Origin of the sequence: Paenibacillus amylolyticus, from assembly GCF_003719335.1 — a bacterium.
Lineage (GTDB): Bacteria > Bacillota > Bacilli > Paenibacillales > Paenibacillaceae > Paenibacillus > Paenibacillus amylolyticus_D.
Map to the genome: position 1 here is coordinate 1 of NZ_RIAS01000007.1, position 230,686 is coordinate 230,686.

Sequence of the window (230,686 nt, forward strand, 5' to 3'; positions counted from 1 at the left end):
CGTTAAGCCCTCTAGCGCCGATGGTACTTGGACCGCAGGGTCCTGGGAGAGTAGGACGCCGCCAAGCAAAGCAAAGAACCACTGCCGATGTAATTCGGTGGTGGTTTTTATTTTTTTAAGCGAATTTAAAAAAATTAGGAACAGCTCAAATGATTGGGCTGTTTTTTTATCTATGAATGAATTCAGTTCATGACTAAAGGTAGTGCTACTCACTAATGTTAGTCTAATGCAGAAGCTATACAAACACGCAACAGCCTTTCAATTTTGTAAGGGTGTTGTCATCCAGATCGATAGGTAACAGCTTTGTTATAGCTGTATATTGATCTTATCAATCGATGAGGTTCATTTTAGGGGGATTGAAATTGAGAGTTTTCGAGCTGCTGTTGTTTTTGTCATGTGCTTGCATGGTGGCTTTTCTGTTCATTTCGAATCAACGTATCCGAAGATTATGTTTACTTTGTACGAGCGGTCTAGCTTCCACTTTATTATTGGCACATCTTATTGTCGAAGGTTACAGGATTCAGATGTTCTTTTTGTATGTAATTCCAGTCTTGACGCTGGTGCTTTCACTAATAACTTCGATTAGGGCACAGACAAACACGCGAACAGCTTCACGCATCCGCAGGATGCTGGCGCCTTTTAGTATCGTACTAGGGTTAATTGCAACGGTTGGTTTCAACTATGTGTTCCCTGTCTTTGATCTTCCAGTACCCACCGGTCCGTTAAAGACAGGTACGCAAGTGTTTCATTTCGTCGATTCAGACCGTGATGAGATTTTTAGAGATGCTGAAAATGGGAAAAGAGAGTTAATGGTTCAGGTATGGTATCCAGCGAGGAAAGTACCGGGAAGTACGCACCATTTATACCCGACAGTGGGATATTGCCTTATATGGCAGAGAATTATGGCCTTCCGGGATTTGTGTTTCACCATCTGAAGTATGTCTCCAGTCATTCTTATACAGCGGCTCTGGTCTCTTCTTCACAGACTTCATACCCGCTGATCCTTGCCAGTCCCGGCTTCGGCTCATCAAGGTTTCTCCACACATCTCAGGCTGAAAACCTTGCAAGTCATGGATATATTGTGGCAGCCATTGACCACACCTACAATACATTTGCCACTGAATTTCCAGATGGGAGAATAACGACCGATACTGCCAGCAAGTTGTTTTCACCAGATCATGATTATGCTACGGAAAGCCGAAATCGCAACAAGTTGGGAAAAATATTAACCGACGATGTATTGTTTGTGTTGGACCAATTGGAGCAAATTCAATCTGGGCACATACCGAGTCAGCTTCAAGGCAGGATTGATCTTAGCCATGTCGGTGTTTTTGGTCATTCTATTGGTGGAGCGACCGCCTATGATGTTTCCTATGATCCGCGAATCCTTGCTGGAATAGATCTGGATGGAGGACTTTATCGATTGGGTGACAGAGAGGGACTTAAAAAGCCGATTTTATTCATAAACTCGGAGAGCGGGTACGAGAAGTTAAAAAGGGTAATAGATAACCGAAATTATACAGATGCAGAACTTCATCAGATGGGAGATACAAGGGAGTGGGTTAACCAAGTCATGAAAGACAAACAGCGGGAGCTTGAACGAATGCGTGAAACGATTGCTGCGGGAGGAGAAGTCCTTTATATCGAGAAAACCGAGCATTTAAATTTTGCCGACGTACAGTTCTTTTCTCCTATGTTTAGCATGCTTAGTATTACAGGAAAGTTACCGCCCGAGCGAGCAAATTCAATCATCAACGCATATATGCTGGATTTCTTTGATATGTATCTGAAACAAAAAGGAGGCGGAACGTTGATAAAAGGGCGTGACAGTCGTTTTCCGGAAGTGAAATTGATTAATCCTTAAAAATCAGCTAGAAACAGGTTGTCGATGAGTCGGCAGCCTGTTTTTTGACTTAACGGATGTATTTCTTTATAGAAGGACTGAATGATAACAATTTATAAGGAGTTTGGAAAATGGGGAATGGTGGAGAGTAGAAAATATAAATATAAAAATTAGTACCAAGTACTAAGACTTAGTGCTATAATAATAAAAAAACATGTGAGGTGATCTCAGCTATGAATCATCAATCTAAAGCAGCAATAACAGCAATGGGTACGTATGTACCTGATCGGATACTAAGCAATGCAGATTTGGAAACAATGGTCGATACAAGTGATGAGTGGATCGTACAGCGAACTGGCATGAGAGAGCGCCGTATTGCAGGAGAACATGAATTTGTATCAGACTTGGCCACAAAAGCTGTGGAGGATATGGTGCGTCGTTACGAGGTGAATATCACCGATGTAGATATGATTCTTTTTGCAACAAGTACACCTGAGTATGCTTTCCCAAGTTCGGCTTCACGAGTCCAGGCAAACCTGGGCATTCCCCATACAGGAGTGCTTGATCTGAACGCGGCTTGTGCCGGTTTCACATACGGTATGCAGCTGGCAGATAGTCTGGTGACCAGTGGGATGTATCGTAAGGTACTCGTCATCGGGGCTGAGACGTTATCTAAAATAACGGATTATACAGATCGCACAACATGCGTGTTGTTTGGAGATGGGGCAGGCGCGTTTCTGGTAGAACGTGCTTCTGACCAGGGTGACTTTAAGTCTGTCATTTCTGGGACACAAGGGGAAGGTGGCATGCACTTATACAAAAGTGGACTTTCTACAGAGATGGATGGTAAGTCATTGAATGCCGAAGGAAATCTGGTGCAGAACGGAAGAGAGGTTTACAAATGGGCAGTCCGCATGGTTCCGGAACAATTAGCTGAGCTTATTACGAGAGCCGAAATGTTGCCTGAGCAGATCGATTGGTTTGTTCCGCACAGTGCCAACATGCGCATGATTGAAGCGATGTGTGAACGCGGACCGATTCCGCTCGAACGTACATTAACAAGTATGGAGTATCGGGGGAATACTTCTGCCGCCTCTATTCCACTTGCATTGCAGATTGCGGTGGATGAAGGGAAGCTGAAACATGGGCAGAACGTTGCACTATTTGGTTTTGGAGGCGGGCTAACGTACTCGGGTCTGGTTGTTCGATGGGGTGTGCCGGATAGGGCGAAAATGTAATTACCAATTTGTTTGATAAATTAAAATTCAGCTCAGTTTTCATAGCTATGAAGGAAAAGGGTAGAGCTCAATAATCTGAGCTCTACCTTCTATTTGCTATTTCATTTCCAAACTATTATTTTCAGAGTTACTATTCAAAGCCTCCATCACCTTCATCTTCCCATAACGTATTGAACACACTAAAGTCAGTCCATTTACCCGAGAAGTAAAAAAACAAATCTAACTTTTCAAAAAAATCAGGCCCTTCAATTTCCCCCTGATCTATAATAGGTTTGCCTGTCCTGCGTAAAATGGGGTAAACCTCTGCATAATCTGCACCATCAAATGCGATCATAATGGGTGCATCAAGTACGTTTAAACGTTCATATGGGTAGGTTATACTCTCACCGTTCACAATGACTTTCAGATCAACGGGTTCTGTTGCGCTAATTGCCAGATAGGCGGTAGAAATGTTATCCATACTAACAAGTGCCACATTATCTGATATAAGACTGCCAAGAGAAGAGTTTCCATAAACGTACTCACGCGTTAACTCTCTTGGGATCAGTTCATCTATGGTTGGCTGATGTTTGTAACCTTTCCCCCCGTAAAACGAATATATGCGTTGCAGAATAACTGTGGTTTCCGCTAACGTTACTTTTTGATTCGGATAAAATTTCCCTTTGGAATCGGGTTTCATGATACCTGCTTCGGAGAAATTGAGTAAAGCACGGATTTTTACATAGTCAAGCTCAGATCCAATGTATGGCTTCTGTTTTTTTTGTTGAATTAAACCAAATTGCGCAGATAATAGTTGATGAGCTAAATCCCATTTTTCATAGTCTTCAGAAGAAGAGAAACTCTTTATCGGAATATCTTTAAATGATTTCATATTAAGTAATGCTTTTTTATCATTCAATTCGTCTAAATGATTTCCTGTTTCAGGGAATAGTGCATTCAGAGCCATTAACAAATCCCAGCGAGACAATTCTTTCGTGGGTAGATAAGTGAATGTATAGTTCTGATAATTAATCTGATCTGCCGCTGAGATCATACCCGAGGGATTACTCGGAATGCTGCCGTATACATCTCTAAAAATAGAATAATAGGTACTTCCTTCTGGTACGCCTGGAATTTCGATTTGTTTGTCGGGTTCAACACGAAACTCCTTGAATAAAGTATGTATCATCTGGGTTAACTCGGCTTTGGACACCGTACGGTTTAAACGATCTGCTTCCTGTTCGTAGCTTTGCATGACACCGTGAGAGGCCATAAATTCTACAGCGGGCTTAGCCCACTTATATTTCTTGGCATTAGTAGTCGTGGCAGCACTAACCGTCGATGTGGTCAAAAGGGAGAAACTGAGCACGGCAATAAGCAGTATATGCCATCTTGAATAGTTCATCAAAGACCTCCTGTGATTATGTGGTTCAAACGATGTACAAGTGGTAAACTTCATCTTACATATTGTAGACGACAAATCAAGATCTGGGCAATTCGAAATATAGATCGAAAAACACCCCGATTCACAGAATCGTGAATGGGGTGCACGTTTAATGAAGACTGTTCAATAAAGGGGAAGGATTAATTTATAAGAACTTGTTTTGATTGATAAGAACTTGACTTGAATTATGAGGACTTATTATCCAATTTGTTATCAGCAACAGAAGTATGAGTGCTCTTGCTCATATATCATCAGTCATTCAAACGTTACGGTGTTAACTTTGGTGCTTGGCGATGGTGTGTACCTTGTTCGTAGCTGTAAGCCAGCTTGATCAGTGTACCTTCGTCAAAGGCGCGGCCCAGGAACTCCATGCCTACAGGCAAGCCGTCCGTTGTGAAGCCAGCCGGTACAGTAATCGCCGGGAAGCCGGAGAACGGGCTCAGACGGTTGTTGGCACCGGAGGTTTGACCTTTGCCAATCACGCCGGCAGCCTGTGTCGATGTAGGGTAGATGATCGCATCGAGATGATTGTCTGCCATCACTTTCAGCAAGGAGTCACGAGTAACTTGAGTACGCTTCAGGACGATATCTTTGTATTCTGATGTATCCAGCGTGTCCCGAGCATCCCGTGCTTTCATGGCTTGTTCTTGGGTTTTATCAAACTGACCGGATGCGATAATTTCGGACAGGCTATGATAAGGTGCGTTCTCACCTAGAGTACCCAAATAGTCATTTAGTTGAAATTTGAATTCATAGCCGCTGAGGCTAGGATATTTATTGATTTCCTCAAAGTTTGGAATGGAGATCGGTACAGCAGTTGCCCCAAGGGATTTGAGCTCCTCAACAGCAGCGTTGATGACGTCAGCTACCGCTTTTTCCTCCGCTTTGGTGCTTGGGATGAGTTCAGGAGCTACACCGATCCTTGCGCCCTTCAGTCCGTTCACATCCAGGAAATCGGTGTAACTGGAAGGAATTTTACCTACCGCGTAAGCAGTGGCAACATCCTTTTTGTCATAACCGACCGTAGCGTCGAGCATGATCGCCGCATCACTTACGGTACGTGCCATCGGACCACCAACGTCTTGTGTCAGTGCGAGTGGGATGATGCCTTCCCGACTGGAGAGGCCAATGGTTGGACGAATACCCACAAGGCTGTTAAAGCTGGACGGGATACGGATGGAGCCGCCTGTATCGGTACCCATACCCGCGGCCGCAAAGTTTGCCGCAATGGCAGCGCCTGTTCCACCGCTAGATCCACCTGGATAGTGGTCGAGAGCGTACGGGTTCAACGTTTGTCCGCCGAGTGAGCTGGAGGTCGTAATGCCAAAAGCAAACTCATGCAGGTTGGTTTTGCCCAAAATAATGGCCCCCGCTGCTTTCAGCTTTTTCACTTGCTCTGCATCATGAGCCGGAATGGAGTCCTTCAGACAGATACAGCCAGCTGTGGTTGGCATGTCTTTGGTATCAAAGTTATCCTTCACCAGAATCGGAATACCATGAAGCGGGCCGCGAGGTCCTTGAGCCGCACGCTCTTCATCCAATTGTTCCGCAATTTTAAGCGCATCCGGGTTCAGATTCAGGACAGCATTGATGCTGACACCCTGGTCATCGTATTTGGCGATACGATCCAGATAATGTTGTACCAGCTCTTTGGATGTCAGTTTACCTTGTGCCATGGCGGTCTGCATATCCATAATTGTGGCTTCTTCGAGCACAAACGGTTTTATGTAGGTATAGATACGATCTTTCAAAATAGAGACGTCGCTCGCTGTAAGTACAGCATTCGGCAGGAAAAGAGAGTCTGTATAGCCTTTCATTAGTCCGGCGGCATTCAGGGCACCGACGGCACTGGCATACTCGGACTGCTTCGGCACATCCTTGAAGGATGCCGGAGCAGTGTCCAGCTTGAGCCATTGCTGCAAGGCAAGTGCAGCATCTTTGCGTGATATTGTCGCACCGGAGAGCTTGTCCATGGTGAAAGGTACACCTGCAAGTGTAGCGGCTTCTTCCATGGACTGCACGAAGGCTGCGGCACTGACCGGTGCTTTCCCTGCAAGGGCAGTGGCGGTAGAGGTTTGGCTTGGAGGAGTTGCGGCGGCGGCGAAAGCCGAAGGTACAGCAGTTCCTCCCCACGTTGCGGCAACCACGGTTCCCGCGAGTAATAAGGCCCCGCCTTTTTTCAATACAGATCCATGATAAGTCATGCATCCACGCTCCCTTCCTGTGTCTAAGATGATGTGTGTTAGCAATCTTTGTATAAATGCTTTTGCACATCTTACATTGGTGTTAAGTAATGTGACAAAGATTGAATCAATTCAAAAAAACGTATACAAATCATTTTTATATAGGTAAATCAAGTATTTACTCCATTTTTCTTTAAAATGAAAAATGTGTACAGCTTGATAGAAATTAAATTTCACAAAAATATGTTACATATATCTTACATATTGTGTTGGCGGTGAGGCGGCTATATTGCTTATTGCTTTCATAAGGGATGCATTTAAAACAGCGACGGAATATACGTTGTCGGAAACATGATTCTGATTGAGATGATATAATATGAAGATGGAAAGATAGGAAGAGAAGAAAAACAAGAAAAACAAGAAAAACAAGAAAAACAAGAAAAACAAGTAAGACAGATTGTTATCCTGATCATTAGTGTTTGGAAGAAAGGAAGAGATACGAAGTGAAGACATTGGTACTCGCAGAGAAGCCATCTGTTGCCCGGGAGATTGCAAGGGTGATGGGCGCGCGTGATAAACATAAAAGTTATATGGAAGGTCCGAAATACATTGTAACGTGGGCCTTGGGACATTTGGTGGGTTTGGCTGAGCCCGAGGATTATGACAAAAAGTACGCGACGTGGAATCTGGAGGATCTGCCGATTTTGCCAGAGCGAACCAAGCTGAAGGTGCTCCGAGAAACGAATCACCAGTATAAAGCCGTACAGCAACTGATGAAACGTCAGGATGTGGGTGAGCTGGTTATTGCAACGGATGCGGCCCGTGAAGGAGAACTGCTTGCCAGATGGATTATGCAGATGGCGCAGTGGAAAAAGCCGTTCAAACGACTGTGGATTTCATCCCAAACGGATAAAGCGATCAAGGATGGATTTGCCTCGCTGAAGCCGGGAAGTCAATTCGACTGTCTCTATGAATCCGCACGCTGCCGTGCAGAAGCAGACTGGATGATTGGTCTTAATGTGACACGTGCGTTAACCGTACGGTTCAATGCTCAATTGTCGGCTGGACGTGTACAGACCCCAACCTTGGGTATGATCATGGATCGGGAAAATGAAATTAACGGTTTCCGTTCGCAGGAATATGAGACGTTAACCGCAGATTTTGGGGATTTTCAGGCTGTATGGCGCGCATCTGGCGGGGATTCAAGAATTTTCGACAAACAGGATATGCAGCAATTGAAAGCACGAGTGGAAGGGCGGAAAGGCTCGATTGCCCAGGTGAAAAAAAGTGAGAAAGTCGAGCCGCATCCACTGGCCTATGACCTTACGGAACTGCAACGGGATGCGAACCGTAAACACGGTTTTTCCGCTAAGCAGACCTCTAACGTACTCCAGCGTCTGTACGAGCAGCATAAGCTTGTTACCTATCCGCGGACAGATAGCCGTTATCTGACTTCCGATATGACGGGAACGTTAAAAGAGCGGCTCGAGAGTGTAGCTGTTGGCCCTTATGCGTCACTCGCACGTCCTTTACTGCGCAAAAACCTGAATGTCACCAAACGGATTGTTGATGATAGCAAGGTTACCGATCACCATGCCATTATTCCAACCGAGCAGACGGTGCTCTTAAATCAACTCAGTCCTGAGGAACGTAAGTTATACGATCTGATTGTTCGCCGTTTCATCAGTCTGTTCTATCCATCAGCCAAGTATGATTCGGTTGCTGTTACGGTGCAGGTAGGTAAGGATTCCTTCCATGTGAAGGGCACAACGGTCAAGGACAGTGGCTGGCGTGAAGTGTACGGGGGTGATTACACGGATGATGATGATGAGCGTTCGGATGATGCAGGTGACCATGAGCGTGCCTTGTTGCCAGACTTGCAACAGGGGCAGACGGTGACACTTCAGCGCTGCCACATCAAGAGTGGACGTACGATGCCGCCGAAGAGGTATACGGAAGCAGCATTGCTTTCCCAGATGGAGAAGCACGGACTGGGCACACCTGCGACACGCGCAGATATCATTGAGAAACTGGTCAGCTCGGATACGATTGATCGTCAAGGGAACAGTCTGCATCCAACGGGAAAAGGCAAACAGCTGATTGAGCTTGCTGCCCCGCAACTGCGAACACCGGAACTGACAGCTCGTTGGGAGGCTGAACTGGAGCGCATAGCACGTGGTCAGGGTAAACCAGGCCCGTTCCTGGATGGTATTCGCTCTATGGCGAAGGAACTTGTATCCACCGTAAAAAGCAGTAAAGCCGAGTACAAGCCACATAATGTAACCAACAGCCACTGTCCGGACTGTAATGCCAAGTTGTTAGAGAAAAAGGGGAAACGCGGCAAGTTCCTCGTATGTCCTACAGAGGACTGTGGTTATCGCCGATCCAATGAGAAACGGTTGTCGAACCGTCGTTGCGCGCAGTGTCATAAAAAGATGGAGATTAAGGAAGGCAAAGCTGGACTGTATGTACAGTGTCTGCCATGCGGAATCACCGAAACGCTGGATAAAGACAAGCAGCATGTGAACAAACGCGAGCAACAAAAGCTGGTGAAGCAATACGCGAAGCAGGAATCCATCGGCTCCAACCTAGGAGATTTGCTGAAGGCGGCCATGGAGAAACAAGGTAAATAGGAATGTAGCAAAGATCACAGAATATGAGAGAATCAAAGCTTAAACACTCTCCGACTTTTTAAATGGGTTGACCGCATTCCAGGTTGCCTTATGTGAGTTGAAATTGATATGAGATGAAATGAGATAAGCCTATAAACCTGGTTTTATGTTCAAGAAGGCTTGACCACAAATCGATTACGATAATCTTTCGGAGTAAAACCTGTATGTTTTCGAAACACTTTGATGAAGTAACTCTGATCGTGAAAGTTTAGCAACGTATAAATCTCACTCAGTCGATAGTCTGAGAAAACGATAAGATTTTTGGCTTCTTCAATCCGTTGCCTTTGTATAAAAATGCGAAGCGCCTCTCCAGTCTCTTCCTTGAATTTACGGGAAAGATAGGAGGGGCTTATTTGCAGATGTGTGGACAGGATAGACAGACTTAAATCATCGTATAAGTGATTGAATATATATTCCTGACATAACAGAATGTCTTTGGAAAAATGAGCCCGATGGACTTTTTCTACACGTTCGGTAAAATCACCAAGGATCTTATGCAGAATGGGATGAATCGAATCAATCCGGGACAGCTTTTCAATGTGTTGGATATAGGTGTCGCTAAGCGTAAGCGCTGACTCCGAATACAATCCGCCATCAATTGCAGCACGGGTTCCGAGTGTAATGGCTGCGATAATCAAATTCTTTTTGCTCCGTAAACTATCCTGTTTGGATAAAGTGCCGTAGACCCCGTTCAAATCCATATGCTGTTTCAGGTACAAAAGCATCTTATGTTTGTTCCCCAGACGAACCTGATCAAATACCTTTTTCTCAGAAAGGTAGGATTTGTGAAACAATCTCCGCTCTCTCTGTTCCAGAAGAGACAGTTCAAGTACACCTTCCGTATGATTATTTATATGTATGACATGCTTGTTGTCCTCAAGTACTTGATTTCGATCCAAAACTTCATGATGTAAAAGATAGTGGGCCATAATTGCTACACTCAGCAGTTGATGGAGATCATTGGGTTCAATGAATGTGGTTGTATCCCGTTGTTGATCCCATGCAAACGGAACATGCTCAACATATGGCTGTGCGCTGGGCCAAAGAACAAGCACACCTTGCCCTTCAGGAGTGGAGACTGGCATCAGGATCATCGTATCCATTTGTTTATTGTAATTTATGATCTGGATTTTCAGATGAATAGGGATGGAGAGAAGATGGTTTACTATTTCCGGGCTAAAAGAAGGGTGACGATCGAAACCCCGCATAAGGTAGAACGCGGGAACCCGGGTAGTCTCATATAACGTTTGTAAGATCCATTGAAGTTTGGTTTCGCTTATCGTTGGCACTGAACGCTCCATCTCCCTCAAGATCATAATTTAATACCATTAATCTCAAATGAATACCATAAATATAAATGGAAACGCTCTATATTTCAATTAAGATGGTGATGAAGGATTTACAGAGCAGGAGGCTGACAGAATGTATCTAGTTATTGATATTGGTGGGACTTTTATTAAATACGGAATCATGAGCGAAAGCGGAGAGCTGTTGTCGAAGGGAAAACGTGGCGTTGGGCGGAGTGGCTTGCAGGAATTGCAGGATGCTCTTTATGCTATCGTGGATGCACAAGACATGTCTCAGATTCAAGGCATTGCTCTGAGCTGTCCAGGAACAATCGATGTGGCAACAGGAATGGTGTACCACGGCGGTTCTTTTCCATTTTTGCATGAGGTCAATTTAGCCAAGCTTCTTGAAGACAGATATGCTATCCACGTATCCATTGAAAATGATGGGAAGTGTGCAGCGCTTGCTGAACTATGGCTCGGCAGTGTCAAAGATACCAAGGATTCCGTCGTTATGGTGCTGGGCAGCGGCATCGCGGGAGGAATCATCATGGATGGTAAGCTGCAGCGTGGCAAAAACTTGTCAGCTGGAGAGGTTAGTTATGTGATGAGCCGGATTGATCCGGTAACGAAGGAAGCGGCCTATTTCGGACTGGAGAGCTCGGCTGTAGAGATGGTTAGACAAATTGGTGAGTTAAAAGGGCTGGATGACCCTGCCGATGGTGAGGCCGTGTTTGAATTTATTAATCAGCAAGATGCGGAGGCGTGCGGTGTATTTGACACCTTTTGCACACAGATTGCGGTTCAGATTATGAATCTGCAATACATTCTCGACCCTGAAGTGTTTGCCGTTGGAGGAGGAATCAGTGCACAGCCTGTTGTGCTGGAGCGAATCAAGTGGGCAATAGATGAACTGAAGCGAGTTAACCCATTGCATAAGGCGAGCCCGCAGATCACAGCCTGTACGTTTGGAAATGATGCCAACCTGTACGGAGCGTTATATCATTTTCTAAACAGCCACCGGAACAACTATACACAAGCCTGAAAGCCTAAAATACAGGGGCCTCCTTCGTATAAGATGATTCGTTTTCAGGCAACGTAAGCGGAGGAGGTGAGCCTGAGATGCCGCATAACAAACCGGAAAAACGCAATAACCAACAGAATAAGGACAGCATTCGGGAAGAGAATATCGCAGTGACCCCGGAGAAATCAGCCAAAAGGGTGCCGAGCCTGAACGGGATTCCGAAACAGGAATCGTAGATTTAACGTTGTGTAAAAAATAGTGCGGTTCTCTGCCCGCGTTGATCATCTGCCTGCCTTGGGATTATAATGGAGACAGGGAGATGTCCCGGGACAGGGGGACCGCTAAACGCATATGCATACCGGACTTATCGTATGGTTTATCTTTATTAATGTTGTCGCATATCTGGTCATGTCAGATGACAAGAAACGTGCACAGCAGCGGCGGGATCGCACGCCTGAGCGAACGTTATTTTTGCTAGCCTTTATCGGCGGTGCGCTAGGCGTCTGGATTGCGATGTATCGGAAAAGACACAAAACGAAACATCCCAGTTTTACAATTGGCATTCCGTTGCTCGTATTTCTGAATGCAGTGATGTATGGTTATTTTTTGCAATAATTGTGTAGGGATGAATGGATTTATTATGTCATTTTTTTCTTATTAAGTGGTTCGTTTTAACCTGTGAGGGTTTAAGAAGTTACATGGTTCCAGGCTCTGTAAGGGATTTAGATGTCAGACCGAGGCTTGCTTCGGATTCTACATATATAAGGAAGGGACGGGATTTACATGTTATTTTCCAAAATCTTAGTAGCTTATGATGGGTCAAAAGCTTCAAATAAAGCACTGGATCGTGCCATCGAGTTTGCCAAGGCATCGCCGGGGGCTGTGCTCGATGTCATTCATGCATTTGATTTTCCGCGTGTATTTATCGGGGAGGGGCTTGCACCACTTCCGCCTTCACTCAACAACGATTACTACAATCTGGCTGTGCAAACGACGGATGAAGCCAAAGAGCGAATTCAAGCTGCCGGTGTTACGGCAAATGTAGATCTGATCCAAGGGGCTGCAGCTGAAGTGTTGCTGGACTATGCCAAAGAAAACGGCTCGGATATCATTATCATTGGTTCCCGAGGTTTGGGCGGAATCCGTGAATTCGTGCTGGGTAGTGTCAGCCACAATGTAGTACAGCATGCTCAAATTCCTGTATTGATTGTAAAATGATTTTGAAATAAGAGGGAGGGTGTACTTGTACTCCGTTCCCGTGTGAACAAGCCGGTTGTCTTCGAGAAATTGAAGAGTAACCGGCTTTCTTTATTTTATTTCGAAGCAACAGGATGGGCTATTTCAAACGAATTTGGAAGTTTATTGTATAACACCGCACTTATTCCCGAACATTAGATTTGTCAATATGTTAAATGTTCGTCTTTAAGTTGACATACGCTGTAGGGGATTGTTAGAATGTTAGATGTGTCGACTAGGTTAAAATAAGGTCGAGTAGGAACGAAAGTTGTATGTTTGTGGAACATGGTAAACGAAGATATGGTGAATAGATATTTGCTCGTATAACGCCGGGAATAGGGCCCGGAAGTATCTACCCGGAAACCGTAAATTTCCGGACTACGAGGAGATACGGCTGAGAGTCGCATGCATGAATGCGGACAGCAAGCCCCTTTTGGCATGCCCAAATGAGGGATACGTATTTCTTGTAGTCCGGTGTCCGGAGAAAATGTAATATTTTCGCGGGTAGCGGACTTTTTCGTTTTTTAAAATGCTCAGATGGGAGTGGGATGTATTCATGTCGGTGCAAGTTGCTGTAATTATGGGCAGTAAGTCTGATTGGGAAACGATGAAACATGCGTGCGAGGTGCTGGACGAGCTTGAGATTGGTTATGAAAAAAAGGTCGTCTCCGCGCATCGTACACCGGATTTGATGTTTGAATATGCAGAACAGGCGATTGACCGCGGATTCAAGGTCATTATCGCTGGTGCAGGCGGAGCGGCTCATCTTCCAGGTATGGTAGCATCCAAAACGATGCTTCCCGTCATCGGTGTTCCGGTTCAATCCAAAGCATTGAACGGTCTCGATTCCTTGCTGTCCATTGTGCAGATGCCTGGCGGCATCCCGGTAGCAACGGTTGCGATTGGCAAAGCGGGTGCGACAAATGCAGGTTTGCTCGCGGCACAGATCATTGGCGCATTTGACCCAGAGGTGCAGCGCCGCTCCGAAGCCCGCAGAGAACGAATTAAACAAGAAGTACTGGAAAGCAGTGATGAGCTATGAGTAACGATGCAACTAGACAGGATATGGGAACAGGGCAAGGACAGCCTGTCTTATTACCTGGACATACAACAATCGGTATTCTTGGCGGCGGACAGCTCGGACGGATGATGACGCTAGCCGGAACGGCGATGGGGTATCGATTCGTGACTCTTGATCCAACACCGGATTCACCTTGTGGTCAGATTGCGAAGCAGATTGAAGCTGGATACGATGATGTACAGGCAGCAAGAGAACTCGCGCGGCAATGCGATGTGATCACGTATGAATTCGAGAATGTGAATGCAGAAGTGGCGGCTTTACTTGAGCGTGAGTCGTCCGTGCCGCAAGGAAGTTCCCTTTTATACACGACCCAGCATCGCTTGCGTGAGAAACGTGCGATTGAAGCGGCTGGAGTAAGGGTTGCTCCATACCGCGAGATTACCAGTTTGGATACGATGAACGCTGCAGTGAGTGAATTAGGTGTTCCATGTGTGCTGAAAACGGTGACTGGCGGATATGACGGCAAAGGTCAGCGAGTGATTCGCGCGGCATCGGAGGCCGAAGGGGCGTATGAAGAGCTTGCATCGACAGGTGCAGAGCTGGTACTTGAACAATTTATCAAGTTCGAATGCGAGATTTCGGTCGTTGTTGCTCGCAGCACGAGCGGAGAGATCAAAACGTTCCCGCCTGCGGAGAACATCCATGTGAACAACATTTTGCATGCTTCGATTGTACCTGCGCGAGTGGCTACAGACATTCAACTTGAAGCACAGAAACTGGCCGCTGCAGTTGCCGAATCCCTGAAAGCTGTCGGATTGCTTGCGGTGGAACTGTTTGTAGCCGCTGACGGCAGATTGTATGTGAACGAGCTGGCCCCAAGGCCGCATAATTCCGGTCACTACACAATGGAGGCTTGCGCTACATCACAGTTTGAGCAGCATATTCGTGCCATCTGCGGATTACCGCTGGGGGATACAACGCTGTTAAGTCCCGTCGTTATGGTCAATGTGCTTGGTGAGCATCTGGAAGGAATCATCGCAAGAACAGGGCAACCTGATGAAGAGGCGATGGAACTGGGTGTCATCCCTAAGCTTCATATATATGGCAAGAGCGAAGCGAAGACAGGACGGAAGATGGGGCATGTGAACCTGCTCTGTCAGGATGCCCGAGAAGGATTGCAATGGATCGAACAAACTAATCTATGGAGGCATACAAATTCATGATTGAACGTTATAGCAGACCCGAAATGAGAGCCATCTGGACGGAAGAGAACAAATTCCAATCGTGGCTGGAAGTTGAAATTTGTGCATGCGAGGCATGGGCTGAGCTTGGAGTGATCCCGAAGGAAGAAGCAGCTTTGCTTCGCCAGAACGCTTCTTTTGACATTGATCGTATCTATGAGATTGAAAAGGAAACTCGCCATGACGTTATTGCGTTCACACGTACAGTATCCGAGAGCCTGGGTGCAGAGCGGAAATGGGTTCATTACGGCCTGACTTCCACGGACGTGGTGGATACGGCACTGGGTTATGTACTGCGTCAAGCAAACGAGATTCTGGAAAAGGACATTATTAATTTCATCGAAATTTTGCGTGAAAAAGCACTGACATACCAGCATACGCCAATGATGGGACGTACGCATGGTGTACATGCAGAGCCCACAACTTTCGGATTGAAAATGGCGTTGTGGCATGAAGAGATGAAGCGTAACCTGGAGCGGTTCCGCCATGCAGCGGATGGCGTACAGTTCGGGAAAATCTCCGGTGCCGTTGGAACGTATGCCAACATCGATCCATTTGTTGAAGAGTTTGTCTGCAAAAAGCTGGGCACGAAACCTGCGCCAATATCTACACAAACACTGCAGCGTGACCGCCACGCCGAGTACATGGCAACACTGGCACTGATCGCAACTTCTCTGGACAAGTTTGCTACAGAAGTACGTGCACTGCAGAAGAGCGAGTTCCGTGAAGTGGAAGAAGCGTTTGCCAAAGGTCAAAAAGGATCTTCCGCGATGCCGCATAAGCGCAACCCGATCGGCAGTGAAAACATCTCCGGTCTGTCCCGTGTTATCCGCGGGCACATGGTATCTGCATACGAGAACGTAACACTGTGGCATGAGCGCGACATCTCGCATTCTTCCGTAGAACGTGTCATTCTGCCAGATGCAACGATGCTGCTGAACTACATGTTGAACCGTTTCGGTAACATTGTGAAGAACCTGACCGTGTTCCCGGAAAACATGAAACGCAACATGGAACGTACCTTCGGCGTACCATTCTCCGGCCGCGTTATGACCAAGCTGATCGACAAAGGCTTCAGCCGTGAGCAAGCATACGATACGGTTCAACCGCGTGCAATGCAGGCATGGGAAGAACAACGTCAGTTCCAGGATATCGTGAAGTCTACACCAGAAATTACGGCGGTGCTAAGCGAAGAGGAAATTGCAGATGCATTTAACCCATCCTGGCACCTGAAACATGTAGATACCATTTTCAAAAAACTCGGCTTGAACGACTAACCGATTAATATATGCCCTTAATAAGGCTAAAGAAACGAATGATGGGCTCAGCAGAGAACGAAGAGGACGGAAATAAGCTGAAGAAGCGGAGCTACAAGCTTTCTGAAAGAAAGCTGCATCGGAAGCATAGTCTGTGCCTTTATCCCCGGATTTTCACTTTTGAAAAGTGGATCGGAAAAATCTGGAGATAACAGCGATCGGAAGATTGTTCTGTCATCGGAGTGGAGTCTGCAGCATCAGGATTCGTTCTTAGCCTTACATCTCCTGAAAGAAGGTGACCCCATGGCACTGTCCACGGCGGCAGATCTTGTTAAAGCACCTCTGTTATACAAAGGAAAAGTACGCGAATTGTACGATCTGGGTGAGCATTTTCTAATTGTAGTGACAGATCGGATCTCGGCATTTGATTATGTGCTAGACCCGGCAGTTCCAGAGAAAGGCAACGTGCTGAATCAACTCAGCAGCTTCTGGTTTGAACTGACAGGCAGCATGATGGACAATCACGTGGTTCATACCGATGTGAATCAGCTGGGTGATCTGGTCACAGAACCTGAATTGCTCAAAAACCGCATCATGGTTACACGCAAAGCAGAGCGCATCGACATCGAATGTGTAGTGCGAGGATACATTACTGGCGGTGGATGGAGACAGTACGAGACAACCGGAGAAGTGAATGGAATCAAACTGCCGGAAGGCCTGCGCAAAAATGCCAAGCTTGAAGTGCCAATCTTCACACCGGCTGCCAAAAATGATGTTGGTCATGACGAGGACATTCCGATGGAGCGTATGAAAGAGCTTGTCGGAGACGCCCTTGCTATCGAACTTCAAGAGAAAAGCTTGCGGCTCTATGAGTTTGCTCGTGATTACTGTGATCAACGCGGTATCATTCTGGCAGACTGCAAATTCGAGTTTGGCATCGTGGACGGCAAGGTAATCCTGATTGATGAAATCTTCACCCCGGATGCCTCTCGCTTCTGGGCAAAAGAAAACTATGCTCTCGACATTGAGATCGACAGCATGGATAAAGAACCTGTCCGAACCTATCTGGCAGGCACGGATTGGGACAAGAACAGCAAGCCTGACCCGCTTCCGCAAGAGGTTGTGGAAGCGACAACGGCAAGATACGTCGATATTTATAAGCGTTTAACGAAATAATAAAAGGTAACGTTTGAGCGTGCGGCTCCGGGAAAGTTTGGCTTTCGATCGCTGTTGCCCCCGGAATGTTTAGATTTTAATCCTTTTTTCAAAAGGACACATTCCGGTTGCAAAGGCGAACGCTTCGCTTCTCCAGCTCAAATCTTTCCCTCCGCCAGTGTTCAAACTGGTGGATGAGGCAATTAAGGTGCAGGGTTCACTAAGTATGAAGCCTGAAAAGATACAACTGAAAGACTAATAACTCGGAAACCCGCTCCTTTTCCGTGAAATGGTTGGCTTTTACTACCCGCCGTACAACGTAAAAGGTTTAGGCCTTTAAAAAAATTGCCGCAGGATTAAGCGTAGGAGTGGAATGGTTCACGAAGGAGCGAAGCGACCGCCTTTGTTCCCGGGTTTTGACCGCGGCGCGGGCCAAAACGAATCAGAAAACCTGGGAACAACAAGCGGCCGGAGGAACCATCCACACCGAAGCGATCACCCGAGGCCACCGCACTTTTTTTAACAGCATAAAGCATTTATCCCGTTCATTACTGAGGAGGAACATACAGATCATGATCAAAGCAACCGTATATGTCACTATTAAACAAAGCGTACTCGACCCGCAAGGCGTAGCTGTTCAAGGAGCCCTGCATTCCATGGGATTCAACGAAGTGGAAAGTGTACGAATCGGTAAAGTCATGGAACTGAACTTGGATACAACGGATCGTGTGGAAGCGGAGAAACGATTGAAAGTGATGTGTGAGAAGCTGCTCGCCAACACCGTTGTTGAAGATTACCGCTACGAATTGGAGGGTTAATCTCATGAAATTTGCAGTTCTTGTGTTCCCTGGCTCCAACTGCGACATCGACTGTTACAAAGCAGTAGAAGATGCGATTGGACAAGAGGTTGATTATGTATGGCATACGGCGACGGACTTGTCCGCGTATGATTGCATTCTGGTTCCGGGTGGTTTCTCATACGGAGACTACCTGCGTTGCGGAGCAATTTCCCGTTTCGCACCGGTAATGAACGAAGTGGCGAAAGCCGCAGAGCAAGGCAAATATGTACTGGGCATCTGTAACGGATTCCAGATCCTGACGGAAGCGGGTCTGCTCCCGGGAGCATTGATCCGCAACACGTCTCTGAAATTCCGTTGCCATGACACGGTATTGAAAGTGGCTAACGCAGACACACCTTTCACACGTGACTATGCACCAGGCGAAGAGATTGTCATTCCGATCGCTCACGGTGAAGGCAACTATTACTGTGACGAAGAAACACTGGCAAGTTTGCAAGCAAACAATCAGATTGTATTCACATATGGCAACAACCCGAATGGTTCCCTGGGTGATATCGCAGGGGTTTGCAACGAGGCGGGTAACGTCGTCGGCATGATGCCGCATCCAGAGCGTGCAGTGGACTCACTGTTTGGCTCGGAAGACGGCAAACGGATGTTTACATCAATTTTGAAAGCATGGAGGGATCGGCATGACGCAGCAGCTATCCGCTAAGGAGCCAACAGCAGAACAGGTCGCAGAACATAAACTTTACGCACAGATGGGCGTGTCTGACAGCGAGTACGAGTTGATCTGTGAGTTCATGGGCCGCAAGCCAAACTACACGGAGATTGGTGTATTCAGCGTGATGTGGTCTGAGCACTGCGCATACAAAAACTCCAAGCCGCTCTTGCGTCGTTTCCCGACAAGTGGTCCGCGTGTCCTGATGGGACCAGGTGAAGGTGCCGGAATCGTGGATATCGGTGACAACCAGGCCGTTGTTTTCAAAATTGAAAGCCATAACCACCCTTCCGCGGTAGAACCTTATCAAGGTGCGGCAACAGGTGTGGGCGGCATTATCCGTGATATTTTCTCCATGGGTGCAAGACCGGTAGCGCTGCTGAACTCCCTTCGTTTCGGTAAGCTGGAGAGCGAGCGCGTAAAATATTTGTTCGAGCATGTGGTAGCGGGTATTGCGGGATACGGTAACTGTATCGGGATTCCAACCGTCGCAGGTGAAGTGATGTTTGATGAGAGTTATGAAGGTAATCCGCTCGTTAATGCGATGTGCGTGGGTCTGATTGATCATGACAAAATCCAGCGCGGTGTGGCCAAAGGTGTAGGTAACCCGGTTTATTACGTTGGCCCACCAACTGGTCGTGACGGTATCCACGGTGCAACGTTTGCTTCCGTTGAGTTGACCGAAGAATCCGAGTCCCAGCGTACTGCCGTTCAGGTCGGTGACCCGTTCATGGAGAAGCTGGTTATGGAATCCTGTCTGGAATTGATCGACACGGGCATCGTGCTCGGTATTCAGGACATGGGTGCAGCAGGTCTGACATGCTCCAGTGCGGAGATGGCAAGTAAAGCGGGGAACGGTCTGGAGTTGTATCTGGATCAGGTGCCACAGCGTGAAGAAGGCATGACACCTTACGAGATGATGTTATCTGAGTCTCAGGAGCGGATGTTGTTTGTCGTTGAGCCGAAGGATGAGGCGCAGGCGTTAGAAATCTTTGAGCGGTGGGGTGTCATCTGTGCCAAAGTTGGTAAAGTTACAGACGATGGTCGTCTGAAACTGATCCACCACGGTGAAGTTGTCGGTGATATGCCTGTTACGGCTTTGGTTGACGAGTGCCCTGTATATGACAAGCCATCTACGGTACCTGCGTATTATGAGCAAAGTGCTTCCATCGACACGCTTCGTTATGACGAAGTGTCGGATCTCGGCGGTGCATTGAAACAAGTGCTGGCTTCTCCAACGGTGGCGAGCAAAAAATGGGTTTACGATCAATACGACTACATGGTACGTACAAGCACAGCCGTTCGTCCAGGTTCGGATGCAGCGGTGGTGACAATTCGCGGAACGCGCAAAGGTCTTGCGATGACGACGGACTGTAACGGTCGTTACGTGTACCTTGATCCTGAGGTGGGTGGACGTATTGCGGTGAGTGAAGCAGCGCGTAATATCGTATGTTCCGGTGCAGAACCGCTGGCGATCACGGACAACCTGAACTTCGGTAACCCGGAGAAACCGGATATTTTCTGGCAGATGGAAAAAGCTGTGGACGGTATGGCGGAAGCTTGCCGTGTGCTGGATACGCCGGTCATCGGTGGTAACGTGAGTTTGTACAATGAAAACGCCAAAGGCTCCATCTATCCAACGCCAGTGGTCGGTATGGTAGGTCTCGTGCATGATACGGATCATATCACGACACAAGCATTCAAATCCGAAGGAGATGTCATCATGCTCCTCGGTGAAACCAAAGCGGAACTCGGCGGCAGCGAGCTGCAATACGCCGTACACGGCGTGACGGAAGGTCGTCCGCCAGAGCTTGACCTGAACACGGAGAAGGCATTGCTCGGCACCGTGCTGGAAGCCATCCAATCCGGACTTGTTCGCTCCGCGCATGACTTGTCTGAAGGTGGTCTGGCCGTTGCACTGGCAGAGTCCTGCATCAGTGGTAACGTGGGTGCGCAAGTAAATGTAGAGACTGCTTTGCGTGCGGACCATGCTCTGTTCAGTGAGAGCCAATCCCGTATTCTGCTGTCGGCTTCTCCAGAGCAAGCGAGTAAGCTGGAAGCTTTTGTACGTGAACGCGGAGTTCCAGCAGCTGTGATCGGACGTGTTGAAGGAAGTAACCTGACGATTGAATTGAACGGAACATCAGCCGTGAACGAACCTGTAGGAGGTTTGGCTAAGGTCTGGGAGGATGCGATTCCATGTCTCATGAACTGATGACGGAACCGTTGTGGACAGGTGATTATTATAACGAAGGGTCCGGCAAAGAAGGACTCGACAAATTAAAGGAAGAATGTGGCGTATTCGGGGTGTATAGGCACCCTGATGCGGCTTCCCTTTCCTATTACGGTCTGCATGCTTTGCAGCATCGCGGGGAAGAAAGTGCGGGTATGTGTGTAAGCGACGGCACACAATTTAACTATCACCGCGGTATGGGACTCGTGAAAGAGGTCTTCACCAAAGACCTAATGCAGACACTGACAGGTGATATCAGCATAGGACATGTGCGTTATTCGACAAGTGGAGATAGCAAACTGACCAATGCACAGCCGCTCGTATTCAAATATCGGGATGGTGACCTAGCGGTTGCAACGAACGGCAACATCGTGAATGCACCAACGATCCGGCGTGAGCTGGAGCAGAGCGGATCTATTTTCCAGACGACGAGTGACACTGAAGTTATTGCTCACTTGATCGCGCGTTCTTCGAAAGGTCTTGTAGAAGCTGCAAAAGACGCATTCCAGCGTATCGTCGGCGGATATGCGTTTCTGATCATGACGAATGATAAGTTGTTGGTTGCTTCTGACCCGCATGGACTTCGTCCACTGACGATGGGTAAGCTTGGGGACGCGTACCTGTTTGCGTCTGAAACTTGTGCACTTGAAACGATCGGCGCAGAGTTGATCCGTGATATAGAGCCAGGGGAACTGCTTGTACTGGATGCAGACGGATTACATGAAGATCGTTTTGATAATCATAAACACCGCAAGGCGCTCTGTGCGATGGAATATATTTATTTTGCTCGACCTGATAGTGATATGAACGGTGCAAATCAGCATGCTGCTCGTAAACGCATGGGTAGTCGGATGGCCATTGAGGCGTTTGTGGATGCGGACTTGGTTACGGGGGTACCAGATTCCAGCATCTCGGCGGCGATTGGATACGCTGAACAGACAGGTATTCCATATGAGATGGGCATGATCAAAAATAAATATACCGGACGTACGTTTATCCAGCCAAGCCAGGAACTGCGTGAGCAGGGCGTGAAGATGAAGCTCAGCGCCGTGCGGCGTGTCGTGGAAGGTAAACGTGTAGTCATGATCGATGACTCAATCGTACGTGGGACAACGTCCCGCCGGATTGTGAATATGCTGCGTGACGCAGGGGCAACGGAAGTGCATGTGCGGATTACTTCGCCGCCGTTCAAGAACCCGTGCTTCTATGGCATTGATACACCGGATAGCCGCGAGCTTATCGCATCTGCTCTGTCCGTTGAAGAGATTTGCCGTGAGATCAATGCAGACTCTCTGGCTTTCCTCAGCCCGGATGGACTGATTGCATCCATTCAAGGTGACAATCAGGATGACTATAAGGGCGGACTATGTCTGGCATGCTTCGATAATGACTATCCAACCCGCCTCGACTTTGACGGCGAGGAGAAATTTGGCTGCAGTTGTTAGGAGGCAGGACTTATGGGAAGAAAAAGCTATAATGAGGGCGATGTTTTTCTGATTCCAATGCATGATGGACGGTTTGCCGTGTGTCAGGTGATATGTGCACTGAGAGACCGCTTCAAAAAGGCATTTTCATTCGGCGTGATGAGCATTCAGCGTGACGAAACTGTAAGTTTGGAAGACGGCGAATTCCTTGTCTATTCTTATGGTAAACGTAAGAGCAACGTGATCTTCACGTCACCTAAGCTGCTGAAAGATGGCACATGGAGAATCATCGGTAACATCCCGCTGACTCCGGCGAAAAAAGAACTGCAAGTATTCCAGTGCGCCGGTGGGGTGTACAACGGTGACGAATTCATTCGAATGGTTCCACCAGAAGAGTACAGTCAGTACATTACAATGGGTGTAGCTGGTTTTGAATTGGTACAGAATCATCTGTTAGAGATGAGCAATGATAAATGAGTTAGATTTTTCATTTACACAAAAGTTTATATAACTCAATTTATATAAGATACGAAGGGTGTGAGGGTTGTGTCCGAAGCATATAAAAAGGCCGGTGTGGATATCGCGGCAGGGAACGAAGCGGTTGAACGGATGAAAAAACACGTAAAGCGTACCTTCCGTCCAGAAGTCATGACCGATCTGGGTGGATTCGGCGCCTTGTTCGGATTGAACAAGGATAAATATGATGAGCCGGTGCTGGTTTCAGGTACAGATGGCGTGGGAACCAAGCTGAAAATTGCGTTTGCGATGGATCGTCACGACACGATTGGCATCGATGCAGTAGCGATGTGTGTCAACGATATCGTAGTACAAGGAGCAGAGCCGCTTTTCTTCCTGGACTACCTCGCTTGCGATAAGGTCATCCCGGAGAAGATTGAAGCGATCGTTGCGGGTATCGCAGAAGGCTGTCATCAATCCGGCTGTGCGTTAATCGGCGGTGAAACGGCTGAAATGCCGGGCATGTACAGTGAAGGTGAGTATGATATCGCAGGGTTTACTGTAGGTATCGTGGACAAAGCAAAGATCATCAACGGCACTACCATCGCACCTGGAGATACCGTCATCGGTCTTGCTTCCAGCGGTGTGCACAGCAACGGTTTCTCTCTGGTTCGCAGATTGTTGCTTGAAGAAGCTGGCCTGGATCTGCACTCCGAAGTGACGGAGCTGGGTGGCAAACTGGGCGATTCCTTGCTGGAGCCAACGAAAATTTATGTAAAACCATTACTGTCCTTGCTGGAGAGTGTCAACGTTAAAGGGATGGCCCATATTACGGGCGGTGGATTTATCGAAAATATCCCACGTATGCTGCCGAGCAACGTAAACGTAGATATCGATTATGGTTCATGGCCTATCCTGCCAATCTTTAATCTTTTACAGCAAAAAGGCGATGTATCAAACCGTGATATGTTTACGACGTTTAACATGGGGATCGGACTTGTCTTGGTTGTGAACGAAGCGGATGCAACAAAAGCACTGGAGCAATTAAAAGCTTCCGGTGAAGAAGCGTACATCATTGGCCGTGTAACTGAAGGGGATGCGCGAGTAACCTTCACGGGAGCGGATGTTTAATGACGAACTACCGTATTGCTGTGTTTGCCTCAGGGACAGGAAGCAACTTTCAGTCTCTGGTTGATGCAGCACGGAATGGCGATTTGGGTGCATCAGTGGAATTACTCGTCTGTGATAAACCTGCTGCACGCGTTGTGCAGCGAGCACATGATGCAGGGGTGGAATGTCATCTGTTTACACCTAAAAATTATGCTTCGCGCGAAGCGTACGAGGCCGAAATTATCGAAGTACTTGAATCCAAACAGATCGATCTGGTTGTGCTGGCAGGTTATATGAGACTGCTAACCTCAGTGATGGTGGATCGTTATGCGGGTCGACTGATTAATATTCACCCATCGCTCCTGCCGGCCTTTGCGGGCAAAGATGCGATTGGACAAGCACTTGATTATGGTGTGAAAGTGACAGGTGTAACCGTTCATTTTGTGGACGGAGGCATGGATACAGGGCCAATCATTGCCCAGCACCCTGTGCCTGTTCAACCAGGGGATACAGCAGAAATGATCAGCAAAGCCATTCATGCAGCCGAACAGCAGCTATATCCTGAAGTAGTATCTTGGTTCGCGCGAGGTCTGGTCCAGTTAAACGGACGTCACGTCACCGTTAACAAACCGGTTTGATGTAAGTTGCCCCTTTTTACACGTTAACGGAGAGGACAGAGAAAACCTGGAAAAGCGAAGCGCTCGCCTGAAAGCTTTCTGAAAGAAAGCTGCATCGGAAGCATAGGCTTATCACCGATTTTCCCCTTGAAAAAAGGGAATCAAAAATCTGGGGATAACAGCGATTGAAAGGTTGTTCTGTCATCGTAGTGTCCGGTGTAAATACCCTGGTTCAACTTATATAACAGAAGTCGAATATTGATACGCATTTTGTGATATTTCTCGGGAAATAAATCAGCTGTGTTTCGTCAGGAAACGCGAAGCTTATGGGATAATAAAGGAGGAGCATATTGTGAGTATCAAAAGAGCGCTGGTCAGCGTATCGGATAAAACAGGCATCGTGGACTTTTGCCGCGAGCTGTCGCAAATGGGTGTGGAGATTATTTCGACAGGAGGTACAAGCAGCCTGCTGTCGAAGGAAGGCGTACCTGTTATCGGAATTTCGGACGTAACCGGATTCCCGGAAATTATGGACGGACGTGTCAAAACATTGCATCCGGCAGTTCACAGCGGTTTGCTCGCTGTTCGTGATAATGAAGAGCACACACGCCAAATGCAGGAGCTTGGTCTCGGTTATATTGATCTGGTCGTTGTAAACCTGTATCCTTTCCAGGAAACCATCGCCAAACCGGATGTAGCCTATGAAGATGCGATTGAGAACATCGATATTGGTGGGCCAACGATGTTGCGTTCAGCAGCTAAAAACCATGCTTTTGTTAGCGTTGTTGTTGATGCGGCCGACTACAGTCAAGTGCTGGAGGAAGTTCGCAGCGGCGGGGATACGACGCTGGAAACACGCAAACGGCTTGCGGCAAAAGTGTTCCGCCACACGGCGGCTTACGATGCACTCATCTCCGATTATCTGTCCAACGTTAATGGCGATCCACTACCAGAGCGTCTGACGGTTACTTACGAAAAACTCCAGGATCTGCGCTACGGCGAAAATCCACACCAACAAGCGGCATTCTACCGCAAACCGCTGGCTGCTCAGGATACATTGACTACAGCCGAGCAACTGCACGGTAAAGAACTGTCCTACAACAATATCAACGATGCCAACGCAGCACTGCAGATTGTCAAAGAATTTGAAGAGCCAGCAGTGGTTGCCGTGAAACATATGAATCCTTGCGGTGTAGGTATTGGCGAAAGTATCTATGAAGCCTACAGCAAAGCGTATGCTGCTGACCCAACATCGATTTTCGGTGGCATTGTGGCCGCAAACCGCATTATCGACAGCGATACGGCGAACAAGCTGAGCGAGATTTTCCTGGAAATCGTACTTGCACCTGATTTTACCCAAGAAGCTCTGGATATTCTGACGAAAAAGAAAAACATCCGTTTGCTCAAAACAGGTGAGCTGAGTGCAGCTCGCAACCGCGAAAGCCAATTCGTGGTTACGTCGATTGACGGCGGCATGATCGTGCAACAATCCGACGTACACTCCATTGAAGCGAGTGAGCTTAACGTGGTTACCGATCGTGCACCTTCTGAGGAAGAGCTGAAGCAGCTATTGTTTGGCTGGAAAGTCGTTAAACATGTGAAGTCCAACGCGATCGTACTTGCCGCGAACGATATGACGGTAGGTGTAGGTGCGGGGCAAATGAACCGTGTCGGTGCTGCCAAAATTGCAATTGAACAAGCCGGTGAGCAGGCGAAAGGCGCTGTACTCGCTTCCGATGCATTTTTCCCGATGGGCGATACACTCGAACTGGCAGCCAAAGCTGGCATTACGGCAGTCATTCAGCCAGGCGGTTCAATCAAAGACGAAGAATCCATCAAGGTAGCCAATGAATACGGCATTGCAATGGTATTCACGGGCGTACGTCATTTTAAACACTAGGACGAGTAATAAGCAGGTTGAAGAGTTAAAGTAAAAACAGAAGTATTAAAATACTCTTCATCAAAAAGTGGCAAGTGTTATAAAGGAGTGTCACCTGTCATGTTGATGACGTATGGGGCACTCCTTTTTTCAGGAAATAGATCAAATAATATTTTTGAAGTGTATGAACATCACAATCCAGTAAAGTGTGGAGGGGACAGAAGAATGGATATTTTGGTAGTCGGCGGCGGCGGCCGCGAACATGCAATTATCTGGGCACTGGCGAAGAGTCCAAAGGCAGGCAAGATCCATTGCGCACCAGGGAATGCGGGCATTGCACAGCTGGCAGAGTGTCATCCGATTGCGGTGCATGAATTCGATAAACTCAAAGCACTGGCTGTTGAGTTGAAAGTAGACCTCGTCGTTATTGGACCGGATGATCCACTGGCAGACGGTATTGTAGATGCATTTGATTCGACAGGTCTTCCGGTCTTCGGTCCGCGCCGTAATGCGGCGGAGATCGAAGGCAGTAAAACGTTCATGAAAGACCTGCTGCACAAATACAACATCCCTACCGCTGCATATGAGAAGTTCGACAACTACGAGCAGGCTCAGGCATATCTGAATGAGCAAGCGATCCCTGTTGTCATTAAAGCGGATGGACTTGCTGCAGGTAAAGGGGTTACTGTTGCACACTCTCGTGACGAGGCGAATCAGGCACTTCGCAGCATTATGGTCGATAAGGTGTTTGGTGAAGCTGGAGCCAAAGTAATTATCGAAGAATTCCTGGCCGGACAGGAAATGTCGATTCTGGCCTTTGTCGATGGTGAGACGGTTCGTCCAATGGCTGCTGCGCAGGATCATAAACCTGTGTTCGACAATGATCAGGGGCCAAATACGGGTGGCATGGGTACATACTCTCCGCTTCCGCACATCCCGGCCTCCATTATTGAAGAGGCGGTGGAAACGATTATCAAGCCAACAGCCCGAGCGATGGTGTCTGAAGGACGCCCATTCCGCGGGGTATTGTTTGCAGGTTTGATGATCTCCCCGGATGGCAAACCCAAAACGATTGAGTTCAACGCTCGTTTTGGAGATCCAGAGACACAAGTGGTGTTGCCACGTCTGAAAACGGACCTGCTCGACATTTTCTGGGCAACCGTCAACGGGAAGCTGGCTGATTTGGAGATTGAATGGAGCGAAGAAGCTGCTGTCTGTGTTGTGCTTGCTTCCGGTGGATATCCAGGCCCGTACGCCAAAGGTATTGTGATCGAAGGACTGGATCAAGTCGAAGAAGCGGTTGTGTTCCACGCAGGAACTGCGCGTAATGAAGCTGGGGACTGGGTAACGAACGGAGGGCGTATTCTCGGTGTTGTTGGCCTAGGCGCAGACATCGCGGAAGCAAGAGTCAAAGCTTATGCTCAGGCAGAGCGTATTCATTTTGAAGGCAAACATCAACGCACCGACATTGCAGCCAAAGCTTTGGTGTAACAATTAAAAGTGAAGCATTCAAGCAATAAGTTGCTCAGTTTAAGAGAAGTAAAGTGAAGTCGAATTCAAATCAACTTTGTTAAATGGATCAGGAACAGAGCACATTTGCACTAATTAAGCCAGCCCGTAGGGTGGGTACCGCAAGGTATTTGCATCCTGCGGGCTTTTTGTGCGTATTAGATATATCATGTGTAAAAAAGACAGTTACATTCCTTACACATCTATCCTCGGAAACGCACCGTTTTCTCAGGATCACGCTGGTTAAAATGCCAGAGGATAACATACATATAGACTACTCTGCGAACAATAGACTGTAAGCTTGTGCCAAACCATAACGTGCAACTGGATGGTTTGGATCAAAACATGATATACTTTTCGGAAACAGGAATCGATACGTTGGGAGGTGGATATCTATTGGGTAGGCGATATTGTAAATTGTCCAAATGGCGAATCTAGGTGGAGTTGATCAAGGAACAATGGACAGCATGAGGGGTAACCCGTTTTGATTGAAGTCGTTTCTACGCGTCATTGACGTTATTGACTTCATCTTGGATTCCTGTTTTAGATTTACAAGGTCATTATGCGACTTATACAGAAGTGATCATGAACTGATTTTTTATATATTTTTTATACGACAATTGCTCTCTGGCAACAGACATTAAACAGCGCATGAAAGGTTAACGGCATGAACGTTACCGCATTACGCTGTAACTATCTTTGGAGGTGAATCCCTGACAATCGGGGAAGTCTTTGGACATAATTACCATATTAAATATCGCATTACTTATCATCTTGATTGTACTGACTGCATTTTTCGTTGCGTCGGAGTTTGCTGTTGTGAAGATTCGTACATCAAGGGTAGATCAACTGGTTGCCGAAGGCAATAAGAAGGCAGTGCTTGCCAAAAAGGTCGTCTCGGATCTCGATTATTATCTGTCTGCCTGTCAGCTGGGGATTACCGTTACGGCCCTCGGACTCGGGGCATTGGGGAAACCGACGGTGGAGAGATTATTGTATCCGGTGTTCAGCTATTTTGATGTACCTGCCTCGGTCTCGGCGATTGCTTCTTATGCGATAGCTTTTATACTCGTTACGTTTTTGCATGTCGTTGTTGGTGAGATGGCACCGAAAACGTTGGCGATTCAATTTTCTGAAAAATTAACCTTGTTACTCTCGCCGCCGCTGTACTGGTTTGGTAAAATCATGTATCCGTTCATCTGGGCACTCAATGGTGCATCGCGTGTAATTCTGCGTGGATTCGGTGTGAAGCCTGCCGGACATGATCAAGCCTATTCCGAGGACGAGATTAAGATCATTATGAACCAGAGCTATGAAGGCGATGAGAGTAATCAGACCAAGCTTTCCTATTTGGAAAATGTTTTTGTGTTCGACGAACGTGATGCCAAAGACATCATGGTTCCACGTACCGAGCTGATTACACTGAATCAAGATATGACGTATGACGATATTATTCCTATTTTGGATGAGCATAACTACTCCAGATATCCCGTCATTGAGGATGGAGACAAAGACCGCATTATCGGTGTCGTGAATGTGAAAAAGATTTTGCCGGACATGGTTGCGACCCGGGCACATCAATTGAGTGAATTTGTGCGTGAGATTCCATTTGTGTCGGAAGTAACCTCCATTCAGGATGCGATGATCAAAATGCAGCAGGAACGTGTTCATATGGCTGTCGTCGTGGATGAGTACGGCGGTACTTCGGGAATCATTACGATGGAGGATATCCTTGAAGAGCTGGTCGGCGAGATCCGGGATGAGTTCGATGCCGATGAAGTAGCGGACATTCAGGAAACCGGGGACAATCAATATCTGATTAGTGGTCGTGTACTTCTGGATGAACTGGAACGTCAATTCGGAATTATATTTGATGGTAATGAAGAGATGGATACCGTTGCCGGATGGATTCAATACCAGAAGGGTGTCGGTGTGGAAAAAGGAGATACCGTTGAACACGGCGACTATGTCTGGACGGTAGTGGATGCAGAGAACTATCACATCAAGCAGGTGCTGCTTGAACGTGTAAACGGCACTGAGGTTGAAGAGCCTGCTAGCGATCTGGCTTAACATTTCAAAACTTAATGGAGGTGAATCCCTCACCTGAGGGAAATCATTGGACGGAATAATAGCCTTAAACTTATTTTTAGTAGCTGTATTTATCGGATTGACCGCGTTTTTCGTAGGAGCCGAATTCGCTATTCTGAAAGTACGGATGTCCCGTATTGATCAGTTGATTTCGGAAGGCAACAAAAAAGCTGTGGTCGCCAAAAAAGTGGCACATAACCTGGATTATTATCTGTCTGCATGTCAACTGGGTATTACGATTACGGCACTCGTACTGGGTGCCTTGGGTGAACCGACCGTAGAGAAGATGTTGCATCCGTTGTTCGAAAGTCTGGAAGTGCCTGCTGCACTGTCCACCGTACTCTCTTACGGTATTGCATTGGCATTTATCACTTTCCTGCATGTCGTAATCGGTGAGCTTGCACCCAAAACACTTGCCATTCAGTTTGCTGAAAAAATGACGTTGTTGCTTGCACCGCCGCTCTACTGGTTCGGTAAAATCATGAATCCGTTCATTTATGCGCTGAATGGTGCAGCACGTTTATTACTTGGCATTTTCGGCATCAAACCTGCCGGGCATGATACGGTTCACTCCGAAGAGGAACTAAAGCTGATTATGGCGCAAAGCTATGAGAGTGGTGAGATTAATCAAACCGAGCTGGACTATCTCAAAAACATCTTTGCCTTTGATGAGCGTTTGCTTCAGGAGATCATGATTCCCCGGAATAAAATCGTTACATTGAATAAAGAAATGCCGCTGGATCAAATTATTGAAGTGCTGAATCAGCATGAGTATACGAGATATCCTGTCATTGCAAACGGGGATGCAAACCATTTTGTCGGGTTTATTAATACCAAACAGACGTTAACGAGTGTAGCTGCGGGCAGAACGTTCAGCATGAACACGTTCACGCATCCAATGCCGAGCTTCTCGGAGCGTTCACCGATCAAGGATGTGCTCGTTCAAATGCAACATAGCCGTGTGCATATCGCTTCTGTCAAAAACGAAGCAGGCGCAACGATCGGCATGGTGACGATGGAGGATATTCTCGAAGAGATTGTCGGGGATATCAAGGATGAATACGAGCATAAGGATCTGGTAAATCCACCGAAGAAACTAAAATTGGTGTAAGAAGAATCAGAGCCAGAAGCAGGCTTCGTTTGGGTGAGATACATGTACCAGTACTCTGGAATCGTTATGGTCATGGAAATGGACATAGCTTGAGGTGCCTAGCTTGAAATAGTTCATTTGTATTTATAAAAAGACAGGTTCCCGTACTTCGGTGCGGATACCTGTTTTTTTATGTGAAAAGCAGTTCAGAGCGATACGTTTTGACAAAAACAACGAGTATAATTAACGTTCACCGCAGTAATATCTTAATTTTGAAATATATACTTGCATATTGTTCGTAGATAGATTAATATGAATTTAAAGAATCTTAATTTAAAGATAAATAACGAAAGTAAAGGTTATTTAGATCCTCATGTGCAGTAAATAAAACAACCGTACAACAACCAAGATAATGAATAATAAACGAAAACTAAGGGAGTGGAGATTATGTTCAGAACTTCAGGCATTCATCACATTACCGCTTTTGTCGACGACGCGCAGAAAAATGTAGACTTCTACGCAGGTGTACTGGGACTCAGACTAGTGAAAAAAACGATCAACTTTGATGCACCGGATGTGTATCACTTGTACTACGGCAATGAGCAAGGCGCGCCAGGTACGATCATCACCTTTTTCCCGCAAAAGAATGCAAGAAGAGGTGTGATTGGCTCAGGTCAGACCGGGGTTACTGTCTATGCCGTACCGGTGGGCAGCTTGTCCTTCTGGAAAGAACGTCTTGCTTCCTTCGATATTCCATATGAAAATAAAACCAGATTCGGTGAACACTATATTCGTTTCTTCGATAAAGGGGGCTTGCTCCTTGAACTGGTTGAGCGGGAAGGCGGTCAGCCAAGCCAGTGGGCATTTAACGGGGTAACACCGGAGCATGCCATCAAAGGATTTGGCGGTGCGGTACTGTACAGTCACGTGCCTGAGAAAACGATGGATGTGCTTGTCAGCAAGCTTGGCCTGGAACAGGTTGGCGAAGAGAATGGCCTGATCCGCCTGCGGGCGAGCGGTGATCTGGGACAGATCATCGATATTCAATCGACAGGTATCCAGCGCGGTATCGGTGGTGCAGGAACGGTACATCACATTGCATGGCGTGCCAAAGATTACACGGAGCATGAACAAATTCAGCAGGACCTGGATCAAACGGGGTATCATCCAACACCAGTGATTGACCGTCAGTACTTCAATGCGGTATATTTCCGGGAACCAGGCGGTATTTTGTTTGAGATTGCTACAGACCCTCCGGGCTTTGCACGGGATGAACCGCAAGAGACGATGGGTGAGAAATTGATGCTGCCTGAGTGGTACGAACCACAGCGTGCGCAGATTGAACAATTGCTGCCACCAATTCAAGTACGGGAATGGAAAGGAGAGTCTAAATCATGAGTACAGCGACGATGAAACATATCTACAAAGCAGGTGCGCGGCCAGATGCACGGGCAATACTGTTGCTCCACGGTACAGGGGGAACGGAGAATGATCTGATCGGACTGGCGGAGATGATTGCTCCGGGGGCGGCGATTCTTGGAGTGCGAGGTAACGTGTCCGAGAATGGGATGCCACGTTTCTTCCGCCGTCTTGCGGAAGGTGTCTTTGATGAAGAGGATCTGATTGCCCGGACAGCGGAACTGGGAGCCTTTATCGATGCCGCTGCGGTGGAATATGGATTCGATCGATCGAACGTGTATGCACTGGGCTATTCCAATGGCGCCAACATTGCCGCAAGTTTGATGTTCCACCAGGCAACTGTATTCAAGGGAGCGATCCTGCACCATCCGATGGTGCCTCTGCGCGGATTGACACTGCCTGATCTGAAAGGACTGCCCGTGTTCATCGGTGCTGGAGAGAATGATCCCATTGTACCAAGACGTGAAACAGAGGAACTGGCTTCACTGCTGAGCGGAGCAGGTGCCGATGTGCATATGCACTGGGAACGTCAGGGCCATCAACTGACACGTACCGAGGCCGAAGCTGCGGCTGCATGGTATAAATCACAGTTGTAATACCGGTGCAGTACTTGTGGATGTATTGCATTACGAGATCTAGCACATATCGACATATATAAGAAGTTCGCAGGCAGCCTGATCCGGGAGATCGGGCTGTTTTTTTTGCTTTTTATATCCTATTTAAGTTGAACTATTCTTTACACGTTAACGGAGAGGACAGAAAAAAACTGGAAAAGCGAAGCGTTCGCCTAAAAGCTTTCTGCAAGAAAGCTACATCGGAAGCATACGCTTATCACCGGATTTTCCCCTTTGGAAAAGGGAATCAAAAAATCTGGGGATAACAGCGATTGAAGGTTATTCTGTCATCGGAGTGCATAGTGTAAAATCTTTAATTCAACTTATAAGCCTCAGGAAAAACGAACTTACCTGTTGTGTAAACGTGACGAACCGGGTAAAGATTTGAAATGAGGAGAGTTCGCGCAGTATGCTTGTTATATAGCTTCTACACTATACGAATATCATGAACCGGAGGGATTAATGTGGAACGTAACATCAAAGATTTGGTACAGCAGATGACACTGGAAGAAAAAGCGGGAATGTGCTCAGGGCTCGACTTTTGGCATCTGAAAGGGGTGGAGCGTCTCGGCATTCCGTCCATTATGGTAACGGATGGCCCTCACGGATTGCGTAAGCAGGATAGCAGTGCTGATCATCTTGGTCTGACCTCAAGTGTGCCTGCAACCTGTTTCCCGTCTGCCGCAGGGCTGGCGAGTTCGTGGGATACCGAGCTGGCGCGCCAGGTGGGCGTGGCTTTGGGCGAAGAATGTCAAGCTGAGGATGTAGCTGTGTTGCTTGGGCCGGGTGTGAATATTAAACGTTCTCCTTTGGGCGGACGGAACTTTGAATATTTTTCAGAAGACCCGCTGTTATCGACTCAGATGGCTACCGCTCATATTCAGGGTGTGCAGAGCCAGGGCGTGGGTACTTCGCTCAAACACTTTGCAGTGAATAATCAGGAAGAGCGCCGTATGTCGATTGATGCAGTGGTAGACGAACGGACGCTGCGCGAGATTTATCTGGCCAGCTTCGAAGGAGCAGTGAAGGACGCGCAACCGTGGACAGTTATGTGTTCTTATAATAAAGTGAACGGCACGTATGCGGGTGAAAATGAGTGGTTGCTGACCGACATTTTGAAGGATGAGTGGGGCCATGAAGGTCTGGTTGTCTCGGACTGGGGCGCTGTGAATGAGCGGGCAGATGCGCTAGCCGCTGGACTGGAGCTGGAGATGCCAGCGAGTGGCGGTATTGGAGAACGTAAGGTGATCGATGCTGTAGAGAGCGGAACGTTGCCCATGGACAAGCTGGATCTTGCGGTGGAGCGTTTGCTGACCTTAATTCTCAAAGCGGTTGATCATAAGAAAGAAGGTGCTTCGTACGATAAAGAAGAACATCATCAGCTTGCACGTAAAGTCGCATCCGAGAGTATGGTTTTGTTGAAAAATGAAGCCGGGCTGCTTCCGCTAAAGCGTAAAGGCAGTATAGCCATCGTAGGTGCTTTTGCGCGTAAACCTCGCTTTCAGGGAGGGGGAAGCTCCCACATTAATCCGACCAAGGTCGATGATATCTTGGACGAGATGACTCAGGTGGCAGGCGATGGAGTGACCATCTCGTATGCACCAGGGTACCGGATCGAAGAGGATGATGTGGATGAGACACTGTTGCAGGAGGCTGTTCAGGCTGCACAAGCGGCAGATACCGCTGTCGTATTTGTAGGATTGCCGGATCGATACGAATCCGAAGGGTATGACCGTGCCCATCTGCGTCTGCCGGACAACCACATTCGACTGATTGAAAAGGTTGCCAAGGTGCAATCCCGTGTGGTGGTGGTGTTAAGCAACGGTTCTCCAGTGGAGATGCCTTGGCTGCCGCAGGTTCAAGCTGTGCTTGAAGCTTATCTTGGCGGACAGGCTGTGGGAGGCGCAATTGCCGATCTGCTCTACGGTGAAGTGAACCCGTCCGGTAAACTGGCAGAGACCTTCCCTGCCAAGCTTAGCCATAATCCATCTTATCTGAACTTCCCTGGTGAAGCGGATCGTGTGGATTACCGTGAGGGGATTTTCGTTGGTTACCGTTATTATGATAAAAAAGAGCTAGAGCCACTATTCCCGTTTGGATACGGCTTGAGTTATACCGCGTTTGAGTATAGCGATTTACAGGTAGATCGCACAGCGCTAACAGATCTGGACGAGGTGCAGGTGCAAGTACGTGTCACCAACACGGGAGAACGTGCAGGGAAAGAGATTGTGCAGCTGTACGTCAGGGATGTCGAGAGCACGGTGATTCGTCCGGATCGGGAGCTGAAAGCTTTTGCGAAGGTAGCACTGGAGGCTGGCGAATCCAAAATAGTTCATTTCACGCTGAATAAGCGTTCGTTCGCGTATTACAACGTGGATATGAAAGACTGGCATGTCGAGACGGGGGAGTTCGAAATTCAGCTCGGCAGCTCTTCGCGGGATATTCGTATGCAGACTCGGGTAAGCGTAGAGTCTACTGCCACGTTCATTCCAACATATACACGCAATAGTACCCTTGGCGATATTCAGCAAGACCCGGCGAATAAAAAATTGTTGGAGCAGGTATTGAAGCAATTCCAGGAAGCGAGTGGTTTCGGCGGCGGAGATGATTCCGGTGACAATGATCATGCGGATATGATGAACGCTATGATGAAATATATGCCGCTACGTGCCCTTGTGGCCTTTAGCGGTGGCGCGATGACCGAGGAAGCGATGAATCAGCTGCTGGATCAGATGAATCACAAGGATCACGGCATTCGTGGATAAGATCGTGCAGGTATACGCTGAAAGATCATTCATGGGAATTGAATTAGACTATGCGCGAGGAAAAGGGCGCGAGGCCGTAAACGTTATATTGTACGTTCAGCTGTTGCAGGGCTGAGAGGGATACCCGATCCGACGATGGATCGGGTGTTCTTTTTTTGCAGGGAAAAAGGTATAATTAGTAATTGATAATCATTTTCATTTAGAAGCGTGATGAGAGACGGGTGCTGTGAATCCGTGGGGAGGGAAGGTGAAGCAATGAGTCATGATGCTGGATTACATACGTTAGGTTCAAGTGCATATATTAAGACCCGGGATGGCCGCAAGTTACATTACATGTCGAAGGGCGCTGGAGAAGTGACTGTCGTTTTTGAATCGGGGATGGGCGTCTCCAGATCTGCATGGGGACTTGTTGCACCAGTCATTGCGGAGTATGCGCGTACCGTGGTATACGACAGGGCAGGAGCTGGACGAAGTGATGTCGATCCTTCACCACGCACCCTCGTCCGAATTGCGGAAGACCTGAATGAATTGCTAGCGGAACTGAGGCCGGGGCCCATTATTCTGGTGGGACATAGCTGGGGAGGGCCCATTGTTCGTGCTGTGGCGGCTGCTAATTTGTCTCGTCTGCGGGGTATTATTCTAGTGGATCCGTCGGATGAGCATTGTAATTTATATTTTTCCCGCATGGCGAAGATCGGTTTTGCGATAAATGGGGCACTTATTCCTGCTCTGGCCCGTCTGGGCCTGTATCGGTTTCTTGGCATCAAAGAGTTTCTTAGTCAGCCTGCTGATGTTGCAGCAGATCACCGCCGGGAGGACTTTACGATACAAGCTGCTCGGACGATGGCTGCGGAGGGAAAAAATTTTTTGCAAGATTTAAAGGGACTACAGGAGCAGCCTCCCAAGCTGGGAGAGCTGGAAGTTAGCATTATTTCGGGTACCTTGCCGGGCAAGGGAGAACGTAAAATCAGACCTGCCATCGTTGAAGCTCACCGTCAGACGGTGAGTAAGCTAGCCAATGCGAGGTGGGTAGAAGCAGCGCGTTCGGGTCATATGGTGATGTTTACAGATCCTGAAGTGATCGTCAATGAGATCATGCGAATGATACGCGATGCGGAGTAGGAGTAAGGGATGAGAAAGTGGGAAATGAGAAAATGAGAAGTGTTTGTAAGTACTGTCGTCATAGCGAGTAGAAGATTGTTCCTCCCGGTGTCGGGCGCAATGACAGAGCAAAAGTGATACAATAAAAAGAAAAAGCAATGGATGACATTGTTAGACCATATAAGCGGAGTGTGGAGACAGATGAAACCAGAGAATCAAGAAGCAGCAGGAACGGGAGCCGGAAACGAAGCTTCTAGAAACGTCCATGTAGGCATGGAAGATATCGTGCGCGCACATCATGTGCTGCGTGAAGTGATTGTCAGAACGCCGCTACAGCGGGATGCTGTACTTTCGGCTAAATATAACTGTAATGTGTATCTGAAACGGGAAGACCTTCAGGTAGTGCGTTCATTTAAAATTCGTGGCGCTTACAACATGATACGCAATCTAACCCCTGCCGAAATGGAGAAAGGCATCGTCTGTGCGAGTGCCGGCAACCATGCTCAGGGTGTGGCTTTTAGCTGTAATGCACTGGGCATTCACGGCAAAATCTTTATGCCAAGCACAACACCGAACCAGAAGGTGAAGCAAGTGCGTCGTTTTGGCGGTAATAATGTAGAAGTTGTCCTGATCGGTGATACGTATGATGATGCGTATGCTGAAGCGATGCGGGCATGTGACGAACAGGGAATGACCTTTATCCATCCGTTTGATTCGCCTAAGATTATTGCAGGTAACGGTACGGTTGCAATGGAGATCATGGAAAGCCTTGATGAGAATGCAGACTATGTATTTGTCACGATTGGCGGCGGCGGATTGGCGGCTGGGGTAGGAACCTACATGAAAACCGTGAGTCCTGAGACACAAATTATCGGCGTAGAGCCGCTTGGAGCAGCTTCCATGAGTGAAGCGATGTTCCGCAAACAAGTGGTTACACTGGATGATATCGATAAATTTGTGGATGGCGCAGCGGTGAAACGGGTCGGTGATCTGACTTATGATATCTGCAGCAACATTCTGGATGACATCGTGAAGGTGCCAGAAGGCAAAGCCTGCACAACGATTTTGGAGTTATACAACGAAAATGCTATCGTGGTGGAGCCTGCAGGCTCGCTGGCTGTAGCTGCACTGGAGCAATACCGGGAACAGATCGCGGGCAAGACGGTGGTCTGTGTCATCAGCGGCGGTAATAATGATATTGACCGGATGCAGGAGATCAAAGAGCGTTCTCTGATCTACGAAGGTCTGAAATATTATTTCATGGTGAATTTCCCGCAGCGTGCGGGGGCGCTGCGGGAGTTTCTGGAGGAAGTGCTCGGTCCGAATGATGATATTGCCAGATTTGAATATACGAAAAAACATGACAAGGAAAATGGCCCTGCCCTGGTCGGCATCGAGCTCATGTACAAAGAAGACTACCAGCCGCTCATCGAACGGATGAACCGCAAAGGTATCGCCTACACCGAGCTGAACAAAAACCTGAATCTGTTTAACATGTTAATCTAATTAAGAAAGATGTTAATCGGGTGAGAAACAGAGATAGAAACGAAGATAGAGATGTAGAGAGAGGTGTCTTTTTACAAGTGAAACCTACTATAGTGTCAGAGCAAAAGAAGTCAGTGCTTCAGATCCGACCTGCACGGAAGGAAGATGTGGATCAGATCATTCCGCTGCTGGTGCAGGCTATTGGAGATATTGCTTATGCACTTGCGGGGGAGGCAGACCATGAGCGGGCAATGGACATCTTACGTGAGTTTGTTACACAGGAAAATAACCGGATCAGTTATCAGAATATCACTGTGATGGAGCAGGAGGGCCAGATTGCTGGCATGTTGGTAGCGTATGCCGGTGATGATGTGGATCGTCTGGATCAGCCGCTGCTGAATCGTCCCGGACGTGATGGGGATGAGAAATATGCTCTGGTAAAAGAAACCCGTCCAGGAGAGTATTATCTCGATACTCTTTCGGTAAGTGAGCCATTTCAGGGGCAGGGCATCGGCCGTGCACTGATGGCTGCGTTTGAGCAGCAGGGAAGAGAACTCGGACACACGCAGGTTGCCCTGATCGTGGAGCAGGACAATGGCCGCGCCATGCAGCTCTATGAACGGCAAGGCTATGTTCAAGACGAAGTGATTCTCATCGGTGGACATGAGTATTACCATATGGTCAAAGAGATCTCAGTCCTATAGATGGCTGGAATGCATTCGAGCTTCTCACTCGGAAGGAGCCAACGCTTGAGTGATGGATGCTTACGTATGTAACAGTGAGGGATACCACCTGTATCGTGAATCAGTAACAACTATATTCAGCCGGTTAACAACAGATACGCCAAAAAAGACGAAGCAACGCCGAGGGCGGTGGGTTCGTCTTTTTTGATAAAGCGGCGGTGGAGCACTATAAGCTGAACAGGCTAACGATCTCAGATGACGCTATTTGGTCGATTTCAACTCATTTAAAATTCTAACGATCGGGAGAAACGTTATTTCCCCATTTCAGACGAGCAATCATTGTTTTTTCTCAATGTAGATGAAATAGCGTCTCTGGTGATCGTTACATTGCTGCATACCTCTAAACTGGCCAAATAAGGTCCGTGATGATCGTTAGAATTTTTTTTAACCTAAATCCAACGCAAACTCCCTTGCTCACCCTCCAACTTATCCAGGCAATCAGCTGATTGTCACCGTTAGATTTATCTAAAACTTTTATTCACCGTACTGCGGCAGATATTCATCCCTAGATACGTTCTGTTCCAGCCATTTGTCGACAGCCTCCGTTTTTTCAAACTTGGATTCAGCGACGACATCCATGAACGCATTCAGTTTTTTCAAAAAAGCACTGTCCTCGGTTGAGTTACGCTGTAAAACAGCTTTGTAACCTTTTTGAGCATTTGCTTCCATTATGTTGGTGTCATAATCGAACAGGGGGGTATTATCGAGCCCGTAAAAGGTGTACAAGGTGTATTCATTCATCAACATCTGTACCTGGTTTTTCCGGTTAGACTTAGGGAAGTCATTCAGGAACCGCTCCTGATTCAGCGCACGGTTCAGCATATCCTGATATCCGATCATGAGGCCCCCATCTTCAGAGGCGATATTGCTCGTTTCGACTGCCATGATGCGGATGTACTGTTTGATATCTTGATTTACATAAGAAGTATATTTTTCAAAAGCGGCATAATTCATGATTGGATAGAGAGAACCCTCGATCACCGTAAGACGATAACCACTGTCTCTGGCCTGCTGCAAAAGTGAACGAAGACTCGTGTCTTTGGTGCGTGACATCAGCTGGGTGAAGCTGTCATTCCACTTGTATATTTTCTGCATCTGATCCTGAACATTGGGCACAAGCATGCGATCCGTTATGGCCGTTAGCGCTTTGAAGCGGGCATTTTCCAATTGGAGCACCATCAGAGTTGCATGATTTGGGGTCACCTGGCTGATTTTAGACTCCAGGTAACGGTCTGCCGCGGGCAGGCCATTTTTTTTGTAAAGCATGTTCTGAAAGGATTTGTAGATTGCGGTCGAATTGGCTGATGTTACTTTGGTATTCGCAGCAGGTGCAGCAGAAGCGATGCCAGAGACTGGGGAAACAGCCGTTTGTAACAATAAAGCAATAGCCGTGGCCGTAAGCAGCGTGCGCATACCTTTCTTTTTATAAGAATACAAAGATGACGCCATAGATATAAACCTCCTGTAATTCTGGAATGGATAGATAAGGATGAAGTCAAGGTACCTCATGTAAAAGTGAGGGCGTATCCTGTTAATCGTTAAATATATAACCCAGATGTAGACTTGACTCACTATTACCCACAGATTAAAGCAATTGGCACAAGAAGTGGTTTCGGAATGGTGACAAATTCTTCTGTTAATTTTAACCTTTGCAGGTGGATGCAAGGCCAAAGTTTCTGCGAAAATAATTTTGGGGGAACCGGAAACCTTTTAACGATTCGGAACGTCTTAGTTGTGCATAGGTAAATACAGGAATTACTGAAATGAACAGCTAACTATAAGAGTGTACCAATTATAGGAGAATGGGGATAGGTTTATGAGGAAAGCGGGAGGAAATCAAGTCAAAAAAGTGATGTCAGCACTGGCTGTATCAGCCATGCTTATGTCTGCACTGCCAACATCGGTGATGGATGCAGCCGCAAGAATCAGCATTTATATTAACGGTACAGAGGTGCCAGCGGTTCAAGCCCCTGTGATGAAGGCTGGACGTGTACTCGTTCCACTCCGTTCGATCTTTGAAGGAATTGACGCGGAAGTGCAGTTCAACAATAGAACGAAAACCATTACAGCAACCCGTGGGGATCAAGAAGTGACATTAACACTTGGTTCCAAGGCTGCATATATCAATGGTCAATTGAATGTGATGGATGTTCCTGCGAGTACGATTAAGGGCAGTACCATGGTGCCCATTCGTTTTGTGAGCGAAGCTTTTGGGGAAAAAGTATTCTGGAACTCACGCAGTCAGCGTGTGGATGTTAAAACCACATATACACCTGAAACGCCGGTTGATGATACACAGTTTTCCGCTTGGAATATTTACGGATCAGTATCTGGCGGTAACGGAGATGGCCGTGACCTGACAGTAAGCTTCACACGTGCAAAGTCAGAAAGAACAGTGTCAGCTTACAGGGTAATGCTGGTCAAAAGTGGGGATACCAACAGCTTTAAAGAATCCGTTGCTTCGGCCGTATCTCCTGCGAACTACACTTCAATAACACCAAATGGCACCAACCCGAAGCTGACACTTAATGCTCAGACACGCGACGTCAACGGTGATCTGCTGAATAGCAATGAAACCTACCGATTGTATGTACTGACTGTAGGCAACAGCAACAATAACTACCAAAACTATTTAGGTTGGTCTTCACAGGTTCTGAAGCTGAACCAGGTGAAGCCTTCTGTTCAAGCTGTGACGGGACTGCGTATTGCTGATGTTAGTGATAACGGAGACGGAAGGGATCTGGAGATCAACTTCACACAGCCAAGCACCAATTCGAATATTACGAATTACCGTGCATTTGTTGTGAAAGCGAAGGACGCATCCTCATTTAACCAGGCTGCTGCGAGCAAGGTATCCAGCACAAATTCCACGACTATCAATAAAGGGAATTCCAGCACGGTCAAAAGCACACTGAACTCTTCGACGCGGGATACTTCGGGCGAGTTGATCAAAAATGGAACGGCGTACGTTGTTTATATTATGTCTGTAAGTGCGAATACAGCAACAGATAACAAGTTGTCTGCGGCTTCTTCTTCCCTGACGTTGTCCTTGAACACAACTCCGGCTCCGGTCATTACACAAGTGAGAGACATCTCGGATTATGGTGATGGACGCGATATTCAGGTAAGCTTTAACCGTGTATCGGATGAGTCGAAGATAACGAATTACCGTGTGTTTGTTGTACGCAACTCGGTAGCCAGCAGCTTTAACTTGCCTACAGCAAGTAATCTGTCTTCCAGTTTATATTACACCGTGAACAAAACAGGTAATAACCTCGTGGTTACATTGCCATCAAATATGCGGGATACCAGTGGTTATAACATCACAAACCTGCAGGATTATCGCATCTTTGTCATGGCAGCAGGCAATCAGCAGAACAACTACACCCATGCGTTGTCAGCTTCTTCAAATGTCTTGAGATTGACCTCCAATAGCAATGCAGGTGTGGCAACGAACCTGTCTGTTACAGATATTGCGGATAACGGAAATGGATCTGACCTGCGTGTGTCGTTTAGCAAAGCAAGCGATGAGTCCAATGTTTCTCACTATCGAGTATTCGTCGTACCTGCCAATAACGTAGGAAGTTTCAACCTGAATGCTGCGAATGCGTCGAACAATTATACACAAGTGAATAAAACAGGTGGTAATCTGACCGTAACACTTTCGAGTAACTCGGTTGATACCAATGGCTATAGAATTACGAACTACAACGCTTATCGTGTATTTGTTCTGTCCGTAAATAGTAACGGGAACTGGAGTCAGAACGCACTTTCCTCATCTTCGGCTCAAATTACGCTAACACCAAATGCAACGGTTATCGCACCGACCAGTGTGAGTGCAACCGATGTCGCGGATAATGGGAATGGCAGTGATCTGCGTGTAACATTCAACCGGTCAACAGATGAGAACAATGTGAATCATTATCGTGTGTTTGTTGTGAAAAATACGGCTGTTGGAAGCTTTAATCTGAATGCTGCATTGAATAACGGCTTCTACACGTATAGAAGTAAAAGTGGGAGTAATCAGGCTTTCACATTAGCAAGTGATGCTAGAGCAACGGACGGCAGCCTTATTGGCGATAATGTTGATTATCGGGTATTCGTCCTGGCGGTGAATAATAATTCATCTCAATCCAGCGCGCTGTCTTCAGCATCGCCTGTGGTTAAATTAGGTAGTGCTTCTCCTGTAACAGCAGTGGGCAGTGTAAGTGTAGCGGTTAAAAATCAGGGACAACAAGCGGGTAACGCTTCTGATGTAACTGTAAATTTTGCCAAAGCATCGAATGAAACAGGCATTGCCAAATATCGTCTGTTTATTGTCCCAGCAGATCAGGTACCTGGTTTTACGCTAAATACAGCGATGAACATTAATTATTATAATGATTTGGATAAAAGTAGTGCAGGCACTACGTTCGCATTGAGCGATGGATACCGGGATATTAATAATAAATCTATCGAGATCGGGAAAAAGTATAGAGTGTTTATTATGTCTGTATCCGACAGTGCTACTCGTTCATCAAGTCTTTCCGTTGCTTCCGACGAATTTAGTATTAGTAACATAGTACAATCTGTTCAAGCAGCCGTTATTACTGGTCTACAAAAATCAAGTACTGTAACTGAAGCAATCTACAAGTTGACCTTCATCAAACCATCTAGTGAAACTGGCATCTCCTCATATCAATTGTATATTGTGAAGGGAAGAGGAGCTGTTGATCCGGCTACAGCTGCTTCCAGCAGTAACTATTCAGTAGGAGATCCAAAAGCGGTTGAAGTTACTTTGAATACCAATGCTAGAGATACTTCAGGGGCTAGTCTTGTGGAGGGAGAAGAGTACACCGTATATATTCTGTCAGTTGCGTCTAATACAACAACCAACAGAAGTACGATCTCTAATCCATCTGAAGCATTTAAGCTCGAAAAAGCTCCAGCAGCTACACAATCAACTCCTCCGCAGTAAATAAATGAATGTGATTTCAAGTCATCTATCCCGAACGAATAAAGGACAGTCAGCTTCGACCTTTACAGACGGCACAGAGTTAGTCGATAGAATGGTAATGCTTCAACTCCCTTTCCATCCTTGGAAAGGGAGTTTTTCTTTGCAGCCGTTAATGCCAAGCAAGGGGAATTGCTCTCTGTATGACCAATGTCCTTATTTTTCCATATTTAGATATGCTCAAATAGGTTCCTAAGGCCATTGCTGGTCTTGGATCAAACCATGGATAATAGAAGTCATAGAGCGGACTAGCTCATGAGCCGAAAGGAAGGATGCAATGTTACCTTTTCGTTTGACGGGGCAACCAGATGCCCGGATGCCGCTTTATTTGTACGGTGTGGGCACACAGGAAGAGAAAGGACTGCATCGACCGGGGGGATTTCCGGTGTATCAGTTATTTTTGGCACGTGATGGTGGAGGACAGTTTAATATTTCTGGCAGAGGAACGATCGTAATGGGCACAGGGCAGCTGTTTGCTTTGGAACCGGGCATTGCTCATGAGTATATCGCACATACAAGAACGGGTGGAGAGCTGGGGTTTATAGGAATCGGCGGCGAATCAGCGAATTCAGTACTTCGGGCGACAGGCATCATGTGCGGGAAACCTTGTACATTAACCGGGTTTGATCTGATTTGGTCACAGATGACGGAACTGTGGAAGGTGTTGGATCAGGGCGGGGTGTCGATGTGGCAAATGTCCACTTTGATCTACCAACTTATTCTGGAGATCGCTCAGGCTATAGCCCCAGCCGGTTCCGTTTCTTCAGAGAGGCAGGGAAATACTGGGCAACTGTCTGTCAGGACAGGCAGTCCAGCGCGAGAGAGCAGCGGTTCAGGTTCACATGTACATGGGAATTCGGAAGCTGGTCTGGAGGGACTCAACCGGGCAATCGTCTTGATGCAGGCTCATTATCAGGACGATCTGTTATTTAAACATATAGCAGAGGCGGTAGGATACTCTGTGCAGCATTTGAATCGTTTATTCCATCAGCATTATGGGGTGACTGGACATCAGTACATGCAGCGCTGGCGTTTACAAAAGGGACTGGATTGGCTTAACGAACATCCTGAGGCTAGTGTGAAGGAAGCTGCGGAGAATGTAGGCATGGAAGTGAATTATTTTATTCGTATGTTCAAGCGTGAATTCGGGGAAACGCCAGGCAAAGGCATCAAACTACGCAATCAGCTCAGACTGGAGCAGAACCTTCACCCCCGTCACAAATAAAATACGAATCTGCAATAAAAAAAGAGACCTGACGGTCTCTTAGACGAAATTGCTCATAAAGTAAAAGAGTATCTGTGTGAACCACGATCTTGCTGGAGATCATGGGTTCTCCCAAAACGATATGGAAACAAGCACATTCAAAAGTGCATCCTGCGGTCATGCCTGCTTTTTTTGGCCAAAGAGAGGCCTGATTAAAACTAGACCAACCATACCAATGACGGCGCTAACCCACGGAGCCATGTAGAACACAGGAAGTTTATCCCGAAGTGGATAACCGACAAAGAGAACAAGCACAACGACAACAATATAAATGATGATGCCCCGAACGTTAATTTTTGGCATGACATGTTTGTCTGCTCCTTGGTCATCCGGGCGTTCCGCTAATCGGCGCAACATCTCCACGAGCGCAATCCCCCCTACGGCGGCAATGATGAGAGAGAATAGGCTGATATGCTCGAACGCCTCCGTATCGCCGTCTGTTAAGCTGAAGAATAGTCCTGCACAGCCCTGAATGAACAGGACAACGGATATGGCTGCCCAGGCAATCATCACATACCATTTTGGCGTCCGTTTCACAGGCTCTGGTGTATCCGAGTGGTCGGCAGACTGAGCGATGCTGGCCTTGATGTTCTTTTTAGAACCTCCAGCAGATTGGGAATGTTGTTTCCGATAACCCTGATTTTTTTCGGGATGGACACTTCCGCTACGGTTTTCCCTGATTGAATCTTTCCCTGTGCTTGCCCCTGATTGCGCATATGTATCTGACTGGCTTAATCCAAGTTGGGTATAAATATCCTGTTGCAGATCAGAGCCGTACAACTCGCGTGCAGATTTGTTATCTTTCTGTGCTTGTACGATGGCTTTTCCCGCAGCGAGAATCCATTCTTCCTGTGTTTTCTCGTCTGCTGGCGCTTGCCTTGCGATGGTGCTGATCTGGTTATACAATTTAACGTTGTCTGGTGTCATACGGCTCATCTCTGTGATTTGCCGATTTTGTATTTCTTTCAGCTTTTTATAGGAAATCCCCAATGCTTGCTCCCCCTGTCTCACACGTTATGATCTTCACTCCATGAAGACCCTGACGATATTTTAGTATACGGGAAGGGTTCTCTTTTCGCAAAGTCATTCCTTATAAAACAACTGCTTGTGATTCACCCATAGCCCGATACAGGCTAACACAACACAGGTGCATAAGAGCACCAGTTTTCCATGATGCTGAATCCATCCGAGTAGATGTGCCATGAGTTCATTCCTTTCGGTAACAGGTCTCCTGGACAGGCATACCTGTGATTTTGGTTTTATTTTCCCCTGTGAAGGGGTGAATATACATAGCTTGGTTGGAAGAAGCAACGATTCTGTGAACCATGAATAAAGAGCTGCCCAATCCATCACAATAGTAGCATTTCCAAACTGAAATGGTGGATAGGAGTGTGGTTAGCATGGATAAACAATCAGATCTGACACGAAAGATGCTGCTTAACAGTAATTCCCGTGGTATCGTGGATGAAGTGGTGCCGATGGAAGATACCGTGGAGGATACAGAGTTCGGCGAAGAGCTGAATGATGATAACTGGCAGGGTAGAAGCTTCTGGGACAATGAGGGAGCAGGTCAGCAGCATGAATGGAACGGACGTATTGAGACTCATGCGATGTTTCGCAGGAGCTATGAGTAGGATCGTGCAGATATAACGCAAGGATACAGGAATTGATCAGGAATATTTGGAGCCCGGCTGAATGCAGCTTGGCTCTTTTTTGCGAGATAAGGCGTACGAAAAGAGAACAGTTGTGCATAAAATAATGGGGTCATTTCTCGCGTTGACTTGCAGGTGAGGGAATGATAATATACTAATATCTTATTAATACTTACTAAACTTATCGGATTAAACATAATTGATTGAAATACGTTGATTATATAACAATGAATTAGGCGCAAGGTCGTCATCGAAAGGGGAAATCCGTATGGAACGTCAGATCAGCATTCGTCACGGGGAAGAGGAGTTAACTGCGACCATTCACTATCCGGTTGTCAAAGATATTAAAGAGGAGACACGTCAGCAACGTGTGCCTCTGGCTGTCATATGCCACGGCTTTGTGGGGAGTCGAATTGGAGTGGACCGATTGTTTGTGAAGACAGCTCGTGAACTCGCGGAAGACGGATATCTGGTGCTGCGTTTCGATTATATTGGTTGCGGAGAGAGCAGCGGGGAGTACGGAGCAGAAGGATTAGAATCCATGATACTGCAGACTCGTTCTGTGCTGGATTATGCTGTGAACTGCAGTGATGTCGACCCTACACGTGTGACTCTGATCGGACATAGCTTGGGTGGAGCTGTTGCGCTGTTGACTGCTGTACGTGACAAACGGGTTAAAAATCTCGTCATGTGGTCCGCTGTCGGTTATCCGTTCAACGATATCGTGAAGATTACGGGTAGGGATGTGTATGACGAGGGTGTGAGAACAGGGGCTGCCGATTATCTTGGTTATAAATTTACGCCTAAATTCTTTGACTCTTTGGCAGAGCATCAGCCATTCCAGGAAGCTGTGAAATTCGGTGGAGATGTGCTGGTTGTGCACGGTACTTCGGATGAAGTCATTCCTGTGGATTATGCATTCTTGTATCAAAAAGTGTTCTGGATGCGCCAGGAAGGGCGCTGCGACAAGGAAATCATTTTCCAGGGCAATCATACCTTTTCATCTGGTAAGGAGCGTGAACAACTGATCACACGTACGAGAGAATGGCTCGGAGAGCGTCAGAAGATTGAAGAGAACTGGCAACACTGGATGATCTAAGCGATAAGCCTTACGTCATCATTCAAAAGTCACGGGTATTAACTTGGAAAAGCGCTTGCTTCGGGGTAAAATAGAAAGGTAAGCATCCTATCCGTGTCTGGAGGTTGGCAGCGATGACATTACCTGCACTATTCATTGCGCATGGTTCTCCTACGCTGGCGTTGGAGAGCAGTGATTACACTCAATTTTTGAACGAGCTTGGAGACAGGCTGCCGGCTCCAAAGGCCATCGTTGTATTCACCGCACACTGGGACTGTCCCGAGCCTTCGGTGACGATGGATGAGTCCCATCAGACCTTGCATGATTTTTACGGATACCCTTCAGCGTTGTATAACATACAATACCCTGCAGTCGGGCAGACCGATGTTGCGAGCGAGATTTGTGCGTTATTCTCCCGTAGCAACTTGCCACATCGACCTGTTCGTGAGCGTGGACTGGATCATGGCGTATGGGTGCCGCTGCTTCATATGTACCCTGAAGCGAACGTTCCGGTTATTGCTGTATCGGTGGATTCGCTCCGTTCCCCGCAAGAGCAGTATGATATCGGGCGCATGCTGGAGCAGCTCAGACATGATAACGTGCTGATCATCGGCAGTGGTGGAACAGTGCATAACCTGAGAATGCTGGCACAGGATGATGAGCCGCAGGATTGGGCCGCAGAGTTCGATGACTGGCTCGCTGAGCGTTTAGAGCAATGGAATACCAGAGAATTGTTTTTGTATGACAAAAAAGCCCCTCATTCTCGGACTGCCGTTCCGTCTTATGGCATGGAACATCTGGCGCCATTGTTCTACGCAATGGGCACAGCAGATATGTCTCGCACAGCGAAGCGATTATTTCAGTCGTATGCCTGCGGCACGTTAAGTCTGAATTGCTGGCAGTTTGGCGACGGCTTATAACTGGAAGCAGATGAGAACAGAAAAGATTGATCCAGATGGCGAAATGAAGAATACAGTACTATGAATATAAATAAGCAAAAAGGTTCCTGCGGTCAGTTGATTGACTGCATGGAACCTTTTTTTGGTTTTGGTGTTCAGAGAGCAGTATAGCGTTGTTATATAGTGAGGTACCTTCTGTATACGAACTGTTTAGGATTATTTGCGAAGTTCGAACAACTCACATTCGGTACGTGAGTGATAGGCCAGTTCACTGACACTGGATTGAACAACAACGGTTTTCTCGTCAAAACGAATGATGATACCTCCGGAGTCGATCTGGTGGTTATCTTTGAATACCCGGATTTTATGTTTTAAGGTCATGGCTTCCTGAAAATCGGCGTCGGTTTCGAGACGGCGCTGCGTCGGCATAGGGATACTCCTTTGGTTTGTTAGACTTTATAACCATCATAATATGGGATTCTACTGGTGAGCAAGTGTAGAGACTTGAATGCACAATGGTTGAAGATGGAAGAATGATTGGTAATAAGAGCCGATCAGCATAGTTAGTCAGGTTCTGAACAAACGAATGAAAATCATGCAATAAAAAGCCCTGCTCCAAGGGGAGGGAGCAGGGCCGAATTTCTTATTATTTTAGCGTTTAAGCTGTTCTCTTCGTTGGTGTAATGGTTGGCGTGTCTGTTGGCTGAATAGTTCTGTCCTTTTTGAACAACCCGCGAAGGTAAGGCAGTACCCAGTGATCCAGACCGATTTTACCAGCGTTTGCACCAGCTACGACGATGAAGATTTCCATCACTACCAGTTGAGCATTCGTGCTTACTGTACCCGAGAAGAGGAACGCGAAGTTCATGACCATCGCCATCAGAGCTGCCAGTGTTGTGAAGCATCCAAGAATGAGTCCCAAACCTACCAGGAATTCACCGAGCGGGATCACGAAGTCGAACAATCCGGCATTCGGAATGGCGAACTTTTCAAGGAACGTTGCCCACCAAGCTTGAACGGCTGGATGATCGCCTGTTGCTTTTTCAAGTGCTCCTGTGAGGAACCCGCCAGCTTGGAATCCGCCAGTCAATTTGCTCCATCCGTGAGTCATCCAGTCATAACCGATATACACCCGAAGTACTGTTAAAATCCACATTGCCACTTTGTTTTCTCTAAGCCATTGGTTGAAGCTGAACATATAAACCACTCCTTTTATGGAATCTAGTGTGTTGTTTTTGTTTTTCTAAGTGATCACCTTTGATGTCTTTATTGTATATTCGAAAAGGTGTTTTGTTTGTGATTAAAATCACAATCTAGTTCAAATTTTAAGTAAGGTTTGAGAAGTTCACATTTAGGACATATTTATTTGCTTATTTCATGGTTCAAAGATAACTTTTGAGACAGGACAAGGCTTGGAAGACGCAGACAAAACGGAAACGTTGTGATTAAATGGAAAGAAATACGTGAGATGGTTGCCTGCATGAGAGGAATATCACATGACGAGTAGAAGAAAGTCAGCCAAATCGTTCAAGGAGGTCCTATATTGAAGTTTTTTTCTTGGAACAAAGCTTTATCAGCTGCATCGATCTGTCTCCTTGCCGTTAGTATTGCTGCTTGCCAGAATAAGGAGGCTGCCCAGATTCCTCAGCCGAAGCCTGTGCCCGAACCGATTCAGGAAGAGAAACCGGTGGAGGAACCCGCTGGTTCTGCCTTCATCGCACCTTTTACAGGACTTGCTGTGGAGAAAGCTCCAACTTTGCGGCCTCTGGCGGTCATGATCAACAATGCACCTGCCGCCCGTCCCCAATCGGGACTCAGCGCCGCGGATATTATCATTGAAGTGCTTGCCGAAGGCGGCATTACACGTTTCATTGCTATTTTTCAGAGTGAAGGTGGAGCAGAAACCGTCGGCCCAATACGCAGCATTCGTCCATACCTGATTGAGCTTGGCGAAAGTTATGACGGGGTGCTTATTCATGCCGGAGGCAGCCCGGAGGCCTATTCCATTTTGCAAAAACAGCGGAAACAGCACATGGACGAAATTTCGAATGGCGGGCCGTACTTCTGGCGTTCCAAAGAACGCAAAGCGCCTCACAATCTATATACATCTGTGGACAAGCTTAGAGAAGGTACGGACAAGAAAGGGTACAGCCATGAATTCCAATCTCCTGTGTACAAGTATGACGAGGCAGGAGCTACCTCCACTGGGGAGAGCGTGAAGCAGTTTGAACTCCATTATTTATTGAATAGTTACAAAGTTACGTATGATTATGATGAAGTTAGCGGACGATATATGAGAACGGTGAACGGGAAGCCAGATCAGGATAAAGATAACGGTAATCAGCTTGGTGCAGCCAATATCATTGTTGCTGGGGCAGACCATAAGGTGCTCGACGATGTAGGCAGGTTATCCGTGAACGTGGATGATGGCGGAGAGGCGATGCTGTTTCAGAAGGGCAAGATGATTCGTGGGCAATGGGTGAGAAAAGCGGGAGATATTATTCGTTTCGTCAAAGATGGGCGTGAAGTGAATCTCGTACCAGGGAAAACCTTCATTAACATTGTGCCGAACCATCCGCAGTTTGCAGATCATGTGAAGCTGACGGAGCAATAATAGGCCAAATACAAATGTCGGAACAACGTAATGAATCACGTTTGAAATACTGAAATGAAAGAAAGCGATGAATAGGGCTAAAATGGGTGACGATGTGTTGTCGTATCATAGCGATTTTTATGAAAATTGTTTTGGGTCACGCGTCGACTTTTGTGGAGTTTTGTAAACGCAGTGTAAAATATGAGTCTGATTTTGCCATAATTCCAAATATTTAAGATTCATTTCAGGTTAATATGAGAAGAATATAAAAAAGGATCGCAGCTTTTGTACAAACCATGAAACAAATATGATAAGATATCAAAGGTTGTCATTTCATGTTTCATCGGTTATCGGCGCAATTTCTCGAAGAGGGGATAGAGCTATGAAGATTAAGAAGAAGAAGGACATATTTTTTGAAACACTGGAGAATATGGCAGATACGGTTGTTCAAGCGGCAGATTATTTCTCCCAGCATGTTTCCAACCTTCAGGATGTAACTCTTTTTGCTAATGAAATGAAAAAGTACGAGTCACAATGTGATGACTACGTGCACACGATCATTACAGAACTCAACAAAACATTTATCACGCCGATCGAACGCGATGATATTATGGAACTGACAACAACTCTTGATGACGTATTGGACGGAATTGAAGCAACTGCTTCCCGTTTCTATATGTACAATTTGGTGGAACCAGACGAATATATCATTCAATTTGCAGAGATTTTGCGCGAATCGGCTTACGAAATTCAGAAGGCGATTCATTTGTTATCCCAGAAAAAATTGCTGGCGATTCGTGAATATACGATTCGTCTGAATGATTTGGAAAACCAAGGCGACGAAGTATTGCGTAACTGCATCAAGAATCTATTCGCTACTGTATCCGATCCGATTGAATTGATCAAGCGCAAAGAGATTTACGAACGTCTTGAGACAACAACGGATGCTTGCGAACATGTTGCGAACGTTCTTGAATCCATCATCATGCGTAATTCTTAAGGAGCCAGAGAATAATGGAAACAACGATTTGGGTATTAGGTATAGTCGTCTTCCTTGCACTGGCGTTTGACTTCATCAACGGTTTTCACGACACGGCTAATGCCATTGCAACATCGGTATCCACACGTGCACTGACGCCGCGCCGCGCCATTATTTTGGCGGCCGTGATGAACTTTGTAGGTGCGATGATGTTTACAGGTGTTGCGAAGACGATTGGGGGGAGCGTGACGGACCCCACCAAGCTCGATAACGGGATCGAGGTTGTCATCGTCACCTTGATTGCCGCGATCATCTGGAATTTGGTTACCTGGTGGTTTGGAATTCCTTCATCTTCTTCACATGCGTTGATCGGAGCGCTCGCGGGTGCAGTGCTCGTTGGAGCAGGCTCGGACAAAGTGAAATGGACTGGATTTATTGATATCGTCGGAGGTTTGCTGTTGTCACCTCTGATTGCTTTTGCCATTGGTTATATTGTCATGATGATTCTTAAATATGTGTTTGCCAAACGCAGTCCACACAATGTGAATAAAGGCTTCCGTACGGTACAGATCTTCACGGCTGCCCTGCAGGCATTCACGCATGGTACCAATGATGCACAGAAGGCGATGGGGATTATTACATTTGCACTCGTCGCGGCCAAGGTACAGGATCATCTTGAAGTACCACTATGGGTTAAAATTTCAGCAGCAACAGCTATGGCCCTGGGGACATCGGTGGGTGGTTGGAAAATCATCAAAACGATGGGGACTAAAATTTTCAAAATCGAACCAATTAACGGCTTTGCGGCCGACTTATCTGCTGCCTCCGTTATTTTCTCAGCAACACTGCTGCACCTTCCGGTAAGTACGACACACGCAATTACATCGGCGATTCTGGGTGTAGGTTCAGCGAAACGTTTCTCCGCTGTAAAATGGGGACTGGCTGGACGTATCATCATTACGTGGTTTATTACGATTCCAATTACCGGAGCACTTGCAGGTCTGTTGTACTGGATTATTTTCTAAATAGTTATCAACAGAAGAGTCGAGTATCCGCCCGATCGGATACAGTAAGTGAAGGACGAACCTGTTCATAACGATGTGAATATCGGGATATGTGGATAAATATACAATGAGTTGAATAAATGCCTGTGCACGAAGATGTGGACAGGCTGGATATGTGGATAGCCATCCGTGGAATGATAAACCAAAAGAAACCTTCCTGTGGATACAGGGAACTGTGGATAGGGGAAATGAGAGAAGCCAACAGGGTTGGCTTTTTTTGTTGTCCAGGTTGTACAATGAAATCAGAACTTCGATAAGAGACAAGGACGTGGTCTAATCCATGATTCGTACACTTGCGATTACACGGGATCATCAAGTCACGGTAAACATGCCGCTTGAACAGCTGGATTTACACGATTATGCCTGGGTATGGGCAGATTTCAACCAGCCTACCGAAGAAGAAAGTCGGCTGCTGGATACATATTTTCATTTTCACCCACTCGCCATTGAAGACTGTCTGCATGTATTGCAACGTCCCAAGCTGGATTACTATGAGAATCTGCAGTTTCTTGTGTTGCATGCACTGAATCCAGCCACGCTTGAGGCAGAAGAGGTGGACCTGTTTCTGGGACAGAACTTTCTGGTGTCATTCCATCATGGAAGATTGGAAGAAGTGGACGAAGCCTGGGACAGACTGCTGAAACACGCGCATGAGCGTACAATTTGGGCAAGAGGGCCGGTGGCGGCAGCATATACAGTAATGGACAAACTGGTCGATCATTATTTTCCATCACTGTTTGCTATTGAGGATGAGCTGGCTGAACTGGAAAATCGGGGTGGTCAGGAGTCAGTAGAAGAATTGATGAATCAGGTGTTTGACCTGCGCAGTCGACTCCTGAAGCTTAGACGCACTGTTGTCCCCATGCGGGATCTTCTTTACCGGGTCGTTAACTCGCAACATGTACAGCGAACAGGGGAACATACGGCATATTTCACCGATATTTATGACCACCTGCTCAAACTGACAGATATGATAGAAGCTGATCGGGAGATGACGGCAGACTTGCGCGATAGCTATATTTCGTTGAATTCGAATCGGATGAATCAGATTATGAAAACACTGACGGTCATTACGACGGTATTTATGCCACTCACTCTAATTGCAGGGATTTACGGCATGAACTTCGCCCATATGCCGGAGCTTCAGTGGAGGTATGGGTACGGCGCGGTACTGTTACTGATGTTTGTCCTGGGAGGCTGTATGGTGGCCTGGTTTGTGAAGCGCGGCTGGTTTAAATAAACAGGATAACTACTTGATGAATAAAGAGAGAAAAAAAGGCCGTCAGGTGAACCTTGTGGCAAACGATATACGTTGCCCCCAAGGTTGTTTGTTGCCTGACGGCTATGATTTGTCTACGTTTCTATCCACATGTGCATAAGTGATTTGCTCATAGAGACTTGTGCATAACTAAAATGAAGTTTCCATCTAGACGTTCAGTCCACCTTAAGCACAAAAGAAACGGTTTCCGTATCTTGCCCATTCACAACGATCGTGAGCGTATGCAGTCCCGCGTAATATTTACGTGTCGTAATGAGTTTGAATGATTGTTTGGTATGGACGGTACTGCGACCGTTTGCATACATCTTGTCCGAGCACTTAAAACGTTTGGGTGCCTGTTTGCCGTTAGCCTTCATATAACCAATCTCATATTCAAGCCTCAGCATCTGCGGTTCGCCGCTCGTATTAACCACATCGAATGAAAAATGAAGATCCTCACCCGTGGCAATCTGATCCCGATCCAGCTTCAGGTTTTCAATATGAACAGCCTCCTGCTTGTGATAGCCGAACAGGCTCAGTGCAACAGGGTGCCCTTTCTTCAGCAGTGAACGACTTGCGTGGCGGATAATCCAGTCGGTATGCGCGTTCTGACCGTACCAAGCTTGAGCTAAGTCCAGAACAAGATCAGGGTGATCCTTGGAAATATCGTTCAGATGATTCGCTACACTTTTTCGTACATAGAGGGACTCATCCTGCCTGAGCGCATGCAGGATCGGAAGCGTTGGTGTAGGATCAACGATCAAATCCCCAAGCTTGGCTCCCCATGGCAAACGAGGGCGGCTGCCTTCGCTGGCAAGCCTGCGAATATGCTCATCACTGCTTTCTGTCCATTCCATCAACTGTTTCAACGTCTTAAGCGGATAACGCTGGATGAACGGGCGCACCGCAAATTCAGAACTTGAATAAGGTGTGAATACCTTAAGATATTTCATCGATAACTCGTACTTATCGGGGGCAAGTCCGTTCACTTCAATGAAATCAGGCACAAAAAGGTACTCAACACCGCGCAACTGTGGAGCTGCCTGTTCAAGAATATGTAAGGCTTGTTCGTAATCGGCGGGTAGAACCTGGGTCAAAGATTCCGTAATTCGGCGAATCCTTGCTTTGAACTCCAGAAATTCCCAGCCTTCAGCGAAAACCAGTTCACGAAATTGCTGTGTTTGTAACTCTGGATAAAACTGACGCAATTGATTGGCAGTTCGATCAATGAGAGCAGGTGTATATTTATCTTTGAACAGTTCCATGGTCTGCCTCCTTATATGTAATCTCTAGTATACCTCATTTTCCAGGATAAGAACATAAGTTCTTGGTATTCGTTATTCAAAAGGAAAAGGGTTAAGGCACCCGCCTTCGTGAAGGGAGTGCCTGAATAGAGTTAACTTTTGCGTCTTTTGGGACGCGGTTTGGATGCTGCGGTTTTTCGGCGAGCTGGAGAAGCGGTGCGTTTCCGCTGTGTGCCCGTCGTTTTTTTGCGGCGTTTGCGCGGGCGCGGCTTCGAGTATTCTTCGAAGTCAGCGTCGGCTTCGCTGCTACTGTTTTTATTTTTTCCAAAAGGCAGAATGCCCATCACCAGTTTCATCATCGGGGCCATCTGCTGAATACCGCCAACGACCTTTTGCATTTTGGCCACGCCGTTCATAATGCCGTCAATGCCGCCGAAGCGGTCAATCATGCCTTTTAATTCACCTAGGTTGGCGAGAGAAAAGCCTGAGCTGCCTGAAGAGGCAGGGGTTTGAGTCGGAACGACTGGAGCAACGGGCACGACGTCGCTTCCATAAAGCCCTCCGCTGGGTGCGCCCTGCCCATAGGGTACAAGACCGGAAGCTTCAACCTCGGCGAAGCCCGGGTAAGTCGGATTAACCCCAGGGTACATCGGCTGGATCTGAGCTTCATTTAGAGAGCGCGGCACATTTCCATACGGGGCGTAGGCTGAGGTGCGAGCCTGCTGATGGCCTTGAGGAGCCGGACGTTGCCGTGTTCCTGGCGGGCGATGATAGTAATGCTGTGGCATGAACGATCACGTTCCTTCTATATTAGATTTTTCGGAATTGCGTTCCACCGAGAAATCAATCCTGTGAAAATCATGGTATACAAGCGGGGTGGAACTCCCTTTTGATATACTGTATGTCATTCGCGGAGAGGCGGCGTAGGCGGGTATCACGGAAAACGGGATATTTGCGGAAATGGGCGCAAATCATGCCAGAGTTTGTAAGATGGTTTTCAGGAAGAAAAATGAATTTTGGACACAAATTTGTAACAATTAGCAGGTTTGAAATCCTAGATTAATAATCGGAAATGAGCACCCCTAAAGGGGCAATTATCGCAGTTTTTATGCTCGTTGTCCGCCTGTGGAGGACAATAGTATGTTTTGTAAGCGGTAACATGTGTTTTTGTTCTGTAGTGCGTGAAATCGTTAACGCTTGAAATACCAACTCAGGCTAGGTACAATGGATGTACACAGTAACCGCTAGGGGATGATGATAAAATGCAGCTGAAAAAGCTAAATGATAAAAGCATTGAACAACTATTTGAGGCGATCCTGACACTTAAGGATATTGAAGAGTGTTATGTCTTTTTTGATGACCTCTGCACCGTGAACGAGATTCAATCCATGTCCCAGCGGCTGGAAGTAGCACGTATGCTTGGCAAAGGCAACACGTACAACCAGATTGAAGCAGAGACGGGCGCGAGCACGGCTACGATTTCGCGTGTTAAACGTTGTCTGAATTACGGGAATGACGGTTATAAAATGACGCTGGAACGCCTGGGGCGCTAAGTCATGAAGAAGCCGGGTGTACTCATCATTAGTCACGGTTCTCAGGAGAAAACCTGGGTAGAATCCGTCGATGACGCGATTTCCCGGTTGAATCTGCCTGATCCGTTACCTGTTGAAGCCGGATTTCTGGAATTGGTGGATGGGCGTTTAATTCAGGACGGTATTAACCGACTGGAGGCGCAAGGTGTAACGGATCTGTTGGTTGTACCGCTATTTGTTTCCTCCGGCAGCACCCATGTGGATGAGATTGAATATGCAATTGGGGCGAAAGATGCACCTGAGCGTGAAACCGATCTCGAACCATTTGAGGTGAAGGCGCGGGTTCATTTTGGCTATCCGGTGGATAATGATCCTGATATTGCGGTGATGGTATGGGACAAGGTTCGGTCGTTATCACAGCAGCCTGAGCAGGAAACGATTTTGCTTGTCGGACATGGCAGTATTCACGATGGATTCCGCCAGCGCTGGGAAGCAGGCATTTCTTCGCTCGCGGAACGGGTGCAGCAGATCAGTGGCGTTGCTCATACAGACTATGCATTGCTTAATCCGGAAAGTGTATTTGATAAGGCAAAATACTGGAGCGAAGAGCGCGGCAGTCGCGTAATCGTAGCACCGCTGTTTTTGAGTGCCGGTTATTTTACCCAGCATGTAATTCCAGGTCGGCTTAAAGAGTTGGAATATGCATATAGTGGGGAAACGTTGTTGCCTCATCCGCTGCTTGGGCAGTGGCTGGAGCGCCAGATTCAGTTTTTGTTAGTGCAGTGCAACAGGGCTGTTCAAAGTTAAATAGCATCAAAGTGGGATTCTATTTAAAATGTATTCATGATAAAAAACGGCAGAGATGCCGTTTTTTTTTGTTTTATTGCGGACTTTATTTCGCTCTGCAAACGGTATCTCGAACCTAATCGAAATGATCAGAAGTGTTGAATGTGGAGTGAAAATAGGCCGCATGGAGAATGTAAAACTCTCTTTACAGCGGAGAATTTGTTTGATAAGATGTGCATGTCTCAATTGTTAACCATAAAAATTAATTTGGTTAACAATTAAATTTTAGATGATTTTGATGGAAAGGAGCTGTACGATGACACCATATGAACGGCTTGTAGCCATAGACCAGGCTCATGTCTGGCATCCTTTTACTCAGATGAAGGATTACAACCAGTCTGATCCCCTAATTATTGAACGAGGCGAAGGAGTTATGTTGTATGACGTACAGGGGAGGGCTTACTACGATGGTTTTTCTTCGGTTTGGCTTAATGTGCATGGGCACAATGTGCCGGAGCTGAATGAGGCCATCACTGCACAATTGGGACGAGTAGCACATTCCACACTGCTTGGCATGGCTAATATCCCTGCAATTGAGCTGGCCGAGAAACTTGTAGAGATTACACCTCAAGGATTGACGAAAGTATTTTATTCTGATGCAGGCGCAACCGGGGTGGAAATTGCAGTCAAGATGGCTTTTCAATATTGGATGAATCTCGGGAAAACCTCCAAAACCAAATTCATCACCATGAATCAGGCTTATCATGGGGACACCATTGGCGCAGTGAGCGTAGGTGCCATCCCGTTGTATCATGACGTATTTCGACCGATGCTGTTTCCGTCTTATGTCGTGCCCTATCCATATGCTTATCGACATGAGCGTGGTGCACATGGAGCAAAGGAAGCTACCCTGTCTGAGCTGCGCAAGATTCTTGAAACGAGTGCACATGAAATTGCGGCAATGATTGTCGAGCCGATTGTTCAAGGCGCAAGTGGCATCATCGTTATGCCCGAAGGCTGTCTGCGCGAGATGGCGACATTATGCCGGGAATATGACGTATTGTTTATCGCCGATGAGGTGGCTACAGGCTTTGGGAGGACAGGTATGATGTTTGCTTGTGATCATGAAGAGGTGTCCCCTGACCTGATGGTAGTTGGGAAGGGGCTGACTGGCGGTTATTTGCCTGTAGCGGCCACGCTGGCAACCGAAGAGGTGTATCGTGCTTTTTACGCGGATTATGAAGAGCAGAAAACTTTTTTCCACGGTCATTCGTTTACAGGTAATCCGCTTGGGTGTGCAGTCGCGCTGGCAAGCCTGAAACGATTTGAAGATCACCGTATGTTAGATGCTGTAAGGAGGAAAGCACTGTTGGTTGAGCACAAACTTCGTGCCATTCAGGATGCTCCGCATGTCGGAGAGATCCGGCAAAAGGGACTGATGGTGGGCATTGAACTGGTGAAGGACAAATCCACCCGGCAAGCGTATGAATGGGCAGAACGCATCGGCGTTCGTGTAACCGGGCGTGCCCGGGAACTGGGGATGCTGACGAGACCCTTAGGCCATGTCGTGGTGTTCATGCCTCCGCTTGCCAGCACCGATGCAGAACTGGATGCAATGACCGATATTCTGATGAAAGCCATTATCGATGTCACTGAGGGTGGACGTGTGAGATGAATGGAAAACAAGGGTTATTCGTAACAGGTACCGATACGGGTGTAGGCAAAACGGTAATTGCAGGTGCGCTTGTTGCTGCGCTTCGTGCGGAAGGGGGAAATGTCGGCGTTTGGAAACCGGTCCAGACGGGTGGACTTCCGGGTGACGGCACAACAGATGCAGAGCTTTTGCTGAAATACACGGGGATGGATTCCTACGCGGAGGATATTGCCTCGTTCACATTTGAGGCTCCACTTGCACCCATGCTTGCTGCAAAACAGGCGGGATTGAACATTACGTTACAGGATATTCTCAGTGCCGGGGAATCGATACGTAATCGATATGATTCCGTGTTTATTGAAGGCGCAGGTGGTGTAGCCGTTCCAATAACAGAGGACGCCTCGACGGCTGATCTGATAGCTGAGCTTCAGACTTCGGTATTAATCGTTGCAAGATCAGGGCTGGGTACGATCAATCATACGTTGCTTACGATGGAATACTTAGAACGCCGCGGAATTTCAATTCTAGGTTTCATTCTGAATGACGGTCTCTCAGGTGAGTTGTGCCTCGACCCAAGCGTGGAGACAAACGGGAGAATCATTGAACAATACAGCGGCATTCCTTGTCTGGGACATTTTCCCGAGCTTGCAGGAGAGATTGATTCCAAGAGGTTAATCCATGCGGTTCAGGCAACGATCAACCTTTCTCCCGTCAGAGATGCTTTGACCATTCGGAAAATGGAGGAATATCGATGAATATGAGCATAGCTCCTAAAGATACAGACTGGGTATCCCTTGCTAGAAAATCTTTGAAAGGCGAATGCCTGACAGTAGAGGAAGGGATCGCTGTTCTGGATGCTGATAATGATGAGGTACTGCCACTCCTGCATGCGGCTTATCTTGTGAGACGACACTTTTATGGCAATAAAGTAAAGCTGAATATGATTATCAACGCCAAGAGCGGGTTGTGTCCGGAAGATTGCGGGTACTGTTCTCAATCCATCCGATCCAGCGCATCTATTCCGAAATACAGTCTGCTGGATAAGGAAACACTGCTGGCAGGTGCACAGGAAGCAATGGCTCGCCAAGCGGGTACATATTGTATCGTTGCATCAGGCAAAGGACCGACAAATCACGAGCTGGAGCAGGTTATCGACGCTGTAAAAGAAATCCGTGCAACGCTACCACTTAAAATCTGTGCTTGCCTTGGCATCTTAAAGGAAGGGCAGGCCGAACGTTTGGCTGAAGCGGGGGTGCATCGTTACAACCACAACCTGAATACAAGCCGAGACAACTATCCGTCCATCACTACAACACATACGTATGACCAGCGGGTTGAAACTGTAGAGAAGGCCAGAACTTCCGGCATGTCTCCTTGCTCCGGTGTTATTATCGGCATGGGCGAGAGTCATCAAGACATTGTAGGGATGGCTTTTGCACTGCGAGAGCTTGATGCAGATTCGATTCCGGTTAACTTTTTAAACGCAATCCCCGGTACACCTATGGAAGGGGTTTCACGTACAACATCGATGAGAGCACTTAAGGTGCTGGCTTTATTTCGATTGATTTGTCCATCCAAAGAAATTCGCGTGGCAGGAGGTCGTGAAATTAGTTTGCGTTCATTGCAGCCTTTGGCGCTGTATGCGGCCAATTCGATCTTTGTGGGGGATTACTTGACGACAGCAGGTCAGGATATTACGAATGATCATCAGATGATTGAGGATTTGGGGTTTGAGATTGAACTCAATGCTTTGCAGGGTGGTGCCGACAGATATGAACTGGATGGAAAATGAGCTTGAGAAACTGACTCAGGCCTCGAATCAACGCCATTTACGTGATAGTGCTACGTCTCCTGAACGTCCTGGTCATATTGTAAGAGGAGGGAATAACTTACTTGATCTGGCTTCCAATAACTATCTGGGGCTTGCCGGGCATCCTGATATTATTCAAGCCATTTGTGAAACGCTTCAGGTTGAAGGTGCAGGCTCAGGTGCTTCTCGTTTTGTCACGGGCAATCGGTCAGTATACGGCCGTCTAGAAGTAGCGCTGGCGTCTTGGCAGCAGGCTGAAGCCTCTCTTGTTTTTGCAAATGGCTATATGGCGAATTCAGGTGTCATTGCAGCACTTATGGGGCGAGGAGATGTGATTTTTAGCGATCAGTACAATCATGCCAGCATCGTTGATGGTGCTTTGTTAAGCCGTGCGGAGCATGCCAGATATCGGCATAACGATCTGGAGCATCTGGAGGCTCTATTGCACAAACATCGGGATAAAAGGCGCAAGCTGATTGTCACGGATGCACTGTTTTCCATGGATGGGGATCGGGCACGGTTGCATGAACTGGTGAAACTCAAACGGCGATATGACGCTATGCTGATGGTGGATGAGGCACATAGTGGAGGTGTCTACGGGGAAAAGGGAGAAGGGCTGTGTCATGAGTTGGGACTGCATCGCCATGTAGATGTGCATATCGGGACATTCAGCAAAGCCTTCGGTATATATGGAGCTTATGTATCTGGTAACAACGTATTAATACGATATCTTATGAATAAAGTCAGACCTCTTATCTATTCTACGGCGCTGCCGCCTTCGCTTTTGGCAGGAATTATGACGGCATTACATTTGGTACAGACGGAGCATTGGCGCCGTAATCATCTCCGTTCGACCAGTGAAATGTTTCGTTACGCATTGATGAATGCAGGATTCCATGTAGGGGAAGGAGATTCGCCAATTGTGCCGATTATGGTTGGTGACAATGAACGTGCACTTCGTTTCAGCGAAGCTCTGGAAGCGGCCGGCATTGCAGGGATAGCCATTAGGCCCCCAACGGTGCCAGTCGGCACAGCGCGAATTCGTTTTTCTGTATCATCGGCACATACATTTGATGAGTTGAGGCAGGCGATTGTTCTCATTAAGAAAGTTGGGGATCAGCTTGGGTTGCTCACATCATGAACATACGGAAGGAATACATGGGACAAGTAAAGCAAAAGGAAAAAGGGACGATTTTATGGTTAACTGGCTGGAGTATGACAGATGCTGTGTTTGACACATTGCGTCAGCGATTGCCTGATTATCAACATCTCTCCCTGGATTACAGTACTATGAGTGCTTCCGCAGATATGCTGGACTTCGTGGAAACGACCGCCAAGCGGTTATCTCGGGCAGTTCGGTCTAATCGATTGGATGGGGGCGCCGCTCATGGTGATATCGGCATGCCAGAACTGTTCCACGTGCTGAAGGGAGCTTGCGGAGAGAACGTGCCTTCCGCTCCGCTACTCATCTCGGGCTGGTCTTTGGGAGCGGTACTTGCTCTTGGACTGGCAGCCAAAGGTTATGCCGATGGGCTGGTGTTATTTAGTGCAACGGCACGTTTTGTCCGGGAAAAGAAGAAATCCAACCTTGGTGTGCACGATGCGTACGTCAGGCAGATGATGCGAGACATAGTCAAGGATCGGCAAGACGTGGAGAGTCGTTTTCGAAAAATGATGTTTACGGTACGGGAGTGGGAAACGGGGTATGCTGACCGCCTGCCTCCTGTTGGCTACTGGACACCAGAGGCGCTGCTGGCAGGGCTTCATATTTTACGTTATGAGGATCATTTGCCCGATCTGGCGCGAATCGATTGTCCAGTCCTGTTATTCCACGGGTATGAGGACAGAATCTGTCTATATGATGCAGGGGTGGAACTGATGGATCGGCTACCGCGAGCCAGGTTAGTGACGCTGAACGATAGGGGACATGCAGCTTTTCTGGGTAATGAAGTCAGAATTGAGAAGGAGTGGAGGAGGTGGTGGCATGAGCATGAGCAGGAGTTGGGATGAAATCGGAACGAGCTTCGACAGTAGCAATAATGTTCAGCGGCGATTCAATCGTAATGCATCCTCTTATGACGCACATGCCCACGTTCAGCGAAAGATGGCTACTCTGCTCGCAGAGATTGTTGCACATGGCAAGAACAATACGCTCAGCCATTCACTGAATTTTCTTGAAATAGGCTGCGGTACAGGTGTTTTGACTCGAATGATTGCCCGTGATTGGCCTGATGCCAGTATTACGGCCTTGGACATTGCACCCGAAATGGTTCGTCTGGCATCCCGGCGATGCTTGTCTGTACCGCATGCTGAAAGTGGAGAGGGGACCGCAAAAGGAATTCGTTTTATGCAGGCTGATATTGAAAAGTGGGTTCATGAAGTCCCTTCATGCTCGGTCGATATCATCGTTTCCAATGCTTGTTTTCAATGGTTGCGTGATCCTCAACGGACCTTGACCGGCTTGAAACGTATACTTCGTCCAAGAGGCAGGCTTCTGTTCACAACTTTTGGGACGGACACTTTTCGGGAGATGCATGAGGCATTTCATGAGGTATATCTAGCCTGCGGAATGCAACCGCAGCGACATGGACTGTCGTTTCATTCGGCTGAAGAGTGGAGAGTCATGCTGGAGAGATCAGGTTTTACGAGTTATTCGGAGAATCGTTTGGTTCATATCGAGAGATATGCTTCTGCAAGAGATTTTCTGCACTCGGTAAAAGGCATGGGGGCCAGCGCTTCGGAAGCGGTTCAAGTACCCGAGGTTAGTCTTCGAACTCTGTTTACCCAGATGTACAAGGTGTATGAAGATAGGTTTAGTGTCGGGGCAGCAAGAGGGGTTCAGGCGACATATGATCTCTTGTTTATTGAAGCTTCCGTTTCAGATATGAGTACGATATGAAGCAGCATGCGCGGCATATTATATAGATAAATCCCCTCCAAACGGCTTATCCAGCCATGAAGGGGATTTGTTTTTTTATCCAACCCATTATCTAAACCAGGCTTTATTCAGATTGTTCGTGAAGTTGTTATCGTTAAATGGTACATTGGCACTGCCAAAGTCCGTTGTATTCAGGGCATTACGCGCGGCTGGAGTCAGATCATCCCAACCGATCAAAGGCTGGGTTCCTCCGACCACATTGGTTACCCCCAGCTCGTGGTTGAGCGGCCAAGTACTATTATAGGAGATTTTCGGATGATCCCCCTGCATATTGCTTGAGCTTGGAGCTACGTTCGTGAACTGGCCGTGACCGGAATAGGCGACGGAGAGCACTTTCGGATTGGCAACCGCCGGGTTGTCTACCCATACGACGATGCCTTCCCAGTCATGCCGATGTCCAAATCCCGGAGATGGGTTATCTTTAGGGAAGTACCATGCGTACATGATTGCCCACACGCCATTATGCCAAGCGGAACGAGAGTAGACCTGACCCAGGTTGGAGCTACATCCGCCATTGTGTGATCCGGACGTTGCCAAGCCTGCGCTGGTGTTGCCTTGTGCATCAACGGCTGGGAAAGGCACGCATCCATGGTAAACCTTCAGAAAAGGTTGAAAACGTTTGGCAGTGATTTGCGTGGCTGTTACGGGTGTGACTTCTTGAAAACCGATGACCTGATCATGATTAATGACGGCTGCTTCCGCAACGGTGCCTATCGGTAAATAGGCGAGGAGGGTAACCATTAGCATCAGTACGAGTTTTTTGGTTTTTTGCATTGTGCAATTCTCCTTTGTAAACGTAGTAGAGTGAGGCCAGTTATGTATGGATGCGTTCTGTATATCCATGGTACTGGAAAAATATTGATTCGGGTTATATTTTTATATTGAGATTTGTAAATTTGCTGTATATTTTTGTCATAATATAATTAGTTGTGGACAGCAGAAAGTACGGAGATTAATTCCTGTGCAAGCGGGCAGAATGGAAGATCAGTAGTTTTTTTGCAAAAGAAGATGGAAAAATCAGTTTCAAGATGACTTTGACTTGTTTATTAGGGTATGGGACTTTGGGTGTTAGGATCTATGCAAAAATCACGGCCGGAATAGGCTAGGACATCTTTACAATTGATGATATGATAGAAGCAATAGCTTTTGGAATGGGACGTCATTCCTCCGGCATAGTTATATATAGTGTTTGGGCAGGATTAACGAAAGTTCATGGTTGTGTTAAGTTAAATGATGCCCCTTGGTGGACTGATGCAGCGTAAGAAGATGAGGTTATTGGACTCATGGATAATGTGGAATAGGTGGCGTATCAGATGAAAAGAGCTCGATTAATATATAATCCGACTTCAGGCCGGGAAGAAATGAAGAAACGACTGGCTGATATTTTGCAGCGTTTGGACCAAGGCGGTATTGAAGCTTCTTGTCACGCAACAACGGGGGAAGGCGATGCGACCCGGGAAGCGGAACTGGCGATTGAACGCGGATACGATATGATTATCGCTGCTGGCGGAGACGGTACGTTGTATGAGGTCATTAATGGTATGGCTGAGCGGGACAATCGCCCTCCGCTGGGTGTGTTTCCTCTGGGGACGACCAATGATTTTGCTCGTGCACTCGGCATTCCAAGACAATGGGAAGATTATGTGGATCTGGTCATTCAGCAGCAGACACGTCCCCTGGATCTCGGGAAGGCAAACGATAGGTATTTTATCAACATCGCCGGCGGTGGATCGTTAACCGAACTGACCTATGAAGTGCCGAGTCGTTTGAAAACAATGATCGGGCAACTGGCCTATTACATGAAGGGGATTGAGAAAATGGCAAGCCTGTCCCCGCAGGAATTAATCATTCGTGCGAATGGCCAAGATGAAATTCATGATGAATTCATGCTGTTCCTCATTGCAAATACGAACTCCGTTGGCGGCTTCGAGAAGCTGGCTCCGGGGGCAACCATTGATGATGGGTTGTTCGATGTCATTGGTGTACGCAAGTGTAATCTGGCGGATATGATTCGTCTTGTTACTTTGGCGCTGCGCGGAGAGCATCTGAACGACAAAAAAGTCGTACATTTCCAGACAGATCATATGGAAGTCAATTCCCCAGGCTATGTACAACTGAATCTGGACGGTGAGCTGGGTGGCACGTTGCCTGCGACGTTTACGAATCTAAAGCATCATCTGCAACTGTTCCACCGTTAAGTTTTTACACCAAAATAACGTCTCCGAGGTTCGTTAGAATTTTGGTTATTTTTGGCGTGAAGAAGGAAATTCTTTTATTAACTCAAATTTAACTCACCGTTATTGCAGGCGGTGTACTATATAAGAAAGAAGTGAACATACGTTGTCTAATACGAACCGCAGCGGTCGTGGAAAAAACCGCCGGAATTCGGCTGCTCCTCAAGGAAAAGGGAAGGCTTCAGCTTCCCGTCAGCCAAATCAATCAAGTCAATCAACTCGTCCATCTACAAGTCAGTCAGGTAAAGAGGTGCGGCCACGCGATGCATCTCTTTCTGGTGTGCGCTCCAAAGGCAGAACACGTGAAGCGGCACCAATCGAAGGATTGCCTGTTAGCAAAAATGAAGAAACCGTCATTGAGATCATTGGCATGAACCATGACGGTGAGGGTGTAGGCCGTGCGGATGGATACACACTGTTTGTGCAGGGGGCCCTTCCGGGAGAAACCGTGCGCGTGCGTGTGATGAAAACGAAGAAGCAATACGGGTACGCCAAGTTGCTTGAGATTGTCAAAGCCAGTTCTGATCGTGTATCTGCGCCATGTCCGATCTACGATCAATGCGGCGGATGCCAGATCCAGCATATGAGCTACGCTGGTCAACTGGCGTGGAAACGTCAGCTTGTGATCGATAATTTGCAACGGATCGGGAAGTTGAATGTTTTGGTGGAGGATGAGACTGAGGCAACCCATGCGGAACAATCTCCATTCGTTGAACAAATAGATGAACAAACTGTGCAAGCCAACGAGAGTAATCGCATTCGTCTGCGGCTTGAAGGTGTCATGAACGAAGAAGATACAGAACACGCGATTCGTGTCTTGCCAACGATGGGCATGGACGAGCCGTGGCGTTACCGGAATAAGGCACAGGTGCCGATTGGGGTAACCGAAGGCGGTTTGGTGGGTGGTTTTTATGCCAAAGGAAGCCACCGGATCATCGACATGGAGACCTGTCTTATTCAGCACGAGCACAATGATGAAGTTGTGGCGAAGGTGAAAGAAATCGGCAGCCATCTCGGCATCAGTGCGTACAACGAAGAAACTGGCCGCGGCCTGTTGCGTCATGTCGTGGTGAAAAAGGCGTTCCGTACAGGCGAGATGATGCTTGTGCTGGTGACGAATGGCCGGGATATTCAACACAAAGATGAGTGGATTGGCAGTATCCGTGAAGCGATTCCGCAAGTGGCGAGCATCTGTCAGAACGTGAACAAAAAGCAGACGAACGTTATTTTCGGTGATGAGACCCGTGTTCTGTGGGGCCGGGATGTGATCTATGATTTTATCGGTGACGTGCAATTTGCAATCTCTCCGCGTTCGTTCTATCAGGTCAATCCGGTACAGACCGAAGTGCTGTATGGCAAAACGGTAGAATACGCCGGATTGAGCGGTAAAGAAACGGTTATTGATGCCTATTGCGGCATCGGAACGATCTCTCTTTTCTTGGCACAACATGCGGATCAGGTGTATGGTGTAGAGATTGTGCCCGAAGCCATTGAGGATGCTCGCAGCAATGCGATGCTTAACGAGATGAAGAACGTGAAGTTCGAAGTGGGTGCCTCCGAGGACGTCATCCCGCGTTGGAAAGAACAAGGCATCGAAGCCGACGTTATCGTCGTCGACCCACCGCGCAAAGGCTGCGACCCGCGTCTGCTCGACACGATCCTGGAGATGAAGCCGGAACGTGTGGTATACGTGAGCTGTAATCCGAGTACGCTGGCACGCGATTTAAGAGTGCTGGAGGATGGAGGTTATCGCACGGTGGAGGTCACGCCAGTGGATATGTTCCCGCATACGGTGCACGTGGAATCGGTGGCGATGTTGGTGAGGGAGTAGTGTCCTGGACCCATGTACCTGTTTAAATAGCTAACTAGCCCGAAGCTTCTAAAGTTCGGGCTATTGTTGTATTTCATGAAAAGTCGTGGTAGGCTGCCCTTTGTAAAAATAACCTTGTTAAAAAGTGTACCGAGAAGTGGCGGTGGAATCTTAGTCAGCAGGTGAGAAATCATGTCCCTTTACCATACACATTTGAAACAATTACAAATGAGAGAAACAGCTAATGACGAATGGAATTTCAGAGGGCATACGGGCCTTTTTCAAAACTGTTGACAATTGGCATATATGTAATTATATTTAATATATCAATCGCTTGGTGCTGTAAATCTACTAGTGTGAACGCTCTCCAAGCAAAACTTTATGCAATATAGTTCGATCCCATCCAGGAAGAAAATGGAGAGGTTGGTACTTAGCTCCAGTTTTGTAAACGCCTTGTCCATTAACCAGTGACATTCATCGTAGTTTTGTAGAGCATTTTCAGCAACGCTTCATTGCTTGGGAAAATGCTTTTTTCTTTAGGCTTTGCGATGTTGACGATGGTAACCCTCAATTATTTCCGTCGTTGTACTCTTCGCGTCAAGCTTTTTGTGTCCTGCATCTTGTCATACTCCGCCTCCAACATGAATTGCAGCATCTCTGCATACAACTCTATAAACAACTCTTTCAGTGCAAATTCACCTTGTCTATATTTATGAACTTATTCTTCTTCACAATTACTCTCACTTGCTTATCACGTATATTATCCTCTTTAATCAGCCTTTTTCTAAAGATTATCTAACGGGGGAAACATGATGTCTAAATCGATAGAATCTATCTTGAGAGATGAAATTTTTGCTGAGCTGGACATCGAGTATCCGGAAGACCACGATACCCGTTTATTGGACCAAGGGATCGATTCAGTAGGCTTCGTCAAGCTTATTGTTTTAGTAGAATCGAAGTTTAACATCTCGGTCCCTGATGAAGATCTGTTATTTGAGAAGTTCTCCACGGCTGGATTAATCCTTAATTATTTGACTGAGAAAACGCTATGATGACGATCATTCAGCGTCTATTTCTGGAGGCCTCTAATCGCCAAGATCATATTATCCTTGAAGATCTAAAGCAGCAGTGGACTTACGCAGAGATGATGACAGAAGCTTACTTGATTGCTTTATATATCCATAAGAATTTTAAGCTTGAGCCCGGAAGTCATCTTGCATTATACACAAATAATGAGCCCTTGTTCATTTTTGCGGCGCTTGGTATTCAATTCTGCGGTTATGTGTTAGTACCGGTTCCTTACTCGGCATCCAATACTGAAATTGAAAATATTTTAAATGCCAGTGACGCTAAATTGGTTATCAGCAAATCTGCACAGCCTGCTCATTTAAATTGCGACATTCCTTGGGTTACCGCTCAGGATTTATCGCAAGAACCAATGCCTTCGTTCGAATCGATCTCGTTAACCAATCAGTCCGATCCCAATCCATGTGCGATTCTCCTTCCTACATCGGGCACAACCGGAAAATCTAAAATCGTTATGTTATCCCATTGGAATGTATTAACGAATGCGTTGGCACATGGCGGAAAGGTGGGGTATACGGATCAAGATTCGTTTCTTGTAACGATGCCCGTTCATTTCAGTTCTACGATTGTCACGCAATTGATTTCTTGCATGTTATATGGAACCCGAATTAAACTTATCAGCTTGCCATTGCTGCCGCGCACAGCATTTAAATTGTTTCAGAATAAGGCGGTCACGGCATTCTCAGCGGTGCCTACGCAATTGATGCACTTTGTTTCCGATTTTCATCAGACAAAGAACTGGAGTGCCTTTGATGCAATTGAATTTATTGTGATTAGCGGTGCGGCGATTCCCGCGAAATTAGGTGACCATCTTCAGACTGTCTTTCCTCACGCGGACATTATTCAAACCTATGGATTGACCGAAGCTTCTCCGCGGGTGAGCATGATGGAACGGGGAGAGCGCTGCTTATCCTGTGGAACACCCATCAATGACGTTTCTATTCGTCTTGTTGACGAAGAAGAGAATGAGGTTGAAGGAGCAGCTATCGGAGAAATTTGGGTCAAGGGCCCGAATGTGATGCTCGGTTATTACAAAAACCCGGAGTTAACGAACGCTACCATTGTTGAGGGTTGGTTAAAGACAGGAGATTTGGGATATTGGAATGAATCAGGGTGTCTTATACTCACAGGCCGAAAGAAGAATATCATTATATCCGGCGGTATCAATATCTATCCGGAAGAAATCGAGGAATTTTTATACGGTTTGAAAGAAGTGGAGGAGGTCATGGTTGTTGGTGTACACGATGATCTGTTAGGCGAAGTGCCCATCGCATTTCTGAAAGTTTTTAATGAATGCCTGGTTGATATAGATGCACTGACACGACATTGCAACTTGCATTTGTCATCGTATAAAGTGCCTAGACAATGGAGGATTATCGATAACATTCCAAAAACAAAAACAGGAAAACTGGACAGGGCAAGTACGAAGCGCTTATTGCTAAATGAGATATACTGATTCGGAATCCTTAAGCCAATTAACCAAATAACCAGGGGTGAACGAAAGGTTGAAGAATTCAACTCAAACGTTAGGCAGAAAAATATTGCCGGTCAGTTATCCGATGATTACAACCTATACGCAACATGCTCATCTCTTGTCCATACTTACCCATTACGAGTGCGCTCATCCATGGATATTCAGCAATTATATCCAATTATTTATTAACAAAGATTATAAACATCATTGGGGAGATTTTTATTTCCCTGTGACTTATGAGCTGCGGCCTTCGGATTCGTGCAAATGGATTACTACTCAAAAGATACATAGAGATACGGTAACAACGAAATGGGACTCGGTTATTCATTTTATTATAGAAAATATTAATGCGAATAGCTATGTCCACACCATGGTCAATTATTTCTACGTGCCCCTAAGCGATCGCTACAATAAACTTCAATTGCATCATGACATATTTGTTTACGGATATGATTTGGATAGAGAGATATTGTATGTTTCCGATTTCTTTAAGAACGGCGTGTATAGTCAGGCTGAGATATCATTTACTGATTTCAAGCTTGCGTTCGACACGAATCATCTAACAACCAATCATGATTATCTTAGAGAAATGGTTTATCTGTATACATTCAATGATCAATATCAGGATAAATTCAGTGCAGATACCTTAGTGAATTCTATAAGAAATTATTTCACTAAGAAAACGCCGGAGTATTGGGAGATGTTCAACTATGGGGGCGACAGGCATAATCTTGACTTCGGCATGCAAATATACACAACTCTATTAAATTATGCGAAAGAGACATCGGAACAGAAGGCTATGCTTGATATAAGACCCTTTCATTTACTTTATGATCATAAGAAGTTAATGACGCTAAGACTCAAGTACTTGTACGATAATCGGCATTTCATTCAATTAAATCAAGAGCATATAGATGAATTCACAGCCATTGAACTTAAGGCAAAGATACTTGTGAATGTAGCGATGAAATATAATTTGACAAGGGATACGAGTATTTCCGAAAGTTTTCAAACGCTGATTACGAGTATAGAAAATGAAGAATCCATATTCCTTGAACGATGGCTGAAGAAGGTAGGCATTCAGTAATGTTGAAGGAGCAGATGATGTTAGTTGTGGATATCTCTTCTTGCACCCGAATAGAAGCCTTAGCCCGAAGCCGGTGGTGATCGGGGCATATTTGTGGAGGGAGTGATGCCTAGCTTATAATCGTTGCGATACAGCGTATTGAGTAAGCCAAACCGTTACTTTTGTCCTAAAGATTCCGTTTGATGATGGCCTATTGCCGTCTTGTCTTTCAACGATCCGCATTGCTTCAAGCTCTTTTTTTCCGGCACAACCACAGCGAATCCACTCACCTCAAGAATCTCTCCTAGTATTTGACCCGACATCTTGTGATTCATGCCTAGAACCATACCTGTTTCGTTTGGGAGCAACGCACCGTTCAACAACCTTACGTATGAACAGCCAGTTAATTTGAAGAATCTGCCGGAAGCCACCATCATGGACTTGGAACCGGCGATCAGTTTGCATAATGCACTCACTAGAACGATCCATTATTACCAGGCTCAATATATCCATTAAACGGGAGGTACTTATGCAAGAACAGATCATAGCGATGATAAGCGAAGTCAAGGATGACGCCCAGCTGGAAAACAGCTTGAACGGGCATTCCAGCATCATGGAAGACGGGGGAATGGACTCTTTACAGCTAATTACTTTCTTATTGAAGGTGGAGGAGCACTTCGGCATTGAAATCGATTTTGAACAATTCGACTTCGATTGCATGGAATCGGTTACAATCTTCTGCAATTATATCTCGGAGCTGCAGAAGACGGCATCTGTATGAACGATAGAGGCAAGTCCGAGCTCATTATCGGGATGTTTGACGCGGAACGCTTCTGGCGCGACCCTAATCAGGCCAAACTGCCGTCGGTTCACGATCCTGAAATGGAGAATGTCGTGATGGCCATGGATGAGCTGCTCTTCCCTTTTTGCGGGGCGCAGGATAGGCTCATTACCCGATATCGAATGAACGCTTCTCATAAAGCATATTTGCATGAGATCGGATTCAAATTTCTGTCCAATTCAACCGATCTTGAGAGTCCTGATGGAGGAGGCGCAGGCAGAACCGCCAATATATTCGACCTGCTCACCTCAACTGATCAAGTGGGTGACATAGATCCAGATTGGCTAAACGGCGCCCGGTTGTCGCCCTTTGCGGTCATTCCGGGAGTGGACCGTGTTGCTGCGCGTTTCGGGCTGGAACAGGATTGTCCAGCTGTCGAAACGGTTCAGACGGTTAATTCTAAGCTGTATTCAACCGAATTGAACCGTCGCCTTGGGCTTCAGTGTGACAGCCAGACGGTCTATTCCTACGAAGAGCTGCTGTCAACCGGCTTGGCTCTGCTGAAACAAGGCCCCTTTCTGATCAAAGATGAGTTTGGGGTATCCGGGAAGGGGAATTTGCTAATCGAGTCGGAAGCGATTCTGCAACGGGTCACCTCTTATCTCGCCGGTCAGTGTAGAAAGGGAAGAACGGTTCGTTTTATTATTGAGCCGTTCCTCCTCAAAGAGCTGGATTTCTCTTGCCAATTCCACATCGATCCGGACGGTACGTACCGGCATGTCTCTGTGCAGCAATTGGTCAATCACAAATTCGCTTACCAAGGCTCCTATACAGCCGATGACAGGCTGCTTCATACGCTGCACGAAGCGGAGTACTTTGATGTAATGAAGCTGGTAGCCCGCGAGCTTTATCAGTCGGGTTATCACGGCGACGTATGCGTTGATTCGATGTTGCTAAGAGACGGACGCATCGTTCCGATTGTTGAGGTCAATGCAAGAAGATCGATGAGTCTGATCAAGCATTACGTTGACCGGTATCTCGAGAAGCACGGTGCGGCCGGGAGTATGACACATGCCACCTTACAGTTTGCAGGGGATGTATCATTCGATCAATTGCTGGAATCGCTGGACCGCGAGGGTGTTCTATATAAGCCTGATCAAGGGTTTGGCATGCTACCGTTAAGCGCGAATACACTCTTTATTAACAAGGTCGTCAGCGAGTGCAAGGGGATCCGGAATAAGCAAGTGAAGGGCAGATTGTATTATTCGCTGATCGAGGGGACAGGGGATAACGAACGATTGTCCGCGAAACTTAAGGAGGTTCTGTTGTCGTTATCCTTCAAGATCGCCCCCTGATGCATTCCGAAGTGCTTGAAACCATGGATGGAGGAAGAGAGTTTATGGGGAAGCGTAAAGTAACGATTCTATGCTCGGGTTTCGGTCTGGGGTTCTATATTCCCGGCCTGTTAGCTGCAAGCGAGTTCGGGAAAAGGGATATCGCGACGGAAGCGCTCGTGTTCGAAAGCTATTTGGAGCACGACAAGAGGGAGCATATTGCAGATAGCAGGACGGCTTACCACAATAATTTCGCACTTGCCAATATTTCGGCCCGAATGCCGATGGATATCCGCAATAGTATAGATTATGCCCAGGTTGAGCTATTGCTGGAGACGTGGAAAGCGGAAGAACGCTACGAATTCATATCGCTATCCGGACACTGGATCTATATTCTGGATTTGTATAGGGAGAAGATGTTGCCGAATCCAATTCATGTAGACCTGCTCTACGTCGATTCAGATCTGGCTCCGTCCTGGAAGAGCCTGAAGAAGTTTCATCCCCGGTATGACGAGCATTATTACAATGCTTGTCTCTATGACACCGATAAGATGGCGATTCGATACGAAATCCCGGTTCTTCCTGGTACGACACTGCCTTTCGAATCAAGGAAGCGGCGGCTTGTTGTTCATGGTGGCGGCTGGGGGATGGGCACTTATCAAAATACAATTCCAGAGCTTTCGAGTCATAACTATGGGCTTGATATTGTAGCTTACGACTGGAAGGAAGCGAAGCCCGATCCCGAGCACCGATATTGGATGAACGATCCGGAATGGTGTTCTTGGGTGAAGAGCGCGAACGGTCTGCACGAATTTCCGCCATACATTGAAATAGCAGGAGAAGATACGAATTCATATACCGCTGAGGCTGATCATCATTGGTTATTTGACGTCGCTTCTGATGCGATGGCTATCGTAGCCAAGCCGGGAGCGGGCACATTGATCGACTCGCTTGCCTCCGAAACCCCTCTTATTCTTCTGGAGCCGTTCGGCAGTCATGAGCTTAGCAATCTGGAATTATGGGAGTCGCTTGGGTTCGGAATACGCTACGAGAAGTGGCGAGAGATGGATTTTTCTGTAGATATCCTTAAGGAGATGCATCAAGCGATCAAGAACAGACCCGGTGAACGGACGAATTATGTGGATCACTATTGTTCAAGGGTTGCGTTAACGAAGAGCTAAGATATCAATGGCAGAAGGGGTTATGCGATGAGCTTAAATCAATTGAGTGTTGCCAAGGATACGGTAAGCTATCCGAGATGGATCGTCTTGCAGTTGCTAGAGGAGTGCAATTTGCGATGTAAAATGTGTTATGAATGGGGACTCGAAGGGCCCTACAAAAGCAAAAAAACATTAGCGCAGCTGGACCCGGAGCTGATCAAAAAGATCATCATCGAATGCAGCCCCGGCAAGCCGTATTACGATTTCTTCGGCGGCGAGCCGCTGATGTACCCTTGGCTGAGCGATATTCTCGCCATGATCAATCATTATGGAAGCATAGCGGACTTCCCCACGAATGGCACACTGCTTGAGAAGCATGCCGAGATGTTAGTCGAGACTCCGCCTAATAAGATCTGGGTGTCGCTCGACGGCCCTGAGGAAATCAACGACAGGCAGAGGGGCAAAGGCGTATTCAAGAAAGTAATCAAAGGAATCGAGAAGCTTTATGAGCTCCGGCAAAGCAAAGGCAAGCAATTTCCGAAAATGGGTGTATCCTTTATCATTACGCCCTTGACCTATATGTACGTCGAGGAATTTTTCTTTAAGCATATCGACTTGTCAATGTTGGACCATATCAGCATGGAAGTGCAGCTCTATGCCACCGAAGAGCAGCATGCCCAATATGTGGAGGTTCTTCGTGAGGAATTCGGTGTGCATGAAGCTCCGTATGCCAAGGGGATGGTCTGGAAAGACATCAGTTCATTCAGCCAGATCGATATTCCCGAATTGACGAGACAGCTTATTAATGTTAAAGATTATTGCTTGAAAAACAGTATCGATGTGATTACCTATCCGAAGACGATAGATGAAGTGAATTTGCACAACTATTTCTCGGGACAATTCCATCAGATGGCGGATAAACGAAAACGCTGCTCCCTTCCATGGACTTATGCGGAGATTACGGCAAGGGGCGACGTTTCGCCCTGCCATGCCTTCTATGATTTGACCTTCGGCAACGTGAACGAAGAGAATTTGCTGGATATCTGGCGCAGTGACAATTACAAAGAGTATCGCGCGTATATGAAAAAAAATATGCTTCCGATTTGTACGGCTTGTTCAAGGTATTATATCTACTGATTCATGTGAATGGCCTATTACGTTTAAGAAGGGTGTGTTGATATGAATCCGAAATCTGAGATTAAGCATTCCGCAAAGGATCTGCAAATATTGAAACGTACGATCAAGAATACGGTGGAAACCAAGCGGAACATGGAGAAAATAGCGGGTTACGCGACACCGTTGCCAGAGTCGGTCGGGATTAAACTGACGAACCAATGCAACTTGCGCTGTAAACATTGCTATCAATGGAACGACACCGGCTACCATCACTTCATGACACCGGAGCAGCAACGCGAACAGCTCGACTACGGGTTGCTGGAGAAGCTAATCCTCGAGACGGAACCGGCCAAGTCGAGACTCTATATCTGGGGCGGCGAGCCGCTTGTATACAGCCATTTCGACCGTTTGGCCGATTTGCTTGAAGCCCATCCTCGTGAGACGACGATCTGCACGAACGCGGTGCTGATCGAGCGAAAGCTGGACGCCTTGCTGAGAATCTCCGACAACCTGGAACTGCTCATTGCGCTTGATGGATTCGAAGAAGAGAATGATGCGCTTCGCGGCAAAGGGGTATTCAACAAGGCGATAGATGCGATCCGGAAGCTGGTCGAGCTGCGCAAGGAAAAAAGGTTCAAGGGCAAAATTACGATCCATACCGTCGTTAACGATGGTATGACTGACAAGCTTTACGATCTGCTGGACTTTCTGGAGGGCGTCGGTGTAGATATGGTCATGGTCTGCTTCCCGTGGTACATCTCGGAGGAATGCACGCAGGGAATGGACAATTACTTTGACCAGAAGTTCGACTTCCTTCCGGCGAGCGAGCACAAGGGCGAACGAAGCTGGCACGCCTTTAACTACAAGCTCGATCCGGAGCGTATCCCTGCTTTGATGAGCGAGTTGGACCGGGTGAATAATCGGGTCTGGAAAATGCGTTTACGCTACCAGCCGAATCTGGATCAAGACCAGATTGAAGATTTCGTGCTCGGCAAAGAGGTGAGGGGTAAAGGCACGATGAACAAGAAGTGCCTGGCTCTCTCGAACCGGATGGACATTACGCCCGATGGAACGATTATCGCATGCAAATTCTTCAAGGAGTTCGAGATCGGCAAATTACATGATACGTCTGTACAGGAATTATGGCATAGCATGACCTACAGAAGGATAAGGGAAATGATGGACGAAAGACTGACACCGGCATGTTCCAAGTGCAGTGTCTTGCATTTGCACGGTGTATAACGATTCTAAATTCACATAAATGAGGTGCGTAAGTGAGTATTATCCAGATGGAGGGGTTATCCAAAAGCTTCAAGTATTACGAGAAAGAGCTGGGGCTCAAAAAATCGCTCAAAAATTTAGTGAGGCGGAAATCACTGATCAAAGAAGCGGTTAGCGAAATATCCCTTGTAATCGAGCAGGGTGAGATGGTCGGATTTTTAGGCCCGAACGGTTCCGGCAAAACAACTACGCTTAAGATGCTGTCCGGCATCTTGTATCCGACAAGCGGGCAAGCGACGGTATTGGGCTATGTCCCTTGGGAACGAAAAAAAGAATTCAAGATGCAGTTCTCGATCGTGATGGGGCAGAAATCACAGTTGTGGTGGGATTTACCGGCGAACGAATCGTTGTACCTGAACAAATGCATCTATGAGGTCGAGGATAAACCCTACAACCTTGTTCTGGATGAGCTTACGGAGATGCTTGACGTTAAAGACCTGCTTAATATTCAGGTGCGGAGACTCTCGCTGGGGGAACGGATGAAGATGGAACTTATTGCGTCGCTCATTCATCGGCCCAAGGTGATTTTCCTGGATGAGCCTACAATCGGACTCGATCTGATCTCGCAGAAGCGCATTCGGGAGTTTCTGAAGTATTATAACGAGCAGACGAAGGCAACGGTCATTCTGACAAGCCACTACATGGCGGATATTGAGGATCTATGCAAACGAGCGATCATCATCAATCAGGGGAGGATCGTATACGACGGCGATCTTCGGCGTGTGAACGAGCTGTTGCATGCCAAAAAGATTATCAAGCTGCAATTTACGGATGAAGTGCCGAGGCAAGCGCTAAGCGACTATGGCACGATTACTCAACATGACGGCATGAATGCCGTCATGGAAATTGATAAGCATGACCTCCAGCGGCTTTCCAAAATGATACTGGACCGGTTCCCGATCCTCGATTTCACAGTTGAAGATATACCTGTCGAGCGAGGCATCGAAAGCTTATATCAGAAAGATGGGGTCAGACATGAAAGCCTTGCAGAAGTATAAAAGGACGTACATCCTTGCGCTTCAGAACGCGATGGAGTACCGGACCGATTTCCTGATGGGCATTATCAGCGGCGGCTTTATCATACTCGTCCAATGCTTCCTCTGGACAGCTGTGTTCCGCAGTTCGCCGCAAGAGATTATTAACGGCTATACGTATTCACAGATCATCATTTATTCCGTGTTGTCCGGCGTCGTCTCCAAGCTGGTTTCTGCCGGCTTCGAAGGGGAGATCGCGAATGACATCAAGACGGGCGGACTAAGCAAATTTATCGCTCAGCCCATTCATTATTTCAGCTATCGGATATGCAATTTCTTCGGTGAGAAAACGGTTCAGACCGGGGTCGTCCTTGTCTTATTCGTCATACTGATGACCGTGTTTATTCAAATTTGGGGGTTTCAGCTTAGAGTGGGGCAGATTGTTATGTTCCTGGTTAGTATTTTGTTCGGAATGCTCATCAACTTCCTGCTGTTTTATTCGATTAGTGCGCTCGCGTTCATCATTACTGAGGTTTGGGGCGTGTATATCGCGTTCAACCAAGGCGTCTATCTGCTCAGCGGCGCCATCTTTCCGCTTAATATTTTCGGAGATACGTTTGCCACAATCTCCAGCTATTTACCGTTCCAGTATGTCGTATTCTTCCCGGTTAAGATCATCCTCGGGAGCTTGGCGGTTCATGAGATCGTGAGCGGGCTCCTCTTACAGGCCGTTTGGGTAACGGTGCTTTTGGTCATTTCCAAGTTGGCTTGGGATTCCGGGATGAAGAAATATGTAGCCGTTGGAGGTTAGGTCTGTGAGTATCCGCTTGAGTGAGATTCGGAAGCACGTACGTATGTTTTTTATTTTCGCAAAGAACAGTTTGGTCGGTTATATGGAATACAAAGCGAATTTCTACTCCGGTTTGATCATGGAGACCGTATTTCTGTTTTCCAAGCTGATCTATGTCATCTTCGTTTTCCAGCTGGGGATCGAAATTAATGGAATTTCTCCTGACCAGATGATGATCTTCACCGGGACCTATACGATTATGATCGCAATCTATACAGGATTGTTTATGGATAACTTTTATAGATTTTCCGGCCATATCCGCAACGGAACGCTGGACTTGTATATGACGAAGCCGCTATCGCTGCAGTTCATGATTTCATTCCGAAACGTTAACTACGCGTTTCCGATTCCGAACCTGATCGCCGGGATCACGATGATCGTAGTGGCTTGGCGGCGGCTTGGCATCGAGCCAAGCTTCATCCACGTGGCCGGATATATCGGCGTGATCTTGAGCAGCACGATCGTGACCTACTCGGTGCTTCTGCTTCCGCAAATACTTGCTTTCTGGACGGTGAAGTCCGGTTCGATCTTCGATATAATTGACAAATGTTGGGATTTTAACAATATGCCAATGTACATATACCCCAAATGGCTGCAAAGAATAGGACTGTATGTCGTGCCTATCTTGTTTATTACCAACATGCCGTCGGTTTATTTGATCGACCGCTTGGACTTCTTCCTTGGGATATGGATTTTTGTAGCTCCTGTGATATCGCTTGTAGTGGTTAGGCTGTTCTGGAAGCTGGCCGTCAGACACTATGAGAGCGCCAGCAGTTAGAGAAATGCCAATAACAAATGGTTGAGAGGGTGAAGTGGATGAGCAGGATGGAGTACAAGAGCTTTTCGACGCAGACAGAGGCTACTGCCAAGAAGCGGCTGCACAACGGGATCGAAATCTATCAAAACAACGAAGGCGAGACCGAGTTCCTCTACAACGAGATTTTCCAGAAGGAGATGTATTTCAAGCACGGGATTACGCTTCCGGATCATGGCACAGTCATGGACGTCGGGGCAAATATCGGCATGTTCACCCTGTATGTCAGTAGCAAGAGCAACTGCAGGGTATATGCCTTTGAGCCACTGCCTCCGACGTTTAAGCTCTTGGAGATGAATACGAACTCGCTGCCTCGCGTAACAACGGTTAACGTCGGACTTTCCAATGAGATTAAGGAAGCGGAGTTTGCCTATTTTCCTACGATGTCCACGGATTCTGTACAGATCAAATACCGGGAGAACCACGATCAGGATCTCCGATACGGGTTAATCAACCATTACCGGGATCATTTCGACGACCCGCGCATGCTAAACCGGTTTGTGGATCAACTTATGTCGCCGAAGTTTCTGAATGAACAAATCCATCGATGCAAGCTAACTACGATCTCTGAAATGATTCGTTATTACGATATGAACGCCATTGATCTGCTCAAAATCGATGTGGAAAAAAGTGAATTTGAGGTCCTGGAAGGCATAGAGCCGGAGGATTGGGGTAAAATCAGGCAAATTGTAATGGAGGTACACGGACTGGACGGAGAACAGATCAGCAGGCTTGAGAACATCTTCCGAACCAACGGCTTCAATGTCTTGATCGATTACTACGAAGACTTGAATATCCCCGATTATTTTAATGTGTACGCGTTAAATCAAATGCATATATCGGCTGGGGGATAGCCATGCTACAGCATCTGCATGCAAGGTTGGTATGCTCCAGCTGCAAGGGTGTGCTGGTCCAGTCGGAGGCGTTGATGCAATGCTGTAGCTGCGATGCGGTATATACGATCAATGATCGTTATGTATCGATGCTCGACCCGCGTGAGCAGGTTACCCACCCTTCCGAATGGAACCGGAAAGAGGCTGAAATTCGGGATTATAGCGAGATTTCGCACTCCCTTGCGCTGTCCGGTATAGGCCGATTCGCCACCTTCTTAAATTATGGTTACGTCCCGGACGGGAGTGAGCAACATGCGGTGATCGAGCCGGGCGATGCATGGAATAGAAACTCAGTCAAGCTGCTGCTTGAGACAGTGGGCAGGACGGAGATTCGGGAGCGGCAGGTGATCGACATCGGATGCGGCAGGGGAGGGAATATAGCAGCTCTGTCTAAATATTTCAAGCCGTTGTCTACTGTCGGTCTCGACATCTGCCCGGCGAATATTGCCTATTGCAATGCCAAATCCCGAGAAGGGGAATTATTTTATCTCGTCGGCGATGCGGAGAATATACCGTTTGCAGACGAGAGCTTCGATGTGGTGTTAAATATAGAATCCGCACATGCCTATCCGAACCGATCACGATTCTATGATGAGGTGTACCGGATCATGAGAGTTGGCGGTGTATTTCTGTATACGGAGCTGATGCAGGCAGATGGGGTAGCACAGAACGTCAGGCTGTTAGAGGAAGCAGGCCTGTCTGTAATCCGCAATCAGGATGTGACTTCGAATGTTCTTCTATCATGTGATGAGAGTGCGAAGCAGCGTACTGGCACACAAGGGATTGCGAGCAACGCCAAAGCGAGCACGAATATTGGAGATATTCATGATTTCATCGCATTGCCCGGCTCGAAGAAATATGAAGAGATGAAGGCTGGAACGCGGCAATACCGTATGATGAACCTTGTTAAGAGGTAATCGAGCTGTAATATCGACAATAATTTTAGGTCGTGTCTGAAAACTCTGAAGGCGGCAGATTTTGCTGAATTTTCGTTCCAAGCCAGGAAGTTTTCCGCAGGCGTGCCGGGGCACGTCAAGGGAAAGTGACGTAGCAGGGGGCGAAAAGGCGGTAAAAGATGCACTTCAGTAGGTTTCAAGACACGTCCTAGTATAGGAGAAATATGTATGGAAGAAATTGTTTCCCTGGACACCTTTCAGCCCTTCGACGGCATGACAAAAATGTTTCCTCATCATAATTTTCCTTATTTTAATTGCGAATACAATTTGTTGTTGACACTTGCCAGATATTTCAAAAAAGATGAGTTGCCGATTTTGAATAATGTCATTACTATTTATAGATTTGATAAACAAAAAATACAAACAAGAGGATATTTCAAGTTAGAGGTGTTGAATCTTGAGGAGGGAGATCAAATCCTTGAGGATATGGGGATCTCTATTCGTAAAAAATCCCCTGCACTAGGTACGTTACAAGATGAGATCATAAACTCTATTTCTAGTGGTCATCCGATTTCCATATTTATTGATTTATTTTATCAACGCGGGAGAGACTTTTACTATAACAAAAAACATGGACTGCACCCTGTTTTTGTGTATGGCTTCAATCTTGCGAACGAGGAAATATATACGGTTGATGATATTACAGAATACAGACAATATTCTCTGCCATTTTCAGAATTTAAATGGTCATGCATGACTTCGGAACACGTAAAGATGCCAGACTACTTTTGGGAATATGCGCTAGTACCCCCCGGTAATCATGAGATCTTGAACAATAAGAAGTCAGCAGACACAACCATAAATACATTCGTAGAAAATATGTGCAGGTATCAAAATGAAATAACGGAAAGTTTGAATAATATACTGTTGCTCGCAGAAAATTATGAGCTCATTATAAAAAATGAAACGATTATAGAAACACTGAGCAGTACGATTTATAGAAAATGTTCTGAGAAATACAGGTTAAATACTCTCTATAAGTACAACATTGATCATATCAATGCAAAACATACGCTTGACCCGTTATTGGACCAAATTATTCATGACTGGAAGACAGTAAGGATCTATTCGAATAAAGCCATCATGTCCCAAAAGTTCACTGGGGAAATCATAGACAAGTGCATTGGTTTATTTACAAAAATATATACGAATGAAGTACATTTTAATAATCAATTATTTTTAATGTTAAAGGCTTATAGGTAAAATCACATCTAATATTGCTATAAATGAGCCGCATCAACAGGCATACTGTGCGTGTGTCTTTTCATCGTATGAAAACCGCCGCGAACAGAGAAGCCGCCGCCGCTGTCTGCATCAACACTTTAAACACAAACGGCAGAGATGCCGTTTTTTTTTTTGATTTTGTTACAGCACACTAGTCATGTGGAGTCGGTGGCGATGTTGGTAAGGATATAGTGTTTTAGCGGGCAATGGATGAGCCTTCCGTTCGTCGGAGGGAGAATCGTTTTATATAATCATAAGTAGATTGATGTTAGTCTGAACAATATCAAGTTGTCGATTTTTTCAGCTGTCAATAGCTTTAATGTTGTTCAATGTTTTCAACTGCCGTAATAAGGCGTGGTAAAGGTATGCCTAACTTTTTGGCTTCTCTCACAACTTCAAGTACCGCAAAATTTGGTTTGCTGTTGTTGTATTCGATGATAAGCCGTGGTATGCTGCCCTTTGCCAAAATAACCTTGTTAAAAAGCGTACTGAGAAGTGGCGCCGGAATCTTAGTCAGCAGTAGGGAAATCATATCAATCTTAGCACCTCTTGCTTTAAGTACAGGTGCAATTTCTCTCATATTTTTCCCAACATTGGCAAATGAGTCACGATGGTTCAAGAGTGCTGGAAAACTTCCTCGTCTCAACACCTCGGTTTCCATAGCTGCATTCATGGCAAAGTGATTCCACAGCCAGTTTTGCATATCCTTTATCCAACTAATTTTAAAATGGGCACTTTCAAATAGATCTTTGACCTTGTTGTTTAATTGTTCCGTGCCTGCCCGTGGTTTTTCAAGAAATAGCATTTTCAAAAAGCCGCCTCTAAGCCTATTGTCCGCAATGCCGCCGCCGGCTCCTGGGAACCCAAAGACAACATTGTTCATAGACAAAGGTGAGATCGATGATTTCAAATCTTGCCAAATGTTATTGAATATGAGGACAGGGGTGTTTCCAGCAACGGTCGATAGTAATTGTGCTGCTTTTGGAAGTTGTTCCGTGTTGACACTTACAATAATGAGATCATAATTTGGGTTAATCTCCTCATGCAGTTTGACGTTCCAGCTTTCTTGTATGAGCTGTTTCCCTCTTCGCGCATCCCACATTTCAAGCTCTATATGGCTTCCGAAGGTTTCTTTTCTCCCTTTTCTTACGTAAAACTCTACTGTGTGCCCTGCCTTTTCAAAAGCCCAAGCATATTGGGTCGATATGACACCTCTACCGAAGAATAAAATTCTCATATTACCTCCTAAAAATGTAATTTATCCTCGTTAATAATCCAACAACGTGTTGTATAATGTTATTGTATGGATTCACTATACGGTCATCAACCATCAGATTTTTTATATCTGTCGTATGATGGGTTAGACGGATGGAATAGAAGACGGAGGGAAATCATGCATAAGCAACCTGAAATGACGGACAAAACAAGGCAGACATTTGTTAATGTATTCTGCGATTTATACAGCCGAAAACCCATCGAGAAAATATCCATTCAAGAGATTGCTAAGCAATCAGGATATAATCGCAGTACATTTTATCAATACTTTACGGATATCTATGAGTTGTTGGACTATGTTGAAGAACGTATCTTGAAGTCCATTAACGAGGAAATGGCAGGCAGAGAGTTTTCCACACATACTTTCCAAGATGCACTTCAGTGCTTGGAAAATGCAGAGGACATTGCAATTCTGAAAGCCCTCTTGGGCGACTATGGCTCTGTACATTTTATAGAACGCCTGAAAAGGGAAATTCCCTTTGAGCGATTGATTGTGGATTTTCCATCAGATGATGCTTTGGCACCATATATCATTGAGTTTTACATATCAACATTAATATCTATGTTTCGCCTTTGGATACGCAACGGCAAAGATCTATCATCAGAAGAATTGGTCGGACTGATTGATAGCCTATTTGCAAAGGGGATAACGCCATATCATATTTTTGGATCGGTCAATCCTCGGCGCCAATGAATCGAATAAAAAGTAAGGGGACGAGGAAAAAGAAAAAGAAAAAGAGAATGAGAATGAGAATGAGGGACTTGCTGCAATAGAATCCCTGGTACTTGGGGATGTTTCCTATAATAGACACTGTCACAAGGCCATGGATCGTTGATGTTAAACGGCGATAACAGCAGATAAATCAATATATGCGATGACGAAAAAGCCATATTCCTGTGCTTTTTTGCTAATATAACAGAAACCCTGATAATAGAATCGTTACTCGCATACGACACATTTGGAATGCATAGTATTGATGGTAAGAAATGAAATGTGACGGTACTGCTCAAAAAAGTAAATGAAATATAACAACCATTGTCTTGAAAAGCCTAGCCTAATCAGGTCTGGGCTTTTTATTGTGCACTGTAAAAGCCTCTCTACAAGGGGGAGCACGCTACTTTTTGACATAATTCGATAATATAATTACAAATTTTTACTCGATAATGGTAGTATATACTTAAATTTAATTAGTTGAAGGAGGGTATCATATAGAATGTCGAAATTCACCGTTCCGCTCGGACTGTTGCGAAAAATTAACATGGTAGGGAAATTGCATTGTACATTTTTTACGATAAGTTAAACTAAAGGGTGGCGTACATTTAATGAAGGCTAAAATTCTATTCTTTGTATTATTTGTTTCTTTAGGAGTAAGTGTTGCGCTGTATGTATTAACTAAATATGATTTGGTTGAAAAGGGAAGTGCGAGTAGTAACTCAGATTCACTAGAATTACCAGCAAGTGAACATGTTATAGAAGAAGAGAATACATATGAATCAAATGCAGCAAACGGAATGGTTGACAAGAAACTCGAAGCAGAATCATCGAATACCGAATATATCTATTATTTAACAGATGATAAAATCATTGAGGCGATCAATGACGGAAAAAAAACTAATAAGGCATTTCGTGAGAGTTTTAAATTACCCTTATTATCATCGACCAGCAAGGATAGTACGTTTGAATACATGGATGTTTTTATCAACACACCGTACAGATTGGTGACAGCACATTCATATAATCAATATATGCAGTACGATAAGACGGCATCTATTGATGATGTTAGGAGCTTGATCAACTATGATTCTATTTCATTTACTGCTTATGTGCTGAGTGGAACGGCTAGGATGCTAGCTACCGAATTGATACAGGACGGAACAGTAATTGAATCATATAAGATTGATAATAATGTGAAAGGAGATATGAAGACTAGCTATTTTTCCGTAGATGCTATCGATTTCCGGGAACCCGCTATTCTGAAAATATATGAAAAAAGCAATCCTTCAAACTACTCTGAATTTCAGATTTCTTTTGAGGATCATGTTAAATAGAACTTTATTGGAATAGTGCATGTAGAGTCGGTGGCGATATTGGTGAGAAAAGTTTAAATGAGATGTGATGGTTATAGAACCCTTTCAACATGACGGAAGGGTTCTGTTTTATATGGGTAATTATGAAGAAGTTTAATTCATATTAAATTCAGAGCAGTTGTACAGCGGAAAGTATCGTTCGATTGAAGAAGGAACTCAAGCAGTTCATGAAGTTAGACGAACTGACTCCTGAGATGGTATATAGGTTTTATTGATAAGATTGAAGTTCAAGCGGATGGCTCGGTAAACATTCACTACAAGTTTACCGCCACCTCTCTTCTTACGGCTTAAATTACAGCGACCGACACTCAAGTCATGTGGAATGAGTAGTGTCACCATTGCTTATCAGTTCTACATTGTTGAAGAACGGATAACTTTCCGATACGTGAACCGAGTCGATGCTGAAGGTCTTTTCAATAGAATAAGTATATTGGACGATGAGGGTCATGTTTACCTTCACTCAGAGCCAAGGGAAGATTATATGGGGATTTTAAACCATAGCATATCGACAACGGGTTCCTTAAGAATTATGAACGATATGGTATGATACAAAATGGCGTAGGCTAAGCATTTAGGGAAGGTGATGGCGAAGGAATTTCCCGGCAGTACGCGCAAAATATACGCCGTTATTCTATGGACATGATGTGCTTACAAGAAACACAGATATATCCTGAAATATAGTGATTGGCCTTACCTTGGAACAACCATTGGCCAAATCAACTTGACGGGTTTGTTATTTTTTTTTATCATAGCAAATATGGTAACTTTACCCTGAAATATGAAATGAGGTTCCTGAAGTTCAAATGGTAGGAACCTGTTTATTAATGAGGGAGTTGCTAAATAGATGACTAAATGACCAAACCAGTGCAACAATGAGTAGTGTGACATCTGGATTTAGTTGGTGAAAATGGGTAATTACATGTAAATATATGTAACTACTACTCTTAAAAGGCGAGTATTATGACTATCTTTGTACGAGATCTGAGCAGAGAGAAGGCAAATGCCTGCTTTATCAGCTTGATTAGTAAATTAGTGTATAGTAATGTTGCTACAACATGAGAATTATTATGAGACTAATAGATGGATGGATACTCTATGAGCAAAAATCTCTCTGGGGCAATTGATTGTAGGTTAATTAAAGTCAATCGGTATATTCGTGAAAATTATAGTCAGCCTCTTTGTTTACATGCATTGTCAGACATAATACAATGTCATCCTACATATCTTTGCAACACATATTCAAAAGTATTCAAAATTTCACCTATGAAGTATTTACAAAGTATTAGAATGATAAAGGCTGCAGAGCTATTGACGCAATCCAATGATCCTATTGGTGAAATTGCTAAAAAGCTTGGTTATATATCCAATTCGCAGTTTACAGACTTATTTAAAAGGTGGTATGGAGTTCCACCCATGATGTATCGTTCCATAAATTCTTCAACAAGCTGTTTCTGTGACGAAAAATCATAAAAGACAGGTGAAGACTGTAATGGATCAACATGCTATGAGATTAAAAATATTGAGTAATTTACAGGAAATATTAGAAATTAGTGATGATATAATGCCAGATGAGAATTTGGAAGCGATTGGGCTAAATTCTTTAAAATCAATCATATTAATTGTGAAACTAGAAGAGGGATTCGAAGTGACATTCAATGATGAAGAGTTGTTGTTCGAAAACTTTTCTACCATTAATAGGATAATACAGAGTCTTCAGTCTACAAGTATTTAGGGAAAAAATTTAAGCCATTGTTATATAACTCGACTTTCACAACTTAAAAACGGCAGATATTCTTTGATATAGCTGGGTACAGCGGTAATCAACTTTTTTAAATTAATGCTGGACCAAACTGAAGATCCAATACTGTGAGGGGAGTAAGACTTAGCTCACTTGAAGTAAGCTTCATTATTCCATTGCTTACCATAGATACGATGCGTTCTTAAGCCGGAAGCTTTAGGTTTGTCGACAGTTGAGCCAGCCATTCATTGTTCTTCGGACGGCGACGACAATAAGCACAATCACAAAAATGTTGGAAGTAAATTCCGTGCGGATATGACATGGAGCGTCACTCCTGGATCAGGGCGTATGTGTTAACCAGCTGTTCATCAGGGTGACGCCTGCTTTAATGGCATTAACGAGCTTCTCGGCGCTAGCGTTTCTACCGTGTATGAACCAACCTTAAGGTTGGTCTTCAGTTGTGGTTTTTGGGTGTTGCACAAACTCGTGTTCTACCATGTATTTGCTAACATCTTTCGTCTGATTTTCAGGCGTTCTGCGATAGCCGCCAGCTCCAGCCCTTTCCCCGCTTTTTCTTAATCCTCTCGTTTAAGTATCTCCGGTTCCACATCCTTCACTGTATCGCACACGCCGGCTGTTTCAGTGCATGTACGCCGTCCTCATACTTTTATATCGTTTCAAAGAATGCACATAAGATGTTAACCTTCAACTATTTAAATCAGTTGCCTAGCCGCAAACTTCACAAAACAAGGCCTTTAGCCATGTGGGTTCTAGTTTGCGTGGCATCTGTCACTGTCGTCTATTGCAAACTACAGGTTTACAGTATGCACTGCACCTGAACATACACGCACCATTCTCTTGCAGAAACTGATGCACTTTTGTGAGCTATTCTCTAGATGAATCGCAGATATAGCTCCATCTAACGCCGTCTCGATTTATCAAAGGGTGACTCAAGAAGGGCAACGGACAACCACTCGCACAACCAATACTGCCTTTTTAGATCTTAGAGCGAGCAGGTTGTTAAGCGGTATCCAAGCTTCATATACGGTGTTACGTGACATTATTTTTGCAGGTTCAGGGACCTGTAGGATCAATATATTCTCTTGATGATAACAATTCGATACCAACATCCATTGCTATCTCATTTCCCATAAAATTAAGGAGAATTTTAACTCTTTTTTTGTGTTTATTTACTTTTTTGATTATTCCCTCCTTTCCTTTTAAAGGACCGGATTGGACGATTACTTTAGAATTTATAAAGTACACTCTCGAATAATCAATTACTTGTTCATCTCCAAGAAGTTGTAATACTAATGACATTTCGTTATCACTGATTTCTGAAAAGAGGTATGTAGGTTCTGGATGCTTTTGCTCAGTATCATGTACAACTCTTGTATTTATCTGATTGTTTGTCTCTTTGTTATTATACATATTCAATAACCTATAATATTTAGGTATCTCTTTTAATTTATAATATATAGTAGTATTCATTTGTGTGTGTATCAATACGTACCCAGGAAATAATGGTTTATCAATATGAAAATATTTACCTTTTCTTTTTTCGCAAATTTTTCGTTTTGGAACAAGAGTGCGTACTGTGGGCTCATCAATATACTTGTTAATTAATGTTTGAACCAACTCTTCTTTACCAGCTTCAACAAATAGTGCATACCAGTGCATGTATTACGCCTCCTTCTTATTATTTACACTACTATATTAGATTAACAATAAAAAGCTATTCTTTAAAATCAGATACTATAATTCGGCAATGTAAAGGTAGCAAAAATAAGTGAAATTTAATTTGTCATGATAATCCGGCAGATTTAAAAGCAATACCTATTACTCAATAACTTGACTCTTGTAAAAACTAGAAATGATCTCGAAAAAAGGACAGACGTGTCGTGAGTACTGTAAAACAAGGCTATGCGCGGTGTAGTGAACATGGTTAAGAATGTAAAATGAAGTCCTGTCTTCGCGAGCTTAACTGGTCGAAGCCAAGCAGTTCCTTAAAATATTGGTAACCTGTCTCTATGTGCCAGCATGTTTGGTGGTACGTCAAGATGGTCACAAGATGAAGCGTATATACCGTACACGCGATATAAAATGGAGATCGCTGATTGAGATCCGATAGCTTCTCATGAATGGAGGCATTCAGTTCGGGGAGTGATAAGAAGGTTTGATTGCGAAGTGTGGTGATGATCCAGGAGGTACTCTCCCTTGATGGATTATGCGCTACATCGAGCGACACATTGCTCCATTCTTCCAGAGAATCCGTTAAGTGGCTCTCCCCATTAACTATGCGGCTCTATTCGATTAACTTGGTGGCCCTCACTCATTAACTTGTTGGCTCAATTAGCGTTAACTTATCTCCAGCAACTGATCGTTATGATCCGCGAAATCGCCACGAAGACTGGAAAGAATACTTTCCTTGGATACACCTTCAACTAGACCTACGGTTTGCCGGATTGCTTAAATGCTTCAAGGATTATTCGATGATGTCATGTTTAGAAAATTAAATAAGTATAATAAGGTATTATGAATTTCCGGTTTACAATATAATACAAATCGTATAAAATTGTATTGGAATGACAATTGGGCATTACAACAACCTGTTTTACTATGATAATCGTTGTTTCGGCACGTTATTAATAACAGGGGACATATATATATATAATTGAATGCGGTTACACTGGATGAATGGGCGAAGCTGTGTCTGTTTTTCCCACTGACGTCACATCACATATTCTATTATTTGGAGACATGCACCCTTGAGGTGTGTTTTTTTTGCAACAACACAACATGCTGTTGCGGATTCGGGTACTATCAGTTTGATATCGCTACTACTTTTTTGCATTTGGACTTGGATGAAAGAAAGGCTTTACTTGAGGAATACTCAACAAATAGAATTGATTCGGAACTTTTCTTCTATCAAATGAATGCTTTCATCATATTGGCCATTGCCAGAAATTTTGCATTCGTGTCAAAAAATCCAGAGGAGTATGAGTACCTAACGAATGCCATTCAGGAGTATATAAATTTTTACTGTATGCCATATATGAAAAGATTAGCAGAATTTTATCTCAGGAGGTTTAACAATGTCTATTGTCTCGCAGAGCAATGTGCAAAATATTCTCCCGCTTTCACCAATGCAGCAGGGAATGTTATATCATTACCTGAGTAACGAAGAAAATAATAATTATTTTGGACATTTAACTATAAATATTAATGGCGAAGTTGATTATAAAACTTGTGAGCTTGCATGGAATCATGTTGTAGAAACCAATGAGATGCTCCGAACAGTATTCAGATGGGAAAAAATAGAACATCCTGTACAAATTATGCTTAAAAGTTACTATATGCGAATTAAGATAATCGATTTAGTGGATTATACGAACGAAGAGAAACGATTGTATATTGATCGTGATTTACAGAAGAGGGTGGATTTAAAACAAATCCCATTCAGTGTTACTCTATATAAAATGGGTTTAAATCAATACAAGATGATCATTAGCAATCATCATATTTTGTATGACGGGTGGAGCAATGCAATCATATTAAAAGAATTTTTTTATTATTATCAACAACTGCTTCACAATCAACAAGTGTCCCTGTTTTCGAAGGGAGAGTTTAAAGATCACGTAAAGCAAGTAGTGCAATCCCAAAGTGTAGATTCGAATAAATTTTGGAGTGAGTACTTGGAGAGTTATACTCATAACTCCATATTCCCACAAGAAAATCGTTTAAAAAGTGAAATGACGGAAATTACTGAGCAAGGGAATATTAGCTTAGATCTTTTAGTAAGTAAGAAAGCGCTAGAGGAGGCTGCTGCCAAGATTGGGGTTTCTGAAGCCGCAATTTTTTACACAGCCTGGGGCTTGGTGTTGCAACGTTATTCACGCAGAGACGATGTGATTTTCGGTACAACTGTATCAGGGAGAAATTCAAATGTTCGGGGCATAGAGAATATTGTTGGTTTGTTTATAAATACACTTCCATTACGAATAAGACCAGAAAGTGATGAGACAGTTAACCAGTTTATCATGCGGCTATCAATTCACCTAAATAAGAGGACAGAATTTGAACAAACATCACTAGTTGATATTAAAAAGTGTTTAAATCAAGTCAATTCGGAAGATATCTTTGATTCTGTTATCGGCATCGAAAATTATCCTGTTGATCATATGTTTTTTCAATCCATTAAAGGAATAGAGATTGAATCAATTTCTATGGATGAGGCCACAAATTATAACCTCACTGCAATTGTTAAATACGGACAAAATAAGTTTTCGCTTAAAATAATGTATAAAAAAAGCTGTATAACTGAAGAAATGGCAATTGGTATAGTGAAATTTTTCGATGAAGTTATTCAAAGGATAATTGTACACCAAAACAAATCAATGACTGAATTAATGGAACTGATATCAGAAAACTTATTCAAAGAGGCAAGTCTGCTGCCGTTAACTCCAATTCAAAACGAATTACTCTATAGCTGTCTGAAGAATCCTGCAGACAACTATCATCGTCTAACATACTATCAGATCATACATGAAAAGCTTGAAATTGACCAATGGTGTGATGCATTGAGTCAACTAGAAGACATATATCCAATATTGAAAAGCGAGCTAGTAGAACAAAATGGGATTCATTATTTGAAGTTATCAGACGAAATAGACATAAAGAATAGATTCTATTATGAAGAAATTTCTCATTATTCAGTAAATTCTAAAAAATTATCATTAATAGATTTGAAGCCAATTGTAGTCCAATTCACAGATAGAATAACTCATTCAATCAAATTACCACTTGTTCAACATTATTTAATTCGATTAAGTCCACAGTGTTATATCGCAATAATAAATATACATCATCTAATATTTGATGGTGCTTCTGCTCGCATTTATTTTAAAAATCTTCTCGAATGTTATCGTGGCGAATCGAAGAAAATCAAATCGGTAACAAAAGAAGAGTACTTAAAAACAACAGTAAAAGTAATAGAATCATATAATAAAAAGGATACGATACAATTCTGGGAAGAAAGGCTCAAACAGACTGAGAAACTACAAGCCAATATCCTCCCCCCTATAAACAAAGGACAAGAGGAAGCTTTGGTTTTGTCTTTGGATGAATATAACGCAATTAAAAAGTTTTGTAAGCAAAATGGAGTTTCTGTTCCTCTCTATTTTAAAGGATTATATGCATATTTATTAAGTGTTTATTTTAGAGAAAGGAATCTACAGTTTTTTGAAATCGTTTCAGGGAGGCACAGATGGGGGGAAGAGATAGTTGGTTGTTTCTACGGAGTGCTTCCGGTTGTTATAGACCTTGGGTCGGTTTGCAACGAGGTAGTGGAGTTCTTACAATGCTTAAGAATACAAAAGAAATCCCTTAATAATCACGATATGGTCTCTATTATGGAACTAAAAAGGATCATAGGTGATCAAGGGGTTTCTTTCTTTTATAATTTTCAAAACTTTTTTTTCAATAGTGAAACGGATCAAACGTATATTGAGGATATCATTAATTATGCAGCTGAAGAAATTCATTTGCTGGTAGCTGAAACTGCAGCTGGAATTAGACTGAAACTAACCAACAGTACCAGTTCAACGAACTTGAATGGTTTTTTGTCCGTACTGCAGAATATAAGTCGTCAAATTATCAAAGGAGTTAATAAGTTCGATCAAATAAAGTTCGATAATGTAGGCAACGTTATACCGGCTCACTTTGTAGCTGTACAAAACAATATGACAATTCATGAATTACTAGAAGAAAAAGTAAAAGTAAGGGCGGATCAGGTAGCCGTATGGTTTAACGGAATCACATTAAGTTATGCCGAATTACAGGATTACTCTAACAGAGTATGTAATTTTTTGGTTCATTCACAAGGGGTTTTGCCCGGTGAGAATATAGGGGTTTTACTCGATCGATCCGAGAAGATGATTGTAGTAATTTTAGGTATATTGAAGGCGGGCGCCACTTATGTTCCGATTGACCTATCGTACCCAACTGAGAGAATACTTCATATTATTAATGATGCCCATATTAATACCGTCATGTGTGATACCCAACTCCCTCAGACAAGTCAATATAATTGCATAAATATTGAAGAGCTGTGGGATCAATTGCAAACTGTTTCAAGCGAAACACATCGCAATGGAAATAACAATGATGACATTCCTGCTTATATTATCTACACATCAGGAACAACGGGAAATCCTAAGGGAGTAATAGTAACACATAAGAATGTAGTAAGTCTTCTCTCTAATATAAATTCTCTATTTCAGCTAAATAATAGTAGAGAAGTATGGACAATGTTTCATTCGATATGTTTCGACTTTTCCGTATGGGAAATGTTTGGGTGCTTAATTACTGGGGGGAAACTCGTAATTGTTCCAAATTCGATTACTAAGGATTATGAGCAATTCGCAACACTAATTGCGGAACAAAAGGTTACAGTATTAAATCAAGTCCCGTCTTCGTTCTATCATCTATCTTCTGAAATTCTAAGAGGTAAGATTGACTATAAGAATATAGAATTAAAGTATGTTATTTTTGGTGGTGAGGCATTAAATAGCTCCATGTTAATCGACTGGATTAATGTCTATCCTTCTATAAAACTAGTGAATATGTACGGCATTACTGAAACGACAGTACATGTTTCATATAAAGAACTTTCTAAGGAAGACATAAATACTGGATGCAGGAGTATTGGCAAACCAATTCCTTCCCTAAATCTTTATATTGTAGACGATAAAATGAGACGACTGCCTCCTGGAGCAATAGGCGAAATTGTCATTGGGGGTGGTGGAGTAGCAGCGGGGTATCTGAATCAGCAAGACTTAACCAGTAAAAAATTTGTTACGGCAGCCATACAGGGGATTGAACAAAAATACTATAGATCCGGTGACGTTGGATTAGTCCTGCCTGATAACGACGAAGTTATTTGCCTTGGCAGAGCAGATGAGCAAGTAAAAGTTAGAGGTTTTCGCATTGAAGTGTCAGAGGTTGAGAATGCGTTGGTGAGACATGGGAAAGTTTGTTCGACCGTGGTTACTGCAGAAAATGATAGCATGGGTAATAAGATTCTTGTAGCATATCTAACACTTAACAGCACTCTACTAGTTCAAGATATTCGTTCACATTTGAGCGAGATTGTCCCTTACTACATGATGCCATCCAGGTTCACGGTTGTAAGCGAAATTCCATTAACAAGGAATGGTAAGGTAGATAAAAAAGCACTTTCGTTAATTCAAGGCTATAGTTTGGATCAAACGGAATCTTACTCTCCCGCAACTACAACCTTGGAGATTGCTCTAATGGAGATTTGGGCTGAACTCCTCGGTATACAACCTAATGGGATAGAGGATGATTTCTTTTTACTCGGAGGGCATTCTTTAAATGTAATATCATTAGTATCTATTATGCATAAACGATTTAACGTAAGAGTACCCATAAATAAAATTTTCGAATATTCGACAATTAGAAAGTTAGCCTGGTATATTGAGGCTGAATCCCAAAACAACATTGAGAGTAATCTAGATACAGCAGCTAATTCAATTCCCAAATCAGCAGAAGGTATAGAGTATTATCCTTTATCATCTGCCCAAAAAAGGATATTTTTCTTATCTAAAACCAATGTGCATACGGCATACAATATCACTGGAGCATTACATATTAGGGGGAGGATAGATCTTAATAAAGTAGAGAATATTTTTAATAAATTGATCCAACGGCATGAGATGTTAAGAACCGGATTTGAAATTATTCAGGATGAACCTGTACAAAAAGTGTATTCACATGTTGACTTTTCTCTAGAACGGTTTGTTGCTCATACTAAGCTTGGACAATATAAATTGTTGCGTAAATTTATACGGCCGTTTCAGATTGAGAAACCAGGCCTAATTAGAGTGGGGGGGGTAGAAATAGGAGATAATGAATATCTTCTGATGATTGATATGCACCATATAATCGCTGACGGCATTTCAGTTAACGTATTAATAGAAGAATTCATGGAATTATACCAAGATAACGCAAAACTGGATACCCCAACTTTGACGTATAAAGATTACGCGGAGTGGCAGCAAAACATTATATATGATGAAGGGGTTAAACAATATTGGAAAAAGGTGTTTGAGGATGGAATTCCACTACTAGACATGCCTTCAGATTCCGTACGGCCAATGTATAATGACTACTCGGGTGACAGCTATACGTTTGAAATTCCTGGTATGTTAATGGAGCGATTACGCGGAGTAGCCTTGGAGAATAATACGACCTTATTCATGTTACTACTAGGTGCATATTATGTTTTCCTCCATAAATATAGCGGATGCGAAGACATTGTTGTTGGTGTGCCTGTTTCTGGTAGAGATAATTTGGAATTGGAAAATATTGTAGGTCTATTTGTGAATACAGTACCAATTAGAATCCAAATCAATTCAGAGAAAACTTTCAGTGAACTACTACACAATGTTAAAACGAACACCATAGACATTTTTGATAATCAAAAATTACCTTTAGAAGTACTTGTAGAATTGCTTAACGTGAAGCGTGATATCAACAGGAATCCGATATTTGATACTACTTTTTCATTCAATATGACTGATAGCATTAAAATCGAGGGTCTTACTATTAACCCAATTGAAGTAAAATCAAAAACATCAAAATTTGATATGTCTTTGAATGTTAATCGGTCAGGGAACATATGGTTATGCAGTATTGAATATAGCACTCGCTTGTATAAGAAAAAAACGATCGTAAATTGGATGTCAATGTACTTAACTATTTTGGAGAGTATCTCCAATGGTCATTGTTCGTCAATTGGCAATATGAAGATAATTTCTGACATTGAGGAAAAACGAATAAAGGAGGACTTTAACCAAACTCACTATGAATATGATAAAGAGAGCACCATCACTAAACTGTTTGAAAACCAGGTTGTTCGTCTCCTGGATCGAGTCGCTTTAATAATGAATGATCGGCAAATTTCTTATAGGGAGTTACATGAACGATCTAATCAATTGGCAAACTTATTATTAACAATGGAATTGCCTGAGAATCCTATTATCGGCTTAATGGTTAAGAGATCCATTGATATGGTAGTAATTTTGTTAGGGATTCTGAAGGCTGGGGGCGCATATCTGCCAATCGATCCAAACTACCCTATAAATAGGATAAATCACATGTTGACTGACAGCGGTTCTAAGCTCTTGATCGTCGACAGCGAGTGTCCAAGTAATATTTCATTTGAGGGTGAAATAATTGTATTGGAGGATATTCATTACATTGAAGAACAAAAGAAATTAGTCCGTAACAATATTCACTCTAGGGACTTGGCATATCTTATTTACACTTCTGGATCTACAGGGCTCCCAAAAGGGGTTATGGTTGAGCACCGTTCAGTCGTAAATTTATATCATAGTATCAAGAACCGTCTCGAATGGGACGAGTCAAAAACAGTACTTGCTCTAACAACGATCTCTTTTGACATTTTTGTTATAGAAGTAATCTTACCGTTGCTTACAGGGATGAGTGTGGTTATTGCAAGTAGCGAGCAACAATATTTACCTTCAGAAATATTAGGACTAATAAAGAATAATAACATATCGATTGTCCAAATGACACCTTCACGTGCAGAACAGTTATTAATTGAGAACGGTCATAGCGACTTTTTAAGAGATGTTGAGACTTTTCTAATTGGTGGAGAAACATTAAAAATGGGAATAGTGGATAGGTTGCGGACATTAAGCAATGGTAGAGTCTATAACATGTATGGTCCGACAGAAACCACGGTTTGGTCCACGATGAAAGAAATGACTCATACCAATACAGTTAACATTGGTACTCCATTATACAATACAAGAGTCTTTATTTTAGACCATAATATGAAAGTTCAACCAGTTGGAGCGATCGGTGAATTATATATCGGGGGTGATGGGCTCGCGCGCGGATATTTTAACCATGATAGATTAACATCCGAGAAATTTACAAACAGTAATTTCGGGACAATTTATAAAACAGGCGATTTGGCTAAATGGTTACCATCAGGGGAAATTGAACTGTTAGGCAGAACCGACCATCAGATAAAGATCAGAGGGTATCGTATAGATTTGGAGGAAATTGAAAATGTAATTAGCATGTACTTCGAAGGAAGTAGATGTGTAGTATCTGCAAAAGATGATCCCAATGGTCAACTATTTCTCATTGCCTATATTGAAAGAGAGACTAATATTAATAAGAAAGAATTAATAGCTTATTTGCGAGATTTTCTCCCGAATTACATGGTCCCAGTTTGTTTTGTTGCGTTAGATCCGTTGCCCTCTACTCCAAATGGAAAAATAGATCGCGGGGCATTGCCAATGCCTGATGAGATATACGTGACGGAATCGAAATACGAGGAGCCAAGAGACGATCTTCAACAACAAATACTATCATGTTGGGAGGAGATATTACAGGTAGAAAAGATTAGTATTCACGATGATTTTTTCGAAATAGGAGGTAACTCCATCAATGTAATGCTTCTTACGGAACGATTGAATGCTGCATTTAATCAAAATATTCCAATAATTGAATTGTTCAGGTGTTCAACCATCGAAGCGCAATCTCATTTTATAAAGGGACTGTCGATAACTGGAAATGCACCTTTGATTGAGAGATCAATAGAGAAAATATATTATCCTCTATCTGCAGAGCAAAGCAGGATGTATGTCCTTAATCAATTGGAGCCTAACTCAACAAGTTACAATATGCCTGTTCTCCTTAGGATAAAGGGCAGGCTTAATAAAGAAAGATTAGTCAAGGCAATAAATTCATTAGTCGAAAGGCATTCATCTTTGCGAACAAAATTTGATTATGTGAACGGCGATATTGTACAAGTTATCATTGATAATTATTGTGTTGATTTAGAAGAAACAGTTTCTGAACAACAAAACCTGGAGGTTGTAGTTAAACAATTTATCCGGCCCTTTGATTTATCGTCCCAATTGCCGTTAAGGGTTGGATTAATCGAATGTAAAAATGAAGAATTTTTACTGATGTTCGATATGCATCATATTATATCGGATGCTTTATCAATAATGAATATGGCGAAGGAATTCGCTGCATTGTACAGGGAAGAGCCACTCCCTCCATTAGATATAGAGTACAAAGATTATGCAGTTTGGCAGAATCAGGAAAAGGGGGCTGGTCGATTCGATAGTATGGAAAAGTATTGGCTGCAGGAGCTTTCCAATATTAAAGCCAACGAATCCCTTCCAAGTGATTACACTAATCCAGATATAGAAATTGATGGTTGTAAAATAGATGTTTGGTTTAGTGAAACTGAAGCTAAACAGATTAACAATTTGGCAGTGAAGCTAAAGACAACAAAAAATGTAATACTACTCTCAATATATAAAATGCTTATATATCACTTTTCTGGAAATGAGGATATTGTAGTCGGAGTTCCGATAAACGGAAGGTCACAGTTAAATATGGATAATGTCGTTGGGAATTTTGTGAACACATTGCCGATAAGAGTGACGATCCACTCAATTAATCAATTCCAAGACATAGTGGATAAGGTAAAGACGAAAGTATATCAAGCAATTGGTAATCGTGAATACCAATTAGATTGGTTAATTATGAAACTAGGAATCCAGGGTGTCACGGAAAGCAACGCTCTCTTCGATACCGTATTCATTTACCAAGAAGAACCTGTTATACATGGTTTGGAAAAGGATATAGCAATATCGCTTTTCCAGTGGAAGCAAATTGAAACTCAGTTTGATATTCAATTTGTTATATCTGAAGCGACAAAAACAATACGATTGACTATTGAGTACAATAGAAAAAAATATTCGGATGCACTGGTTAAAAAGTATGCCCATTACTACCACGAAGTACTAAAAGTTGTTTTGGCAAATCCAGAGGTTAACATATCGCAATTGAAGCTTATTACAAGCGATTGTGGTAAATAATATTATTAATTTGTTGCTGCTTGTTCTACTAATATAAGACAGGGCAATTCAGGGGGGAAATAAATATCGACTTGCTTCGCCATTTTTCCAAAGTTGAAAATGGCGAAGATTTCGCTGTATCGCCTACAAAATCGACAAGTACCCCCTGCATTTACCTACTTTGCACGAGAGTGTTATGACACGCTGGCAAAACTGGACGACTCTTGGGAACAAAAAAGTGATAGTTATCCCAGGGGCAATTTATGCGGTCTTTACCGCTATTGCATTTTGATATGATTTTATACCGGATTTGTGAATCAAACTTAGATCTATAGCTCAATATACAAATAAGCGAGTTTCAATTGGGGATGTATATGGAAATACAAATTCCGAAAGCACCTTTATTGGCTATAAAAGCTTGTTTGAATATGAATAACATTCGAATGTCTGATGTGGACCGAATTACCATTTTAGGTAAAATGATTAAAATGAGGGAGGATTATAGACCGTTCGCACCTGCTATTTTAGAAGAATCTGCTCGAGAATATTTTGAGATCCCAGAACAGTATGAAGCGAATATGTTTTCTTTTATGAATATGGTTTTAAAGGTAAGAAGTGAAAAACAAAAATCATTAGGCGCGGTAACACATGTGGATGGGTCAGCAAGAGTACAAACCGTATCCTCAACCAATAATCGACTGTTTAACAATTTAATTGCTTCATTTGAAAAGAAAACGGGAGTTCCTGTTCTGTTAAACACCTCCTTTAACAATAACTATGAGCCTATCGTAGATTCTATAAACGATTCTGTGGTTTGTTTCTTAACGACACAATTAAATTACTTATGCATTGGAAACTACCTTATCAGAAAAAGACCATTAAAATCTGAGGGAGTTATGAGGTTAATCCCCGTTTTACCCTAGTATGTGTCACTTAATAAGAGAAAGAAGACCAGTAATGATGGCGTTCAAAATGGATTATGTTTATGAAATAAGTTTTTGTTATTTTTTTGGTCAAACCGTATCTATTTCAAAAAAAGTTTACGATTTTTTAATAGAAGTCGATCACTCCAAATCGGTGGGAGAAATTATCCAAAACCAATCATTCTTCAATATAGATGAACGGATTAAAATAGAAGACATAGTGGATTTATGGACAAGACGCTTGCTAAAGTTAACTATAAAAAACTGAAGTTTTGAGGATTTTAATCTTAAGGAGGAAAATTTATGCATGAAAATATCGATTCTATGATGATTGTAAAGCATGCATTAGAGAGATATTTAATCCAAAGTAAAGATATTCAATATTTAGGTGAAAGTGAAAATTTAAACTATAGAATAAAAGCAATAATGAATGAAAAAGAAAATGATTTTCTATTAAAAATCAGATATTCTTCTGCTAATCAAAACTTAGTTGAGATTATTGAATCGGAACTTAAATGGCTTGAGGCGCTGGAAAGTGATTTAACTTATAACGTTCCTGGTCCTGTAAGAAATAAGGAAGGAGAGCACATTACCACAATAACAATCGACAATTCTGACGAAAAAATATATGTATCATTGTATAAATGGGTGGAAGGTGATTTGCTTAATAGACCACCGACTATAGAAGAAACAATTAGCTTTGCTAAATTGGTGGCTGCATTACACAAACAATCAAAGAATTGGGATATTATAGATAAGTCTAATGTGCGAGTATACGATGCTGATAATTTAATCTCATCTTATACACAACTATCCCAAAATTTAAATGCACTTATCACCGAAGAAGCTAAGATATGTCTTGAACAAACTATTCAAAAAATTTCTTGCGAAATTAATAATCAAAAAATAACAAGAAATACTTGGGGTATGATCCATTCTGATCTTCACGAAAGTAACTATGTTTTTTATAAAGATGAACCTCGACCTATTGATTTTTCAAATTGTGGATTAGGATTTTATCTATTTGATATAGCTGAAATATTTATGCATCTTTCACATGAAAACCAAAAAGTATTTATATCAACCTATAGTACTATTCATCAACTTCAAGATAATTATGTTAATGTTATTGAAGCCTTTTTTCTTTGGTCAATAATCAGAACATTTTCTTTCCATTCAATAAATCCAGAAGAACATGAAAATACTGCATCTACTTTAAATTGGGTTATAGATACCTATTGCAAAAAATACCTTGAAGATGAAAACTTCCTTCTTTACTAAATGTTTTATTTAAATTCATAAATGCGAATTATGTATCAATAAATATATTAATCGAAAAGTAGGTTTTGCCAATGAATATAACTACAATAGTAGAAGATGCTATCAGAAAAGTTTTAGAAGTTCCAGAGAATCATCCACTTAACGAAGGGCTGTTAGAAAACGGCATCAACTCCCTACGATTCATACAACTAGTTATAGAGTTAGAACTTCAATTAGATATTGAATTTTCTGACGAATATTTAAGTGAAGATAACTTATCAACCATTACTATTGAAGAGTTTTCAAATTATATTATTAATAATTTTGGTATATCTAATCAAGGGTGAGCAACATCCTCCTGCATATAATGATTAAGGAATTTGGGAATGAAATTAACTATTGAACCGGGCCTCATTTCGTTAGCATTTTAATGATACAACTATAAATGAAGTCGACTCGGTTTCGTACTCGATCACTAAGGAGGAGGGAAACTACATTGGAATCCAATTAGAGATAACTTATCTCCAGCCACTGATCGTTATGATTAACAATCGCCACGAAGACTGAAAAGAATACTTTCCTAGGATACGCATTCAACTAGACCTATGGTTTATGGGATTGCTTAAATGCTTCAAGGATTATTCGACGATATCATGCTGAGAAAATTAAATAAGTATAATGAAGTATTATAAATTATCGGTTTACAATTTAATACAAACCGTATAAAATTGATTGGAATGACAATTGGGTATTACAACAACCTGTTTTACTATGATAATCGTTGTTTCGGCACGTTATTAATAACAGGGGACATATATATGTAACTTTGAATGCGGTTACACCGGATGAATGGGCGAAGCTATGTCTGTTTGTCCCACTGACGTCACATCACATATTCTATTATCTGGAGACATGCACCCTTGAGGTGTTTTTTTTTTGCGACAACACAACTAACATGTTTGAGCACTGCTAAAGAGAAGAGGTGAGCCTCCTTATGGGAGATGAGAAATCTTAAATGTTTACCAATTATAGTATCAAATCTACTCGTAAAATCTTAGAGTTGTTATTGAGCCTTTGAGCCATGATATGTTTGTTCCAACGAACGCTTAGATTATCATTATGGCGCAACCTAGAATTCCGTTGAGGCGAAAAATCTTATCTATTTTATATTTTGTTCTATTTTTTCATCCTCTGCCGGAGGGATAGTATTCCATTAAATACCAAATGACATGCGGTGAAATAGTCGAAGAACTAAATCTGACTGGCATGAACTTAGAACGGTATGTACAGAGACTATATAAATGCTACAATTCCAAATTTACAGCAAGCTTGGTGGACGCCACGTTTCACCTGTTCTGGTAGAACTAGGGTCACTGATTCCGGCATTGATGTATCTATCGATACGCTAAGCGATGACGATAATATTGCAAATGCCTCACCTTAAAGATATGCCGAAGCATGTATTGTACTGAACCGGTCAATAAGAGCGAATTATACGATTCTAAGGAGGATTCTAAGATTGTGAATATGATGAATCATCTGTTAACTCAGCCGCAAATGAGGGTTTGGCTGATAGACCAAATGAATCCTGGAACACCGATAAACAATCTAGGCGGGACAGTTCGATTTCGTACAAATTTAAATATTGATTGGCTCAAAGAAGCAATCAATTACATAATAAGGACTCAGGGAGGAATGCGTGCACGTTTCTTTCTAGAAGAAGGCCAAGCATTTCAGTATGTTGAAGAATTTTCTCATATAGATATCCCTTATCTAGACTTTTCGAAATCCATTTCTCCAGAAATGGATTTTGAAACCTGGGTGGAGAAGGAATCAAAGAAACCATTTGATATATATCGGGAACGGATGTATCGGTTCGTGATTATTCGTTTTAATCAACAAGAAACAGGCTATTTTATTAATATGCATCACATGATATCAGATGGCTGGAGTTTTAAACTGCTTACTGAGCAGATTCTTCGGCAGTACAGCGAGCTTGCAGGATTGAATACGGAACCTGTAACGCTTAACGCGGGTTGTTATACCGATTATATTGAAACTGAGAAGGTATATTTTGATTCCGATCGGTATCGGAAGGATAAGCGTTTCTGGCGAGAAATGTTCGCTAACATAGACCTAGAACAGCTGATGAGAACATCCGAAGATTTTAGTGCCAAGCGGCTAACATTCTTTATAAAACAGGAATACGTCGGTCGAATCGCGGATTTCGCACAAGCGAATAAATTGACTTTAAATACGTTCTTTACGGGCGCAATTTCGTTATTTCTGTCGCGAATTACACAGCAAAACAATGTAATCATAGGCATTCCGGTTCTGAACCGTTCCGGTGGCAAGGAGAAGAAGACCATCGGGATGTATACGAGTACAATGCCCATTCATGTTCATATAGGTGAAGAAAAGCAGATTATAGATTACTTCGTTGAGGTTCAGCGGAATTTAACCAAGTGTTATTTCCATCAGAGATATCCGTACAATTACTTGGTTGAGGATTTGCAAATTCGACGCCGAGGTTACGATCAATTATTCCAATATTGTGTCAATTATAGCAATGCCAAGCTCCCTTCGAGTATGGGACAAGTCGAGATCGTGAACGAGGAATTTTTCCCGGAGATGCAACCCTACGCGTTGCACTTCTTGATTAAGGACTGGTACGAGGACGGGACGATACGATTAGATATCGATTATAAGAATTGCGAATATACGGAGAGAGAGATCCGTTTAATATTCAACCAACTTATTGAACTGATTGAACGTATCGTCGCTAACCCGTATATGTCTCTTCGCAGCATTGATATTCTCTCAGAAGCAGATAAACGGAAGCTATTGTATGAGTATAATTCAACGAAGGCAGATTATCCGAAAGACCAGTTATACCATCAGTTAGTGGAAGTACAGGCACTGGCAACCCCTGATAGAATCGCGGTCACGCATGGCAATGAATCCTTGACGTATAGAGAATTGAATGCGAGAGCAAACCAGCTGGCACGGTTCCTACAAGTCAGGGGTATCCGACGGGGGCAAGTTGTCGCATTGATCGCGGAACATTCGATGAATACGGTGGTTTCTGTTCTGGCCGTCATGAAAGCAGGCGGCGTGTATCTCCCTCTTGATCCCGAATATCCTAGGGAGCGTATGCAGTATATTCTAGACAACAGCGGGGCAAATCTCATTCTGACGAACGTTCATATCGATGGGGAAATCGGCTTCAAGGGTGATGTCATTCATCTGGAATCCGATGACTTGTTCTGCGGGGACGATACGAATTTGGAGACGGGGAACAGCCCGGATGATCTCGTCTATATCATATACACATCTGGCTCTACAGGCACACCTAAAGGAGTAATGGTTCATCATCGGGGACTGGTGAATTATGTATCTTGGGCGGCGAGAACCTATATAACCGATAGAGACGATAAATTCGCACTATATACTTCCCTAGCGTTTGACTTGACCATTACCTCCATGCTTGTGCCGCTAATCGCTGGCAATGAAGTCATCATCTACAGGCAGGATGCCGAGCGCTTCGTGCTGCATCAAATCTTGGAAGAGAGAAGAGCGAGCATAGTTAAGATAACCCCGGCACATCTGGCATTAATTCAAGACTATTCTTTGGCCGAGACAGCTGTACGCGTTTTTGTCGTGGGCGGGGAGATGTTCCAAACAGCCCTTGCAAAGACTATGACAGATTCGTCTGGCGGAAGAGTAGCGATTTATAACGAGTATGGACCGACAGAAGCTGTTGTAGGCTGCATGATTTATAAATTTAATGAATTGCAATGCAACGAATCCGTTCTGATCGGTAAACCGATTAGTAACGTTCAAATTCTTTTGCTCGATTCCGATAAGCGTATTGTCCCCTTTGGATCCGTAGGCGAGATATACATATCCGGAGATGGAGTAGCCTCTGGTTACATTAACGCACCGGAACTTACCGCGGACAAGTTTACTCCGTGCTTGACCGACCCCGGCCGCAACATGTACAGGACTGGCGACCTTGCCCGCTGGCTGCCGAATGGGGAAATGGAATATATCGGGAGAGCAGATCATCAAATCAAGTTAAACGGTTACCGCATCGAGCTTGGAGAAATTGAAAGCCGGGCTTGCATGTATGAAGCCGTCAAAGAGGCGGCAGTTAAAGTATTCAGCAATTCGAACGGCCACAAATACCTTGTGCTGTACGTTGTTGGGAGTCGGAAAATAACTTGGTTGGATCTGAAGAACTTTCTTGTCGAATATTTGCCAGGTTTCATGATACCCCAGTCGATGGTAGTGCTGGACAGAATGCCGCTAACCATCAACGGTAAGATAGACAGAGATGCGTTGGCAGTACCAGATTCCAATTCGGAGAGCGCCGAATTAACGAATCACTCTAAGGATGAGGGGTTGCAAAAGCTCCATCGGATCATGAGGGATGTATTGGGCATCGAAGCGCTGGAATGGAACGATAACTTTTATTTCGTGGGCGGTGACTCGATAAAGGCGATTCAGATCGCATCGAAGTTTAACGAGGATGGGCGTTATTACTTAAAGCCAAAGGATATTCTGATGTCTAGCGTTGTAGGAGATATTGCTTTTGAAAAGATATACCAAAGCGATAGGGAACATAAGCCGGCCCAAGGATTGCTCCAATCATCTCCCATCATCAACTGGTTCTTCGCGAACCGTCTAAAGAATGTGAATTATTATAATCAATCTGTGTTGCTTCGGGTATTAGGTGTCATGGATAGAGAGCTACTTGAACATGCGGTTCAACGCATCATGGAAACTCATGATTCGCTACGTTTGTACTATGATCAAGCATTATCCATGCTCAAGTACAAGGATTTAGACCCTGGGATGGTCTCGGTAGATCGTGTTGATCTTTCGATTTATCCTGCTGAGGTCAGGTGGGACTTATTTAAAGATTATGCAGTAAAGTTGAAATCATCCATTAATGTTACAGAAGGGCCATTATTTAAGGCTGGACTTTATGATTTTGGAGATGGAGAACAACGGCTTCTACTGACTGCACATCATCTAGCGGTAGACGGGTTATCATGGCGGGTTATTCTTGAGGATATGAACATGATCTTATCTTATGAAGCAAGCGAGAGTTCGCAAGCGTATATTCGCAGATCCGATTCCTATCAGGATTGGGTAAATGCGTTGTACGAGTATAAGCCCACAATACCGTCAAGTATTATAGACTATTGGAGCAATTTGGCCACCAAGAAACCGACTAGACTTCCAGAGACCGGATTGAAAGAGAAAGGCCCGGGGATTGAAACGCTTCACGCGTTACTTTCGGCGGAGGATACGCATTCCCTCCTTACGAGCGCTAATCAAGCTTACGGCACACAGTCGTTGGAATTGATTTTCGCCGCCTTGGCTAGAGCGCTAGAACCGTATGCCGAGAATCAGCGCGTTGTGATCGAAGTGGAAGGACACGGGAGAGAAGAGATCGGAAAAGCCTTAGCCATCGATCGAACAGTAGGCTGGTTTACGAGTCTATATCCTTTAGAGCTAATCTGCGAGTGTTCTCGCTTATCAGATCACGTCAAGTCGATTAAAGAACAAATTCGTTCCGTCCCTAATAAGGGGTTCGATTACGGCATTATACAATACTTGGAGAATGCAGATAGGATTATCAGCAGAGATTACATCCGTTTTAACTTCCTTGGAGAGGCTGACAATACGATAGGCTCCTATTTTGAGTGGGCTCATGAAGACGCGGGACCGGATACATGCGAGAGCAATCCGATGACATGTCTTCTCGCGATAGATGCCATGATTGTAAGGGGTCAATTGCGCGTGGCGTATACATTCGACCCGCAAGTGTGTGACCCGGATGCTACAAAGCAGGTGATAGCATCCTTCCTGAAAGAGCTGAAAGAAATCATCGCGCATTGCAGCGCGAAAGAAAAACGAGATTACACGCCTTCCGACTTTGACTTGGTCAAGCTGTCTCAAGAAGACTTGAATCAACTGTTCGAATAGTCGGATGAATGCTGATTAGGGGATCTATGATGGAGAAGCTAGAGTTATTATGCCTACCTTACGCGGGCAGTTCGGCAATCGTATACGGAAGCTGGAAAAATCAGTTACACTCGGATATTGCTCTAAGAATGGTGGAATTTTCGGGTAGAGGCAGGAGATATGAAGAACCATTACTTGATTCCGTAGCCGGTATGGTAGACGACCTATACGTGCATTTGCGATTGGAGCAGCAGGACCGCCCCTATGCCTTCTTCGGACATAGCTTGGGGGCTATTCTTGCATATGAACTGGTTCAACGATTAATCGATGAGAACAAGCGCCTCCCGGAGCATATTTTCCTATCTGGTCAAACCGCCCCGCATAAGAAGGAGCAATATCGAATTGACCATGAATTGGATGATCCATCTTTCATTAAGGAAATTTTGAAACTTGGAGGAACCTCCAGCGAGGTGTTCGAGAACGTGGAGCTTTCTAATTTATTCCTGCCGGTAATACGAAACGATATCAAGGCAGCCAATACGTATCGATACGTGGAGAGAAACAAAATTAACGTTCAAGTATCTGTATTATTCGGCGATAACGATCCTTTGAGCAACGACTTTAGCGATTACGGAGAGTGGAACATCCATACATCCGTGAAGTGTAAATTGCTGGAGTTTAAAGGAGGACATTTCTTTATCCACGATCATAAAGAGCAAGTCATTCGATACGTTAATGAGACACTGGCGGGCAAGTGAATCGAAACCGTCTAAATGCATGCAGTTTATTGGGGGGGCTTATTATACATGCAAATCGTAATAGAAGGAATTGAGCCCTATAATGAGTTGTTTTTTGATAATTGTTTCTATAATTCCTTCTTTCCAATCATAAGGGCATTCCATAAGGATGAGCTTCCGTTCTTTCTGAACGAGAACATCGTATATGAGTTAAGTCAGAAGGCGAACGAAGCGGTAATTGGTTGCCGTTATCGTCAAAGGCATAGTTTTGCCGAGCTTGTGGATAGCTTGTACTTAGGGGCGTTGACAAAGCATCGATCCGAAGATGTGACCGCTGACATCAAGTCAGCGATATCGAAAGGCAGGCCCGTCATATTATGGGTGGATTGTTACTATGAGCCTATACGATTAGACACGTATCTCAAGGAACATTGGCCTCATACTTTGTTGGTTTACGGGTTTGACGACAATGAGCAACGATTCCAAGTCATTGAACACAAGCACAAAGAAAACCTTTCTTACGAGAAACAATCGCTCTCCTATCATGATCTCCAAGAAGCGTACAGAGGGTATTTACAATATTTCATCAGTGAAGGTCATCTGACATTCTATGAAATTTATGAGCTTGATGGGCAGGAGTTGATATCGGGCGAGTTCGGCAAGATAGAAGTAGTAAAGCATCTGTCGGACCTCTATTCCTCGCAGATGGGAGATGTAGATAAGAGAGGGCTAGCACAATTGCAGAAGTTTGAAGATACAGTAAAACATCTGCAGGAAGAACAGTACTCTTCGGCTACCTACTATTCAAAAGTGGTAGAAGGCTTGAATAAGATAATTAACTGCAAAAAAGTGGAAAAGATTCGGATGGCGAAGCTGATTGACGATCCTTCCATACTCGGTACAATGGATGAAATCGTAAACTTGTGGGTTCAAGTTCGAGCTGTAGTCGCAAAAACACTTTATACGAATCGAATGGGAAGCCATATCTGGCCTGGTATCTTGGATAAGTTAAGTAAATTAGTCAGTCTTGAGGGATTGATAGGGACGGATATAGAGATATATTGCAAGCGGTTACAGGAAAAATGACAAATGAAATTACTCACGGCAATCTCGGAATAGGAGAGGTTACTTTGAAAATAAATCTGGTCGGCGTAGTCGGTGCTGGAGTAATGGGGAGCGATGTCGCCCTTGATCTTGCATGTAACGGTTATCGTGTTGTAATAGTTGATATTGATGAAATGATACTTGACAAATCAGATGAAAAAATGAAAAAAACGTTCTCGTTAATGAAGATGATGAGTCCCAAATATCGAAGTCTTGATTGGAATGTAATCGATGAGAAAATTGAATTTCATACGGAGTATAAAGCGTTAAGTCATGTCGATCTGATCATCGAGAACGTGACGGAAGACTGGAATGTGAAGAAGGCAGTGTATGAGGAATTAAGGGAAGTTTGCAAGGAAGAGACGTTGTTTGCTGTCAATACCAGCTGCATATCAATAACGAAAATTGCTGGTCTAATGAAAAGGCCAGATAACGTATTAGGCACGCATTTTATGAACCCGGTTCCGATGAAAACCTTGGTTGAGGTCATTAAAGGGCATCACACTTCGGAGGCTACAGTCGAGACGGTCACCGCGTTCTTGAAGTCGATGAATAAAGTCCCGGTTGTGGTTAATGATTTTCCGGGTTTTGTAACGAACCGTGTTCTAATGCTTACCATTAATGAAAGCATCTGGCTCGTCCATGATCGAGTTGGGCGACCGCAGGATGTCGACAAAATTTTCCGGCTTGGATTCGGTCATGAGATGGGCCCACTTGCTACGGGGGATTTGATCGGGTTGGATACGATATTGAAATCCCTAGAAGTATTACATGACAGCTACAACGATCCTAAATATCGGCCTTGCCCGTTGCTTAGAAAAATGGTTGATGCTGGGCTGTTAGGCAAAAAATCAGGGCAAGGATTCTATACGTATGACAAAAGAAATTAAGTGCGTGGTATGGGACCTTGACGAGACGTTATGGGATGGTACTTTGCTGGAATCCGAACAAGTTCGGCTCAAGCCGGGAATGAAAGAGATTTTGCACGTGCTAGACGAACGGGGAATTCTACAATCTGTTTGCAGCAAGAACGATTATAATCACGCCATGACGGCATTGAAAGAGCGGGGCTTAGACCATTTGTTCATATATCCGCAGATTGGATGGGACGCTAAATCTATCCTGATCGGCAATATTCAAAGGGAACTGAATATCGGCTTCGACTCCATTCTCTTCATTGACGATCAGATGTTTGAGTTGGATGAAGTTAAGAGCGTTCATCCGGATATTTTCTGCATGCAGACTATCGATCAGAGAACGTTTTTGGATATTGCAGAGCTAAATCCCAAGTTTATTACTGTAGATTCTGCTCGGAGAAGGTCCATGTATATGGATGACATGCAACGCAAACAAGATGAACAAACGTATAACGGGCCGAAAGAGCAATTTTTATCTCAGCTGAACATGGAATTTATAATCTCTCCTGCGACGGAGGAGGATCTGGCCCGAGCTTCTGAGCTTACGGTCAGGACACACCAGCTTAACGCAACGGGGGTCACTTATGATCACGATGAGTTAAATCGATTTAGACAGAGCGACAGTCATCGTCTGTACCTATGCGAATTGACGGATAAATACGGAACATACGGGAAGATCGGATTGGTATTGGCGGAAATTACAGATACGCACTGGCACCTCAAGCTCCTGCTCATGTCATGCAGGGTTATGTCAAGAGGGGTAGGCACCATTCTGCTATCTTTCATGATGGATCAAGCCAAAAAAGATGGTAAGAAAATGCTGGCAGATTTCAGAAAGACAGATCGCAATAAAATGATGTATATCACTTACCGCTTTGCAAATTTTAAAGAAATCGATGTACGAGAAGACGGGGAACTTTTGCTTTTGGAGAATGATTTATCGGTCGTGCAAAAATATCCGGAGTATATTCGTATCATCGTTAAAGAAAGGTGACGGCCATGGAACATTCAGAAGCAGCAGTATTAATTAGAGGGTTTATCGGAAAACATCTAGTTGTCTTTGATGATGACGCAACATTTACCGATGAAGACCATATTTTTCAGATGGGATTCGTTAATTCTCTATTCGCAATGGAGATGGTTGGATTCGTAGAACGCGAATTCGGGATCACCGTCGAAGGCGATGACCTGGACATCGCGAATTTTAGTTCCGTCCGTAACATCCTTCGTTTCGTTGAGCAAAAACGTACGGTGATGTAGCTATGGTCGATCATCAGGAGCATTTTCTTAAAGAAGCAGAGCAATTCGTTAAACATAACATCGATCCATATGCAACTTCCTTTGACAGAAGCGAGATGCTTCCAAGAGAGATGATAGATAAACTTGCGGAGAAGAAGTATTTGTCAGCCAATCTTCCTATCAAATATGGGGGCCTAGAGCTTTCTCCTGTGAATTATGGCAAGTTTACCGAAATAATCGGGAAGTCGTGTTCTGCTGTTCGTACATTAATCACAGTTCACTCCACGCTTGTCGGAGAATCGATATCCAGATGGGGAACAGCGAATCAAAAGGATAAATGGTTGCCGCTAATCAGTGCAGGTAGCGTACTGGGCGCATTCGCGCTATCTGAACCCGACACGGGGTCTGACGCTAAAGGAATCCAAACGACATACCGGCGAACAGCAGATGGGTATATCCTGAATGGCAGGAAGAAGTGGATTTCTTTCGGTGGTATCGCAAATGTCTTTCTTACTATCGCAAAAGACGAATCTAGCGAGAGCATCACGGCATTTCTAGTCGAGCGGGAATCTAAAGGTCTTTGCTCGACCCCAATTTCCGGCATGCTGGCGGGAAGAGCCACGCACCTAGCGGAAATCGAACTAGATCATGTTGAGGTTCCCGCCGGCAATGTGCTGGGGAAGGTGGGAAGCGGGTTTACGTACGTTGTCAATCATGCACTAGACCATGGACGTTATAGCATTGCTTGGGCTGGGGTCGCTATTGCTCAAGCTGCTCTTGAGGAAATGGTGAAATACACGAGAACCCGAAGTCAATTCGGTAAAAAATTATGTGAGTTTGAGTCGGTTCAAACTATTATCTCGAACGCAACGATAGATGTTGAGGCCGCAAGGTCTTATTGTATACGTGCGGGGGAATTGAGAGGCAGTCGTGATCCGGAAGGGATCATGATGACCACTATGGCCAAAATATTTTCCTCCCGTGTAGCAATGAAAGTATGTACAGATGCTGTTCAACTTCATGGAGCCAATGGCCTTCATTCCGATTTCAAGGCAGAGCGATTGTTCAGGGAAGCGAAAGTATTGGAGATTATCGAAGGTAACACGCAAGTTTTGGAGAAGGTAGTGTCCGGAGCTGTTTTATCGAAATACATGTCGTCGTAAGCGAGGTATAACAATGTACAGAAATAAGGCCAAGATCGTAATTGGCATCGTCTTATTATGGTGCGCTCAGATATGGGGAGCCTCCGCAGCGGGAGCGAGCGCAATAGACGATAAGGTCATTCAAGAAATCGATGGGTATATTGTAAAGCTTATGGAGGAATCAGGTATTCCCGGTCTTGCGGTCTCCATTGTGCAGGAAGGACAGGTAGCTTACGATCGAAACTTCGGATATGCGGATGTAAAGAAGAAACTGCCTGTCACCAATCAAACGAGATTTGAGCTAGGTTCGACTACGAAGGCCTTTACCGCTCTTGGAATTTTGAATCTGGAGGACGAAGGCAAATTAAAGTTGACCGATACGGTAGAAGCTTATCTTCCGTGGTTCCATATGGAATTCGAGGGTGAGCGAGAGGCAATCACCATTGGTCAGCTATTGCACCATACATCGGGCATCCCATATAACACGATCGGAGATATCCCTACGGAAGATTCGCCAACCGCCTTGGAAGAAACGGTAAGGAGGTTGGTCGGTACCGAGCTTGTCGAGAAACCGGGGAAGCAATTCGAATATGCGACCATTAATTACGACATACTCGGCTATATCATACAAACCATATCTGGACAAACCTATCAGGATTATATCCGAGAGCACATTCTCAAGCCACTGGCTTTGAACGGTTCTGTCTTTTACGACGAGTACGACCAAGTACCGAATTTAGCGAAAGGTTACAAACCAGCCTTCTATCGTTATCGGGATTACTCGGCTCCTCTCTACACAGGAAATACGCCAGCAGGATACCTAATTACGACGAAGAATGATATGGTGCGCTGGTTACAAATACAGCTTGGGATCGTTGAAGATATACCCGAGAGGTTAAAGAAACTGGTCGCAAAATCGCAAGTCCCGGATCGATCCGTCTATCCGTCCATGGACGGGAGCTCCTATGCAATGGGGTGGTCCGTCTTTCAAATCGGTAGCGGTGAATTGTCGCATCTAGGGGCTAACCCTAATTACTCGTCGTACTTTGGATTCCGGCCGAATGATGGGATTGCCGTAGTTGTCATGGCGAATGCCAATTCAGACTATACGAATCTGATCGGCCATAATGTGATGAGAATGCTGTTGCATCAGGAAGTAACAAGCCTTAATTCCGATTTCTATAAAAAAATTGATAAGATGTCATCTTCAGTAACGGTTCTCTTTATTGGTATCGGACTATTATCGTTATGGATGTTAGCCAGGTTGATGGTAGAGATTCTTAGAGGTATCCGACGCTTTGTTGGATTATCATTCAAGCGCATCCTATTCATTGTCTCGGGAGCGGCTTTTGTTCTAAGCTTGCTAATTGCGATCTATTTCCTTCCGGATGTCATGTTCTCCGGAATGCCTTGGAAGTTTGTGCTGGTGTGGGGACCGTTGAGTATTCCATCAGCGATTATAGCTATATCGGCGACGGCACTGATTTATTATTTATATCTAGCAGGCTCCATTCTCTTCGTAAAGCAGAATAACAGTTCGCTAGTCAATATCGCTCTAATGAGTGTCATGAGCGGATTCGGCAATGCTTTCTTGATTTTTGTCATCAACCAGCAATTGGTCCAAATGAACGGCGATCAATGGGCCGTGGGGTTAATGTATTACTTCGGAATTGGCTTACTATTGTATGTTGCGGGTCAGCGTCTGCTTAGGAAACGATTGATCGTCATCACGAACGACAATGTGTACCGCAAGAGAATGCAGATCATCGATACGATTCTGCGTGCAAGATATCAGACTGTCGAGAAGTACGGTAGAGATAAGATCATGGCCAGTTTGAATAATGACACGGAAGTCGTAAGCACTTCCATCAACGTGGTTATAGGAGGACTTACAAACCTTGTTACATTGATTTGTTGCCTTGTATATCTCGGTACGTTAAGCTTGCCAGGGCTTCTCATATCTGTTCTATTAATCGGGCTGGCTGTGGGTGCTTATGCCATCGTGTCTCGACAAGCGGAACGTCTATGGGAAGAAACAAGAGATATGCAAAATGCATTCTTCCGGTTTATCAATCATTTGATTTACGGTTTTAAGGAGCTAAGCTTGTCGGCTCGTAAACGCAAGGAGTTTCGAGAAGATATGAACGAAATTAGCAATGCTTACCGGCAGAAGCGTGCACAAGGCGATATCGCCTTTGCTAACGTGTTTGTCCTTGGAGAACTTCTATTTACAATCGTGATCGGCAGCATCGCCTTCTTACTGCCTATGCTATTCAAGGATATATTGAGCGAAACCCTGAGGGGTTTCGTTTTTGTTTTCCTGTATATGACAGGACCCATTAATGGCATTCTTAACTGCATTCCGCAAGCTACCCAAATGAAGATTAGCTGGAAGCGGATAAACGATCTCCTTCATGAAGTATCGAGTATTGCACCCTCCAAGGAAGAGATTACAGCAGTTGATCGAAGGGAAGCACAAAAGATCGATGTGATCGATGTAGCTTTTCATTATGGGGGCGATTCTTCCACATTCGGGATCGGGCCCATCAGCTGCAGCTTCGCGAAAGGACAAATCGTATTCATCACAGGCGGAAACGGAAGCGGGAAAACAACATTCGGTAAGCTGTTGACGGGTTTGTACGAACCTGCCGCTGGGAGCATTCACATTGACGGACATGTTGCGAATCCTGCAGATATTGGCGAGGTGTTCTCTCCGGTGTTTAGCGATTATCACTTGTTCGAGAAGCTATATGGGATTGATACGAAGGGACGCGACTCTGAAGTAGCCCGTTATCTAACCTTGCTGGGGTTGGAAGAGAAGGTTGCCGTTCTGAACAATGAGTTCAGTACAATTGACCTATCCGCGGGGCAACGAAAACGACTAGCTTTGTTCATGAGTTATTTGGACGATCGACCTTTCTTGTTCTTCGACGAGTGGGCTGCAGATCAAGATCCGGAATTCAGAAGGTTCTTTTACACCGAGCTGTTGCCTAATTTGAGAGCAAAAGGGAAGGGCGTAATCGCGATTACGCATGACGATCAATATTACGGCGTTGCTGATAGAGTACTCAAATTTGAGCTAGGAAAGTTACAAGGGACATAAAAATTTATGCATGACTGACGTTCAAGAGAGATGGGGAGGAAATGAATTTTTTTGAAAAAGAATGTTCGTTTTTTGTTTGATATGCCTCTGATGCAATTAAATGGGAGCCAAACATAAATCTCTGATGTGGCCAGAATTATGGATATCAGCGGCTTTGATGGTGCCCTTATGTATTATCAGCACAATACAGCTTTTTGTTACCTTAGGAAATCGATCAGAACTTTCTTATTATTCATTAGGTTTTTTGTCAGGTGAGAGTTTCAATAATTTTTATTACCTTCATTGGGAAAATTAATTTGGAGGAGAAGATGATGAGTACTAATTTGATTGCTCGAGATAACGTGGAAGATATTTTACCACTAACTTCTATACAAAAAGGAATGCTATTTCAACAACTTATGTCACCCGACACCAGCGAATATTTTGTACAGCTTCATATTAAGTTAGAGGGATCAATCTTTTTGGAAACATTCATTAATGCATGGAATCTTATAATAAAAAATAATGAAATGCTTAGGACGTTTTTTAGGTGGGATAAGATCGAGGAACCAATTCAGATTATTCTAAAAGAACATCAGTTGAATTTTATAACTTTTGATTTATCTGGTGAAAACAAAGAAAATCAAGATAAACGATTAAAAGAAATTATTTCTGATGACAAGATGAAAAAATTTAATTTGACTGAGGTTCCATTTCGAATTACATTAATAAAATTAACCGAAAATAACTATTCGTTGCTTATTTCGAATCATCATATTATTTATGATGGTTGGAGTACTGCAATATTAATAGAAGAGTTTTTAAATCACTACTCTTCGATGTTTATGGGAAACGAACCGAATATACGCATTAAATCCAAATTTAGAGAATTTGTCAAAACCGAATATTCCTCAGTTATTGATGATGTTTTTTGGTCAAATTATTTATTAGATATTGAATCTTATCCATTACTTAATGGTTCATGGGATAAACAAAGAGACGAAAAAGATTTTAGAACATACGAAACAATTGGAACTAGAGAACTAAGCCAACAAGTAATAAATAAAGCACGTGAACAGAGGGTCTCACAATCAAGCATATTTTTTTTGGCTTGGGGGATAACACTTCAAAAGTACTTAGACCACAATGATATTGTGTTCGGTATTACGTTATCACAAAGAAATGAAAGTATTCCAGGTATTATGGAAAGTATTGGTTTGTATATCAATACTCTGCCGTTAAGACTTAAGTTTAGTTGTGAAGATATGGTAAACGATCAATTACAAACGGTAAATAATAATGTGACAGAGTTATCGCGACAAAGGAATACATCCTTAGTTGATTTAAACAATTATGTTAATTCGAAAGATGCTTTATTTGATACTCTCGTTGTTGTGGAAAATTACCCGATAAATAAAGCAATGATTAAAAAAAATGAATTTCTAGATATAACAGGATATATGGTAGATGAGCATACCAATTATCCTTTAAGTATGGCCATTACATTGAATGATGTATTTCAGGTGAACTTCACATACGATACATCGCTATATTCAGAAGAGGTAGTTAAGAATTTAGCTACTCACTTTATGACTTGCATAAAAGAACTAGTGAACAGTAATTTTGTAAGCACTAAAATTAGTGATATTTCCATTATTGATGCAGTTGAAGAGAGTTCAATTCTTGATTTAAATAAAAAAACTGTTAGTTATGAGGATTTTAAACCAATACATTACCTTATTGAAGATCAAACTAGTTTGACTCCAAATAATATAGCTGTGAAATTCAAAAATATGGAACTAACATACAAAGAATTGAATGGTAAAGCTAATGATCTCTCCAGAATATTAATAAAAAATGGGGTGACAAATGGTCAGTTTGTTCCGATATATATTGATCACTCATTAGAACTTGTTATTGCAATATTTGCGGTTATGAAAATTGGAGCAGTATTTGTTCCTATTGATACTAAGTGGCCTAAAAATCGAATTTCAGATATCTATAAACAACTCGGTGAAGTAAAAGTGACATTAACTAGCATTGTCGAGGCTGATCAACTGGGGTTACCCACAAAGTTGATAAAAATTTTAACTGATCAGTTGAATATAATTCCTAATAACCCTAGTATTAACGTTCAATTGGATGACCCTATTTATTGTATTTTTACATCCGGTTCTACTGGGAAACCAAAAGGGGTAATCATACCTCATCAAGGGATAACTAATAGATTTTATTGGATGAATGAATACTTCGAAAGCAATACAGTAGTGCCTGTTACACTTCAAACTACTAGATATGTCTACGATAGTGCTGTTTGGCAGCTTTATTGGCCATTAATTTGTGGAGGAAAAACAGTTATATTACCTTCGGACTTTGAGTTTCTTCCAGATAATGTATTAAAAATAATCGATGAGAACGATGTTAACGTAATAGACTTCGTGCCATCAGTATTTAATACGTTTGTAGATAATCTACAGTTTGGCGCAGACTTGAAAAGTCAATTGAAGTCTATTCGCCATATCATTGTAGGTGGTGAAGAAGCGAATATAAGTCCTATAAGAAAAATTATGGAGGAACTACCAACTATTAAATTTACGAATTTATACGGCCCTACTGAAGCTAGTATAGGTTGTGTTTTTTACCAGATAAAAGATAGCGAATTAAACAAGATTCCAATTGGTAAGCCGATTAATAATATGGACGTTTACATTCTAGATGGAAATCAAAAACTTATGCCTATAGGCCAAAAGGGAGAAATATATATATCTGGTGTTGGTCTTGGGATTGGATATGTCAACGATCCAGATAATACTAAAAAGGCTTTCGTCAAAAAAAGTTTTGGATATAGAGGTTTATTATATAAAACAGGTGATCTCGGTAGATGGCTTCCAAATGGAGAACTAGAATATTTGGGGAGGATAGATAATCAAATCAAGAAAAGTGGACATCGCATAGAACTTTCAGAAATTGATTCCGTATTATTAAAATTTAGTGATGCTACAAATATTGTAACAATTGTAACTGAAGATAAACAAATTATTACTTTTTATCATTCAAAAGACAAATCAATAGATTTGAAGAGTATTGCAATTAGAAAATTACCGAGATACATGGTTTCAAATCACTATGTTCATATAGAGAAGTTTCCTTTAACTCTATCAGGAAAAGTTGATAAGAATCAATTATTAACATATTTTCATCAAGAAAATAAAACAAATCAAATAGTTGAGCCAAGTAGTGAATATGAAATTGAGCTAAGTAAAATATGGGGCCGAATATTTAATACCGAAAAAATGATAGGTGTCGATGAGGATTTTTTTGATCTTGGGGGGCATTCATTGTTAATAATGTCACTAAGATCAGAAATATTAAAGAGATTTAATGTATCAATTCTTTTAAGTAGTTTGTTTGATATTTCAACGATTAAAGGGCAGGGAGAAATCATAAAGGAGAAATTAAAGGATAAAACACTTAATACTTCTAATAAACTACAAACAAATACATTGGATCATTATCCATTATCATCTGCACAAAACCGAATGTATATATTGCATCAAATGTATGTAGACAGTACTGTGAATAACATGTCGGGGATAGTTCGATTGTCAAAGAATGTATCACAAGATAGAATTGAATTCGCATTTAATTCATTGATTTCCAGACACGACATTTTACGTACGGCTTTCATGAATGATGAAGGACAAATTATACAAAAAGTTTTTCCAAAAGTGAGTTTCAGCTTGGAGTTATTCGACAGTAGGATTCAGCCCTTACGTGACATTTATTTAGAGTTTATAAAACCTTTTGAGTTAGAAAAGCCTTGTCAATTTAGGGCAGCTTTAATATCTACTGATGAAGATCATTCGATATTACTAGTCGATATCCACCATATTATATCAGACGGTATGAGTGTTGAGATTATGATTAAGGAATTAGAATTACTTTATTATAATAGAAGTATACCAGAGCCTAGATATCAGTATTCCGATTTTATAAAATGGCAACAAGAAAAAAACAAAAACCAGGGATTTTTAGAACACGAAAAGTACTGGATTGATACTCTTAATGAAAATATACCAGTACTTCAACTCCCTACAGATTTCCCAAGACCTGCGATAAAAAAAAATATTGGTGATAGGTATGATTGTTGGATTAGTGATACTGAAATCATAAGTAATTTATACTTTCTAAGTAGAAAAACTAATACTACTGTTTTTATTACATTATTAACTGCATTTTATGTATTACTACAAAAGTACAGTGGACAAAACAATTTGATCGTAGGAACGCCAGTTTCTGGGAGGATTAACTCAGAATTTAACGATACTGTAGGACTCTTTATGAATGTAGTACCTTTAAAATGTACTATCGATTCTACTAAAACATTTGAAGAGCTGGCAATTGAAGTAAAAGAATTATTTCTTGGAGCGCTTGAATACCAGGACTATCCTATTGAATCATTGATTAAGAAAGTAATATTAGAACGAGATCTCAGTAGAAATCCTTTATACGACGCAATGTTTAGTTACGAATCGAGTTTGGAATCTGAAAAATCAGATATTTTTGGGGATTACACTTATATTAATAAAAGTACCTCGAAACTGGATCTAACTTTATTGGTTGAGGAGAAGAAGGACGGACTATTATTTTCAATTGAGTATGATACTACTCTTTTTAAGGAGAAAACAATCACCCGGATGATGGGCCATTATTTGACTATTATTGATCAAATTATAGCAAATTCTAAAATTAATCTGGAAGATATTGCGATTGTAACGGAACAAGAAAGGTATGAGTTGTTGTTTGGCTTTAATTCTGAAAAGAGAATCTCGCAACCATTCCATTCTATTGTTTCTTTAATTGAAAAATATGCAAAATCTAGATTAAATGACAAAGCAATTTATTTTGGTAGTGAATATTACACTTATAAAGAGATTCTTGAAAGTGTAAATAAAATCTCTGCTGCTTTGAAGGAAAAAGGTATATCAAAAGGTGATGTTGTAGCCTTGCTTTTGAATAGATCACTTGAATTGATTCCTTTAATTCTTGCATTATTAAAAGTCGGCGCAGCATATCTGCCAATTGATAATAATACACCAAAAGAAAGAATTAGATATATGTTGGAAGATTCTAAGGCAACTCTACTAATTACAGATCAAAAAGATTCTTACAATATTACAATAGTTTCTCTTTCTGAGTTAAGTAACTCATCGACAAGCCAGGGAAATGGTTTGGATTTAGTTTATAATTATCCAGGTGACTTAGCCTATTTAATCTACACTTCAGGTTCTACCGGTAAACCTAAGGGAGTTGAAATAGAGCATAGATCTCTTACAAATCTAATATATGCAATAAACGAGAAAATACCGTTTGAAAGAAGGAATAAGATAATATGTTTGACAACTGTTTCATTTGATATTTTTGTATTGGAGACTCTTATTCCGTTAGCTAATGGGATGCAAGTTATTTTGGCAAACGAGAATGATATCAATGATCCCAAAAGAACAGTTTCTTTAATGGAAAATCATAGCGTAGATTCAATTCAATCCACACCTTCTAGAATGGGGATTTTAATTAAACAAATGAACCGTAAGGTACTGGATAACTTGAAGATCGTATTAATCGGGGGTGAACAATTCCCGTTAAATTTACTTACGGAGTTAAAAGAAAAGACAAACGCAAGGATTTTTAATATGTATGGTCCAACAGAAACAACCGTATGGTCTACGGTAGGGGAACTAACAGATTCAACTAATATTCATATTGGGAAACCAATTTCTAATACCCAAATATTTATACTAGACCATAAGAAGAGACCTCTACCTGTTGGGGTTATTGGAGAGTTGTATATCGGCGGAGATGGAATCGCAAGAGGGTACACAAATAAAAAATTAACTGATGATAGATTTGTAGATGATCCATTTTTCAATAATAAAATGTATCAGACAGGGGATTTAGCTAGATGGATGCCAGATGGCACTATTGAATTATTTGGTCGAATAGATCATCAGGTTAAGGTTAGGGGATACAGAATTGAATTAGAAGAGGTTGAAAGAGTAATTGCAAGCTATAATCCATCTTTAGAAACAGCTGTAGTGAAGAAGAAAGGAAATAGTAAGGAAGATGTATTGTGTGCATATTTTCGTAGTGATATCAATTTAACTACGGAGGAGTTAATGAACTATTGCCAACACTATCTTCCTTATTATATGATACCCAATTATTTTATTAGATTGGATCATATTCCGCTTAATGTTAATGGGAAAATCGATAGGAAGTTATTGAGTGAAATAGAGTTATCGGAGCGAGAAGAGATATCTTCAATAGAACCTCAAAATGAAATTCAAAAGAACTTAATAGATTTATGGAAAAAAGCGATGTCCATTGACTATGAGATAAATATAAATACAGATTTCTTTGTAATTGGTGGACATTCCCTTAGCTTAATAACGTTGTCCCATTATATTACCGAAGCATATGATGTTGAAATCCCAATTGTTGATCTATTTCGTTATTCTACAATAGAGCAACAAGCCTCATTAATTGAAAGATCAAAGCAAAATGTAAACTATATGGTTGAACCTGTAAGAAAGAAAGAAGCGTATCCATTAACAGCTGAACAAAGTCGTATGTTTATTTTAAGTAATATAAACGAAAATGATACTAGCTATAATGTTCCTGTTAATTTACATTTTACTGGGGATTTAGACGTTGACAAACTAGTTTCAACTATTCAAGAGATCGTAAATCGTCATGATTCTTTAAGAACATATATTGATTACGTGGATGGCCAATTTCTTCAGAAAGTTATAGAAAATATGGAAATAACTATTGAGCGTATTGGTGCCAGTGAAGAGGAAGTTCATAAAATTATTAAGAACTTTGTTAGACCTTTCGATGTAACAAAGCCTCCATTAATTCGAGCATGTTTAATAGAAATAAATCACGAAAGCTATATACTGGTAATGGATATGCACCATATAATAACAGATGGTACTTCAATCTCTATATTGGCGGAGGAATTTTATAATCTATACAATGGAGAGGAGTTAAAGGAATTAACTCTCCAATATAAGGATTACGCAGTATGGCAGCAAGATGAAAGGAATAAATTAGCCTTTTTAAAAGCGGAGACATATTGGACTAAGCATATCAGTAATAGAAATTCAAAAAAAGTTAGCCTTCCAGCTGATATTATTGAAGTTCATAATGAAGATGACAACCTAGGTAAAGTGCTACAAACATCACTCAGTCCAGTTTTGGTATCAAAAATCAGGGGAATTGCTCAAAACAGTAAAACAACAATAAATGCTATCATGCTCACCGCATATAAAATATTACTACATGGATACACAAAAGAAAAAGATATCGTAATCGGAGTTCCGCTATCATGTAGAGAAAATGGATTGGATAGGGTAGTTGGAAATTTTGTGAATACTATGCCATTTCGAACTGAACTTAATCCAACTAATACTGCTTCTGAGTTATTAAATCAGGTCTCGAAAACAATGTTGGAGGCAATCACGAATCGTAATTACCAATTAGATTGGTTGATAGCAAAACTAAATCTTCAAGGTAACTACCAAAGTAATCCGCTATTCGATACCGTTTTTATTTATCAATATAGAAAAGAACTATTGAAATTAGCAGATTTAGAAGTTGAATTATGTCCATGGAGGGAACTACAAGTACAATTCGATATTCAATTTGCCATTGAGGAATCGCTAGAGTCGATAATATTATCAATAGAATATAGTACTAGCAAATACTCAAAGGACGCTATCCATAAATTTGCTGAAAATTATATTGATATATTGCAACAAATAACTATTGATCCTGATCAAATGGTAAACAATATAGTTTGTCACTTTAATATCTGACCGAACCAGATCTCTCTGGGAAATAGAAGCGAAAGAATGAATAAAGCAAATTGATCGTTATACCCGACGTTGTGGTCGGAAGCTAAGGAGGTGGAGCCAATATACTTGGCAAAGCCTCTATTTTTATTACCGATCAAACTTGATACAGGAAAGAAATTGATTCTCTTCAGAAGCAACAAGTTTACCGCTATTGCTTTTTGATGTTTTTTGCGAATCAAACTTAAATCTATAGCTCAATATACAAATAAGCGAGTTTCAATTGGGAGGGATGCATATGGAAATACAAGTAAATGACCTCAATGCCTATCATTATTTTGATGAACAATATGGACCGTTAGCTAGTTTATGTTCTCTGCCAGAAGATCAAGCAATAAAAATAGAACATAAAGGATTAACTACTGAGTCCGATCGAATCCGTTACTTAAAGGAAAGGAAAATTTGTGAAAATATCATGTTTCGAAGCTTGGTTAAAAAAGGCGGAAAACCTGAAATAAATTATGCCTTATATTTTACTATCGGCGAGCAGAGGGTTGTTGGTGATTTATATTCAACGCATATGGTTATCCCAGTTAGAGATTTTGATCCGAAAACAATCAGCTTTACTTACACAGATTCATTCCACACATATAGCCGAATTGACAATCATCCAACCAGAAGAAAATTATACACAATTGAGGAGATCAATCATGTTATTAGCAACTATGGATTCCACTCGAATTTAAATGGGGAGGGGAGCTTATATAAATTTATTGAAATGCAAGTCTGGAGTTTACAAGCTATGAAAAATGCCATGAAAAAGAATAAATATATATAAGTAAATGAAAATTAGTCAGGAGACGGTTAGATGATAATATTGGGTTTAACAGGTAACCTAAATAAAATATTTGAACAGACAAATGAAGTTCCATACGATACAGATTGTGATGCGGCGGCTGTATTAATAATTAACGGAAAAGTCGTGACCGCTATTGAGGAAGAAAGATTAAACAGAATTAAACATTCTCCGAAAGCACCTTTATTGGCTATAAAAGCTTGTTTGAATATGAATAACATTCGAATGTCTGATGTGGACCGAATTGCCATTTTCGGTAATGAGGATATTCAAGATAATAAATACCGAACCCAGTTTCTTTATAATAATTACCAAGGAGACAGGAGGGTTACGAATATTCGTTCTGCTTTATGTGATTTATTGGAAGAGGAGTTTCAGGAGAAAGTGGATCCTAGGAAATTTATTTTTGTTTCGCACCATATTGCACATGCTTATAGTGCTTTTATAGCATCAGGATTTCAAAAATCACTTGTTTTATCGATTGATGGTGCTGGGGATGGAATATCAGGATTAATTTTAAATGGTGAAAATGGAAAAATGGAAATCATTCGAACTATTGAATCTTCCGACTCACTTGGTTTCTTTTATATGAAAGTTGTCAGATTTTTAGGATATAGCATAGGCGATGAATATAAGATAATGGGTCTGGCACCTTATGGTGATCCAAGTGTATATAGAAAAATATTTAGAAAGCTTTACAAATTAGGTGAAAATGGAACGTTTACTTTGTCTCACGACAAGCTGGATGTATTGTTCTATATGCTCAGTCCTAGACTCAAAGGAGAACCAATAGAGCAATCACATAAGGATTTAGCCGCTGCAGTGCAAGAAACTTTGGAAATAATAGTGATGCATATACTAGATTATTATAAAGAACTGACAGGTCATAATAATCTATCCATGGCTGGCGGGGTCGCTCACAATTGTTCAATGACTGGTAAAATACTTTACAGTAATCTTTTTGACGATATTTATATTCAGCCAGCATCACATGACGCAGGCAATGCGCTAGGCGCAGCATATTATGTTTTGTTAAATGAAGAGCCTGAAGTATCTTATAGCAGATTGAATGATGTTTATCTAGGAGAAGATATTGGAGATGATAAACAGATTGAGCAAGAACTTCAACTATGGAAAGAATTTATTGATATTTCAAAGCCCGAAAACATTGTAGAAGAATGTAGCCAATTACTTGCGGATGGGAATGTAATTGGTTGGGTACAGGGTCGTTCTGAATTTGGTCCCAGAGCTTTAGGTAACAGAAGTATTTTAGCAGATCCCAGACCGTCAGAGAATAAGAATATCATTAATAGAATGATTAAAACGAGGGAGGATTATAGACCGTTCGCACCTGCTATTTTAGAAGAATCTGCTCGGGAATATTTTGAGATCCCAGAACAGTATGGAGCGAATATGTTTTCTTTTATGAATATGGTTCTAAAGGTAAGAAGAGAAAAACAAAAATCATTAGGTGCGGTAACACATGTGGATGGGTCAGCAAGAGTACAAACCGTATCCTCAACCACTAATCGACTGTTCTACAATTTAATTGCTTCATTTGAAAAGAAAACGGGAGTTCCTGTTCTGTTAAACACCTCCTTTAATAATAACTATGAGCCAATCGTAGATTCTATAAACGATTCTGTGGTTTGTTTCCTAACGACACAATTAAATTACTTATGCATTGGAAACTTCCTTATCAGAAAACGACCATTAAAGTCTGAGGCAGTTATGAAGTTAATTCCCGTTTTACCCCAGTATGTGTCACTTAATAAGAGAAAAAAGACCAGTAATGATGGTGTTCAAATGGATTATGTTTATGAAATAAGTTTTTGTTATTTTTTTGGTCAAACCGTATCTATTTCGAAAAAAGTTTACGATTTTTTAATAGAAGTCGATCACTCCAAATCGGTGGGAGAAATTATCCAAAACCAATCACTCTTCAATATAGATGAACGGATTAAAATAGAAGACATAGTGGATTTATGGACAAGACGCTTGCTAAAGCTAACTGTAAAAAAATGAATTTTTGAGGATTTTAATCTTAAGGAGGAAAATTTATGCGTGAGAATATCTAATCATCAAAAAACAACAAGAAATGCTTGAGGGATGATATATTCTGATCTTGAAGACTTCCTTCTTTACTAAATGTTTTATTTTAATTCATAAATGTGAATTAAATATTTAAACTTTTTTACCATACAATATTAGGAAAGCGGGTTATGTCCAATGAATGTAACTACAATCGTAGAAAACGCTATCAGAAAAGTATTAGAAGTTCCAGAGAATCATCCACTTAACGAAGGGCTGTTAGAAAACGGCATCAACTCCCTACGATTCATACAACTAGTTATAGAGTTAGAACTTCAATTAGATATTGAATTTTCTGACGAATATTTAAGCGAAGATAACTTATCAACCATTACTATTGAGGAGTTTTCAAATTATATTATTGATAATTTTGGTATATCTAATCAAGGGTGAGCATCATCCTCCTGCATATAATGATTAAGGAATTCGGGAATGAAATTAACTATGAACCGGGCCTCATTGCGTTAGCAGTTTAATGATACAACTATAAATGGAGTCGACTCGGTTTCGTGCTCGATTACTAAGGAGGAGGGGACTAATTGGAACCCGAATTGGAAGAATTAAAAAATAAGAAATTATATGAAATTTATCAACAATATAGTGGCAGAGTTGACGAAAAGCTTTTTGTTAATCCTTTTGGTATACATGGTGTATTACATTCAAAGCGAGTTTTATTAATTAATTTATTAATTTCTAATCGTTTGGCGGTTTCGAGGGAAGATACTTTATTGTTGGCTGAGGCATCCGCATATCATGACATTGGTAGAAGACAGGATGGAGCATGTACGGTTCACGGCTTGTTGAGCTTTCGAAAGGCCAAAAGACTCGGTTTAATTAGGTTAGAGAGTGTAGAGGACTTAAATATATTGAAATTTATAATTGAAAATCACTGTATAGATGATACATCGGCATTGAAACAAATTAATTCATATAATATAGAAAATAAAGAGAGAGCAATTTTCTTGTTTAACATTTTTAAAGATTCCGATAACCTTGACCGAGTTAGGCTTGGTGATTTGGATGTCTCATATTTACGAAATGAGACATCCAAGGAGATGGTGCCCTTAGCGCTATATCTTTATAAATCAGGTAATAGCTTAGATAAAGTCTGGACGTGTTGATAAGTGAAATTTTATTGCGTGTTAATATCACATAAATATTTCTGATTATTTACAGTAATTTCAAAATTAAAGCAAGGGAGTTTTGATAAATGATTACATCGTATCTAAACATCAATTCCTATTTCGATTATCAGTTGCTTGAGCAATCTACGAAAAAGTCTTTAACAAGGGAAGAAATTATTCAATTAATTCCGCCTTCTCTTGCCGAGCTTGAATTGTCAAAGGAAAAGCATATTCCGATTCCGGAAGAAGTGTTGAATGTATACGCTCAGTACCGTTCGACACCATTGTTCCGGGCGGTTGCTTTCGAACAAGCGATCGGCACCGATTGCGAAATTTACATCAAAGACGAAGGAAAAACGCATTCGGGAAACCACAAAGCGAACAGTGCCTATCTAATCGCTTATATGTGCAAGAGAGACGGAATTAAGACAATCACAACAGAAACGACAGGCAACTGGGGCACCGCGTTGGCTAAGGCAGCGAACCATTTTGGAATCGAAGTATTATGCTTCATCGACGAGGAAAGCAATCGTTTGCGCCCCGACAGAGTCAAGATTATGGAGGACGCAGGTGCCAAGACGATCGTTGTACCTTTAGACGAGGAACATCAGGATTTGCTGACCTTGTCGGCGGATGCCGCCATCACGTATACCAAAACGTTAAGTAATTCGGCTTATATCTTTGGAAGCGTCTATGGATACTTCGTCATTCCACAGACCATTATCGGACTTGAAGCGAAGGAACAATTAAAGCAAATTGACCGTTATCCCGACATTGTAGTGGGAAGTTGCGGAGGGGGTGCCAATATTCTTGGCACCGCCTCCGTTTTTATTGCCGATAAACTTGACGGCGGAAAAGAAGTGGAAATTTTCTCGGCCGAAGCCACAAGTTGCCCGATCCTGACGGAAGGAAAATGGGGACACTATTCCATCGACAGCCAGAGCTACTACCCGCTAATCCATACGTATGGATTGGACGGCTTGCTGAATGACGGCAAGTATATCGGCGGTTTAGGTTCTACGATCGTTGCTCCTGCCGTGTCATATTTTCATAGTCAGAATATAATCCAGGCCAAAACGTTCACGTCGGAGGAAGCCAAACAGGCAGCTTCGCTATTCTATCAATCAGAACAAAAGCTGGTCGCTCTTGAAACGGGATATCAACTGGCTGGCGTCATTCATAAAGCCAAAACGAACAGCAACAAAGTCATTTTGGTGAATATTAGCTCAGGCGAGAATGACAGGAAAATATACTTTTCGTAATCCAAGCGATCGAGCGGGAAGAGGTAGACTAGACCATGAATAATTCTGTCGAAAATAAGGAAAAGGAAAAACGCTTGCAGAGAGAGTTCCCGCGTGTACAATTCCCTTACGACAATCGAGTGGATCCATCTCGCGTAGATGGCTCTTCTCGTAAGATAATTGAGCTCGAGGTGCCAGAAGTCGTGTCATCCAAAGTAGCATCGATCAGCAACCATTCCGATACGCGCATGCATATTGTCATAATGGCAGGTGTTCTATCGGTCCTTCAACGATATGCCGGCGTTCCTGAAGTGGCCGTTGGTTCGCCCGTATACAAACAAGTTGGCGGAGATGAGCATGTCCCAGGCTTTTTCCCGATCTCATGCAGGATTGACGACAAGGTATGCTTCAGGGAGCTCGTTCTTTCCGTCAATCAAACCGTGAGGAAGGCGCTTGACCACCCGGAACTAACTTGGACACCCGAGAGCGGGCCAGCGCCTGATATTGGCGTTATTGTTCAAATGGATGGCATACATCGCAGTATCGGGCATTCGTCCGCATACTCGGATATGACCTTTACTATCCAAAGGGAGGAAGGCAACTTATCGCTTAAGATCGATTTCGACGCGACACGATACGAAGATTCAGGAGTATCTTCAATCGGACAGCATGTGGTTCAGCTACTTGCTAGCGCGCTCTTCCAGTCCGACCAGCCGATCGACGAGATAGATATCTTGCTAGAAGCCGAACGTGCGAAAATATTGGATGAGTACAATCGTACAGAGAAACCTTGGCCCCACTGGAAGACATTGCACGGCCTTGTGCTCGAACAAGTACAGTGTAATCCCGATCGCATTGCGTTAGTGCATGATGAGGAAACGCTGACCTATCGCGAACTAAACGACAGAGCCGATAAAGTTGCACAATTCTTGAGCAAGCAAGGCGTTGTCAATGAAACGGTCGTAGCGATTATGATCAAACGTTCGATCGAGATGATTGTCGGCATATTGGGCATTCTCAAAAGCGGCGGAGCTTATTTGCCTATTGGGCCCAATACGCCGGTGAACAGGGCAACCATGATGCTCGAGGAGTGCGCGGCTTCGCTAGTCCTTACGAATACTGCTACGTTGACAGGTTCGAAGTCTTTACAGAACCTGCGAACTAGCAATGTAGCAGAAGTGTACGAAGTGGATCGGATCGTGGAAAACATCGATAACAACCTGCATGCGGACGTCAAAGTGGCCTCCAGTGACCTTGCCTATATTATGTTCACATCCGGGTCTACCGGTAAGCCGAAGGGCGTCATGCTTGAGCATCGCAACGCCGTGAATACGATCGATTGGTTCGTTACGATTACCGGGTTAAATGAGAATAGCCGTACCTTATTAACCTACAACTATACGAGCGACCCTAGCGTAGAAGATATTTTCGCCCCGCTATCAGTAGGAGCTACCTTATATATTACGGATGAATACTTAACGATTGATCACATTCGTTTTCGTGAATTCGTCCAACGACACGGGATTCACATCTTAAACTTCGTTCCGAGAATGATTCGAGAGCTCTTATCTGGTGCACCGAAGTTGGATAGTCTGGGGATCGTTCTGTCTGGCGGTGAGGAATTGGAGGATTCCCTAAAAGACGAGTTGCTCCAGTTGGGATATACCGTATACAACAATTATGGACCGACTGAGGCAGCCATTGACTGTTTATCGGAACGTTGCGGGCGGCAAAAGGTAACCCTTGGCGGTCCTATTCAGAATATGAAGTGCTTTATCATGAATCCGGCCCATCGACTTGTGCCGTTCGGAGGCATCGGCGAACTGGTTATCTCTGGAGTTGGTTTGGCAAGGGGCTATATCAATCAAAAGGAATTGACCGACAAGAAATTTATTGATAATCCGTTGCTTCCAGGCGACAGGATGTATCTAACGGGGGATATGGCAAGATGGTCGCGGACCGGCGCTATCGAATTTCTTGGAAGAAGCGATTCGCAAGTCAAAATCCGGGGGTATCGAGTCGAGCTGGGAGAGATCGAGGCTTCGCTGCTGTCGCATCCCCGTATTGTCGATGCAGTTGTACTTGCCAGACCGGATATGAGAGAAGATGACCTGGTTATATGCGCATATGTGGTTGTCAAACCTGGCTATCGAGAAACTGACGCTCGACAGCATCTTACGGAACAGCTCCCTGCGTATATGGTGCCAGAGCACATTGTGGAAATGGACAGAATACCATTGAATGCTGTGGGAAAAGTCGATAAGCTGTTGCTTCCTAAACTTGCCCCCGAACGAAATTCTGAAGCGGAAGTAGCGCAGGATGGCATGGACATGGAAGGAAGAGAAACACATCAACAGGGCAACGCAGAGCAGGTTTTGGCGGGGCTATGGAAGGAGCTGCTCGGAATCGATGCTGTTTCCCGCTCAAGCAACTTCTTTGACTTGGGTGGCACTTCGATGGATATGATTCGGTTGAATAGAATGATTCAAGAGCGAATGGGACTCCATATTCCAGTCGTCACCTTATTCAGATTTCCGACAATTGCCGCGCTTGCCAATCATATCGAAGAAAAGGAGGTCCACAAGTGAATTCATCCGAGACCAATCGGGCGGAGAAAGACCATGCGATTGCCGTAATTGGGATGGCCGGAAGATTCCCTGGCGCCGATAACATAGAGCAATTCTGGACCAATCTCGAAAACGGCGCGGAATCCATCACCTTTTTCTCCAAAGATGAGCTTGCTGAGCATGGCATCGAACCCGAGCTTTTAAATCAAGAAAATTATGTAAGAGCCACTGGGGTCTTAGAAAATGCTGAATATTTCGATGCGGGCTTCTTCGGTTATTCCGCTAGAGATGCGGAGACAATGGATCCTCAGATCCGTTTGTTCATGGAGTGCGCTTGGGAAGCATTCGAAAATGCAGGGTATACGCCGGATGACTATGAGGGACGCATCGGGCTATACGCAGGAGCTTCATCTAATGTGCTCTGGGAGTACTTGTCAAACATGGCTGACACGGATGATAATGTTCGCTTCGAGGCAGGACAAATCAATGATAAAGATTACCTCAACTCGAACGTATCTTATAAATTGAACCTGAAGGGACCGAGTGTTTCCGTATTCACGGCATGCTCTACTAGTCTTGTTGCCATCCACATTGCATGCAAGGATATTATTGAGGGACGCTGCGAAATGGCGCTAGCGGGAAGCTCATCTGTATCTCTTCCCCAAGAAAAAGGTTATTTGCATCAAGAAGGCGGTATTTCTTCGGCAGATGGGCATTGCAGAGCGTTCGACGAACAGGCGAGCGGCACATTACTCGGGAACGGTCTGGGCTGCGTAATCCTAAAAAAACTTTCCGACGCGGTCGCCGACCGTGATCATATTTATGCCGTTATTCGCGGGTCAGCGATGAATAATGACGGCGCAATGAAAGCGGGATTCTCTGCGCCAAGCGTTGATGGTCAAGTTGAGGTGATCAGAGCCGCGTATGAAGATGCCGGGGTATCGCCGGAATCGGTGAACTACGTCGAGACACACGGCACCGCTACCCGCCTGGGGGACCCAATTGAAGTGGAAGCGCTTCGTCTAGCTTTTGCGACGGATCAACGGAACTATTGCGGGATTGGATCGGTTAAGACCAATATCGGCCATTTGGACAGTGCCGCGGGCATTGCGAGTTTTGTGAAGACTTCTATGGCACTGAAGCATGGAAAAATTCCGCCCAGCCTGCACTACAGTAATCCGAATCCCTATCTTGATCTGGATAATAGTCCCTTCTATGTCGTGAGTGAGCTAACGGATTGGAATTCCGAAGGTCCTAGGCGTGCGGGGGTATCGTCACTCGGCATCGGAGGGACTAATGTTCATATCGTCATGGAAGAAGCGCCACCGCTTCCGGTCCGGCCTACTTCAGATAACGCCAAGCTCTTCGTCTTGTCTGCGAGAAGCGAAGTAGCGTTAGATCAGATGAAATCTAACTTTAAATCGTATCTGGAGCACAACCCGGCAATCAACTTAGACGATGCGGCCTATACGCTTCAAACGGGTCGTAAAAAGTTTCCATATCGGATGTCATTTGTATGCAGCAGCCGTGAAGAAGCGTTGGATTGTTTAGAAGCTGACCCGTTGAAAAGGACAAGAAGAATGCATTCTGAGGTTGAACAAGCCAAACTTGTGTTCATGTTCCCGGGACAAGGGGCGCAGTACATCAATATGGGTTTGGGACTGTATAAGAACGAAGCGGTGTTCAGAGATGAGCTCGATCAATGCTTCCAGATCCTACGAAACATAACGGGTACCGATTACAAGGAGATACTGTATCCTGCGGAAAACAAGCAATTGGAAGATCAAGGATTGGAGAATACATCATTGGCTCAGCCGCTCATCTTCAGCTTCGAATATGCATTGACCAAGCTGTTGATTCATTGGGGAATGGACCCGCATGCCATGATCGGATATAGTTTCGGCGAATACGTGGCTGCATGCATTGCCGGAGTATTCACGCTTGAAGATGCGCTGGGAATCACGGTGTTTCGCGGCAAGCTGATGCATGAGATGCCAGCAGGAGCCATGCTCAGTGTTCCACTGCCGGAGGATCAGGTGCTAGCGTCCTTGACTGAAGAAGTATCCTTGGCGGTCGTTAATGGACAGTCTTGCATCGTATCGGGAACAGTTGAAGCGATATCGGCTTACGAGTCAAAGATGAAAGCGATGAAATTGCTGTGCACACGGTTGCCAGTAACGCATGCAAGTCATTGCAGACTTACAGAAGGGATCGTTGACAGGTTTCATCAGTACATGCGAAGCGTGAAGTTATCCAAACCGAGCGTTGCATATATCTCAAGCATCACAGGTGGTTGGATTAATCCCGATCAGGCTATGGATCCGAATTATTGGGTCAGTCACCTGCAGGATACCGTTCGGTTTGCAAAGGGGATTGAGACATTGGCAAAGATCCCCAATTGTCTTTTCGTCGAAGTAGGTCCTGGGCAAGATCTTAGCGCCCTCACTAGAAGGTTTGTTGCCGAACAGCATGCCCGGCAGATTGTACCGCTTGTTCGCCCTAAGGTGAATTCGGTTCCGGACATTCAATATATCTTGAATAATTTGGGCTGGCTTTGGATCAATGGAGCATCAATTCGGTGGGATAACTTATATAGTTCTCAGGAACGGTATAAGGTGCATTTACCCGCGTACCCGTTTGAAAGACAACGATACTGGAAGTTAATGGACCTATATAAGAAGGGTGCAATCGGCCAGCAACCTGTACGCAGAGCAACCAAGGTTAACTTGACCGATTGGTTTTATACACCTTCCTGGAAATATGCGAAGCCCATAGGAGGACTGCGTCAAGCCGAAAAGATTCCTTGGTATGTGTTCTGCGACGGTTTTGGTCTAGGAGAGGCCATCGTGGAGTCGCTTCGTTCTCAAGGAATCGACGTCACCGCGATTTACCAAGGGTCGGCGTTTCAGGAGAAAAGCAACCAAACGATTGTGATGCAGCCTGAGATCGAAGAACATAATGCAAGGTTAGTGCGCATCATGGAATCCGCTAACTCCATAAATATCATTCATCTCTGGGGATTAACGGATGAAGCGGATTTTGAACAAATTCAAATCAGCGGGTTATACAGTCTCGTAAATTTGGCCAAAGCGCTTGGAGCATCCCGCATCCAGGGAGCAATCCGGATTCAGACGGTAGGCGACTCCGTATTTGAAATCGATGGAACCGAGACCATGGTGCCTGCCAAAGCAACGGTGACGGCGGTTAGTAAAGTCATTCCGCAGGAGAATGCGAACATCACCTGCCAATATGTCGATATTGTGAAGCCGCAGGATAATGAGATGATTCGCGACCTTGCAGGGGATCTGATCAACGAGTTCCAATTGAATCGCTTGGAGCCTACGGTAGCCTATCGCAACAGAAAGAGATTGGTACAAGATTTCCAAGCTCATCAGTTGACGCCGTTGCCCTCCGAAGGCCAAGAACAATATAAAGATAAGTCCTTCTACATCTCAGGCGGATTAGGCAATATCGGTTACACTGTTGCCGAACACCTAGCGGGAATAGGCGCAACGCATCTCGTCCTTTCAGGGCGGACCGAAATTCCGGGCCGGGGAGAATGGGGTAGCTGGTTATCCACTCATGGTCCGGACGATCACATTAGTAGGAAGATTGACAAGTTGAAGCGACTGGAAGCATTGGGTGCGAATGTACACTATATCCAAGCGGATGTGGCCGATGCCACCCTACTAAAGGCAGAAATTGGGGAATTTGAGCGTCTGTATGGCCCGGTCCATGGCGTAATCTATTCGGCAGGCGTCACAGAAGGGGATTCCTTAGCATTAATTAGCTCGATTCAAAAGACTCACTTTGAAACGCAGTTTCACTCTAAAGTGAAGGGATTGACGGTTCTTGAGGAGATTTTCAAGAACCAGAAGCTAGACTTCTGTATCATCTTCTCGTCCCTTGCTTCCATTCTAGGAGGGATCGGATTCAGCGCATACGCTGCTGCTAACGCTTACGTAGACCATTTTGTGTCCTGCCACAACCAAAAAATGCTTAACCGTTGGGTTAGCATCGATTGGGATGCTTGGCCCTCCGAGAAAGGGAAAGCATCCGGTATTCGGACAACCTTGGACCAGTATACGATGACCTATCAAGAGGGAATAGAGGCGATGTTCCGCATTATTGACCATGCGGTGACGGACCAGGTCGTCGTATCGACAGGTTCTCTTACGACACGGATTGAACAGTGGGTGAGCCAAGCAGGCGAAGAAAATGCGGATCTCGCGGATTCGGCTGATCGCTCATACGATTCCCGACCCAACTTGTCCTCGGATTATGTTGGATCGCGCAACGCCTCGGAAGAAGAATTGGTTTCCGTTTGGGAGCAGTTTTTTGGTGTACAACCGATTGGCATTCACGATGATTTCTTCGAGCTGGGCGGCGATTCTCTTAAAGGCATAAATCTCCTTGGGAAAATCCATAAGCGAATGGGAGTGCGCCTACCTATCGCCGAAGCATTCAAGCATCCAACGATCGAAGGCTTTGCCCGATTTATCATGAATGGGGAGAAAGACGACTTTATATGCTTGCCAACCGCGCCGGAGCGATCTTATTATCAGCTCTCGGCGGGACAGAAACAAATATATTACATGGACGTGATGGCGCCGAATGCGTTGCGGTACAATATGCCGGCCTGCGTCGAAATCGATGGCAGCGTAAGCAAAGAGCAAGTCGAAATCGCATTTTGTGCTCTAGTGGACCGGCACGAAATGCTGCGAGCTACCATTCAAACGGTTGACGGAACTCCGGTGCAAGTCATTCCCGATCGCCATGAATCTTTCGCTATCGAGTATAGCGTGGTCAAGGGCGAGGAGTTGGAGGAAAAGAAGCGCCAATTTGTTCGTGAGTTTGATCTTGGAAGCGGTCCGCTCATCAGGGTAGCTTTGTGGAAAGTTCACGATCAACACCATATTTTAATGTTGGACACGCATCACATTGCATGTGACGGAGTATCCACAGGCATACTCATTGACGAATTTACCCGATTGTATCGAGGCGAATCCTTGCCGCCCGTTCGTACGCGATACCGCGATTACGTGGAATGGCAGCAGGAGCGAATTGCATCGGGCGTCTTAGCCGATCAGGAACGGTATTGGCTGAATCAATTCTCGGGTGAGATTCCTTCGCTTGACCTTGCGGCGGACGGTAAGAGGGGGAGCTCCAGCTCGTACCTGGGAGATAAGGTGTACGCGAGAGTTGACAAAGCAAGCACGGCCGAAATTATGCGGTTGTGCAAGGAACAGAATGTTACCTTATATATGCTGTTGAATGCGGTATTAGGGACGTTGCTGTACCGGTACACGCAACAGGAAGATATGGTCATCGGCTCTGCGGTTGCAGGACGAACGCACGAAGACTTCCAGGAAGTGATCGGCATGTTCGTGAACACGATTGCGATGCGTCACCGCCCAGAGGGGGATTTGCCTTTTGCGAGTTATTTGCAGAATGTAAAGTCGACTGTCATGGAGGCATTCGAGAACCAGGAGTATCCATTTGACCGGCTTGTGGAGAAGTTGTCATTGCATAGGGAGAACGGCCGGAATCCGCTGTTTGATATCATGTTTATTCTGCAAAATATGAACATCGGAGCAATCGAATTAGACGATGTCGTTGTTAAACAAAGCGACCAAACCGTTCTGGCTTCCAAATTCGATCTCACCTTGTATGCCGTAGAGAAAGATAAGGAAGAGATTGAATTTATATTCGAATATAGAACGGATCTATATTCGAATGAATATGTAGAACGTCTCGCTCGCCATTATATCAATATCCTGCTCGATGTCATTCGCAGGCCCACCGTGGAACTCGGGCTAGTTCAAATGTTAGACGAATCCGAGTTGAAACACATTCGGCATCTATTAAGCGGAGATGACCGTAAGCTGGATGAATCGTCGGTACTGGAACAATTCGAGAAGCTTGCGACCGCATATCCGCATCAAGTCGCAGTCTTATGCGATGGTTGCGAATTCAGCTATTCGGAATTGAATGCTAGAGCTAATCGGGTTGCAGCCTATATGCAGCATTCGGCAGTGGAGAGCAGTCCGTTCATAGCGATCATGGTAGAACCATCAATTCATATGATTGCTGGCATTCTTGGGATACTCAAGCTAGGGAAAGCTTTTGTTCCAATCGATCCGAAGTATCCGGCTGACCGCGTACGGCATATTCTTCGCGACAGCTGTGCAGGACTGATATTGACCCAGACCCATCTGATGGATCTTTGTGAAGAAGAGAATACGTTTGCCATTGATCTCGACGCATTGAATTGGGATTTGGAAGGCGAAATCACTCTTCGGATCGAACGGAAAAATGACAATGCCGCTTACATGGTCTACACATCTGGCTCGACCGGTGTTCCCAAAGGCGTTGTGGTAGGTCATCAAGCACTTTCGAATTTATGCGGATGGCACCAAGAACAGTTTCGCATCGGGGGAGAAGATCGCGCTCTGAAGTATGCAGGATTAGGCTTTGATGCAACGGTGTGGGAAATATTCCCTTATATTTGTTCCGGCGCAGGTATCGTGATGTTACCAGAGCGGCTAAAGCTAGATATGCTAGGGCTGTCTGCATTTATCAACGACATGGGTGTGACGATTGCCTTCTTGCCTACGCCTATTGCTGAACGGTTTATGGAGATAGGGGGGCCGTCATCGCTTCTGACATTATTGACTGGAGGCGAACAGTTGCGTAAATTCACTCCTGTTGACTATACCGTCTATAATAACTACGGACCGACAGAGAACACTGTCGTAACAACTTGCTTTACAGTTGAACGTTGGCAAGCGAACATTCCAATCGGAAGGCCGATCTGCAATGTAGACATCCACATTCTCGATAATAATCTACAGCAGCTGCCTATAGGCGTTCCCGGAGAGATTTGCATCTCAGGGAAAGGGTTGGCTAATGGTTATTGGAACAATCCGGATCTAACGAACGCGAAGTTCGTAATGCACCCGCTAGACCGTAATATTCGGTTGTATCGAACTGGCGACATGGGTAGATTGCTGCCTGATGGACAAATCGAATACCTCGGTAGAATAGATTCGCAGGTGAAAGTAAACGGGGTAAGGATTGAATTAGGAGAAATCGCCACGATCTTCATCCAACACAACGCAGTACGGGATTGCGTTGTGGATGCCGTCCGAAATCGGGACAACATGTTGGATCTGACTGCCTATATCGTATCGGAACAGCAGCTAACCTTGGATGAACTATTGCCGTTCTTGAAGAAGCAACTTCCGGTGCATATGATTCCCTCACATATCGTGCAAGTGGCGGATATCCCAATTAACGCGAACGGCAAGGTAGATCAGAAGGCGCTTACGAGTGCCGAAGGAGTTAAGTTGGTCAGACAGCATGGGGAGATCATCCCTTGCTCCACCGACACTGAACACAAATTGCATGCTGTCTGGAAAGAAGTTTTAAATTACAACGATGAATTCGGCACGGAAAGCAACTTCTTTGAGTTAGGCGGAAATTCTATGCGGGCGATAACGCTGGTCACAGCAGTGAAAGAAGCCTTTCAGGTGGAACTGCCGTTATCAAGAATATTCAATCAAGCATCGCTTCAGGAGATGGCAGAAGAGATCGAGCGCCTCCCGAAAGCAGAAGCTTGGAGCCGCATTTCTATCGCACCGAAAGCAGACCATTATCCATTGACTCCCTCCCAGAAGCGGATGTATTTGCTACAGCAGATGAATGAACAATCGATGGACTACAACATTCCATTTGTTCTTTCGCTGGAGGGGGAAATTGATATTGAACGTTTCCAACACGCATTTGAAGCGCTGTTTGCCAAGCACGAAGCCCTTCGAACAGAATTTACCGTTATCCAAGATCAAATTGTTCAGAAGGTAAGGGATGAGGTTGACTGCCAAGTCCAGTATGAGGAAATCGAAGAACCGCATGGCATGCAGGATGTACTGAAACGATTCCTGCGACCGTTCGACTTGACGAAGGCCCCGCTTTGCAGGGTAGTTTTAGTCAAAACGGGGGACAAAAAGCATTTGCTTATCATAGACATCCATCATATCGTTTCAGACGGCGAATCTGTAAAAATCTTGCTAAAAGATTTTACAGCTCTATACAAAGGCGAGGACACTCGTACACGTAGTACTTCCTATATGGATTATGCAACGTGGTTAGACTCCAATGAACAGCGTGCTCTCTTGAGCCGTCAAGCCGATTTTTGGTTGACTGCTTTGGACCAAGTGCCGTACCTGCAGATTCCAACGGACTTTCCTAGAGAGAAGAAGCTGGTTTCGGGAAGCGAGCTGTGCAAGGCAACGCTGAACGAGGAGTATACTTCAAAGCTAATGAGGTTATCGAGGAAGCACCAGGTTACGCCATTTATGATTATGTGGAACTCATTCCATATTCTGCTGGCTAAGTATTCCGGTCAAAATGATTTTGCGATCGGAACGCCGGTAGCTGGACGGAGACATACGGATATTCAAAATTGCGTTGGGCTATTCGTGAACTCGCTGGCTTTAAGGCATCATTTGGACGAATCGGACACGTTCTTATCCGGACTCCTGAAGGCGAAGCATTCGATTATTAGTGCGTTTGACCATCAAGATTATCCATTCGATGAGATCGTACGAAAATTAGGGGATTCCGGCGCTAATAGATTGATGCCTGTGTTTAATACAATGTTCTTCCACCAGTCGCTGGCGGATCAGTCCCTGGAGCTACCGGATTTGACCGTTCGTTCCGAGGACTTCCATAACGGAGCGTTGAAAGCCGAGATTTTGTTGACGGCAATCGAACAGCACCAAGATATAACGTTCCAGCTAGAATACGCTGTAGACTTGTTCCGGAAAGATACAGCTTCGCGGATGCTGGACCGCTATATCGAAATACTGAAACAAGCGCTGGATAATGAGAACATTGGCATTGGCGAAATGACGCTGTCAAGTGACCGATCGGTTGCCAAAAGCGTATTATTGCCGGAGCTTCTCGATGATTTCGTATTCTGAAGCAACCAGTAAGAGACTGGAGGATGTCAATGATATTCGTGATCGGAAAAGTGATTGCATACTTCTTCATTTGGACGCTGTATTCGTACGGCGTCCATCGGCTGGCGCATATTCCCCATAAGAAAAACATTTTATACAAAATCCATATCGTGCATCACCGTGTCAAGTACGGGGAATCAAATTGGCCTGAGCCTTCGAACTATTTTTTTTGGTTCGGGGGCTTGAAGGCTTCGCTGGATGTTTGGATAACGCTGACAGCACCCCTAATTGTACTTACCTTCATCGATCCGATTCCAGGAGGGATACTGCTGGCGTTTCATTATGCTTATGAAGTGTTCTTAGCTGGTAAGGTTGTTGATCACAACCCGAGAATCAGGGGCATCATCACCCGATGGCTATCAATAGGCACATACCATTTGAAACATCATGATTTGTACAAGTGCAACTATTCTTTTTTTATTACCTTGTGGGACCATATATTTCAAACAAGCGATAAGAAGTTTCTGGCGGTAAGAGGGATAAAGGGGAGAAGAGAATCTTGATGAGAGAGATGCTGACCGAAAAAACAGTAATTGCCAAGCAACTTGTTGCTGAAGAAGCTTACTGGCTGGGCAAACTGTCAGGCGTCGAAGACCATACCCACATTCCGTATGAATTGACCGATACGGCTGTGTCTGGGGAACGTAAACAAGCGAATATCATTATCCCTACGGAAATATTTGATAAAGTGAATGCCATCTGCGGGGGAGTTGAGGAACGCATCCACGTGTTATTGGTAAGCGTTCTCTTCGCGTTGTTGTATAAATGCACGGGTCGCCGGGATCTTATTATTGGCTCCCCGATGCACCATATGGGCAAGCTCGAGAACGGTTGGCTTAACGCTGTCCTCCCATTAAGAGAAAGCGTAGATGGCGAACTCAGTTTTAAGCAATTGCTCTCGAAAGTTAAGGTTACCGCTCATGAAGCATTTCAACATCAGAATTATCCAACGGACGTATTGTGGGATAAGCTCAACCTTGATCAATCGGGGGAAGGTTTTCCTCTGTCGGATTGCATGTTCATGCTTGAGAATATTAGCCCTGCAGGATGGGAAGATCAAATTGCTTGCGGAACGCTCTTTGCTTTCCGCTATTCGTCTACGGATTTGCAGGGTCGATTGGAGTATGACAGCTCTTTGTATACGGAAGCTGTGGCAACGAGGATTGCTGGATATTACGTCCACATGCTACGAGCTGTGGTGGCGCAGTCTGACGAGCAGTTGCGGAGTATTCGGCTCATTACGGAGGAAGAGCTTCACAAGTTGCTGTATGAGCACAATGCAACCAGCTTGGACTTGCCAATAAACAAGACAGTCGTGGATTTAATTGATAAACAGGCTGAGCTGTATCCAGAACAAATCGCAATCGTATATCAAGATGAGTCGGTCACCTATTCGGAGCTTATGGCGAGAGTGAAGCAGACGTCCTTCATCTTGCGCAACCATGGTGTAGGCCCCAACTGCATCGTTGGGCTCATGCACTCCCGTAGCATTAATCTAGTGGTTGGCATGCTTGCGATATTGAAGGCAGGCGGGGCATACTTGCCAATTGACCCGAACTTTCCTGAAGATCGCATAGCTCATATGATTACGGACAGTCAAACAAAGTGGGTAGTCACGGAGCGCGATTTGGTGGCAAGGCTTGAAGGCTATGCGTTGCACGTTATCGAAGTCATAGAGGGGACGGCCGATCCGGGATTTATGGCAGAGGCAGTTGCAACCCCGATTCACGGGGATCATCTGGCCTACTTGATGTATACTTCAGGCTCAACAGGAAAACCGAAAGGCGTCATGGTTACCCATGGTAATGTCCTCAACTTCGTAACCGGTATGGATGCGGTGATCCGGCCTTCGATGAACGAGGCATTTCTCGCTTTAACGACGGTATCATTCGATATATCCGTACTTGAATTATTGTGGACGTTATCGAAAGGGATACAGGTTGTCCTTAAGCCCGAGGACCATGTAATGAATCATTCGTACGATGCGTTTTTACGCGTCGGGCAGATGGATGAAGTATCTTTCAGCCTATTGTTTTTCTCGAATTATGGCGCAGAGGACGAGCGGGAAAAGTATCGGCTATTCTTGGAAACAACGCAATTCGCCGATCAGAACGGCTTTGAAGCAGTGTGGGTCCCGGAGAGGCACTTTCACGAATTTGGAGGCCTGTTCCCTAATCCGTCTGTTCTGTCAGCTGCTGTAGCTGTAAAGACGAATAAGCTACGCATCCGTTCGGGTAGTGTTGTAGCTCCGCTTCATCATCCTGCCCGCGTTGCGGAGGAGTGGGCCGTCGTCGATAATCTTTCCGGCGGCCGCGTCGAGCTGGCATTCGCTTCCGGCTGGCATTCGGATGACTTTGTATTTTACCCCGAGAGGTACGATAACCGGGTCGATGAGATGTTCGGGCAAGTCGATGTGATCCAGAAGCTTTGGCGGGGAGAGGAGCATCAGTTTCTGAACGGGTCCGGCAAACCAGTCAGTATCAAGACATATCCTAGACCGTTGCAAGCCGAACTTCCGATGTGGATTACGAGCGCGGGAAGCCGCGATACCTTTATTCGGGCTGGCCGAATCGGCGCGAATATTCTTACGCATTTGTTGGGTCAGGAAGTTGAAGATCTGGAAGAGAATATTAAAGTTTACCGAACGACGCTTGAAGAGTACGGCTATGATTCCAGTAAATCCAAGGTTGCAATTATGCTACACACGTTTATCGGGGACGACGAGCACGCTGTGAAAGCAAAGATCAAGTCACCATTCTGCGAATATATCCGTTCCAGCATTGGATTAATGAAGAATTTGGCACAAAGTCTTGACATTCCAGATGTTGAGAGTTGGCTTGGATCCAAAGTGAGGACAGACGAGCTTGTCGAGCTGGCGTTCGAGAAATATTGGTCCAGGGCAGCGCTATTCGGCACCCCGGAAACCTGTTCCTCCTTAGTCTCGAAACTCAGTCGAATGGGCGTCAACGAGATCGCTTGTTTAGTCGATTTTGGATTGTCCGAAGCAGATATCAGGGAAGGGCTAGAGCACTTGAACCAGGTGAAAGGCAAGTTTGACGGAACAATTGAGGCACGTCAGTCAGAACGGCAGCTCCGACCGGTTACCCAAATGCAATGTACGCCCTCCAGATTAAAGATCATGCTACAGGATAAGGAGTCACACAAGTTCCTTCGTTCGTTGAAGACGATTTTAATTGGCGGCGAGAAGCTGGATGAAAGGCTCATTCGCGAGTTGCGCGAGGTCACCGATGCAAGAATTTTAAATATGTACGGACCGACTGAAACGACGGTCTGGTCTTCGGCATATGAGATTCAAGCTGATCAGCAGGTATCTATAGGCAGACCTATTGCTAATACGCAAATCTATGTACTAGATGACGACCTTAGTCCGTTGCCGTTCAATACCGTCGGCGAAATATGCATAGCCGGTCTGGGGGTTACCGATGGATACTGGAATAATTCAGCTCTTACGGCAGAACGCTTTATTCCTAATCCATTTTCTAAAATAGAGTCTGACCGGATATACCGTACGGGAGATCTAGGTATCATGCATCGTGACGGAAGTATGGAAGTAGTTGGAAGGAAAGATAACCAGCTTAAGATACGAGGGTACCGAATTGAGCCTGGCGAGATTGAAACTGTACTGCATCGTCACCCACATTTGGAAGAAGCAGTCGTTGCCGGGCGGGAAGGATCGGAAGGGAATATGACGCTTGCCGCGTACGTCGTTGCCTCTGGGGAGGTTACAAATGCCGAGCTTATTCGTCATCTTCGCCAAGAACTTCCGCTCTACATGATACCGAGCGAATTCTTCATTTTAGATCGGTTGCCTTTGACACCTAACGGCAAGGTTGACCGAAAGAAACTATCAAAGATGGCTCGCGCATACACGGGAGATGCCAGCCTTCCATCAGGTGCTCTAGAGAATCGGCTGCATGGCATCTGGAAGGAGCTACTGGAGCGCGAAGACTTCGGGGTCAACAGCAATTTCTTTGAGCTTGGAGGTCATTCTTTAAGCGCTATGATGATGGCCTTCCGCATTCATCGGGGATTTCATGTACAGATCCCTTTGAGGGAAATATTTGATAGGCAAACGATTAGTGGTATCGCTGACTATATACGAACGGCGGAGCAGGAGACATATACGCCTATTCCTCGAGTTAAGGAGCGAACTTATTACCCGACAACGGCTTCGCAGAGAAGATTGTACATTCTTTCGGAGATACAAGGGGATTCGATCAGTTATAATATGCCAATGATTTATCGATTGGAAGGACCCTTGGATACAGAAAAATTATGCAACTGTCTGGGCAGCATTGTAGAAAGACATGAGATCCTCAGGACACGGTTCCAACTAGTCGACGGAGAACCGGTACAGCGAATGGTAGAACTAATGACGCTGGACATACCTTGCGAAACTTGCGAAGAGCATGAACTGGAGAGCAAGCTGAAAGAATTCGTTCGACCGTTTCGTTTAAAAGAAGACCTGTTAATTCGCAGTAAATTGCTACGTGTCGATAAGGAGACACATTATCTGCTCTTGGATATGCACCATATTATATCAGACGGTCCTTGGACGACAGGCATCATGATTCGCGAGCTTACGGCTTTATACAACGGGGACGAGCTTGAACCACGACCGTTGCAGTACAAGGACTACGCGATTTGGCATCATGAGCTACTGCGGTCCGATATCATGAAGCACCAAGAACAATACTGGTTGTCTGTCTTCAACGGAGAATTGCCTTTGCTCAATCTGCCCACAGATTATCCAAGGCCGCCGATTCAACGATATGAAGGGAAGCGTTTCGTTCACAAAATAAATAAAAAATTGACGAGCGAACTGGAGAGGCTGGCTGGTAAGCATTCCACGACGCTATTTTCACTATTGTTGGCGGTCTATTACACATTGCTGTCCAAGTATACTTCACAAGAAGACATCGTGATTGGCACGCCAACGGCGGGAAGAAATCATATGGATTTGGAAGATATGATGGGGCTATTCATTAATACGCTCGCGATCAGGAGTTATCCTTCTGGACAGAAAACGTTCCGTTCTTTCTTGGTAGAGGTCGCAGAACGAGTGCTTACTGCTTTCGAGCATCAGGATTATCCATTCGAGGATTTGGTCACGAAGTTGAATGTGCAACGCGACTTGAGTAGAAACCCGCTCTTTGACACGCTATTTGTGCTTCAGAATACGAAACACGAAGTCAATGAGATGGCAGGGCTGAAGTTTGAGGCGTTCGCTTACATGCCCGACATTTCCAAATTCGATTTGACTTTGCAGGCGGAAGAAATGGAAGGAGAAATCATACTTCATTTTGAGTACTCTTCAGCGTTGTTCGCAGAACGAACGATTGAGCGGATGTCGGAGCATTTCGTGCAAATTGCTATGCAGGTAGCAAATGATCCTGAGGTGCCGATATCCTCCATTGATATCATGACGGAAAAGGAACGCTTACAAATAACGCAGCATTTTAACGATACGCGACGGGAGTACGATCGAGAAGCTACCGTTCATGCTCTGTTTGAGAATCAAGCGGAGCGGTATCCGGATCGGATGGCGGTCAGATGCGGAACGGATTGCATCACATACAGGGATTTGAACGAAAAGTCGAGTCGCTTGGGGGGCTACATGCGAGCCAAAGGAATCGGCAAAGGGAACTTCGTGGGAATTATGCTCGAGAGGTCAGCGGATTTGCTGGTGGCGATCCTTGCAACGTTGAAAGCCGGAGCCGCTTATGTGCCGTTAGATCCCACTTACCCATCTGAGAGGCTGAATTATATGCTTGAGGACAGCAACAGCCGGTTGTTGCTGACACAGGAGGACCTCGCAGGCAGAGTAAGATTCGAAGGAGAGATGATTATTCTTGGGCGAGATGCAGGGATGGTACCTGTGGAGAATGACCTATCGGCTCCTAGAACGGCAAGCGAAGGCAGCGATTTAATGTATGTGATTTACACATCTGGTTCTACGGGCAATCCGAAAGGGGTAATGATCGAGCATCGTAACGTCGTTAATTTCATAGTTGGAATAACGGATACCATTCCGTTCGTTCCTGACTCCTCGGTGCTTTCTCTAACAACCCTATCATTCGATATTTTCGTGTTGGAAACGTTGTTGCCGCTCACGATGGGCATGCAAGTCGTTCTCGCAAGCGATCAGCAGAGTAAAGATCCGGACAGCTTGGCCAAGCTGCTTGATGAGGTGCCCATTGATACTATCCAACTGACGCCATCCCGCTTGCAGTATTTCCTTGGAAGTGTCAAAGTCAGCAGTCATCTAAAGACCGTGAAGAATATCCTCATCGGAGGAGAGATGCTTCCGCACTCCTTGTTGCATCGGCTCCGTGAAACGACACAAGCACGGATCTACAACATGTACGGGCCGACGGAAACGACTGTATGGTCATTGCTTGATCGGCTGGATACGAGTAGCGAAATTACAATAGGCAAGCCCATTGCCAATACGAGAGTTTATGTTGTGGACACGGAATGCCGATTGCTCGGCATTGGAATCCCGGGCGAGCTGTGTATTGCTGGTGATGGGGTCTCAAGGGGGTATTGGAACAATGCTGAACTGACCCGCACGAAGTTTATTCGTTCGCCGTTTGCAGATAATGAGCTCCTGTACAGGACAGGCGACTCCGTCAAATGGTTGCCGGATGGCAGGCTTCAATTCTTGGGAAGATTGGATAGCCAGGTCAAGATCAGAGGATACCGGATTGAAGTAGGTGAAATTGAAAGTATTCTCAATCAGTTTGAGGATGTGCGTGAAGCCGTTGTAGTCCCATGCCAGTCCAATGCGGGATTGCAATACCTGGCGGCGTATTACACCGCTAATCAATCAATTGATACAGCTCATATTAGAAGGCATGCAGCAAACAAACTCCCAGACTATATGATTCCTGCTGTATTTGTAGAACTGGATACCCTGCCGCATACGCCAAACGGAAAAATAGATCGGAAGGCGCTTCAGGCCAAGCAACCTCAGCTTGAACAAGAGAAGCAATCGGTAGCGCCTGCGACAGAGGTCGAGAAAGCGTTGATAGAGATATGGAATGCTCTAGTCGGTATAGGATCAATCGGGTTGCATGATAGCTTCTTAGAATCCGGTGGGAATTCGCTCATACTCGTCCTGTTGGCTGAACAGATCGAACAGCTGTATCCGGGCGTGATCACTGTGGCAGACTTGTTTGGTTTCCCGACGATCGGACAGCTGGCCGGACAGATCGAGTCAACACTGAAGGCAAATTCCGTATCCGGGAAAGAAGTGCATGGCGTGAAACTTCCGGAGCTTTATTTCCTTGCCGAAGCCGGTACAGTTAGGCAGGAAATCATGCAATTCGTGCTCACTGCGGATGAAACTTCGGCGATCACGCGCATTTCGAATCGGTACGGCGTACAGCACTTCGATGTCATTGCTGCCATCTATGCGTACCTGCTGGCAGATGTGATAAATCAGGACGAGGTTTCAATCAACATACAGACAGGAGCTTCGGTTAACTCCTTTGTGGTTCAGTTATTGGATGCGGAACACTTCTCCGATGTCATAGCCTCTGCCGCAAAAGGGCTTCTTCACTCAGAGAAGGTTGCCGATCCGCCAATCGTCAAGCCGGATGGGTACGCTTACTTTGTATTAGTTCAACATGCTACCAGAGCCGTACCCGGCCGCTATGATATAGCTTTTAGAGCTTGGCTTGCTGGCGGAGTCATTCATGTATCTTGCGAGAACATGACCTCGCGTGTGAGCATGCAAGCCGTCAACAGATTATTTCAAGCTTTCCGACAGCTTCTTTCGAACATAGAGGAAATGATTAAATCATAAAGACAAGGACTGATATAGTTGATAAAAATTGCATTGTTATTCCCCGGTCAAGGTTCGCAGTATGTAGGTATGTGTAAGTCGCTCATCGCTGATCACGCCATCGTGAAGTCGACATTTGATGAGGCCAGCGAGGCGTTAGGCATCAATTTGACCCAAATCTGCTTAGAAGATCCCCACTCCGAATTGTCAAGGACGGAGATCACGCAACCAGCGTTGCTTACTGCCGGTGTAGCGATGTTTCGACAGTATATGCAGGAGATCGGCATTCTGCCTGCATATTTCGCAGGCCATAGCTTAGGAGAAATTACCGCATTGACATGTACGGGTGCCATCGCCTTCGAGGATGCAGTGCGAATCGTACGAGCAAGAGGCAGATTCATGCAAGAGGCGGTCGGCATCGGTCAAGGTGCGATGGCCGCCGTAAGCGAAGTCGATGTTCATGACGTGGAGGCGGCTTGTTCGGATGCGGGGAATGTCGCGGTTTCTAACTATAACTCGCCTCGGCAGGTTGTCATTTCCGGACTGGCCGAGGACGTTGAACGTGTATCAGAGCAATTAGCTGCGAAAGGTGCAGTGGTCAGGGCACTGAATGTAAGTGCACCGTTCCATAGTCCATTAATGGCACCTGCTGCCGCCCAATTCAGAGAAGAACTTCAACAATATAAGTTCAGAAATCCGATATGGGCAATGGTATCGAACGTCGATGCGAAAGTATACAGAGATTCCACGAAAATCATAACGAATCTGACAAATCAAATGACCATGCCGGTTCGCTGGTACGAAACGGTCAGCCATCTAAGTGAAGTTGGGGTTACTCACGCGTTGGAACTTGGACCGAAATCCGTGCTGAAAAATCTCATGCGGGATTGCGATACGTCGATAAAAACCTATTCGTATGACCACGAGAATGACCGTAAGGAGTTTGCCGTTCAGGTTGCCTCAGAGCTGAAGCGGGTACCGACCGTCGTGACCCGCTGTTTGGGTATCGCGGTGGCGACTCGCAACCAAAACTGGGATAACGAAGAGTATAAGCAGGGGGTAGTTATTCCGTATCGTCGTATCCAGGAAATGCAAGACGAATTGGACAAGTCGAATTCGAAACCAAGCTTGGAACAGATGAAAGAAGCGATTCTTATGTTAAAGAGTGTGTTTGCTACAAAGAGGGTACCTCAAGAAGAGCAGGAAGAGCGTTTTCACCAGCTACTTACCGAGACAGGCACCGGGCATTTGTTAGCGGAATTCATATCGATGCAAGGTGTACATTCTTGAACCGAGTAGAGGATGGTGAAGCTGTTAATGCGTAAGAGATTGCTTGATTGGAGCATGGAACAAAACGAGGATGGGCTCCCATCGCCCTCACCTTCTACGGTATCCAAGCATGATATCGCGATAATTGGCATGGACGGGCGAGTGGCAGGAGCCAACAACCTAGAGAATTATTGGCAAATGGTCGTAAATGGCGAGTGGTGCATTCGAGAATTGCCGGAACAACGTAAGCCTGACCCGGAGGCTTTTATGTCCAGAATGAAATATTTGGGTTTGGCGGAGAACGAATGGGAGTATTCCTTTGAAGGATTCCTAGACAATATCAGCGGGTTCGACGCTGAGTTTTTCCACTTGTCTCCCAAAGAAGCGGAGTTGATGGACCCTAACCAACGGTTGTTTCTTCAGGCAGCGTGGGGGGCTCTTGAAGACGCAGGTTACGGCGGCAAGCGAATCATTGGAACCAAAACAGGATTATTCGTCGGCTTCAGCTCCGACTTTGGGGAGTCCTACAAGGACTATATTCGGCTCCTTGCACCTGATCAGGAGGGGCTATCGATTCCGGGCAATATTAAGTCCGTCATTGCAAGCAGGCTATCTTACTTATTGGATTTGAAAGGCCCGAGCATGCTGGTAGATACGGCATGCTCTTCCTCTTTGGTTGCCATCCATATGGCCTGTCAATCCATTCGTAACGGGGAGTGCGATATGGCGCTTGCCGGCGGAGTCAAGATTAATTTGCTGCCGCTAGTTGCAAGTATGGAAACCGATATTGGAATTAGATCTTCCGACAGCTTAACAAGGACCTTCGATGACCAAGCTGACGGAACGGGATTTGGCGAGGGTGTCGCTTGTCTATTGCTTAAGCCGCTTTGGAAAGCCATGCATGACGGAGATCATATCGAAGCGATTATCAAAGGCAGTGCGGTGAATCAAGATGGGCGATCATCCAGCCTCAGCGCTCCCAACCCTTCAGCGCAGGAAGAACTGCTGATTGCCGCTTGGGAAGACGCGAACATCCAGCCGGAATCCATCGCATATCTAGAGGCGCATGGAACAGGAACAAGGCTGGGAGATCCTGTCGAAATCAATGGGATTCAAAGAGCTTTTTCAAAATATACCGATAAGCGGCAGTTCTGTGCGATCGGATCTGTAAAATCGAACATCGGTCATCTCGACCATGCTGCCGGAGTGGCCGGACTTGTGAAGGCGATTATGGCCCTTAAACACCAGGTGCTGCCGCCAACCTTACACTTTAATCGTCCAAACCGCAGTATCCGACTCGAAGAGACCGCCGTATATGTCAATGATCGAATGCAAGTGTGGCCGCGAGGGAACGCGCCAAGACATTGCGGCGTCAGTTCTTTCGGTCTTAGCGGAACGAACTGTCATATCGTATTGGAAGAGGCGCCGAGCCTTGTTCTGTCTAGGGTTGACCATACGGAGACAAGCCATTTGTTTACGCTTTCCACTCGGGATGAAGACGCCATGCATAGGCTTATGCTCGAATATGTGGATTTCCTTGAGACCAAGGCAGAATTAAGTCGTTTGGCCGATATCTGCTATACCGTGAATACGGGAAGAGGCCGATATGCATGTCGTTTGGCTGTTGTGGCGAGCAGTAAGGAAGACTTGCTTGCCAAATTGAAAGGCATTGCGACTGACCCGAAACAGAGTTCGCAATCCGTGCAAGGAGTACATTACAATTGTGCAGTTCAAGGGGAAGAAGTTCGTATCGTTGAGATTCAGGATCCCAGGATAAAGTGTGCAGTTGAGAGCTATATGTCGGAACATGAGGTCGAATGGGAACAGCTTTATGAGGGGATCGATGTCAAGAAGGTGAGTCTGCCGACCTATCCCTTCTCGGCGGAACGCCGTTGGGTTGTGGCGAAGGAAGAGACGAGCCGGCCTGAGGTCAATATCGGACCGTCTGACGAGCGGCTTTCAATTCATAAAAGGAATCTATCCGATTGGTTCTACACGGCGACTTGGAAATATTTGAAGCTTGCTACTCAACCATTCCCGACCAGTCAACAGAAACCTTGGGTTGTATTTATGGATTCCCATGGTATAGGCACAAGCATAATCGATCAATTGCGAGCGGGGGGCAACACGGTGATTGCGGTTTCTGCCTCGTTTCGTTACGAAGTGACTAATCCGCATGAAGTGTCCATGCGAGTGGGTGATCAAAACGATTATGTTACTTTGTTCGAAACCCCGATTCTCAAACAAGCGGTCTCTGTGAATATTGTCCACTTATGGGGACTTAATAACTCAAGTAGCTTTGAGACGGCGCAGGTCAATGGATTATACAGCTTGATTCTCTTATCGAAAACAATCGGCAGGCTTGGGATGACGGATGGAACGAAAATTCAGGCTGTAACAGACCAGTTATTTGACATTACGGGCAATGAATCACTTAACCCTGATAAGGCGACTGTGCTCGCTGGCTGCAAAGTAATTCCGCAGGAGTATATGAATATCAGCTGCCAGTGTGTGGATTTGGATATGGCTGACCTCCCGGCGGGTACCACATTAGCAGCTAGACTGCTGGAGGAATTTAATGCTGACCGTTTGGAGCCCGTTGTAGCGATGAGACATGGTAAGCGACTCGTTCAACAAATTGAAGAATCAAGATCGTTCGGAGGAAGAGAGGATGCCTCTGCGATCGTTCAGGAGGCCGGGAATTATCTCATTGTCGGCGGGCTGGGAAATATCGGGTTTGTCGTTGCAGAATACTTTGCGAATATTGCTCATGTTCATTTGATTCTTGCAGGAAGGACAGTTCTTCCAGAGAGAAAGGATTGGGATCGTATGCTCGTCTCCGGCGACCTGGAGGTTTCGGTCCGCGCCAAAATGGAGAAAATCTTGCGTTTGGAAGCGCTTGGAGCCAGGGTTTCGCTCATTCAATCGGACATTGCGGATGAGCAGGCCATGTCGGAGAAGGTTAAGGATGTTGAGGCCGTATCCGGTCCTATCAAAGGTATTATTTACGCTGCAGGTATTTTGGAAGGGGAATCGATTGAACTCATTGATCGTATTCAAATCCCTCACTTCGAAGGGCAGTTTCAAGCAAAGGTCAAAGGACTTCAAGTACTGGACCGAATTTTCGAGGGACACAACCTGGATTTTTGCGTTGTTTTCTCTTCATTATCTTCAGTGCTTGGCGGTCTCGGCTTCTCGGCTTATTCGGCTGCGAACATCTTTGCTGACCATTTCGTCGTCAAGCATAATCAGACATCGGTCAATCGTTGGATCAGCATAGGATGGGATGCATGGCAGTCGGAGAGACGTGATGTATCGCTTAGGTCGACATTAGATCATTATACAATGGCGTACGATGAAGGACTTGAGGCCCTCAGCCGCATCATTGTCATGGGCAATCGTAAGTATGATCATGTCGTTGTATCGAGCGGATCTTTGGCCGAGCGGATGAATCAATGGATTCGAATGGGTACTGTTCAGCCTCAGTCTCCGCCCGTTCGTAACGCCGAGGGTTCGCTAGGAACCGGTATGAGGTCCGTAGCGATACTTGACTCCTTGCCTGCCGCCATAAGCATCGAGGGAAAAGATAACGGCAGTTACACGGCGACGGAAGTGAAGGTTGCAGATATATGGTCGAGAATGTTGGGGTTGACCAAGATAAACATTCACGACGATTTGTTCTCTCTCGGCGGCGATTCGATTATTGCTTTGAGGATCGCAAATCAAATAGGCAAAGAATTAAACATAAGTCTTCAGATCAGCGACCTGTTCGCGAATATGACGGTATCGGGATTGTCCGAACTCATTGACACGAGAAGCGCGAACGAAACGACTATAGGTCTTAGCTATATGAATCAAGCAATGATAGGTTCGGCGTTTGAATTGTCGCATGCACAAAAAAGAATTTGGGCTATACAAAAAATGAATCCCGAAATGACAGCGTATAACCTCATCTCAACGCTGTCCATTGAAGCTGAAGTATCGCTTGACCTCTTCCATAAGGCACTTAATCGGGTTGTAATGCGGCATGCGTCTTTAAGAACTTATTTCGTTGAGGATAACGGAGCGCCAAGGCAAATCATTAAACCGAGCGCAGACACTGTATCGGAAATGATCGATCTTTCGACGGAGGACTCGCCGCATATTAAGCTAGCAAGCCAAATCAGGCATCAGAATAGTTTGCCGATGGATCTAGGCGAGGTCCCGTTGCGAATCAAATTGTACAAGCTTCATGAGCGAAGGTATGAACTCTACGTCAACATCCATCACATCATAACAGACGGTTGGAGTATGAATATATTCAGTAACGAGCTGTTTGAAATCTATAACGGGCTGATAACCGGCCATGAAATCGAATTAGAGCCAGTTCCTCTGCAATACGTAGATTGGGTTGCGGAACAGGAGCAATTGGCATCCAGCAGCCGATATTTGGAAATGGAAGGCTACTGGATGAATGAGCTTTCCAAGCCATTGCCACTCCTAAACTTCATCACGGATTATAAGCGGCCGGAATTTCTGACTTATAAGGGCGGAGCCGTTCACTTTACGCTCTCGGACGTTCTGACTCAACAAGTGAAAGCCATGTCGCATCGCGAACGCATAACCATACAAGCTTTGCTGCTGGCAACCTATTTCGTTTTGTTGCAAGCATCGACCAGAGATGAAGATATTATCGTCGGCGTGCCGACTACCAATCGGAGCCGTGCTGACTTAGAACGAGTAATTGGATTATTTACGAATACCGTATGTATAAGAGCCCGATTGCAGCCTAATGATAGCTTCAGAGATTTCGCCAAGTATGTGAGCCAAAAGAGCTTAAAAGCTTTTTCGAACAGCCAGTATCCTTTTGATACGCTGGTTTCTAAGATTAATCCTGAACGTGATCCGAGCAGAACGCCGATATTCTCAGCCATGTTCCATTTCTCGAATCAAATTCCTCAAGAAGTGGAAGGGATAAGCTTATTCGATCTTAATTTATTATCCAAAGAGGAAAGCGGGCAGTTCACTTTCAGATTGGAATACAACCGCGATTTATTCCATGAAATGACGGCTTTGATGCTAGGTAATCATTTTCAATCCTTAATCACTCATATTATGGATAGGCCGGAGATCACGATTAACGAACTGGTCCGTCTCGTCAAGGATCAACGGACACAGGTGTCACCAGAAATTCAATCCATTGATTTTAACTTTTAGTTTAATAGGCTGTTATTCTGAATATACAAGGAAGGTGAATGAATGAATACGAGAGAAATGCAAATTGCAGAAAACATAAGCAAGGGGAAATTTCTCAAGTTAAAGGATCAAATTCATAATTTTGCGGGGATGGCCGACGCTTTGAGAACGCTTATTCGTAACGATATCGCAAGTATTGAAATTACCGAGCACATAACGCTAATACATCTCAAAGATGGCAGAAAGTATAAATGGAACCCTGAAATTCTGGATATGGCAGTTTGGTTATTAGAGAAAGGGACCGTAGAACCGGATGAAACAGCGATGGTTCAACGTTTGGTCGGAGAAGGGAATATCGCATTGGATATCGGGGCAAATGCGGGGTGGTACTCAATTTTATTAGCCAATTTAGTAGGCGGGAACGGAGAAGTCCATGCTTTCGAACCGTTGGATGATGCGAATCAGGCTCTGATTGGGAATGCGGAACTGAACGGTTGCAGAAACTTGCATGTTCATCCGTATGCCGTCAGCAATAAAGAGGGGGGGGCAGAATTATTTGTGCCTAGTTATCATCTGAATACACTGGCCTCCTTAACGTCCAATCCATATGTGAGCGAAAGCAGACTGAAGTGCCAATTGGTTTCTTTGGATAGATTTGTTCAGGACAATAGCTTAACAAATGTACATTTTATTAAAATTGACGCTGAAGGCCATGAACTAGCTATACTGCAAGGTGCAAAGCAGATGATATGCGCATGTCATCCTATTCTCATGCTCGAATGTTTGGATCAACAGGCATTCGAGGAAATACGGCAATTCCTTGAGCCAATAGGTTACTCCTTCTATATGGCGAAACAAGGCGTTTTGGTACAAAAAGTAACCCTAGGGCAACTGGGTCAGGAGAGTAATATATTCTGCATGCGGCCTGAGCAAGCGGCACCCTATCTGCACGAATGTTAGGGCAACAGCCATTCACTTGTCACCATTAATACATGGAGGTATTGTTTGTGATCGATGCGACGAATGGGTTCACGACAAACGAAAGTATGGATGAAGCAAACAATCCATTCATACAGTTTGAATTGCCTGGAGATCTATCGAGAAGTCTTCTGTCTATGGGTGGGAGCTCCGATTACGCGCTTTACGTCTTGTTAACTTCCGGTGTCTGGTATTTGATGGAATTGTATACGAACCAAAATCGGGTCGTGGTGGGTATGCCAGCAGTCGATGAAGACGAGAGTCCGGAATTTCTTAGTCCGCTAATGTTTCTTGAAGTTCAAACTACTGATCTACATTCCTATAAAGAGTTTCTCTTTTATTTAAAGGGCGCATTGTCGGAAGCTTTGAAAAACCGAAATGTGCCTGCACATCATCTGTACGACCGGTTGGCATTAGAGACGAGCCCGGACGGCAAATTGTTGCTCCAAACGATCGTATCCTTAGATACGTTGCATCATAAAAACATGGAGATCCGGAAGAGCGTCGAAAGCGATATATGGTTTCATTTTGAAAAAAGAGAAGAATGCATTTCCGTTCGTATTGACTATACAGTAGCCTACCAGGCTAACCAAGTCGAGCGCATCCATCATCATTTAATTCATTTTTTTCGAACGGTTACGGCTAATCCAGACGTCTTGCTGGATGAGATTACTGTGCTTACCGAGAATGAAATACAAATGTTGAAAACTATTAACGATACTCGAATCGTCTATGATTCCGATCAAACTATCCACGGTAGCATCGAGGCTCAAGCAGCAGATCATCCGGACAGGGTGGCACTATGCTATAAAGGTAAGGAAATGCGCTTTGAAGAGTTAAATCGCCGAGCCAATCAACTTGCTAGATTCTTAAGTGAAGTCCACCACGTTCAGCCGAACGATCGCGTAGCCCTTATGATGGATCGCTCGTTAGAGATGGTAATTGTCATATTAGCTATCCTCAAATCAGGTGCAGCGTATTTGCCGATCGATCCCACGATGCCTCCCGAACGTGTTCGGTCGGTTCTGGAAGACAGCGAGTCTAAGCTCATCCTTACGCAAAGCCAATATGCTTTTATTGCGGGAGATGCATCCATTGTTCTTATAGCAAATAACGAACAGGAGCGGATTAATCAGCAGCCTTCGCATAATTTGCCATCCATAGCTGTCGCTGAGGATTTAGCTTATATCATCTATACATCGGGTTCAACCGGAAAGCCTAAGGGAGTAATGGTCGAGCATCGAAACGTAATTAATTTCTTTGCCGCGATGGACGAACAATTAAAGCCGGATGCGAATGATGCGATGTTGGCTTTAACGACCGTTTCATTTGACATATCGGTCTTGGAGTTGCTATGGACATTAAGCCGCGGCGTTCAAGTGACCATTCATCCTAATGACGGGACGCAGTGGGAGGATTTTGACGCATACCTGCAACCAAGCCGCGTTGCTTCAATGGAATTTAGCCTGTTTTTCTTCTCTAGCTATGATCACGCTCAGGAAACCGATAAATATCGGCTTTTGCTGGAAACTGCAACGTATGCGGACCAACATGGATTTCGTGGTGTATGGACGCCAGAGCGGCACTTCCATGAATTCGGGGGGCTGTATCCTAATCCATCGGTAGTATCCGCGGCGTTGGCGATGGTTACGAACCGACTGAAAATTCGTTCGGGAAGCGTGGTGTCACCGTTGCATGACACAATACGAATCGCCGAAGAATGGGCTGTTGTCGATAACTTATCGAAGGGAAGAGTTGAATTGTCGTTCGCTTCCGGCTGGCATGCGGACGATTTTGTGTTCTCACCAGATAAGTACCAGGGGCGCAAAGAAGAGATGGTCCGGCAAATTGAACAGGTGCGGTCGCTATGGAGAGGGGAATCGGTGACCCGCCAGAACGGTTTCGATAAATCCATTGAGGTTAAAACGTATCCCAGGCCGATTCAGAAGGAATTGCCGATATGGATTACGACTGGGGGCAACCGCGATTCTTTCATTGAAGCGGGGAAAATGGGCGCGAACGTATTAACGCATCTGCTTGGACAAGATCTTGATCAGCTGAAAGATAACATAAGTCTTTATCGCCGTGCGTTGAAGGAGAACGGGTTTGAGCCACACAGCGGCAAAGTAGCGCTAATGCTTCATACGTTTATCGGCGAAGACATGGAATCCGTCAAAGAAATCGTTCGCAAGCCCTTTATCGATTACCTGCGCTCCAGTCTAAGCCTTATCAAAAATTTGGCCGAGGATTTTGCCATTGACCCTGCTGCGCTTGAAGACCCGGAGGTCATCGAGAAAGTGCTGGAAATGGCATTCGAAAAGTATTGGGATACGGCGGCTTTGCTTGGCACTTCCGATAGCTGCTCGGAATTAATTGAACAGCTTTCGGTGCTCGGCGTGGACGAGGCTGCCTGTCTCATCGATTTTGGCGTTGAGAAACAAGCCGTTATGGACAGCTTACACCGATTGGCTGCGTTGAAAGAACGTTTTCGTCCAGATAACGAGCAACTTCAGAAGGAGGCCGCCAGTCGAAAGATTACGATGTTGCAATGCACGCCTTCCCGATTAGGCATGTTGCTGACGGATGAACGTTCCCAAGCATTCTTGGGTTCTTTGAAGAAAATCATCATTGGCGGCGAGGCGCTTCCGACCCAGCTTGCGGAGTCGTTGCGGAAGCGGACAAGCGGAGAAATCTATAATATGTATGGCCCCACGGAGACAACTGTATGGTCAACGTGCTACAGGCTTATGAATATCGAAGGAACGATCCCGATCGGTCGACCGATTGGAAACACGCAGGTCTATGTACTGGATAAGCGTAGACGTATGACACCAATCGGAGGTTACGGGGAGCTATACATCGGGGGAGACGGGGTTACGCGCGGGTATTGGGCTCGGGAAAGCTTGACGGCGGAACGATACGTTCAAGACCCGTTCTCAGACAAGCCGAATGCCCGCTTATATCGAACGGGTGATATCGGGAAATTCCGGGATGACGGCACGATTGAATTCCTGGGCAGGGAGGATCATCAAGTCAAAATTCGCGGGCATCGCATCGAGCTTGACGAAATCGAGTACTGGATCAGAGAATATGAGCCCATTCGGGATTGCGTCGTGTCTGCACGCAAAGACGATGGTGAAGAAACGTATTTATGCGCTTACGTCGTGTCCAACAAACAGCTGAGCACATCTGAGCTTAGAGGGTATTTATTGCAACAGATTCCGAACTATATGGTGCCTGCACGGTTTGTCGTGTTGGATCAATTACCGCTCACTTTCAATGGCAAGATTGACCGCAATTCATTGCCTGATCCATCGAGCCTTGCATCTGTTAGGGAAGGGGACGACATGCCTTCGAGCGAAACGGAGAGGGAGCTTCAACATATCTGGGCGCAGGTGTTGAGGGTGGACGCAAATGCAGTCGGGATGTACGATAACTTCTTCGATCTAGGTGGAAATTCCATCTTGCTGATTCAGTTGAATTCCCAAATTAACAAACGTTTCCCGGATACGGTATCAATGACGACCCAGTTCTCCTTGCCCAACATCAAAGCTTTGGCGGGCTATATCGATAAGAAAGGGAAAGCTGCAATTGCCAGGGTAGCATTCCCGGATTCATATTTTGAAAGTAGCGGCGAGGAGACTTCATTATACAAGAAATATCAGTATCGTCTGGAAGGAGAGGCACTGACCGCGCTTCTTGATAAGTCAGTCTACCACCACACTTCCATCGAAACAATCGTACTGGCCGTTTATATTTACCTATTAAGCGAATTATCGGATTCTAGCATGGCTGAGGTAGAGTACATCTCCGAAGCCGAACATTGTCGTCTAAAAGTGGATGTTAGCCAAATCGAGGATCTCCCCGCCTTATTTGCTGCGGTTGAACGTTCCGAAAGGGTAAAGCGGGAGTGGAATCAGCACTCCCTTTTAGAGGCGGTATCTGGTGAGAACGGGAACTCCAACTCCGTTATAATTCTGTTCGGCGAGTTCCCGGAACAGGGCATTGTCGAAGCATCGATAGGTGCCAACCTGATCCGGCTGCAGGCAGAGGAGAATGAGCAAGGCATTGAATTATCGCTTGTCGCATGCGGTCATTTACTTAATAAAGAAGCTTGTAAAGGTCTATTTAATCGGATCATTCGATCATTATTGGGGTTTGCAAGCAGAAGGCAGGAGAGTTGAGGGATAAGTGTGAAGAAATTGTTTCAAGAAGACAATCAGGCTAGCTTTGAAGTATATGAGTCCGAATCTTCTCTTCAACAAGAACCAATAGCTGTTATCGGAATGGCGGGCAGGTTTCCGCTCGCTAATAATTTGGAGCAATTTTGGTCAAATTTGACTGTAGGCATGGACTGTATTACATCCATCCCAGACAGCCGGAAGAAGACGATCGAACGGTATTTTCAATTAAAGAATATGCCTCTCGATGATGCAGCCTATGCAAGAATGGCATACCTGAACCAGATCGACCTATTCGATTCGGAATTTTTCAACATTTCTCCTCAGGAAGCTAATCTTATGGACCCGAACCAGAGAATTTTTCTGGAAACCGCTTGGACTGCATTTGAAGATGCGGGGTATGGGGTAGAGAGGCTTAGGGGAAGCAAGACCGGTATATATGTCGGATATTCTAACGAAGGCACGAAGTATAAGGAGCTCATTGAAGATTTCGAGCCTGAATCGTTGCCTGTCGCAACGCCTGGAAATTTACAGGCAATCATTGCAAGCCGAATCTCTTATTTGATGGATTTAAGAGGCCCAAGCATGCTCATCGATACAACGTGCTCTTCTTCCTTGGTTGCAATCCATACCGCCTGTCAAGAGATTCGGAATGCCGAATGTGATATGGCGATAGCGGGCAGCGTGAAAATTCATCTTACGCCAATAGAAAGCGATGCCAAGATTGGGATTGAATCCTCGGACAGCAGAACCAGAACATTTGACAATTTATCGGACGGTATCGGACTTGGGGAAGGAGTCGCTGCCGTTGTACTGAAACCATTGCGGAGAGCCATTCAAGACGGTGATCGCATATATGCCGTAGTAAAAGGGAGTGCCAAAAATCAAGATGGAGCTTCGATGGGTATTACAGCTCCTAATTTGGAGGCGCAAGCGGATGTTATTACGAGTGCTTGGGCTTTTTCGGGCGTGGTGCCAGAGACGATCAGCTATATAGAAGCACATGGGACCGGGACGAAATTAGGAGATCCCATTGAGATTGCAGCGATTGAACAAGCTTTTCGGCGTTACACTTCACGTAAGCAATTTTGTGCAGTCGGTTCGATTAAGTCGAATATGGGGCATCTGGATACGGCTGCGGGGATAGCGGGGTTTGTCAAAGCCGTTCTTATGCTTCAGAATAAAGTTCTTATTCCTACGTGCCATTTCCAAAGGCCTAATCGAAAGGTAGAATTCGAGGGCTCCCCTGTCTATGTTAACGACCGTTTCATGCCGTGGGAGCCGATCGGTACGCTACGCAGATGCGGAATCAGTTCATTCGGGTTAAGTGGCACAAACTGCCATATGGTTCTCGAAGAATACGTTTCAGATGCCGCACAGACAGAAAAAGACAACCAGATGCATCTCATTGCTTTATCAGCCAAAAGCAAGAAAGCACTGATGGAATCGATTGCTCTCTATATCGATATGTTGCAAGAGGATAATAATATCTCGATCAACAATCTTTGCTATACGGCTAACGCGACAAGAGAACATTATTCGCACCGATATTTCGTGATATTTCGAAATCAGACGGAACTGGAGTCATGTTTACGGAGTGCCCTTGCCCATGATCTGCAGCTAACTGCCGGGGAATTGAGCCGTTATTCCGAACATAAACTGGGCAGTGTTCGGGGTACAGCCGATTCAACGCATATCAGCGAGGAGGAGCTGCATCGGATATCGAAGGAAGCAGACCAACTCATTGCGCAACTGGTGAAGACGGGTAAGGCTGACCCTTCGAAGCTATTCGATCTAGGGCTGTTATATGTTCGCGGAGCGAAAGTGAAATGGAGAGAGCTACAAAAAGGGAAGGGGACACGCACGGTCAATGCTCCAACATACCCATTCCAAAGAAAGCGGCATTGGCTTAGAAGCATGGATGCCGTGCAGTCGAATTGGGCAGCACAAACTGGCTATTACCAAGTGAAATGGGTCAAAGAGCACCGGCTTGGCAGAAATGCGGTCCATCGCGGAGGGTGCATATTGATACTCGGGCAGCCCGAAATGATGCGCGATCGACTTGCTGGCGAGGTCGCAAAACTGTTGAGGCGGGCAGGGCTGGATGTGGTTGAAGGAGTCGTAGCAGAACGGAACGAAAGTTACGGCAACGGATCATATGGATTCATGGACACAGATGCAGGATATCTATACTTATTACAGCAAATTGGAGAAAAATCGATTGATCAAATCATACATTTGGGAGGCTGGTATGAGCGCACTTCCTCAGCACAGCTGCTATCGGAGCCCGACCTATCGGGTTTAAACAGCCTTTTCCGTTTGGTACAGGCACTCGTCGTAGCAGAGAGAAAGCAGTTGATGGATGTTGTGCTCATTACCAAACAGGCTAATAGGGTTACCGGAACGGAGAACGTAACGCCGGAACACTCCTCTTATATTGTCTTTGGGAAAACCGTTGGTCAGGAACATTTGAATATTAGATGCCGAAGCCTGGATATCGATGATCTTTATAATATTGCAGATATAATTAGCGAACTTTCTTATAAGGGAAGCACATATTCGGTTGCTTATCGCAACGGTGAACGTTTTATTCAAAGAATCGAAGCAGCGGCATTCGTGCCTGCTCAGAAGCAAATTCTTAAGGACGGCGGCGTGTATCTCATCACGGGCGGTTTGGGGGATGTCGCTCTAGAGGTGGCAACATGGGCTGCCAAACAAAAGAAAGTCCGACTATTGCTTGTCAACCGCTCCTCGCTACAAGAAGCTGGTACGGATTCGAGCACGCGACTCGAGCGAATCAAAACCAAACGATCCAAGATCCAAGAAATCGAGGGACTTGGTAGCCAAGTACACCTATTTCAATTCGATATTGCTGATTCGCAAGCGTTATCGGAGCATTACTCCCAATGGCGGGAGCAATTCGGCAAGGTAGATGGGGTATTTCATTGTGCGGGGGTAGCGGCTCCTTCGTTGATTCAAGACAGGCAGCTATTGGAGGCGGAGGAGGTACTGCGTCCCAAAGTGCAAGGGACTTGGGCATTGAAGCGTGTGTTGTCACAAGAACCACTCGATTTCATGGTACTGTTTTCTTCGGTCGCTTCACTGATGGGCTTATACGGGAATAGCGATTATGCGGCGGCAAATGCCTACTTGGACGCGGTTGCGTCACAAGAAGGCGATGCTTCTGGTCAAGTCATATCAATCAGTTGGCCTGCGTGGAAGGATATAGGGATGGGGAGAGCACTGGATAATGAAGGGGAGCATCTATTCAGCCCTATTCTCCCTGTGCAAGCAATCGCGGCAATGGAACATGCGTTGTCCAGTTACCGTGGTCAAGTCATCATTGGGAGTATGAATATGACCCACCCGTTGCTCACGCATCATGATCTCGCGCCTATTGAAGTTTCGGTGGAAGTTCAGGGTGCCGGCAAGAGAAAGCCAGACGCAAGCGTTGCGCCTGCTAGGCAGACGGTGTTGTCAGGCAGTGCACAAGGGTATTCGGATACGGAAAAGCAAATTGCGAAGATTTTTACGGATGTTTTGGGAATCGAGGAGATAAGCATTCATGATCACTTCTATGAAATTGGCGGTAACTCACTGCTAGCAGTGGAGTTTATTAACCAGATGGAAAGAAGTTATCCCGGAATGATGGACATTGCCGACTTGTATTCCTACCCCAGCATCGCTCGAATCGCTGAGCATATCGACGGCAAAAGCAACAAGGAGCAGGAAGGAAAAGAGGACCCGCTGGACTTACTGCTGGACGGCCTTGAGGACGGGAGTTTAACATTCGACGAAGCACTGGATCTGTTTTCCAAGGGGGATTGACTGATGAAACAAATAGAGAAGTACATCTTATCTCAGGTCTCAGAGAAGCAATTGTCCAAACAGCAAGCCAAAGCGATGCTTCAAGAACTGAAGACAAAAAGGCTGAACGAAGAGTCGGCAGGAAAACCGCTTGCGATTGTCGGAATTTCCTGCAAACTTCCGGGTATCAAAAATCCTGATCAGTTCTGGGAGCGGCTGTGTCATGAGGAGAACATGGTGGGAATGTTCCCTAACTCCAGAATTCAAGACATCGCTGTCTTGAATCAAGCCGATCCATTCCGGGTCGGCGGTTATGTGGACGATATTGCTGGGTTCGACCCGGCATTCTTCAGGATTTCTGCCAAAGAAGCAGAGTTAATGGATCCGAGCCAACGGTTATTTTTACAATCCGCTTGGGAGGCATTGGAAGATGCGGGGATGCATCCTAGGAATCAGTCGATCGGCGTATTCGTCGGCATGGAAAGTACGGATTATCCCGAATATTCGCGGTTAATTACGGAGGACAACCCACTCGTGCAGACTGGGGCAAGCACGGGAATTTTGGCAAGCCGAATTTCTTATATTCTCGATCTGCATGGACCGAGCATGGTCATTGACTGTGCCTGTTCTTCCAGTCTGGTAGCCCTGCATACAGCATGCCAATATATTCGCAGCGGAGAATGCGATTCAGCATTGGTTGGCGGAGTCAGTTTATTCCTGAACCCTGCAGGTGATGGCGTAGTGGACTCTGCCGGCGGCCAGATCAGAACCTTTGACAAAGACGCGGACGGAACCGTCTGGAGCGAAGGAATCGCTTCCGTATGTGTAATGCCGCTGGAAGAGGCGTTGAAGAAGAATCATTTTATCTATTCGGTGATAAAGGGAAGCGCGGTGAATAATGACGGTGCATCCAATGGAATTACCGCACCGAGCGCCGAAGCTCAGGCTCAATTGTTGTTGCGTGCATGGGAAGTCGCTGGCGTGTCACCAGAATCGATCAGTTACCTGGAAGCTCACGGTACGGGAACTAAGCTTGGTGACCCGATTGAAATTAAAGGAATCACGCAAGCGATGCGGAAGCATACGGATAAACAGCAATTCTGTGCAATAGGCTCCGCTAAGACCAATATCGGTCATTCCAACGGCGCTTCGGGAATCGTTTCCGTCATCAAGATGGCATTATGCCTTATCAATAAGAAACTGCCACCTTCACTGTTCTTCGGAAGCCCTAATCCTTATATCAACTTTGTGAGTTCTCCGGTTTTCGTAAACGACCAATTGAGAGACTGGCAGACTGGGGAGAATCCTCGCATATGCGGGGTAAGTTCTTTCGGATTTAGCGGGACGAATTGCCATGTCGTACTGGAAGAGGCGCCGATTCGTGCCGAAGAAGAGGGCGAATCCCACCATCAGATGCATGTGTTCCCGCTTTCTGCAAAATCGCTGAATTCCTTGCGAGGTACTGTCGAAAAGTATATCGCGCATCTAACGAATAATCCGACATTGCGAATTTCTGATATTTGCTATACGGCAAGCAGAGGGCGCGGCCACTTCAACTACCGTTTAGCATTAGTCGTGGAGAGTGTCGAGGATCTGCTTCATTCGTTGCGAGAATTTATGCAGCGTGCCGATTGGGGGAACAGGGAAGGACGACTTTACGGTTCATTCAAACTCGTGTTCAATAAAGAAATCAAGTCGGTAGGGGAAATTACGGAGGATGAGCAGCGCATTCTGAGCGCGGAAGCAACTGCGCTTCTGTCCGGTAGCGGTGGAAATAATCGAGAACGAACAGTCTTGTATGCCCTGTGCCATAAATATTGCCTTGGTGCGGATATCGATTGGTCGTTGCTGTATCATGCGGACGAGGCAAAAATTGTACGGTTGCCGACCTATGCGTTCGAGTCTATCAAGTTTTGGGTACCGATCGAATCTCAAGTTTATTCATCCGGCAGGGGATCGAAACTTGCAATAGGCTCTTCTTTAATCGGTGAATTGTTGGCTGAAACGGAAGATCAATGGATATATGAGACTTCGATGTCGGTTGATGCTCACTGGATACTGAGCGAACACCGCGTGGCTGGCACGTGCATAATACCCGGTACGGCTTATCTGGAAATGGCACTACAAGCTGGAAAGCGAAGCTTGCGATATCCTGTAACAAGGATGGAAAATGTACAAATCCTCATCCCGTTATCGGTAGAGGCTGATGAAAATAAATGTGTCCACACGTTGGTGCGAAGAGAAGGTAGTAACTATACCTTTAGGATCGCCAGCAAGCTTAACGATGGCCCTGCAGTCGAGTCGCCATGGAGCGTACATGCGGTTGGCGAGCTGTTCTTTGACCATTCCATTGAGGCAACATCGGACAAACATACAGGTAATCTGCAGACAATGGTACAAACGATTCGCGAAAGTGAACCGAATCCTATCGTACCGGAGAATGGTCTGATTCAATTTGGTCCCCGGTGGAATAACATTCAGCATGTCCATCGGATGGAGAAGGAAGCTGTCGTCTCGCTTCAATTGCCAGAGGAATACCGGAAGGATATAGAGGAATTTGCGTTGCATCCAGCGCTGTTAGATATGGCGACATCGGATTTCAATAGACAGGATGGGAATTTTATTCCCCTGTTCTATAAGAAAGTCTCCATTATCGGTTCACTGCCAGACCGTTGCATAAGCAGAATCGTGCAGGCCAATCCAGACAATCGGGATGTCCGCAGGTACGATGTAACGATTTGCAATCCTGATGGGCATATCTTGGTCGCAATCGAGGGCTTCACTACGAAACGCGTCCAGGGTCAAGACCGCAAGCAGATGGACATGAATCGGTCAGCGCCATCCTTCTATCGCATGGAATGGAGGGAAGAGCACACTCGTCACTCCCCGATTGTAATGCAGCCCGATGAGACAACGCTTATTCTAAAGGGCGAAGGTGTGGTATCGGATGATGCGGCTGACGCCATTCAAAAGCTGGGGGGATGCGTCATTACGGCCGTTCTCGGAGACCGCTACGAAGAGACCGATGCGCGCAACTATATACTGCCTGCAGATGTCGAAGGATTTGATCACGTCGTTCGATGGGTCAAGGAATGCAAAGTCCGCCGAATTATTTATATGGCAACAATCGGCAACGCAGACGAAAATGACTCGCTGGCTAGCCTCCGCCACAAGCAAGAAATAGGGTTCACGGGCTTGTACCGCTTGACTAAAGCTCTGGTTAACGGAGGAATCCGAGAGGAAATTGACCTTGTGCTCATATCCGACTATGTTCATGAAGTAACGGGCACGGAATCCGTTCTAATGCCTGGTGGCGCTACGTTGTTAGGATTGGGCAGGGTTATCTGCGAAGAGCATCCCAACATTCACTGCAGAGGAATTGATATTGATCATCATACGGATGTCGAACAAATCGCGAGGGAAGCGTTAAGCGGGATCGAAACGCCTTATCTCGTTGCTTTCCGCGAAGGAAAAAAATATGCGGAGTATTTCGATACAATGGAACAATCTGCTAGCATCACCGACGAAGTATTGATCCGGGATGAAGGATATTACCTCATAACGGGTGGGTTTGGAAGTATCGGACTAGAGATTGCTCAATATTTGTCTGATCGAAGCCAAGCTGCAATTGTGCTTCTAAGCCGGACGATCCCGTCGAGGGAAACAAACGAAGCCCGTACAGCCGATGAGGTCGAGCGGGCAAGAAAAATGGAGATCCTTGATCAATTCGATCGTCTCGGTAAGACAATCGTCTATTGCGCGGCAGATGTTGCGGATGAGCAGCAAATGAGAGAGGTCTTGCGAAATTTGCAGTCAGAACACGGCCCCCTTCGAGGAATCGTGCATACCGCCGGTGTCGCAGGAAATGGTTTTGCAGTCATACGGGACGAAGAGGAATACCACGAAGCGTTGAATGCTAAAGTTTATGGCACATGGATTCTTCATGAACTCACTCGTCAAGAAGAACTTGATTTCTTCGTCATGTTCTCGTCTGTAACGTCGATTATTGGTGCGGCAGGACAAGGGGATTATACCGCGGCTAATCGGTTTCTTGATGCTTTTGAGGCTTATCGAAACCGTATATGCGGAAACACCTATGCCATCAACTGGGCAGCGTGGTCCGAAGTGGGAATGGCGAAACGGTTTGGTGGAAGTCAGGATGGTATATTCCATACATTGACGACCCAAGAAGGACTTGCGTATTTTGCAAAATCTCTTAGCTTGAAAGCAGGAAGGGTCATTGCGGGGACATTGCGGCCCGAGAGCTTGTCGATCCTTCAATCCTCCAATTCGATTCGAGTAACGAACGAGGTTATCGCATCCTTAACGCACAAGGAAACGGTAAGCGCAGCCGTGAAGAGCAACAATTTGTTAGGTTGGAAGCAAACGGAGCTTGAAGGGAAGCCGGATGTGCATTACACCGATATGGAAAGAATCGTAGCGAATGTGTGGGGTCAAGCATTGGGCACGTCCACCATTAATGTGCATGACAACTTTTACGCGCTTGGTGGGGATTCTATTTTAGCGCTCCGGATTGTTAACGATATTACAAAGCATTGTCGGATCACAGTGGATATCGTCGATTTGTTCGAATACCCTTCCGTCCATGAATTAGCAAAATATCTCGACCATAAACAAACGAGCGAACACCAACATCCCGTTGCGGGTGACAACGCGAATGAGGTGTTATTTGAGCTGTCATTAGCACAACAACGCATATGGTTCTTACAAAAGTTTGATCCAGAAATGACCGCATACCAATTGTTCACCAATATTCCGATTCAGAACGAGATGAACGTTGAGCGATTTAAGGAAGCTTTGAACATATGTGTGCACCGGCATGATGCCTTGCGTACGCGATTTGTAGAGAAGGATGGGGAGCCATGGCAATATTTCGCTTTGGATGTCGGCGAAGTATTCGAATTCATTGATTTGTCCGACCGATCGAACCCTAAGGAATCTGAATTGGAGATGGTGGAACAGCAATGCTCCAAGCCTATGGATCTGTTCGGTACCCTATTCCAGGTAACCTTATTTAAGCTTGAAGATACCAGCTATCATTTATTTTTTAACGTGCATCATTTAATTACGGACGGATGGAGCAGCAACCTGCTATTCAACGAATTGCTAAACGTTTATGACTCGCTAAGGGAATCGAAACCGCTTCGCTTGCAGGACCCGGCTTATCAATATGCCGATTGGATTCGTGTACAGAACCAGTGGCTAAATAGTTCGGAATTCCAAGAGTCAGAAGTCTACTGGCAACAGCAGATAGCCAAGCCATTGCCTATGCTAAACCTGCCGATAGATTACTCGAGGCCGCCTGTAAAGACTTATAATGGTGGGTATTTGCTTCATACGTTCGACCAAGAACAAACGGAATCCTTGAAGCAACTTGCCGCATCATGCAATGTAACCCCATATATGCTGATGTTGTCTTTGTACGGCATATTCCTTAACAAGATTAGCGGGGATTCAGATATCATCATAGGATGTCCGTCAGCCGGAAGAACAGGAAGCGATTTTGAGCATGTCATTGGGTTGTTTATGAACGTCCTGTGCATCAGAATCAAATTCAGCGATAACCAACCCTTCAAATCGTTAGTCGAACACGTAAAGCAACAAAGCTTACAGGCTTACAAGCATGGCAGATATCCATTTGAACGATTGGTTACCAAAGTCAATCCGGAGCGCGATGTAAGTCGAAGTCCAATCTTTACAACCATGTTTCAATATTATGATCACATTCCGCAACCGAATGAAAGGTATAGTCAGTATGACTTGAGCTTGTTATGCAAAGACTCGGACGGACAGATCGAAGCGAGAGTAGAATATAATTCCGATTTATTCCATCGGGAGAGCGTTATTCAGCTGGTAAGTATGTTCGCACACCTCATTGAAGAGATTTTGCGTGACCCGGACGTTAACATGAGGGACATCCAATATGTTCCCGCCACCCTTATGAAAAAGTTGAGAGAGGATTTTAACGATACGAAGGCAGCATTTCCTAACGGGAAAACCGTGCATCAGCTTGTACATGAACAAGCGCTTCGTACACCCGACCTTGTAGCGGTCGTTAACGGAGAACAATCCCTTACTTACGGGGAGCTTGAGGAGCGATCCGACCAATTGGCGCTCTGGTTAAAGCGGAACGGAGCAGGTCGGGGGGATCTGGTTGCATTGGCTATGGGTAGAACCACAGAAGCGGTGGTTGCTATTCTGGGCATTCTTAAATCGGGAGCAGCATATTTGCCTATCGACGTGAATTATCCTAGAGACCGGGTCGAGTATATTCTGGAAGACAGCGGCGCGAGGTTCATCGTGACGCAGTCTTCATTGGATGTAAGTTTACCGGAGGGGTGCATCGTTTGCAATATCGATACATGGCATGGAGAGGATGCCGACCGGAATGGGGTTTTGGCATATTCCTCCATGCCTAATGATCTTGCATATATCATCTACACTTCGGGCTCCACGGGCAAACCGAAGGGCGTAATGATTGAGCATCTGTCCGCGGTCAATTTTATTTACGGCATGACCGACCAGATAGACTTTTTGACAGGTAAGTCAATTTTGGCTCTCACTACAGTGTCATTCGACATCAGTTTCCTAGAGTTGGTGTTGCCTTTGACACGCGGCATGAAGATCGTAATGGCGAGCGAGGAAGTGCAACTGGATCCCAAACTGCTTGCCGACGAGATAGGAAAGCAGGGTGTGGATATGCTTCAAATGACTCCGTCCCGCATGGCCTTGCTTCTGCGTTCGGGGCATACCGCTTGCCTGAAGCATGTATCTGAAATCTTGATCGGCGGAGAGCCCTTCCCGGAGATAGTATTGAAGCAGTTGAAAACGCTGACCGCAGCGAAAATTTATAACATGTACGGACCGACGGAAACGACAATATGGTCCACCATGAAGGATCTAACCGAAAGTACAGCCATATCAATCGGAAAACCGATCTCCAATACATCGATCTATATTCTGAGTGAAGACGGTCAGTTGCTGCCTCCAGGGTTTGTCGGAGAGTTATGTATCGGAGGAACTGGCGTCGCGAGGGGATACCGGAACAAGCCGGAGCTGACGGAGATGAAATTTGTTAATAACCCGTTTGAGCCAGGTACGAAACTGTACAAAACCGGAGATCTAGCTAAATGGTCGATTAACGGTGAACTTCAGCATTTGGGACGAAATGACAACCAAGTAAAGATAAGAGGATATCGTATCGAAATCGGAGAAATCGAGTCAGCGCTCTTAGAGGTAACTTCGATAAGAGAAGCGGCCGTCGTTACGAGGCAAGACCGATCCGGCCATATGTTCCTTTGCGCTTATATCGTCTCGGATGAGAATTTAGGCGCTCCGCAAGTTCGCCAAGAGCTGGCGAAGGGATTGCCGGAGTATATGATCCCCTCCAAGTTTGTGGCTTTGGATTGTCTCCCGATGACGCCGAACGGAAAGATTGACCGCAAGGCCTTACTGGCGGAAGTATCCAAGCACGACGAACCGACGCCGTCCGCTCTCAGTGAAACGGAAAGAAGGTTGATGAGCATATGGCGTAGCGTACTGGACCTGGACGCCGTCGCTCCGGATGCGAATTTCTTCGAACACGGCGGACACTCCCTGAACGCAGGAATGATGATTGCGAGAGTCAACAAAGAATTTCATGTGGATATGAGGCTCAGCGAATTGTTTCAGAACCCGACAGTCCAGAGGCTGGCCAATGTCATAGAGAAGGAGCATCAGGTTGCTTCTCGATCCATCGAGCGATCTGGGGATATGCCTTATTATCCGCTTACTTCAGGGCAAAAAAGACTGTATGTGCTGCATCATTTGGAACGTAATTCGGTCTCTTACAACATTCCCGCAGTCTTCTCCATCCGCGGACCGTTGGAACCAAGTCGCATCGTATCCGCTTTTGGAAAGCTGATGGAGAGGCATTCGGTCCTTCGCACATCGTTTGGCATCCGCAATGGGACAGTGGTGCAGCTCATCGCGTCTGATATTCTTCCTGATGTAGAAGTATCCATGATGGAGAAGGATGAAATCTCGCGGGTCATTTCCGAGTTTATTCAACCGTTCGATATTGCGAATGCGCCCTTGTTCCGTATGAAAGTCGGAATCATTGATGATCGCAACGCATTCGTGCTCTTCGATATGCATCACTTGATCGCCGATGGATTGTCCGTAGCCATCATGATGAAAGAACTCTTCAGGCTGTACCACCAAGAAGAGGTCATAAATTCGGTGATCCAATACAGTGATTATTCCGTTTGGCAGGCAAATTGGATGAAATCTGAAGCGTTTCGTAAGCAGGAGCAGTATTGGTTAAGCCGATTCGAACGGCCTGTGCCGATGATGAATTTGCCTGCAGATTATCCGCGACCGTCTGTCCAAAGCTTTGAAGGAAATACCATTGTTTTCTACGTGGATGCTCGTTCTACCGAGCGGCTGAAACGATTGGCGGAGGAGCAGGGGGCAACGGTATTTATGACACTCCTTGCGCTCTATTATGTGCTCTTGCATAACCATTCGAGTGTAGAGGATATCGTCATAGGTACGCCAGTCTCGGGGAGAACGCTCTCGGAAATTGAGAGCACCGTCGGGGTCTTCATCAATATGCTTCCTTTGCGCCATACGGTTCGAAAAGAAATGCTATTCATAGATTTTCTAAATGAAATCAGGCTGAACACCGTGGAAGCGCTCGACAACCAAAGTTATCCGTTTGAGATGCTTATCGAGAAACTGCATCTTGAGCGAGATTTAAGCCGAAACCCTATATTCGACACCGTCTTCGCTATGCAACAGAAATCGCAATCCGAATATCAGATTGGAAATTTGCGCATTTCGCCTGTCGAACCGAAGGTAAACGTTTCTAAGTTTGACCTTACATTGCAAGTGACGGAAATCGATTCGGAACTAAGCGTTGAGTTGCAATACTGTACGAGACTGTTCTCGGAAGATACGATTCGCAACATAGGTGATGATTACATCAGAATGATTAAACGACTCCTGGGCCATCCGAACGCAACTTTATCTGAAATTGGAGGACCAAGTCGCATGGAAACCAGTCGTTCACACCCGAACTTACCGGCCGTAAGGCACATAGAACAACCGACGGAGAAGCTAATGGCATCCGAGTTATCCCATGTTCCGCCGATTACAGCAATTCAGGAGGATGTTGCTGCGGTATGCAAAGAAGTGTTGGGGTTACAGAAACTAGGCGTGAGCGAAAATTTATTCCACATCGGTGGTGATTCCTTTCTCGTTGTCCAAATCCAGATCCAATTGGATGGAAAGTACCCTGACCTGATTCGAGTGGCTGATCTGTTCGCTTATCCAACCGTCGCTGAAATATCGCAATTTATCCAACAGGGACTTGCACAAGCTGTTGCGGAGTTAGACGGTCAAGAGGAAGGGCCAATGGTGACAGATATCACACTTTCAGAGGTGAATTGGGATCGGCTAGCTCAACCGGCGGCAAGGAATGGACTTTCCGTACAAGAGCTGCTGCTGTCGATCTTTATCTACTCGTATGCGGAGTTCGCAACAGAGGATAAAGTCATTGTCCTTGCAGGCTTGCATCCGAATCAGAGCCCTATACCCGTAGAGCTTGACCTCAGCGATATGACTAGTCAGGAAGAATTGTTCGTACGCGTTCGAAACAGCTGCATGAATCCGGTTCAGATGGCAGCCTTCGCGCAGGAATCCAATAATCGCATTCCCTATTTCTCTACGGCAAGCCATTTGGGAGATACGGGTGTGAACAAGTTTATACATTTCCATGTCGATGTGGATGGAGAGTCAGCAAGAATTAAATATAGGTACAGGGATTCATCCCCAATGACGGAAAACCCGGAAGGTCTGTTGTATGCTTTTATTAATATCTTAAACTTTATGTTACAACATGATGCTAATGGTATGCATAAGGAGTGAAGAGCTTGAGAAACGATTTATTTCGCATGGGTGATAAGAATCTATTGGAGAAGCCTGAAAATCTTCGTGTTGAGGAGACGGCTATTGAGACGAAGGATATAGCGGTAATCGGGATTGCGGGAAGGTTCCCGGATGCCCGGGACGTTCATGCATTTTGGAATAATTTACAGGCTGGTGTAGATTGCACTAGACCTTTTTTACAGACTAGAAGGAACGATACTGACCCGCTATTATCGCGCTTAGGCATGACGGAGGATGGAAATGACTATGCGAACGGTTCCTTTTTGGACAGAGTGGACACATTCGATTGCGAGTTTTTCTCCTTATCGCCTAAGGAAAGCAGTGTCATGGATCCGAATCAAAGGATCTTTCTAGAAACTGCTTACGAAGCCTTCGAAGATGCGGGATATGGAGGGAATAAACTATCAGGTAGCAATGCAGGGGTTTATGTCGGGTACAGCAGCGACTTCGTGCAAGAGTATAAACAATATGTGAAGGAAGTAGCACCTTCTCTTGCCGGGTTGTCGACACCTGGTAACATTAAATCGATTATTGCCAGCCGGATTTCTTATTTTCTTAATTTGCGGGGGGCGAGCATGGTCGTAGACACGGCCTGCTCGTCTTCGCTTGTCGCAATTCATTTGGCATGTCAAGCGCTTAGGGCAGGCGATTGCGAAATTGCACTGGCTGGAGGCATCAAGCTTAACCTTCTTCCGTTAAGTAACGAGAAGGATGAGGACCAGATCGGGATTGCGTCTTCCGACGGCATCGCCCGAACATTCGACGATTCATCGGACGGAACGGGCTTCGGGGAAGGTGCCGCGGCTGTGATTCTGAAGCCTCTCCAACAAGCGGTGCATGACGGAGACCACATCTATGCTGTCATTAAAGGCAGTGCGGTTAATCAGGACGGGAGCTCCGTCGGCATCACAGCGCCTAATCCTAACGCCCAACAGGAGGTAATTACTAGGGCGTGGAGAGATGCAGACGTTACTCCGGAAACGATAACGTACATCGAAGCACACGGGACAGGTACGAGATTGGGCGATCCGATCGAGATTCGTGCAATCACGCAGGCCTTTCAAGCGTTCACCAAGTCCAAGCAATTCTGCGCGATCGGTTCGCTTAAGAGCAATATTGGGCATTTAGACAATGCAGCGGGCATCGCGGGGTTCATGAAATGCGTATTGAGTCTGAAACATAGGAAAATCGTCCCCACATTGCATTTTCAGAAGCCGAATCGGGGCATCGCTTTTGAAGATTCCCCTGTATACGTCAACGATCAGCTTCGGGATTGGAAGTCGGATGGACCGCTTCGATGTGGCGTAAGCGCTTTCGGATTAAGCGGAACCAATTGCCACATCGTTCTGGAAGAGGCTCCCGTGAGGACAGATGACAGGCAAGAGGTGGTAATGCCCCAAATATTGACGTTATCCGCCCTTAATCGCAGTAGTATCATTCAATTGGCGGAGCGATACAAGGCATGGATTGAACGAAACGCGGATGCTTCGCTCTCCGACATGTGTTACACGCTTAATACGGGAAGAGGGCATCATACGAACCGCGTTGCGATTCCTTTCGAAGCCAAATCGGAACTTCTTCAACAGCTAGAGCTTCTTTCGAGGGATGCTGAATCAGCCTCCTTCCGAAAATTGTATTTTGAGGGCGAGCATAAAGTTATCCCAGACAGTTTAGGTAATCGCGTGATCAAACCCTCTGAGATTACGCAATCACAAGCTGATGAATTCACACGCCAAGCCGACGAATTATTGGATGATCTATCGAATAGCGGATTGACCAAGAATAAGCATGCCTTGAACCAGTTGTGCAGTTTGTATGTCGAGGGGGCATCCGTTGACTGGGAAAAGCTCTACCGCGGTGTCAAGACACGTAAAGTGAGTTTGCCTTATTATCCTTTTAGGAATCGAAGATGCTGGCTCAGCGATCATGAAGACGCATCTACGAATCACAGAACTCATCCGATCATCAGCCGCTCGGAAGCGAGGGAAGACGGAGGGGTTGTATGCTTCGCGGAACTGTTCCCAGAGAAAGAGTGGGTATTGAACGAGCACAAAATCAACGGGAGGTTCGTGCTCCCGGGCACGGCATATCTCGAAATTGTCACCGAGGCGTCGCGAAAGTGCGGCCTAGAAGGCGCAATCGATTTCAGAGATGTTATCTTCATGCAACCTGTCGCTTTGGAGCCTGGAGAATCAGCTACTGTCAAAATAACGATGAACAAGAATAAGAACGGGTTCGAGTTTGTAGTTTCCGATCCCGGTGATCATCCTAGCATCCTCTATGCGCAAGGTAAAGTGAGTGCTTCCATTCATAAACCTGAGCGACGGGACATCTTCACAATGATTGAGAAATTCGGGGCACCGATGGAGATCGTTGGCGATGATCAAGGGCAGAGCCAGATCGAGCGCGGTCCAAGATGGTTCTGTTTACGCGAAATTGCGCTCACGGAGCAGGAAGTGATAGCAAAACTCGAGTTGCCTGACCATTTCAAAGAGGATCTGGCATTATATCATATGCACCCCTCTCTGCTTGATTGCGCAGTAAATGCAGTTATTGATCATTTCGACGGCCTTCATCTTCCCTTCTCATATAAGCGGATGACCTTTATGGGGCCGAAACTGCCGGGGCTTGTCTATAGCCATATTCGAATCATAGACAGTAAATCCGTGCAAGACACGATTTCTTTCGATATCACGTTGATGGATCAATCTGGTCAAGTGATCTTTGAGATTGAACAATATTCGATCCGCAAAGTCCATTTGGCAGAAGGCCGTGCCGACAGGAAAAACACGAAGATGCTCACCGTTCTCGGATGGCAACCGGCGCTTTTGCAAGATACGCCTGCTGGATCGACTACGGGATTATCTGTCATCATTCGCGGGGAGGGAGCACGCGAACGCGAACTGGCAGATCGGTTAATTGCATCTGGCGGTGTGTTTAGAGAGATCGTCGGCGATCGCGACTGCAGCATGGTCTTCAAGCAACTACACGGTCAGCGGGTTAACCGGATTATTCATCTAGCTTCCTTAGGGTTAACGAATGACGCGGCTGATGTCGGGCAACTTGAGGATCAATTAGATTTCGGGGTTTACCATTTATTCCATATTACAAAAGGAATATTAGAAAACAGACTTAAAGGGCCAACGGAGCTCTTCGTAGTAACGCAGTATGCCAACGAGGTCACCGGGGAAGAGCCATGCATCCATCCTAACCATGCAGCCCTATTGGCCATGGGAAAGGTCATCGCACAGGAATATCCCAACTTGACCTTCCGGGGCGTCGACATGGATGAGGAATCCGCGTTCGAGTTTGTTCTAGCCGAAATGATGAGCGCCGAAACGGAATATCAAATTGCCTATCGGCAAGGACGCAGATATAAAGTTACGGCAACGCAGGTTCCGGTAAACGGGATAGTAAGCCAGCCGTATGAGTTACAGCAAGACGGCGCCTATCTTATCACGGGCGGGCTTGGATCGTTGGGATTGAAGCTTGCAGAACATTTCGTGCGTCGTAAACCCGACATCGCGATTGCACTGATTGCCAGGTCAGGCTTGCCGCAACGATCTGAGTGGGAGCATATTCTGCGTGATAAAGGTCTCGGCGATAAGACTCGAGATCGTATTGAGCAAGTGCTGAAATTGGAGCGCATGGGCGCAAAAGTCGAGGTACTTGAGGCGGATGTGGCCGATATAGTTAGTATGGAACGTACGATGATTCGTCTAAGGGAAAAATACGGTTGCATTCGTGGCGTAGTCCATAGTGCTGGCGTAGCCGGAGATGGATTACTTCTTACGAAGGACTTCGGCCAATTTAAGGAAGTCATTCGAGCGAAGGTGCACGGAACATGGGTACTGGAACAATTAATAGATGCAAGCGAAACGGAATTTGTGATTGGGTACTCTTCGATTAATGCATTAATCGGCGGGTTTGGTCAAAGCGATTATGCAGCTGCTAATGCTTATATGGATGCGGCAGCGTACCGATTTGCTCGAAAAGGCATGAAAGCAGTGGCCATCCAATGGCCTGCGTGGAAAGAAATTGGCATGGCGGTTGATAAAGGAGCTGTGTCCAATATAGACGGAATCATGGATGCGCTGACGACAGAGGAAGCTTTGGAATACCTGGACGTGATTATTGGAACCAATTATACGAACGTTATGCCAGGTAGGATCAATCAGGAAGCATTCCAGATGCTGGCCATAAATACGATGGCCGCCGGGCAAACGGCTGGGCAGCCAGCAGCCAAGGAAGCGGATCGCGTTAATCATCCGCAAGACGATATTGAAAGAATCGAACAAACCATTGTGGAAACGTTCGCAGAAGTATTAGGTCTGGAGTCGGTGGATGTTTACGATAGTTTCTTTGCTCTTGGAGGAGATTCAATTGTAGCAACCCATCTCTATAGGGCTTTGGACGAAAAGTACGAGGGCAAGATCGATATCGCTGACATATTTACGTATACGACACCAGCCGAGCTTGGTGCATGCATTCGAGCAAATATGGAAGGCTCGAAGCCGGTAGAAGCGCCCGTCCGCGAAGATCTGCTGGAATGGGCATTGCAGCGGCTAGCGTCTGGAGAGATCAGCATCGATGAGATGGAAGCCATCGTTGGAGACAAGAAGTAGAGACTCACTGAGAGGAGCAGCCAGATGCGAAATACGCAGAGGTATATTTATGAACAAGTTGCAAACCGAAATCTATCCCCCGACCTTGCAAAGCAGATGTTGGAGGAGTTGCAGATATTGTCTGATGCAGGGGAGGAACACATCGCGATTATCGGTATGTCAGGCAGGTTTCCGAGGAGCGAAAATATCGAAAGTTTTTGGGGGAAGTTGACAAATGGGGAGGACTGCGTGTCCTCCTTCCCCGCCCATAGACGGGAGGACATCAACAATGTACTCCAAAACAATGTATTGAGCTTAGCCCTGTATAAAGCGGTTCTTACTGAAGGAATGAATGTAAATGATGCATATGGGCCTGGAGGATTTTTGGACAGAATCGACCTGTTCGATGCAGAGTTTTTCTCTATTTCAGCCAAGGAAGCACGCTGTATGGAGCCTCACCAACGACTATTGCTGGAATCCACATATGAAGCGCTTGAGGATGCGGGTTATGGGGGAGAGAGTCTACATGGATCCAATACGGGAGTATTTATCGGGCGTGACCATACAGATATCCCTTTCTATAAGTTAATGGCTGAACCGGATTTATTGCACCTTACGGGGTCCTATACCGGCATTTTATCCAGTAGGATCTCTTACGTTTTTAACTTGAAAGGCCCTTCGGTTGTCGTCGATACCGCTTGTTCGTCTGGCTTGGTCGCCATTCATGAAGCTTGCAGCGCCTTAAGAGACAGAAGATGCGACACCGCTATCGCAGGTGGCGTCAATCTCATCTATTTTCCGGTAAAGGGCGATGGTATGTTCAGCATGATTACGTCACAAGACAGCATCGTCAGGACCTTTGACAAAAAAGCTACAGGCACCGTACTCAGCGAAGGGGTAGGGGCTGTGGTGTTAAAGCCGTTACGAAAGGCATTGGCTGACAGGGATAATATTCAAGCCGTCATTCTCACTAGCGTGTCCAACAATGATGGAGCATCGAATGGAATAACTGCACCGAGCCCGGAAGCACAAGAAGAACTGCTGATCTCTGCTTGGAAAAATGCAAAGATCAACCCGGAAACGATCTCCTATATTGAAGCCCATGGCACGGGAACATTAATAGGAGATCCTATTGAGACTAAAGCAATCTTCAACGCCATGAAGAGATTTACAGATAAGAAACAATTTTGTGCGATCGGTTCAGTAAAGTCTAATATCGGACACACGGTTGCAGCTTCAGGTCTAGCCGGGGTTACAAAGGTCGTGCAAGCACTGCGTCATAAGAACATCCCTGCATCCATCAATTTCGATCAGCCCAATCCATACATCCATTTTACGGACTCTCCGCTATATGTGAATGACAAGCTCATGCCATGGGAGAGTGACGGTAAGCCTAGAAGGGCAGGAATCAGTTCATTTGGATTTAGCGGTACCAACTGTCATATCGTTCTAGAGGAGGCTCCTGAACTGCAGCAAACCGCTGTCGAGCAATGGCAACCGGAAATATTCACATTGTCCACCCAGAACGAGTCTTCTCTAAGGGAGCTAGTAGATAGATACGTCGGAATGGTTCAACGGGGAATCGCTTGTTCGATTCAAGATTTATGCTATACAGCGAATGTGGGAAGAGGGCATTATTCGCATAGATTAGCATTCAGTGTTGAAAGTGAAGAAGATTTTTCAAGGAAAATAATAGAAATTGGACGATTTGGTTTGAAGGGGGATGCTGAGCGGGGGATCTATTATGGAGTGACCGAACCGAGTGATGGAATGAATCTTAAACAAGAGACTGATCATAGAATAGCTTTGCTAAGACAGCCAGGGCAGCGGAGCGAACCGTTAAAGGATATAAGCGAATTATGCCAATTGTACGTGCGGGGCGCGCAGGTAGATTGGGCTTCTTTATATTCTGATAAGCAACGAAGACGGGTAAGTATTCCTGTGTACGCTTTCAACCGAAAACGGTATTGGGCTGAGGTATTTACGACAAATCATCGACCCGAAATGGTGATGGCTGAACCCACTGTCCCTAACGAGTGTGCATTTGAAATGAAGTGGATTCCATCAGTAGCAAGCAAAGGCATGAACAGCAACGAGGCAGATAGAGTAACGTTGGTCATTCAAGGCGAAACAGATCTCTCGAAACAAATCGTGGAGCACCTTAGAAAAGAGGGTAAACAGACAGTCGCGGTCAGATTGGATTCGGCTTACCGACGTATGGAAGAAGACCAGTATGCGATCTCGGGTTCCCAAGAAGACTATGAACGGTTATTCGCCGAACTGCCGGTTGTGAATCGGATTATTCACCTATGCAGTATGGACGGTGCGGGTAATCCATCGGACGTAGGGCAATTAAACGCGAAGCTTGCAAGGGGAGTAAACAGCTTATTTCATATTGTGAGAGCGATGAAAGCGATCCGGGGTCGTCTCCCGATCGATCTCATGCTTGTGACGGACCATGTGAATCAAGTAACAGGCCGGGAGACCCTGCTAAAACCTACTCATGCTGCACTAAGCGGTTTAGGTAAAGTCGTTGTTAAAGAATATCCGGAAGTAACGTGCCGTACGCTCGATATCGATGACACATTCACTGTGGAACAACTCCATGACGAAATTCTGGTTCAGGAGTCTGAAATTATTGCATATCGCGAGGGAGTGCGATATAAGGGTACCTACGACCAAGTGCCGCTCCCTGAACCGAAAGAAGTATCGATTAGTCTCAAAGAAGACGGCGTTTATGTAATAACCGGTGGAACAGGTGGATTGGGATTGGAGTTTGCCAAATACTTCGCCTCGAAGGCCAAGGTCAATATCGCCCTGTTGAGCCGGAAGCCTTTTCCCGAGAAAAATTTGTGGAGAGATATCATTGAAGAGAATGAAGAAGATCCTATCATTTCAAAGTTAATCATGCTGCAGGAGATTGAAAAAATAGGTGGACATGTGCATATTCTTCAAGCGGACATCTCCGATGCGGATGGTCTAAGCATAGCCTTGGCGGAATTAAGGAGCACGTATGGCAGAATAAATGGGATTATCCATGCGGCAGGTGTGGCGAGCCAGGGCTTGATCATTCGCAAAAGCAAGGATGCTTTCAATGAAGTGTTACTTCCCAAAATTCAAGGGACATGGCTGCTTGACCAATTGACAGCGAAAGACCCGCTTGATTTCTTCATTATGTTTTCTTCAGCGATGACTTACCACGGTCATGGGGGTCAGGGTGATTACACTGCAGCCAACAGTTATATGGATGCATATGCATATTATCGCAAGAGGCTAGAGAAGAATACGTTAACACTGAATTGGCCGGCATGGAAGGAAACGGGCATGGCCGTTAAGTACGGGTTTAGTGAAAGCAATATTTTCAATGATATCAATACGAAGACTGCGATTAGCCTTTTTGAGAGCGTGCTGGGGGCTGATTTTACAACAGTGGGCATCGGAAGTCTAAATCCTCGTTTTATAGATGAGATGAAGCCTCAGACCCAGAACAATGCCATTGAGGTAAGGTTAGAAGGCCGAATGGACGGGACCTACTCTGATCTAGAAAGGGAGGTCGCACAGGTTTGGGGGCTCCTTTTTGAGACAAATTGCATTAAACTTACGGATGACTTTTTTGAATTAGGTGGTCATTCTCTATTGGCAATAAAGCTGGAAGCCGAATTAGAGGAACTGGGATATATGTTGGATGGATTGAACATTGAAGAACACAGTACATTCGAGAAGTTTGTTGCTATTTTAAGTAGTAAAAACAGCCGGTTGCTGGCGAAGGATGAGTTAGCCTGAAGTAGCTCGCTGTAGATAAATAACGAGGATATTCATAAATTGATTTGCAATTTTGAGTCTGAGCAAGCCGTCAATAATTACAGTTATATTGTTGCAAGAGAAATGATCTACACATTCGAATTACAATTAAGTTTTTTTATAAAAGAGAATTCCTGTTTGAATCTATTGTAAATCGAAAAGGCAAGTTAGCCCATTGAAATTGACTCAAGAATCAATAAAGCGAGAAAACACTTTAAAATCTGAATAGCACGCAAAAAAAAAACAACTCTGAACGAATTATCACGGTGAAATTGAAACCTGAATACAGAAATCACTAAAAAATAGCGGCTTAGGGACTTACCTCCCTTAAGCCGCTATTTTTTTTATTTTCATATACTTCCCCCATTTTAAAAGCAGTTTATCCATCCTAACTGGAGCTCCCCCCACGATATAACTATCCATAAATCCGGTTATTTTATACGCTTCGTTAATCCCTGTCGAACTTAAAGTTTTCTTTACAATCCACAAAAGCTCCCATTTCGCATGCTAAAATACGGAAGAAAAAACGACATGATTCGCCAGTGTCGGGGTTACCATTCGACGGATAAGAAAGGTAACTTAACAACTTCAATCCATAGAGTTAGTAGCTTCAGGGAAGCCATGCTGACTCGCTTGGAAGCACTCCACCCGCAATATGCAAGGACTCCCGCCGTTCCTGTGGTTTCAAGTGGAGCTAGAGGGATGCCCGTATCTTCAAGTAACCGAAAGCCCCTCAGCACGGGTACTCGAATGGATACTGATACCCCGAACGTGATGAAAGCCCCAGCTTGGACAATGCCATGTTATGTACAAGTTATCCCCGCTTGATCCCCGCATCCAAGCACATGTGGATCGCAGGAAATCAGTGGCCCGCATCTGGGTCACTGGTTTGCACTTCGATTTGACATTTTGGGCTGCTTGGTCAAAGAGCGGTTAGACAGCGGTAGAATATTGCAAGTTTGCGATGGAGGGACTCTTAGAGGATTCAAATGAAAGAAGTGGAGGCCTGCGAAGCTAGTTTTCTTCCGAAACATTATAGTTGCTCATGTCGCTTCGCCTGCGATCCACTACTCTATTTCAAGGATGGGCTTCGTTTTAATGTTATTTGATGTGTTTTTAGTTTGATCTATACATAGAAGGGATGAATGAAAGTGAAGAAAGTAAAAAAACAGGGGTGGAAGTTAAGCTGGTGGATGCTAGTGTGGTTGCTGGTCATTAGTTTGGTCATGACTGCGTTTCCTGTATTGCCGGCGCAGTCGGCAGCAGCAGCTGAGCTGCCGATGCAGCAGACACCCATAACTAAAACCAGTGGATTCCAGGATGTGAGCCCAACAGACTGGTTCTACGATGCAATCATCCAGGTACAGGAGAAGGGCATATTTAGCGGTACAACCGCCAGCACCTTCTCGCCTAAAGGCACAATGACACGTGCCATGTACGTTACAGCACTTGGACGGATGGCTGGGGTAGAGAGAGGGGCGTATTCTACTTCGAGCTTTGCCGATGTTCAGGTGGGTAGTTGGTATGCGCCATATATTGAATGGGCAGTGCAGAAAGGGATTACCGATGGTACGGGCGGAGGTAAATACTCGCCCGATGCCACCGTATCCCGAGAACAAATGGCAACAATGACGCTGCGGTATTTGGAAAACGAAAAGATTCCTTATCAGACAGGCAATCCAATCACGACAAAACCTGCCGATCTCGCTAACATTTCACCTTGGGCAGCGGAAGCAGTTGTGAAGCTGTGGCAAGCGGGCGTGTTCACAGGTGACGAAAAAGGCAACTTTAACCCGCGCGTGCAAGCGTCTCGGGCGGAAGCGGCAGTTCTTTTCATGCGGAACAATGCGGTTGTGGAGGCGTGGAAAAATCAGAATCCATCGACGGTCACCCCGACACCAACGCCGACTGTAACACCGACTCCACAACCAACACCTACGGTGACGCCAAGTCCGAATCCAACGCCAAGCCCTGGAGGGAACAATGGCGGTAATGGAGGAGGAGGTGGAGGAACTCCTGGAGATAATAACGGCGGTGGAACACCAGGAGGCAACAATGGTGGTGAAACGCCTGGAGGAAACGGCGGTACCGATAATAAGACATATACACTTACTTTCGATAGCAACGGAGGTACGGCAGTTAAAGCGCAGACGGTCCGCAGTAACGAAAAGCTAACTAACCTGCCTGTTCCGATCAAGGACGGATACATCTTCCAAGGCTGGTTTACCGAAAGTGATCTTTCGTCCATCTTTGCGGAAGGAAGCACGGTAACTGCCGATACCAAATTGTATGCAAAATATACAGATAGCGTGGAAAATGCTGTACAGCGCACACCGAGTTACTCTGTCTTGAATGTCAAGCCAGACTTCACTCTCACGCTACAGGATGCTTCGGGCAGTTTGTCAGCAACGGATGTCCAAGCTGGATTGACGTTCGTGGACACGGCGAATCCGGATTTTGCAGGAGTTAAAGTCACGGGAGGGAATGGTCTTTTCACCGTCGCTTCCGCTGCTGAAGACGGCAAGTTTGTTGAAGGTAACACGTATCAGCTGACGTTGACGGATGAGAACCTGTCCTTCCAGGACCAAGATAAAACCACAAGCATTTATGTGTTTAGCGTTGCCAAGCAAAAAGCCATGAACGTTCCGCTTAATGCGAATATGATCTATCTGGATTTCCAAGAGGTCACGGATATGATGCTGAACGGTGCGGAGGTGGGTTCACCCGCAATTCCAGTGATCACTACAACAGTAGGCGGTAGCAGGAATTCGCTTGGGAAAGCGAGTGCAAGCGGAGGTACGTTTAAGTATGACGGCAGTACCAAAATTCAAGTAGGTAATACCGTTGCAATTTACCAAGGGCTTCGACCGGATTTGCGTACAGTCGATACGACTGATGCAGATAATGGGGATGTGGCCTATATTCAAATTACAGCGGTGAATGGAACGACCTATACTTACGGACGAGCCAATGCCGATCAAGTGGTGTTCAGACCAGATGTATTGCCAGTTAGCATAGAGGCGGACACAGATGGTAATCCGAACAACAACTCTATCACGATTGAGCACATTGCTATAAATTATAGCGACAGCCTGTATAAACCGTTTGGATTGAACGAGCTGACCACAGTCGATGTGGGCGATTTTATCGGATTTTATAGAGGTGAATTCGCCGCAGAAGGTTCCGGGGTTACTCATTATGGGCGCATTACATCAATTAAACCTGTGGCAGAGATGGATATTATCACGTATGAGGATGTCACGCTAGAAGATATCCAGAATGCCTTCAATATCTATCAGAAGCAGGCCATTGACGGCGAAGATCTGTTATCGGACAAACAAATTGAGAAACTTGAAAAGCAGATCGAACAGCAAGCGATTGCCAGTGGATTCGTTGATCAAGCCGCGGATTATTTATCTAATTTAGCAATGGAAACGAAAGAACTGAGAGGCATTCAGAAGATTAAAGCTCAGTCCTCCTCGGGCAAAAGTAGTCGGATGAGGGTGGAGAATCTAAACGTTGTCGCGTCGCTGGGCACACAGTTGAAACATATTAGCGGCCGGAGCTCCGGGGTGAGCGCAACCTTGCAAGTGAGTGCTGATATCGTCGTAGATGCTAATGAAGAGAATGATCTCGTCATCCATATGACGGGTGCTTTCGTTCAAGAGATGGCGCTGGATCTTGGCATTAACGGCGATATGCAGGGGCATTGGCTGACAGCGTGGGGGATTCCTTACTGGTACAGCATTGATGATTATGTGATTACCGCGAATCTCGATGCCTATAGCTATACCGGCATTAATATTACCGCAGAGATGGGTTTTGTTGAAGTTGATAAGCTGGAAGCGGCATTAGACAATTGGTTGGATGCCAAGACTTCCGGTAAGTTGAGTCAAGTACGGGATATCGCAACCGAGATCAAAGCCATCATGAATGGTGTAGATGATAAAGATGCTATGGATGAGGAGAAGCTGAAGGAACAGTATCAAGAGATGCTGGAGGATGAAACGGAATGGGTAACGCTGATTAAGAAGACGCTCATTGAAAAAAGCAAGCGAGTGGCTTACGGAATCATCGAAGTCAAATTTGAAGCGGAGTTTGTCGTTAGCGCTCAAGTGAATCTGTCCATTGGAGCGGATTTCTATTATAAAAGTGCCAAGCGTTACTTGGTGACTTTGCGCATATTAAGTTTCAGCGGCACGAGCAATACGGTAAGCTTGCCGGGCGACGGCGACTACCAGTTTACCTTCTATGTCATGGGCACGCTAGGCTTGCGGGCCGGTATTCATATGGAGCTCAAAGCAGGGATTGGCAGCGTTGATTTGAATAGCATCGGGTTAGCTGTAGAACCTGGAGTATACGTCAATCTATGGGGTTACTTCTATTATCAGTTGAAGAATGTGAGCGGGGTGCAGAGCAGTAAAACGTTAGGTGCCTTGTTTATTGAGATTGGCATTTATTTAGAAGTCGAAATAGGTGCTCAACTGGGTGATGGGATGCTTGAAGATAGCCTTCCACTGTATGAGAATACATGGCCTTTATATACAGCGGGGATGCAAGAAAGCATTGAGGACTTTGCCTATCCACAGGATGATGAGCTTGGTGTGATCTTTAGGGGAGGGCCTGGCGGGGCCAGCATTATTGATTTGCCGGAGTCATGGCTCAAGATGAAAGGTTTCGATCTGAAAACAGGTATGGACATCCAAGAAATATTTGATATTTCGCATTTCGACATTCAAATAAGCGGCGATAACTTCATCTATAACCCGGAGAAGAAACAGATTAGTGTGAAAGACTGGAGGAAACTGTCGAGCACAGGCATGTTGGTGATTACTTGGAAGGCAGCACCTCTATCATTCAAGCCTAATGCGATCAAGCGCACCATTCCATTAAACTGGATCAAGAATAAAGATGGTGACATTTCAATCGAATTCAACCCATCGAATGGAGAACCATCCGAGATCGTAACTGCCGCCTTTAATGCGGTACTTACGGTGAAAAACAAAATCCCTGCATATCCGGGATATACGTTCGATGGCTGGTATACGGCTAGAATTGGTGGTACCAAAGTAGACATTCCGAAGCGGATGCCTGCAGGTTTATCTAACCTGTATGCGCATTGGACTGTGAACACGAATACACCATATAGAGTTAATTATTATTTGATGGATCCAAACGCTGGTAAATCGCCTACGCTTGCGGATTGGGAAATGCAGACAGGCATAACCAATGAACTTGTTCGTATCACCTCTGACCGATACAAAGATCGTGGTTATATGGAAGGTACGACACAAGGTACCATTAAGGGAGACGGTTCGACGATTCTGAATGTATTTTATAAACCGATCAGTAAGACTGCGACATTCAACTTAGGTTATGAGGGTGCTTCAGAAAAGCAAATCACCGACTTGATCTATACGAATATCGTGAGTCGAATTCCGGTCCCATCAAGACAGGGATATAAATTTGCAGGATGGTCACCTTATATGCCAAGTACGATGCCGACAGAGTCTACGACATTTACGGCAAAATGGACAGCCAAGGATGATATGTCTTACAAAGTCGTATACCTGAAGCAAGATATTGGACAACCAACGTATACCGTTGCAGATACGGAAACGCATTACGGTACAACTGATACAATGGCGGTACTTCCCGTCGAATCAATCAAGTCTTACGAAGGATTCACTGTAGACCCGACGTTCCCGGGTACTGTGCTGGAAGCCAACATTGCTGGCAACGGTACAACGGTTCTAAGGGTGTACTACAAGCGTAATATGTATAAGCTAACGATGGATTATAAAGATCAAAGTACACCTAAAAAAGTAGTCGACAACGTACCCTATGGATCAACGACTTCAATTCATATTGGTGATCCGATCTGGCAAGGCCATCAATTCAAAGGATGGTCGCCCGCCCCACAAGCAACGATGCCTGCGCAGAATGTCGAGTATACAGCGAAGTGGGACATCGACCAATATACCGTCAGCTTCAATAGTAATGGCGGAGAGGAGGACGTTCCTGATCAAATGTTGGATTATGGCGCAACGGCAAGTGAACCGCAAGCCCCAACCAATCCAGATAATCAAACCTTCGGAGGCTGGTACAGTGACAGTGCGTTGACGAAGCCTTACAATTTCGCAACACCAGTGACGAGTAATATTACGCTGTACGCGAAATGGATGCGTAGTTTTACGATGAGCTTCGACAGTAACGGCGGATCAGAGACTTCTGACCAGATGGTTTACGAAGGAACTAAACCTGTGGCACCTAAGTCGCCAACACGTGAGGGATATGTGTTCGCAGGTTGGTTTAGCGATACAGGCCTGACTAAAGGGTATAACTTCACAACCGAAACTGTAAAAGGCAATATCACATTGTATGCAAAATGGACAATTGCTCAGAAATATGAGTATCAAGTGCGATTCTACGAGACGGGTGTAGTACTGTTACAACAGCAGATGGTGAAAGAAGGTGGCGTGGCAGAGTCATTCGAACCAAAACCAAGAGAAGGCTATACGTTCCTGTATTGGAGAGATAAAGAGACACGGAGCAAGCCATTTGATTTTACAACACCGATCACACGAAATCATGATTTATACACGGCATGGCAAACGAATAGCTATGAGGTAAGCTTTATGAGTAACGGCACTAAGGTAAGCAGCCAGTCCGTGTATTATAATCAATCAGCAAAAACACCTTCAACGCCAACGAGGGAGGGTTACGTATTTAAAGGCTGGTATAGTGACACTGATTTGAAGAACGCATACAACTTTAGTAGCCCGGTGCTGAATCATATTACGCTGTACGCGAAGTGGGCACCTATGTTCACAGTGAGCTTCGACAGTAAAGGCGGGTCAACAGTAAACAGTCAGACAATTGAATACAATGCTAAAGCCACAACACCTGCCTCCCCAACGCAGACAGGCTACGCATTCGGTGGATGGTATAGCAATGAAGGTTTAACGGATGCCTACAATTTTGCATCGCCGGTGACGACAAACGTTACGTTGTATGCGAAATGGACACCTTTATTCACAGTAAACTTCGACCTTAAGGGTGGGGCGCCAGTAGTCGATCCAAAGACGGTGGTCGAAGGAAGTTTAGTTGCGACCCCTGTCGAACCTGTGCGAGAAGGTTATGTGTTTGGCGGATGGTACAGCGATGAAGGGTTGACCACTGCCTATGGTTTCGAAACCCCTGTGACGTCAAACATCACGTTGTATGCAAAATGGAAGGCTCTGTTTACAATAGGGTTCGTTGCAGGTATTGACTCAACTCCACCGGTTCGGAAGATCGTGGTAGAGGGCGATGTGGCTCATGCACCTGACGCTTCTGAACTTCCATCCAATCCAGGAAATATAATCTACGGATGGACTAAGGATTTTACAACTAAAATCCCTTACGATTTCGCAACACCGGTGACAGGGAACTTCAATTTGATTGCAATGTGGAGTAAGATTTACACGGTGAATTTCGAGACTAATGGTGGTTCAGCAGTAGAGACTCAGATTCTCGGTAGCCAAAATCTAGTCAAAGTCCCTGAACCTCCGACAAAGCCAGGATTTTTATTCGAAGGATGGTACAAAAATTCAGGTTTGACCGTTCCTTATGATTTCGAGCAATTGGTCATAAACGGAAACCTTACACGTACCATATACGCCAAGTGGACTGAACTCTAATAAATAGTTTGACAGAAATTTTAAAGGTTAGCTCAAAAGTCGATTGCCCTGAAATTCAGTGCAGTCGGCTTTTCGTATTATTGTAATGATAAATCATTAAGATATATTAGGAGAAAAAAACTAAGAGAGGCTTTCGCCCCTCTTTAGTTTTCCTTAAACTCCTGTGATTAAAAATTCCCATTGATATCCGTACAATTGGCTAATATACCTTCACGTCCGTTCCAAGCACAGACTTGTTCTGAACCGAATTGCCGGATAGATATACTTTTTTCAGATTGGGCAGCTTGCTTAAGATCTCCGCATTGGAAATGGCATTGTTTTCGAGATGGAGTTCTTCAATGGCTCGCCAGTTGCTCATAAATTCAAGCGAAGCTAGGTTACTGTCTTGTAGGGTAAAGGAACGCAGAGCGGACAGCTTGGCAAAGTAAGGCATCATCTGGTCCACTTCACTGACGGATGCATTGTTTATGCTAAAATAAGGCTCCTCTAAGGTTAGGTGCTCAAGCACTTTGTTCTCCGCGCCTACCTTTTGTTCGAAATTCAGCCTGCATTCAGAGCACACCAGCGATTTCACCTGCTTCAAACGAAATAAGGCATCACTTTCACTGTACAATGATGAATCATCAATGTTTAGTTTCTGTAAGCGAGGTAAGCGATCCAGAGCGTTTAGACGAGTGATATCACTGATCTCCGAAAGAAAAAGCTGTTCTAGCTTCGAGAATTTCCCTAGTGTAGCCAGATTTAACTCCCCGCTTCCGCCACGGAGCGTCAGGCTGGTAACAGTAGGTGCCTTAAGTTCGGGGAGAAAGGCACCCGGAATTTCCACTTGTACTGCATTAGGCAAGGTCAGCGCTTCCGCATTCTCGTAGTACCCAGATAACCTCAATTCCCGCAAAGAGGACAGGCTATTTATGGCCTTTACCGAGCTAAGCTTGCTTAAGGAAGCAAGGCGCAGTTTGGTAATCGAGGTTTTACCGGCGAGCGGTTCCAAACTGGAAAAGTTTAAACTCTCGATGTCTAGCTTCTGTAGAGCAGGCATATTTTGCACAAAGTCGATGGACTTTACGTTGTTCAAATACGAAAGCTGAAGTTCTTGAAGCTGGGTTAAGGCGTATAACGGCTGCAAGTCTGTGGTTTCACTGTAGTTGATGGATAAGGATGTCAGCCCGGTCATGGACGATAACCATCCCAATTCATTGACAAAAGTGAGCGACAGGGATTTGAGCGGCAGTTTGTTTAACAAGTGAAAATCCGTTATAGACTCATCGACATAGGTAATCGATAAAGAGTTCAGGTTAGGAAATTCCAGCAGTAAGGCTAATTCCTGGTTGCTGCGAAGCTGGGTAGAAAGGTGCGTAATTTTAGACTTGTCACCAAAGTAGCTGGAAAACGAATTAAAGGATTCGTTAAAAGCGCCACCATAGCTTTTCAGTCCAGACATGTGAGCAAACGTGGTTTGATCCGTCTGGGCAATTTCATAGGTTCCCGTCAGGTCGAGCGCTGTAAGTCCCGTAAAAGCTTCAAAATCTCGCTGATCGATCTTCTGTGCATTCAGCTTCTTGTCCTGAGTAACATAAGTGATCTTCTCGGCCTTTTCATCGCTGAAGGGATCGGAGAAACTATAGGTAAACTGCCATTGGTCACTATCCAGATAATCTACGGTCAAATAGCGCACACGAGCGAGTTCCTCTTCTGTCGGCAAGGCAGACCCTTTATCAAAGATATCCCGCAAAAAGGAGAGCAGAACCTCGCTTTCCGGCATCTTGCGTACAGGCAGATTGGCTTCTGTTTTTTGAAGCGTGGAACTTGTACTGTAGTAAAAATAAGCACCGATGGCACCCGATAGGATGAACATCAGTATCAGTAATAGCCTTACGGAGACGTTTGGCTTCGGCGCTACCTTAGGAGGCGTTCCGTGGTAATGATTAATGGTTTGGTCTACATAGTAGACATGATTTTGCTTCAACAAAAGCTCTGTTTCACAATACGGACACTTTAAAACTTGCCCCTCCTTGTATTCAATTCTTCCGTTGCAATTGGGACAGTTTAACGGAATAAATGCCACGGATGCCTCCTCCTTCATAATGATGATTGTAAGATCATACTGAACTGGCTCACACTATAGTTTATCGTTCTGAAGTGTTACGTTCAATATGAGAACGAAGTTTCACATAGAGAAGGAGCAGGGGGAACCTGCTCCTTTGTGGTCTATTTTTAAGTTTGAACGAGGATAGTTATTATGAAGATAAGCATCATTAAATAGCCCACTAAGCGATGGATGTAATCGGATGTTTAACGTGCACAGGATAGAGGTTATCACCATGGTTTTTTACAAATAAGCCATCATTGTTGATTGAACTTATGAATTCCATATCTTTATTTTCATCCGGTGTAAAATGGAACGTCACTTTCTCGGTATCTGCACCGGCAATCTTATTCAGAATATCTTTCATATTGATTTCAGTTAAGCTGACAACATCGAAGAGGTCGATATTGTTGTCTTCTTTCTGATAAATGACAATGACGTTTTCGTTTTCCAAATAATAAATATTATCACTAAATACATTCAAGCAATAAAACATGAATATGCCAGGGGTATGATCGGTTGCAAACCGCTTGGAAACAGGCAAGCGTTGCGATGCGAATTGTTGAATAAGATGTAAATCCTCTGCGTCAGTTACATCTAGTTTCCGCAGGTTCGCAGATTCTAATGGGTTAGCTGTAAAATGAAAGTCCATTGAAAATAAATGTTCTTCTACAGCTTTGAACCCAAACTTGGGATAGAAATCAAGAACGGATTCATTGGCAAAAAGGTACATGAGATCGTACTTGTTTTCGTATTCCTCCAAAATTTTGTTCATTAAACGCGCAGATAGTCCTTTCCCGCGGTAGTCGGGATGTGTCATCACCGTGCCAATTTGGATTGCTTTTTTCTTCTCTCCGTGGATGATCAGCTCAAGGATATTGACAGATGCGTTGGCAACGACCTGATCTCCATCTACAAACGAGAAAGGAATGTATCCTTCGCCCCAGCAACCATGTTGGTACCAATTTTCAAAATGGATATCAAATGTACTTGCAGCGAGTTCAAAAAAACTGTTCCGAAGTGTGTCATTGTTTTTATAATTTTTCGTAAATTTCAAATCCTTCATGATATGTTCTCCTTAGCTTTTTTCTATGTATGTTAATAAGCCCAATTCCTCTTACATTTCTACCAGTATATTATTCGGCAAATAACGTTTAAACCCCTTCATTTCATATCCTCCTGTTATGTTAATAACAAAAGAAAAGAACCGCCAATAAGGCGCGGCTCTTGATTAGTAATCGTAAATTTATGTATCTTCTTGATCGTCTGTAACTTCGGCAACGGCTGTAATTGAAGCATAGGGGAAGCACCATCCACCCATTCGGCATTTATTGTGCTACATAGAGTACCCTGTCAATCAAACCGTAATCTTTGGCTTCATGCGCATTCATAAAATTGTCTCTGTCGGTATCTCGTTCAATGTTCTCCAAGGGCTGGCCTGTTTGCCCAGATAGAATATTGTTGATGTTATCCCGTAATCGAATAATGCGTTTAGCGCTAATAGCAATATCTGAGGCTTGACCTTGTGCTCCGCCAAGCGGTTGATGAATCATAATTTCGCTGTTCGGAAGCGCGAATCGTTTACCTTTTGCACCATTAGATAGTAAAAAGGCACCCATAGATGCAGCCATGCCAACACATAGTGTAGATACATCGGCCTTAACTAAATGCATGGCATCATAAATGCCCATACCTGCTGTAATGGAACCGCCAGGTGAATTAATGTACATATGAATGTCCTTTTCTGAATCCATGGCATCCAAATAGAGAAGCTGTGCGATTACGGTGTTGGCTACTGCGTCTGTAATCTCCCCGGACACAAACAAGATTCGGTCTTGCAGCAGCCTGGAGTAAATGTCGTAGGTGCGTTCCCCGCGAGAGGATTGTTCGACAACGTAAGGAATCAGATTCATAGTGATTACCCCTTTAGTATCCATAGTCAATGCGATAATTCTTTTCGAGATGAGAAATCCTTTGTTCCAATATCTTTGGCTGAATGTAAACAATATTACTGTTATCTTCGTCATCATCATTGGTAGGAGAGGTATTGCTTAAGGCTTTGACTCGTTCAACAACGTGCTCATTAATCTCGGCTGTATCCATTTCTTCTTCAGGGACGACTTGGATCGAAATTTCTTAATGTACGGTTGTTTCTGCTGTCAGCAAGCTTACTACGATGGTCAGTTCACCACATTCAAGCGCATCTTGCGTAAAGATCTCTATGATCACATCTTGGTAAGGAGCATCCACTACAATGTGTCCTTGATCATTCTCAACCAGACCACTCAGGTTCTTGGAACGATACATTCCTTCTGGCAACTGGATCTGGATTTCTGACGTTTGGAGTGGATCTTCTGGATGGACCTGTATCCATAGATGATTCATGCCTTCTTCGTTTTCCATCTTGGACTTCGCGAATTGAATATCAAGCATTATAGATTTTCACCCCTTAGCGCTTGTGATACAGAATCGATGACTCTCTGTTTGACCTCCGCAGATATGCGAGGGCTGATCGTGATAATAACATCGTCTGTGATTCGGAGTGTTTCGTTTTCAATAATGCGGCTTGGTTCATATAACGTAATTTGCTGGCTAATTTTCTCGATGTCTTCAATAGAAAGTTGCTTTAAAGTTTCCTGAATGGAGGCCAGAGTCTCACCCGTTCTGGATAGGGTGACGATTGCGCGAAAATGATGAAGATGGTTATCCGTGTAAACTCTTTTGTTCCCTACTAATTCAAGCGGAGGTACCATTCCGATTTGGGTGTAGTACCTCACGGTTCGCAGATTTATACGCGGCTCATCTTGCTGGAGAATTTCAGCGACTTGTTTAGCTGTATAACTATTCATGACACACCTCCTATGACATTAAACTGTTAGTGTTACAGTTAACTGTATTGTTTACAGTTTACTGTAACATAATTCGTTTGTCAAAATAAAACATTCAACCTTTATTGGGGATTGCATATTTGCAAGAGAGGAGAGATGTATACTGGATGCTATCCTAAATAAGCTATAGTTGTCCTTTCTTTTATCACCGTCCCAAGTCAAGCTTGATGTGTTATATTGATGGAGGACGTGCTAGATGTGTACAAGCTGTGCAAGAGTTAAGGAGTCATTTCAAGAATGACGTGCACCCGCAATCATGTGGAGTACTTCTCCATTGAATTCAAATTACTTACTATTCATTCATTACCATTACATAACAGGTGGGATGTAAGATGTTCTTTTTTGTTACATTACTCGTGTGTTTCATTGTATTCATGTTGCTGACGTCGTTCTTCAACAGGAAACATAAAGTGCTGATCTCGTTCGCCAGTGCTCTTGTGGTGAGTATGTTACTTCAGGTGCTGGAGCAATTTTATCTGAGCAGTATTTTGGTGGCGGCGTTTCTGGTTTACTTTATCATCGGGAATATCAGCACGTTCAAAAGCAACCAGTTGAAGCTGAGCTTGGCGGTATTATTCAGTACATCGATCGTAACGCTCGTCCTTTCTTTTACATATTTTAATCAAAAGACAACACCACCAGATGCCGAGATTCTTAGAGTCATGTTTATCTATTATCCGTTGCTTGTTATATTCACCGCGTGCTATGCCTATATGCTTCTTAACCTGTTTAATTTTAAAATATTGCAGGCGACCAATCCGCTCCTGTATATCTTGAATAAAGTTCGTGCCTGGCGGCGGATGATGCATATGTTCTGGATTATTTCACGCAAAGGTTTGGCTCATTTGATTCAGCAGGATCATGCCAAACTGCCATATGTTATTGCTGAGGTACTGGATAACATGGGTGGTGTATTCGTGAAGTTTGCCCAGGTGTTATCGACCAAAAAGGACATGTTACCTGCAAACTACATCCAAGCCTTCTCCAGTTTACATGATCAGGTGAAACCGCTAAGCCCACAGGAGCTGAAAGTGATTATCGACACCAAAATCGGCAATATGGATGAAACGTATGAATCCTTTGGCATGGAACCCATAGCAGCGGCTTCGATTGGACAAGTTCATCTGGCGAAGCTGAAGTCGACGGGAGAGATGGTTGTTGTCAAAATTTTAAGACCTGATGTAAAGCAGAAAATGACGGTCGATTTGGATATTTTAATCCAGTTTGTATCATGGCTATCCGAGCGCTCTGTCAAAATCAAAAGACTTGGATTAATTCAGCTTGCTGAAGGGTTCAAACAGAATTTGATCGAGGAAACGGATTTTGATATTGAAGCCTTGAATACGAATCTAATCCGCAAAGCATTCGAAGAACACAACATTCGTATCCGTGTCCCCGAGATCCATTCGGAGTATTCGACAAAACAGATCTTAACCATGGAATATATCGAAGGAACCAGCTTCACGAAAGCAGTGACAAGCGATGTTTCGGAGAGGGTGATGCACGCGTTTTTGGATCAGATTCTAGTGATAGGTATCTTTCATGCAGACCCGCACCCCGGAAATCTGATGCTGACCGCTGATGGAGAGGTTGCACTGATCGACTTCGGTTCAGTGGGTTACTTAACGGATGAAGAACGGGGCGGGATGTTAAGCTTCCTGATGGGATACAGCAATCGAGATACGAAAGAGATGGCGTATGGTTTGACACGAGTTTGTGAGGATGGGCATTTGCTGGATGAAAAGTTGATTGAACAGCGTCTGAGCCGACTTTTGTCCGAAGCGTCTTTCTCACCAGACCCGACAAGTGTCATGATGAAACGAATGATGTCCATGATCACGGAGATGGGGATGTCGTTAAAACCTACGATTGCCGGGGCATTCAGAGCCATCATTACGTTGGATGGGACGCTGTCATCTGTAGATGATACGTATTCTTTATCCGCAGCCAGTCAATCTTACGCAACCCATATGGATAAAGGACAAGTTGTCAAAGAGCGTTTAACAAAGGTCAAAGAGCAGATTACGGACTACATTCCGAAGTTGTTGGAACTGCCTATTCTGAAGGACAATAAAATTATGATTGCTCGTGAGGAAAATCATTCGCTACATGATTTTATGGGCACATTGACAGTGGGGATATTCACGGTGATCTGTATGGTTGTCATGCTTGCCAGCTTTGTGCTGCAGGGGGAAGCGATGCGATTTTTACTCGCTCCGTTATCCATATCTGGTTTTGGAGTAGGCATGATCATATTGATTATGGCTGTAATCAAACAGTTGAAACCGAAGGTGTAAGTAAGGTAGGAATTAGACAGAATGAAGGCTACCATGCCCAAGGAATTATTAAACAAATTTCTGAATGACTTGGAGTCCTCACAACGTGAAGACGGTGGCTGGAGCGATGAGCATGGCTTGAAGCATTGGCAGGCGTATAATACGATTTTTACGTTATCGGTGCTTCGGAATTATGGAAGGTTGTAATTCAAGGAATATTCTGTTTGCAAAAATGAACGGCCTGAACTTACCTGAGTTCGGGTTATTTTTCTTTTTCAACTTGTAGGACGTTTTAATCCCTGTTTCATCTAAAAGGATCAAGTCGAATACCCGATAAGTATTATAATAAAAAGCCGCCAACCTTTAGCATGAACGGAAGAGGAGAATGAACCCGATGATACGTGTCATGTTGATTGACGATGAAGAAGCTGCACTCGATTTGCTTGAAATTTTGCTGGGTCAGATTGGGAATGTGGAAATCGTCGGAAGATACTTGAACCCCATTCAGGCTCTAGAGGATTTTAAAAAAATAACGGTAGATGCCGTATTTCTGGATATTCAGATGCCGGGAATGAAGGGAACACAAGCAGCTCGTCACATCCGAAGTATGTTTCCTGAAATGCCCATCGTATTTACAACAGCCTATGCAGAATTTGCGGTAGAAGCATTCGAGATTGAATCAACGGATTATTTGCTAAAGCCTTTTACAACGGGGCGATTACAGAGTACACTGACACGCATCAATAAACATTTGCAGGAACCTGCCAATCGGCCTGAAGCCAACATAGGTTCTATTCCGCTTGTGCAGTGCCTTGGAGGATTTCAGATTATATTGCCTGGTGAACCTAAGGAAATCGTGTGGAAAACGAAAAAAGAACGGGAGCTTTGCGCATTTCTAATCCATCATGAAGGGAAACGTGTTAACGCTCCTGTGATTATTGAGGCACTGTGGCCGGGATACGATCTCGTGAAAGCTAAAACGTATCTATACACCTGTTTGTCCTATCTTCGCAGAAGTTTGGCGGAGCATGAGGTTCCGATCCATATTAGTAAAGGGAATCAGGGGTTTACTGCTGAACTGAATGAAATGACAGTGGATGCTTCTGCATTTGAGAACCTACTTATTCAAATACTTTCCGAAGAGTCATTAAGTGAGAGAAACTATGATCAGATGAATCGGATGTATACCGGTGATTATATGGAAGCATGCGATTTTGGATGGGCTTCTGCCAGACAGTCGGAGATCAGGTCACAGTATGTGCATGCACTTCGCAGATGGCATATGTATTTTCGAAGCCAAGGCAAACTTTCGCTTGCAGCAGATAGCTTGCAGCGTGTGATGGCACTGATGCCCGATTCCGAGGTTGATGGCCGTGCGTTAATCCGAGTTCAGCTTGAACTCGGGAACCGAAGTGAAGCGCATCGTGTATGTTTGCAGTTGGAACAGGCTGTTCGTGTTCAGCTGGGAACAGAACTGGAGGATGAAACGATGCTGCTGGTTCAGCAAATGCTGAAAGATCGGAGCGCAGCGTTCAATGAGACGTAAACTATGTGCAGTACTGATCACCATAGCCATGTTGTTGGCCACCTACGGATTACTTTTAACCTATTTTACATTCAATAAAAAACCGATGCCGATTGCAACAAACGGTGTTATGGACTTGAGACAATGGGATTTCGAAACGGAAGGTGTGGTTCGGCTTGACGGGGAATGGGCGTTTTATCCGCATCGTCTTTTCTTTAGCCATCCTTTTGGAACACAGAGTAAAGAGGGGAAATCTGCCCAATTCATTCAAGTTCCGGGAACATGGTCCAAACAAATGGGTACACTTGGGACAGCTACTTACCGACTAAAGATTCTGGTTGATGATGACAGCGCCGTATATGGGTTGAAAACAGCCTCTATACTCATCTCCAACAGGCTGATTATCAATGGACAAGTCGTTGGCTCCAGCGGGCAGCCTGGTCCAAGTAACAAGTATTGGGCACTTAACAAGCCTTATGTAAGCTATTTTACACTAAAGCCAGGATGGAATGAACTTCTTGTTGAAGTTGCCAATCATGAATTTAAGGTTAATAGCGGGATCAGTGAATCGATACAATTCGGTAAGGCAGACCAGATTTCAAGCATCCGTGACCGTGCAACGGCTCATGACTGGATCGTGCTTACAGCTTTTCTGATTATGGGACTGTATTTTATCGGGTTGTTTTCACAGCGCAGAAATGATCATTCCCTTGTTGTATTTGGACTTGTTTGTGTATTTATTGCCGCGTTTACGAGTGTAAGCGGGGAAAGAGTGCTATTCGATGCCATTGGTCCAGTTCCATTTTGGTTATATTTTCGTATTCAGATGGTGCTGACTGTCGGAGTTGGTGCAGGATTTTTCCTATATGTGTATACCGCCTTTCGTTCTTACAGCTACAAATGGCTTACCAAAGCAGGTCTGGTCGCAGGTGCAACCCTGTTGCTTCTGCATATGGGTTTTGCAGCACAGATTACGACGGGGGTATTCCGTCTTCTGACATCGCTGTACGTCACATTTTCTTTGTTGTATGCAACGTATGTGTTTGTCTACGCCGTCCTGAACAAGGTAGCTGGAAGTTGGTATCTTGCTGTGGCAGCTATGGCTTTGAACGCACTGGTGCTCAACCAGAACCTGAATGTTTATTTTGGCGTTCCGATCTATTCTTTGGCGCCTGTCGAGCCGTTTCTTGTGCTGCTCATGCTCGCGCTGTTGATGTCGCTCCGCTTCTCCAACGCTTTCAAGAGAATTGAAGAGCTCTCCGGGCAACTGCTGGAAGCAGACAAACATAAGGATGATTTTCTGGCACGTACCTCGCATGAATTCAAGACGCCTCTTCACGGCGTGATGAATATATCCAGGTCTATGCTTGAGGATGTAAAGAATCCACCAGGGGCTGATCAACAGGAAAAGCTTCAGTTAATGATCGATATCACGAGAAAGCTGTCTCAGCTTGTCTACGATATTCTAGATTTGTCCAAGCTGAAGCAGGGCCAGCTCAGGATTGAGCGGTCAGCTGTCGATGTATGCTCGGTTGTGGAGATGCAGGTCCGTTTCTATGCTTATCTAAGTATGGAAAAGGAAGTAGAACTCGTAAATCAGGTGCCGACAGGATTGCCTCATGCATATGGCGATGAATCAAGGTTAAGCCAGATCATTGGGAATTTGCTGGATAATGCCATCAAGCACACGGATAAAGGAACGATTGTAGTTACAGGAAGAGAGCACAGAGGTATGTTGCTTTATGAAGTTAGAGATACGGGAGCAGGTATTCACCCCGAAGATATGCCATATATATTTGAACCATTCAAAACGATTGATGGCACAGAGAATCGGGGCACAGGTTTGGGTTTGAGCATTGCCAAGCAACTGGTAGAATTGCAAGGGGGCATGCTGAGTGTGCATTCCACACAGGGAATCGGGACAACCTTCATCTTCACTCTGCCAATGGCAGATTCAAACGGTAAATTCAGCGAGGCTCTGGACGATATGTCCGCCCCTTACCCACCACCTGTGAGGAGCGATTACTCGTTCCCAACCCCACATATTATGAATTCTGAAGGTAAACGCACCGTATTAATTGTGGATGATCAGTATGTGAATCTAAAGGTACTGCTGGACACCCTTCAATCTTTGGACTACCGGGTCATTGCTGTCAAAAGTGGAGGGGAGGCACTTCGTGAGATCGAGCGGCCGGGGAGAATTGATCTTGTGATTCTGGATCTGATGATGCCGGGCATGTCCGGATACGAAGTCTGCCAGGAAATCCGCAAGCGCTATACCTTGTTGGAGTTGCCCGTACTGATGGTCACTGCCGCGTTTCAGCCGCAAGACAAAGTGGCTGCCTTCCAGGTGGGAGCCAACGATTATCTTCCCAAGCCGTTTGATCTTGAGGAGCTGAAAGCTCGAATCGGCAGCCTGCTCGCCATGAAAGAATCGCTGGGACGTGCAGTCGATATGGAAGTGGCTTTTCTTCAATCACAGATCAAACCACATTTTCTATACAACGTGCTTAATAGCATTGTGTCTTCCAGTTATACGGATGTGGAACATGCACGGAACATGATTGTTTCACTAGCTGATTACTTGCGGGGCAGTTTTCGGTTCAGTAATACGGATGAACGGATCGCATTTGCAGAGGAGTTCAGCCTGATTCAAACGTATGTGGAGATCGAGCAGGCCAGATTTAGAGGTCGCATCTGTTTCGAGTACGAAATACCCGAGGCTGCTTATCAGGTACAAATGCTACCGTTAATGCTCCAGCCATTAGTGGAGAACGCCATTCGCCATGGCATTGGTGATCAGATCAATGGCGGTAAGGTTACATTGACAGCGGTGAGATCAGAGGCATATTGGGTATTCACTGTAACCGATGACGGGGGAGGGGTTTCCCACGAGCTCAAGCAACAGTTGCTTGAGCCAATTAAACCGAGCAGTCAGCAAGGTGTTGGATTAAGAAATATTGATAAGCGATTACGATTTGAATACGGCACTGCACTGGAGATAACAAGCGAGCCAGGAGTTGGAATGAGTGTTGCTTTCCGCATTCCTGATGTGCAGTCTTAAACAAGATATAATTGAATGTTTCCCAAGTATATCCCAGTATGTCCAAGTAAATAGTCCTATCGTGTAAACGATGGGGCTATTTTGTTGTAAAAAATGCAGTGAATGAGACAGGAAAAATATCTTATACCTTAAATTAATGTAAAATTTTGTCGAATCGAGTCGTTTTTTTTAAGGTTTTTTTAAGGTGCTTTAAGCTATGCTGAGTGAGCTGAATGTAATAGATGAAATAATAGAGCGAGATAATGGGGGGATCGATACGTGGTATTTTTAGAGAGCGCAAAAAGGAAGAGATACAGCACTATTCGAAGAATGGCACATTTGTTTTTAGCCATGATTCTCTTAATACCATCTTTGATGATTGGCGGTGACAAGACTTTGGCAGCATCCAGTGGCTGGTCGATCATTGATGGGGGCGGAGCAAATGGGCTTAACGTCAATCAAACGATGCCTGCTGAAACACCTTCAATAGCCGAGTGGAACGGGGAGATTTACGTCGCATGGCGTGAGCGAATCCAGACGACTCCTGCAATCTACCAGATTCGGGTTAAAAAGTTTAATGGATCGGGTTGGGTGAGTGTTGATGGAAATCATCCAATAAACGGTTTGAATGCAGATGTTACCAGAGATGTTGGATCTCCGGAGCTGGCGGTGTACAACAATGCTTTGTACTTAACCTGGCTTGAAAGAAATGCATCTTATAATAATCAGGTTCGAGTTAAAAAATATAATGGCACCCTGTGGACGAATGCAGAAGGCGGCTCAAACGTTGGAATCAATGTGGATCCCTCAGTAAGCGCCCTTAGCCCCAAGCTGACCGCGTATAAAGGCGAATTATACGCTATTTGGACAGAAGCAAGTAAAGTACGAGCCAAAAAGTATGATGGTACCACGTGGACAAGTATTGATGGTGGAGGAACGGGTGGGCTTAACATCAACCCTTCTAGTGGTGCCGGAACTCCTATAATGACTGTTATGGGAGATGATTTATACGCAGCGTGGTACGAGTTTATGACCGGTCCCAGTTATCAATTACGTGTTTTAAGGTATGACGGATCAAATTGGGCGGTCGCCGACGGAGGGGTGGGATTAAACAGATCTGCCGCGAGATTTCCGATTAATCCCTCTCTTACTGCTATGAACGATGTCCTATATATGGCCTGGACAGAACCGATAAATAGCACGGACGAACAAGTTCGTGTGAAGAAGTTTGAAGGCGGTGTCTGGTCCAGTATTGATGGCGATGGTAACAATGGAATAAGTATAACCCCGGGAGCACGAAGTAACACTGTCAAGTTAGTAACATTAAGCAACGAATTATATGCCATCTGGTCCGAAAATTCAGGTGTGTGGGCAAACGGTATTCCTATTTTTAAAGTCCGTGTGAAAAAATATGATGGCAACGGGTGGACATTCGCGGAAAGTGGTAAAAATGGTGGCTTGAATGTCTATAGCGATAGAACCGCTACTACGCCTTCAATCGTTTCAATGAACGAAGCTCTCTATGCAGTATGGAGTGAGAATGATAGAACAGTGACGAATATTCGTGCTGGTAGATACACCCCCCCACCTCCTCCTAGCGTTAACGGGGTTACTGTGACCCCTGTTACGGCTAGTATTCAGCAGGGAGGGAGCAGACAGCTAACGGCCAGTGTGGATGCAGTGGGGGAAGCGGCAACGACAGTGACGTGGAGCAGTAGCGACACTACGAACAAGGTAACCGTAGACAATGCGGGAATAGTGAGGGTCACTCGGGACGCAACACCAGGTGATTACTTGATTACAGCAACTTCAACACATGATAACAGCAAAAAAGCAACGGCTACGGTAACGGTGACTTATGCGCCAGCTGTCAACAGTGTTACTGTAAACCCAAGCACGGCCAGTCTTTTGCAAGGGGAGAGTACACAGCTCACGGCCAGTGTGGCATCTGTAGGGGGAGCCCGGACAACAGTGACGTGGAGCAGCGATGATACAAATAATAAGGTTACCGTAAACGGGACGGGAAAAGTGGCCGTTGCAGCGGATACGGCGCCGGGTGATTACACGATTACGGCGACTTCCACCTTTGATACCAGTAAAAAAGGGTCAGCAGTCATTACGGTGGCATACGCACCTGCTGTGACGAGCGTTAATGTTACCCCGAACACCGACAGCATGATGCAGGGAGAGAGCAGACAACTTCTGGCAACGGTAGACACGGTGGGCGGGGCTGCAACGACAGTGACGTGGAGCAGCAGTGATGTGGATAACAAGGTTGCAGTAAGTGAGACAGGCTTTGTTACTGTTGCGCCCGATGCTGTACCTGGTCTTTATTCCGTTACGGCGACCTCAACTATAGACAGCAGCAAATCAGATACGGCAACCATTACCGTGATATATGCTCCAGCCGTCCATGGTGTCACCGTGACCCCTGACCCTGCGAGTATTGTTCAAGGAGATAGCTTACAGTTGGGAGCGAGTGTAGACGTTGTCGGTGGAGCTTCGACGGATGTAACGTGGAGCAGTAGCGACATTAGCGGTAAAGTGTTGGTTAGCAACACAGGCAACGTAACGGTTGCACCAGATGCGGTACCAGGCAATTACATCATTACGGCAACTTCGGTAGAGGATAGCAGCAAGGCAGGAACGTCAACGGTGACTGTTACGTATGCGCCAGCGATTCAGGAAATCAGTATTCAACCGGATAGCACCCGTGTGTCGCAAGGAAGAAGCATGCAGCTTGCTGCGACGGTAACTGCTGTTGGTGGAGCGGATGCAACGGTACATTGGACCAGCAGTGACGATAGCAACAAAGTAACGGTGAGTAATACAGGCTACGTTAGTGTGTCTTTGGATGCTGAACCAGGAGACTACACGATTATGGCAAGCTCGGTGTTCGACTCTTCCAAAACGGCAACAGCAACCATCAAGGTAACGTATGCACCTGCAGTGAACAGTGTGGTTGTAAATCCGGATACGGCGAGCCTTATGCAGGGAGAGAGTAGACAGTTGGAAGCCATCGTGGATATTACAGGTGATGCTGATGTGATGGTAACATGGAGCAGCAATGACATCAAAAGTAAGGTTAACGTAGATGATACAGGCTACGTTACGGTAGCTGCCGATGCGGAGCCGGGTAAATATATCATTTCCGCGACTTCTACAGTAGATAGCAGCAAAAAAGGAAACATGAACCTTACGGTCACAGCGGCCCCGACATATACGATTGCTGGGATTGAAAATCAGAATTTGCAGTCGGTGCTGCTCGGTTATGATTCAGGTTCTCAGGAGACGATTACAGTTCCTGTTCAACATACCGGAACTGGCAAGTTGGTTAATCTATCTGCATCTCTTGGAGGCAATGATCGGGATGCTTTTGTTATCACACAACCAGCGGTGGAATTGGAAGCTGGCGATAAGACAAGTTTTAATTTGCATGCTATAGATGGTTTGCCAGCAGGGACATATACGGCGACGGTAACATTGACGGCAGTTCACATGTTGCCTGTGACTTTCAACGTCACTCAGGCGGTTAACTTGCCAAATGCCCCAGCTAATCCTCGTCATCTTACGGCAGAGAGCGGGCATGGTAAAGTTACGCTGAAATGGGATATGGAACCGGATATCACAAAGTATCGAATCTATATGGCAACGGATGCTGATCCAAATCATAGAGTAGAAGTGAATGAACAGGCTACGTCGCCATACACAATCCCTGATTTGATTAACGGAACGAAATATTATTTTGTGGTAAAAGCAGAGAATGCGGGTGGACTTAGTGAAGCTTCCAATCTGGTTACTGCGATCCCTTCAGACAACCCGGGGATCCCAACGGATGTTACAGCAACTCCGGGTGATGGACAAGTTGTCGTGAAATTCAACCCGCCTGTCGATGACGGTGGTAGTCCAATCAAGGAATACGAAGTAACCGTATCACCAGGAGAACGGAAAGTCACAGGTCAAGCTAGTCCAATAACAATTACTGGATTAAGCAATGGAACAAGGTATACTTTTACGGTAAAAGCAGTAAACAAAGCGGGTAAAAGTGCACCATCAGCTTCATCCAATGCAGTCGTTCCAACAGCAACCTCCGTACCGCCAATCAATTCGCCCGGAACACCATCTACCTCGACTGCACCTGGGCCGTCTAATACTCCAGCTCAACCAGCTCCGACGGGAGTAGATATTTTGGTGAATGGCAAGGCGGAGAGTGCCGGACAGGCAACGGTAACCAAACGGGACCAGCAAACGGCATTGAAGATTGTGGTTGATCAGAAAAAGCTTAATGACAGATTGGTTGAGGAAGGGCGACATGCAGTGGTTACGATCCCGATTAATCAATCGTATGATGTTTTTGTAGGCGAACTTACGGGTCAAATGATCCAGACCATGGAAAACTACGAAGCTGTTCTTGAGTTCAAAACGGATCAGGCGTCATATAGGGTTCCTGCTGATCAGATTCGTATTTCCGAGTTAGCCAAACAGATCGGAGGCGCGACGGATTTGCAGGCTATCAAGGTGCAGGTTGAAATCGCATCCCCAACGGCTGCAGAGCAGAACATTGTGAATCGAGCAACGGCACAGAAAGAGCTAACGCTTGTAGCTCCGCCACTGAACTTTATGGTTAACGCCATCCGTGGAGAACAATCTGTCGAGATCAAAAATTTCGATGTTTACGTCAGAAGATCGATTGTGATTCCGGAAGGCGTAGATCCAACCAAAATTACGACTGGTGTTGTCGTAGAACCTGATGGCTCCGTGCGTCATGTGCCAACCAAGGTTCTTAACACCAATGGAAGATACGAGGCTCAGATCAACAGCCTGACCAACAGCACCTATGCTGTCGTATGGCACCCTTTGGAATTCAGTGATGTTGTGCATCACTGGGGTAAGGATGCGGTCAATGATATGGGCTCACGTATGATTGTGGAAGGTTTTAGTGATGGTACGTTCAATCCGGATCAAGCCGTTACCCGTGCAGAGTTCGCCACGATGGTTATTCGTGGGCTGGGACTTCGTACAGAGAGTGGAGACACATCATTCTTAGATGTCCAATTGGGGCAATGGTATAGCGGGGCTATTCAGGCAGCGCACAACTATGGGTTAATTAACGGTTACGAAGATGGTACCTTCCGTCCGGATGACACCATTACCAGGGAACAAGCAATGGTCATTCTGGAGAAGGCAATGCAGATTACCGGACTGAAAGCCAAACTGAACGACGATTCACCAGAAGCAATGCTTCAGAGCTTCCACGATGGTACTGCAGTATCTTCTTGGGCACGCATCGGGGCAGCGGATAGTGTGAAGTCGGGCCTTGTGCAAGGTCGAAGTCAATCTGTACTAGTACCACAGGGCAAGATGACTCGTGCCGAGGTTGCAACCATGTTGCGACGTTTGTTGCAAAAGTCGGATCTCATTTAATTCAAAAGCAGAACATAGGCTGGATAAGCCTGTTGTTCTGCTTTTTTATACGGCATGGAATGTCTGGATTATCTCATAGATGACCTGCTTTTTGTGCGCAATCTGACATCACATAAAGGTACGTTAACTTCACATGAACCCATCAATCTACGGCAAAATGCAACACTGCACTATACAACATTTTGTTCCGAACAGGATCAAACGTAACTTGATGCTGAACCTGCTTCACACGTAAAAGAAGGGCTTTGTTCACGCCCATCCGTTCATCGATCGCTCGTTCCAGTTCCTGAAAGTCATAAGCTTGAAGGCATTCAACCTTGTCCTTCATGATATCCAGTGAAATTTCCATACGTGTGTAGACCTCCATAGTGTACAATTGGCCAAAAATCCAGAGTCTGCCGAGATTAATTGTAGTCGAGCCTTCGGGGATCAGCAAGTGAAAATCAGTTAAACCGCATGATTATTTTATTTTAGATAAATTCATTTTGGGAGGAATGGTTCCGAGTAGTCTTGCGATTTTCGTAATCTGCCCTCGATGATGAAATTCATGGGTCGTGCAATGGGTAAAAAGCCATAATTCGCTTAATTCAGCGGTTTCACTCATCCAACTGGCTTGAATGTCCGCATCCCAGTTGTCTTTGAATTTATGGAGGAAATCATCAACCAGCAAATCTGTCTTTGCAAATAATGCACGCATTTCCTGTACATCTCTGATGGATTCTGGCTTTAACTTAGGAATGCTTCGTCCAAGACCGCGGACGCCTAACCATACACGATAACAATCTGTGACATGAACATGCAGGTTACGGATGGATTCTCCGCCTAATGCGTTGGCGGTTTGCAAGTAAGCTGCAGGGGACATCGTCTCACACATTCGGAAGAGGGACTCTCTTGTTCGTTTAATCATCTCATATTGACTCGTTAGTATATTCATTTTCATTAATCTCCTTTATAAGCGGCTACCCATTCATGCTTTGATTAAAGATTAAACATATCCATAATATCCTCCATGTATATTTATGTCAAATATTTTCAGTTTTACAGGAGAAGTATGCTTCTTTCAGCGGTGTGATATAATTGAGCTACAACTGTTTGGCTATTTTCGGGATGAAGAATTTTCCTAGTATGCATAGAGAGGTTTTGGATATGACGAAAGACAATTTTTGGCGTGAATTGCCACGACCATTTTTTATATTGGCGCCGATGGAGGACGTGACGGATGTTGTATTTCGGCATGTGGTCAGTGAGGCGGGCAGACCGGATGTGTTTTTTACCGAGTTTGCGAATACGGAAAGCTACTGCCACCCGGAGGGCAACAAAAGTGTGCGTGGGCGGTTAACGTTTACCGAAGATGAGCAGCCGATCGTGGCGCATATTTGGGGAGACAAACCGGAATTTTTCCGAGAGATGAGCATTGGCATGGCGAAGGAAGGTTTCAAAGGCATCGATATTAATATGGGCTGTCCTGTAGCGAATGTAGCGGAGAACGGCAAAGGGAGCGGTTTGATTTGTCGGCCAGCTCTTGCCGCGGAGATCATCCAAGCTGCGAAAGCCGGGGGCTTGCCGGTCAGTGTCAAAACAAGGCTTGGTTTCACCGAGGTCGATGAATGGCGCGACTGGTTAACCCATATTTTGCAGCAAGACATCGTGAATCTGTCCATTCACCTGCGCACAAGAGAAGAAATGAGCAAGGTGGATGCCCACTGGGAACTGATTCCCGAGATTAAAAAACTGCGCGATGAGATCGCACCGAATACGTTGCTAACTATTAATGGGGATATCCTCGATCGTGAGGCTGGCCTTAGACTGGCAGAGCAATACGGTGTGGACGGCATTATGATTGGGCGGGGCATTTTCCAGAATCCATTTGCTTTTGAGAAGGAGCCGCGGGAGCACACCACGGAGGAGTTCCTTCATCTGTTAAGGCTGCATCTGGATTTGCATGATCAATATGCGGAACTGGAACCTCGTTCGTTCAGTCCACTGGCGCGTTTTTTCAAAATTTACGTTCGTGGATTCCGCGGTGCAAGTGAGCTGAGAGGTAACTTGATGAATGCCAAAACAACCGCTAAAGTACGTGAGCTGCTGGATGAGTTCGTAAGACAGGAACAGGTAGAGAAGGCGGAGGCAGAGTAAAGAAGCATGCAAAACAACATGTAAAACAGCGTCATGTTCACAGTAGACTCCGGTTAAGGGAACCCTCGATACAAAATGGAACGCTACGATCTTAAATCGCTCAAGTGGAACAATCGCTTGGGCTTTTTATATTGTTTAACCATTTGACATGAGACCTTACATCTACCTTCTGCAGCTTGGGATAAGCTGATATAATGAACCGGATAGGCTGATCCCACGTGCCTTTACGTTAGGATATGAAACGGAGTAGATTGTTAGATGAGAAGAATGCTCGTGGCATTGGTTGCGGTTAGTCTTGGTTGTTATCTTTTATTATTTGGACTACTGGAAGCAACGGAGAATAAAGGCATGAAGCCGGAGCCATCCAAGAATGGAATCCTGGATATGACCACGTGGAATTTTAATTCCAATGAAGTTGCACCACTGGACGGACAGTGGGAATTTTACTGGAATGAACTACTGAGTCCAGGATTCCAGCCTGTTTCAACCGCACAATTCATTCATGTACCCGGATTTTGGAGACATACAGCGCAAGATGGGACTCTTCAGGCCAAGGGCGGTGGAACCTATCGTTTGAAGGTGAAGCTGGAGCCTTCTTCGAGGGTATATGGTCTAAGAATTTCGAACATCCGAATGGCGAGTACAGTTTATGTGAATGGCGAGAAGGTGGGAGAGAGCGGTGTCCCGACTTTAGATCAAAATACATATGAATATGTGAACAGGCCGTATAATGCCTTTTTTACAGTACAAGGGGATACGGCAGAGATTTTGATTCATGCAGCCAATTTTGAAAATACGCAAGGCGGCATTCCCTATAGTCTTTACTTGGGGAGTGCGCAGGGAATCCAAGCTTTTAACATTAATACAACCGTCCTTAATTTAACGCTAATTGTATCCCTCCTGATGCTGGGATGTTATCAATTAGGTGTATACATTATTCGCAAAAAAGAACAAGGACTTCTCTATTTCGGGTTAAGCTGTATTGTAATCGCATGGTCCTTTGCCAGTAACGGCGAACGGATTATCGTAGAATACTTTGATCTGCCCACCGAGTTTTATTATAAAATTCAGGCCATATCGTTATATCTTTCTTTAATTACGATGGTGATGTTTATCCAATCCATGTGCACAGGACTGATTGCTCGCTGGTTTACCAGAAGCCTTGTATATGGGATGGCATTGTATATCGCATTTGTTCTGGTCACCCCGTTTCAATGGTATTCCGACTTCAATATCATCGCCAGTACCTTTCAACTCGGGGCTTACATCATTATTATTGGTGTTCTGCTCTATTCCTACCGGAAGGGACGATATGGCGAGTTCAACAAAAAAAGTCTGGCGCTCTTTATCATGGCCTTATGCAGCTACTTGGTGGGTCTATTCGATTATGCTCTATATTTGAGCAGTCTAACGACAAGTTACCGATTGGGGTATTATGCGATTTTGGCTTTTTGTTTCTTGGCATCGTTCATTATGTCTTACCGCTTCTCTGAAGCGTATAACACCATTGAGAATCTGGCAGCCAAGCTTCAAAAGGCGGACAAGCAGAAGGATGAGTTTCTGCTTCAGACTTCGCACGAGTTTCAAACGCCACTGCACGGCATCATCAATTTGTCCCAAAACATGCTGGAGACAGGCGCAGAAGAACTGAACGACATTCAGATGCAGAATCTGTCTTTAATCCGGGATACGTCCAGAAGGTTGTCCGCGTTGGTTCATGATATTTTGGATATGGATAAAATCAAACGTAATGAATTGACTGTCCTTCCTGCAAAAGTGGATGTACGCGTTACGGTATCTCTCGTATTCCATTTGTTCGAACATCTCATCACAGGGAAAAAAATCAGGCTGGTGAACGCCGTACCGAATAGGTTGCCTCTCGTTTATGCAGATGAGAACAGGTTGAAACAGATTATCTACAACCTGGTGGGCAATGCGGCCAAGTTCACTCAGGAAGGCGTCATCACCGTGAGTGCTCGGGCAACGGCAGATCGAGTGACCATTTTGATTGAGGACAGCGGTGTGGGAATTGCCAGGTCGGAATGGGATACGATCTTTCAACCTTTCGAGCAAGCCCACTCCCCGTATGAGTATAGTGGAACGGGCTTGGGATTGTTTATTTGCAGAAAGTTGCTACATCTGATGGATGGAGACATTTATATTGATTGGTCCGAGCAGGGCAGAGGAACGGGGATTGCTTTTACACTTCCGCTTGCGGATGAGAACTGGGATGGCATTACGGAAGCTGCTGCGACTTGTGAGAATGATATAATAGAGCAGAAGCAGATCTCGATAGTTCCATCCATTCCAGAACATTCGGTTAATCAGTCTCCGTCTGCTGAAAGCCAGTTCACTATATTGGCAGTGGATGACGAAATGTCGAATCTCCATGTTCTGTCCAGTCTGTTTACGAGTGAACCCTATCATATCGTGTGGGCTAATAACGGAGTAGAGGCACTGGAGCTGCTTCATAGCCGCTCGGATATTGATCTGGTTCTACTGGATGTGATGATGCCCAGAATGTCCGGTTTTGAGGTCTGCAGAGAGATACGAAAGCAGTTCAGTCTGTTTGAACTTCCGATTATCTTACTGACAGTGCTTCATTCTTCCAGCGATATTGAGGGCGGGTTAAAGGCAGGAGCGAATGATTTTATCGTTAAACCCTTTGACGCTTGCGAAGTACGGGCCAGAACAGAAACGTTGCTGCGGTTAAAGACGTCTGTTGAGGATGCAATGAGGTCAGAGCTTGATTTTCTTCAGTCGCAGATTAAGCCGCACTTCTTGTTTAATTCATTGAATTCCATTATGGCTTTATGCCGAATAGATCCGATACAAGCAGAGAATCTCATTACACATCTTAGTCATTATTTAAGAAGGAGCTTTGATCCCAGACCGGATCGTTATGTGTCGCTGCAAGACGAGCTTCAGCTGGTTGAGGCCTACGTGGCGATTGAAAAAGCCCGATTCGAGGAACGACTGACGGTTATATATGATGTACAACCAGCAACGCTGGAGAAAAAAATCCTTCCGTTAACGATACAGCCTTTGGTGGAGAACGCGATCCGGCACGGTGTCATGAAAAAGGTACTTGGAGGTACGGTTCGTTTGTCCATTACCCTGAATGGGGATACGGTTCAGATCGAAGTATGGGATGATGGCATCGGTATGACCCCGGATCAATTACAACAATTATGGGTAGCGAGTAACTCCTCATCTCAACGAAGGGGAGTAGGTCTAATGAATATCCGCCGGAGATTGGCACACTTCTGTAAAGAAGAATTAAAGGTAACGAGTGTAGCAGACGAATGGACAAGCGTCAGGTTCCAGTTCAAAATATAAAATCGTGCAACCGTGGAGAGAGGGGAATGGTACTCATGAGAGTTGTCATCGTGGATGATGAGCGACTGGCTATTATGCGGCTGCAGCACATCCTGGAGGGCATAGAGGAAGTGGAGATCGTCGGCACATACACGAATGTTTCGGAGTTGCTGAATGATTTCCCCCATCTGCAGCCAGATGCAGCTTTTTTGGATATTGATATGCCCGGTATGAATGGTCTGGAACTGGCTGCTAACTTGCAGGGGATGGAACTGGATACGGAGATTGTATTTATTACAGCTTACGATCAATATGCACTGGATGCATTCCGGGTGAATGCGCTGGACTATCTCTTGAAACCTGTAGATGAAGTAGCGCTGCGTGATACCATTCATCGAATTCTCAAGCGTAAAGAACGGACTCCTGTGAAGAAAAAGGAAACGGGTGCCCGTATCCAATGTTTCGGTCATTATATTGTATCTCGTTCAAGCGATGGGAGCCCGGTCGATTTCCCGACGGCGAAGGCAGAAGAGCTTCTTGCATACTTTCTGATTCACAGGGATACGAGTCTTTCTAAATGGAGCATATGTGAAAGTCTGTGGCCGGAGCATGAGCCGCAGAAAGCTGAACAAAATTTGCATACGACCGTATTTCGCATGAAGAAAACATTGCTGGATAACGGAATCCATATTCAATTAAGCTCCAAAAAGGGTTTTTATCATTTTCAACTGCTCGAATCTTGTGATTATGTGCGCTTCGAAGAGTTGAGGAGGGGAGGCTCTACCCAGATTGATAGATATCCTGTTGATGCAGAAGAGGTTTTAAGGCAGTATAAGGGGGCACTTTTTGGCTGGAAAGATTACGCCTGGTGTGAAGCGGATAAGGAACGGGCTAATCAAAGCTTTCGAGATATGTCCAAAACGCTGGCTCGCTTATATATGAAAAGAGGAGAATATCGGCAAGCACAGGATTTTCTGCAATTCTTTCTCTCCATTGTTCCTTACGATGAAGAAGGTCATGAAATGATGCTAAGGATCTATATGCACCGGCAGGATCGAACTTCCTTTTCCATGCATTTTAACAAAATGAAAGAGGTGTTCCAGCAGGAAATGGGAATGGAACCGCCCGCCTTCATGGAACAGATGTATGTGGAAATGATGGAAAACTCATAGTTAGAAGAAGCTTTGTGGTACTCCCTGATAAATGGGATACTGCGGAGCTTTTTTTGTGGCGTTTTCTGAGGTTCTTTGTAAGTGTTTTGTAAGCGCACGTAAGTAAAATTAGTTCTTGGGACCCACGAATGTCGAAAGAAGGGGAATTACGCGACTTGTTGGCGTTGAAGTGAATACAATGACATTGAGAGGAGAGCACCTGTGGTGATAGCAGGGAAGGCTGGAGAATGACGGGGCTGAGATGTTTGACTGTGTACCAGTACATAATTGGAACCGGAACATGGACAGGACAGTAGCGAGAGCAAGAGGATTACGATTATTTACTTTAGGGAGGAATAAAGAATGATGCAACATATTAGGGGCAGGAACAAGCTTCGATCCTTGTTTTCTGTTGTTCTTGTTTTCAGTTTACTTTTGAGTTCGTTTCCATCCATTGCTTTTGCGGATGATCCAACATCACTTGAGATCGGAACGGCTTCCGGATCTCCTGGTGATGTAGTAGACGTTCCAGTATACATCTATCCGGGGGATAATAGTGTTTATGGTTATGACCTTACCATTTCCTATGATGGTACTAAACTTGAACCTATGCCAACGGCTGCAACGAAAACATGGGAAGTTTCTAGCTTTAATCAGTTAGCTAATCCAGAAAAATCCGAAATTAAAGTTAACGCGTATGTTGGAGAAAATCCCTACATTATCAATGGGAAGCAAGGAGTATTTGTTTTACATTTTCAGATAAAGGAAGGCGCCGAAACAGGTGTATCCAATGTAAGTCTTCGTACGGGTGCTTATATTGGATACAATGACGCCGTGGGTGAGATTCAATCCAGCATTCCTGGTTCTGTCACGATAAATCCTAACCAAGGAAGTGGAGCGGGAGGATCTGAACCGAAGGAGGCTCAATCACCCCGGATTATCGAACAACCTTCGGATCGAAGTGTAAGCCGTGATGAAAGTACACGTTTGAGTGTAAATGCAACGGTAAGTGACGGCGGAGTGTTAAGCTATCAATGGTACACTTTAATTATGACTGGAGAGAGGGCAATTGATGGGGCTACGGATAGTACCTTTGATGTGCCCACAACGACGGCAGGAACAACGTATTATTTTGTTAAGGTAAAGAACACACTCGGTACCAGTTCCAAGATAGAGTCTAGCCAAGTAGTCAGTGTAACGGTGAATCCCGTATTGGCTGAAGGGAATTGGCAAGATATCACGGGGCCAGAGATACCTGTTAATAGACCAATTGATATCGCAGTTGATCCGAATGGTACGGTGTACGTGGCTAGTTCCACAACAATTAAGATGCGGTCCAACAATGGTAACTGGATCAATATAACACCAGAAGAAGGGCTCGAATATATCTCGGGTATGGCTGCAGACAGCACAGGAGCAATCTATGTGTCGCGGAGCCGCAGCAGTTCCATTTTGAAATATATGGATGGTACTTGGGAAGTTGTTAATGGCACTAATGAAGGTCTCTCCACACCAGTTGATGTAGCAGTGGATGAGCATAACCAGATTTTTGTAGCAGATAGAGAGTTCAGAAACGTTAAAAGACTGGTCGATGGAACCTGGGAAAGTATCAGTGAATTCAACGTCTCTACTCCTGTTGGATTAGCAGTAGGTAATGGGAATGTATATGTAACATATGATAACTTTGTTGAATATGGAGTTAAAACATTAATGGATGGTAGCTGGGAAGGTATCACAGCTGGCACAAAATTTAATATGCCACAAGGAATTGCAACCGATGCAAGTGGGGATGTGTATGTAGCAGACTCATATAATCATGTTGTAAGGAAGCAGTCTGCAGGCGTATGGACAACGGTCAGTGAAGTAAGTGATTTCAGCATTCCATATGGTGTGGCCATAAGTCACAATGGAGACGTGTATGTCACGGATTATGAGAGCGGACATATTAAAAGGCTCATTGTTAATGCAGCTATTCCAGTTATTCATGCACAGCCCATTGGCGATACGGTAGATCAGGGAGCGGAGCAACCGAAACTGAGCATTAATGCCACAGTTAACGATGGTGGGACATTGAGCTATCAATGGTATAGCAACACGAAAAATAGCGTGGAAGGAGCCACATTGATTGAGGGTGCAACGGAGAGCAGTTATTCCGCACCGACAACTCAATCTGGAAATCTCTACTATTATGTGAATGTAAAAAATATGAATATATCTGCTGCCCAAAATCAAACCGCATCAGTCAATAGTTCCCTTGCGCTGGTGACGGTGAGTAGCGGCGGCAACACTGGTGGTGGAACAGGACCAGTGATTACGGAACCAACAAAGGCACAATCCCCTCAAATTACCCGACAACCTGCGGACAGAAGTGTAAGCCTGAATGATCCAAGTCCACAGTTGAAAGTCGTTGCATCCGTAAATGATGGGGGTCAGCTATCCTATCAATGGTATCGCAATACAAAGAAAAGTGTCGAGAGTGGAAACATTGAAAAGATTGCAGGAGCAACCGAAAGTAGGTATGATGCACCGACATCAACTGTAGGAACAACGTATTATTTTGTAGAGGTAACTAATACGTTAGGTGACAGTTCCACAACAACGCCGAGTACTGTAGCTACAGTAATGGTAAGTAGGGGGAACTGGCAAGATATCACGGGGCCAGAGGCGGCTTTTATTGGTGCAAATGGTATTGCAGTCGATCCGAATGGTACGGTGTATGTAATAATTGGAACGAAAATTGCAAAGCGTACTATAGACAGTGACTGGCAGGATATCACACCTGCTGATGGGGAGACAAGGGAAGATTTTTATACAGGGATTGCAGCAGATAGCAAAGGTACAATTTATGTGTCCAGGTACAATAACAGCTCTATCTTGAAATACGCTGGTGATACTTGGGGATCCATTGATAGTAATGGACTTTCCAACCCATCCCATTTGGCAGTTGATGAGCAAGATCAGGTTTATGTAGTAGATAGAGGCGACGTAATTAAAAAGCTGGTTAATGGAACTTGGGAGAACTTCGGTTCAATCAATAGTTACATTTCTGGTTTGGCAGTGGCTGGCGGGAAAATGTATGCTAGTCATAGCAATGGAGTTACGGTCAAAACGTTGTGGAACGGCAGTTCGGAGGAAGTTGCACCCGGCATCCAGTTTATCATGTTAACAGGAATGGCAGCGGATGCGAGCGGTAATGTGTATGTTGCAGACAGTGAGGGCGTGAAAAAACTGTCAAACGGCGAAACGACGCCAATCAGTACAAAAGCCGATTTCAGTATTCCGTTTGGTGTAGCCTTAGATTCCGTTGGAAATATATATGTCGTTGATAACTTGCTTGGAAAGGTAAAGAAGCTCATCGTCAACGCAGCAACCCCGGTGATTCATACGGATCTGGTTGACCTAAAGGTGAATCAGGGAAGCGAGAGCCCGCAATTGAGCGTAAATGCCACGGTAAGTGACAATGGAACATTGAGCTATCAATGGTACAGCAACACAAATGATAACATTGAAGGCGCTACTTTGATTGAGGGTGCAACGGAGAGCAGTTATTCCGTGCCTACAGATCAAGCAGGTAAGGTTTACTATTATGTAAAAGTGAAGAACACAAACGATTTGGCTGCTCAGAATCAAACGGCAACAGTCAATAGCTTGGTTGTGGCGGTGACTGTCAACTCGGTTCATCTTCCGGCTTACAATGTATTCTTTAATCGGCAGGATGGAACTGCTCCGTTCTCAATGGGGGTAACACAGGGCTCCAAGATTCCAGTAATGATTGTTAAGGAAAGAGCAGGTTACACCTTTGAAGGGTGGTACAAGGATGCAGCAGGAACATTAAAATGGAATAGCGATACAGATGTTGTGACCAGCGATGTTACTTTGTACGCAAAATGGACTGCCACTAGCAACGGTAGTGGAACGGGCAATGGCAACACTGGTGGCAACAGTGGAAGTGCTGGCAATGCTGGGGGCAACAATAGTGTTAGCGCAGGAGCAACTCCTGTAACCGTACCAGCGACTAATGATGCGGTTGTTGTACTGGTGAATGGCAAGGAGGAGCGTATTGGTAAGTCTGTAGCTTCTAAGGAGGGTGAACGTACGGTAACGACGATCACTGTTGATCAGAAGCAACTCGATACCAAGCTTGATTCGGAAGGGCAAGGCGCGGTTGTGACAATCCCTGTTTCCACTGAGTCCAGTATCATCATTGGGGAACTCACTGGGCAGATGATCAAGAAGATGGAAGACAAACAGGCGGTTCTGGTTGTGAAAACAGGAAATGCAAGCTACTCGATTCCTGCGCAGCAACTTGATATTGATTCGATCTCCAAGCAATTGGGTTCTACGGGGACGCTGGAGGACATCAAGCTGTCATTGCGTATCGCTTCTCCAGAAGCAACAATGATGAAGGTTGCCGAAGACGCAGCGAAGCAAAATGCACTTACAATGGTAGCACCTTCAATTGACTTTACAGTCAAAGCAGAATACGCAGGAAAGTCCGTGGATATAAATAAGTTTAATGTATATGTGGAACGGTCCATTGCTTTGCCGGAAGGCATTGATCCGAGCAAAATTACGACAGGGATTGTCACAGATCCAGATGGATCTGTACGCCATGTTCCGACCAAAGTAACACTGGAAAATGGAAAATATTTTGCTCACATTAACAGCCTGACCAACAGCCTGTATTCAGTAGTTTGGCATCCGCTGACGTTCAAAGATGTAGAAAGTCACTGGGCCAAGGATGCTGTTAATGACATGGGTTCCCGTTTAATTGTAAACGGCAGCGGTAATGATCTTTACAATCCGAATGTGGATATGACACGTGCTGAATTTGCAGCTATTATGATGCGGGGCTTGGGATTGAAACCAGTTAAAGGAAATTCAACATTTGCAGATGTAAAAGCATCCGATTGGTATCATTCCGCCGTACTGACGGCTTATGATTACAAGCTAATCGATGGCTTCGAGGATGGAACTTTCCGGCCGCAGGAGAAGATTACCCGTGAACAAGCGATGGTGATTCTGTCCAAAGCGATGGCTATTACCGGGCTTGCTGACAAGCTTGCAGATAAGAGCAACAACGAACTGCTGAAACCTTATACTGATGCATCTCTTGTTGCAGATTGGGCGAAAGCTGGTGTAGCGGCAAGCTTGGAAGCAGGTGTTGTGAGCGGCAGAGGAGCAGAGCAGCTGGCTCCGAAAGCGAATATTACCCGTGCTGAAGTTGCGGCGATTGTACAACGGTTACTGAAGGTATCCGGTTTAATTTAATCTACTTCAAAGGGTTGCTCCGTGCAGAACTAACTGCATCAGGAGCAACCCTTTTTGTGTCTTTTGCATAATGAAAAGACGTTACCGGAATGGTTGGTCACATGGACCAGAAATTCCAGACACGCCTTATACTTAACACGAAATGTTGCTAAAGATTGGTGCCAAACCAGCAATTCGCTAAGAGAAAGCTACGAAAATGGTTATGACGAGGCCAGCATGTATCCTGCTCCCCGAATCGTAATAATTCTCTCCGGATGGAGAGGGTCATCCTCTATTTTTTTGCGTAAATTGCTGATGTGTACAGCGACCGTTCTCGTATCCTCCAGACTTTCCATGCCCCAGATGAGATTGAACAACGTATCGACCGAGATGACCCGGTTCACATTTTGTGCCATATAGGACAGGAGGCTGAATTCTTTTTTGGATAAAAAAACGGTTTTACTACCTATGTTGACGGACTGAGCATAGAAATCCAGTTGCAACCCTGGTAACTCCAGCAGTTGTTCCCGCCTGCTTGACGATACTCTGCGAAGATGAGCCTTGATTTTGGCCATGAGTACGCCCGGACTGAACGGCTTGGTCACATAATCGTCGCCGCCGTCCGTTAATGCACGGATCTTCACCTCATCCTCCTCATGGCTGCTCAGAAACAAGATCGGCGCATTGGTGGAGGCCCTTGCGTTCCTACACCAGTCAATGCCGTTTTCATTTGCTAGCATCACATCAAGTACAATCAAATCAGGATTAAACGATGCAAGCAACTTCATGGCTTCTATCCCGGTATGACTATAAGTGCAATTAAACCCTTCTCGTTCGCAATACGCCTGAACAATTTCACATATATGGGGATCATCATCGACGATCATAATTTTGTATGAGTCCTTCATGCGGTCACCTTCCTGCTTATTGAATAGAGCGGCAGCGATATATAGAATATAGATCCTGTCTTACCATCGCTCTCCGCATGAACTCCTCCTCCATGTGCTTGAACAATTTCCCTGCAAATGGCCAGTCCGAGCCCGCTACCCTCTACTTTTATGTCTGTGCTTGCCCGATCATATCGGTAATTACGATCAAAAATTTGCTCAAGTTGATTCGGGGGAATACCCATGCCGGAGTCTTCTACACTAATGATCACACAAGAGGGATCTTGTGTATCGTCCATGGTTAGAGCAAGACGTACCATCCCACCAGCAGAGGTGAACTTCATCGCGTTGGATACGAGATTAAACAAAGCCTGCTCCAATCGTTGCTCATCAATCTCAAGGATAGGAAAGTCAGCTTGTTGATCTTCTCCTTTTCCGATGTCCAGTACGAAATCCAACCCTGCGTCAAGCACAACCAGCTCATATTGTTCAAAAAAACGATGTAAGAAGTCGGCTGCATGAATCGGCTCCATCTGGTATTCTACTTGACCCGTCTCCAGATGCGACAAGAAGGACAACTCCCCGATCATATGATTAATCCGTATCGTGTTATCACGGATATACTTTAGGTACTGTTCATTGCGCTCTGGCTTCACCATGTCTTTTACAGCCTCGACATATCCAAGCATGCTGGACAGCGGCAGGCGCAAATCATGCGTAATGTAGGCCAGCAGCTTCTTTCTTCCATGCTCTGAGCGGAGTAACTGCTCATACGACGTACGCAGGTCTTCGTGAGCTGCAGATAATGCATGCGTGCGTTCCTCCACCAGTTGCTCCAGATTGGTATTCATATCCGTAAGTCTGTCATTCGCTTCCTGAAGCTCACGGGCAATCCGCACCTCGTTCGTTGCTGCCCTCGTAAATCTGGAAGAAAGCAGAATCATCTGTGCAATCGTAAATATCAACAGACCTGCTGGGGAAGTATTTCCGATTGGCGACCACTCATTGAAATATAGAAAATCATTAATCACTGTAATCAAAGCAACCACCGAAACGAGCAGGAAAATCAGGGCTCCCTCCAACCGCTGCATAGCTGCCTTGGCCAGTCCAATCATTAGATATGCCATATGTAGCACAACGACCACACCAATCAGCATTAACAATTGGGTATAGATCAGTGCAGGGGTTATGATAACAACCATACACAGCAATCCCGTTACGATTCGGCTGCCCAGACGGAACCATTGCGAGACATAATTCGGGAAAACACATTCAAAATACTTGGTAATGACATACCCGCCAAGAGAAAGAGTCAGATACTCCATCTTAAATTGCAATTCCCACGGGAAATCAGGGAAAAATTGTGTGAACATCAGCTCGCCGTTCAGCAAGGAGCGGACACCAAACAACAAGGTGAACAGACCGAAGTATAACGGTGCTCTATCCTGACGGCGCAGAAGGAATAACATCAGATTATACACGCCAATGACGAGCAGACTTGCAGTGATGAACATATCTGTGGCAACCTTCAGTTTAGTCCCGACCGTTAACATGTTACTGCCGCCTAGTTCTATTTCCTTGGTAATCCCGCCTCGATGGTGATGAAAGTTGGAAACTTGCAACACTAGTTCTACTGTGTCTTTATTAGGCTCAAAGAACACCAATTTTGTTGCCAATTGAGGTGTCATGTTACTTTTGTCCTGACCAACCCTACCTGCTTCTGCAAGCAGTTCTCCATTAACCCATAGTTTATATGCATGGAAAATAGTAGGTAACCGCAGCGCAAGTCGCTCATTTCTGTCCTGCTCGCTAAGCTTGATGAGTAGACGAAAAGTGGCAAAGCCTTCTCCTGTCAGTTCTTGACCATCTAATCGGTAACCTAGCCATGATCCAGGGATGTTGATGTACCGATCAGGCAACCCACCCTTTTCGATCCGGTTCCGTATATCCGCAGGCGAAAGCAATGCATGCCAGTAGAATGTCCAATCCCCCTGTAACTTTACAGGATTCGTACGAATGTGATCCTGAGTTAAATCTAATAAGCCTTTTTCGCTTCGAATAGGAGGGGAGTCTGGTGCAGACATCACGGCATAGCTTATGACCAAACCGATAACTACAACAAAAGCGATGTGAAGCAAGATCGTACGAGAACTGACTCGAAGAATATACCTGATCATGAAGTCGACCCCAATCTACAAAATGCGCTATAAATATCTGAATATCTTCATGATAGCATCATCAAAAGAAAATGTGTGAGTCGTGGAGATGAAAACTTCAAGTTAGGGTTGATTCTTATGGAACTTAACGTTTATATTCCGGTTGTACCAATGCGACCGGATAAGGATTATCCAGCACCCATAATACGGATAACTCACTTAATCGGGCAGGTGCGTCATAATCCGATCCATTGCGTAGCCTGTGTGCCAAGCCTTGTGCCTCTTGTAAGAGAGTCAGGTTTAGTGGAGTACCTGTGCCTAAGTGCTGAACCAGGGTAGCCAGCATCTTCCGATAATCGGCATCCCAGTTTCCACCACCATTGCGCAATACTTCATCAGAGATGCGCCCGGTAATACGAATGACCTCGCCCTGAACCGTCGGGGCGTGACCCTGGGGAGGAATGAGATACGCCCACAGCTCTTGGTGTTGCTTGGACCAATGAGCTGCCTTTACATGGATGGGGCTTGTTCCATCATGCATGATCCGATTGGCCACAGGTTCAACATCAAATTGTCGATACAGCTTGTCCAGTGCGTCCGACACTTCATCAACCTTGTCTTTATTATAATTTTCACGGACGAATTCAAAATCCTTGCCGATTCGTTTCACCGACTCCTTCATTGCCGGGGTGATCGTTGCTCCAGCATTCAGCAGAATGGAGGAAATCTCTGACATGTTCACAATATCGCTATTCCGGCAATTAACTAATCCCTTCGCTAGCGGGGTATTTCCCTGGTTATTTTCCACATCAATCTTAGCCCCCCGACTTACTAACTCCTGAACCACTGGTGTTCTATATGAATTCACTGCTGCATGCAAAGGGGTTTCGTTGGTGTAGTCTACCGCATTCAGATCGGCACCGCGTTCAAGGAGCAGTGCTACGTTCCCCGACCAATGTGAAGCATGAGCATGTAAGGGTGTACGTTGGTATTTGTCACGGGCATTCAGATCGGCCCCTTGCTCCGCAAGCCAGTGAATAATCTCATCTGGAATATGCCGAAAGCTGAGGGCAGTGCCTTTGCTATATCCCCCGATTGCATCCCATTCGCAATGTTCGAAAACTTCTTTTATCGCATGAATATCTTGATTCTTAAAAAGCAACTCTAGATTATCAGGTAATGTTGTTTGCTTCTTTGTCATTAATATCTCCCTCTCCTTAGTGAGTATAAGATCTCTAATGATAGGTAATCAGATTCCAGAGTGATTGCTATGACAGAGTAGATTGCAATGATTACCAAATTTTATCACACACGTCCTTTGAGAACCAAACATCCGGCTACCTTCAAAGTTGAACTATTCCTTTTTTCTGTAGCTATTAGAGGGGCGTATCGTTGTGCTGTGCTATACTTTAGGTAAATGTTCTGTTGAAGCTTTTCTGAGAATAGGAGGATATATGTCCTGGAGTAAATTAAAACAACAATTAGACAGTTTCCTTAGCCCCACACTCGCTGGAACAGTAGCATACCGGGCGACCAGCTATCGCTTTTTGCCGGATAAATCGGGGAGCTGTTACCTGACTGTGGATCAGAAAAACATCCTCAATATGGCGGATACGACGACGACACCCATCCGTTGGTACCAGACCGATCAGGAGATCAAAAATGATCCTGGCATCGTCATCCCTGTAAGTCCTGAAGAGATCGAAGCGATTCGTAAAGAAACCAAAGGGGCTGTGCCGGAGGAACGTCTTGAGATCATGGTGCGAGGTCGAAAGAGCACTTCTCATGCCAAAGAGCTGTTAGCGGCTCAGGCCGCGTTGAGCAAAGCGAATTTCACAGCGGTAGCAACGACGTTTCTGGCCACTTCAATCGAGGACAATCTGGAGAGCAGTGACATCCTGCTCAATATTCTCGCGTTGATCGACAGGCGGGTGGGAAAAAAGCGGATTCTGAATATGTCGGATTCGATTAAAATGAAGCATTCTGCCGTGCAGTATTTTTACGAATTGCGCCGCAGAACGGTGTGAAATTTGAATTTCGCATGTTAAACCAAGACTTTAAACAGCTCATAAAGCGAAGAAAGCCATGCTGTAAAACGATTCTTTGCACAATAACCGCTTGCAGTGGGCTTCTAACAAGATGATACACGATCAAGCAGACCGCAACCTTTGCATGGGAGCCGGTCTACTTGTGTTTATCGGACAGCAATTTTATGTTCCTAAAGCCAGCCTCATAAGGCGGAGAATGTAATATGAGTCGCACAGAACAAAATTACAGTTGTTATGTGGTACTATATGTTGTTTTTGCAGTGCAATAGAGTTAAAATAAGACAAGAACATATGTTTTGTTTGTGCTAAATTATACATATTCGAGGGATCAATTTGCTTGAACTTGTTAAGGGGTGGACATGTCCAATGATAGGATTAACTAAACAGCAAGCCAGGCAATTTTTATTGTTAAAGCATGGGTTAGTGGGCGAGCATCAATATGACGGAAAGTCAGGGATCATGGAATTTACAAGGCAGGTTGGCTGCCTTCAATATGATCCGATCGATATCTGTGGAAAAAATGCCGAGTTAGTACTGCAGTCACGCATTCGTGGGTTTAGCAAGAATATGCTCGAAGAGCTGTTGTATCAAGATCGATTGCTGATAGATTATCCCGATAAGAATCTCGCTATCATCCCCGTAGAGGACTGGCCTTATTTCGAACGGTACAGACAAGCGGCCAGACTGCATGCCGGAAGCTATCCCCAGATGGAGACGCTCACAAGCCAAGTACGGGCTTATATACAGCAAGTTGGTCCGGTAAGTTCGAATGAATTAAATGCATTGCATCTAGAGGGAGATTTCACTTGGCGTTCGGCCATTCACTGGAGTAGTGGGAACAACGTTTCGCGCTCTGTGCTGGAGCAGATGTATTCGACAGGTGAACTGGTTATCCATCATAAAAAAGGAACACGTAAATATTATGATCTGGCTGAGAAACACATACGGGCTGATTTATTGCATGCGCCAGACCCGCTGTTGAACGAATTACATCATCACAAGTGGAGAGTATTGCGCCGAATTGGTGCTGTCGGTTTACTGTGGAATCGTGCATCCGATGCCTGGCTTAATATATGGGGATTAAAAACAGAGCAGCGGAACAGAGTTTTTCATGAGCTATTACTGGAGGAGCGCATTGTTGCTGTTGAGGTAGAACAAATGAAGGAACGATTATACTGCCGGGCAGAAGACTTACCTATTATTGAACGCATACTGCAAAATCCGGAGTTACAAGAGCGTTGCGAATTCATTGCTCCGCTGGATAATTTAATGTGGGATAGAAAGCTTATTTATGCATTGTTTGAGTTCGACTATAAATGGGAGATTTATACGCCAGCTCTCAAACGGAAATTTGGTTATTATGTGTTGCCTTTATTGTATGGTGATCGGTTCATTGGGAGAGCCGAGATCATCGTGGAACGTAAATTCAAAAGGCTGGTTGTTAAACGTGTCTGGTATGAAAAAGACATGCAGCCAACCGAAGAACTTGTAGCCGTGGTGAAGGAATGCTTTGAGCGGTTTTCAATATTCAATGACTGTGAGGCAATTTCAATAGAGGGGTAAGACAAAAGACCAAGTTAAAGATCATGCATGTTTTTGATTTCCATCTGCTATAGTCTAAAGCTATAACCAGTCATACTTTTTTGGTATCTCTTCTAACCCCGCTCCACGTGATATGATAATCATATACAACGAGGGGGTTATTAACATGACTGACAAGTTCCAGATCGTAGGTAGTTTATTGCGGCCGGAAGAGCTGCTGACATATAAAACACAGATTGAACACCGGGATGATATCCAGTATCCATTCTATGAAGACTTTCAAGGATACCAGCAATGTGAGACGAAAGCGATTGAACAAGTAATCCAAAAAGAGATCGAGAACGACTTGTCTGTCATCACGGATGGCGAATTTTCCAAATCGATGTGGCATCTCGACTTTGTGTGGGGATTTGGCGGAGTGGAGCGGTATATTGCGGATCATGGGTACTTTTTCCGGGATGTGGACGGCACTTCTAAATATGAAACGCGCAAAGATATCGGGCTGCGTATTACGGGGCAACTGAGTGGCAAGAATCATCATTTCATTCAACTGTTCAAGCAGTTGCAAGACCAAGCGGGTGACCAGCAGACCAAACTCTGCATACCATCGCCATCCCATATTTTCGGTGAATTATCGTGGTCGGACAACATTGGGGGCAAGGATGCCGTATACCAGAATACACAGGAGCTAAAAGCAGGATTGGTAAGTGCTTATAAGGAATTTGTGCAGGAGTTTGCAACTGCGGGTGGTAAAATTCTGCAAATGGATGACTGCCTCTGGGAGCTGTTTGCCGATGACAATCCGAACTCGCCTTTTACCGGAGAGCATATTAATCAAGAGGAAGTACAGGGTCTCGCCACGGAGTTTATTGATATCAACAATACGGTCATTGACTTCGGTCATAGCCTGGGTCTGAAAATGTGGACACATAACTGCCGCGGTAACTATGATTCCCGCAACATGGGCGGCGGATCGTATGTGAAGATTGCGAATCTGTTCCTGAAGCAATTGAAGTATGATCGTTTCTTCCTGGAGTGGGATGATGATCGTGCGGGTTCCATAGAAGCGCTGGAAGTGTTCAAAGACAGACCGGATACAGAAATTGTACTGGGTCTGCTGTCCTCCAAAACAAGTACGCTCGATGATGAGGAGCGCGTGGTTCGTCTGCTGGACGAAGCCTCCAAGATCATTGACAAGGATAGGCTACTGCTGTCTCACCAATGTGGTTTTGCCTCCTGTGATGGCGGGAACGAACTGAGCGAAGCCCAGCAGTGGGCGAAGATTCATCAGGGTCAGCAGATTGCGAAGCAATACTGGGGCAACTGATCTCCGTAACATATAGACATTTTCATAGGCGTGACATAGACATAGACATAGGCGTAGTTATAGACAATGCCTCGTAAATGGGGAGCAAGATTCAACAATACGTGATGTCTTCAGATGGCGATCTTTTCCGAGTAGTATTCGGGAGAGGTCGCTTTTTATTTTGCCTGAAAGGAAAAGAAAATATATAAATGACAGATTGGGATAAAGATAAAGATAAAGACAGAGACAGAGATGGAGATAGTGTGCAGAAGAAGAAAAAAGGCAGGGGGCATTATACGGTTCATTTTAAAATGGAACGATGTTTGTAGCCGATGCGGTAGTGATCGCCACTCCAGCGTATGCGGCAGCAGATATGCTTGCACATGACCATAAGTCGATTGCAGAACACCTGCGTTCGATCCCGTATGCTTCGGTGATGAACGTCGTACTGGCTTATCGCGAGCAGGATGTGGGCGTTTCCCTGAATTCATCCGGTTTTGTTGTACCGCGTAAAGAAGAACGCAAAATTACGGCTTGCACCTGGACATCATGCAAGTGGGAGCATACTGCGCCAGCCATTCTTTTTTTAATATCGCATATTGATACGTGTTTTCGTATTTTGGCGTGCCGTCTTCATTTTTGACAAAAGAAATAAACTCAAGAAATAGCCCTTCCCGGCGCATGCCGAGTTTCTCACACAGCTTCTGAGACCGGAAGTTATCGTCTTCCACATAAGCATAGATTCGCCGAATTCCCTGTTCCATAAAAAGGTATTCCATGAAGGCACGAGCACTCTCACTGGCGTATCCTTTCCCCTCAAACCTTCCGTTAAAATTCCAGCCGATACTATACGTATCTGAATCTGACTTTGGATCTGAATTCGATTTCGAGTCTGGATCTGAATCTGGATCATGGCCCTCTGTCATACCAAACAGCTCTCCAATGATTTCATTGCTGTCTTTCAGACAAACGGCGATATGGGAGTCGTCCTTGCTTCGTTTCTCTACCTCTGCAATTGCTTCCTCAAGTGTCGACATCTGATGATCCATAAAGCAGTTCACTCGTGGATTCGCGGTATACTCGATTAGTCCGGTAGCATCCGTTGCGGTAAAATTACGTAAAATCAATCGATCCGTTTCAATGGTTTGCATAGATGATTCCTCCAATGATGATGGAAATAGATCATGGTTATCTATTCCGTATTCCGTATTTTGTTGTGTGTGTGATTGCATAGTACATATTCAAATCTTCCGTAACGCTTATCCCTTTTTCGGTGCCAAATCTCTCGGCTTAACTAGAGCAGGTGCAGCTTTTGTTTTAAACGTCGTGTTGACTTCCTTTGTCTCGTTTATCTCCTTGATCTCACTGACCTCGGTAGTCTCATTAGTCTGATTTGTTTTATCCGCTTTGGAGAACAGATTTATTAATTTGTCCTTGTAGATGTATCCGAATATAAATCCAACGACAGCGATGACCGATATGATGATGGCGATGGTGTATTGTTGCATATGAAGATTGGAACCCACCGCGGCTGAAGCGATAATCCAGGGCAACCGTCCAACTAGCAGAATAGTGAAGAAGCGTAAAGAGCTGATGGATGTCAGCGCAGCGACAAATACAAGCATATCTTTGGGCAACCCGGGTATGAGGAAAAAGATAAACAAAAAGGCAGTAAGTTTTCGCTCATCATGCATGAATGACATCCATTTCATATTTTGCTTCTGGAGCAGGCGAGATACAAAATCACGGCCGATGAAACGGGTGAAGTAGAAGGCAATCGCTGAACCTAAGACC

General features: G+C 44.9%; 136 protein-coding genes, 5 pseudogenes and 1 riboswitch (1 of these 142 cut by a window edge). Of the genes and pseudogenes, 113 read left to right on the forward strand and 28 right to left on the reverse strand.

Annotation, left to right across the window (positions count from 1 at the left end; all coding sequences use genetic code 11):
- Positions 1-213: hypothetical protein (locus EC604_RS30280; protein ID WP_205127932.1), on the reverse strand; the 213-nt coding region annotated here is incomplete at its 3' end.
- A 149-nt stretch (positions 214-362) separates the two neighbouring features.
- Here EC604_RS30280 and EC604_RS14135 point away from each other — a divergent pair.
- Positions 363-1,864: pseudogene (locus EC604_RS14135) on the forward strand (alpha/beta hydrolase family protein).
- A 212-nt stretch (positions 1,865-2,076) separates the two neighbouring features.
- A complete protein-coding gene (locus tag EC604_RS14140) occupies positions 2,077-3,081 on the forward strand; it encodes a ketoacyl-ACP synthase III (protein ID WP_123064778.1) in 1,005 nt (334 codons plus the stop codon).
- A 130-nt stretch (positions 3,082-3,211) separates the two neighbouring features.
- Here EC604_RS14140 and EC604_RS14145 read toward each other — a convergent pair whose 3' ends face one another.
- Together EC604_RS14145 and EC604_RS14150 are read right to left on the reverse strand one after the other, a co-directional pair.
- Positions 3,212-4,465 carry an S-layer homology domain-containing protein gene (locus EC604_RS14145; RefSeq protein WP_161556930.1) on the reverse strand — a complete coding sequence of 418 codons (1,254 nt, stop codon included), beginning with the start codon at positions 4,463-4,465 and terminating at the stop codon, positions 3,212-3,214.
- Positions 4,466-4,770: 305 nt separating this feature from the next.
- Positions 4,771-6,708: an amidase family protein gene (locus tag EC604_RS14150; RefSeq protein WP_123064780.1), complete on the reverse strand. Its 1,938-nt coding sequence runs from the start codon at positions 6,706-6,708 to the stop codon at positions 4,771-4,773.
- A gap of 482 nt (positions 6,709-7,190) precedes the next feature.
- Here EC604_RS14150 and EC604_RS14155 point away from each other — a divergent pair, with 482 nt between their 5' ends.
- Positions 7,191-9,320, forward strand: a complete 2,130-nt coding sequence (locus EC604_RS14155; protein ID WP_123064781.1) for a DNA topoisomerase III — start codon at positions 7,191-7,193, stop codon at positions 9,318-9,320.
- A 149-nt stretch (positions 9,321-9,469) separates the two neighbouring features.
- On the opposite strand, the gene EC604_RS14160 is transcribed toward EC604_RS14155, so the two are convergent.
- Positions 9,470-10,462 carry a helix-turn-helix domain-containing protein gene (locus EC604_RS14160; protein WP_161556931.1) on the reverse strand — a complete coding sequence of 331 codons (993 nt, stop codon included), beginning with the start codon at positions 10,460-10,462 and terminating at the stop codon, positions 9,470-9,472.
- Between the two features lie 319 nt (positions 10,463-10,781).
- Between EC604_RS14160 and EC604_RS14165 the strand changes: the two genes are divergently transcribed.
- The 8 genes from EC604_RS14165 (at position 10,782) to EC604_RS14195 (ending at position 17,599) form a co-directional block, all read left to right on the forward strand.
- Positions 10,782-11,690: an ROK family protein gene (locus EC604_RS14165; RefSeq protein ID WP_123064783.1), complete on the forward strand. Its 909-nt coding sequence runs from the start codon at positions 10,782-10,784 to the stop codon at positions 11,688-11,690.
- Between the two features lie 77 nt (positions 11,691-11,767).
- Complete coding sequence (locus EC604_RS30165) at positions 11,768-11,905, forward strand: hypothetical protein (RefSeq protein WP_167375798.1); 138 nt, start codon at positions 11,768-11,770, stop codon at positions 11,903-11,905.
- Between the two features lie 115 nt (positions 11,906-12,020).
- On the forward strand, positions 12,021-12,284 hold the full coding sequence (locus tag EC604_RS14170) for a DUF1294 domain-containing protein (protein ID WP_123064784.1): 264 nt from the start codon (positions 12,021-12,023) through the stop codon (positions 12,282-12,284).
- Positions 12,285-12,452: 168 nt separating this feature from the next.
- Positions 12,453-12,887 (forward strand): universal stress protein, encoded by a 435-nt coding sequence (locus EC604_RS14175; RefSeq protein ID WP_090923374.1) that lies wholly within the window; start codon positions 12,453-12,455, stop codon positions 12,885-12,887.
- A 317-nt stretch (positions 12,888-13,204) separates the two neighbouring features.
- Positions 13,205-13,306, forward strand: a riboswitch (purine riboswitch).
- 155 nt (positions 13,307-13,461) lie between these two features.
- A complete protein-coding gene (purE, locus tag EC604_RS14180; protein ID WP_090923373.1) occupies positions 13,462-13,947 on the forward strand; it encodes a 5-(carboxyamino)imidazole ribonucleotide mutase in 486 nt (161 codons plus the stop codon).
- Complete coding sequence (gene purK, locus EC604_RS14185; RefSeq protein ID WP_240036888.1) at positions 13,944-15,149, forward strand: 5-(carboxyamino)imidazole ribonucleotide synthase; 1,206 nt, start codon at positions 13,944-13,946, stop codon at positions 15,147-15,149. Before purE ends, purK begins: the two co-directional genes overlap by 4 nt.
- Positions 15,146-16,444: an adenylosuccinate lyase gene (gene purB, locus EC604_RS14190; protein ID WP_123064785.1), complete on the forward strand. Its 1,299-nt coding sequence runs from the start codon at positions 15,146-15,148 to the stop codon at positions 16,442-16,444. Before purK ends, purB begins: the two co-directional genes overlap by 4 nt.
- A gap of 282 nt (positions 16,445-16,726) precedes the next feature.
- Positions 16,727-17,599 carry a phosphoribosylaminoimidazolesuccinocarboxamide synthase gene (locus EC604_RS14195; RefSeq protein ID WP_123064961.1) on the forward strand — a complete coding sequence of 291 codons (873 nt, stop codon included), beginning with the start codon at positions 16,727-16,729 and terminating at the stop codon, positions 17,597-17,599.
- Between the two features lie 335 nt (positions 17,600-17,934).
- Here EC604_RS14195 and EC604_RS29915 read toward each other — a convergent pair whose 3' ends face one another.
- Positions 17,935-18,114: a hypothetical protein gene (locus tag EC604_RS29915; RefSeq protein ID WP_123064786.1), complete on the reverse strand. Its 180-nt coding sequence runs from the start codon at positions 18,112-18,114 to the stop codon at positions 17,935-17,937.
- A gap of 36 nt (positions 18,115-18,150) precedes the next feature.
- Between EC604_RS29915 and purS the strand changes: the two genes are divergently transcribed.
- The 17 genes from purS to EC604_RS14285 all read left to right on the forward strand — a co-directional run bounded on the left by purS (position 18,151) and on the right by EC604_RS14285 (position 39,590).
- Entirely contained in the window at positions 18,151-18,396 is a 246-nt protein-coding gene (gene purS / locus EC604_RS14205; protein WP_090923368.1) for a phosphoribosylformylglycinamidine synthase subunit PurS, read from the forward strand.
- A gap of 4 nt (positions 18,397-18,400) precedes the next feature.
- Entirely contained in the window at positions 18,401-19,090 is a 690-nt protein-coding gene (gene purQ, locus EC604_RS14210) for a phosphoribosylformylglycinamidine synthase subunit PurQ (RefSeq protein ID WP_090923362.1), read from the forward strand.
- Positions 19,068-21,311: a phosphoribosylformylglycinamidine synthase subunit PurL gene (gene purL / locus EC604_RS14215; RefSeq protein ID WP_123064787.1), complete on the forward strand. Its 2,244-nt coding sequence runs from the start codon at positions 19,068-19,070 to the stop codon at positions 21,309-21,311. Before purQ ends, purL begins: the two co-directional genes overlap by 23 nt.
- On the forward strand, positions 21,296-22,774 hold the full coding sequence (gene purF, locus EC604_RS14220; protein WP_123064788.1) for an amidophosphoribosyltransferase: 1,479 nt from the start codon (positions 21,296-21,298) through the stop codon (positions 22,772-22,774). Before purL ends, purF begins: the two co-directional genes overlap by 16 nt.
- Before the next feature lie 12 nt (positions 22,775-22,786).
- Complete coding sequence (locus EC604_RS14225) at positions 22,787-23,230, forward strand: immunity 26/phosphotriesterase HocA family protein (RefSeq protein WP_123064789.1); 444 nt, start codon at positions 22,787-22,789, stop codon at positions 23,228-23,230.
- A gap of 69 nt (positions 23,231-23,299) precedes the next feature.
- On the forward strand, positions 23,300-24,340 hold the full coding sequence (gene purM, locus EC604_RS14230) for a phosphoribosylformylglycinamidine cyclo-ligase (RefSeq protein WP_123064790.1): 1,041 nt from the start codon (positions 23,300-23,302) through the stop codon (positions 24,338-24,340).
- Positions 24,340-24,957 (forward strand): phosphoribosylglycinamide formyltransferase, encoded by a 618-nt coding sequence (gene purN / locus EC604_RS14235; protein WP_123064791.1) that lies wholly within the window; start codon positions 24,340-24,342, stop codon positions 24,955-24,957. The genes purM and purN overlap by 1 nt, the downstream gene beginning before the upstream one ends.
- 331 nt (positions 24,958-25,288) lie before the next feature.
- Positions 25,289-26,836: a bifunctional phosphoribosylaminoimidazolecarboxamide formyltransferase/IMP cyclohydrolase gene (gene purH / locus EC604_RS14240; RefSeq protein WP_123064792.1), complete on the forward strand. Its 1,548-nt coding sequence runs from the start codon at positions 25,289-25,291 to the stop codon at positions 26,834-26,836.
- A gap of 204 nt (positions 26,837-27,040) precedes the next feature.
- Positions 27,041-28,306 carry a phosphoribosylamine--glycine ligase gene (purD, locus tag EC604_RS14245; RefSeq protein ID WP_123064793.1) on the forward strand — a complete coding sequence of 422 codons (1,266 nt, stop codon included), beginning with the start codon at positions 27,041-27,043 and terminating at the stop codon, positions 28,304-28,306.
- 750 nt (positions 28,307-29,056) lie between these two features.
- Entirely contained in the window at positions 29,057-30,394 is a 1,338-nt protein-coding gene (locus tag EC604_RS14250) for a hemolysin family protein (RefSeq protein ID WP_123064794.1), read from the forward strand.
- A 46-nt stretch (positions 30,395-30,440) separates the two neighbouring features.
- Positions 30,441-31,523, forward strand: coding sequence for a hemolysin family protein (locus EC604_RS14255; RefSeq protein ID WP_123064795.1), 1,083 nt, complete (start codon positions 30,441-30,443; stop codon positions 31,521-31,523).
- Positions 31,524-31,949: 426 nt separating this feature from the next.
- On the forward strand, positions 31,950-32,900 hold the full coding sequence (locus EC604_RS14260) for a ring-cleaving dioxygenase (protein WP_429351407.1): 951 nt from the start codon (positions 31,950-31,952) through the stop codon (positions 32,898-32,900).
- An 11-nt stretch (positions 32,901-32,911) separates the two neighbouring features.
- Complete coding sequence (locus tag EC604_RS14265; RefSeq protein WP_123064962.1) at positions 32,912-33,517, forward strand: alpha/beta hydrolase; 606 nt, start codon at positions 32,912-32,914, stop codon at positions 33,515-33,517.
- A 482-nt stretch (positions 33,518-33,999) separates the two neighbouring features.
- Positions 34,000-36,300, forward strand: coding sequence for a beta-glucosidase family protein (locus EC604_RS14270; RefSeq protein ID WP_123064796.1), 2,301 nt, complete (start codon positions 34,000-34,002; stop codon positions 36,298-36,300).
- A gap of 255 nt (positions 36,301-36,555) precedes the next feature.
- Positions 36,556-37,422 (forward strand): alpha/beta fold hydrolase, encoded by an 867-nt coding sequence (locus tag EC604_RS14275; RefSeq protein WP_123064797.1) that lies wholly within the window; start codon positions 36,556-36,558, stop codon positions 37,420-37,422.
- Between the two features lie 252 nt (positions 37,423-37,674).
- On the forward strand, positions 37,675-38,907 hold the full coding sequence (gene ilvA, locus EC604_RS14280) for a threonine ammonia-lyase IlvA (RefSeq protein WP_123064964.1): 1,233 nt from the start codon (positions 37,675-37,677) through the stop codon (positions 38,905-38,907).
- Between the two features lie 77 nt (positions 38,908-38,984).
- Complete coding sequence (locus EC604_RS14285; protein ID WP_240036890.1) at positions 38,985-39,590, forward strand: GNAT family N-acetyltransferase; 606 nt, start codon at positions 38,985-38,987, stop codon at positions 39,588-39,590.
- Between the two features lie 513 nt (positions 39,591-40,103).
- On the opposite strand, the gene EC604_RS14290 is transcribed toward EC604_RS14285, so the two are convergent.
- On the reverse strand, positions 40,104-41,078 hold the full coding sequence (locus tag EC604_RS14290; protein ID WP_123064798.1) for a hypothetical protein: 975 nt from the start codon (positions 41,076-41,078) through the stop codon (positions 40,104-40,106).
- Positions 41,079-41,445: 367 nt separating this feature from the next.
- Here EC604_RS14290 and EC604_RS14295 point away from each other — a divergent pair, with 367 nt between their 5' ends.
- On the forward strand, positions 41,446-44,586 hold the full coding sequence (locus EC604_RS14295; RefSeq protein WP_123064799.1) for a copper amine oxidase N-terminal domain-containing protein: 3,141 nt from the start codon (positions 41,446-41,448) through the stop codon (positions 44,584-44,586).
- Between the two features lie 313 nt (positions 44,587-44,899).
- On the forward strand, positions 44,900-45,847 hold the full coding sequence (locus EC604_RS14300) for an AraC family transcriptional regulator (protein ID WP_123064800.1): 948 nt from the start codon (positions 44,900-44,902) through the stop codon (positions 45,845-45,847).
- 156 nt (positions 45,848-46,003) lie between these two features.
- On the opposite strand, the gene EC604_RS14305 is transcribed toward EC604_RS14300, so the two are convergent.
- Positions 46,004-46,876, reverse strand: a complete 873-nt coding sequence (locus EC604_RS14305) for a hypothetical protein (protein WP_123064801.1) — start codon at positions 46,874-46,876, stop codon at positions 46,004-46,006.
- Positions 46,877-47,286: 410 nt separating this feature from the next.
- Between EC604_RS14305 and EC604_RS14310 the strand changes: the two genes are divergently transcribed.
- The 3 genes from EC604_RS14310 (at position 47,287) to EC604_RS14320 (ending at position 49,536) form a co-directional block, all read left to right on the forward strand.
- On the forward strand, positions 47,287-47,520 hold the full coding sequence (locus EC604_RS14310) for a hypothetical protein (RefSeq protein ID WP_123064802.1): 234 nt from the start codon (positions 47,287-47,289) through the stop codon (positions 47,518-47,520).
- Positions 47,521-47,806: 286 nt separating this feature from the next.
- Positions 47,807-48,637 (forward strand): alpha/beta hydrolase, encoded by an 831-nt coding sequence (locus tag EC604_RS14315; RefSeq protein WP_123064803.1) that lies wholly within the window; start codon positions 47,807-47,809, stop codon positions 48,635-48,637.
- A gap of 113 nt (positions 48,638-48,750) precedes the next feature.
- Positions 48,751-49,536 (forward strand): DODA-type extradiol aromatic ring-opening family dioxygenase, encoded by a 786-nt coding sequence (locus tag EC604_RS14320; protein WP_123064804.1) that lies wholly within the window; start codon positions 48,751-48,753, stop codon positions 49,534-49,536.
- A gap of 195 nt (positions 49,537-49,731) precedes the next feature.
- Here the strand turns inward: EC604_RS14320 and EC604_RS14325 are convergent, their stop codons facing one another.
- Both EC604_RS14325 and EC604_RS14330 read right to left on the reverse strand, forming a co-directional pair.
- Entirely contained in the window at positions 49,732-49,944 is a 213-nt protein-coding gene (locus tag EC604_RS14325) for a hypothetical protein (RefSeq protein WP_123064805.1), read from the reverse strand.
- A gap of 229 nt (positions 49,945-50,173) precedes the next feature.
- Positions 50,174-50,713, reverse strand: a complete 540-nt coding sequence (locus EC604_RS14330; protein ID WP_123064806.1) for a DoxX family protein — start codon at positions 50,711-50,713, stop codon at positions 50,174-50,176.
- 345 nt (positions 50,714-51,058) lie between these two features.
- Between EC604_RS14330 and EC604_RS14335 the strand changes: the two genes are divergently transcribed.
- From EC604_RS14335 to corA, 4 genes are all read left to right on the forward strand, one after another.
- Complete coding sequence (locus EC604_RS14335) at positions 51,059-52,129, forward strand: DUF3048 domain-containing protein (protein WP_123064807.1); 1,071 nt, start codon at positions 51,059-51,061, stop codon at positions 52,127-52,129.
- A 361-nt stretch (positions 52,130-52,490) separates the two neighbouring features.
- Complete coding sequence (locus EC604_RS14340) at positions 52,491-53,108, forward strand: DUF47 domain-containing protein (RefSeq protein ID WP_123064808.1); 618 nt, start codon at positions 52,491-52,493, stop codon at positions 53,106-53,108.
- A 14-nt stretch (positions 53,109-53,122) separates the two neighbouring features.
- A complete protein-coding gene (locus tag EC604_RS14345) occupies positions 53,123-54,112 on the forward strand; it encodes an inorganic phosphate transporter (RefSeq protein WP_123064809.1) in 990 nt (329 codons plus the stop codon).
- A 319-nt stretch (positions 54,113-54,431) separates the two neighbouring features.
- The gene (gene corA / locus EC604_RS14350; protein ID WP_123064810.1) at positions 54,432-55,391 is read left to right on the forward strand and encodes a magnesium/cobalt transporter CorA; all 960 of its coding nucleotides are present in this window, start codon (positions 54,432-54,434) and stop codon (positions 55,389-55,391) included.
- 194 nt (positions 55,392-55,585) lie between these two features.
- Here the strand turns inward: corA and EC604_RS14355 are convergent, their stop codons facing one another.
- Positions 55,586-56,674, reverse strand: coding sequence for a DNA alkylation repair protein (locus EC604_RS14355; RefSeq protein ID WP_123064811.1), 1,089 nt, complete (start codon positions 56,672-56,674; stop codon positions 55,586-55,588).
- Between the two features lie 131 nt (positions 56,675-56,805).
- Positions 56,806-57,441, reverse strand: a complete 636-nt coding sequence (locus tag EC604_RS14360) for a tyrosine protein kinase (protein ID WP_123064812.1) — start codon at positions 57,439-57,441, stop codon at positions 56,806-56,808.
- A 474-nt stretch (positions 57,442-57,915) separates the two neighbouring features.
- Here EC604_RS14360 and EC604_RS14365 point away from each other — a divergent pair, with 474 nt between their 5' ends.
- The 8 genes from EC604_RS14365 (at position 57,916) to bioC (ending at position 65,334) form a co-directional block, all read left to right on the forward strand.
- Entirely contained in the window at positions 57,916-58,206 is a 291-nt protein-coding gene (locus EC604_RS14365; RefSeq protein WP_017690665.1) for a YerC/YecD family TrpR-related protein, read from the forward strand.
- Between the two features lie 3 nt (positions 58,207-58,209).
- Positions 58,210-58,992, forward strand: a complete 783-nt coding sequence (locus tag EC604_RS14370; protein ID WP_123064813.1) for a sirohydrochlorin chelatase — start codon at positions 58,210-58,212, stop codon at positions 58,990-58,992.
- Between the two features lie 295 nt (positions 58,993-59,287).
- The gene (gene bioA, locus EC604_RS14375) at positions 59,288-60,646 is read left to right on the forward strand and encodes an adenosylmethionine--8-amino-7-oxononanoate transaminase (RefSeq protein ID WP_240036893.1); all 1,359 of its coding nucleotides are present in this window, start codon (positions 59,288-59,290) and stop codon (positions 60,644-60,646) included.
- Positions 60,643-61,380 carry a dethiobiotin synthase gene (gene bioD / locus EC604_RS14380; protein WP_123064815.1) on the forward strand — a complete coding sequence of 246 codons (738 nt, stop codon included), beginning with the start codon at positions 60,643-60,645 and terminating at the stop codon, positions 61,378-61,380. Before bioA ends, bioD begins: the two co-directional genes overlap by 4 nt.
- A 2-nt stretch (positions 61,381-61,382) precedes the next feature.
- Positions 61,383-62,417, forward strand: coding sequence for a biotin synthase BioB (gene bioB / locus EC604_RS14385; protein ID WP_123064966.1), 1,035 nt, complete (start codon positions 61,383-61,385; stop codon positions 62,415-62,417).
- Positions 62,398-63,576, forward strand: a complete 1,179-nt coding sequence (gene bioF / locus EC604_RS14390) for an 8-amino-7-oxononanoate synthase (protein ID WP_123064816.1) — start codon at positions 62,398-62,400, stop codon at positions 63,574-63,576. Before bioB ends, bioF begins: the two co-directional genes overlap by 20 nt.
- The gene (locus tag EC604_RS14395) at positions 63,573-64,445 is read left to right on the forward strand and encodes an alpha/beta fold hydrolase (protein ID WP_240036895.1); all 873 of its coding nucleotides are present in this window, start codon (positions 63,573-63,575) and stop codon (positions 64,443-64,445) included. The genes bioF and EC604_RS14395 overlap by 4 nt, the downstream gene beginning before the upstream one ends.
- Positions 64,420-65,334, forward strand: coding sequence for a malonyl-ACP O-methyltransferase BioC (gene bioC / locus EC604_RS14400; RefSeq protein ID WP_240036897.1), 915 nt, complete (start codon positions 64,420-64,422; stop codon positions 65,332-65,334). The genes EC604_RS14395 and bioC overlap by 26 nt, the downstream gene beginning before the upstream one ends.
- Positions 65,335-65,421: 87 nt before the next feature.
- On the opposite strand, the gene EC604_RS14405 is transcribed toward bioC, so the two are convergent.
- Entirely contained in the window at positions 65,422-66,120 is a 699-nt protein-coding gene (locus EC604_RS14405; protein ID WP_240036906.1) for an NPP1 family protein, read from the reverse strand.
- Positions 66,121-66,686: 566 nt separating this feature from the next.
- Between EC604_RS14405 and EC604_RS14410 the strand changes: the two genes are divergently transcribed.
- Both EC604_RS14410 and rlmD read left to right on the forward strand, forming a co-directional pair.
- Positions 66,687-67,571 (forward strand): diacylglycerol kinase, encoded by an 885-nt coding sequence (locus EC604_RS14410; protein ID WP_123064819.1) that lies wholly within the window; start codon positions 66,687-66,689, stop codon positions 67,569-67,571.
- A gap of 142 nt (positions 67,572-67,713) precedes the next feature.
- The gene (gene rlmD / locus EC604_RS14415) at positions 67,714-69,438 is read left to right on the forward strand and encodes a 23S rRNA (uracil(1939)-C(5))-methyltransferase RlmD (protein WP_123064820.1); all 1,725 of its coding nucleotides are present in this window, start codon (positions 67,714-67,716) and stop codon (positions 69,436-69,438) included.
- 442 nt (positions 69,439-69,880) lie between these two features.
- Here rlmD and EC604_RS31000 read toward each other — a convergent pair.
- Positions 69,881-70,001 (reverse strand): annotated as a pseudogene (locus EC604_RS31000) (IS256 family transposase); the annotation flags it as partial.
- 228 nt (positions 70,002-70,229) lie between these two features.
- On the opposite strand from EC604_RS31000, the gene EC604_RS14430 reads away from it, so the two are divergent.
- The 3 genes from EC604_RS14430 to EC604_RS14440 are packed head-to-tail and all read left to right on the forward strand — an operon-like array spanning position 70,230 to position 73,064.
- Entirely contained in the window at positions 70,230-70,469 is a 240-nt protein-coding gene (locus EC604_RS14430) for an acyl carrier protein (RefSeq protein WP_161556932.1), read from the forward strand.
- Complete coding sequence (locus EC604_RS14435) at positions 70,469-71,959, forward strand: class I adenylate-forming enzyme family protein (RefSeq protein ID WP_205127933.1); 1,491 nt, start codon at positions 70,469-70,471, stop codon at positions 71,957-71,959. The genes EC604_RS14430 and EC604_RS14435 overlap by 1 nt, the downstream gene beginning before the upstream one ends.
- Before the next feature lie 49 nt (positions 71,960-72,008).
- The gene (locus EC604_RS14440) at positions 72,009-73,064 is read left to right on the forward strand and encodes a hypothetical protein (protein ID WP_123064823.1); all 1,056 of its coding nucleotides are present in this window, start codon (positions 72,009-72,011) and stop codon (positions 73,062-73,064) included.
- A gap of 155 nt (positions 73,065-73,219) precedes the next feature.
- Here the strand turns inward: EC604_RS14440 and EC604_RS29920 are convergent, their stop codons facing one another.
- A complete protein-coding gene (locus EC604_RS29920) occupies positions 73,220-73,519 on the reverse strand; it encodes a hypothetical protein (RefSeq protein WP_161556933.1) in 300 nt (99 codons plus the stop codon).
- A gap of 53 nt (positions 73,520-73,572) precedes the next feature.
- Between EC604_RS29920 and EC604_RS14450 the strand changes: the two genes are divergently transcribed.
- The 11 genes from EC604_RS14450 (at position 73,573) to EC604_RS14500 (ending at position 84,405) form a co-directional block, all read left to right on the forward strand.
- Entirely contained in the window at positions 73,573-73,824 is a 252-nt protein-coding gene (locus EC604_RS14450) for an acyl carrier protein (RefSeq protein ID WP_123064824.1), read from the forward strand.
- Positions 73,821-75,179: a hypothetical protein gene (locus tag EC604_RS14455; protein ID WP_123064825.1), complete on the forward strand. Its 1,359-nt coding sequence runs from the start codon at positions 73,821-73,823 to the stop codon at positions 75,177-75,179. The genes EC604_RS14450 and EC604_RS14455 overlap by 4 nt, the downstream gene beginning before the upstream one ends.
- A gap of 44 nt (positions 75,180-75,223) precedes the next feature.
- A complete protein-coding gene (locus EC604_RS14460) occupies positions 75,224-76,339 on the forward strand; it encodes a UDP-glucuronosyltransferase (RefSeq protein ID WP_123064968.1) in 1,116 nt (371 codons plus the stop codon).
- Between the two features lie 27 nt (positions 76,340-76,366).
- Positions 76,367-77,455, forward strand: a complete 1,089-nt coding sequence (locus tag EC604_RS14465; RefSeq protein WP_123064826.1) for a radical SAM protein — start codon at positions 76,367-76,369, stop codon at positions 77,453-77,455.
- Between the two features lie 42 nt (positions 77,456-77,497).
- Positions 77,498-78,676, forward strand: coding sequence for a radical SAM/SPASM domain-containing protein (locus EC604_RS14470; protein WP_123064827.1), 1,179 nt, complete (start codon positions 77,498-77,500; stop codon positions 78,674-78,676).
- A gap of 32 nt (positions 78,677-78,708) precedes the next feature.
- Entirely contained in the window at positions 78,709-79,713 is a 1,005-nt protein-coding gene (locus EC604_RS14475) for an ABC transporter ATP-binding protein (protein ID WP_123064828.1), read from the forward strand.
- Positions 79,691-80,500 (forward strand): ABC transporter permease, encoded by an 810-nt coding sequence (locus EC604_RS14480; protein ID WP_161556934.1) that lies wholly within the window; start codon positions 79,691-79,693, stop codon positions 80,498-80,500. Before EC604_RS14475 ends, EC604_RS14480 begins: the two co-directional genes overlap by 23 nt.
- 4 nt (positions 80,501-80,504) lie before the next feature.
- Positions 80,505-81,317: an ABC transporter permease gene (locus tag EC604_RS14485; RefSeq protein ID WP_123064830.1), complete on the forward strand. Its 813-nt coding sequence runs from the start codon at positions 80,505-80,507 to the stop codon at positions 81,315-81,317.
- Positions 81,318-81,355: 38 nt separating this feature from the next.
- Complete coding sequence (locus tag EC604_RS14490) at positions 81,356-82,207, forward strand: FkbM family methyltransferase (protein WP_161556935.1); 852 nt, start codon at positions 81,356-81,358, stop codon at positions 82,205-82,207.
- A 2-nt stretch (positions 82,208-82,209) separates the two neighbouring features.
- Positions 82,210-83,163 carry a class I SAM-dependent methyltransferase gene (locus EC604_RS14495; RefSeq protein ID WP_123064832.1) on the forward strand — a complete coding sequence of 318 codons (954 nt, stop codon included), beginning with the start codon at positions 82,210-82,212 and terminating at the stop codon, positions 83,161-83,163.
- A 207-nt stretch (positions 83,164-83,370) separates the two neighbouring features.
- On the forward strand, positions 83,371-84,405 hold the full coding sequence (locus EC604_RS14500) for a hypothetical protein (protein WP_123064833.1): 1,035 nt from the start codon (positions 83,371-83,373) through the stop codon (positions 84,403-84,405).
- 337 nt (positions 84,406-84,742) lie between these two features.
- On the opposite strand, the gene EC604_RS14505 is transcribed toward EC604_RS14500, so the two are convergent.
- Positions 84,743-85,663, reverse strand: coding sequence for a ketopantoate reductase family protein (locus EC604_RS14505; RefSeq protein ID WP_123064834.1), 921 nt, complete (start codon positions 85,661-85,663; stop codon positions 84,743-84,745).
- Between the two features lie 156 nt (positions 85,664-85,819).
- On the opposite strand from EC604_RS14505, the gene EC604_RS14510 reads away from it, so the two are divergent.
- The 4 genes from EC604_RS14510 to EC604_RS14525 all read left to right on the forward strand — a co-directional run bounded on the left by EC604_RS14510 (position 85,820) and on the right by EC604_RS14525 (position 89,521).
- On the forward strand, positions 85,820-86,395 hold the full coding sequence (locus tag EC604_RS14510) for a TetR/AcrR family transcriptional regulator (protein WP_123064835.1): 576 nt from the start codon (positions 85,820-85,822) through the stop codon (positions 86,393-86,395).
- Between the two features lie 629 nt (positions 86,396-87,024).
- Complete coding sequence (locus EC604_RS14515; RefSeq protein ID WP_123064836.1) at positions 87,025-87,750, forward strand: hypothetical protein; 726 nt, start codon at positions 87,025-87,027, stop codon at positions 87,748-87,750.
- A gap of 1,134 nt (positions 87,751-88,884) precedes the next feature.
- Positions 88,885-89,259, forward strand: a complete 375-nt coding sequence (locus EC604_RS31005; protein ID WP_161556936.1) for a helix-turn-helix domain-containing protein — start codon at positions 88,885-88,887, stop codon at positions 89,257-89,259.
- Between the two features lie 19 nt (positions 89,260-89,278).
- Complete coding sequence (locus tag EC604_RS14525; protein ID WP_123064838.1) at positions 89,279-89,521, forward strand: acyl carrier protein; 243 nt, start codon at positions 89,279-89,281, stop codon at positions 89,519-89,521.
- A gap of 1,080 nt (positions 89,522-90,601) precedes the next feature.
- Here the strand turns inward: EC604_RS14525 and loaP are convergent.
- Positions 90,602-91,207 carry an antiterminator LoaP gene (gene loaP / locus EC604_RS14530; protein ID WP_123064839.1) on the reverse strand — a complete coding sequence of 202 codons (606 nt, stop codon included), beginning with the start codon at positions 91,205-91,207 and terminating at the stop codon, positions 90,602-90,604.
- 1,415 nt (positions 91,208-92,622) lie between these two features.
- Between loaP and EC604_RS14535 the strand changes: the two genes are divergently transcribed.
- From EC604_RS14535 to EC604_RS14690, 35 genes and pseudogenes are all read left to right on the forward strand, one after another.
- Positions 92,623-101,481 carry a non-ribosomal peptide synthetase gene (locus EC604_RS14535; RefSeq protein WP_123064840.1) on the forward strand — a complete coding sequence of 2,953 codons (8,859 nt, stop codon included), beginning with the start codon at positions 92,623-92,625 and terminating at the stop codon, positions 101,479-101,481.
- A 353-nt stretch (positions 101,482-101,834) separates the two neighbouring features.
- Positions 101,835-102,383, forward strand: coding sequence for a carbamoyltransferase C-terminal domain-containing protein (locus tag EC604_RS14540; RefSeq protein ID WP_205127934.1), 549 nt, complete (start codon positions 101,835-101,837; stop codon positions 102,381-102,383).
- A gap of 49 nt (positions 102,384-102,432) precedes the next feature.
- Positions 102,433-102,651, forward strand: a complete 219-nt coding sequence (locus EC604_RS29925; protein ID WP_161556937.1) for a hypothetical protein — start codon at positions 102,433-102,435, stop codon at positions 102,649-102,651.
- Between the two features lie 35 nt (positions 102,652-102,686).
- On the forward strand, positions 102,687-103,664 hold the full coding sequence (locus EC604_RS14550; RefSeq protein WP_123064843.1) for a phosphotransferase enzyme family protein: 978 nt from the start codon (positions 102,687-102,689) through the stop codon (positions 103,662-103,664).
- A 71-nt stretch (positions 103,665-103,735) separates the two neighbouring features.
- The gene (locus EC604_RS14555) at positions 103,736-103,990 is read left to right on the forward strand and encodes a phosphopantetheine-binding protein (RefSeq protein ID WP_123064844.1); all 255 of its coding nucleotides are present in this window, start codon (positions 103,736-103,738) and stop codon (positions 103,988-103,990) included.
- Positions 103,991-105,173: 1,183 nt separating this feature from the next.
- Positions 105,174-109,640, forward strand: a complete 4,467-nt coding sequence (locus EC604_RS14560) for an amino acid adenylation domain-containing protein (RefSeq protein ID WP_275670039.1) — start codon at positions 105,174-105,176, stop codon at positions 109,638-109,640.
- A gap of 29 nt (positions 109,641-109,669) precedes the next feature.
- On the forward strand, positions 109,670-110,377 hold the full coding sequence (locus tag EC604_RS14565) for a thioesterase II family protein (RefSeq protein ID WP_161556939.1): 708 nt from the start codon (positions 109,670-109,672) through the stop codon (positions 110,375-110,377).
- A 48-nt stretch (positions 110,378-110,425) separates the two neighbouring features.
- Positions 110,426-111,442, forward strand: a complete 1,017-nt coding sequence (locus EC604_RS14570) for a BtrH N-terminal domain-containing protein (protein ID WP_161556940.1) — start codon at positions 110,426-110,428, stop codon at positions 111,440-111,442.
- 44 nt (positions 111,443-111,486) lie between these two features.
- The gene (locus tag EC604_RS14575; RefSeq protein ID WP_275670038.1) at positions 111,487-112,350 is read left to right on the forward strand and encodes a 3-hydroxyacyl-CoA dehydrogenase family protein; all 864 of its coding nucleotides are present in this window, start codon (positions 111,487-111,489) and stop codon (positions 112,348-112,350) included.
- Positions 112,334-113,371 (forward strand): HAD-IIIC family phosphatase, encoded by a 1,038-nt coding sequence (locus EC604_RS14580; RefSeq protein ID WP_123064849.1) that lies wholly within the window; start codon positions 112,334-112,336, stop codon positions 113,369-113,371. The genes EC604_RS14575 and EC604_RS14580 overlap by 17 nt, the downstream gene beginning before the upstream one ends.
- Positions 113,372-113,376: 5 nt before the next feature.
- Positions 113,377-113,637, forward strand: coding sequence for an acyl carrier protein (locus tag EC604_RS14585; RefSeq protein WP_123064850.1), 261 nt, complete (start codon positions 113,377-113,379; stop codon positions 113,635-113,637).
- Positions 113,638-113,639: 2 nt separating this feature from the next.
- Positions 113,640-114,779: an acyl-CoA dehydrogenase family protein gene (locus EC604_RS14590; protein ID WP_123064851.1), complete on the forward strand. Its 1,140-nt coding sequence runs from the start codon at positions 113,640-113,642 to the stop codon at positions 114,777-114,779.
- A 13-nt stretch (positions 114,780-114,792) separates the two neighbouring features.
- Entirely contained in the window at positions 114,793-117,861 is a 3,069-nt protein-coding gene (locus EC604_RS14595) for a cyclic peptide export ABC transporter (protein ID WP_123064852.1), read from the forward strand.
- Positions 117,862-118,172: 311 nt separating this feature from the next.
- Positions 118,173-125,720 (forward strand): amino acid adenylation domain-containing protein, encoded by a 7,548-nt coding sequence (locus EC604_RS14600; RefSeq protein ID WP_161556941.1) that lies wholly within the window; start codon positions 118,173-118,175, stop codon positions 125,718-125,720.
- Positions 125,721-125,994: 274 nt separating this feature from the next.
- The gene (locus tag EC604_RS14605; RefSeq protein WP_123064854.1) at positions 125,995-126,534 is read left to right on the forward strand and encodes a hypothetical protein; all 540 of its coding nucleotides are present in this window, start codon (positions 125,995-125,997) and stop codon (positions 126,532-126,534) included.
- A 30-nt stretch (positions 126,535-126,564) separates the two neighbouring features.
- Complete coding sequence (locus tag EC604_RS14610; protein ID WP_123064855.1) at positions 126,565-128,577, forward strand: carbamoyltransferase family protein; 2,013 nt, start codon at positions 126,565-126,567, stop codon at positions 128,575-128,577.
- Positions 128,578-128,781: 204 nt separating this feature from the next.
- Complete coding sequence (locus EC604_RS14615; protein ID WP_123064856.1) at positions 128,782-129,036, forward strand: phosphopantetheine-binding protein; 255 nt, start codon at positions 128,782-128,784, stop codon at positions 129,034-129,036.
- A gap of 146 nt (positions 129,037-129,182) precedes the next feature.
- Positions 129,183-129,764 carry an HD domain-containing protein gene (locus tag EC604_RS14620; protein ID WP_123064857.1) on the forward strand — a complete coding sequence of 194 codons (582 nt, stop codon included), beginning with the start codon at positions 129,183-129,185 and terminating at the stop codon, positions 129,762-129,764.
- An 89-nt stretch (positions 129,765-129,853) separates the two neighbouring features.
- Complete coding sequence (locus EC604_RS14625) at positions 129,854-131,029, forward strand: pyridoxal-phosphate dependent enzyme (protein ID WP_123064858.1); 1,176 nt, start codon at positions 129,854-129,856, stop codon at positions 131,027-131,029.
- A gap of 35 nt (positions 131,030-131,064) precedes the next feature.
- The gene (locus tag EC604_RS14630; protein WP_123064859.1) at positions 131,065-133,596 is read left to right on the forward strand and encodes a non-ribosomal peptide synthetase; all 2,532 of its coding nucleotides are present in this window, start codon (positions 131,065-131,067) and stop codon (positions 133,594-133,596) included.
- Positions 133,593-142,559, forward strand: coding sequence for a non-ribosomal peptide synthetase/type I polyketide synthase (locus EC604_RS14635; RefSeq protein ID WP_123064860.1), 8,967 nt, complete (start codon positions 133,593-133,595; stop codon positions 142,557-142,559). Before EC604_RS14630 ends, EC604_RS14635 begins: the two co-directional genes overlap by 4 nt.
- Before the next feature lie 29 nt (positions 142,560-142,588).
- On the forward strand, positions 142,589-143,101 hold the full coding sequence (locus tag EC604_RS14640; RefSeq protein WP_123064861.1) for a sterol desaturase family protein: 513 nt from the start codon (positions 142,589-142,591) through the stop codon (positions 143,099-143,101).
- Positions 143,101-150,429: a non-ribosomal peptide synthetase gene (locus EC604_RS14645; RefSeq protein WP_123064862.1), complete on the forward strand. Its 7,329-nt coding sequence runs from the start codon at positions 143,101-143,103 to the stop codon at positions 150,427-150,429. Before EC604_RS14640 ends, EC604_RS14645 begins: the two co-directional genes overlap by 1 nt.
- 18 nt (positions 150,430-150,447) lie before the next feature.
- On the forward strand, positions 150,448-151,698 hold the full coding sequence (fabD, locus tag EC604_RS14650; RefSeq protein WP_123064863.1) for an ACP S-malonyltransferase: 1,251 nt from the start codon (positions 150,448-150,450) through the stop codon (positions 151,696-151,698).
- Positions 151,699-151,725: 27 nt separating this feature from the next.
- Positions 151,726-156,873: a condensation domain-containing protein gene (locus tag EC604_RS14655; RefSeq protein ID WP_161556942.1), complete on the forward strand. Its 5,148-nt coding sequence runs from the start codon at positions 151,726-151,728 to the stop codon at positions 156,871-156,873.
- A gap of 42 nt (positions 156,874-156,915) precedes the next feature.
- Positions 156,916-157,812, forward strand: coding sequence for an FkbM family methyltransferase (locus tag EC604_RS14660; protein WP_123064865.1), 897 nt, complete (start codon positions 156,916-156,918; stop codon positions 157,810-157,812).
- 86 nt (positions 157,813-157,898) lie between these two features.
- Positions 157,899-158,522 (forward strand): annotated as a pseudogene (locus tag EC604_RS31010) (condensation domain-containing protein); the annotation flags it as partial.
- 129 nt (positions 158,523-158,651) lie between these two features.
- Positions 158,652-159,176: pseudogene (locus tag EC604_RS31015) on the forward strand (AMP-binding protein); the annotation flags it as partial.
- 123 nt (positions 159,177-159,299) lie between these two features.
- A pseudogene (locus tag EC604_RS31020) lies at positions 159,300-161,105 on the forward strand (MupA/Atu3671 family FMN-dependent luciferase-like monooxygenase); the annotation flags it as partial.
- 72 nt (positions 161,106-161,177) lie between these two features.
- On the forward strand, positions 161,178-162,014 hold the full coding sequence (locus EC604_RS31025) for an acyl carrier protein (RefSeq protein WP_430538789.1): 837 nt from the start codon (positions 161,178-161,180) through the stop codon (positions 162,012-162,014).
- A gap of 9 nt (positions 162,015-162,023) precedes the next feature.
- The gene (locus EC604_RS14670) at positions 162,024-165,839 is read left to right on the forward strand and encodes an SDR family NAD(P)-dependent oxidoreductase (RefSeq protein ID WP_123064867.1); all 3,816 of its coding nucleotides are present in this window, start codon (positions 162,024-162,026) and stop codon (positions 165,837-165,839) included.
- Positions 165,840-165,842: 3 nt separating this feature from the next.
- Positions 165,843-175,748 (forward strand): hybrid non-ribosomal peptide synthetase/type I polyketide synthase, encoded by a 9,906-nt coding sequence (locus EC604_RS14675; protein WP_123064868.1) that lies wholly within the window; start codon positions 165,843-165,845, stop codon positions 175,746-175,748.
- Between the two features lie 5 nt (positions 175,749-175,753).
- Entirely contained in the window at positions 175,754-180,394 is a 4,641-nt protein-coding gene (locus EC604_RS14680) for an SDR family NAD(P)-dependent oxidoreductase (protein ID WP_123064869.1), read from the forward strand.
- Between the two features lie 24 nt (positions 180,395-180,418).
- Entirely contained in the window at positions 180,419-184,156 is a 3,738-nt protein-coding gene (locus tag EC604_RS14685; protein WP_123064870.1) for a type I polyketide synthase, read from the forward strand.
- A gap of 1,169 nt (positions 184,157-185,325) precedes the next feature.
- Positions 185,326-191,856: an InlB B-repeat-containing protein gene (locus EC604_RS14690; protein ID WP_161556944.1), complete on the forward strand. Its 6,531-nt coding sequence runs from the start codon at positions 185,326-185,328 to the stop codon at positions 191,854-191,856.
- Between the two features lie 199 nt (positions 191,857-192,055).
- Here EC604_RS14690 and EC604_RS14695 read toward each other — a convergent pair whose 3' ends face one another.
- The 5 genes from EC604_RS14695 to EC604_RS14715 all read right to left on the reverse strand — a co-directional run bounded on the left by EC604_RS14695 (position 192,056) and on the right by EC604_RS14715 (position 196,791).
- Entirely contained in the window at positions 192,056-193,921 is a 1,866-nt protein-coding gene (locus tag EC604_RS14695; protein WP_123064872.1) for a leucine-rich repeat domain-containing protein, read from the reverse strand.
- 202 nt (positions 193,922-194,123) lie between these two features.
- On the reverse strand, positions 194,124-195,008 hold the full coding sequence (locus EC604_RS14700; protein ID WP_123064873.1) for a GNAT family N-acetyltransferase: 885 nt from the start codon (positions 195,006-195,008) through the stop codon (positions 194,124-194,126).
- 262 nt (positions 195,009-195,270) lie between these two features.
- The gene (gene clpP, locus EC604_RS14705) at positions 195,271-195,855 is read right to left on the reverse strand and encodes an ATP-dependent Clp endopeptidase proteolytic subunit ClpP (protein WP_123064874.1); all 585 of its coding nucleotides are present in this window, start codon (positions 195,853-195,855) and stop codon (positions 195,271-195,273) included.
- Positions 195,856-196,078: 223 nt separating this feature from the next.
- Positions 196,079-196,375 (reverse strand): hypothetical protein, encoded by a 297-nt coding sequence (locus EC604_RS14710; RefSeq protein WP_123064875.1) that lies wholly within the window; start codon positions 196,373-196,375, stop codon positions 196,079-196,081.
- Positions 196,375-196,791, reverse strand: a complete 417-nt coding sequence (locus EC604_RS14715; protein ID WP_123064876.1) for a MerR family transcriptional regulator — start codon at positions 196,789-196,791, stop codon at positions 196,375-196,377. The genes EC604_RS14710 and EC604_RS14715 overlap by 1 nt, the downstream gene beginning before the upstream one ends.
- A 371-nt stretch (positions 196,792-197,162) precedes the next feature.
- Here EC604_RS14715 and EC604_RS14720 point away from each other — a divergent pair, with 371 nt between their 5' ends.
- The 5 genes from EC604_RS14720 to EC604_RS14735 all read left to right on the forward strand — a co-directional run bounded on the left by EC604_RS14720 (position 197,163) and on the right by EC604_RS14735 (position 209,098).
- Entirely contained in the window at positions 197,163-199,127 is a 1,965-nt protein-coding gene (locus EC604_RS14720) for an ABC1 kinase family protein (RefSeq protein ID WP_123064877.1), read from the forward strand.
- 21 nt (positions 199,128-199,148) lie between these two features.
- The gene (locus tag EC604_RS29930) at positions 199,149-199,313 is read left to right on the forward strand and encodes a hypothetical protein (RefSeq protein ID WP_161556945.1); all 165 of its coding nucleotides are present in this window, start codon (positions 199,149-199,151) and stop codon (positions 199,311-199,313) included.
- A 178-nt stretch (positions 199,314-199,491) separates the two neighbouring features.
- On the forward strand, positions 199,492-200,652 hold the full coding sequence (locus EC604_RS14725) for a response regulator (RefSeq protein WP_240036899.1): 1,161 nt from the start codon (positions 199,492-199,494) through the stop codon (positions 200,650-200,652).
- Positions 200,642-203,695, forward strand: coding sequence for an ATP-binding protein (locus EC604_RS14730; RefSeq protein ID WP_123064879.1), 3,054 nt, complete (start codon positions 200,642-200,644; stop codon positions 203,693-203,695). Before EC604_RS14725 ends, EC604_RS14730 begins: the two co-directional genes overlap by 11 nt.
- 309 nt (positions 203,696-204,004) lie before the next feature.
- Complete coding sequence (locus tag EC604_RS14735) at positions 204,005-209,098, forward strand: Ig-like domain-containing protein (RefSeq protein WP_123064880.1); 5,094 nt, start codon at positions 204,005-204,007, stop codon at positions 209,096-209,098.
- Positions 209,099-209,240: 142 nt separating this feature from the next.
- On the opposite strand, the gene EC604_RS14740 is transcribed toward EC604_RS14735, so the two are convergent.
- The gene (locus EC604_RS14740; RefSeq protein ID WP_123064881.1) at positions 209,241-209,447 is read right to left on the reverse strand and encodes a DUF2536 family protein; all 207 of its coding nucleotides are present in this window, start codon (positions 209,445-209,447) and stop codon (positions 209,241-209,243) included.
- 111 nt (positions 209,448-209,558) lie between these two features.
- Positions 209,559-210,032 carry a DinB family protein gene (locus EC604_RS14745; RefSeq protein ID WP_123064882.1) on the reverse strand — a complete coding sequence of 158 codons (474 nt, stop codon included), beginning with the start codon at positions 210,030-210,032 and terminating at the stop codon, positions 209,559-209,561.
- Positions 210,033-210,244: 212 nt separating this feature from the next.
- On the opposite strand from EC604_RS14745, the gene EC604_RS14750 reads away from it, so the two are divergent.
- The 4 genes from EC604_RS14750 to EC604_RS14765 all read left to right on the forward strand — a co-directional run bounded on the left by EC604_RS14750 (position 210,245) and on the right by EC604_RS14765 (position 220,974).
- Positions 210,245-211,234, forward strand: a complete 990-nt coding sequence (locus EC604_RS14750; RefSeq protein WP_123064883.1) for a tRNA dihydrouridine synthase — start codon at positions 210,245-210,247, stop codon at positions 211,232-211,234.
- A 258-nt stretch (positions 211,235-211,492) separates the two neighbouring features.
- Positions 211,493-214,573, forward strand: a complete 3,081-nt coding sequence (locus tag EC604_RS14755; protein WP_123064884.1) for a hybrid sensor histidine kinase/response regulator — start codon at positions 211,493-211,495, stop codon at positions 214,571-214,573.
- Between the two features lie 35 nt (positions 214,574-214,608).
- Positions 214,609-215,724, forward strand: coding sequence for a response regulator (locus EC604_RS14760; RefSeq protein WP_161556946.1), 1,116 nt, complete (start codon positions 214,609-214,611; stop codon positions 215,722-215,724).
- Between the two features lie 342 nt (positions 215,725-216,066).
- Positions 216,067-220,974, forward strand: coding sequence for an S-layer homology domain-containing protein (locus EC604_RS14765; protein ID WP_123064886.1), 4,908 nt, complete (start codon positions 216,067-216,069; stop codon positions 220,972-220,974).
- Between the two features lie 200 nt (positions 220,975-221,174).
- Here the strand turns inward: EC604_RS14765 and EC604_RS14770 are convergent, their stop codons facing one another.
- From EC604_RS14770 to EC604_RS14780, 3 genes are all read right to left on the reverse strand, one after another.
- Complete coding sequence (locus EC604_RS14770; protein ID WP_123064887.1) at positions 221,175-221,861, reverse strand: response regulator transcription factor; 687 nt, start codon at positions 221,859-221,861, stop codon at positions 221,175-221,177.
- Entirely contained in the window at positions 221,858-224,017 is a 2,160-nt protein-coding gene (locus EC604_RS14775) for an ATP-binding protein (protein ID WP_123064888.1), read from the reverse strand. Before EC604_RS14775 ends, EC604_RS14770 begins: the two co-directional genes overlap by 4 nt.
- Before the next feature lie 124 nt (positions 224,018-224,141).
- The gene (locus EC604_RS14780; RefSeq protein WP_123064889.1) at positions 224,142-225,197 is read right to left on the reverse strand and encodes an ankyrin repeat domain-containing protein; all 1,056 of its coding nucleotides are present in this window, start codon (positions 225,195-225,197) and stop codon (positions 224,142-224,144) included.
- A gap of 253 nt (positions 225,198-225,450) precedes the next feature.
- On the opposite strand from EC604_RS14780, the gene EC604_RS14785 reads away from it, so the two are divergent.
- The 4 genes from EC604_RS14785 (at position 225,451) to EC604_RS31030 (ending at position 229,535) form a co-directional block, all read left to right on the forward strand.
- Positions 225,451-226,023, forward strand: coding sequence for an SF0329 family protein (locus EC604_RS14785; protein ID WP_123064890.1), 573 nt, complete (start codon positions 225,451-225,453; stop codon positions 226,021-226,023).
- A gap of 387 nt (positions 226,024-226,410) precedes the next feature.
- Positions 226,411-227,607: a winged helix-turn-helix domain-containing protein gene (locus EC604_RS14790; RefSeq protein ID WP_123064891.1), complete on the forward strand. Its 1,197-nt coding sequence runs from the start codon at positions 226,411-226,413 to the stop codon at positions 227,605-227,607.
- A gap of 145 nt (positions 227,608-227,752) precedes the next feature.
- Positions 227,753-228,913: a cobalamin-independent methionine synthase II family protein gene (locus EC604_RS14795; protein ID WP_123064892.1), complete on the forward strand. Its 1,161-nt coding sequence runs from the start codon at positions 227,753-227,755 to the stop codon at positions 228,911-228,913.
- Positions 228,914-229,265: 352 nt separating this feature from the next.
- Positions 229,266-229,535 carry a hypothetical protein gene (locus EC604_RS31030; RefSeq protein ID WP_430538790.1) on the forward strand — a complete coding sequence of 90 codons (270 nt, stop codon included), beginning with the start codon at positions 229,266-229,268 and terminating at the stop codon, positions 229,533-229,535.
- Here the strand turns inward: EC604_RS31030 and EC604_RS14805 are convergent.
- Both EC604_RS14805 and EC604_RS14810 read right to left on the reverse strand, forming a co-directional pair.
- Positions 229,420-230,043, reverse strand: a complete 624-nt coding sequence (locus EC604_RS14805) for a GNAT family N-acetyltransferase (protein WP_123064894.1) — start codon at positions 230,041-230,043, stop codon at positions 229,420-229,422. The two genes, EC604_RS31030 and EC604_RS14805, sit on opposite strands and share 116 nt — an antisense overlap.
- Positions 230,044-230,151: 108 nt before the next feature.
- On the reverse strand, positions 230,152-230,686 hold the 3' portion of the coding sequence (locus EC604_RS14810) for a TVP38/TMEM64 family protein (RefSeq protein ID WP_123064895.1). Its footprint extends 287 nt past the window's final position; only the last 535 of its 822 coding nucleotides appear in the window; its start codon lies off the right edge, out of view; the stop codon is at positions 230,152-230,154.

What these genes read in the sequence shown, in the direction of transcription:
- EC604_RS14140 (WP_123064778.1), top strand. Translation starts at nt 2,077, where the DNA reads ATGAATCATCAATCTAAAGCAGCAATAACAGCAATGGGTACGTATGTA.
- EC604_RS14145 (WP_161556930.1), bottom strand. Translation starts at nt 4,465, where the DNA reads ATGAACTATTCAAGATGGCATATACTGCTTATTGCCGTGCTCAGTTTC.
- EC604_RS14150 (WP_123064780.1), bottom strand. Translation starts at nt 6,708, where the DNA reads ATGACTTATCATGGATCTGTATTGAAAAAAGGCGGGGCCTTATTACTC.
- EC604_RS14160 (WP_161556931.1), bottom strand. Translation starts at nt 10,462, where the DNA reads ATGGATACGATGATCCTGATGCCAGTCTCCACTCCTGAAGGGCAAGGT.
- EC604_RS14165 (WP_123064783.1), top strand. Translation starts at nt 10,782, where the DNA reads ATGTATCTAGTTATTGATATTGGTGGGACTTTTATTAAATACGGAATC.
- EC604_RS30165 (WP_167375798.1), top strand. Translation starts at nt 11,768, where the DNA reads ATGCCGCATAACAAACCGGAAAAACGCAATAACCAACAGAATAAGGAC.
- EC604_RS14170 (WP_123064784.1), top strand. Translation starts at nt 12,021, where the DNA reads ATGCATACCGGACTTATCGTATGGTTTATCTTTATTAATGTTGTCGCA.
- EC604_RS14175 (WP_090923374.1), top strand. Translation starts at nt 12,453, where the DNA reads ATGTTATTTTCCAAAATCTTAGTAGCTTATGATGGGTCAAAAGCTTCA.
- purE (WP_090923373.1), top strand. Translation starts at nt 13,462, where the DNA reads ATGTCGGTGCAAGTTGCTGTAATTATGGGCAGTAAGTCTGATTGGGAA.
- purK (WP_240036888.1), top strand. Translation starts at nt 13,944, where the DNA reads ATGAGTAACGATGCAACTAGACAGGATATGGGAACAGGGCAAGGACAG.
- purB (WP_123064785.1), top strand. Translation starts at nt 15,146, where the DNA reads ATGATTGAACGTTATAGCAGACCCGAAATGAGAGCCATCTGGACGGAA.
- EC604_RS14195 (WP_123064961.1), top strand. Translation starts at nt 16,727, where the DNA reads ATGGCACTGTCCACGGCGGCAGATCTTGTTAAAGCACCTCTGTTATAC.
- EC604_RS29915 (WP_123064786.1), bottom strand. Translation starts at nt 18,114, where the DNA reads ATGCTTTATGCTGTTAAAAAAAGTGCGGTGGCCTCGGGTGATCGCTTC.
- purS (WP_090923368.1), top strand. Translation starts at nt 18,151, where the DNA reads ATGATCAAAGCAACCGTATATGTCACTATTAAACAAAGCGTACTCGAC.
- purQ (WP_090923362.1), top strand. Translation starts at nt 18,401, where the DNA reads ATGAAATTTGCAGTTCTTGTGTTCCCTGGCTCCAACTGCGACATCGAC.
- purL (WP_123064787.1), top strand. Translation starts at nt 19,068, where the DNA reads ATGACGCAGCAGCTATCCGCTAAGGAGCCAACAGCAGAACAGGTCGCA.
- purF (WP_123064788.1), top strand. Translation starts at nt 21,296, where the DNA reads ATGTCTCATGAACTGATGACGGAACCGTTGTGGACAGGTGATTATTAT.
- EC604_RS14225 (WP_123064789.1), top strand. Translation starts at nt 22,787, where the DNA reads ATGGGAAGAAAAAGCTATAATGAGGGCGATGTTTTTCTGATTCCAATG.
- purN (WP_123064791.1), top strand. Translation starts at nt 24,340, where the DNA reads ATGACGAACTACCGTATTGCTGTGTTTGCCTCAGGGACAGGAAGCAAC.
- purD (WP_123064793.1), top strand. Translation starts at nt 27,041, where the DNA reads ATGGATATTTTGGTAGTCGGCGGCGGCGGCCGCGAACATGCAATTATC.
- EC604_RS14260 (WP_429351407.1), top strand. Translation starts at nt 31,950, where the DNA reads ATGTTCAGAACTTCAGGCATTCATCACATTACCGCTTTTGTCGACGAC.
- EC604_RS14265 (WP_123064962.1), top strand. Translation starts at nt 32,912, where the DNA reads ATGAAACATATCTACAAAGCAGGTGCGCGGCCAGATGCACGGGCAATA.
- EC604_RS14275 (WP_123064797.1), top strand. Translation starts at nt 36,556, where the DNA reads ATGAGTCATGATGCTGGATTACATACGTTAGGTTCAAGTGCATATATT.
- ilvA (WP_123064964.1), top strand. Translation starts at nt 37,675, where the DNA reads ATGGAAGATATCGTGCGCGCACATCATGTGCTGCGTGAAGTGATTGTC.
- EC604_RS14290 (WP_123064798.1), bottom strand. Translation starts at nt 41,078, where the DNA reads ATGGCGTCATCTTTGTATTCTTATAAAAAGAAAGGTATGCGCACGCTG.
- EC604_RS14295 (WP_123064799.1), top strand. Translation starts at nt 41,446, where the DNA reads ATGAGGAAAGCGGGAGGAAATCAAGTCAAAAAAGTGATGTCAGCACTG.
- EC604_RS14300 (WP_123064800.1), top strand. Translation starts at nt 44,900, where the DNA reads ATGTTACCTTTTCGTTTGACGGGGCAACCAGATGCCCGGATGCCGCTT.
- EC604_RS14310 (WP_123064802.1), top strand. Translation starts at nt 47,287, where the DNA reads ATGGATAAACAATCAGATCTGACACGAAAGATGCTGCTTAACAGTAAT.
- EC604_RS14315 (WP_123064803.1), top strand. Translation starts at nt 47,807, where the DNA reads ATGGAACGTCAGATCAGCATTCGTCACGGGGAAGAGGAGTTAACTGCG.
- EC604_RS14320 (WP_123064804.1), top strand. Translation starts at nt 48,751, where the DNA reads ATGACATTACCTGCACTATTCATTGCGCATGGTTCTCCTACGCTGGCG.
- EC604_RS14325 (WP_123064805.1), bottom strand. Translation starts at nt 49,944, where the DNA reads ATGCCGACGCAGCGCCGTCTCGAAACCGACGCCGATTTTCAGGAAGCC.
- EC604_RS14330 (WP_123064806.1), bottom strand. Translation starts at nt 50,713, where the DNA reads ATGTTCAGCTTCAACCAATGGCTTAGAGAAAACAAAGTGGCAATGTGG.
- EC604_RS14340 (WP_123064808.1), top strand. Translation starts at nt 52,491, where the DNA reads ATGAAGATTAAGAAGAAGAAGGACATATTTTTTGAAACACTGGAGAAT.
- EC604_RS14345 (WP_123064809.1), top strand. Translation starts at nt 53,123, where the DNA reads ATGGAAACAACGATTTGGGTATTAGGTATAGTCGTCTTCCTTGCACTG.
- corA (WP_123064810.1), top strand. Translation starts at nt 54,432, where the DNA reads ATGATTCGTACACTTGCGATTACACGGGATCATCAAGTCACGGTAAAC.
- EC604_RS14355 (WP_123064811.1), bottom strand. Translation starts at nt 56,674, where the DNA reads ATGGAACTGTTCAAAGATAAATATACACCTGCTCTCATTGATCGAACT.
- EC604_RS14360 (WP_123064812.1), bottom strand. Translation starts at nt 57,441, where the DNA reads ATGCCACAGCATTACTATCATCGCCCGCCAGGAACACGGCAACGTCCG.
- EC604_RS14365 (WP_017690665.1), top strand. Translation starts at nt 57,916, where the DNA reads ATGCAGCTGAAAAAGCTAAATGATAAAAGCATTGAACAACTATTTGAG.
- EC604_RS14370 (WP_123064813.1), top strand. Translation starts at nt 58,210, where the DNA reads ATGAAGAAGCCGGGTGTACTCATCATTAGTCACGGTTCTCAGGAGAAA.
- bioA (WP_240036893.1), top strand. Translation starts at nt 59,288, where the DNA reads ATGACACCATATGAACGGCTTGTAGCCATAGACCAGGCTCATGTCTGG.
- bioD (WP_123064815.1), top strand. Translation starts at nt 60,643, where the DNA reads ATGAATGGAAAACAAGGGTTATTCGTAACAGGTACCGATACGGGTGTA.
- bioB (WP_123064966.1), top strand. Translation starts at nt 61,383, where the DNA reads ATGAGCATAGCTCCTAAAGATACAGACTGGGTATCCCTTGCTAGAAAA.
- bioF (WP_123064816.1), top strand. Translation starts at nt 62,398, where the DNA reads ATGAACTGGATGGAAAATGAGCTTGAGAAACTGACTCAGGCCTCGAAT.
- EC604_RS14395 (WP_240036895.1), top strand. Translation starts at nt 63,573, where the DNA reads ATGAACATACGGAAGGAATACATGGGACAAGTAAAGCAAAAGGAAAAA.
- bioC (WP_240036897.1), top strand. Translation starts at nt 64,420, where the DNA reads ATGAGCATGAGCAGGAGTTGGGATGAAATCGGAACGAGCTTCGACAGT.
- EC604_RS14405 (WP_240036906.1), bottom strand. Translation starts at nt 66,120, where the DNA reads ATGCTAATGGTTACCCTCCTCGCCTATTTACCGATAGGCACCGTTGCG.
- EC604_RS14410 (WP_123064819.1), top strand. Translation starts at nt 66,687, where the DNA reads ATGAAAAGAGCTCGATTAATATATAATCCGACTTCAGGCCGGGAAGAA.
- EC604_RS14430 (WP_161556932.1), top strand. Translation starts at nt 70,230, where the DNA reads ATGTCTAAATCGATAGAATCTATCTTGAGAGATGAAATTTTTGCTGAG.
- EC604_RS14435 (WP_205127933.1), top strand. Translation starts at nt 70,469, where the DNA reads ATGACGATCATTCAGCGTCTATTTCTGGAGGCCTCTAATCGCCAAGAT.
- EC604_RS14450 (WP_123064824.1), top strand. Translation starts at nt 73,573, where the DNA reads ATGCAAGAACAGATCATAGCGATGATAAGCGAAGTCAAGGATGACGCC.
- EC604_RS14455 (WP_123064825.1), top strand. Translation starts at nt 73,821, where the DNA reads ATGAACGATAGAGGCAAGTCCGAGCTCATTATCGGGATGTTTGACGCG.
- EC604_RS14460 (WP_123064968.1), top strand. Translation starts at nt 75,224, where the DNA reads ATGGGGAAGCGTAAAGTAACGATTCTATGCTCGGGTTTCGGTCTGGGG.
- EC604_RS14465 (WP_123064826.1), top strand. Translation starts at nt 76,367, where the DNA reads ATGAGCTTAAATCAATTGAGTGTTGCCAAGGATACGGTAAGCTATCCG.
- EC604_RS14470 (WP_123064827.1), top strand. Translation starts at nt 77,498, where the DNA reads ATGAATCCGAAATCTGAGATTAAGCATTCCGCAAAGGATCTGCAAATA.
- EC604_RS14480 (WP_161556934.1), top strand. Translation starts at nt 79,691, where the DNA reads ATGAAAGCCTTGCAGAAGTATAAAAGGACGTACATCCTTGCGCTTCAG.
- EC604_RS14490 (WP_161556935.1), top strand. Translation starts at nt 81,356, where the DNA reads ATGAGCAGGATGGAGTACAAGAGCTTTTCGACGCAGACAGAGGCTACT.
- EC604_RS14495 (WP_123064832.1), top strand. Translation starts at nt 82,210, where the DNA reads ATGCTACAGCATCTGCATGCAAGGTTGGTATGCTCCAGCTGCAAGGGT.
- EC604_RS14500 (WP_123064833.1), top strand. Translation starts at nt 83,371, where the DNA reads ATGGAAGAAATTGTTTCCCTGGACACCTTTCAGCCCTTCGACGGCATG.
- EC604_RS14505 (WP_123064834.1), bottom strand. Translation starts at nt 85,663, where the DNA reads ATGAGAATTTTATTCTTCGGTAGAGGTGTCATATCGACCCAATATGCT.
- EC604_RS14510 (WP_123064835.1), top strand. Translation starts at nt 85,820, where the DNA reads ATGCATAAGCAACCTGAAATGACGGACAAAACAAGGCAGACATTTGTT.
- EC604_RS14515 (WP_123064836.1), top strand. Translation starts at nt 87,025, where the DNA reads ATGAAGGCTAAAATTCTATTCTTTGTATTATTTGTTTCTTTAGGAGTA.
- EC604_RS31005 (WP_161556936.1), top strand. Translation starts at nt 88,885, where the DNA reads ATGAGCAAAAATCTCTCTGGGGCAATTGATTGTAGGTTAATTAAAGTC.
- EC604_RS14525 (WP_123064838.1), top strand. Translation starts at nt 89,279, where the DNA reads ATGGATCAACATGCTATGAGATTAAAAATATTGAGTAATTTACAGGAA.
- loaP (WP_123064839.1), bottom strand. Translation starts at nt 91,207, where the DNA reads ATGCACTGGTATGCACTATTTGTTGAAGCTGGTAAAGAAGAGTTGGTT.
- EC604_RS14535 (WP_123064840.1), top strand. Translation starts at nt 92,623, where the DNA reads ATGTCTATTGTCTCGCAGAGCAATGTGCAAAATATTCTCCCGCTTTCA.
- EC604_RS14540 (WP_205127934.1), top strand. Translation starts at nt 101,835, where the DNA reads ATGGAAATACAAATTCCGAAAGCACCTTTATTGGCTATAAAAGCTTGT.
- EC604_RS29925 (WP_161556937.1), top strand. Translation starts at nt 102,433, where the DNA reads ATGGATTATGTTTATGAAATAAGTTTTTGTTATTTTTTTGGTCAAACC.
- EC604_RS14550 (WP_123064843.1), top strand. Translation starts at nt 102,687, where the DNA reads ATGCATGAAAATATCGATTCTATGATGATTGTAAAGCATGCATTAGAG.
- EC604_RS14555 (WP_123064844.1), top strand. Translation starts at nt 103,736, where the DNA reads ATGAATATAACTACAATAGTAGAAGATGCTATCAGAAAAGTTTTAGAA.
- EC604_RS14560 (WP_275670039.1), top strand. Translation starts at nt 105,174, where the DNA reads ATGAATCATCTGTTAACTCAGCCGCAAATGAGGGTTTGGCTGATAGAC.
- EC604_RS14565 (WP_161556939.1), top strand. Translation starts at nt 109,670, where the DNA reads ATGGAGAAGCTAGAGTTATTATGCCTACCTTACGCGGGCAGTTCGGCA.
- EC604_RS14570 (WP_161556940.1), top strand. Translation starts at nt 110,426, where the DNA reads ATGCAAATCGTAATAGAAGGAATTGAGCCCTATAATGAGTTGTTTTTT.
- EC604_RS14580 (WP_123064849.1), top strand. Translation starts at nt 112,334, where the DNA reads ATGACAAAAGAAATTAAGTGCGTGGTATGGGACCTTGACGAGACGTTA.
- EC604_RS14585 (WP_123064850.1), top strand. Translation starts at nt 113,377, where the DNA reads ATGGAACATTCAGAAGCAGCAGTATTAATTAGAGGGTTTATCGGAAAA.
- EC604_RS14590 (WP_123064851.1), top strand. Translation starts at nt 113,640, where the DNA reads ATGGTCGATCATCAGGAGCATTTTCTTAAAGAAGCAGAGCAATTCGTT.
- EC604_RS14595 (WP_123064852.1), top strand. Translation starts at nt 114,793, where the DNA reads ATGTACAGAAATAAGGCCAAGATCGTAATTGGCATCGTCTTATTATGG.
- EC604_RS14600 (WP_161556941.1), top strand. Translation starts at nt 118,173, where the DNA reads ATGAGTACTAATTTGATTGCTCGAGATAACGTGGAAGATATTTTACCA.
- EC604_RS14605 (WP_123064854.1), top strand. Translation starts at nt 125,995, where the DNA reads ATGGAAATACAAGTAAATGACCTCAATGCCTATCATTATTTTGATGAA.
- EC604_RS14610 (WP_123064855.1), top strand. Translation starts at nt 126,565, where the DNA reads ATGATAATATTGGGTTTAACAGGTAACCTAAATAAAATATTTGAACAG.
- EC604_RS14615 (WP_123064856.1), top strand. Translation starts at nt 128,782, where the DNA reads ATGAATGTAACTACAATCGTAGAAAACGCTATCAGAAAAGTATTAGAA.
- EC604_RS14625 (WP_123064858.1), top strand. Translation starts at nt 129,854, where the DNA reads ATGATTACATCGTATCTAAACATCAATTCCTATTTCGATTATCAGTTG.
- EC604_RS14630 (WP_123064859.1), top strand. Translation starts at nt 131,065, where the DNA reads ATGAATAATTCTGTCGAAAATAAGGAAAAGGAAAAACGCTTGCAGAGA.
- EC604_RS14640 (WP_123064861.1), top strand. Translation starts at nt 142,589, where the DNA reads ATGATATTCGTGATCGGAAAAGTGATTGCATACTTCTTCATTTGGACG.
- EC604_RS14645 (WP_123064862.1), top strand. Translation starts at nt 143,101, where the DNA reads ATGAGAGAGATGCTGACCGAAAAAACAGTAATTGCCAAGCAACTTGTT.
- EC604_RS14655 (WP_161556942.1), top strand. Translation starts at nt 151,726, where the DNA reads ATGCGTAAGAGATTGCTTGATTGGAGCATGGAACAAAACGAGGATGGG.
- EC604_RS14660 (WP_123064865.1), top strand. Translation starts at nt 156,916, where the DNA reads ATGAATACGAGAGAAATGCAAATTGCAGAAAACATAAGCAAGGGGAAA.
- EC604_RS31025 (WP_430538789.1), top strand. Translation starts at nt 161,178, where the DNA reads ATGCCTTCGAGCGAAACGGAGAGGGAGCTTCAACATATCTGGGCGCAG.
- EC604_RS14675 (WP_123064868.1), top strand. Translation starts at nt 165,843, where the DNA reads ATGAAACAAATAGAGAAGTACATCTTATCTCAGGTCTCAGAGAAGCAA.
- EC604_RS14685 (WP_123064870.1), top strand. Translation starts at nt 180,419, where the DNA reads ATGCGAAATACGCAGAGGTATATTTATGAACAAGTTGCAAACCGAAAT.
- EC604_RS14700 (WP_123064873.1), bottom strand. Translation starts at nt 195,008, where the DNA reads ATGAAGGATTTGAAATTTACGAAAAATTATAAAAACAATGACACACTT.
- clpP (WP_123064874.1), bottom strand. Translation starts at nt 195,855, where the DNA reads ATGAATCTGATTCCTTACGTTGTCGAACAATCCTCTCGCGGGGAACGC.
- EC604_RS14710 (WP_123064875.1), bottom strand. Translation starts at nt 196,375, where the DNA reads ATGCTTGATATTCAATTCGCGAAGTCCAAGATGGAAAACGAAGAAGGC.
- EC604_RS14715 (WP_123064876.1), bottom strand. Translation starts at nt 196,791, where the DNA reads ATGAATAGTTATACAGCTAAACAAGTCGCTGAAATTCTCCAGCAAGAT.
- EC604_RS14720 (WP_123064877.1), top strand. Translation starts at nt 197,163, where the DNA reads ATGTTCTTTTTTGTTACATTACTCGTGTGTTTCATTGTATTCATGTTG.
- EC604_RS29930 (WP_161556945.1), top strand. Translation starts at nt 199,149, where the DNA reads ATGAAGGCTACCATGCCCAAGGAATTATTAAACAAATTTCTGAATGAC.
- EC604_RS14725 (WP_240036899.1), top strand. Translation starts at nt 199,492, where the DNA reads ATGAACCCGATGATACGTGTCATGTTGATTGACGATGAAGAAGCTGCA.
- EC604_RS14730 (WP_123064879.1), top strand. Translation starts at nt 200,642, where the DNA reads ATGAGACGTAAACTATGTGCAGTACTGATCACCATAGCCATGTTGTTG.
- EC604_RS14735 (WP_123064880.1), top strand. Translation starts at nt 204,005, where the DNA reads ATGGCACATTTGTTTTTAGCCATGATTCTCTTAATACCATCTTTGATG.
- EC604_RS14740 (WP_123064881.1), bottom strand. Translation starts at nt 209,447, where the DNA reads ATGGAAATTTCACTGGATATCATGAAGGACAAGGTTGAATGCCTTCAA.
- EC604_RS14745 (WP_123064882.1), bottom strand. Translation starts at nt 210,032, where the DNA reads ATGAATATACTAACGAGTCAATATGAGATGATTAAACGAACAAGAGAG.
- EC604_RS14750 (WP_123064883.1), top strand. Translation starts at nt 210,245, where the DNA reads ATGACGAAAGACAATTTTTGGCGTGAATTGCCACGACCATTTTTTATA.
- EC604_RS14755 (WP_123064884.1), top strand. Translation starts at nt 211,493, where the DNA reads ATGAGAAGAATGCTCGTGGCATTGGTTGCGGTTAGTCTTGGTTGTTAT.
- EC604_RS14760 (WP_161556946.1), top strand. Translation starts at nt 214,609, where the DNA reads ATGAGAGTTGTCATCGTGGATGATGAGCGACTGGCTATTATGCGGCTG.
- EC604_RS14765 (WP_123064886.1), top strand. Translation starts at nt 216,067, where the DNA reads ATGATGCAACATATTAGGGGCAGGAACAAGCTTCGATCCTTGTTTTCT.
- EC604_RS14770 (WP_123064887.1), bottom strand. Translation starts at nt 221,861, where the DNA reads ATGAAGGACTCATACAAAATTATGATCGTCGATGATGATCCCCATATA.
- EC604_RS14775 (WP_123064888.1), bottom strand. Translation starts at nt 224,017, where the DNA reads ATGATCAGGTATATTCTTCGAGTCAGTTCTCGTACGATCTTGCTTCAC.
- EC604_RS14780 (WP_123064889.1), bottom strand. Translation starts at nt 225,197, where the DNA reads ATGACAAAGAAGCAAACAACATTACCTGATAATCTAGAGTTGCTTTTT.
- EC604_RS14785 (WP_123064890.1), top strand. Translation starts at nt 225,451, where the DNA reads ATGTCCTGGAGTAAATTAAAACAACAATTAGACAGTTTCCTTAGCCCC.
- EC604_RS14790 (WP_123064891.1), top strand. Translation starts at nt 226,411, where the DNA reads ATGATAGGATTAACTAAACAGCAAGCCAGGCAATTTTTATTGTTAAAG.
- EC604_RS14795 (WP_123064892.1), top strand. Translation starts at nt 227,753, where the DNA reads ATGACTGACAAGTTCCAGATCGTAGGTAGTTTATTGCGGCCGGAAGAG.
- EC604_RS31030 (WP_430538790.1), top strand. Translation starts at nt 229,266, where the DNA reads ATGCTTGCACATGACCATAAGTCGATTGCAGAACACCTGCGTTCGATC.
- EC604_RS14805 (WP_123064894.1), bottom strand. Translation starts at nt 230,043, where the DNA reads ATGCAAACCATTGAAACGGATCGATTGATTTTACGTAATTTTACCGCA.